The 230,686-nt window shown below is 31.9% G+C and carries 245 protein-coding genes, 5 tRNA genes and 1 pseudogene (2 of these 251 running past the window's edge); 162 read left to right on the top strand and 89 right to left on the bottom strand.

The window, feature by feature from the left end; translation table 11 throughout:
* The 8 genes in view from MOV42_RS01120 to MOV42_RS01155 are tightly spaced (at most 11 nt apart) and all read right to left on the bottom strand, a layout consistent with a single transcriptional unit that may run on beyond the window.
* Nucleotides 1–551: the 5' portion of a hypothetical protein gene (locus MOV42_RS01120; protein ID WP_324171979.1), read on the bottom strand. The gene continues 106 nt to the left of window position 1, outside the view; the window shows 551 of its 657 coding nt (coding positions 1–551); its start codon is at nt 549–551; its stop codon lies beyond the left edge, outside the window.
* Nucleotides 552–561: 10 nt separating this feature from the next.
* On the bottom strand, nt 562–1,569 hold the full coding sequence (locus MOV42_RS01125) for a hypothetical protein (RefSeq protein ID WP_324171980.1): 1,008 nt from the start codon (nt 1,567–1,569) through the stop codon (nt 562–564).
* A complete protein-coding gene (locus MOV42_RS01130; protein WP_324171981.1) occupies nt 1,557–2,135 on the bottom strand; it encodes a phage tail protein I in 579 nt (192 codons plus the stop codon). Before MOV42_RS01130 ends, MOV42_RS01125 begins: the two co-directional genes overlap by 13 nt.
* Nucleotides 2,132–3,034, bottom strand: a complete 903-nt coding sequence (locus MOV42_RS01135) for a baseplate J/gp47 family protein (protein ID WP_324171982.1) — start codon at nt 3,032–3,034, stop codon at nt 2,132–2,134. The genes MOV42_RS01130 and MOV42_RS01135 overlap by 4 nt, the downstream gene beginning before the upstream one ends.
* Nucleotides 3,028–3,351, bottom strand: coding sequence for a hypothetical protein (locus tag MOV42_RS01140; RefSeq protein WP_324171983.1), 324 nt, complete (start codon nt 3,349–3,351; stop codon nt 3,028–3,030). Before MOV42_RS01140 ends, MOV42_RS01135 begins: the two co-directional genes overlap by 7 nt.
* Before the next feature lie 11 nt (nt 3,352–3,362).
* Nucleotides 3,363–3,578 (bottom strand): hypothetical protein, encoded by a 216-nt coding sequence (locus MOV42_RS01145; RefSeq protein ID WP_324171984.1) that lies wholly within the window; start codon nt 3,576–3,578, stop codon nt 3,363–3,365.
* A gap of 4 nt (nt 3,579–3,582) precedes the next feature.
* Nucleotides 3,583–3,771, bottom strand: a complete 189-nt coding sequence (locus tag MOV42_RS01150; RefSeq protein ID WP_324171985.1) for a hypothetical protein — start codon at nt 3,769–3,771, stop codon at nt 3,583–3,585.
* Nucleotides 3,771–4,352 carry a phage baseplate assembly protein V gene (locus tag MOV42_RS01155; RefSeq protein WP_324171986.1) on the bottom strand — a complete coding sequence of 194 codons (582 nt, stop codon included), beginning with the start codon at nt 4,350–4,352 and terminating at the stop codon, nt 3,771–3,773. Before MOV42_RS01155 ends, MOV42_RS01150 begins: the two co-directional genes overlap by 1 nt.
* 139 nt (nt 4,353–4,491) lie before the next feature.
* Between MOV42_RS01155 and MOV42_RS01160 the strand changes: the two genes are divergently transcribed.
* The 10 genes from MOV42_RS01160 (at nt 4,492) to MOV42_RS01205 (ending at nt 12,311) form a co-directional block, all read left to right on the top strand.
* On the top strand, nt 4,492–5,280 hold the full coding sequence (locus tag MOV42_RS01160; RefSeq protein WP_324171987.1) for a phage protease: 789 nt from the start codon (nt 4,492–4,494) through the stop codon (nt 5,278–5,280).
* Between the two features lie 3 nt (nt 5,281–5,283).
* Entirely contained in the window at nt 5,284–6,153 is an 870-nt protein-coding gene (locus MOV42_RS01165; RefSeq protein WP_324171988.1) for a Mu-like prophage major head subunit gpT family protein, read from the top strand.
* A gap of 9 nt (nt 6,154–6,162) precedes the next feature.
* Nucleotides 6,163–6,486 carry a hypothetical protein gene (locus MOV42_RS01170; RefSeq protein WP_324171989.1) on the top strand — a complete coding sequence of 108 codons (324 nt, stop codon included), beginning with the start codon at nt 6,163–6,165 and terminating at the stop codon, nt 6,484–6,486.
* On the top strand, nt 6,483–6,806 hold the full coding sequence (locus tag MOV42_RS01175) for a hypothetical protein (protein ID WP_324171990.1): 324 nt from the start codon (nt 6,483–6,485) through the stop codon (nt 6,804–6,806). The genes MOV42_RS01170 and MOV42_RS01175 overlap by 4 nt, the downstream gene beginning before the upstream one ends.
* A 3-nt stretch (nt 6,807–6,809) precedes the next feature.
* A complete protein-coding gene (locus MOV42_RS01180) occupies nt 6,810–7,289 on the top strand; it encodes a DUF1804 family protein (RefSeq protein ID WP_324171991.1) in 480 nt (159 codons plus the stop codon).
* A complete protein-coding gene (gene terL / locus MOV42_RS01185; RefSeq protein ID WP_324171992.1) occupies nt 7,282–8,766 on the top strand; it encodes a phage terminase large subunit in 1,485 nt (494 codons plus the stop codon). Before MOV42_RS01180 ends, terL begins: the two co-directional genes overlap by 8 nt.
* 96 nt (nt 8,767–8,862) lie before the next feature.
* A complete protein-coding gene (locus MOV42_RS01190; RefSeq protein ID WP_324171993.1) occupies nt 8,863–10,305 on the top strand; it encodes a phage portal protein family protein in 1,443 nt (480 codons plus the stop codon).
* The gene (locus MOV42_RS01195; RefSeq protein WP_324171994.1) at nt 10,292–11,425 is read left to right on the top strand and encodes a phage minor head protein; all 1,134 of its coding nucleotides are present in this window, start codon (nt 10,292–10,294) and stop codon (nt 11,423–11,425) included. The genes MOV42_RS01190 and MOV42_RS01195 overlap by 14 nt, the downstream gene beginning before the upstream one ends.
* Nucleotides 11,426–11,552: 127 nt before the next feature.
* A complete protein-coding gene (locus MOV42_RS01200) occupies nt 11,553–11,819 on the top strand; it encodes a hypothetical protein (RefSeq protein WP_324171995.1) in 267 nt (88 codons plus the stop codon).
* A 3-nt stretch (nt 11,820–11,822) separates the two neighbouring features.
* Complete coding sequence (locus tag MOV42_RS01205; RefSeq protein ID WP_324171996.1) at nt 11,823–12,311, top strand: phage virion morphogenesis protein; 489 nt, start codon at nt 11,823–11,825, stop codon at nt 12,309–12,311.
* Here the strand turns inward: MOV42_RS01205 and MOV42_RS01210 are convergent.
* Both MOV42_RS01210 and MOV42_RS01215 read right to left on the bottom strand, forming a co-directional pair.
* Nucleotides 12,303–12,506 (bottom strand): hypothetical protein, encoded by a 204-nt coding sequence (locus MOV42_RS01210; protein ID WP_324171997.1) that lies wholly within the window; start codon nt 12,504–12,506, stop codon nt 12,303–12,305. The two genes, MOV42_RS01205 and MOV42_RS01210, sit on opposite strands and share 9 nt — an antisense overlap.
* 1 nt (nt 12,507) lies before the next feature.
* Nucleotides 12,508–13,305, bottom strand: coding sequence for a BRO family protein (locus MOV42_RS01215; RefSeq protein ID WP_324171998.1), 798 nt, complete (start codon nt 13,303–13,305; stop codon nt 12,508–12,510).
* Nucleotides 13,306–13,448: 143 nt separating this feature from the next.
* Between MOV42_RS01215 and MOV42_RS01220 the strand changes: the two genes are divergently transcribed.
* Nucleotides 13,449–13,670 (top strand): XRE family transcriptional regulator, encoded by a 222-nt coding sequence (locus MOV42_RS01220; protein ID WP_324171999.1) that lies wholly within the window; start codon nt 13,449–13,451, stop codon nt 13,668–13,670.
* A gap of 288 nt (nt 13,671–13,958) precedes the next feature.
* Here MOV42_RS01220 and MOV42_RS01225 read toward each other — a convergent pair whose 3' ends face one another.
* The 13 genes from MOV42_RS01225 to MOV42_RS01285 form a co-directional block, all read right to left on the bottom strand.
* A complete protein-coding gene (locus MOV42_RS01225; protein ID WP_324172000.1) occupies nt 13,959–14,366 on the bottom strand; it encodes a hypothetical protein in 408 nt (135 codons plus the stop codon).
* An 80-nt stretch (nt 14,367–14,446) separates the two neighbouring features.
* On the bottom strand, nt 14,447–14,674 hold the full coding sequence (locus MOV42_RS01230; protein ID WP_324172001.1) for a hypothetical protein: 228 nt from the start codon (nt 14,672–14,674) through the stop codon (nt 14,447–14,449).
* A gap of 1 nt (nt 14,675) precedes the next feature.
* Nucleotides 14,676–14,966 carry a hypothetical protein gene (locus MOV42_RS01235; protein ID WP_324172002.1) on the bottom strand — a complete coding sequence of 97 codons (291 nt, stop codon included), beginning with the start codon at nt 14,964–14,966 and terminating at the stop codon, nt 14,676–14,678.
* Nucleotides 14,967–15,026: 60 nt separating this feature from the next.
* On the bottom strand, nt 15,027–15,413 hold the full coding sequence (locus MOV42_RS01240) for a D-Ala-D-Ala carboxypeptidase family metallohydrolase (protein WP_324172003.1): 387 nt from the start codon (nt 15,411–15,413) through the stop codon (nt 15,027–15,029).
* A 1-nt stretch (nt 15,414) separates the two neighbouring features.
* Nucleotides 15,415–16,038: a DUF3164 family protein gene (locus MOV42_RS01245; RefSeq protein ID WP_324172004.1), complete on the bottom strand. Its 624-nt coding sequence runs from the start codon at nt 16,036–16,038 to the stop codon at nt 15,415–15,417.
* Complete coding sequence (locus tag MOV42_RS01250) at nt 16,025–16,420, bottom strand: phage protein GemA/Gp16 family protein (RefSeq protein WP_324172005.1); 396 nt, start codon at nt 16,418–16,420, stop codon at nt 16,025–16,027. Before MOV42_RS01250 ends, MOV42_RS01245 begins: the two co-directional genes overlap by 14 nt.
* Before the next feature lie 55 nt (nt 16,421–16,475).
* Nucleotides 16,476–16,934, bottom strand: coding sequence for a phage protein GemA/Gp16 family protein (locus tag MOV42_RS01255; protein WP_324172006.1), 459 nt, complete (start codon nt 16,932–16,934; stop codon nt 16,476–16,478).
* Complete coding sequence (locus tag MOV42_RS01260; protein WP_324172007.1) at nt 16,927–17,352, bottom strand: hypothetical protein; 426 nt, start codon at nt 17,350–17,352, stop codon at nt 16,927–16,929. The genes MOV42_RS01255 and MOV42_RS01260 overlap by 8 nt, the downstream gene beginning before the upstream one ends.
* A gap of 9 nt (nt 17,353–17,361) precedes the next feature.
* On the bottom strand, nt 17,362–18,222 hold the full coding sequence (locus MOV42_RS01265; protein ID WP_324172008.1) for an AAA family ATPase: 861 nt from the start codon (nt 18,220–18,222) through the stop codon (nt 17,362–17,364).
* Complete coding sequence (locus tag MOV42_RS01270; protein ID WP_324172009.1) at nt 18,219–20,078, bottom strand: transposase family protein; 1,860 nt, start codon at nt 20,076–20,078, stop codon at nt 18,219–18,221. The genes MOV42_RS01265 and MOV42_RS01270 overlap by 4 nt, the downstream gene beginning before the upstream one ends.
* On the bottom strand, nt 20,071–20,235 hold the full coding sequence (locus MOV42_RS01275; RefSeq protein ID WP_324172010.1) for a hypothetical protein: 165 nt from the start codon (nt 20,233–20,235) through the stop codon (nt 20,071–20,073). The genes MOV42_RS01270 and MOV42_RS01275 overlap by 8 nt, the downstream gene beginning before the upstream one ends.
* Entirely contained in the window at nt 20,235–20,432 is a 198-nt protein-coding gene (locus MOV42_RS01280) for a hypothetical protein (protein ID WP_324172011.1), read from the bottom strand. Before MOV42_RS01280 ends, MOV42_RS01275 begins: the two co-directional genes overlap by 1 nt.
* Before the next feature lie 158 nt (nt 20,433–20,590).
* Entirely contained in the window at nt 20,591–20,977 is a 387-nt protein-coding gene (locus tag MOV42_RS01285; RefSeq protein ID WP_324172012.1) for a hypothetical protein, read from the bottom strand.
* A gap of 188 nt (nt 20,978–21,165) precedes the next feature.
* Between MOV42_RS01285 and MOV42_RS01290 the strand changes: the two genes are divergently transcribed.
* Nucleotides 21,166–21,801, top strand: a complete 636-nt coding sequence (locus tag MOV42_RS01290) for a hypothetical protein (RefSeq protein WP_324172013.1) — start codon at nt 21,166–21,168, stop codon at nt 21,799–21,801.
* 252 nt (nt 21,802–22,053) lie between these two features.
* Nucleotides 22,054–22,296 (top strand): hypothetical protein, encoded by a 243-nt coding sequence (locus MOV42_RS01295; RefSeq protein WP_324172014.1) that lies wholly within the window; start codon nt 22,054–22,056, stop codon nt 22,294–22,296.
* Here MOV42_RS01295 and MOV42_RS01300 read toward each other — a convergent pair.
* Nucleotides 22,262–22,543 carry a hypothetical protein gene (locus MOV42_RS01300; RefSeq protein ID WP_324172015.1) on the bottom strand — a complete coding sequence of 94 codons (282 nt, stop codon included), beginning with the start codon at nt 22,541–22,543 and terminating at the stop codon, nt 22,262–22,264. The genes MOV42_RS01295 and MOV42_RS01300 overlap by 35 nt on opposite strands.
* A gap of 194 nt (nt 22,544–22,737) precedes the next feature.
* Here MOV42_RS01300 and MOV42_RS01305 point away from each other — a divergent pair, with 194 nt between their 5' ends.
* On the top strand, nt 22,738–23,295 hold the full coding sequence (locus MOV42_RS01305) for a hypothetical protein (protein ID WP_324172016.1): 558 nt from the start codon (nt 22,738–22,740) through the stop codon (nt 23,293–23,295).
* A 291-nt stretch (nt 23,296–23,586) separates the two neighbouring features.
* Here MOV42_RS01305 and MOV42_RS01310 read toward each other — a convergent pair whose 3' ends face one another.
* Nucleotides 23,587–23,778 carry a transposase gene (locus MOV42_RS01310; RefSeq protein WP_324172017.1) on the bottom strand — a complete coding sequence of 64 codons (192 nt, stop codon included), beginning with the start codon at nt 23,776–23,778 and terminating at the stop codon, nt 23,587–23,589.
* 129 nt (nt 23,779–23,907) lie between these two features.
* On the opposite strand from MOV42_RS01310, the gene MOV42_RS01315 reads away from it, so the two are divergent.
* Both MOV42_RS01315 and MOV42_RS01320 read left to right on the top strand, forming a co-directional pair.
* Nucleotides 23,908–24,204 (top strand): transposase, encoded by a 297-nt coding sequence (locus MOV42_RS01315; protein WP_324172018.1) that lies wholly within the window; start codon nt 23,908–23,910, stop codon nt 24,202–24,204.
* An 85-nt stretch (nt 24,205–24,289) separates the two neighbouring features.
* Nucleotides 24,290–24,529, top strand: coding sequence for a hypothetical protein (locus MOV42_RS01320; protein ID WP_416385436.1), 240 nt, complete (start codon nt 24,290–24,292; stop codon nt 24,527–24,529).
* 45 nt (nt 24,530–24,574) lie between these two features.
* On the opposite strand, the gene MOV42_RS01325 is transcribed toward MOV42_RS01320, so the two are convergent.
* The 3 genes from MOV42_RS01325 to MOV42_RS01335 all read right to left on the bottom strand — a co-directional run bounded on the left by MOV42_RS01325 (nt 24,575) and on the right by MOV42_RS01335 (nt 25,600).
* Complete coding sequence (locus tag MOV42_RS01325; RefSeq protein ID WP_324172019.1) at nt 24,575–24,973, bottom strand: hypothetical protein; 399 nt, start codon at nt 24,971–24,973, stop codon at nt 24,575–24,577.
* A 97-nt stretch (nt 24,974–25,070) separates the two neighbouring features.
* Nucleotides 25,071–25,352, bottom strand: a complete 282-nt coding sequence (locus MOV42_RS01330; RefSeq protein ID WP_324172020.1) for a type II toxin-antitoxin system RelE/ParE family toxin — start codon at nt 25,350–25,352, stop codon at nt 25,071–25,073.
* Nucleotides 25,352–25,600 carry a hypothetical protein gene (locus MOV42_RS01335; RefSeq protein ID WP_324172021.1) on the bottom strand — a complete coding sequence of 83 codons (249 nt, stop codon included), beginning with the start codon at nt 25,598–25,600 and terminating at the stop codon, nt 25,352–25,354. The genes MOV42_RS01330 and MOV42_RS01335 overlap by 1 nt, the downstream gene beginning before the upstream one ends.
* A gap of 988 nt (nt 25,601–26,588) precedes the next feature.
* Between MOV42_RS01335 and MOV42_RS01340 the strand changes: the two genes are divergently transcribed.
* Nucleotides 26,589–27,791, top strand: a complete 1,203-nt coding sequence (locus MOV42_RS01340; protein ID WP_324170767.1) for an IS3 family transposase — start codon at nt 26,589–26,591, stop codon at nt 27,789–27,791.
* A gap of 112 nt (nt 27,792–27,903) precedes the next feature.
* On the opposite strand, the gene MOV42_RS01345 is transcribed toward MOV42_RS01340, so the two are convergent.
* The 11 genes from MOV42_RS01345 to MOV42_RS01395 form a co-directional block, all read right to left on the bottom strand.
* On the bottom strand, nt 27,904–28,248 hold the full coding sequence (locus MOV42_RS01345) for a type II toxin-antitoxin system RelE/ParE family toxin (RefSeq protein WP_324172022.1): 345 nt from the start codon (nt 28,246–28,248) through the stop codon (nt 27,904–27,906).
* Nucleotides 28,245–28,517, bottom strand: a complete 273-nt coding sequence (locus tag MOV42_RS01350; RefSeq protein WP_324172023.1) for a type II toxin-antitoxin system Phd/YefM family antitoxin — start codon at nt 28,515–28,517, stop codon at nt 28,245–28,247. Before MOV42_RS01350 ends, MOV42_RS01345 begins: the two co-directional genes overlap by 4 nt.
* A gap of 105 nt (nt 28,518–28,622) precedes the next feature.
* Nucleotides 28,623–29,975, bottom strand: a complete 1,353-nt coding sequence (locus MOV42_RS01355) for a hypothetical protein (protein ID WP_324172024.1) — start codon at nt 29,973–29,975, stop codon at nt 28,623–28,625.
* 99 nt (nt 29,976–30,074) lie between these two features.
* Nucleotides 30,075–31,787 (bottom strand): hypothetical protein, encoded by a 1,713-nt coding sequence (locus MOV42_RS01360; RefSeq protein WP_324172025.1) that lies wholly within the window; start codon nt 31,785–31,787, stop codon nt 30,075–30,077.
* Nucleotides 31,784–32,026 (bottom strand): ABC-three component system middle component 8, encoded by a 243-nt coding sequence (locus MOV42_RS01365; protein WP_324172026.1) that lies wholly within the window; start codon nt 32,024–32,026, stop codon nt 31,784–31,786. Before MOV42_RS01365 ends, MOV42_RS01360 begins: the two co-directional genes overlap by 4 nt.
* The gene (locus MOV42_RS01370) at nt 32,026–32,508 is read right to left on the bottom strand and encodes a hypothetical protein (RefSeq protein ID WP_324172027.1); all 483 of its coding nucleotides are present in this window, start codon (nt 32,506–32,508) and stop codon (nt 32,026–32,028) included. The genes MOV42_RS01365 and MOV42_RS01370 overlap by 1 nt, the downstream gene beginning before the upstream one ends.
* Nucleotides 32,505–32,693 carry a hypothetical protein gene (locus MOV42_RS01375; RefSeq protein WP_324172028.1) on the bottom strand — a complete coding sequence of 63 codons (189 nt, stop codon included), beginning with the start codon at nt 32,691–32,693 and terminating at the stop codon, nt 32,505–32,507. Before MOV42_RS01375 ends, MOV42_RS01370 begins: the two co-directional genes overlap by 4 nt.
* A gap of 365 nt (nt 32,694–33,058) precedes the next feature.
* A complete protein-coding gene (locus MOV42_RS01380; RefSeq protein WP_324172029.1) occupies nt 33,059–33,742 on the bottom strand; it encodes an MAE_28990/MAE_18760 family HEPN-like nuclease in 684 nt (227 codons plus the stop codon).
* On the bottom strand, nt 33,732–34,808 hold the full coding sequence (locus MOV42_RS01385; RefSeq protein ID WP_324172030.1) for a DUF262 domain-containing protein: 1,077 nt from the start codon (nt 34,806–34,808) through the stop codon (nt 33,732–33,734). Before MOV42_RS01385 ends, MOV42_RS01380 begins: the two co-directional genes overlap by 11 nt.
* A gap of 189 nt (nt 34,809–34,997) precedes the next feature.
* Nucleotides 34,998–35,921, bottom strand: a complete 924-nt coding sequence (locus MOV42_RS01390; protein WP_324172031.1) for a hypothetical protein — start codon at nt 35,919–35,921, stop codon at nt 34,998–35,000.
* 144 nt (nt 35,922–36,065) lie between these two features.
* A complete protein-coding gene (locus MOV42_RS01395; RefSeq protein ID WP_324172032.1) occupies nt 36,066–36,569 on the bottom strand; it encodes a hypothetical protein in 504 nt (167 codons plus the stop codon).
* A gap of 271 nt (nt 36,570–36,840) precedes the next feature.
* Between MOV42_RS01395 and MOV42_RS01400 the strand changes: the two genes are divergently transcribed.
* Nucleotides 36,841–37,851, top strand: coding sequence for an IS5 family transposase (locus tag MOV42_RS01400; RefSeq protein WP_324172033.1), 1,011 nt, complete (start codon nt 36,841–36,843; stop codon nt 37,849–37,851).
* A gap of 127 nt (nt 37,852–37,978) precedes the next feature.
* Here MOV42_RS01400 and MOV42_RS01405 read toward each other — a convergent pair whose 3' ends face one another.
* The 15 genes from MOV42_RS01405 to MOV42_RS01475 form a co-directional block, all read right to left on the bottom strand.
* Nucleotides 37,979–38,248 carry a hypothetical protein gene (locus MOV42_RS01405; protein WP_324172034.1) on the bottom strand — a complete coding sequence of 90 codons (270 nt, stop codon included), beginning with the start codon at nt 38,246–38,248 and terminating at the stop codon, nt 37,979–37,981.
* Nucleotides 38,249–38,417: 169 nt separating this feature from the next.
* Nucleotides 38,418–38,900, bottom strand: coding sequence for a hypothetical protein (locus tag MOV42_RS01410; RefSeq protein WP_324172035.1), 483 nt, complete (start codon nt 38,898–38,900; stop codon nt 38,418–38,420).
* A 235-nt stretch (nt 38,901–39,135) separates the two neighbouring features.
* Entirely contained in the window at nt 39,136–39,450 is a 315-nt protein-coding gene (locus MOV42_RS01415; protein ID WP_324172036.1) for an HNH endonuclease, read from the bottom strand.
* Between the two features lie 73 nt (nt 39,451–39,523).
* Entirely contained in the window at nt 39,524–40,411 is an 888-nt protein-coding gene (locus tag MOV42_RS01420; RefSeq protein WP_324172037.1) for a hypothetical protein, read from the bottom strand.
* A gap of 240 nt (nt 40,412–40,651) precedes the next feature.
* Entirely contained in the window at nt 40,652–42,334 is a 1,683-nt protein-coding gene (locus MOV42_RS01425) for an ATP-binding protein (RefSeq protein ID WP_324172038.1), read from the bottom strand.
* Nucleotides 42,331–43,536, bottom strand: a complete 1,206-nt coding sequence (locus MOV42_RS01430; protein ID WP_324172039.1) for an SIR2 family protein — start codon at nt 43,534–43,536, stop codon at nt 42,331–42,333. The genes MOV42_RS01425 and MOV42_RS01430 overlap by 4 nt, the downstream gene beginning before the upstream one ends.
* An 87-nt stretch (nt 43,537–43,623) precedes the next feature.
* Nucleotides 43,624–44,073 carry a hypothetical protein gene (locus tag MOV42_RS01435; protein ID WP_324172040.1) on the bottom strand — a complete coding sequence of 150 codons (450 nt, stop codon included), beginning with the start codon at nt 44,071–44,073 and terminating at the stop codon, nt 43,624–43,626.
* Between the two features lie 414 nt (nt 44,074–44,487).
* Nucleotides 44,488–45,255: a hypothetical protein gene (locus MOV42_RS01440; protein WP_324172041.1), complete on the bottom strand. Its 768-nt coding sequence runs from the start codon at nt 45,253–45,255 to the stop codon at nt 44,488–44,490.
* A gap of 99 nt (nt 45,256–45,354) precedes the next feature.
* Nucleotides 45,355–45,858: a hypothetical protein gene (locus tag MOV42_RS01445; protein WP_324172042.1), complete on the bottom strand. Its 504-nt coding sequence runs from the start codon at nt 45,856–45,858 to the stop codon at nt 45,355–45,357.
* Nucleotides 45,859–45,868: 10 nt separating this feature from the next.
* Nucleotides 45,869–46,234, bottom strand: coding sequence for a L,D-transpeptidase (locus MOV42_RS01450; protein ID WP_324172043.1), 366 nt, complete (start codon nt 46,232–46,234; stop codon nt 45,869–45,871).
* Nucleotides 46,235–46,601: 367 nt separating this feature from the next.
* Nucleotides 46,602–47,288 carry a hypothetical protein gene (locus MOV42_RS01455; RefSeq protein WP_324172044.1) on the bottom strand — a complete coding sequence of 229 codons (687 nt, stop codon included), beginning with the start codon at nt 47,286–47,288 and terminating at the stop codon, nt 46,602–46,604.
* Between the two features lie 746 nt (nt 47,289–48,034).
* The gene (locus tag MOV42_RS01460; RefSeq protein ID WP_324172045.1) at nt 48,035–48,508 is read right to left on the bottom strand and encodes a hypothetical protein; all 474 of its coding nucleotides are present in this window, start codon (nt 48,506–48,508) and stop codon (nt 48,035–48,037) included.
* Nucleotides 48,509–48,620: 112 nt separating this feature from the next.
* A complete protein-coding gene (locus MOV42_RS01465; protein ID WP_324172046.1) occupies nt 48,621–49,157 on the bottom strand; it encodes a hypothetical protein in 537 nt (178 codons plus the stop codon).
* 164 nt (nt 49,158–49,321) lie between these two features.
* Complete coding sequence (locus MOV42_RS01470) at nt 49,322–49,813, bottom strand: hypothetical protein (RefSeq protein ID WP_324172047.1); 492 nt, start codon at nt 49,811–49,813, stop codon at nt 49,322–49,324.
* Between the two features lie 3 nt (nt 49,814–49,816).
* Entirely contained in the window at nt 49,817–50,908 is a 1,092-nt protein-coding gene (locus MOV42_RS01475; protein WP_324172048.1) for a hypothetical protein, read from the bottom strand.
* Between the two features lie 361 nt (nt 50,909–51,269).
* Between MOV42_RS01475 and MOV42_RS01480 the strand changes: the two genes are divergently transcribed.
* The gene (locus MOV42_RS01480) at nt 51,270–52,778 is read left to right on the top strand and encodes a YifB family Mg chelatase-like AAA ATPase (RefSeq protein WP_324172049.1); all 1,509 of its coding nucleotides are present in this window, start codon (nt 51,270–51,272) and stop codon (nt 52,776–52,778) included.
* 11 nt (nt 52,779–52,789) lie between these two features.
* On the opposite strand, the gene MOV42_RS01485 is transcribed toward MOV42_RS01480, so the two are convergent.
* Together MOV42_RS01485 and MOV42_RS01490 are read right to left on the bottom strand one after the other, a co-directional pair.
* Complete coding sequence (locus tag MOV42_RS01485; protein WP_324172050.1) at nt 52,790–53,164, bottom strand: DUF779 domain-containing protein; 375 nt, start codon at nt 53,162–53,164, stop codon at nt 52,790–52,792.
* Between the two features lie 3 nt (nt 53,165–53,167).
* The gene (locus MOV42_RS01490; protein WP_324172051.1) at nt 53,168–54,664 is read right to left on the bottom strand and encodes an aldehyde dehydrogenase family protein; all 1,497 of its coding nucleotides are present in this window, start codon (nt 54,662–54,664) and stop codon (nt 53,168–53,170) included.
* 92 nt (nt 54,665–54,756) lie between these two features.
* On the opposite strand from MOV42_RS01490, the gene MOV42_RS01495 reads away from it, so the two are divergent.
* Nucleotides 54,757–56,661 (top strand): FIST N-terminal domain-containing protein, encoded by a 1,905-nt coding sequence (locus MOV42_RS01495; protein WP_324172052.1) that lies wholly within the window; start codon nt 54,757–54,759, stop codon nt 56,659–56,661.
* On the top strand, nt 56,662–57,318 hold the full coding sequence (locus tag MOV42_RS01500; protein WP_324172053.1) for a response regulator transcription factor: 657 nt from the start codon (nt 56,662–56,664) through the stop codon (nt 57,316–57,318).
* A 4-nt stretch (nt 57,319–57,322) separates the two neighbouring features.
* Here MOV42_RS01500 and metH read toward each other — a convergent pair whose 3' ends face one another.
* Complete coding sequence (gene metH, locus MOV42_RS01505; protein WP_324172054.1) at nt 57,323–60,808, bottom strand: methionine synthase; 3,486 nt, start codon at nt 60,806–60,808, stop codon at nt 57,323–57,325.
* A 106-nt stretch (nt 60,809–60,914) separates the two neighbouring features.
* On the opposite strand from metH, the gene MOV42_RS01510 reads away from it, so the two are divergent.
* Nucleotides 60,915–63,080, top strand: a complete 2,166-nt coding sequence (locus MOV42_RS01510; RefSeq protein ID WP_324172055.1) for a nitrate- and nitrite sensing domain-containing protein — start codon at nt 60,915–60,917, stop codon at nt 63,078–63,080.
* A 122-nt stretch (nt 63,081–63,202) separates the two neighbouring features.
* Nucleotides 63,203–64,612, top strand: a complete 1,410-nt coding sequence (gene ccoG, locus MOV42_RS01515) for a cytochrome c oxidase accessory protein CcoG (protein WP_324172056.1) — start codon at nt 63,203–63,205, stop codon at nt 64,610–64,612.
* A 560-nt stretch (nt 64,613–65,172) separates the two neighbouring features.
* Here ccoG and MOV42_RS01520 read toward each other — a convergent pair.
* Nucleotides 65,173–66,375 (bottom strand): IS3 family transposase, encoded by a 1,203-nt coding sequence (locus MOV42_RS01520; protein WP_324170767.1) that lies wholly within the window; start codon nt 66,373–66,375, stop codon nt 65,173–65,175.
* 352 nt (nt 66,376–66,727) lie between these two features.
* Here MOV42_RS01520 and MOV42_RS01525 point away from each other — a divergent pair, with 352 nt between their 5' ends.
* From MOV42_RS01525 to MOV42_RS01555, 7 genes are all read left to right on the top strand, one after another.
* Nucleotides 66,728–67,321, top strand: a complete 594-nt coding sequence (locus MOV42_RS01525; RefSeq protein ID WP_324172057.1) for a CDP-alcohol phosphatidyltransferase family protein — start codon at nt 66,728–66,730, stop codon at nt 67,319–67,321.
* Nucleotides 67,321–68,253, top strand: coding sequence for a phosphatidate cytidylyltransferase (locus tag MOV42_RS01530; RefSeq protein ID WP_324172058.1), 933 nt, complete (start codon nt 67,321–67,323; stop codon nt 68,251–68,253). Before MOV42_RS01525 ends, MOV42_RS01530 begins: the two co-directional genes overlap by 1 nt.
* 9 nt (nt 68,254–68,262) lie before the next feature.
* A complete protein-coding gene (locus tag MOV42_RS01535) occupies nt 68,263–68,883 on the top strand; it encodes a lysophospholipid acyltransferase family protein (protein WP_324172059.1) in 621 nt (206 codons plus the stop codon).
* The gene (locus MOV42_RS01540; protein WP_324172060.1) at nt 68,880–70,601 is read left to right on the top strand and encodes a bifunctional alpha/beta hydrolase/class I SAM-dependent methyltransferase; all 1,722 of its coding nucleotides are present in this window, start codon (nt 68,880–68,882) and stop codon (nt 70,599–70,601) included. Before MOV42_RS01535 ends, MOV42_RS01540 begins: the two co-directional genes overlap by 4 nt.
* Nucleotides 70,594–71,925: a phosphatase PAP2 family protein gene (locus tag MOV42_RS01545; RefSeq protein WP_324172061.1), complete on the top strand. Its 1,332-nt coding sequence runs from the start codon at nt 70,594–70,596 to the stop codon at nt 71,923–71,925. The genes MOV42_RS01540 and MOV42_RS01545 overlap by 8 nt, the downstream gene beginning before the upstream one ends.
* Nucleotides 71,926–72,168: 243 nt before the next feature.
* Nucleotides 72,169–72,342: a hypothetical protein gene (locus MOV42_RS01550; protein ID WP_324172062.1), complete on the top strand. Its 174-nt coding sequence runs from the start codon at nt 72,169–72,171 to the stop codon at nt 72,340–72,342.
* Nucleotides 72,343–72,477: 135 nt separating this feature from the next.
* Entirely contained in the window at nt 72,478–73,524 is a 1,047-nt protein-coding gene (locus tag MOV42_RS01555; protein ID WP_324172063.1) for a YeiH family protein, read from the top strand.
* Nucleotides 73,525–73,694: 170 nt separating this feature from the next.
* Here the strand turns inward: MOV42_RS01555 and MOV42_RS01560 are convergent, their stop codons facing one another.
* On the bottom strand, nt 73,695–75,257 hold the full coding sequence (locus MOV42_RS01560; RefSeq protein WP_324172064.1) for an ankyrin repeat domain-containing protein: 1,563 nt from the start codon (nt 75,255–75,257) through the stop codon (nt 73,695–73,697).
* 11 nt (nt 75,258–75,268) lie between these two features.
* Complete coding sequence (locus MOV42_RS01565; protein ID WP_324172065.1) at nt 75,269–77,497, bottom strand: DUF4116 domain-containing protein; 2,229 nt, start codon at nt 77,495–77,497, stop codon at nt 75,269–75,271.
* A gap of 397 nt (nt 77,498–77,894) precedes the next feature.
* Between MOV42_RS01565 and MOV42_RS01570 the strand changes: the two genes are divergently transcribed.
* The 37 genes from MOV42_RS01570 (at nt 77,895) to MOV42_RS01750 (ending at nt 111,631) form a co-directional block, all read left to right on the top strand.
* On the top strand, nt 77,895–79,022 hold the full coding sequence (locus tag MOV42_RS01570; RefSeq protein ID WP_324172066.1) for a pyridoxal-phosphate-dependent aminotransferase family protein: 1,128 nt from the start codon (nt 77,895–77,897) through the stop codon (nt 79,020–79,022).
* Entirely contained in the window at nt 79,023–79,871 is an 849-nt protein-coding gene (locus tag MOV42_RS01575) for an ATP phosphoribosyltransferase regulatory subunit (RefSeq protein WP_324172067.1), read from the top strand.
* A gap of 19 nt (nt 79,872–79,890) precedes the next feature.
* The gene (locus MOV42_RS01580) at nt 79,891–81,147 is read left to right on the top strand and encodes an adenylosuccinate synthase (protein WP_324172068.1); all 1,257 of its coding nucleotides are present in this window, start codon (nt 79,891–79,893) and stop codon (nt 81,145–81,147) included.
* A 20-nt stretch (nt 81,148–81,167) separates the two neighbouring features.
* The gene (locus MOV42_RS01585; protein WP_324172069.1) at nt 81,168–81,590 is read left to right on the top strand and encodes a flagellar export protein FliJ; all 423 of its coding nucleotides are present in this window, start codon (nt 81,168–81,170) and stop codon (nt 81,588–81,590) included.
* Entirely contained in the window at nt 81,587–82,096 is a 510-nt protein-coding gene (locus MOV42_RS01590; RefSeq protein WP_324172070.1) for a MotE family protein, read from the top strand. Before MOV42_RS01585 ends, MOV42_RS01590 begins: the two co-directional genes overlap by 4 nt.
* Nucleotides 82,097–82,158: 62 nt before the next feature.
* Nucleotides 82,159–82,710: a DUF507 family protein gene (locus MOV42_RS01595; RefSeq protein WP_324172071.1), complete on the top strand. Its 552-nt coding sequence runs from the start codon at nt 82,159–82,161 to the stop codon at nt 82,708–82,710.
* On the top strand, nt 82,710–83,834 hold the full coding sequence (gene carA / locus MOV42_RS01600; RefSeq protein WP_416385441.1) for a glutamine-hydrolyzing carbamoyl-phosphate synthase small subunit: 1,125 nt from the start codon (nt 82,710–82,712) through the stop codon (nt 83,832–83,834). The genes MOV42_RS01595 and carA overlap by 1 nt, the downstream gene beginning before the upstream one ends.
* Nucleotides 83,835–84,047: 213 nt before the next feature.
* Nucleotides 84,048–85,541 (top strand): cytochrome-c oxidase, cbb3-type subunit I, encoded by a 1,494-nt coding sequence (gene ccoN / locus MOV42_RS01605; protein WP_324172072.1) that lies wholly within the window; start codon nt 84,048–84,050, stop codon nt 85,539–85,541.
* 15 nt (nt 85,542–85,556) lie between these two features.
* A complete protein-coding gene (ccoO, locus tag MOV42_RS01610; protein ID WP_324172073.1) occupies nt 85,557–86,249 on the top strand; it encodes a cytochrome-c oxidase, cbb3-type subunit II in 693 nt (230 codons plus the stop codon).
* A 12-nt stretch (nt 86,250–86,261) separates the two neighbouring features.
* On the top strand, nt 86,262–86,465 hold the full coding sequence (locus MOV42_RS01615) for a CcoQ/FixQ family Cbb3-type cytochrome c oxidase assembly chaperone (protein ID WP_324172074.1): 204 nt from the start codon (nt 86,262–86,264) through the stop codon (nt 86,463–86,465).
* 9 nt (nt 86,466–86,474) lie between these two features.
* Nucleotides 86,475–87,398: a cbb3-type cytochrome c oxidase N-terminal domain-containing protein gene (locus tag MOV42_RS01620; protein ID WP_324172075.1), complete on the top strand. Its 924-nt coding sequence runs from the start codon at nt 86,475–86,477 to the stop codon at nt 87,396–87,398.
* Between the two features lie 11 nt (nt 87,399–87,409).
* A complete protein-coding gene (locus MOV42_RS01625) occupies nt 87,410–87,643 on the top strand; it encodes a DUF4006 family protein (RefSeq protein WP_324172076.1) in 234 nt (77 codons plus the stop codon).
* Between the two features lie 110 nt (nt 87,644–87,753).
* The gene (locus tag MOV42_RS01630) at nt 87,754–88,458 is read left to right on the top strand and encodes a 3-dehydroquinate dehydratase (RefSeq protein ID WP_324172077.1); all 705 of its coding nucleotides are present in this window, start codon (nt 87,754–87,756) and stop codon (nt 88,456–88,458) included.
* Nucleotides 88,445–88,951 (top strand): FixH family protein, encoded by a 507-nt coding sequence (locus MOV42_RS01635; protein WP_324172078.1) that lies wholly within the window; start codon nt 88,445–88,447, stop codon nt 88,949–88,951. Before MOV42_RS01630 ends, MOV42_RS01635 begins: the two co-directional genes overlap by 14 nt.
* A 33-nt stretch (nt 88,952–88,984) precedes the next feature.
* On the top strand, nt 88,985–91,330 hold the full coding sequence (locus MOV42_RS01640; protein WP_324172079.1) for a PD-(D/E)XK nuclease family protein: 2,346 nt from the start codon (nt 88,985–88,987) through the stop codon (nt 91,328–91,330).
* Between the two features lie 204 nt (nt 91,331–91,534).
* Nucleotides 91,535–91,750, top strand: a complete 216-nt coding sequence (locus MOV42_RS01645; protein WP_324172080.1) for a type II toxin-antitoxin system MqsA family antitoxin — start codon at nt 91,535–91,537, stop codon at nt 91,748–91,750.
* A 48-nt stretch (nt 91,751–91,798) separates the two neighbouring features.
* Complete coding sequence (locus MOV42_RS01650) at nt 91,799–92,311, top strand: hypothetical protein (protein WP_324172081.1); 513 nt, start codon at nt 91,799–91,801, stop codon at nt 92,309–92,311.
* 92 nt (nt 92,312–92,403) lie between these two features.
* Nucleotides 92,404–92,922: a transposase gene (locus MOV42_RS01655; protein WP_324172082.1), complete on the top strand. Its 519-nt coding sequence runs from the start codon at nt 92,404–92,406 to the stop codon at nt 92,920–92,922.
* A gap of 84 nt (nt 92,923–93,006) precedes the next feature.
* Nucleotides 93,007–95,730: a RecB-like helicase gene (locus tag MOV42_RS01660; protein ID WP_324172083.1), complete on the top strand. Its 2,724-nt coding sequence runs from the start codon at nt 93,007–93,009 to the stop codon at nt 95,728–95,730.
* A gap of 2 nt (nt 95,731–95,732) precedes the next feature.
* Complete coding sequence (locus MOV42_RS01665; protein ID WP_324172084.1) at nt 95,733–96,323, top strand: LysE family translocator; 591 nt, start codon at nt 95,733–95,735, stop codon at nt 96,321–96,323.
* A gap of 83 nt (nt 96,324–96,406) precedes the next feature.
* Nucleotides 96,407–96,829 (top strand): 50S ribosomal protein L13, encoded by a 423-nt coding sequence (gene rplM, locus MOV42_RS01670; protein ID WP_324172085.1) that lies wholly within the window; start codon nt 96,407–96,409, stop codon nt 96,827–96,829.
* A gap of 10 nt (nt 96,830–96,839) precedes the next feature.
* Entirely contained in the window at nt 96,840–97,232 is a 393-nt protein-coding gene (rpsI, locus tag MOV42_RS01675) for a 30S ribosomal protein S9 (protein ID WP_324172086.1), read from the top strand.
* 115 nt (nt 97,233–97,347) lie between these two features.
* Complete coding sequence (locus MOV42_RS01680) at nt 97,348–98,727, top strand: hypothetical protein (protein ID WP_324172087.1); 1,380 nt, start codon at nt 97,348–97,350, stop codon at nt 98,725–98,727.
* Nucleotides 98,728–98,737: 10 nt separating this feature from the next.
* Entirely contained in the window at nt 98,738–100,246 is a 1,509-nt protein-coding gene (locus tag MOV42_RS01685) for a peptide-binding protein (RefSeq protein ID WP_324172088.1), read from the top strand.
* 39 nt (nt 100,247–100,285) lie between these two features.
* Nucleotides 100,286–101,599, top strand: a complete 1,314-nt coding sequence (locus tag MOV42_RS01690; protein WP_324172089.1) for an MATE family efflux transporter — start codon at nt 100,286–100,288, stop codon at nt 101,597–101,599.
* Between the two features lie 177 nt (nt 101,600–101,776).
* Nucleotides 101,777–103,738, top strand: a complete 1,962-nt coding sequence (locus MOV42_RS01695) for an ATP-binding protein (RefSeq protein WP_324172090.1) — start codon at nt 101,777–101,779, stop codon at nt 103,736–103,738.
* Complete coding sequence (locus MOV42_RS01700; protein WP_324172091.1) at nt 103,739–104,179, top strand: type II toxin-antitoxin system PemK/MazF family toxin; 441 nt, start codon at nt 103,739–103,741, stop codon at nt 104,177–104,179. It begins immediately after the preceding gene.
* Between the two features lie 64 nt (nt 104,180–104,243).
* Nucleotides 104,244–105,524: a DUF2130 domain-containing protein gene (locus MOV42_RS01705; RefSeq protein WP_324172092.1), complete on the top strand. Its 1,281-nt coding sequence runs from the start codon at nt 104,244–104,246 to the stop codon at nt 105,522–105,524.
* 12 nt (nt 105,525–105,536) lie between these two features.
* Nucleotides 105,537–106,187: an HAD family hydrolase gene (locus tag MOV42_RS01710; RefSeq protein WP_324173044.1), complete on the top strand. Its 651-nt coding sequence runs from the start codon at nt 105,537–105,539 to the stop codon at nt 106,185–106,187.
* A gap of 68 nt (nt 106,188–106,255) precedes the next feature.
* Nucleotides 106,256–106,813, top strand: coding sequence for a pyruvate flavodoxin oxidoreductase subunit gamma (locus MOV42_RS01715; RefSeq protein ID WP_324172093.1), 558 nt, complete (start codon nt 106,256–106,258; stop codon nt 106,811–106,813).
* Nucleotides 106,814–106,823: 10 nt separating this feature from the next.
* Nucleotides 106,824–107,216, top strand: a complete 393-nt coding sequence (locus MOV42_RS01720) for a 4Fe-4S dicluster-binding protein (RefSeq protein WP_324172094.1) — start codon at nt 106,824–106,826, stop codon at nt 107,214–107,216.
* A gap of 2 nt (nt 107,217–107,218) precedes the next feature.
* Nucleotides 107,219–108,442 (top strand): 2-oxoacid:ferredoxin oxidoreductase subunit alpha, encoded by a 1,224-nt coding sequence (locus MOV42_RS01725; RefSeq protein ID WP_324172095.1) that lies wholly within the window; start codon nt 107,219–107,221, stop codon nt 108,440–108,442.
* A 10-nt stretch (nt 108,443–108,452) separates the two neighbouring features.
* Complete coding sequence (locus MOV42_RS01730; protein WP_324172096.1) at nt 108,453–109,409, top strand: thiamine pyrophosphate-dependent enzyme; 957 nt, start codon at nt 108,453–108,455, stop codon at nt 109,407–109,409.
* A 205-nt stretch (nt 109,410–109,614) separates the two neighbouring features.
* Nucleotides 109,615–110,121, top strand: a complete 507-nt coding sequence (gene luxS, locus MOV42_RS01735; RefSeq protein WP_324172097.1) for an S-ribosylhomocysteine lyase — start codon at nt 109,615–109,617, stop codon at nt 110,119–110,121.
* Nucleotides 110,122–110,424: a hypothetical protein gene (locus tag MOV42_RS01740; RefSeq protein ID WP_324172098.1), complete on the top strand. Its 303-nt coding sequence runs from the start codon at nt 110,122–110,124 to the stop codon at nt 110,422–110,424.
* Nucleotides 110,425–110,429: 5 nt separating this feature from the next.
* Nucleotides 110,430–110,876: a hypothetical protein gene (locus MOV42_RS01745; protein WP_324172099.1), complete on the top strand. Its 447-nt coding sequence runs from the start codon at nt 110,430–110,432 to the stop codon at nt 110,874–110,876.
* Between the two features lie 2 nt (nt 110,877–110,878).
* Nucleotides 110,879–111,631: a tRNA (5-methylaminomethyl-2-thiouridine)(34)-methyltransferase MnmD gene (locus MOV42_RS01750; RefSeq protein ID WP_324172100.1), complete on the top strand. Its 753-nt coding sequence runs from the start codon at nt 110,879–110,881 to the stop codon at nt 111,629–111,631.
* On the opposite strand, the gene ribE is transcribed toward MOV42_RS01750, so the two are convergent.
* Both ribE and MOV42_RS01760 read right to left on the bottom strand, forming a co-directional pair.
* Nucleotides 111,628–112,239 carry a riboflavin synthase gene (gene ribE, locus MOV42_RS01755; protein ID WP_324172101.1) on the bottom strand — a complete coding sequence of 204 codons (612 nt, stop codon included), beginning with the start codon at nt 112,237–112,239 and terminating at the stop codon, nt 111,628–111,630. The two genes, MOV42_RS01750 and ribE, sit on opposite strands and share 4 nt — an antisense overlap.
* 8 nt (nt 112,240–112,247) lie before the next feature.
* Nucleotides 112,248–112,931, bottom strand: a complete 684-nt coding sequence (locus MOV42_RS01760) for a tetratricopeptide repeat protein (protein ID WP_324172102.1) — start codon at nt 112,929–112,931, stop codon at nt 112,248–112,250.
* An 88-nt stretch (nt 112,932–113,019) separates the two neighbouring features.
* Here MOV42_RS01760 and mnmG point away from each other — a divergent pair, with 88 nt between their 5' ends.
* Genes mnmG through MOV42_RS01785 form a run of 5 tightly spaced genes read left to right on the top strand, consistent with a single transcriptional unit; the run spans nt 113,020 to nt 118,479 of the window.
* Nucleotides 113,020–114,906: a tRNA uridine-5-carboxymethylaminomethyl(34) synthesis enzyme MnmG gene (mnmG, locus tag MOV42_RS01765; protein WP_324172103.1), complete on the top strand. Its 1,887-nt coding sequence runs from the start codon at nt 113,020–113,022 to the stop codon at nt 114,904–114,906.
* Complete coding sequence (locus tag MOV42_RS01770; RefSeq protein ID WP_324172104.1) at nt 114,899–115,705, top strand: hypothetical protein; 807 nt, start codon at nt 114,899–114,901, stop codon at nt 115,703–115,705. The genes mnmG and MOV42_RS01770 overlap by 8 nt, the downstream gene beginning before the upstream one ends.
* Nucleotides 115,706–115,765: 60 nt before the next feature.
* The gene (gene petA / locus MOV42_RS01775; protein ID WP_324172105.1) at nt 115,766–116,296 is read left to right on the top strand and encodes a ubiquinol-cytochrome c reductase iron-sulfur subunit; all 531 of its coding nucleotides are present in this window, start codon (nt 115,766–115,768) and stop codon (nt 116,294–116,296) included.
* A gap of 14 nt (nt 116,297–116,310) precedes the next feature.
* A complete protein-coding gene (locus tag MOV42_RS01780; protein ID WP_324172106.1) occupies nt 116,311–117,525 on the top strand; it encodes a cytochrome bc complex cytochrome b subunit in 1,215 nt (404 codons plus the stop codon).
* 9 nt (nt 117,526–117,534) lie between these two features.
* A complete protein-coding gene (locus tag MOV42_RS01785; protein ID WP_324172107.1) occupies nt 117,535–118,479 on the top strand; it encodes a c-type cytochrome in 945 nt (314 codons plus the stop codon).
* Nucleotides 118,480–118,576: 97 nt separating this feature from the next.
* On the opposite strand, the gene MOV42_RS01790 is transcribed toward MOV42_RS01785, so the two are convergent.
* Complete coding sequence (locus MOV42_RS01790; RefSeq protein WP_324172108.1) at nt 118,577–119,035, bottom strand: RDD family protein; 459 nt, start codon at nt 119,033–119,035, stop codon at nt 118,577–118,579.
* Nucleotides 119,036–119,260: 225 nt separating this feature from the next.
* On the opposite strand from MOV42_RS01790, the gene MOV42_RS01795 reads away from it, so the two are divergent.
* The 6 genes from MOV42_RS01795 to MOV42_RS01820 all read left to right on the top strand — a co-directional run bounded on the left by MOV42_RS01795 (nt 119,261) and on the right by MOV42_RS01820 (nt 124,159).
* Complete coding sequence (locus tag MOV42_RS01795) at nt 119,261–120,601, top strand: hypothetical protein (protein WP_324172109.1); 1,341 nt, start codon at nt 119,261–119,263, stop codon at nt 120,599–120,601.
* A 113-nt stretch (nt 120,602–120,714) separates the two neighbouring features.
* Nucleotides 120,715–120,888 carry a DUF6722 family protein gene (locus MOV42_RS01800; RefSeq protein ID WP_324172110.1) on the top strand — a complete coding sequence of 58 codons (174 nt, stop codon included), beginning with the start codon at nt 120,715–120,717 and terminating at the stop codon, nt 120,886–120,888.
* Between the two features lie 283 nt (nt 120,889–121,171).
* Entirely contained in the window at nt 121,172–121,840 is a 669-nt protein-coding gene (locus tag MOV42_RS01805) for a hypothetical protein (RefSeq protein ID WP_324172111.1), read from the top strand.
* Nucleotides 121,841–121,844: 4 nt separating this feature from the next.
* Nucleotides 121,845–122,810 (top strand): GTP 3',8-cyclase MoaA, encoded by a 966-nt coding sequence (gene moaA, locus MOV42_RS01810; RefSeq protein ID WP_324172112.1) that lies wholly within the window; start codon nt 121,845–121,847, stop codon nt 122,808–122,810.
* 3 nt (nt 122,811–122,813) lie between these two features.
* Nucleotides 122,814–123,575 carry a 7-carboxy-7-deazaguanine synthase QueE gene (locus tag MOV42_RS01815; RefSeq protein WP_324172113.1) on the top strand — a complete coding sequence of 254 codons (762 nt, stop codon included), beginning with the start codon at nt 122,814–122,816 and terminating at the stop codon, nt 123,573–123,575.
* A 2-nt stretch (nt 123,576–123,577) separates the two neighbouring features.
* Nucleotides 123,578–124,159, top strand: coding sequence for a 6-carboxytetrahydropterin synthase (locus MOV42_RS01820; RefSeq protein ID WP_324172114.1), 582 nt, complete (start codon nt 123,578–123,580; stop codon nt 124,157–124,159).
* Nucleotides 124,160–124,169: 10 nt separating this feature from the next.
* On the opposite strand, the gene MOV42_RS01825 is transcribed toward MOV42_RS01820, so the two are convergent.
* Nucleotides 124,170–125,387: a molybdopterin molybdotransferase MoeA gene (locus tag MOV42_RS01825; RefSeq protein WP_324172115.1), complete on the bottom strand. Its 1,218-nt coding sequence runs from the start codon at nt 125,385–125,387 to the stop codon at nt 124,170–124,172.
* Nucleotides 125,388–125,424: 37 nt separating this feature from the next.
* Here MOV42_RS01825 and MOV42_RS01830 point away from each other — a divergent pair, with 37 nt between their 5' ends.
* From MOV42_RS01830 to MOV42_RS02020, 39 genes are all read left to right on the top strand, one after another.
* Complete coding sequence (locus MOV42_RS01830; RefSeq protein WP_324172116.1) at nt 125,425–125,832, top strand: hypothetical protein; 408 nt, start codon at nt 125,425–125,427, stop codon at nt 125,830–125,832.
* Nucleotides 125,823–126,500 carry a 16S rRNA (uracil(1498)-N(3))-methyltransferase gene (locus tag MOV42_RS01835; RefSeq protein WP_324172117.1) on the top strand — a complete coding sequence of 226 codons (678 nt, stop codon included), beginning with the start codon at nt 125,823–125,825 and terminating at the stop codon, nt 126,498–126,500. Before MOV42_RS01830 ends, MOV42_RS01835 begins: the two co-directional genes overlap by 10 nt.
* 106 nt (nt 126,501–126,606) lie before the next feature.
* Nucleotides 126,607–126,807, top strand: coding sequence for a 50S ribosomal protein L31 (gene rpmE / locus MOV42_RS01840; protein ID WP_324172118.1), 201 nt, complete (start codon nt 126,607–126,609; stop codon nt 126,805–126,807).
* Complete coding sequence (rsmI, locus tag MOV42_RS01845; RefSeq protein ID WP_324172119.1) at nt 126,808–127,623, top strand: 16S rRNA (cytidine(1402)-2'-O)-methyltransferase; 816 nt, start codon at nt 126,808–126,810, stop codon at nt 127,621–127,623.
* Between the two features lie 30 nt (nt 127,624–127,653).
* The gene (gene rlmB, locus MOV42_RS01850) at nt 127,654–128,334 is read left to right on the top strand and encodes a 23S rRNA (guanosine(2251)-2'-O)-methyltransferase RlmB (RefSeq protein WP_324172120.1); all 681 of its coding nucleotides are present in this window, start codon (nt 127,654–127,656) and stop codon (nt 128,332–128,334) included.
* Nucleotides 128,331–129,113: a hypothetical protein gene (locus MOV42_RS01855; protein WP_324172121.1), complete on the top strand. Its 783-nt coding sequence runs from the start codon at nt 128,331–128,333 to the stop codon at nt 129,111–129,113. The genes rlmB and MOV42_RS01855 overlap by 4 nt, the downstream gene beginning before the upstream one ends.
* Nucleotides 129,107–129,943, top strand: coding sequence for a hypothetical protein (locus MOV42_RS01860; protein ID WP_324172122.1), 837 nt, complete (start codon nt 129,107–129,109; stop codon nt 129,941–129,943). Before MOV42_RS01855 ends, MOV42_RS01860 begins: the two co-directional genes overlap by 7 nt.
* A 46-nt stretch (nt 129,944–129,989) precedes the next feature.
* Nucleotides 129,990–131,207, top strand: a complete 1,218-nt coding sequence (locus tag MOV42_RS01865; protein WP_324172123.1) for an LL-diaminopimelate aminotransferase — start codon at nt 129,990–129,992, stop codon at nt 131,205–131,207.
* Nucleotides 131,208–132,608: an AAA family ATPase gene (locus tag MOV42_RS01870; protein WP_324172124.1), complete on the top strand. Its 1,401-nt coding sequence runs from the start codon at nt 131,208–131,210 to the stop codon at nt 132,606–132,608.
* A complete protein-coding gene (locus MOV42_RS01875; protein WP_324172125.1) occupies nt 132,601–133,038 on the top strand; it encodes a hypothetical protein in 438 nt (145 codons plus the stop codon). The genes MOV42_RS01870 and MOV42_RS01875 overlap by 8 nt, the downstream gene beginning before the upstream one ends.
* 9 nt (nt 133,039–133,047) lie before the next feature.
* Entirely contained in the window at nt 133,048–134,307 is a 1,260-nt protein-coding gene (locus MOV42_RS01880) for a homoserine dehydrogenase (RefSeq protein ID WP_324172126.1), read from the top strand.
* 11 nt (nt 134,308–134,318) lie between these two features.
* The gene (locus MOV42_RS01885; protein ID WP_324172127.1) at nt 134,319–136,388 is read left to right on the top strand and encodes a molybdopterin oxidoreductase family protein; all 2,070 of its coding nucleotides are present in this window, start codon (nt 134,319–134,321) and stop codon (nt 136,386–136,388) included.
* 63 nt (nt 136,389–136,451) lie between these two features.
* The gene (locus MOV42_RS01890) at nt 136,452–136,697 is read left to right on the top strand and encodes a type II toxin-antitoxin system RelB/DinJ family antitoxin (protein WP_324172128.1); all 246 of its coding nucleotides are present in this window, start codon (nt 136,452–136,454) and stop codon (nt 136,695–136,697) included.
* Between the two features lie 3 nt (nt 136,698–136,700).
* Entirely contained in the window at nt 136,701–136,967 is a 267-nt protein-coding gene (locus tag MOV42_RS01895; protein WP_324172129.1) for a type II toxin-antitoxin system YafQ family toxin, read from the top strand.
* A gap of 15 nt (nt 136,968–136,982) precedes the next feature.
* Nucleotides 136,983–137,672: an NYN domain-containing protein gene (locus MOV42_RS01900; RefSeq protein WP_324172130.1), complete on the top strand. Its 690-nt coding sequence runs from the start codon at nt 136,983–136,985 to the stop codon at nt 137,670–137,672.
* A 10-nt stretch (nt 137,673–137,682) separates the two neighbouring features.
* Nucleotides 137,683–138,012 (top strand): YraN family protein, encoded by a 330-nt coding sequence (locus tag MOV42_RS01905; protein WP_324172131.1) that lies wholly within the window; start codon nt 137,683–137,685, stop codon nt 138,010–138,012.
* Nucleotides 138,013–138,098: 86 nt separating this feature from the next.
* Nucleotides 138,099–139,367, top strand: coding sequence for a histidine kinase dimerization/phosphoacceptor domain -containing protein (locus MOV42_RS01910; protein ID WP_324172132.1), 1,269 nt, complete (start codon nt 138,099–138,101; stop codon nt 139,365–139,367).
* Nucleotides 139,360–140,049: a DNA-binding response regulator gene (locus MOV42_RS01915; RefSeq protein ID WP_324172133.1), complete on the top strand. Its 690-nt coding sequence runs from the start codon at nt 139,360–139,362 to the stop codon at nt 140,047–140,049. Before MOV42_RS01910 ends, MOV42_RS01915 begins: the two co-directional genes overlap by 8 nt.
* Before the next feature lie 320 nt (nt 140,050–140,369).
* On the top strand, nt 140,370–140,615 hold the full coding sequence (locus MOV42_RS01920; RefSeq protein WP_324172134.1) for a phenol hydroxylase subunit: 246 nt from the start codon (nt 140,370–140,372) through the stop codon (nt 140,613–140,615).
* A gap of 14 nt (nt 140,616–140,629) precedes the next feature.
* The gene (locus MOV42_RS01925) at nt 140,630–141,604 is read left to right on the top strand and encodes a hypothetical protein (protein WP_324172135.1); all 975 of its coding nucleotides are present in this window, start codon (nt 140,630–140,632) and stop codon (nt 141,602–141,604) included.
* Nucleotides 141,605–141,613: 9 nt separating this feature from the next.
* The gene (locus MOV42_RS01930; RefSeq protein WP_324172136.1) at nt 141,614–141,883 is read left to right on the top strand and encodes an MmoB/DmpM family protein; all 270 of its coding nucleotides are present in this window, start codon (nt 141,614–141,616) and stop codon (nt 141,881–141,883) included.
* An 11-nt stretch (nt 141,884–141,894) separates the two neighbouring features.
* A complete protein-coding gene (locus MOV42_RS01935) occupies nt 141,895–143,418 on the top strand; it encodes a YHS domain-containing protein (protein ID WP_324172137.1) in 1,524 nt (507 codons plus the stop codon).
* A 9-nt stretch (nt 143,419–143,427) separates the two neighbouring features.
* Nucleotides 143,428–143,793 carry a phenol hydroxylase subunit P4 gene (locus MOV42_RS01940; RefSeq protein ID WP_324172138.1) on the top strand — a complete coding sequence of 122 codons (366 nt, stop codon included), beginning with the start codon at nt 143,428–143,430 and terminating at the stop codon, nt 143,791–143,793.
* 1 nt (nt 143,794) lies between these two features.
* Entirely contained in the window at nt 143,795–144,853 is a 1,059-nt protein-coding gene (locus tag MOV42_RS01945; RefSeq protein ID WP_324172139.1) for a 2Fe-2S iron-sulfur cluster binding domain-containing protein, read from the top strand.
* A 9-nt stretch (nt 144,854–144,862) separates the two neighbouring features.
* Nucleotides 144,863–145,171 carry a 2Fe-2S iron-sulfur cluster binding domain-containing protein gene (locus MOV42_RS01950; protein ID WP_324172140.1) on the top strand — a complete coding sequence of 103 codons (309 nt, stop codon included), beginning with the start codon at nt 144,863–144,865 and terminating at the stop codon, nt 145,169–145,171.
* Nucleotides 145,172–145,192: 21 nt separating this feature from the next.
* Nucleotides 145,193–146,137, top strand: coding sequence for a catechol 2,3-dioxygenase (locus MOV42_RS01955; protein ID WP_324172141.1), 945 nt, complete (start codon nt 145,193–145,195; stop codon nt 146,135–146,137).
* 2 nt (nt 146,138–146,139) lie between these two features.
* Nucleotides 146,140–146,565: a heme-binding protein gene (locus MOV42_RS01960; protein ID WP_324172142.1), complete on the top strand. Its 426-nt coding sequence runs from the start codon at nt 146,140–146,142 to the stop codon at nt 146,563–146,565.
* Between the two features lie 12 nt (nt 146,566–146,577).
* On the top strand, nt 146,578–148,035 hold the full coding sequence (locus MOV42_RS01965; RefSeq protein WP_324172143.1) for a 2-hydroxymuconic semialdehyde dehydrogenase: 1,458 nt from the start codon (nt 146,578–146,580) through the stop codon (nt 148,033–148,035).
* A gap of 10 nt (nt 148,036–148,045) precedes the next feature.
* Entirely contained in the window at nt 148,046–148,834 is a 789-nt protein-coding gene (locus tag MOV42_RS01970) for a fumarylacetoacetate hydrolase family protein (RefSeq protein ID WP_324172144.1), read from the top strand.
* A 9-nt stretch (nt 148,835–148,843) separates the two neighbouring features.
* Nucleotides 148,844–149,728: an acetaldehyde dehydrogenase (acetylating) gene (locus tag MOV42_RS01975; protein ID WP_324172145.1), complete on the top strand. Its 885-nt coding sequence runs from the start codon at nt 148,844–148,846 to the stop codon at nt 149,726–149,728.
* A 1-nt stretch (nt 149,729) separates the two neighbouring features.
* A complete protein-coding gene (dmpG, locus tag MOV42_RS01980; RefSeq protein ID WP_324172146.1) occupies nt 149,730–150,758 on the top strand; it encodes a 4-hydroxy-2-oxovalerate aldolase in 1,029 nt (342 codons plus the stop codon).
* Nucleotides 150,758–151,546: a 2-oxo-3-hexenedioate decarboxylase gene (gene dmpH / locus MOV42_RS01985; RefSeq protein WP_324172147.1), complete on the top strand. Its 789-nt coding sequence runs from the start codon at nt 150,758–150,760 to the stop codon at nt 151,544–151,546. Before dmpG ends, dmpH begins: the two co-directional genes overlap by 1 nt.
* An 11-nt stretch (nt 151,547–151,557) precedes the next feature.
* On the top strand, nt 151,558–151,749 hold the full coding sequence (locus tag MOV42_RS01990; protein WP_324172148.1) for a 2-hydroxymuconate tautomerase: 192 nt from the start codon (nt 151,558–151,560) through the stop codon (nt 151,747–151,749).
* A 4-nt stretch (nt 151,750–151,753) separates the two neighbouring features.
* Nucleotides 151,754–152,770, top strand: a complete 1,017-nt coding sequence (locus MOV42_RS01995) for an LLM class flavin-dependent oxidoreductase (RefSeq protein ID WP_324172149.1) — start codon at nt 151,754–151,756, stop codon at nt 152,768–152,770.
* Between the two features lie 8 nt (nt 152,771–152,778).
* A complete protein-coding gene (locus MOV42_RS02000; RefSeq protein WP_324172150.1) occupies nt 152,779–152,970 on the top strand; it encodes a hypothetical protein in 192 nt (63 codons plus the stop codon).
* Nucleotides 152,971–152,974: 4 nt separating this feature from the next.
* A complete protein-coding gene (locus tag MOV42_RS02005) occupies nt 152,975–154,492 on the top strand; it encodes a 2-dehydropantoate 2-reductase (RefSeq protein WP_324172151.1) in 1,518 nt (505 codons plus the stop codon).
* A 10-nt stretch (nt 154,493–154,502) separates the two neighbouring features.
* Complete coding sequence (thiS, locus tag MOV42_RS02010) at nt 154,503–154,703, top strand: MoaD/ThiS family protein (protein ID WP_324172152.1); 201 nt, start codon at nt 154,503–154,505, stop codon at nt 154,701–154,703.
* Nucleotides 154,704–154,710: 7 nt separating this feature from the next.
* Nucleotides 154,711–155,583: an AEC family transporter gene (locus MOV42_RS02015; protein ID WP_324172153.1), complete on the top strand. Its 873-nt coding sequence runs from the start codon at nt 154,711–154,713 to the stop codon at nt 155,581–155,583.
* A 12-nt stretch (nt 155,584–155,595) separates the two neighbouring features.
* Entirely contained in the window at nt 155,596–156,399 is an 804-nt protein-coding gene (locus tag MOV42_RS02020) for a sulfite exporter TauE/SafE family protein (RefSeq protein WP_324172154.1), read from the top strand.
* 63 nt (nt 156,400–156,462) lie between these two features.
* Here the strand turns inward: MOV42_RS02020 and MOV42_RS02025 are convergent, their stop codons facing one another.
* From MOV42_RS02025 to MOV42_RS02035, 3 genes and pseudogenes are all read right to left on the bottom strand, one after another.
* A complete protein-coding gene (locus tag MOV42_RS02025; protein WP_324172155.1) occupies nt 156,463–157,695 on the bottom strand; it encodes a hypothetical protein in 1,233 nt (410 codons plus the stop codon).
* Between the two features lie 69 nt (nt 157,696–157,764).
* Nucleotides 157,765–158,853, bottom strand: a pseudogene (gene leuB / locus MOV42_RS02030) (3-isopropylmalate dehydrogenase).
* A gap of 24 nt (nt 158,854–158,877) precedes the next feature.
* Nucleotides 158,878–159,672, bottom strand: coding sequence for an SDR family oxidoreductase (locus tag MOV42_RS02035; RefSeq protein WP_324172156.1), 795 nt, complete (start codon nt 159,670–159,672; stop codon nt 158,878–158,880).
* A 124-nt stretch (nt 159,673–159,796) separates the two neighbouring features.
* Here MOV42_RS02035 and MOV42_RS02040 point away from each other — a divergent pair, with 124 nt between their 5' ends.
* Nucleotides 159,797–161,212: an aldehyde dehydrogenase family protein gene (locus tag MOV42_RS02040; RefSeq protein WP_324172157.1), complete on the top strand. Its 1,416-nt coding sequence runs from the start codon at nt 159,797–159,799 to the stop codon at nt 161,210–161,212.
* Between the two features lie 91 nt (nt 161,213–161,303).
* Nucleotides 161,304–161,738, top strand: coding sequence for a DUF523 domain-containing protein (locus MOV42_RS02045; protein ID WP_324172158.1), 435 nt, complete (start codon nt 161,304–161,306; stop codon nt 161,736–161,738).
* Here MOV42_RS02045 and MOV42_RS02050 read toward each other — a convergent pair.
* Nucleotides 161,732–162,511, bottom strand: a complete 780-nt coding sequence (locus MOV42_RS02050; protein WP_324172159.1) for a flagellin — start codon at nt 162,509–162,511, stop codon at nt 161,732–161,734. The two genes, MOV42_RS02045 and MOV42_RS02050, sit on opposite strands and share 7 nt — an antisense overlap.
* Nucleotides 162,512–162,630: 119 nt before the next feature.
* On the opposite strand from MOV42_RS02050, the gene alaS reads away from it, so the two are divergent.
* From alaS to MOV42_RS02105, 11 genes are all read left to right on the top strand, one after another.
* The gene (alaS, locus tag MOV42_RS02055; protein ID WP_324172160.1) at nt 162,631–165,180 is read left to right on the top strand and encodes an alanine--tRNA ligase; all 2,550 of its coding nucleotides are present in this window, start codon (nt 162,631–162,633) and stop codon (nt 165,178–165,180) included.
* Entirely contained in the window at nt 165,180–165,662 is a 483-nt protein-coding gene (locus tag MOV42_RS02060; RefSeq protein WP_324172161.1) for a hypothetical protein, read from the top strand. The genes alaS and MOV42_RS02060 overlap by 1 nt, the downstream gene beginning before the upstream one ends.
* Nucleotide 165,663: 1 nt before the next feature.
* Nucleotides 165,664–166,209 carry a septum formation inhibitor Maf gene (maf, locus tag MOV42_RS02065; RefSeq protein WP_324172162.1) on the top strand — a complete coding sequence of 182 codons (546 nt, stop codon included), beginning with the start codon at nt 165,664–165,666 and terminating at the stop codon, nt 166,207–166,209.
* A complete protein-coding gene (locus MOV42_RS02070; protein WP_324172163.1) occupies nt 166,206–167,303 on the top strand; it encodes an aminotransferase class I/II-fold pyridoxal phosphate-dependent enzyme in 1,098 nt (365 codons plus the stop codon). The genes maf and MOV42_RS02070 overlap by 4 nt, the downstream gene beginning before the upstream one ends.
* A 24-nt stretch (nt 167,304–167,327) precedes the next feature.
* Nucleotides 167,328–168,338 carry a DNA adenine methylase gene (locus MOV42_RS02075; RefSeq protein WP_324172164.1) on the top strand — a complete coding sequence of 337 codons (1,011 nt, stop codon included), beginning with the start codon at nt 167,328–167,330 and terminating at the stop codon, nt 168,336–168,338.
* A gap of 121 nt (nt 168,339–168,459) precedes the next feature.
* Nucleotides 168,460–169,773 carry a DNA (cytosine-5-)-methyltransferase gene (gene dcm, locus MOV42_RS02080; RefSeq protein WP_324172165.1) on the top strand — a complete coding sequence of 438 codons (1,314 nt, stop codon included), beginning with the start codon at nt 168,460–168,462 and terminating at the stop codon, nt 169,771–169,773.
* On the top strand, nt 169,763–170,374 hold the full coding sequence (locus MOV42_RS02085; protein WP_324172166.1) for a BglII/BstYI family type II restriction endonuclease: 612 nt from the start codon (nt 169,763–169,765) through the stop codon (nt 170,372–170,374). The genes dcm and MOV42_RS02085 overlap by 11 nt, the downstream gene beginning before the upstream one ends.
* Nucleotides 170,374–171,195: a Dam family site-specific DNA-(adenine-N6)-methyltransferase gene (locus MOV42_RS02090; RefSeq protein WP_324172167.1), complete on the top strand. Its 822-nt coding sequence runs from the start codon at nt 170,374–170,376 to the stop codon at nt 171,193–171,195. The genes MOV42_RS02085 and MOV42_RS02090 overlap by 1 nt, the downstream gene beginning before the upstream one ends.
* A gap of 94 nt (nt 171,196–171,289) precedes the next feature.
* On the top strand, nt 171,290–172,270 hold the full coding sequence (locus tag MOV42_RS02095) for an IS5 family transposase (protein WP_324170753.1): 981 nt from the start codon (nt 171,290–171,292) through the stop codon (nt 172,268–172,270).
* Nucleotides 172,271–172,512: 242 nt separating this feature from the next.
* Nucleotides 172,513–173,202 carry an ATP-binding cassette domain-containing protein gene (locus MOV42_RS02100; protein ID WP_324172168.1) on the top strand — a complete coding sequence of 230 codons (690 nt, stop codon included), beginning with the start codon at nt 172,513–172,515 and terminating at the stop codon, nt 173,200–173,202.
* Nucleotides 173,199–175,199: a PBP1A family penicillin-binding protein gene (locus MOV42_RS02105; protein WP_324172169.1), complete on the top strand. Its 2,001-nt coding sequence runs from the start codon at nt 173,199–173,201 to the stop codon at nt 175,197–175,199. Before MOV42_RS02100 ends, MOV42_RS02105 begins: the two co-directional genes overlap by 4 nt.
* Before the next feature lie 9 nt (nt 175,200–175,208).
* On the opposite strand, the gene MOV42_RS02110 is transcribed toward MOV42_RS02105, so the two are convergent.
* The 5 genes from MOV42_RS02110 to MOV42_RS02130 form a co-directional block, all read right to left on the bottom strand.
* Entirely contained in the window at nt 175,209–175,958 is a 750-nt protein-coding gene (locus tag MOV42_RS02110) for a hypothetical protein (RefSeq protein ID WP_324172170.1), read from the bottom strand.
* Between the two features lie 56 nt (nt 175,959–176,014).
* On the bottom strand, nt 176,015–176,941 hold the full coding sequence (locus tag MOV42_RS02115; protein ID WP_324172171.1) for a HAMP domain-containing sensor histidine kinase: 927 nt from the start codon (nt 176,939–176,941) through the stop codon (nt 176,015–176,017).
* Nucleotides 176,942–176,952: 11 nt separating this feature from the next.
* Nucleotides 176,953–178,602, bottom strand: coding sequence for a 2-isopropylmalate synthase (gene leuA / locus MOV42_RS02120; protein WP_324172172.1), 1,650 nt, complete (start codon nt 178,600–178,602; stop codon nt 176,953–176,955).
* Nucleotides 178,603–178,748: 146 nt separating this feature from the next.
* Nucleotides 178,749–180,179, bottom strand: coding sequence for a type I glutamate--ammonia ligase (gene glnA / locus MOV42_RS02125; RefSeq protein ID WP_324172173.1), 1,431 nt, complete (start codon nt 180,177–180,179; stop codon nt 178,749–178,751).
* A 101-nt stretch (nt 180,180–180,280) separates the two neighbouring features.
* Nucleotides 180,281–181,189 carry an AEC family transporter gene (locus MOV42_RS02130; RefSeq protein ID WP_324172174.1) on the bottom strand — a complete coding sequence of 303 codons (909 nt, stop codon included), beginning with the start codon at nt 181,187–181,189 and terminating at the stop codon, nt 180,281–180,283.
* Nucleotides 181,190–181,218: 29 nt separating this feature from the next.
* Between MOV42_RS02130 and MOV42_RS02135 the strand changes: the two genes are divergently transcribed.
* Together MOV42_RS02135 and MOV42_RS02140 are read left to right on the top strand one after the other, a co-directional pair.
* Nucleotides 181,219–181,539: a thioredoxin family protein gene (locus MOV42_RS02135; RefSeq protein WP_324172175.1), complete on the top strand. Its 321-nt coding sequence runs from the start codon at nt 181,219–181,221 to the stop codon at nt 181,537–181,539.
* Nucleotides 181,536–182,354 carry an SDR family NAD(P)-dependent oxidoreductase gene (locus MOV42_RS02140; RefSeq protein WP_324172176.1) on the top strand — a complete coding sequence of 273 codons (819 nt, stop codon included), beginning with the start codon at nt 181,536–181,538 and terminating at the stop codon, nt 182,352–182,354. Before MOV42_RS02135 ends, MOV42_RS02140 begins: the two co-directional genes overlap by 4 nt.
* Nucleotides 182,355–182,408: 54 nt before the next feature.
* Here MOV42_RS02140 and MOV42_RS02145 read toward each other — a convergent pair whose 3' ends face one another.
* The 3 genes from MOV42_RS02145 to MOV42_RS02155 form a co-directional block, all read right to left on the bottom strand.
* Nucleotides 182,409–183,158: an RNA methyltransferase gene (locus tag MOV42_RS02145; protein WP_324172177.1), complete on the bottom strand. Its 750-nt coding sequence runs from the start codon at nt 183,156–183,158 to the stop codon at nt 182,409–182,411.
* A gap of 17 nt (nt 183,159–183,175) precedes the next feature.
* Nucleotides 183,176–183,904 (bottom strand): YaaA family protein, encoded by a 729-nt coding sequence (locus MOV42_RS02150; RefSeq protein WP_324172178.1) that lies wholly within the window; start codon nt 183,902–183,904, stop codon nt 183,176–183,178.
* 171 nt (nt 183,905–184,075) lie between these two features.
* A complete protein-coding gene (locus MOV42_RS02155) occupies nt 184,076–185,056 on the bottom strand; it encodes an IS5 family transposase (protein WP_324172179.1) in 981 nt (326 codons plus the stop codon).
* A gap of 263 nt (nt 185,057–185,319) precedes the next feature.
* Between MOV42_RS02155 and MOV42_RS02160 the strand changes: the two genes are divergently transcribed.
* The 19 genes from MOV42_RS02160 (at nt 185,320) to MOV42_RS02250 (ending at nt 203,615) form a co-directional block, all read left to right on the top strand.
* Nucleotides 185,320–185,396, top strand: a tRNA-Thr gene (locus MOV42_RS02160).
* A gap of 48 nt (nt 185,397–185,444) precedes the next feature.
* Nucleotides 185,445–185,529: transfer RNA gene (locus tag MOV42_RS02165), tRNA-Tyr, on the top strand.
* A gap of 11 nt (nt 185,530–185,540) precedes the next feature.
* Nucleotides 185,541–185,616 (top strand) — tRNA-Gly (locus MOV42_RS02170).
* A 158-nt stretch (nt 185,617–185,774) separates the two neighbouring features.
* Nucleotides 185,775–185,849 (top strand) — tRNA-Thr (locus MOV42_RS02175).
* 178 nt (nt 185,850–186,027) lie between these two features.
* A complete protein-coding gene (gene tuf, locus MOV42_RS02180; protein WP_324172180.1) occupies nt 186,028–187,227 on the top strand; it encodes an elongation factor Tu in 1,200 nt (399 codons plus the stop codon).
* 61 nt (nt 187,228–187,288) lie between these two features.
* Nucleotides 187,289–187,441: a 50S ribosomal protein L33 gene (gene rpmG, locus MOV42_RS02185; RefSeq protein WP_324172181.1), complete on the top strand. Its 153-nt coding sequence runs from the start codon at nt 187,289–187,291 to the stop codon at nt 187,439–187,441.
* A 36-nt stretch (nt 187,442–187,477) separates the two neighbouring features.
* Nucleotides 187,478–187,553: transfer RNA gene (locus MOV42_RS02190), tRNA-Trp, on the top strand.
* Nucleotides 187,554–187,617: 64 nt separating this feature from the next.
* A complete protein-coding gene (secE, locus tag MOV42_RS02195; RefSeq protein ID WP_324172182.1) occupies nt 187,618–187,797 on the top strand; it encodes a preprotein translocase subunit SecE in 180 nt (59 codons plus the stop codon).
* A gap of 9 nt (nt 187,798–187,806) precedes the next feature.
* Nucleotides 187,807–188,334, top strand: coding sequence for a transcription termination/antitermination protein NusG (gene nusG / locus MOV42_RS02200; RefSeq protein ID WP_324172183.1), 528 nt, complete (start codon nt 187,807–187,809; stop codon nt 188,332–188,334).
* A gap of 21 nt (nt 188,335–188,355) precedes the next feature.
* On the top strand, nt 188,356–188,781 hold the full coding sequence (gene rplK / locus MOV42_RS02205) for a 50S ribosomal protein L11 (protein ID WP_324172184.1): 426 nt from the start codon (nt 188,356–188,358) through the stop codon (nt 188,779–188,781).
* A gap of 82 nt (nt 188,782–188,863) precedes the next feature.
* On the top strand, nt 188,864–189,556 hold the full coding sequence (rplA, locus tag MOV42_RS02210) for a 50S ribosomal protein L1 (protein ID WP_324172185.1): 693 nt from the start codon (nt 188,864–188,866) through the stop codon (nt 189,554–189,556).
* 178 nt (nt 189,557–189,734) lie between these two features.
* Nucleotides 189,735–190,220 (top strand): 50S ribosomal protein L10, encoded by a 486-nt coding sequence (gene rplJ / locus MOV42_RS02215; protein WP_324172186.1) that lies wholly within the window; start codon nt 189,735–189,737, stop codon nt 190,218–190,220.
* Nucleotides 190,221–190,261: 41 nt separating this feature from the next.
* Nucleotides 190,262–190,630, top strand: a complete 369-nt coding sequence (gene rplL / locus MOV42_RS02220) for a 50S ribosomal protein L7/L12 (protein ID WP_324172187.1) — start codon at nt 190,262–190,264, stop codon at nt 190,628–190,630.
* 226 nt (nt 190,631–190,856) lie between these two features.
* A complete protein-coding gene (gene rpoB, locus MOV42_RS02225) occupies nt 190,857–195,005 on the top strand; it encodes a DNA-directed RNA polymerase subunit beta (RefSeq protein WP_324172188.1) in 4,149 nt (1,382 codons plus the stop codon).
* Nucleotides 194,998–199,515 (top strand): DNA-directed RNA polymerase subunit beta', encoded by a 4,518-nt coding sequence (gene rpoC, locus MOV42_RS02230; RefSeq protein ID WP_324172189.1) that lies wholly within the window; start codon nt 194,998–195,000, stop codon nt 199,513–199,515. Before rpoB ends, rpoC begins: the two co-directional genes overlap by 8 nt.
* Before the next feature lie 197 nt (nt 199,516–199,712).
* Complete coding sequence (rpsL, locus tag MOV42_RS02235) at nt 199,713–200,087, top strand: 30S ribosomal protein S12 (RefSeq protein ID WP_324172190.1); 375 nt, start codon at nt 199,713–199,715, stop codon at nt 200,085–200,087.
* 80 nt (nt 200,088–200,167) lie between these two features.
* The gene (gene rpsG / locus MOV42_RS02240) at nt 200,168–200,635 is read left to right on the top strand and encodes a 30S ribosomal protein S7 (protein ID WP_324172191.1); all 468 of its coding nucleotides are present in this window, start codon (nt 200,168–200,170) and stop codon (nt 200,633–200,635) included.
* A 127-nt stretch (nt 200,636–200,762) separates the two neighbouring features.
* Entirely contained in the window at nt 200,763–202,853 is a 2,091-nt protein-coding gene (gene fusA, locus MOV42_RS02245; protein ID WP_324172192.1) for an elongation factor G, read from the top strand.
* Between the two features lie 96 nt (nt 202,854–202,949).
* Complete coding sequence (locus tag MOV42_RS02250) at nt 202,950–203,615, top strand: hypothetical protein (RefSeq protein ID WP_324172193.1); 666 nt, start codon at nt 202,950–202,952, stop codon at nt 203,613–203,615.
* Here MOV42_RS02250 and MOV42_RS02255 read toward each other — a convergent pair.
* Entirely contained in the window at nt 203,597–204,319 is a 723-nt protein-coding gene (locus tag MOV42_RS02255) for an arginyltransferase (RefSeq protein WP_324172194.1), read from the bottom strand. The two genes, MOV42_RS02250 and MOV42_RS02255, sit on opposite strands and share 19 nt — an antisense overlap.
* 43 nt (nt 204,320–204,362) lie before the next feature.
* On the bottom strand, nt 204,363–205,460 hold the full coding sequence (prfB, locus tag MOV42_RS02260; protein ID WP_324173045.1) for a peptide chain release factor 2: 1,098 nt from the start codon (nt 205,458–205,460) through the stop codon (nt 204,363–204,365).
* Between the two features lie 51 nt (nt 205,461–205,511).
* On the opposite strand from prfB, the gene panC reads away from it, so the two are divergent.
* A complete protein-coding gene (gene panC / locus MOV42_RS02265) occupies nt 205,512–206,333 on the top strand; it encodes a pantoate--beta-alanine ligase (protein ID WP_324172195.1) in 822 nt (273 codons plus the stop codon).
* Here the strand turns inward: panC and MOV42_RS02270 are convergent.
* Genes MOV42_RS02270 through flgB form a run of 4 tightly spaced genes read right to left on the bottom strand, consistent with a single transcriptional unit; the run spans nt 206,310 to nt 209,345 of the window.
* Nucleotides 206,310–208,070, bottom strand: coding sequence for a penicillin-binding protein 2 (locus MOV42_RS02270; protein WP_324172196.1), 1,761 nt, complete (start codon nt 208,068–208,070; stop codon nt 206,310–206,312). The genes panC and MOV42_RS02270 overlap by 24 nt on opposite strands.
* Nucleotides 208,071–208,080: 10 nt before the next feature.
* Nucleotides 208,081–208,389, bottom strand: a complete 309-nt coding sequence (gene fliE / locus MOV42_RS02275; protein WP_324172197.1) for a flagellar hook-basal body complex protein FliE — start codon at nt 208,387–208,389, stop codon at nt 208,081–208,083.
* Nucleotides 208,390–208,403: 14 nt separating this feature from the next.
* The gene (gene flgC, locus MOV42_RS02280; RefSeq protein WP_324172198.1) at nt 208,404–208,901 is read right to left on the bottom strand and encodes a flagellar basal body rod protein FlgC; all 498 of its coding nucleotides are present in this window, start codon (nt 208,899–208,901) and stop codon (nt 208,404–208,406) included.
* Nucleotides 208,902–208,916: 15 nt separating this feature from the next.
* The gene (gene flgB / locus MOV42_RS02285) at nt 208,917–209,345 is read right to left on the bottom strand and encodes a flagellar basal body rod protein FlgB (protein ID WP_324172199.1); all 429 of its coding nucleotides are present in this window, start codon (nt 209,343–209,345) and stop codon (nt 208,917–208,919) included.
* Between the two features lie 150 nt (nt 209,346–209,495).
* Between flgB and MOV42_RS02290 the strand changes: the two genes are divergently transcribed.
* From MOV42_RS02290 to MOV42_RS02300, 3 genes are all read left to right on the top strand, one after another.
* Nucleotides 209,496–209,999: a type II secretion system protein gene (locus tag MOV42_RS02290; RefSeq protein WP_324172200.1), complete on the top strand. Its 504-nt coding sequence runs from the start codon at nt 209,496–209,498 to the stop codon at nt 209,997–209,999.
* Between the two features lie 123 nt (nt 210,000–210,122).
* Nucleotides 210,123–210,611, top strand: a complete 489-nt coding sequence (locus tag MOV42_RS02295; RefSeq protein ID WP_324172201.1) for a type II secretion system protein — start codon at nt 210,123–210,125, stop codon at nt 210,609–210,611.
* 16 nt (nt 210,612–210,627) lie between these two features.
* Entirely contained in the window at nt 210,628–212,493 is a 1,866-nt protein-coding gene (locus MOV42_RS02300; protein ID WP_324172202.1) for a primosomal protein N', read from the top strand.
* Between the two features lie 5 nt (nt 212,494–212,498).
* On the opposite strand, the gene MOV42_RS02305 is transcribed toward MOV42_RS02300, so the two are convergent.
* Nucleotides 212,499–213,065, bottom strand: a complete 567-nt coding sequence (locus tag MOV42_RS02305) for an NUDIX hydrolase (RefSeq protein WP_324172203.1) — start codon at nt 213,063–213,065, stop codon at nt 212,499–212,501.
* Nucleotides 213,058–214,242, bottom strand: coding sequence for a peptidoglycan DD-metalloendopeptidase family protein (locus tag MOV42_RS02310; protein ID WP_324172204.1), 1,185 nt, complete (start codon nt 214,240–214,242; stop codon nt 213,058–213,060). Before MOV42_RS02310 ends, MOV42_RS02305 begins: the two co-directional genes overlap by 8 nt.
* A 114-nt stretch (nt 214,243–214,356) precedes the next feature.
* Between MOV42_RS02310 and MOV42_RS02315 the strand changes: the two genes are divergently transcribed.
* Genes MOV42_RS02315 through MOV42_RS02335 form a run of 5 tightly spaced genes read left to right on the top strand, consistent with a single transcriptional unit; the run spans nt 214,357 to nt 222,340 of the window.
* Nucleotides 214,357–215,130 carry a plasminogen-binding N-terminal domain-containing protein gene (locus MOV42_RS02315; protein WP_324172205.1) on the top strand — a complete coding sequence of 258 codons (774 nt, stop codon included), beginning with the start codon at nt 214,357–214,359 and terminating at the stop codon, nt 215,128–215,130.
* A complete protein-coding gene (locus MOV42_RS02320; protein WP_324172206.1) occupies nt 215,127–216,512 on the top strand; it encodes an FAD-linked oxidase C-terminal domain-containing protein in 1,386 nt (461 codons plus the stop codon). Before MOV42_RS02315 ends, MOV42_RS02320 begins: the two co-directional genes overlap by 4 nt.
* Nucleotides 216,513–216,523: 11 nt before the next feature.
* The gene (locus MOV42_RS02325) at nt 216,524–217,345 is read left to right on the top strand and encodes a YihY family inner membrane protein (protein WP_324172207.1); all 822 of its coding nucleotides are present in this window, start codon (nt 216,524–216,526) and stop codon (nt 217,343–217,345) included.
* A 59-nt stretch (nt 217,346–217,404) separates the two neighbouring features.
* Complete coding sequence (locus MOV42_RS02330; protein ID WP_324172208.1) at nt 217,405–218,448, top strand: HD domain-containing phosphohydrolase; 1,044 nt, start codon at nt 217,405–217,407, stop codon at nt 218,446–218,448.
* Nucleotides 218,420–222,340, top strand: coding sequence for a transporter substrate-binding domain-containing protein (locus MOV42_RS02335; RefSeq protein WP_324172209.1), 3,921 nt, complete (start codon nt 218,420–218,422; stop codon nt 222,338–222,340). Before MOV42_RS02330 ends, MOV42_RS02335 begins: the two co-directional genes overlap by 29 nt.
* On the opposite strand, the gene MOV42_RS02340 is transcribed toward MOV42_RS02335, so the two are convergent.
* Nucleotides 222,321–223,595 carry a ComEC/Rec2 family competence protein gene (locus tag MOV42_RS02340; protein WP_324172210.1) on the bottom strand — a complete coding sequence of 425 codons (1,275 nt, stop codon included), beginning with the start codon at nt 223,593–223,595 and terminating at the stop codon, nt 222,321–222,323. The two genes, MOV42_RS02335 and MOV42_RS02340, sit on opposite strands and share 20 nt — an antisense overlap.
* On the bottom strand, nt 223,595–225,046 hold the full coding sequence (locus MOV42_RS02345) for a replicative DNA helicase (RefSeq protein ID WP_324172211.1): 1,452 nt from the start codon (nt 225,044–225,046) through the stop codon (nt 223,595–223,597). The genes MOV42_RS02340 and MOV42_RS02345 overlap by 1 nt, the downstream gene beginning before the upstream one ends.
* An 88-nt stretch (nt 225,047–225,134) precedes the next feature.
* Here MOV42_RS02345 and MOV42_RS02350 point away from each other — a divergent pair, with 88 nt between their 5' ends.
* The gene (locus MOV42_RS02350) at nt 225,135–225,851 is read left to right on the top strand and encodes a fatty acid desaturase CarF family protein (protein ID WP_324172212.1); all 717 of its coding nucleotides are present in this window, start codon (nt 225,135–225,137) and stop codon (nt 225,849–225,851) included.
* On the opposite strand, the gene ispG is transcribed toward MOV42_RS02350, so the two are convergent.
* The 3 genes from ispG to MOV42_RS02365 form a co-directional block, all read right to left on the bottom strand.
* On the bottom strand, nt 225,835–226,896 hold the full coding sequence (ispG, locus tag MOV42_RS02355; protein WP_324172213.1) for a flavodoxin-dependent (E)-4-hydroxy-3-methylbut-2-enyl-diphosphate synthase: 1,062 nt from the start codon (nt 226,894–226,896) through the stop codon (nt 225,835–225,837). The two genes, MOV42_RS02350 and ispG, sit on opposite strands and share 17 nt — an antisense overlap.
* Nucleotides 226,897–226,990: 94 nt before the next feature.
* Nucleotides 226,991–228,982, bottom strand: coding sequence for a TonB-dependent receptor (locus MOV42_RS02360; RefSeq protein ID WP_324172214.1), 1,992 nt, complete (start codon nt 228,980–228,982; stop codon nt 226,991–226,993).
* 196 nt (nt 228,983–229,178) lie between these two features.
* Nucleotides 229,179–230,174 (bottom strand): agmatine deiminase family protein, encoded by a 996-nt coding sequence (locus MOV42_RS02365; RefSeq protein WP_324172215.1) that lies wholly within the window; start codon nt 230,172–230,174, stop codon nt 229,179–229,181.
* Nucleotides 230,175–230,190: 16 nt separating this feature from the next.
* Between MOV42_RS02365 and MOV42_RS02370 the strand changes: the two genes are divergently transcribed.
* Nucleotides 230,191–230,686: the 5' portion of an alanine racemase gene (locus MOV42_RS02370; RefSeq protein ID WP_324172216.1), read on the top strand. The gene runs 506 nt beyond the window's last position; only the first 496 of its 1,002 coding nucleotides appear in the window; its start codon is at nt 230,191–230,193; the stop codon falls past the right edge of the window.

The following is a 230,686-nucleotide window of genomic DNA, read 5'->3' on the forward strand; positions in this document are numbered from 1 at the left end:
GCTAGCTTGAAATCCACACCCGCGTTAAAGACTTTTTGAAGTTGCAATGGGGTATGAGGCTTCCACTCCCAGGAAGCCCTATGGTCGGCACTACATTTTAAAGGAAGTGAAATCCCCCTATCCTTCATCCCTGTCAAATTCAACTGATCATCTCTGTCAGATTTATAAAGATGTACATTTCCAAGCGCTGTTGACTCAAACCCTGACTCAATTGAGGTAGTACACTTTAATTTTATTTCAACTATTTTTTCTTCACGCTTCTGTTTTAAAATTTCTTCATAACTCAATCGTTTTAAACTCATTTCGTTAGTAATTTTATCGCCAAGTTTAAAAACTACTTTTTCTTTGTTTAAATAATAAATTTTAGTTCTATTGTCAACAACATAAACCCACTTTTTTTTAACAAAACAAACTGCAAACCCTTTTTTTGGGGGTAGGGGTTCCAATTCTGTTGAGTTTGGAAGATCTAACCCACATTGAGCTGTATTTATTTCTTTAGAATATAAATATTCTTTTGTTTCTAAAGCTATAAAATGTAATTTTTTTATCATCTTTTTTCCTTTATTTTGCAATTATTAGAGGTAGTGTTGCTATATTTTTTGGTCTGGTTTCTGCTCCACCTGTTAATCCTGTATTTTGAGCATCATCGGCAATAGCCGTAGGCGCGCCATAATACGCTGTTCCCCAGTTCCCACCGCCATGCCCTGTTGTATGCGAATGTTTGTGTGAAATTATTTCATCTGTCTGAAAGCTTCCCGCCTTCCTATTAACACCATCAACCGCTCTAAAAAAGGCATCTTTTAAATTCATAAGTCTAAAAGTTGTACTTCCATCTCCTTTTGAAAAATACCCACACATTTGATTTGCTAAATTTTCAGTTTGCCAATCAACCTCTGTTTTTAAAAGGCTAGTTTGAGTTTCAATATAAGTCCATAAAAGTGGATAGTCTGCTCTTAAAAAAACTCCACCGATTTGCAATAGTTCATTTTCTGCTGGAGCTGATTTTATTTGAGTGTATTGAAAGCCTATTGGGAATGAGCGTTTAGCTTCGATTGCATTTTCCATTTGACCTTTATTCACAGCTTCATTAGTATCAACAGCATCTTTAACTTTAAAAAGTTGAGATGCTGAACCTCCAAGTAGAGCTTTTTGACTAAGCTTTTCGTTGATAGGAGAAATATAAAGGTCATTTAATTCAGAATCTGTTATGTATTCATCGGCTTTAAAATTGATAACTCCAGCTTCGCCGCTTACTGCTAACTTTATTTCTTGTGTACCACCTACACCTCTTACAAATTGAATAGCCGGTGTTTGTATATCTGCAATAATTAAATTATTATCACTTTTAATACGCACTGCCTTATTCCATACAGTAAAATGATTTTCTTTAGGGATAATAAGTGTAATAGTAAGTACACCATCATTATCAAAATAACTAGAATGAATGCTGTGTGAATAGTACACATTATTATTACTATCAATAAGTTCAAATTTCTGTATTCTCTCAAACAACTCATTTTTTAAAATACTTAAACCTTCTTCGTGAGGGACTGCTATTAAACCGTCCATACTACACCTCCATATAATTTAAAATTTGCACCTGTATTAAAATCTAATTCATTTTGTATATGCACATCAAAAACACCTCCTCCCATTAAATTTATATTGCCTTTTGCATTTGGTAAACTTAGTTCAAATCCATCAAATACACTTCTTGTATTTTTTGCTAAGTTCAGTAGGAAATTTGTTTTTTTGAATTTTGCTTCGTCGTAGATTTTGCTGACATCTGCACTTAGTATTAAATCTGCTTTAAAGTGATAAGGCTCTCCAGCATAGTTAAACCACTCTTTTATAGTTGCTTCATTAAATATTAATTTTAATGCTTTTTTGACACTATAAAGCGTTCCTTGATGTGTTCTTATCTCAAAAGCATTATGAATATATTGTCTTTGTTCATCAACGCTTAAATTTGATATATCTAAGCTATAAATGAAAGCTAGGTGTGGAAGTATCTCTTTTTTGCATGTAAGAGGGTTAAGGTCTAAATCAAGCTCTTTAAGAGCTTCAATTCTTGCACCTAATACTGTGTCAGTAGCTCTTAATTCTTTTGTTGCATTTGGTGGGAGTAAACTCATCTCATTTCCCTTTGAACAAGGTTAAGATTTAATGTAAGTTTTACTATTTCTGTATCTTTTATAACAACATCATCATTTATATTTGTTGTAACTTTATATACACCATTAATGTGCAAAGAAGATATGATTTTAGAGTAGATTAAATCTTCGCCAATTTTAAAGAATTTATTAAAGTTGATGCGTATCTGAGTTTCAATCGTTGCACTTGCAGTGAGGTCATAAACTTCTAAGGTTGCATCTAAAACCACCTCTTTTATAGTAGCTGATTTAACTATTACTCTATCTGTTAGAGGTCTTGTTTTCTCTTCATTAAGAGTAGTTAAAATTATTTGCAGAAGTTCCTCATCAACTGTATTTTTTGAAGCTATATAAATTTCAACCGTAGCCATATCTCCCATAAGTTGCATCAGTGCTGCTAAAATTCCAGCTTCATCTTGAACTACAAATAAAGGTACATATTCACTTAATGGTTTAATAGCATTTATAACTTTTGCGTCTACTACTCGTGAATCAGCTTTATAAGTATGATATGCATAAGCTTCTATAGGACCAGCAGTAGAGAAACGATTTACACTTAAAATTGCTCTATCTAAAAACTCAGCATCTTCTTCATCTTTAAGTCTTGTTATACCAGCATAAAATCCAAAGATAAAATTATCTAAATCAGCACCATTGCTATAGTGTGGTAGCATCTTCTTGATTAATGAATTTATATATGCTCTAAAATATACTTCTTTATTGCTTTGAGATTCAAGAAGTATCATATAATCATCACTCTCAACAGGTTGCCAATTTGGAAGTAATTCCGATGCATAAGCTACATTATCTTGCAGTATTTTTTCAAAGTTTAGCACTTCTATAGCGGTTGGTATTGGTAAGTTATACTTGTTATTTAACATAGTTCTACCTCTATATCTGCTTTAGAATCCACTATAGTGATTGTTAAACCTTTAATCTCTACACGCTCATCCCATAGCTCTTGAGTGAGTGTATTTTTTGTACATTCAAGAATCATCTTTTTAGCTTTCAACACCCAAATGTCATTCATAACCACATCCACTAACTTATAAAACTCGCTTCCATAAAGAGGTCTCATTGTGCGAGAACCTTTTGGAGTTTCAATCATGTTGTTTAAAGATTGTTCAGGAGTATTTAAATAGACTTTATCACTTGTTAAAGTGTTAGTGCTAATGTTTAAATTAATATTCTCTAACATATCAAACCCCTCTACTTTAAAAAGTAACTTTTGACTAGAGAAAAAAGACCGATTTGGTCTATGATTGCAAAAGCAACACCACCAATAACCCAATTTTTAATCGCTGATAAATTAGTTACTAATTTGTCAAAAGATACTTGCATTGTTTTATTAGAATTTTTTAATTCTTTTATCTCTCGTGCATGATGTTTCTGAGTCTCTTCTAGTCTTATTATTCTATTTTCCATCTCTCTACTTTACTTGATATGTTCCAGCACTAGAACCACCACTAACTATGACCTGTGCATTTTGTTGAAAATGTTCGACTACTGCTTCAGCTATAGCCTCTGCCATAGCACCGTTAAACTCAATCATTTTAAACCCTTTAGATTCTAGTCTTGATTTTATACTCGCACCAAGGGTAGATGAATTTATAGCCATTACTTTTTGCTCATAGTATTTGAACTAAAGTCGTGATGTGGAGCACCAGTTAAAGCACATATGCATTCGCCTGTAACAACACCTTTTCCACCTTTACCTAAATCAATACTAGGCGAATCAACTATTGTAGTATCAGCTTTTACCTCTACACTCTTAGCATCTATCTTTGCACTGTCACATTTAACATTTATGCTTTTACATATAATGGTTATTTTGTCACTCGCATCTATTTTTAACTCTTTTGTTTTAGTATCATAAGAGATGATAGTTCCATCTTCATACTCTGCTATCTCTATATTTTCATTAGAACCATTTGGCTCAAGTGAATCTTTATTAAATATAGATGGGATTATGATTCCAAAATCTGCATTCCCATTTGGACATAAAACCAATACTTGTTCGCCTATCCTTATAGGAGTAAATTTTCTTTTAAAAGAGGAAGAAATACTAAGCACTGGAAAAAAATCTGTTTCACGATCTAAGATATTAACCTTAGCTAATGCTCTTGTTGCATCAATCTCGCAAATAGTCCCAATAGATATTAAATTCTTAATAATACGAATCAAATCTGTAATACTCATCTAAACTTTCCTTTCAATCGTTAGCAAAATTGTACGAAAAAAAGAATAGTCACATACCCCAGATAAAGGGTATTTGGGGTGTATTAAATATAGTATTGCTTTAAAATTGTGATGTTGAAAAAAATAGTGAGGAGGTGCTATGGAAGATGAAAATCAAGATACGGTTTTGTTGGTTGAACTCAACTACCAAGAAGACCAAAAAGTAAAAATTTCCCCTATTGGAGATGTGGTGGGGGTGGATGGGAGAAGCTTTAAAATAGATGCTAATGAGGTGCTTAAAAATACTGAAAAAAATGGTATTGATCTCTCATTAAATGAAAATCATTGGGGTTCTAAAGCTCACGGATGGTTCGCTCTAAACTCTTTGGAAGTGAGAGATGATGGCATCTATGCAAATTTAAGTCTCAATGACTTAGGTAAACCAGCGGTTGAAAATAAACACTACCGTTATTTAAGCCCTGAATATATGATAGATAGAAATCGCAATGTATTTTCTATTATCGGTGTAGGTTTGGTTAATGCACCAAACTTATTAAACAAAGCCTTAAATAAGCAAGAAAACAAAAAGGAAGACAACTCTATGGAAAAAGAGCTAAACGATTTAAAAAATCAAAACACAATACTGACGCAAGAAAACAACACCTTGCTAACACAAGTATCTGATAAAGATAAAACTATTGCTGATTTAACAACTGTATTAAAAACTGAAAAAACTAACAATGCAATTGCTGGTGGTAGTTTATTACCTGCACAGCAAGAGTTTGCACTAAGTTTAGAAATAAATCAGCTTGATAGTTATTTAGCAACGCTAAGTATAAATAAGCAGCAAAACAACGCAATGGGCGATGAGTTAGATGTGAATCAAGAGAATAATTCTCAAAGTGATTCTGAGAAAGATGTGTTTTCACAACTAGGTATAGGAGAGTAGAGAATGTTAGTAAATGCTGAAAATGTAAAAAACTTAACAAAAGGTGTAGTTAAAATCTTTAATGATTCATTTAAAGATACACCAAAAGATTATGAAAAATATGCAACGGTAGTTCCTACAAAACATCATACGGTTGATTATGCTTGGCTAGCTAATTTTCCAGCTATGAAAGAGTGGGTTAATGATAGAGATTTAAAAGACCTTACTGCACACAAATACACTATCTCTAAAAAAGATTGGGAAGCAAGTGTTACCGTTTCTCGTGATGATGTACTCTTTGATAACTTGGGATTTGTAAAACCTCGTGTTACTGACTTGGCTCATGTAGCGGTTGAGCATTACAATAGTTATATCGGTTCACTTATAACTACTAATGGTCTTTGTTTTGATGGTAAGAATTACTTTGATACAAAACACAAGATTGGTGCTGCAACAGCTGTAAACAAAAACAACTTTAAGTTTACAAGTTCAAACTTAATGAGTGTTTACAGTGAAATGCTAAATCGTAAAAATGAGAACGGTAAACCGTATCGCATTAAACCAACTCTTGTTTATATTGCAGCTAACCTTTTAGCTGATGCAATGAAAATTTTAAAATCTGACCAGATTGATGGTAGCACAAACACAACTAAAGATTTAGTTGAGTATGTAGTACTTCCTGAGTTGGCTGTTGGAACTTGGTGCATGGTTGACAACTCCAGACCACTTAAACCATTCATCATTCAAATCACTAAAAAAGCCGAGATTGAAAGTGATGATAGTGAGATGTTTAAATCTAAAAAGATTCATTACGGTGTAGATACTATGGATAACGCCGGTTATTCATTCTGGCAATTAGCTTATTTTTCTGATGGCACACAAAAAAAAGCATAAGGATAAGAGATGATTAGAGATAAACTTTTACTTAAAATAGAAAATCAAATCTCTAGTATGGAGTCGGTAGTAAATATCGACTCTCTTCTTGACGAGGCGATTACAGAAGCTGATGAACTTATCAATAGCAAAGATGTGGCTGAGGCTATTCGTTTTGATGTAGCATATTACAGATTTTTGTTATTTGTAAGTCAAGCTGACATTAGTGAACTTGATAAAGATATGTATGAAAAAGCTATGGATACGATAAAAAAAGCTCCATATAAAGAGAGTAAAGATGAGACTACACCAGTGAGTTATGGTCGAGTTGCACAGAGGAGAACATTTACATGATCAACATAGATAAAGCTCAAAAAGTGATAACGGACTCAGTTACATGTAAACTACTTGAAAATAATATAAATCGTGAAGGAAGCTACTTAGCATTTGATGATATAAGCTTCACTAATCAACTTAACATTGATTATCACTTCACTCTATTTGTAGTGATTGCACTTTTTAATGAAGATAAGCAAAAAATTTACAAGGTGTTAAACACCTCTTTAAATGAGGTTAATGAATCTGATATAGACCTAGTAAGTTGTAAGCCATATAAGAGAGATGGGAAGCTTCTCATCTATCAACTAAAACTAAAAGTAAAGATAATTGGATAAAAAATGACTAAAAAAGAAAAAGCAAAAAAGTTCTATGTTGAGGATGGCTACGGTGTAAGTGAGATTGCTGGGCTACTTCAAGTTGAGCGTGGAACTGTCTACTATTATAAAAACAGTGATTACAAAAAAAGTATAGATTGGGATGAGCTTCGTTACATTCATACGATGAACCCAAAAGCAACTGAAGATAAGGAACGAATGTTTTTATCTGTCCTCATCCAAGAATTTGATAAAGCACTCGTAGAGTTAAAAGAAAGTGATATAGAAGAGAAATTACAAAAACTTGAAAGCTTTGCACAGACTTATTATAAGTTAAAAATACCTGATAAAAAGACAAATGTTAAGGTGCAAAAAACTGAGATAATTAAAGAGGTCATTAAAAAAATATCAACGATAGCAATAGAAGAAAAACATCAAGAGGCGGCACAGTTTTTAAGTGAACATAGTGAGCGAATTGTAGAGGATATCTTACGCAATGCATGACAAAGAGATAAATGAATTAAAATTACTTTTAAATGCTTTACCAAGATTAACAGATAGCAATAAAAATGCTAGAGTTAAAAGAGCTAAAAGAGATTTTTTTTATTTTATCAAAACTTATTTTTCACATCATATTGAAAATGTAAAAAAAGAGAGTTCTTACTTTAGAGATTATATACATAAAAATATAGATGAGCTTACTCGTGATTACAAAGTGATTATATTTACTGCATACAGAGGTGCTGCAAAAACTACCACTATATCAAAGCTTTATAGTTTATGGGAGAGTGCTCGTAAAAAGAGAAGATATATAGTTGTAATTTCTGCATCACAAAGTTTAAGTGATGATATTTTAGAGTTTATCAGAACTGAACTGGAGGATAATCAAAACCTCAAGTTTGATTTTAATATCGTTGTAAAAAATAACAGAGTATCAGATATCGTACTTATGGTAGATGAGCATCTTATGAAAATCCAAAGTTTTGGTGCTGGTGTAAAAATTAGAGGTATTGTATTCCTGTCATGGCGACCAGATTTAATAATCCTTGACGACTTTGAAAATGATGAGAATGTTTTAAGTAAAGCATATAGAGATAAGTTAGAGAACTGGTACAAAAAAGCTATAAGAAAATTACCAAGTTTAACTAAACATTACAATATCATTATTCCAGGGACTATTTTACATTTTGATAGTGTACTCAGTAGACTGACAAAGATGAAAGGTGTTTATTATCAGAACTTCCCTCTTGTTAGAGAGTTTGCAGATAGTCATAAAAAGTGGAAGCTGGACAATCCTCGTTTAGACATTGAAGAGATTTATGATGAGTACCAAGAGGACAAAGCTTCTTTTATGCAAGAGCGACAAAACATACCTGTAAGTGCGGATGATATTTTATTTGGTGGATATAAGACTTACAAAGATATGCCAAAGTGTGATATGTACTCTATAGCATTAGACCCAGCGATGGGTAAAAAGAACGGAGATTATTTTGCTATTGCTGTTTTAGGATACAAAAATGAGGATAAAAGATTTTATGCTCTTGTAAATGGATACAAAACAAGCCCTGTTAATCTCATACCTAAAATCATAAAGTTATATGTGAAATATGATAGCTTATCTCGTACTGTTATGAGTGTAGAAACGGTAGCCTATCAAGAGTTTTTTAAAGATGTTCTCAAAAAAGAAGCTTCAAAGTTAGGAATATTTTTAAATGTCAAAGAGTATAGAAATACAGTAAATAAAGAGTTGCGTTTAAATTCACTTGCCCCACTTATAAAAGATAACACGATTCTCATAAATGAAAATGATGATTTACTCCTCGAGGAGATAATGACTTATCCAAAATCTCCACATGATGACTTGTTAGATGCTCTTGAAATGGCATATAGAAACCTCAAAAGTAATGGTCGTATAGATTACAAAGTTGTTGATAAAGTTTTTCACAATAGAAAAGCCCTACGGCTTAAAAAGTATGGATAGGTATATCAATGTATAAGTTCAAACCATTTAAACAAACCTCGCTCAATTTAAAGAGGGTTTAAACACGGTTTATTGAACCAATAAAGGAATAAGAATATGTTTGGAATAAGTTTGAATAAAGCGGTCGAAGTCGTTCAAAAAATCAAGTCCTCTTTTAGTAGACCTATAAAGTTAAACTTAGATAAAGATTTAGAAGCAAAGCTTTTAGATTTTAGTATCGTAAAAGGTGCTATAGAATCAGGCGAACTAAATAAGCTCATGGGAATTTATCAAAAAGTCCTCAACGCCGACCTTAACTTAAGCGGTTCCCTTCAAAATCGTAAAAATGCACTTTTAGCACTTCCTCATGAGATAGAAGCTGGTACTAAAGAGATGAAGATAATTACATCTATGCTTGAGGGTGGTTTTGGATTTGATAAATTTTTAAATGCAATTCACAATGATATATATTACGGTATCTCTTTACAAAACATCATCTACGAAGTAAAAGATAACCTTGTATTGCCTGTAAGACATAAAGCAATTATGCCAACCTCATTAAGTGAAGATACTACAAAAGATAAGCTTTACTTTCAAAACAAAGATAGTAAAAAACTTTATCTTGAATCAATAGACACGAATCGCCTGATCATACATACTCATGAGATAGACAATTCACGATTAGCAACTAACTCTATAGCATATAAGTTACTCTGGACATCCATACTAAAGCACACGATAATTACACTCAATTTAGAGTTTATAGATAAAGCAGCCGTTCCACCTCTCATAATTAAAATAGATGATTTGAATGATACAAAAAAAGCAGATGAACTCTTCGGTCAAATGATGGAGCTAAAAAGTACAAGTGTTGGGATGTTCACTAAGGACATAGAGATAGATACTCTGAAGATGGAATCTAAAGTACAGTTTGATACAACTATAAAGTACCTCGACCAAAAACAAAATGAGTTTTTAGTTGGTGGAAACCTTAGTGGTAGTTCGGACGGTAAGGTAGGAAGTCAATCTTTAGGTTCTATTCATGAAAATCGTTTATTTGAAGTTGTCAAAGCAGATAGTAAGCTTATAAATGAAACTGTTAGTAGATTTTTTAATCAAGTAATAGCTCTTAATCTTGCAACATTTACACCTGTTAAATTTAGCTTTACACTTCCTGAGCAAAAGAACCATGAAGAACTAAAAGTCAAAAGTGAAACTATAGCAAATCTTACTACTGCCGGTTATGTAGTTCCAACAAAGCATATAGAAAAAACATTTAACATCGAGGGTGTAACTTTTAAGCCTCAAGCACAGTCAAACAACTCTATAGAGTTTAATTCTCAAAGTAATGAAAATGAGTTAAAAGCAGTTGATGAAAATATAATGAACTATATAGTAAGTGTTGTTGATGAATGCAACTCTTATGATGATCTTCTCAAAAAGCTAAGTGAAGAGTACAACTACCTGGACCTAGAAAAACTTGAAGAGATTTTAACTAAAGAGGGTTTAGTAGCTTCTCTTGATGGAAGTGTAGAAGCTGGGAACGATGCCAAAGATTAGTTTTGACCCACTTCGCCCAGATGAAGCCATAAAGTACATCAAGTCTAAAAAGCTTGGTATTACTTATGACTACGATGAGATGATGTTTGAGGCTCACAACAAGGCTTTTACTGTAGCCAAGATTATGAGAACCGACCTACTTAAAGACATGCACGATGCAGTGGCTGCTTCCATAGAAGATGGTACATCCTTTGAAACCTTTCAAAAGAACATCAAACCAACGCTACAAAAAAAAGGGTGGTGGGGAACGCAAGAGATACTCAATCCTAAGACAGGAGAGGTAAAAGAGATACATATAGGTTCACGAAGACTTAAAAATATACTCCATACTAACAAAAGAGTGGCACAAGCAAAGGGGCGATGGAAACAACAAAGTGGCTTTACAATCTCTGTTTATCTTAGATATGTAGCAAAGCAATACGGTAACAGAAGAGAAAAACATCAGTCGGCTCATGGAACTCTAAAACATAAAGATGATAGTTGGTGGGATGTTAACTACCCAACAAATGGTTACGGATGTGACTGTACAACTGTAACATACTCAAAAAAGCAACTTGAAAAAAGAGGTTTTAAAGTTCAAGAAGGTAAATCCCCAAACATCGCAGATAAAGGTTGGAGGCATCATAGTGGTAAAAGTAATAAAGTTGATGATATTTATAAGCAAAAAGTAGCATCTCTAAGCTATTTGAGTTTAGCAAAAGTAGCAGCACAAGAGTTTAAAAAAGATGAAAATACATTACTTCAAAGAGTGGCTACTTATAAAGCTGTTAAAGAACTCTTTACAGATAAGCCAAAAAATAAAGTAGTAGAGCTATGTGAGAGTGATATGTTTGGAAAAAATAAGCCACTCTATTTAAGTCACCCTACAGTACAAGAACATCTACACCGTAACGACATAGGTGCATTCCACTACTCGTTAATTCCTCAAATGTTAGAGGGAAAAAACATCAAGCTCAAAGTGAATAACAAGAAGTTTCTTTTTATATCGTATCGTGGTTCTGTCTATAGACTTGTAGTTAAAAATGTAAAAGATAAACATGAAATATATGTAGTGAGTTTAGTAAGACTTGGCTCAAATGTAGACAAAGAGATAAAAAAACTTAAAAAGAAGTATGAGTAGATGCGAGGAGCATACTTAAACCCTCGTTTCAGCTTTACCCGGCTGACAAAACCATTGCTAATCTGTGTATTATGTTGCCATCTACTCCGAAGTCATTTAAGTAATTATAACACAATAAGGATAAAATATGCAAAATCAACCTAAGGATAGAAAAATGATAACTCAATGTATAACTCAAAACATAGTAAAAGCTGACTATGTACGACTAGAGTGTAGGGACTGCAAAGGTGCTTTAGAGATAAACAAGCCTGTTGATGAAGATATAAAATGTCCATACTGCAAGAGGTGTTTCCAAAAAGAAGCTGTTGCTATTGTAAATATTATATTTTTAAACAAATATGAGCTTAACAAAAATATGGCTGATAAAGTTTCACTAGTATCTTTTAAAGAGTAATCTATGCAAGTTAAAATAGATGTAAAGGGGATGAAACAGTTTCAAAACAAGCTAAATGAAATAGCAAAGCTTAGTGAGTTACAATTACTTGAGTGTGTATCTTCTCCTATCATGGAAGCTACCCAGATTGCATTTGAAACTGAAACCGACCCTTGGGGCAATCCGTGGGAAAATACACAAAGTAAGACATTTCATCATCTTGATAGTGCAGAAAATCCACACAATAGTAATGACACAGGTATGCGAAATGACCTCCATGCAACTGTAAACTCTAAAAAAGAGGTAGTAGTAGGCTTTAGTGTTGTAAGTGATGGTGGTTATGCTTACCCAGCTGTGCATCAGTTTGGAAGCAAGAAGAGTAGTGGAAGAGGTTCAGGCATAGTTGCAAGACCATTTTTGCCTGTTGACATAGATGGTAACCTTGCTCCTGAAGTTAAAAAAGATATAGAAAAAAATCTTAACTCTTTGCTTGAGAGTGTTTTCTCAAGCTAACTCTTTGTTGAGTATATCACGGATATGTTGGAATCCCATCGTAATATCAAAAAGTTCATTTCCAAAAAAACCTAAATCCTCTTGAGTAATATCTACATTTCCCACATCCCATGCACTCAATATATTTGAATAAGCTCTACTTCTAAGTAACCATATATCTAATTCATCTATGATTTGTATGTTTTGTTTTTTCATCTTAAAACTCCTCCCCACTTAATTCTCTATCTCTATCTATCATGGCGTAGCTGTTGAGCATAAGGATTTGGTTGTTCATGCTTAAGTCTTTTGTGAACTCACTATCTAGTAAGATTTTTCCGAAACTTCCATCGCCACTTCTTAGTGCCATCCATGCGGCACCTTCTTTAGTCCACATAGTAGAGTTACTTCCTAGTTTTACATAGTGTTTATCCTCTTCTAGTCGTCCCGAATGGTAGTGTTTGAGTACGCCTATAGTAGATTTAGCTACTCCTAAAATCCTTGCTAACTCCATACTTGAGATAAGAAACTCATAGCGAGAACAAAGGTACGCCTTTGCTCTTGACTTAGCATGTTCTATGAAAAACTCACAATTTGGGTTAAAGATGTGGTACTTCTTATGAAAAAGAACTTGGTCTTTGTCATCATCCACTACCTCTTTAATTTCAAAGCTTGGCTGGACTTCTAGTGAAGAAACAATAAGGTCTTCACACCAGTCTCTAAACTTCTTAGCACGAGCTGACTTTATAAAAAAGCCTAAACGGACTAAACCGCGTTTTGTCCAGAGGGTCATTTGTTGTTGATTGTTAAGGGTGTCAGAAAAACTGACACCCTTTGTTATCCAGTGCTTACCCTCTATTAGTTCATCTTTATTTTTAGATTTATGCTCTCTAATACTTCCACTTGTTACACCAAACCCTAACGCCACCTCTTTAGTTGGTAACATAAACTCATGTCTTGCATCTGTGATAAGATGAAGCTCTATATCATCTGCGAATGTTTTTGTGATTGTTGTCATTTCTGACTCCTTTTATCTCGTTTTGTTGTAGTTATGTTGAAAGTTTACAACAAATAGAGATACTTGTCAAGACTTAATGCAACATTTAGGTATATTTATGTATAATAAATACAACAAATAGATAAATATATGAGAGATTAAAAATGACAAAAGAAGACTTTACTAGACTTTTAAAAAATATAGATTTAAGTAAAAAAGAGTTTGCAGAATTAGCAAATATAAGTTATAACACTGTGAATAATTGGAATGATGAAAAAAGACCAGTGCCACCATGGGTAAACTCATGGCTAGAAAACTACATAGAGAAAAAGAAACACTCTAAACTTGTAGACTCTCTTAAAGAGAGTGGGGTTTGTGGGAGTTAGAAAAAAGAGGGGTTTATGAAGCCCCTCTCAAAGTTAACAGAGTTCTACTAAGTAGCCCAGTATTAACAGCAATAAGAAAACTTTATACAAGAAGTACCCTCCTGTACATATGCTCTAACCCCATAACCCGCCATCTACAAAAGTATAGACCAAAAAAAAGCCCCACCACTAATGAAAGTGATGGAGCTTAAGCATATGAGGTAATAATCCTCTAAGTTTTCTTATTGTTACAAAAAGAAGTCTAACACTATAATACTTTTATAATACTTAAGTGTATTATCAAAAGCATCATGATAAAAGTCCCCAGAGTTTTTCATTAACAATGGTTGAAGCTCTATGTATTCCTTGTTCTTTTACAGCTTTTATAAGTTTGTCACCAATAGACTCATAATCTTTTTCTATAGACTTTGGTGCTTTCTTTAAAAGTTGTAAACCTTTTAGCGATAGTGTAGCCCCACTGAAAAAACCACCTTGCCAACCATTCTTAGACCTATCAAATGTAATAAGTTCATTTTCTTCTAAAAACTCAATAGTACCTTTTAGTATTTCTTCCATATCATGAGGGCTAGTCTTATAAAACTCAACACAAGGTTCAGTGTCAAAACTTCTGATATCTAAAACTTTTTTTACTGGAAAACTCTCGTAGAGTTCTCCTAAAATTCTACCTGTAAAGCAGTCAAACAGCTCTGAATTCATCTTTCTTTTCCTTAACATTTTAATCCTTTAATTTTATCTAAACTATCATTAAAACTATCTAGTTTACTTGCTCTTTCATCTTATTTAAAAAGTACACCTTGTTCTTTGTGAAGAGTATCTTCCTTTTTTTTGCCTGTTCCCACTTCATAAGTATATGAGGCATACTCATCCCAATACTTGTCAGTTAGAATGGCTTCTTTAGACATAAAAGAGTAGTTGCATTCAGTACATCTTCGTGAGCGTGTTACACTCTCTTCGCCATAAGTACTTGTTACAGTTGTTTTTGCTGTACATTTAGGACACCACATCTTAAGCACCTTTGACTTTAGTTAGCATATTTTCAAGCCAAGACTCTAACTCTTGTTTTTTAGAAGCTTCTACATGGTTTAAAAGTTCATCAAAAGGGTGTACTTGTCTCATCTGTACAAATAAAACTTTTAATAGCCATAGGTTAAGTTTTGGAAGATCATCAGTTTTAGCAACATACTTAAAATGCTGGTTAAATGTTTCAAAATCTTTGCATCTATCTATATGATTTTGCATATGAACATAAGCTTTATCCATCTGTTCATCGCCTGTATTTGGTGTTAATAAACTCATCCTATTCTCCTTTAAATAATCTCAACAAAGCCCCACTTATGAGGCTCTATGAAATGATTTTTATCGCTTATCCCAACGGACTTTATTTTCTCTTACATCTATATGTGTACGACCGTTATATCTGCCGATGCCATAAGTATTTGGATACTCTTTTTCAAGATATCGTGCGACTTTATCTTCATGAATATCTTTGATTTTAAAATCAACTGCTTTACCAAAAATATGTTGGCTTTTAGATGTGAGAGGTTTATAGTTTTTGTTATCCTTTTTTTGCACTTTTTCATTATGTGCTACACATCTATTTCCACCTGTAATGATTACTGGCTTGTCAAATTCATATCTTAAACCCTCCAGAACATCTAACAGTTCACTATCAGCTACATCAAAACCACATCCACACTCACAAGTAAATTCATCTCTTTCAAAAAATGGACTCTCTATGCTCATGCTATGCCCCTGCCAAGTCAAGTGAAATAAGTTTGTACTCTTTATCCACGCGATCTCTAGTATAAAAGCGAATGTATGCTTTTGAACCAACAATCTCTATACTCTCATCAATGATAATCATCGCTTCTCTCCACTTAGGATGTGAAATATCGTAAGCTTTAAGTGCTAAAATTTTCTTAGCATTTATTTCGCCTTTTTTATCAACTTCAAAAGATTTAGTAATAAGTGTTTTAATCTCTGGAGATGCACCCTCAGTTAGTTCATGTAAACATTCATCAATTTTTAACTTTGCAATTTGAAGTTTTTCATCAAAACTTATGCTATCAGCATTCGCTATCTGAACTTTCATAGTTCCAGAGTAGTTTTCTAAAGTTATATTTCCTTTCTTAGAGTTTTTCTTTGCATCTAAGTCGTAATTTTGCAATAGCAACTCAAAATAATCATTTGTTTGCTCAAACGCATCTTTTTTGAATACATTTAAAGTGGCACTAAGTTCGATTGCCTGTTTGATTAGTTTTTCAACTAACTCATCTTTTATTTTTTCATCAGCTCGTATCAAATCTGGGTGAGTTCCCTCGTTTTTTTTGTTTAGCCAATGACCACTTTTGTCATCAATTTGTGCCATTTCTCAGACCTCCTATGATTTTTTGAGCATCTTTTTTAGTTAAAGCACCAAGACCTTTTATGTATGCATCTAGTGCTTTTTCTAATTCAGTATCTTTACCTTTATAGCTTTGAGACCATAAAATTTTAATAAGTGAGATTTGATTTTTAGTCGCCATCTCTGTTTTGCCTGTTTGATAAGAATCTAGTTTTTTTAGATACTTACCAAGTTCCTCAAGCTGATAATCACTCAACTCATCAAGTGTTGGTTTATTAAATCTATTTTGAAGCATTGCAGTTAATAGACTAATATCTTTTTCATATGTGCTTTTAAATGTTGCAGTAGCTTTGATAGACTTTAGTAACTCACTTGCATTGCCTTTTAGAGGCTCATCTTTTTTCATCTTTTTTCCTTTTGTTTATTTGAGTAAGTACTCAATAAAACCTCTAAAAGAGGCTCTATGAACTCTTATAGTTTGTGTTGTTAGATGGATTTAGTTTTAGCTTTGGCTCTGGTTTAATATTTTTGATACTCGCTATAACTTTCCCAGCTTCATCTTTTGTTAAACTTTCAAGAGCGTTTATATCTCTCTTAATCACTTTTTTAACCTGTGTTAAAAGGCTATTTAAGTCTTTGTTACGAGAGTTTTTAGACCAAAGAGTCTTAATAAAATTGATTTGGTTTGTGGTAGATCCTACTTTTTTAGGAGCAACTCTTAACTCACCTTTTTTGTTCATGAAGTTATTAAGATTTATAAGCTCTTCGATACTAAGTTTCTTAGAACTGAGAACCCCAAAAGTGTTCTCAAGCATAGCCTCATATAACTCTCTATCATCGCTATACACATCTTTGTATAGTTCACTAGAGTGAATAGACTTAATAAGTGCTGATTGGTAGTTTCTTTGTTTTTCAGTCATTATTTTCATCTTTAATAATTAATTCAAGTCCATCAAGCTTTTTAAACTGTTTTTCAAGCACACTGAGTGAATTAAAATAAGGCTTATACCAAGAGTATTTTTTTTCTAACTCAGGAAACTCTTTTTTAGCTCTTCTAACACCCCAAATCTTTTTAATCTTCTTTTTTTCAGATTCCTTATAAAGTGAACGAGTTTTTTTATGCCATAACTGCTCCATTAATGGGTCGTAGTTTTTCTTATTTGAATGACCCCAATCAAGATTTATTTTCCCATCTATATAAACTATCCAAGCTAGTTTAGTACTGCTTATTTGTACTTTGTGTACATCTATTTTCTTATCATTAAGAGTAAAAGCTACCCCACTGTATATAGCAGATAATTCAGTTTTGATTGATGCCCATTGTTCTTTAGTAATCATCTCTACTCCCTAGTCCAAAAAAACCATAGTGGAAGCTAGTTTTATATGCTTCACATCTAGTTTTTCATTGTTCATGAGTGCAAATCTTGTAGCTTTTCTGTAAAGACTTACTGCTCGTCTCATGTGCGTAGTGTATTTTTTTACTTCTTTGCCAAAATCTCCGAAAAATAGTTCAAATTCATTGGCTCTTAAACCTTTAAACTCATACTTTCCACTTGGTCTTGAGTAAAGTTGTAGGAGTTCGCCACTATTTCCTTTTAGATTTTTAATCAGTACAGGCGTTCCAACTAAGATAAGTGCAAAGGGTGTAAAGTCCCAAACTCTTCTTATGGCTTCTAAACTTCTAACTGTTAGATGTTCAGCTTCATCTATGATGATTGCTATATCTCCTCTCCCTAGCTCTTTTGCTATGTTTAAGATGTTTGTATCTACGCCTACCTCAGGCGAAATGTTGATTTTTTCACAAATAAGTTCTAAAAATTTTTTAGTGCTTATGCCAGGAACTAGCTCAAGAAGTCTTGTATCACTTCTACTCTCTGCAAACTCTTTTATAGTTGTAGTTTTTCCTGTTCCAGCCGCTCCATAAAGGATTGCCATCTCATTATCTACTATCGCTTCTTCCATCACAAAAAAAGCACCTTGTAAATCTGTAGTCTCTTTTAACTCAAATGCTGAAGTTTTAGCACTTTGCTTAAAGTCATAGTTGTTTTTAAAACTCTCAAGCTTTTTTTCTAGACTTTGATTATCGCCTTTATAAGTGTTTGACTGCCATTGTGAAATCATAGATGCACTTACACCGATGCTTTTAGCTACTCTGCTTGGTTTTAAGTTTTTATCATCTAAAAACTTTTTAAAATCTTCTCTTGTCATGACACGCTCCTAATAAATTTAATCAGCTCACTATCTTGTTTTGAAGTTAAGCTTATAGGTGCTGTCACAGGGTTATTTGCCTCTTTAGATGTTTTAGGAGACATGTCACTTTGTGTAGTGTAAAGAGGCTTATGCCCCGAAACAGCACTTATAAACGCAACTTTTTGTTTTTCAAGTTCTTCATTTGCTTCGTCTAGTATTTTAAGTTTTGGTTTGATGTTTGTTTGCTTGTAGATTTTTGTAACTTTTTTATGGTCTTCTTGATTCATGCACTCTGCACCTAACTCTTTGTTTTTAACCACTCCTATGTATTGATTTTGTTTGTAGATGTAGAGTTCATTTACATTATCGATATTTTCATAAAATGTAACTACTTCGCCTTTGTTGAGATGAGCTTCCCAAAGTGAACTACCCTGGAATGTCATGTTGTTGTATCTGATACCCTCTGTATTTAATGTTCTCGTGCCATATTTACCTAGTTTGGAGTAAATGTCACTCATCATATTTGTAGATGCAATGAACTCTTGATGTGCTTTATAGCTTTCATACTGCATATCAAGTAGGTTATCAACAACTAGTCTAAGTTCATCAAGTGTAAGTAGTTTATGAGTCTCTATTCTTGTAGCTTTAGAAGTTTTTACTCCTAGGTGTGAAGCATACTGGTCTTCTATCTTTTTTCTTTTAGATACATCACCACCGATATAGCCCGGTATCTTGTTCCATCTTCCTTGAACTACACCGAAGTATCTTTCTATTGAGCCTTTTTGGCGACCTTGACCAGCTACTGCTCTAATCTGACATATACCTATGTCAATGAGTAGTTTTTGATAATGGTTTGATACATAGTCCATACCATTATCTGTATAAATATTTTCAGGAATTCCCATCTTTTGGAATGCTTTATAAAGTACTCTTACTTGTGAGTAAGAGTCTATAGTTTCTACTAAGTTCGCTACTGCTTGTTTTGTGAAAGTATCTTTAACAGCTGTCATGTGAACACGACCAACTCTATAACCATCTTCTTTTGTCTCATCAGGGATTTTACACATGAAGTCAAATACAGTAGCATCTACTTGCCACTCTTGATTTGGATATGCTATATCTTTTATACCTACTGGGTAATCTTGCAGCAAGGCATCTATACCGCCTGTTAAATAGCCCTTTAACTGAGGGTCACTTTTTACTACTTTTTTATAAGCATTTACATAAGCATTGTAAGAGATGATTTTCTCTTTTGCTTTTTCGCTCCAATCATACATAAGACCATTTTGAGACTGAACCATACCGCAGTACATATCATAAGCACCGTAGTAGTTGTTTCTTACACCTTGACTCCCCGTTCCCCAAATAGACTTAATCAGCAGTTCCTCATCTATCTTTCTAAAGGCATTGTCTCTACCTCTTTTATCTTCAAGAGATGAGGCACCGTTTTTGTTAAAATCGGATAACCATCTGCTTATCTTTCGTTGTTGCGAAGCTATGAGTTTGTCATCAAATGCTAGGAATGACTTAGCATATAAACTTTTAATAATTGCACTTAAACTATAGTTATATTTTTTGTAAAATGCGATTATTAAAACTTTATCTTCTTGGGAATGTTTTGAGGCAGTAATATCAAACGAGTCTAACTCATCTAAAGAAGAGATAGCGACTTTGTTTATATGTTTTTGAGTTTTCTTCTTAGCTTTAAACTCAGTATATAAATAAGCCTTACCATGAACCAACTCAAAGCCAAAAGTAAGACCTTTTATGACCATGGTGCATGAACTGTTTTCTAGGGCTTTTTTGGTTATTCTTTGTACTATTCCAGATTTATAACTCACTCCAACTAAACTAGCTACTTCTTTACTATTCATTTCCAACATCCAAGTTATGAAGTTTTAAACGAAATTCCATACACTCACGACCTGCACAATGAAGTGCTAATGTTCTAGCTTGAGTATGATTTGTTGTATAGATTACTATATAGTTTTGTCTTGCTTTTTTGAGTTTAGCTACTAATAACTCTCTCATTATGCAGCCTTTTTCAGAAGATCGTCAGCACTTTTTATATAGCCTTCTTTGATAAGAATCTTTACTATTGGTTGGCTTGGATGACTACCATTCACTACACCCTTATAAGTGTTGTACTTAATGTTATGTTTAGTACAAAAGTTCTCTACTGTCACATAATCTTTTTTGATTTTTTTAGATAATTCTAAAGTTGCCATAACTACCTCCGTAAACTTTGGTTTAAGCTCTATTAAAAACTTATTGTTAAGGGGATATTCTTAAAGCCTTAGATATCTGGCACTAAATGCCAATACTACTAAACCTTAAAAGGTTTATGTAGTACAATGTAATCGCCAAAAAACACAATAAATAAGGACTAAGGATTCTTGAGTATCCATTGCTGAGAAGCTGCACACATCGCTAAAATTTCGTATCGCTTATCACCATCATCATGGTGTTTATCTAAATGGTCAATAAACAACTTTACTGTATCAATTACAGTAGGTTGTTTGATTGAAACTTTTAGCCCAATCGTAATCTCTTGTGGTTCACTTTGCCATTTCATACGGTCAAAAGTTTCCATAAATTCAATGGCTTCTTTTAAAGCATCTTTTTTACGAGTATGACCATCAGTATAAAAGATTTTTCTATAAGTATTTCCTAGATAAATTTCAACACTCCAATCATTTATTTTCTGCCATGTTAAAGACACATTTAAATCTTGACTTTGACATAACCCAAATAACTTTTTTTCTTTAGACATAATTCTCTCCTAGATTAAATTTTATCCCCTTAACAATAAGATTTTAAAGAACGCTCTAAAAACTCACTGTTAAGGGGATATTCTTAAATCCTTAGATATTTGACACTAAATGCCGATACTACTAAGCCTTAAAAGGTTTATGTAGTACAATGTAATCGCCAAAAAACACAACAAATAAGGACTTAAGAATGAAAATAGATAGTAGATGTATATGTAAAAAATGTTTTAATGATTTTATATTTCCAATTTCTTCTAATACAAAATACATAGAATGTTCAAAATGTAAAACTAAATATGATATTTGTGATTTTTCAAGTTTGATACCTCAAATAAACAAAGAACTATTAGCATTGAAAAAACAGTTTTATGCCGTTTATGTCTACTATAGAATTGAAGTAGAGCAAGACTATAAGTTATCTATTTCAGATAATTACTCATCTCCTGAAGCCTTTATTAATGACACTATTGAAGCTATAAAAAATGATAATGATTCAGATTCAAGTTACTTTTCAATACCGAGACTTGATATTGTGGCTTATAACTTTGTACAAAGCACAAATAATGATAACTTCATTTTATATGCAGATGATATAAATCCTAATTTACATCGTTTTGCAAAAAGTTATAAAATTGGTGCTTCATTTAAAGAAGCTATAAATATGCCTCATGAGAAGCCATTTTTTGAAGATACTGAACTTAAAGATACTAAACTTCATGTATTCTCTTATCTTTCATATTTAACTAGTCTCTACAATGGTTTTTACAACGATTTTTCTCGTCACAACACCTTAGTATTCTACCCATTCTTGATGGAAGGAAAGTAGGCTTTACGCCTCTTTCAACAAAGCCTTTATTTCTACCCATACCTACAGGTTTATTTCTTGCCATAATTCTCTCCTAGATTAAATTTTATCCCCTTAACAATGAGTTTTTAAAGAACGCTCTAAAAACTCACTGTTAAGGGGATATTCTTAAATCCTTAGATATTTGACACTAAATGCCGATACTACTAAACCTTAAAAGGTTTATGTAGTACAATGCAATAACCACAAAACACAATAAATAAGGACTTAAGAATGATTCACAATCCACTACTCACATTAGATGCAATTAATGAAAATAAAAAAACTTTAAAAAAGAATATTTTCAACGAAATACAAAGTACTCTTAGAGCAACAGGTATTCATGTAACCCCTGCCTCAAAAAAAGAGATAGACGAAAAAATCAATCTCTTTGTTTATGATGTCTATACAAATCAATGTAAGTATAGACATTATCTAAACACTAAAGACCTACTATGTAGTCCTGAAGACCTTTAGACATATCTATATTTTCTCTTGGATTTACATTACGACCAACATAACCTATATTTTCAGATAAAACTGCTTCAGCAAACTCATCTTGCTGTTTACGATATTCATCTTGTAAATCTATATACTCTTTTGGAAGTTTTCCGATGTTTTGTTTTTTTAAAAAATCGAACATCTCTTTAACTGATACTCTCAGTATGTCATTATCACTTTCACTACTAATGTAGTAATAGTCCTCACTAAATTCAGCTTTCATAATTTCTCCTAAAAATTAAGTTTAATCCCCTTAACAATGAGTTTTTAAAGAACGCTATATAAATTCACTAAACTTTTTAATACATTTGTGTATTATGTTGGTAATAAATCATATAGAAGTGTATTATACATACATTTAGTATGTATGTCAAGATATTTGTATGTAATTTAGCAAAAAAGTATGTATGGAGTAATATGGAAAAGTTTAAAGAAGATTTTAAAGCCCTTAAGCAGGCTCTTAATGTTGATAAGGACAATGAACTGTGTAAGATACTAAATATAACTTACTCTGCAATAGACGGGTGGAAAAGAAGAAAAAAGCTACCTATTAAGTATGAAAAATATATATATAACAAAAAAACTATGAATGAACACCAACGATTAAAATACATAGTAGATAACTCAAATCTATCTCTATCACAATTTGCTTTAAAGATTGAAGCAAACCTTGATACACTCAAAGCTATCATATCAGGAAAGCAAAAAATTAGCCCAGAACTAGCAAAACAAATAGATGACAACTACTTATATAACCCTAATTGGGTACTCTATGGCAAAGGTAATATGTATGTTAAAACATCAAGTGATTTAACAGGCGACCAAACTAAACTCAATTCACAATATCAAGCTACACTCAACACATATGAAAATGAGATTATAGAAGCATATAGAAAACTAACATATAAAAAAAGAGAGTATTACTACTTCAAGATAAAATCTGATGTACTAGAAGAAGAATTTAGAGAGATGTAAACCATCTTTAAACATCATTTACAGATACTTAATAATTAGTTTATTTATTTAAGATTTACTTTTTATAGTACAAGCTCTCATTATCAATAAGTAAGTAAAACAGCTATTAAGCCCATCGTTAGGGCTTCAAAGCAGTACATAAGCTAGTACATCCGTAATACATTAGCTATGCTTTAGGCTTGTTTCAGAGTATATTGTGAAGTTTGATAGTGCTTTAAAGCCCTATAATAAGAGGTTTTAACTTTAAGGTTTACAGATAGGATATTCTTAACTATTTAGGGTACGACATTCTTAAATGCGATTTATAGCAGGTTCCATCGCAACTTCTGCATTTTCCAAGAATATCTTCTTCCAATTTTGTAAGTTTTTTGGTGTGATATTATTTACACTTGCTATTTCATTTAGTGTCTTATCTTCTTTTAAAACTTCTAAAACTAACTTTGTCTTGAATTCTGCTGTATATGTTGTTCTTTTTCGACTCATAAGATTACCTTCTATTTTTATTGTTTAATTTTACTCTTTTAAGAATTAAACTTTAGAAATAGTTGTTTGATTTTCTTGGGGTAGTATACAGGTCAAGAACTAAAAAACAAAGGTAAGTTCACTAAAGATATGTTTATCTACGATAAGAACAAAGACGCTTATGTATGCCCTAACAATAAACTAATATCAAGAACATCATCATTGAATCAATCATATGCTAGAACTATGTACTTGTATAGAAGCTCTCAAACCGACTGTAATGCCTGCCCAATCAAAGATAAATGTTTAGGTGAAAAGACTAAGAATAAACAGACTCAAAGATGGGAACATCAAGAGCTACTTGACAACTATAATGCGAATATGCAAACAGATGAATCAAAAGCTATCATCAAAAAAAGACTAGCTCAACAAGCGTCAGTGCAATAAATCTACTAAATAGATTTATGTAAGTTCAATAGTTGAACACCCATTTGGAACAATCAAAAGAAGCTTAGGCTGGGATCACTTCTTAGTGAGAAGCAAAAAGAAAGTAGCTGGTGAAAACGCACTCATCATGTTTACCTATAATTTCAAACGATTACTAAACCTGATAGGGATAGCTCTGTTTAGAAAACTGATGATAGCTGTCAAAGATGGAGACTTAAGTGATATAAGAGAAGAAATAGCTTTTTATATCGCTAGTTTTAGGCTCTATATGGCTAAAATAATATCAAATATTTTTATGGTACAATTTAAACGATATAATTTCTAAAAATCGAATTATTATGAACTTTGAGGCTTGATTGTTTCACAGTCTCTATGTTTTGTTATGTTTCAATTTATCTTTTAAGTATTTATATACTGTTAAGCCAATAAGAGTTACGGCATACAGAACAGGTGAATATATAAAAACTAAAATATAAATCATTCCGTTTTCATTTATCATCGTTCCTTTTAATACAATATTTGATAATAAAATATTAGCGAAGATCAATGGAATTAATCCAATATTTATTGCAATAATATTATTGTGATTATGATAATGTTCGATTTTTTGTTTATATTTTTTTATTGCTAAATAAATAAAAATAATAAATAAGATGGATGAAATAAATATACCTGCATCATACGGTTTATTTTTTATGTAAGATTCATGTACTAAAATCAACATAGTCCAAGCTATTATTATGTACGGACTAGAATATAAAAATTTCATAAATATTTTTACCTTTTTGTAACATAACGGTCGAATAGAACAATAAATTTCCGCTAGGTAATTTATTAAGTTCCTATGTTTTGTTGTATCTGAACTTCTATGACGGTTTATTTTGGTTAAATATACTAAAAATAAATATTGTGTTTTTATTTAAATCTATCTCATAGTTTATTGTATATGTTTTAAATGTCATATCTCTGATATTTTCATCATCAAAATAATATGATAGTCTATATTTATATGGAAAGTTTGGAATTTCATTGATTTGGATATTCAAGTCTTGCTTGAATTTTCTACTTGCAGCTATTTTGTCTTTAGCAATATGTTTTAAAACTACTAGTAGTTCTTTTTGATACTCTTCCGTTCTTATTATTTTCATTAATTGTTTTCTAGTTCTTTAAAAAACAATTCAATTTCATTATCAGACTCTTCTTGAGTTAGTAGTCTCATTTTACCATTTTGAACATCATCTCTAATTTGATGTAATTTCTTTTTTCTTTCATAAAAGTATGGGTCAAGTTCTAAATTTTCATCTTTTGATACACTAATATCTGAACTATGTTTATTGACATAACTCATAAAGTTTTGAATATAATTATCTTCAATATGAACTGCTAACGTTTGCATAAATGAACCTTCAATAATTTATTTTAATAGCTATATTATATCAAAAGTTAAGTGGGTTTCACTTAACTTTTCAACTTAATCAAAAATATCACAAACTTGACATTCTAAATTTGAATTATCTGGACGATCAGGATGTATTTCATTATCAAGTTTTTTATCTTCACCAAAATCATGATAATTTTGACATTCTTTTTCAAAAGCATTTTTTGGACTTGAATCATATGAGAATTTAAATTTTTTATAATTTCCAACACCATGTTTAATTCTATCATTTAAATCTATATCTGAACGACCAACATATTTTACATAAAATGTTTCATCTTTGACATGTCCAAAGGCATAATTACCTGCTTATTTTTTAGTTATTTCCTTATCAATACTCTCTTTTGTAAGAGGGAATGCACCATTCATTTCTAATTTAGCCATTTTTCTTTTCTCCTTTTAATTTTTAAAGTTTGTAATAGTTGCTGAATTTTTACAACATAGATACACTTTGATGCGGAGCTCCTGCCATTTGTTGTATGTAGCGTAGCGAAATACGACAAATGGATGGTGGCACGTTTAGGGCGCAGCTTCGCCGTTGTACGTTTCCGCTCCGCGGGAACGTACAACGTTTGACTTTAGCCAATAAATGACCGTTAGGGCATTTATTGGTTACAAAGTTTTGTTATCTAATTAGCTAAGTTTAATAATTGAACCCTCTGAACAAGTCAGCTGATTCTTCTTTATATTAATATTCTATCATTTTAAAAATTCTCTTTCAATTTTGAGATGAATTTTTGAGTATATTTTCTATATTTTTACTAATATATGCAATATTAGTCTCTCTTCTTGTCGTTTTATATCAGTTTATTGCTCTTACCAGTGCAGGTGTCCGTCTCAGATTATAACAAGCAGCCAACTATAATGCCCCTAAAATCTAAGACACCAATTCAGTAGGATTTATTTTCAAAAAAGCTAAAATAAGTAAGAATTATGGAGATAAATTATGAGTAGAAAACAAGGGCAAACTTATACGGCAAAACAGAAGACTAAAATAGTCTTAGAAATGTTAAAAGAAGATATGACAATAAGTCAGTTAGCAACTAAGTATAAAATCACTTCTCAATCATTAGGAAAATGGAAGACTCAATTTTTAGAAAATGCATCTTTAGCATTTGACTTGGGTGGAGCGACGAAAGCTTATAGAGATGAAATAGAAGAGTTAAAAACTGAGAATGATGGCTTAGCTAAGGCACTAGGAAAAGCAACTGTAAGAGCAGGTTTCGTTGAAAAAAAGCTAAAGAGCTTGGACTTATGTAATAAAAAAGCTTTGATCGAGTCCAAGCATAAAAAATTATCAATTTCAGAGCAATGTGAGATATTTGGTATTAGTAGAAGCCACTATTACTATCAACCAGTACCAATGAGTCAAAAAAACATCAAACTACTTCATAAAATTGATGAGATAGCTACAGAGAACTCAGAGTATGGTTATAGGTTTATCTACGAGCAACTCAAAGAAGATGGCTATGCCATTGGCAGAAATAGAGTCTTGAAATATATGGCAATACTTGGCATACAAGCAATATACCCAACTAAAAAGAAACTAACAAGTATTAAAAATAAAGAACATAAAATATATGAGTACCTCCTCAAGAAGTATTGGACTAGAGTTGGTAAGAAAAATACTGTCTATGTGCCTACTCCAAACGAAGTATGGAGTGGTGACATTACCTATATTCGTATTAACGGAGGTTTTATGTATCTGGCAGCAGTTATAGACTGGCATTCTAAAGCTATACTCTCCTATAAAATATTATCATGCCCTTGTGGTACTAATTCTATGGATGCAACACTTGCAACCGATGTGCTAGAAAAGGCACTTGCAAAGTATCCTAAGCCTAAGATATTTAATAGTGATCAAGGAAGTCAATATACAAGCAATGAGCATACTCAGATACTTAAAAGATATAATATTCAAATATCAATGAATGGGAAAGCTAGAAGTATTCACAATATAGTAATTGAGAGATTTTTTAGAACCCTTAAACATGGTAATATTTACATAAATGATTATCAAACTATTAGAAATTTAAAAGAAGGAGTTAAAGCTTATATCTATAAATACAACTTTAAGAGATTTCACTCAAGTTTAGATTATAGAAAACCGATGAATGTTTATCTTGAATATCTAAAAAATGTAGGGTAAGGTAACAGTTGCTTATGAAATTAAATCTTTAGGAAAGTTGTCTTGATTTTTAGGGGCATTATACTCTATTGGTTATGTGATTAAGAGAAGATAAGGACTGAAGATAGCTACTCTATTTTGTTAGCATATGTCCTCTTAACAGTTTTTGTAATAACAGCTCTTCTACATTTTGTCTTGAATCAAAAATAGCCATAATATAAACAGTGTCATTTTCAATTTTATACATAATTCTCCAAGGTTGTTCAATCAGTTCTCTATAAATAGTTATACCTTCTTTTTGAAGTTCAGGAACTACTCTACCTCTTAAAGGAAGAGAGTTACTAGATTGTGCTTTTTCTTTTATTTGTTCATAAACTTTTCTTGCAGCATTTAAACTATCATTTTTGACATAATCTACAATATTTAAAAGGTCTTCTTTTGCATTTGAAGTCCATTTAACTTTATAAGTTTTACTCATTTGCTAAGGAGTTCTTCAACAGAGCTAAAAACATCTTCCCCAGTATGAAGATTTCCACTTCTAATATCTTCTTCTGCAAATGAAAGAAGCTTCATTATAGTAAGAGCATTTTTCATATCTTCATAACTCTTTGGATCTTGTATAACAGCTTTAGCTTCACCATTTTGTGTGATTATCATAGGTCTATGAGTTTCATTGATATATTTTAAAACATCAGCTGCTCTACTTTTTAGATAGGTTACAGGCTTTATATCATTTGTAATTTGCATAAAATCTCCTTCAGTCCTTTTATTGTACCAAATTAAGACTTAATATATAAACGTGATGCTAACGGTTGAAGATAGCCAATAAATTACCACTAGGTAATTTATTGGCTACTCTGTTTTGTTAAGCTTTTGTAACTCTCTAAACCCAGCATCTAAATCTTCTTCCGTATAATCAGCCAATAAAAATAAGCAGCCAAACAGAGCAGTTCTTGTAATGATACTTGCTTGTTCTCTTTGTCTTTTGAACGATTTTAATCTTTCATAATGAGTGCCATGCAATATTTGAGACCTACCGTAATCATATATTTCTTTTACAAATTCTTTTAAACTGGTTTCTTTTTTTATGTCTTTTAAAATAATATCATTTTCTGATATACCATAGATAGTTTGTAACATATTTAATATGCCATTATATTTACCTCCGTTTGACAGCACATCTAAAGAGGTTGCAATTTTAGTTAAGGCTATTGCATCATTTTGCTCTCTAATTCCTTCTGCATACCAATCAAGTGCAGTTGCCCAACGACTAGATAATTTTGGATACTTTGCTTCTTGTGGGTTTTCAAGTGCATATAGAATTTCTGATATACCTTGTAAAAACTTTTGATTATCCTTTTTTAAAAGTTCTTCATGTGATTGTTTTGGAGATATAATAGGAATTCTTGAACTTAAAGAACTACTTGGTAGCCATAAATTACCATCTGTTTCAACAATCCCATGTGTCATGATAGGTATAGTTCTTTCTGAAAGCAATATTTGCTGATAAAAAACGTCTTTATTAAAAAGTAAAGAGATTGAATCTAATGTTGTTTTAGCAATTATATTAGCTAGTTTATAAGAGTAGTCCTTTTCAAAACCTTTAATTGTAATTTTTATCATAGCAGGTGCTTTTTCTATAGCATTAAATACACTCTCAATCATCCAATCACATGGTTCATTAGGTGTTTCTGTTTTGATTTTATTTACACTGTCTTTTAAATATTGTTTCCAGTTAAAATTATCAAAACATTCTCTTCCTGTAATATTTATAGAATCAATCCATGTTTGAATATTCATAATATGTATATTACCTAACTTTAAAGTTTTAATTTTTTCAAAACCTAGTGTATGCACTGGAATATAATGTGTGTATATTGTCATTTGATTTTTTGTTGTATCTTTAATAGATTGTTTTAATTTCTGCATTACTTCTATTTGGTTTGTCTCAAAATTATTTAATTTATTTTCTGTATAAAAGTCTATTGTGCATTGCTTAACAATTTTAATAAAATTATTAAGCTCAATTGTTTCAAAGTCAGGATCGTTTATATGAATAGTCTCTGATAATTTATAAAATAATGCAATAGATTTAGGTGTAAAACCACATTGTATCCCACTTTTAGATGTCATGAAATTAAATCCAAAATCATTAAAGTTACCTAATTCAGATATTAATTCAATCAGCATATCTTTTATTTTCATTTGAATCCTTATGTAAGCTTAACGTTCATCTTCAGCGACGCTCTCTTTGCGTTCGTTGCTAGGTTTTGTTGTATGTATTACACAAGATAAAGGTACTAACTAGAAATCTCCAAAAAGTTTATCATTTTCATCTAAAAATCGCACTTCATTCTTTTTAGCATCGTCTGAAATATTTTTATCTTTTATTTCATCAAAAACACTAGTAATAACAACTTGAGCATTATGCTCTGCTGTAAGTTTTTTTATAGCATTTGACAATCCAATTTGATATTCATTTCTATCTCCATCAAATGGAGAATCCAATACAGCAAATCTGAAAAAGTTATCTTCTTTATTATTAATTAAAATTGCTATTGAGAATAAAAAACTTAATAATTTTCTAAATGTGTGTCCATCATCTCGTTGATTATTAAAATTATTATTATTGGATATTTTCAGATTAAACTCGATGTTTTTATGTGAATTAAGTCCGACAGAGAAAAGGGCTTCTTCATTAAATATTATTCTTGCATACTGCTCAATTATATGCTTAATATTATTGTTATTTCTAAAAAACTCTATTGTCTTTTCTATTCTTTTTACTATATTATCCAACTCACTATTTTTTGTACTTTTCAAAAAGATTTTTGATTCTAGTAACTCATACTTTTCGAGTTTGTCTTTTTCACGGTTTATATTTGTTTCAATTTCAATAATTTCTTTTTCAATTTTTTTAAATTTCGACATTGTATTACTATCTGTTAATACGGATAATAACTCAACTCTTTGATTATTTAGTAAGAAAAGACTATTTTCAATTTCATCCAATTCAGATATAAAAGATTTCTTGTTATCTTGCAATATCTCTATTCGTTCAGTAGATAAGTTTTTATTAAATTCAACTACCTTTGCATACTCATTTTTAATAGAATTTGGAAATACTAGATCTATTTCTTTAAACAATTCATCAATTTCATTCATCTCTATAAGTAGTTTATCCTCACTAGCTTGATTGATATATGCAATTTCCCTGTTTAATGAGTTTCTTTGCTTATTTAACTTAGAAATTTTTGTTTCAACATCTAAAACAAGTTCTTTACTTAAATTATTTTCTTCAAGATAAAAATCAAATGTTTGAAACCTTTTTTCTTTTTCATCTCTTATTTTACTTAAAAGTTCAATCTCACCTTCTATAAAATCTCTTGTCTTATTCGCACCAACTTCAAATTCTAATACTGAAATTTCTTTATCTAGTTTTAAAATATCAGCTTCAAGTAAATATTTTTCTTTTATAAAATTACCATCAATATTTAGCAATGTTGCTACTATTGGTTTAAAGTCAATATCTTTGCTTCGATTATATTTATTTAATCTAAAAATATCACTTTGGTCATCTTGTGTTCTTAAGAAGTAATTTAAATAATGTCTAAAATTAAGAGGTCTTCCAACAAGTTGATATTCTAATAATTGATTCAAAAATGTTAAAGCGTTCTCTTGCCCTCCAGTAAAATCAAAATTTACTTCATTTAAACATTCAATGCTAGAAGTAGACTTCTTGATACTTATCCCATTTCTTGAAGCATTTAAAACTCTTTTAATAGTCACATAAAAGTCTCTGATTTGTATTTCTAAATAAAACTCTAATTCTTTCTTGTTTTTAAACTTTTCGAGTTTTAAAAAGGATGGTTTGTCTTTTAGAAGACAAAAATCTAAAAGCTCTAATAGTTTAGTTTTACCAACACTATGTCCATCTGAAAGTATAAAACTAATAGAATCATTAAAGTAGATATTTTTGAATTCACTATCATTAGAATAAATTTTGATAAATTTCATTTTAATAGCACCTTGTCTTCATTTTTTTTGTATTCAATTTTATTAAACATGTATAAGAAATTAAGACTAAAAATAAAACTTTTGTCTGATATTTTTAATTTATTCTTTAACCTAAGTAGAACATTACTGATTTTGTCTTCTTGATTATGTATATCTTTTAAATCATTAATAATATATTTTGATACAACTAAGATATCTTCATTTAAGGGTTTAAGTTTGTGTGGTTTAATATAAGTCATTATTTATCCCCTATAAAGCATTCTCTGTATAGAAAGAATAGTAATAGTTTCATTACATCTTTATCATCACCCTTTAAGCCTTTTGTGTGCTCTTGTATCAAAATATTAAATATATTAGGCGTTAATTTATGACTTTTTCTATCTTGATGAGAATAAATAAAAAGTTTCAATGTATCGCTAGCAGAATCTATATCATCATATAGTGAATTATCAATCACAAATTTTTCTAAAATTTCTATTTTACTTTCTTGTTTTTTTATAAAACTATCGTAAAAATCAATTAGCTCATTTTGAATATTTTTTTCATCTATCTTAATAGAACTATTGTCAGTAATTACATTCTTTCCACTAGTTGTTAATGTATTTAAAAGTTGTTTTACTTTTGGTGTTTCCTCACGTACAATTTCTTGTAATCTTTCAACATCAATACTAATTTGGTAGTTAATGATATTATCTCCAAAAAGATTAGTCTGCTTAATCAATTGATTGTTCCTTCATTATCGCCAAATGTATTTTTTTGATCTAAGTTTTTAGATTTATCTATAAACTTATTAATGCTAATCACTTTAGAAGCCACAAATAAGGTGATTGCAAGACTTATGATACTCGAAATACTTGCCAAGACTATAAAAGTATTGTTATCAGCTAATTCATTTATAAAGTTCATTTGATTCCTTTATCGTATTTTATCATCTTTGTGTTAATTTCAAATATTATTTTGCTTTTTGTAATTTTTTTAGAATAAATCATAAGTATGCAAAGTATGAGTCTTATTCCCTAGTCATACAACGGGGGCGCGGGTGAGTAACTGCCGTTGGTAAAACTTTAGTTTTTCCAATGGTTGCTTGCTCCTCCCGCTTGTTATCTGGCGCTGTGCGACAGATGACCAGTGGGTGTTCAACCCGCGCCCCCGTTATCCGGTCACGCAGTGAGCGGATAACGTTTGTCGTGAGCGATAATTTTTCCGCTAGGATAAATTATTAGTCTCCTCGTTTTTGTTATACATAAGTGTTTAGAATTCTACTTACCTGTTTAGCATTTTAACATTCTTGCTTCTCTTTCAAATAACAATATTAAGTTTTCCATAATACCTTTAAGAACAATTTTTTCTAATTCATTAAATATTTTTTCACTGATTCCAGCTTTTTCAGAACCATGAGCTATTGAATTTCGTAAATTCACTAAACGATCAATCGCTTTATGTGATTTTTTAAATGTATCGTGTTTAATTCCAAGTTTATAAAAATTCTTTGACATTACACTTGCCCATAAGTTTGATTCTGTAGAAATTACATCATCTTTAATATAAATAATTTCATCATAATAATTTTCAAATTGTTGAATTAAATCTGCTCTCCTATATATTGCATGTATAGCTTTTTCTTCAGGTATCTGTCTTTTGAAATTTTTATTTTTTTTATCTTGATTTTCATATGATTTAAAAATGTCATTCATGCTAGATGCAATTAATTCAGGTTTATTCTTTATATGTTTTCTTTTTATTTTTTGTTCATTTATATATTTTACATATATTAAGAAACATATTTTAGTAAAACCTTCAAAATGTGAATAAAGCATTACTATTAATGATTTTCTATATTTGTTTTTATCATAATCTTTAGAGATAGAAGCTAAATTATTTTTTAACATACGAAGTTCGTCACTTCTCCAAGTTAACTCTGTTTCCATCTCTTCGCGTAATTCATCAATTGTCATCAAAAAAGTTTTTTAATTTTTCTTCAACAAGTCTTATTCTAATTTTAATATTACTTTTACTTCCCGTTCTTGCTTTATACAGTGTGTCACTATCCTTGATTTCTTCAAAAAGGCTTATTAAAGAGCTGTAGTTGTCGTGGGTAATTATTTTATCAATGTAGTTTTGTATACCTAATATAAGACCATCATAGTAATACAACACAAAGTTACTCTGATATTTTCCGCTCATTCTTTTAGTTGAAAAAATATTTGAATTAAGCACTTTGTTTACAATCATAAATGTTTTTTCAAAATTTTCTTTTTCTTTTTTATAATTGAAAGGAATAGACTCTTTAGCTATATCTTCCATGTACTTTGTTAAATATTCATCAAAAGGATGAAAATAGTTTTCAAGATTATTTTTTAATGTTAGAAATCTTAAGACTAGTTCCTCATCTTTTTTCTTCTCAATTTCATCTTCAGTTACTTTAGAAATAGTATTTTTATAATCAGCATTTTGGCTCATATTTATTATGAAATTATTTATTTCAGGGTTTAGTATTCTAATAGTACAATTTCTGACTTCTTGCTCTGATAATACTTCCCCTCCGCTATTTAATCGTTTAAACATATGATATCTTAAATCAATATCACTTTCTTTTCTTAATACTTCAACACGAATAAAATTTCTTTTTAATTTGATTTGTAAGGCTTTTGGAAACATCTCATATGTGTTACCATTTAATTCAGGAATAATATCACAATCAGCTAGTGTTAATGTACCTCTATTCTTTAATACTCCACGAAAGTGTAAATAAGATGATACTCGCTGCAGTCCATCAATTAATTCATATTTTCCTTCTTCAATTTCAATAACAAAAATTGGGGGTAACGGTAGCTCTAAGATGAGTGTTTCTATAAAACGAGACTGTTTATCTACGCTCCATCTAAATAATCTTTGATAATCTGGAGATATGATTAATTCGTCATTTTCATACATATCTAATAATTCATTAAATGAAATATCTAAGCTTTTTGTTCTTACTTTTTCTATTTTTTTATCAACAATTGCTACTAATTCTAACATCATAATCCTTCTTTTTTAAATATATTTTATTATAAAATAATATTAATTTTTTCTCTCTTAATCTACTCAAATATTTAATTCTTTGTTGTTAGTATATTATGTGTACAACGGTTGAAGATAGCCGATAAATTTCCGCTAGGTAATTTATTGGCTACTCTGTTTTGTTGTATTTTTCTAGATAACTACATCTCAAATTTCATTTCTAAAATCTAAATAATCTAAATTAAAAATATTAAAATTAATATATTCTTTTTCATCAATAATTTTAACTTGAGGAGTAGCATATATAAATGCCCATACTTCTGGATAATTTTTTGTACTTAAATCTTCTATTTTATTTTTCATTAAATCATTTGTGAAAGAATTATTAATTAATTTTTGTGATAAATATACTTTTGGTCTAATTTTTTTATCTTTCAGTATAAAAGTTGATGTAAAATTAGCATTATAGTCTTCATTTTTAAATTTATTAATAAATACTTTAGCAAAATAAATTCTTGGATATTTTGATAATGATTCAATATTCTGATTTGAAATTTCAACAAACATTTCTGAGTATGGAATCTTATTATTTTTTATATTTATAAATCTTTTATCTAGTAAATTTTGTTTTTTATATTTATCATACTTTGATACAAAAGACCTTATTGTGTAAAATTGAGAAGCTTGGGAGTTAATTGTATTTGATTTGGATGTTTTAACTTTACGTTTTTCAACAATAGAAAATTGATTATTTTGAGTAGGTGAAATTTCTTTTTTTTCGATATGATTTTTTGGTCTACTAAATATAAATATATCTGCAAGTTCTTCATCTTTTTTATTTCTTGGTTTTTTTATTTCTTCTATATTTTCTATTTGATATTTTTTGATATTTATTTCTTTAAGTAGATCACATTCTGGATTATGTTTACTTGTTACTTTAAAGTAAGGATCAACCTTCATATCTTGACGTAATTTATATATATTTGCACAAGTAATTGATGCTTCGCAGTTACTTGAAGGACATTCAAAGTTTTTTTTATCTTTTATTATTCCTGCCCAATAAAAATCATAGGCATCTTCAGTATTTACAATTTCATTTATATCTGTACAATAAGCTTGTTCTATTTTCATAATATTTCCTTCAATACAACGGTCGAGTACAAAAATATGTTACCTGTCTTTGTAGTCTTTTAAGTTCTACAATGATAGCTAAATTTCTTTGATAAACAAAGCTAAAAATTGGCTAGGGTAACATATTTTTGTTGCTACGATTTGTTATATGAAGTGTAAAGCATACGATACAATAGTTGGAATAAATGATATAAATATAATTATGCAAAAAATTTTAAACACCCGCCTAAGTAAATTTTTCCATGGATGTTTTTGCTCTTTATCATTGTATTTTAATAAAGCACCAATAATACTAGCAATTAAAAAAGGCTCTGTTACAAGAAATAAAAGAGTAATGAAAATAATTCCATAAATTATAAAAGAATTTGAATTGGACAAAGAAACTAGCACTAAAAGATTTATAATAAAAAGAGAGACACTGATTAACAATAGTATTTTTTTTTCATTTTTCATTTTTTTCCTTGTTTGTTTTGTCATATAACGGGGGCGCGGGTGAGTAACTGCCGTTGGTAAAACTTTAGTTTTTCCAATGGTTGCTTGCTCCTCCCGCTTGTTATCTGGTGCTGTGCGACAGATGACCAGTGGGTGTTCAACCCGCGCCCCCGTTATCCGGTCACGCAGTGAGCGGATAACGTTTAAGGAGAGCAATATTTGACCCGCCCTTGGGTCAAATATTGGCTCCTGCGTTTTGTTATGTAACTCAAATGATAGCCCTTACTCATCGATAAAAATTGTATACAGGCTAACAAAATATTATACGGTGTTTTAACTTCTGGTAGAAATGGACGAGGTCTTAAATTTAACATATGCTTATATGCTAATTGAACCCTCTGAACAATCAAGCAATTTAACTTAACCTCCTTCAAACCAATAATTAGCTAAAATAAATATACTAAGAAGCCAAGTTTGAGGGATAAATATGCAACTAAGTTTTTTTGACCATGCCATGAAATACCAAGGTGGTAAGAAGAGTATGAAGTTTCTAAATGAGATGAAAGAGATTATTCCATTTGAAGCAATTGAGAAAATACTTATAGAGAAAAATGTATATAAACCTAACAAAGGTAAGACAGGAAGACCATCTATCATTGCAAAGATATTAGTAGGCTCACTCTTCTTGCAGAATTGGTATGGATTGTCAGATCCAATGACACGTGTGACAGTTTCCTTACCAGAAACTGTAGAAGAGCTTATACATGACCGTATAAGCTTCAGAAAGTTTCTTGATATAAGAGATGAAGATACTATTCCAGATGAAACAACTATTTGTAAATTTAGAAACAAGCTTATCAAAGAAGAGATACTTGGTGATATATTTGAAGAAGTAAAAAAGATGATGGAATCTAAAAGACTTATACTCAATGAGGGAACTCTTATAGACGCTACTCTCATCCACTCAAGCGAACCAAAGAGAAAAAAAGATGACAAGGGTAAAGTTATTTCAAATAAAGCCCATGATTCTGATGCAACCTATACTTCAAAAAGAGGTCGTAAACATCATGGATTAAAGATGCATATAGCAACTGATACAAACGGTATCATCAAAAAAGTAATAGCTACAACTGCATCAACACACGATAGTACACAGTTTGATAAGCTGACAGAAGATGAAAATAAAGCAATATTCGCAGATAGTGGCTATATGCAAAAGGCAAGAAAAGTGGCACTAAGAGCAAAAGGTATTTTTGCTGGTATAGTTGAAAGACGAGTAAGAGGTCAATCGAAACTAAGACCTAAACAATCAAGAAATAATACAAGATTCTCAAAGATAAGATGTCTCGTGGAATTACCATTCGCATTTATAAAACAACATATGAACTTCAGAAAAACCAGATATCGGGGAATAGAGAAAAATCAACAACACTTTTTTATGTTGGCTGCTTGTTATAATCTGAGACGGACACCTGCACTGGTAAGGGCTAGGAACTGATACAAAAGGAACAAAATAAGGTTCTAACATGCTAATAAATAGTAGAAATATAGAAAAACAAGACAGAAACTCACTTCAAAATTGAAAGAGAATTTTTAAAATGATAGAATATTAGTATAAAGAAGAATCATCTGGCTTGTTCAGAGGGTTCAATTATAAAGTTTGCCTTTTCTACATCTTCTTCGTATTTAGCAGTACAACCATTATTGTTAAATACTTTATTTGCACTAGTTAAGTATTTAATTTTTGCCTCATCAGTCCATTCAGGAACTTTATTTGTTCCTGTTGTTCTCTGACGTCGTTCAGCATCTATACTCATAAAATAAGTAATATTACATACCTTATTGTTTATAACTGTCTCTTGGTTATTAAGGTTATCTTTTGTTTCATACTGCATAATTGTACAGCCTTGAAAAAACAATATCAATGTAATCATTATAGTTGTCTTAATCTCATTCTCCTATATTTATAACGGCTTAACTGAAGGACAAGTGGGCGAAATGGCTTGATACTTCTGTCTTTAGATTCTATCTATTCGACACATAAAAGCTCGAAATTTTCGCTCATTACACTTGTTCTTCTTCCTGTATTTTGTTAGGAGTTCTACTAAAAAGTTTATCTGGAACTAATATAGCAATAACAATTCCCATGATAGGATAAATAATCCATTTTTCTAAACTTTGAACAAATACAACATCAAATGGGTTACCCGTTACAATTCCCATTATAGGCATTCGTAATAAATCATCACCAACAAATAATAACAATACTCCAAAAATCATACCTTTTATTATTTTGTTTTTACTCGGTAATTTATCTTGTATCAAGATATAAACGAAAACTTTTCCAAATGCTGGTATTAACGCAGTAAGAGATGCTGTAATAATTATCCAGTTTGGGTATGGCTGTTTGATTACATCATTAAGTAGCCCATTCTCTGCTGCTTTTTGTACATATTCAATTGCAATTCCTTGTCCATAAAGCAAATGAATTAAAAAACCTATTGTAGCTGCAATTATTGTTGCACTTATTATTCTTACCCAATTCATTTTGACTCCTAACGGGGGCGCGGGTGAGTAACTGCCGTTGGTAAAACTTTAGTTTTTCCAATGGTTGCTTGCTCCTCCCGCTTGTTATCTGGCGCTGTGCGACAGATGACCAGTGGGTGTTCAACCCGCGCCCCCGTTATCCGGTCACGCAGTGAGCGGATAACGACTGTCTTGAGAAATATGAAGCCGCGCTTTGGCTTCGTATTTCTCTCCTAGTACTTGTTATGTGTTTTTCTTACTGTCCATTTTTAATAGCTTCTTTTATAACAGTAGCTACATTCTCTGGAGTAATGTTTCGTTCTGCACAATACTTTGTTTGAAGCCAAGTAGAAAGTTGCTTTTGGCCTTTGCTTGCGTTGCAACCGCAACAGCATAAAGCAATATTCTCTCTTGTGATTATCTTAGCATCATTAATAATATGTTCCCAACTTGCAGCGGTTTTTTTAGAAACCTTTGTTGGTGTAAATTCACAATCACAATAAACACATGTTGTATCTCTTTCTCTGATTTCCTGTTCAAGTGGAGCAGGAATTTTCCAATTATTTGCCATTTTTTAAATTACTTCCTTTGTCACATAACGGTCGAATATAGCCGATACGTCGCCGCTAGGCTACTATGTTTTGTTATAGTTCTATTGTGTGGTCAGCTTTATTAGGAACAATCATACCTAAACTCCACTTTCCAATAATTGTTTTTTTATTCCATCTTTCGAGTTGTTGTTTATATAGCATAGAAGCTACAAAATCTCTTATTTGTTCATCAGATGTGCCAACTTGCAGTGAATCAGACTTTATTGCTTCAAATATCTCTAGTGCATATTTTTGTCTGTTTTGTCTGTCTGATTTTTTTGTAATCAAAGATATAATTGGTCCGAGAATGGTAACTAAAAGAAGCATAAGAATAATAAAGAAACCAACTAGAATAGCTATTCCAAACATAGAGACTTTAAAGTTAAAACTTTTTTGATAAGGGCTGTTACTAACGTCATAATTACGTATTGAAACATCTTTAGCTGATATACTTACTTTTGGTTCTTCTGTACCTTCAAATAGTACTCTCAACTGCAATCCATAGTTGGACTTTTCTGTTCGATTCATTGAGGATACTATATAAGAAAAATAATATGATGTTCCATCAAAAAACATTTTTTTTGTTTCACTTACATTATCATAAAATTCTTTTTCTCCTACGGCGGAATAGGATAAAATTTTAAAGTCTTTTATATTTTTTGGTGTAATTTTTATTTTGATAGGAATATCAGGGAAATTTTTTGCTGAAAAATTCATAAGAGAGATTTTTAAAATTCCTAACTGCTCTTTTTCAATATTATTTACTGTTAAAATAATATCATCAGATGGAAATTTTGGCTTTGAAAAATAATTTGCATCAAAATCATTATGCAGATCAAGTTTATTTATTTTTAATTGTTCTGAATATATATAATAACTGCCAGCAAATGCCAAAAGTGCACTAATTGACGCAATCAAAATATTTTTTAAAGTTTCACTCATTTAGAAAATCCTTTTTTTGTACTATAACGGGGGCGCGGGTGAGTAACTGCCGTTGGTAAAACTTTAGTTTTTCCAATGGTTGCTTGCTCCTCCCGCTTGTTATCTGGCGCTGTGCGACAGATGACCAGTGGGTGTTCAACCCGCGCCCCCGTTATCCGGTCACGCAGTGAGCGGATAACGGTTGACTTGAACTGTAAATTTTCATAGAAAATTTATTAGTTCCAAGGTTTTGTTACCTACTTATGTAAATAACTTTGGTGTTAAAGATGTAGGCTTTATATTAGGTTCTTTTATCTTAATAATGATTGGCATGGGCATTTCAATACTTATTAAAAGTGCTTCACCTGATTGTAAAGTAGGTAAATATGCTAATGAACTTTTATTTCCCTCTGAACATGCTTTTTCTATTACACTTCTATCAGTTTCATTTATTAGCCTATGAACTATAAAAGTCCCCATTTGGCTTAATGTGCCTACTGGTATATCTCTTGGTGTTTGTGTAGATATACATAAAAATAATCCATGCTTTCTACACTCTTTGGCAATTTTATCAAAAGCATCAAGTTCTAAATCTTGTAAAAAATCATCTGAAATTGTTTTTTTAAGAAATTGATGTGCTTCATCAACAAATAGAACAAGCGGATTCTCTTTAAATTTATATTGTCTAGCCTCTTCTAATAAATAACTACCAATTGCATTGGTCAATATTTCTCGTAATCCTTTTTCAAATGATGCATCCTTTAAGGATATAATAAATAATGTTTTTTCTGTTTGTTCTTCATCTAAAAAATCTTCTAGTTCTTGGTTAAATTCATTCTCATCTTCTAACTGCTTATTAAATCCAAATATATTTCGAAATTCTGGCTGCCCTCTTAAATGTTCAATTCTACTAATTAAAGAACGTACATTCGCAAGTGCAGTTCCATCAGCTCCTCCAAAATTAGCAGTAGTTCCATGTTTAACACATTCTTTATTAATTTGTTGCGTTACATTTGCTAGATTAAAATCACATTTATCAGTTTCTATAATACTCCTATATCTTCCAAACCTAGTAAAGTAATCACTTTTCGATTGATCTTCTTTTTCATAAATATTTTCTCCATAACCTTCATTTAGCTGTAATTGTTTAACAAGTTTTAAACTTTTAATAGCTTCGATAAGCTTTGGTTTTTGTGCATTTTCACTTGGTCTAAATAGTGCTATTAAATCACTACTTCTAAGTCTTGAATAGTGGAAAAATGTATCTTCATCCTGAGCACCAAATTTTACGGTTTTTACATTATCTAAATTATAAAAATTTTCATATTCACCCGTTGCATCAATTAAAATTGCTTTAGATTTATTGAGACGTAAAAACTCTTCAAGTATTCTTGATATTGTATAACTTTTACCACCTCCCGTAGTACCTACTATTGCACAATGTCGTCCAAATAATTGATTAGGATTTAAAGGTAAGCTAGTTTCTAAACTATTAGTTAATTTTGCAATATCAAAGGATACTGAATTACTAGCTTCATTACTTATAAATAATGTTTTAATTAAATCAGCAGAACATAAATATACCTTTGAACCAACAGCAGGATATCTACCTAGCCCCTTGTCTATTTTTTTGGAATAGTAGTTAAATGATAATAATAATTCTACTTTACCTTGAGGATGAAAACTAGAATCATAAAAGGCATGTTCACCTAAAAAGTTTTGTTCTTTTTCTGGCAAAGAAACTTCTTGTAGCTTTCCTAAAAAACCAAAATTTTCACCTTCAATTACAATATAGTTTCCAACAATACCACCTGATAATTCATCTTCATAGTGCCAAAATTTCTTTAAAAGGGTAGGAGTTGGAAAATGAATATTAGAATAACTTGGGGTGACTTTTGATATATATCCTACAAATTTATCATTTGTAAATATATGTTTATTCATGATTCATTTCCATTAAAATCCAAATACTGGCTCGATGGTAAATTTATTACAAAATCTTTAAAAAATTCTCCAATAATTAATACTTGACTACTTTTTTTTGATAATTCAAAAAGTTTTTTAAAATTCTCATTTATAGTTGGCTTTATAAACGGTTCTATTATCACTAAATTTAAACTTGGATTTTGATTTAAAGCTTCATTTATCATTGTAAAGATATGTTTGTCTGCAAAACTGAACCCTATGTTAATCAGAGTCGTTGTACCACCTTTTCTAAGTTCAGCTTGAAATCTACTCATCATTTCAAAATAAGGCTGTTCATAGGATGATTCATATTTATTACTATTTGGATATATCATCATAGCTTTTGATGGGTTGTCAATTTGCACTATTTCAGTATCTCTTTTTTCCCAATTTACAGAACCATGTAATTTATATAAATGGAATACATTACTAGCAAAATTTTCTGTTGATGAAGTACGGCTATTTTCTCTAACTACAATGTCATAATCAAAATATTTACCACTAAATTTTCTTGGCTGAGTAAATGAAAAACCATCGATGATTACATAACCACCTTTTGCTCCAGCCTCTTCAAATGCTCTATCGTAATTTGTTGTAAATATTTTTAGTCTTGATTGTTTTGTCTTTCGGCTTGTTAGTTTTTTTATAAAATCTAAATGAATCGATTTATCTATAAGTGAGAAATTACATTGTTGCAAAATTGCTTTTTCTATAGTGTCTACATGAAAATTAATACTACTATCACTTTTAAACTCTAAGTATAGTTTTGCTTTAGATAAAACTATTTCTAAATCTTTCTTTTCTTTTACATCTTCATCAATTTCTAAAGTAGTTAAGAAAGTGTTAAAATTGAAGTCTGGATTCACAAGTGTATATATATGATCCCAAAGTTCAGTCATTAATTTACCACCAAATAATTCGTCATCTTTAGAACTACCAGCACCAGTTAAAACAAGTAGTCTTTCAGCAGATACTAATTTTTCAAGAGCTTTTATATAATAATAGTGAATTAACTCAATAGCCTTGTTTATTAATATCTCTTCAGTTATATCCTCAGATAACATATATTCGATTGTACTATCTTCTTGTCTTTCTTTATAAAGAATACTATTAACTCGTAATTCATCTTCTTTTATTTCTATAATTTTATTTTTTGTACTCAAAAATATTTTGTTATTCAATTTTAATTCCTTAGTCTTATTTGCTAGGTAACGGTTGAAGATAGCCAATAAATTGCCGCTAGGTAATTTATTGGCTACTCTGTTTTGTTAGCTTTTTAATAACTTACTCACTATTTTATCAAGTTTTTTAAATAATGTATCATTTTCAATGTTAGCGATTTTAATATTATAATACAAATCATATTTTTTTAATTCTTGTTCTAATTTTTTTATATCCGACAATTCAAATGTAGCAAAATATATCCAAATTAATACAATAAATAAAGCAAAGCCTATTTCGGTTGCATATAGGGTATATGATATTATTTCAGGGATTTTTAGCATATCAAATAGTGGAATATGATTACTAAGTAAATCTTGTACCCATTGTATTATTTTGTCAAACATGGATTTATATAAGTCCCATAATTTTGTAAAATAAATATTTAATATCAATATAGTAAATATAGTTAATTTTCTCAAAATTGATTTATGCAATATATCAATCCGTTTAAAAATAAATTCTATACGTTTTTCATCATATTCTTTTAATTTCATATATTTGCCTTGTGAAGCTAACGGCGAAGCTGAGCTCCATTAATGAGTATATCAGAAAATTCGCTTGCGATTTTCTGGGATACACTTTGATGTGTGACTCCTGCCATTTGTTGTATGTAGCGTAGCGAAATACGACAAATGGTTGGGGGCACGTTTAGGGCTCAGCTTCGCCGTTGTACGTTTCCGCTCCGCGGGAACGTACAACGGGGGCGCGGGTGAGTAACTGCCGTTGGTAAAACTTTAGTTTTTCCAATGGTTGCTTGCTCCTCCCGCTTGTTATCTGGTGCTGTGCGACAGATGACCAGTGGGTGTTCAACCCGCGCCCCCGTTATCCGGTCACGCAGTGAGCGGATAACGACTGTCTTGAGAAATATGAAGCCGTGCTTTGGCTTCATATTTCTCTCCAAGATTTTGTTATATTTGCTTTTTATTACATTTTTTCATAGCAAATGATTTATCATTATATATTGTATTTAAATTATTATAGGTTTCTAAGCCTAAGATTTTTTTACACTCTTCTTCTGTGACTTTTGTTTTATCATTTTTTATTTCAAATCTAATAGATTCTACCAATTGATTATATATCGTATTAATACCAAATGCTTCTTGAAAACCATTTACATATTTAATATGTCTATTAAGATAAACATTTGTAAGATGTTCGCTTGCTATAGGATGTTTACTGTCTTTATCAGTTAATTTAAAAAAAGTAAGACTATTATTTTCATAAATTACTAATTCATCTTTTTTAATATTTTTATATTTTAGATAATATATTTTTTCATCATTCTTAAACTTCAAAGTTGTTGTAGTTAATCTCTTTTTATCTTCAGAATAATAATAGATTAATTTTTTATTGTTTAATTTTCCTAAAGTCTTGACATTGGGCATATTAGTAGTGTATTTAACAACTTCTTTGTTTAAAAAATCAATTTCCATTTGATCATCTTTGGTATTAATAAGTAAGCCATCTTTGACTTTAAAACTCAAATCTTTATTTTGAATGATAGTTCCTGTTAATAATTTAAATTTTTTATCATAAATCAAATTTTTATGCATGCGAATTTGATGATACTTATAATATTTTATTTTATTATTGTTTTGTACTATATTTTTTTTATTTATACACCCATTAAGTACAAGTATGCTTAACACTAGTATAGTTAATTGTAATTTTTTCACTTAAATTCCTTTTGTTTTAGATATAACGGCAGTCGTGAGCCATAATTTTCCCGCTGGGGAAAATTATTGGTCTCCTCGTTTTTGTTAGCTCTTTAAAAGTTAGTTTACTCTTAATTTATCTAGCTTTGAAGCCAGTTCTGCATAGTCTTTAATTTCATGTTCTTTATTGTAAGATGCATTTTTGAATCCGAAGCTTAAGGTATTTACTATATATTTTTTATTTACTACATTTAAAGCCTTTACATTTTCAATTATTGAGTTTGGCTGACATATATATATAATTCCTAAAGTAAAAGAAGGTTTTTCGTAAGCTGAGTTTGAGGTAGAAGTCAATGTTGATATAAACTCATTTAATACTTTCTCATTTGGACTAGAACAATAATCTTTTTCAAGTAAGTTCAATGCTTGAGTATACTCTTTATACATATAGTTTTCAACTTGTTCTCTTTTGACTTTTTTTTCATTATTGTTGCTTTTGATGGATTCAAGAAACTGAGTATTGAGTTCTTGATATCTTTGAAAGACATGAATAATTTGACTGCTTGTTGTGACAGATTGACAAGCTGTTAAGAAAATAGATAAAATTACTAAAAGTTTATACATGTTCTTATCCTTAATCTATGGCTTGCAATGTAATTCTTGCACTTGGAGAAGTTGAGGCAATCGCATTATAAAAAGTATTTGCACTATTTTTGATCCCAATACAACCTTGAGTTCCTGGGACATTTCCATCAGGATGTATTCCAATACCTGTTCTAATTGTAGAAAAATGAGGTGTTAAAGGAACAAAATAACCTTTACCTGTTTCATCTCTAAAACCTTTTCCTATTGATTTTGTATAGCCTGTGACTTTACGTCTTTCTACAGTATACATTCCTGTAGGAAGTGGCTCTCCCCACCCACCACTTACTGCCGTCCAACTTCCGAACCCTGGCCAATTCAAGATATGTGTACTTTTTGAAAATGTCATTGTTGCCATTTAAAAACCTTTAAATTAATTTGTTATTTTATCTTAAATACTATTCATATTTAAGTACTCTAGTAGCTAACGGGGGCGCGGGTGAGTAACTGCCGTTGGTAAAACTTTAGTTTTTCCAATGGTTGCTTGCTCCTCCCACTGGTCATCTGGCGCTGTGCGACAGATGACCAGTGGGTGTTCAACCCGCGCCCCCGTTATCCGGTCACGCAGTGAGCGGATAACGGTTGACTTGAAAAATAAGCTACCCTTTAATCAAGTCTTTTTGTCTTTAACATATCTTATCTCATTTTAATTTAAACTGCTAAAACGCGGCTGGGTAACTTATTTTTCTTCCAAGGTTTTGTTAAGTGTGTAAACGGCGAAATGTTTAAGCTTTCAGTAGTTCTCTTAGTTTGTTTCTATCTAATGACATATTTGTTCCGTTAATAGTATCAATTTTATATTTAGTATCTTTTGAACTAATGATATTTAAAACATTTTCAAAATGATTCTCTGTTTTATCAAATAGTCTTTTGTATCTGTAAACATAATGAGTATGTTCATTTGATTTAGCTAAACAAAGTTTCAATTTAGGCATTAAATAATCTTCGGCTGTTACTTTTAAAAGTTGATGATACAGTTTTTTTGACATCTTTCGATAATGTATTTTAGTATGTTTTGGATTTAATGCAAGAGGAAATATATCTAAGGTAATAAAGCCATTTTTATGAAAACATTCAAACATAATATTTTTTTGTTCTTGTACAAGTTTAGGTTTTTTAATTGTTTGACCATCTTCCAAAAAAGCTTCTAAGTCTTTAAAATGAAAAAATACACTTGCTGGTGTATTTGGGTTATAAATATATCTTTGAATATCGCCAAATAGTGGTGATTCAGAAATCATTATGATTTTTAATTTATCAATTTTATTGAATTGTTCATCCCAAAGTTTTTCTGTTACCTCAAAAGCATTTTTGAGGTAAATTTCATCTTCTTCAAAATGATGTAATATATTTTGTTCTTGATAAATTTCTTTTAAAGAATTTGAGATTGGTTGCCATTGTATATTTTTCATTTCTACCTAAAGTAATTTTTTTCTTAATGCTTATGCTGTACACTTAACGGGGGCGCGGGTGAGTAACTGCCGTTGGTAAAACTTTAGTTTTTCCAATGGTTGCTTGCTCCTCCCGCTTGTTATCTGGCGCTGTGCGACAGATGACCAGTGGGTGTTCAACCCGCGCCCCCGTTATCCGGTCACGCAGTGAGCGGATAACGGCTATCGTGAGGAATAGGAAGCCGCACTTGGCTTCCTATTCCTCTCCTCGTTTTTGTTATGTCGTCTTGTTCTTTATGTCCTTAAAGTTACAACGGAAGTCCGTTGCGTTTGTAAGGGTTTTTCACTTACTGCGTTTAGTCAGTTTGTTGGCGTTTACCGAGAAGGCTTTTCTTTTTCTTCTTGGCGTTTAAGTTTGTAAACTCTCTCTTTAAAGTTAGTTTTTCTTTGATGAAAACTAACTCTAAGCAAGGTGCTTACGATAGACACATAACGGGGGCGCGGGTGAGTAACTGCCGTTGGTAAAACTTTAGTTTTTCCAATGGTTGCTTGCTCCTCCCGCTTGTTATCTGGCGCTGTGCGACAGATGACCAGTGGGTGTTCAACCCGCGCCCCCGTTATCCGGTCACGCAGTGAGCGGATAACGGTCGAGGAGAGCAATAGTTTTCCCGCTAGGGTAAACTATTGGCTCCTGCGTTTTGTTATGATGTCGTGTTTTTCATCTTCTTACACTTTTAACTTAAGTCTAGTTTTTTCATTAACTCAATTTACTGATTTAGCTTTAGGGGTTTATACTCCTCTTCTCCAATTTTGATTGCAAGCTGTTTATTACTAATACTTGTATTAATATGTTCCATTTTTTTATGAATAAGTTTTTTCCTCTTTTCAGCATCTTCTTGTTGCTTTTTAACAGCTATTAAATCTCTACCTTGACAAGTTTTTTTTAAAGCTTTCCAAGTGTTTATATTATCATCATTAGTCATATTTGCTAAAAATATATAAGATTTTTTTTCATTTAAAGAAGTGAATGTTTTTTTTAATATTTTCATATCTGAATCATAATTATTTTTACTTATCTCTGATTTTCTTTCTTGTTCTGTAGTTGAAGATTTCTTGTAAAAAGAAATAACTTCCTTTATCTCTTTCTCTCCTTTATTAAATGAAGCATCATTGCATTCAAGTGCAAATAAGTTTATAGACATTAGTACTAATATCAATAGTGTTTTTATTTTTAATCTCATGATTTTTCCTTGGTTTCTTTTTATTTTTGATAGACTCATAACGACTGTCTTGAGAAATACGAAGCCGCTCTTTGGCTTCGTATTTCTCTCCAAGTACTTGTTATATCGTATCTTAATTTAGATTTTTAATATCTTTAAATATTGTATTTGCTAAAGCATCTATAAATTCTAATTCATATTTTTTATCTCTTAATGTACCTGCTATAATTTCTAAATTCATTACAAATCCACCTCTGAAAGTTAACTTATCTTTATTTATAGTACCTAATAATTTTTTATTATTCATAATTTTAATAGAATATGAATAGTTTGGATAAGCTAAAGAATCAGTAGGTATTGGTGTTGCATCACCAACAAATCTTCTTTCATAATTTGCGTTAACAATAAGCTTGTTCATATTATTGTTATCAGACAATAAGCCATCATTATCTAATAGTTTTGAAAGTTTAGCATTTAAGATATCTTCGAGCTCTCTTTGTGTGTGGTATATGATTTCTGTTTTAACAAGCTGTGAAAGATTTAGTTTAGCATTACTAAATTGAAACTTTTCCGTTGCTTTTATTTTTGGTATTGTTGGACTATTTGAGCCACAACCTGTAATACTTAATGCTATCATAATTGATAGTAAGCTTAATCCTAATTTCTTCATGAAATTTCTCCTTTAATTTTAGACTAGAAAACTAGCCATATCAAAGAATATTAATTATTCAATATTCTTTGATATAACAGTTGACTCAAGCGACGATTTTACCGTTCGTTTTGAGGTCTCGTTATACTTTCAATGGTGTTTTCTACTTTGCATTTTAGAATAAATCATGCAATATACCATGATATTTTTATACTTATTGTTCTTTCAGTCAGCTGTTCTATAATTAAAATAAATTCACTATATTCATTATCTTGGATTAGCCATATTATTTTTTTATTTTTTGAAAATTTACTCAATAAATTTTGAAATTTTTTATTCTCTAAAGATAAAATAAATTTGTTTTTCTCATTCTTTCCTAGAGTAAAATTTGCTAACCATTTTAAGTTTTTTTGAATATTATCTTTAGTGATATTATCTTGAAAAATTATAGTTTGACCAAAGTGATTACATGAATAATATTGTATTTGTAATACACTTTTATGGATAGTCGTTTTAGCTATTTTTAGTTTATTATTCCATTCAAAGTTTGTTAATTGTGTGTTGTCTAGAACATATTGTTTAGTGATTTGATCAGAATCAAATTGACATTCATTAGCAAGAAGTTGAGATGATAGACTCAAAAATAAAAATAAAAAAATTATGTTGAAAGCTTTCATGGCTTATTTCCCTTCTGTTTTTTGATTTATTATTTCTATGTGAAAAGCAGGGTCTTTTGGTGGTGTGAAAAACTTATTGTTATCAATGTCTTTATTATTTTCTACTGCATCTTTAAATAGTGATTTTTTATCTTTAGGCATTCTAGTTTCACTAATGTCAATAATTTGTTTTGATGCATCATTATTCATATGACTGGATGGTGATTCTTTTTCAATTTGCTTTAACATAGCACTTTTTCGTTCTAAATCATTTTTTAAATCTTTATTTTCATAAGCTTTTATGACTTTATCTCCAGCCTTTCCGTAGAGCTTATATGCAGTTTTTACACCTCTTGATTTTATTAATGAAAACATTGCCTCTAATTGTTCTCCAGCTGTTCTTTCCATACTTGTAACATATATAGTCTTAAGTTTAATTTCTTTTCCAATATTTTTTAGAACTTGAATAGAGTGTTCCGTGATTTTATTTTTATCTTTATTTTTATCAAATAAAATTTTAACTTCATATTTTTTTGTGATTAACCCAGCAGATGATTTTTGTTCAATATCAGAAGAAGCTTTAAAGAAATGTTTGTAATTGTCTTCATCTTCTAGCTGAAAAGTATCTTTGATAAAGATATAACCTTTTTCATCACTTGTTTCAGTAAATTCTTTCTTAGAAACAGTCTCAAAAGGTAATTCTGGCTTGTCTGCTATTCTCTTTTTTTGCTCGATTGCAAAAGTATGTTCAGTATTTGGTAAATCAATTTTAACTCTTAGTTTTACATCTTGCCCTAATCGTTCTATATCAGTACGAATATTATCAAGGTTCTTCTTGTCTTTTTCAAGGTCAACCCATTGTATAGCTTCCATGTAGACAGCTGTGTTATGACAAGTTAAAATAGATATATTTTGAAGTATTGCTTTGTTTTTTCTTTTATAAGGAGCGATTTTTTCTTTAGGTGCAGGTTTGTTTGCTCGTCTTTCAAAGACTTCTTTTCTGTACTTTTCTCTTGGGCTTTCAACGGGAACTATAAATGCAGTGTTTCTTCGCTTTAATTCTTCAGCTTTTTTCTTTTCTTCTTCTCTCTTTTTTTTGGCAGCTAATGTCGGCAATTCATTCTCCAATGTTAGATATGCTTTATTTATAGTTTTATTTGTTCTAGTTTAAAATACTATTTATTCAAACACATTCTATATAAAAAAACCTTAAATACAATAATTAGCTATCACTTTTAATGTATGCTAAAAATGTAAATTTGCTAAAAAATATGACAAAATGACATGCTTTTTAATAAAAAGATAAAAATACTATAAAGTGCTTAAAGATTATGTGTATGTTAAATGTTAGATATCTTACTTAATATACAACATGTAGCTTTAGCGACGGTAGTATCGGCATTTAGTGCCAGACATGTTGTAAGTGAAATGAACAAGGCTAAAGTTATCAGCCCATTAGATTTTTAAGGAGTAAGCTATGAAAAAACTAAACTGTGCTACTTATGAAGGTATAGATGCTAAGGTTGTTGATGTTGAATCTACCTTAACAAAAGGGCTTCCTTCTTTTACTATTGTAGGTATGGCAAACATCTCTATAAACGAGTCAAAAGAGCGAGTTAAGTCTGCACTTTTGAGTAATGACTTTTCTTTTCCTCCAAAGCGTGTTACCTTGTCGCTTTCTCCAAGTGACATACGAAAAGAAGGCTCGCAGTTTGACCTTAGCATCGCCCTTTTGATAGCGTTAAATGCTAGTGATGCAGACTTTAGCGAGTGGTTTGTTTTTGGTGAACTTGGACTAGATGGAAGTGTAAAAGAAAACCTGAAACTATATCCTCTCATCTTATCTCTTGCAAATCAAAAAATCATTACAAAGGCTATTGTTCCTTTTGAGAGTTTAGAAAAACTTTCAAAGATTCCAAATATAGAATTTTACGGAGTAAAAACACTCCAAGATGCAACAGAACTTTTAAGTAACCAAGAAGGGATTTCTCCAAGTATTGCTCAAACAGAGATAGCCTACCCATTTTATGAGATTAAGGGTGAGAAATATTACTACGCTAAAGAGTATGAAGATGATTTTAGTGATGTAAAAGGACAAGAGGTTGCAAAAAGAGCCGCACTTATATCGAGTGCGGGTTTTCATAATATTTTATTTGAAGGCTCTCCCGGTTGTGGTAAAAGTATGATAGCTAAAAGACTTAGGTACATTTTACCTGCCATGAAAACTGAGGAGATACTTGATGTTGCCAAACTTCAGGCCCTTGAAGCTAAACCCATAGAGTTTAAACCACATAGGAACATGCGTTCACCACATCACACTTCTACCCTTGGCAGCGTGTTTGGAGGTGGTTCTTTCAAAGCTCAAATAGGTGAAGTTGGTTTAGCACATAATGGAGTTTTATTTTTTGATGAACTTCCTCACTTTAGTAAAACAATTTTAGAAGCACTAAGAGAACCGATGCAAGACAATCGTATCAGAATTTCAAGAGTAAACACTAAGGTTGAGTATCCAAGTAACTTTTTGTTTGTTGGGGCGATGAATCCTTGTCCTTGTGGAAATCTTTTAAATGAGCATCTAGAGTGTAGATGCAATGAGAAAGAAATTCAAAGATATAAAAACAGACTTTCAGACCCATTTTTAGACCGCATTGACTTAACAGTTGTTATGCAAAGTGTAGATGCTAAAGACAAAGCAAGTGTGAGTTCAAAAGAGTTACACAAGCAAGTTTTAGAGGCACATCATTTTGCAAAAAAGAGAGGTCAAGATAATTTTAATGCCAAACTTAGTGACAAGGAAATAGAGAACTTCTGTGCTTTAGACATAGATGCTAAAAGTGTTTTAGATATGGCTGTGAGTAAATTTGCCTTATCTTTTAGAGCTATAAAAAAGACTCAAAAAGTAGCTAGGACTATTGCCGATTTAGAAAAAAGTGAGTTGATACAGAAGAGCCATGTTTTAGAGGCTCTTAGTTACAGAAGACGATGATTGAAGTAGAACTAATCTACTTCAATCTCTTCTAAGTTTGCAGACTCTTCATCTGTAAAAAGTCTAGAGATAGTTATAAATCTTACCCCTAGTGGAATTTCTAAAGAGAAACTAGAGCCTCTTCCTTTAACTATGTCAATAGTGAGATGTGTCGCTTTCATATACTCAAACTGCTCAGGTGACATGAAAAATTCACAACCATGAATCTCTCCTAGTTTTACATCTCGACTGCCAACTATAAAATCACCAACTTCAAAACACATAGGAGCTGAACCATCACAACATCCACCACTTTGATGGAACATGAGTTCGCACTCATGTTCTTTTCTAAGTTGGTCGATGATTTTGTTAGCGGCTTGTGTTGACTCTACTCTTGAAGTTGTCATTGTCTAAAAGAAACCTAAAGCATTTTCATCAAATGAAGTTAAAATATTTTTTGTATGGCGATAGTTGCTTAACATCATCATATGGTTTTCTCTGCCGATACCTGATTGTTTATACCCACCAAATGAAGCGTGTGCTGGATAGTGATGATAGCAGTTAGCCCAAACACGACCAGCTTCAATGCTACGAGTAAGTTTTTGCATCTCATGAACATTCCTTGTCCATACTCCAGCTCCAAGACCGTAAATAGTGTCATTTGCGATTTCTATTGCCTCATCGATATCTTTAAATGTTGTAACACAAAGAACAGGACCAAAAATTTCCTCTTGGAAAATTCTCATTTTGTTATCGCCTTTGAAGATTGTAGGCTCAATAAAATAACCATTAGGATACTCCGCAACACTAGCTTTATTACCACCAATAAGAAGCTCTGCACCCTCAGCTTTACCGATGTCAATATAGTTTAGAATTTTTTCATATTGGTCATTTGAAGCTTGTGCCCCCATCATACAACTAGCATCTAGAGGGTCTCCGCGTTTAATAGCTTTGATTCTTTCTAAAACTCTTGCCATAAATGGCTCATAGATACTCTCTTGGATAAGTGCGCGAGATGGGCAAGTACAAACTTCACCTTGGTTAAATGCAAATAGAACTAAGCCTTCTATCGCTTTATCAAAGAATGCATCATCCTCATCCATAATACTTTGCATAAATACATTTGGAGATTTACCACCAAGCTCAACAGTAGAAGGGATAATATTTTCTGCTGCGTATTGCATGATTAGTTTACCAGTTGTAGTTTCGCCAGTAAATCCGATTTTTCTGATACCTTTACTTAATGCTAGTGGTTTACCACACTCTGGACCAAAACCATTAATGATATTGATTACTCCAGCAGGGAGGACATCTGCGATTACTTCCATCATAAGCATAATAGAAACAGGTGTTTGTTCAGCAGGTTTAAGTACAACACAATTACCTGCCGCAATTGCTGGAGCAATTTTCCAAGCGGCCATTAAAATTGGAAAGTTCCAAGGAATAATCTGTCCTACAACACCAAGTGGTTCAAATACTTCTTGAGAGATTAAGTTGCTATCTAAATCACTAACTGTTCCGCTTTCTGAACGAATAACACTTGCAAAATAACGAAAGTGATCTATTGCTAAAGGTAAATCCGCATTAATTGTTTCACGCACAGCCTTACCATTATCCCATGTTTCTGCAATAGAGAGCATCTCTAAGTTTGCTTCCATGGCATCTGCTATTTTATTTAATACAGAACATCTCTCGGTCACTGAAGTTTTACCCCAAGTCTCAAAACCTTTCCATGCAGCTTTAATGGCTACTTCTACATCTTTTTTGTTAGATTGAGCAACTTTTGTTATTACTTTACCATCTATTGGTGAAGTCGCCTCAAAATACTTTCCATCAACAGGAGCAATCCATTCTCCACCTATAAAGTTTTCGTACTGAGCTTTAAACTCTGGTTTTGCGTATGCCATTTTTTTTCCTTTAATTTTGTCTTGCAAGAAGTATACATTTAAAAAATAGCGATTAAATAGCGTCTTAAAAAATAGGATATAATGGTCTTACTATGAAAACATTTAACTATATATTAAGTCATACACCTATAAAAGACCTCATAGATGCTGAGTATTTGTTATCTAAAAAAAACATATTAATTCAAATATTTTGTGGTTCAGGTAAAGATATTTTAGAAACAACTATCAAAGAGATAAAAAAGTTACTTCCACATGCTGTATCAATAGGAACAACTACTGATGGTGAAATTCAAGAGGGCATAGTTTATACAAAAAAAACTGTTATATCTATTTCTGTATTTGAAACAACGGAGATTAAGAGTACCCATGTTAGTGGTACTGACTATTTTAAAAATGGTAAAGAACTTTGTCAAAATCTTATGCAAGATAATACTAAACTGATTATTGTTTTTACCGATGGAACAACAGCTAATGGAGAAGAGTTCTTAAAAGGTATAGAGTCTTTTAACTCTAGCGTTATGATAGCTGGGGGTATGGCAGGAGATAATGGAGATTTTATTCAAACATTTATCTCTGATGGTACTACTCTGTTAGAACGCGGTGCTGTTGGTGTATCACTAAACTCTGATACTTTATGTATAGATAATGATTATAGTTTTAACTGGTCACCTATAGGAATAGAACATAAGATAGATGTAGTTGAAGCAAATAGGGTTTACAAGATTGATGGGATTACTTCTGTAGATTTTTATGCAAAATATCTTGGCAAAGATGTTGCAAATCATCTGCCTGCAACTGGAATTGAATTTCCTCTTATAGTGGAAAAAGATGGGATTAAAATAGCTCGAGCTGTCATTGCAAAGCATGATGATGGTTCTCTTAGTTTTGCTGGAAACTTAGATGAAAATGACAGTGTAAAATTGGGTTTTGGAAATGCTGAGATGATTATAAATCAACCTTCAAGCTCATTAGAAAAATTTTGTAACAATAATGTTGAATCATTTTTTATTTACTCGTGTATGGCAAGAAGACGCTATATGCCTGACTTTATTCAAGTTGAACTCGAACCATTTAGTAGTCTTGCATCTACGGCAGGTTTTTTTACCTATGGAGAATTTTTTCATCACAAAGGGCATAATAAACTTTTAAACCAAACCTTAACTGTTGTTGCACTCTCTGAGAGTCAAGGCACAAATGTACAAAAATTTAAACTTCAAGATAAACAAACGAAAGGTTTTAGTGAATATACAACTACAATAAAAGCACTCACTCATCTCATAGAACAATCATCAAGAGATTTGCAATCACAAGCAAAATCTTTGGCACAGGAAAAACAATTCTCACAAGAACTTTTAGATAAACAAAAACTTTTTATGCGTCATGCGATTCACGAAACAGTAACACCTTTAGCAGTTGCTATGAGTAATATAGAACTTTATGAATTAGAATATGGCAAAAATGTTTATCTTTCAAATATAGAAGTAGCCATGAAAAATATTTTTAGTGTTTATGATGACTTAAGTTACATGGTAAAAAAAAATCAAATTACTTATCATTCTCGTGAGATAGATTTACTTGACTATATGAGGAGTAGAATAGAGTTTTTTGCAGAGGTTGCTCATATTGAAGGTTTGTCCCTTGAGTTTAAGAGTAATGTAGAAAATGTGATGATAACCTTCAATGAAACAAAGCTTCAAAGAATTGTAGATAATAACTTAACAAATGCGATAAAATACAGTGAAGAAGGTGAGGCGATTAGAATTAGAGTAGATAAAATAAAGACTAAGGTGATTATTACTATAGAGAGTAAATCTACGCATATAATAAATCAAGATAAGATTTTTGAGGCTTATTATCGAGAGAGTAAATCAGCAGAAGGTTTTGGACTTGGTTTAAATCTTGTAAAACAGATTTGTGATGAAGAGGATGTTGAAATATTGGTTTCATCAGATGCACAAAAGACTTCTTTTAGTTACATTTTCAGTGTAGGAGATTAGATGAAAATTTTGTTATTAGAAGATGATTCCATGTTAAATTTGGCAATTGCAAAATATTTAGAAACAACTGGTCATGTAGTTGATTGTTTTAGGGATGGCAATTTAGCTTTAGAAAGTTTAAAAGAAGAATCTTTTGATTTGTTGATTTTAGATATAAATGTACCAGGAATGGATGGGCTTACCTTGTTAGAAAAAGTTTATGAAACTTACCCTCAAATACCTGCAATTTTCATTAGTGCATTGATAGATATTGAAGATATCTCTCGTGCATTTGAACTTGGTTGTTATGATTATCTAAAAAAACCATTTCATTTAAAGGAGTTATCTCTAAGAATAGATAAAATGCTTAGAACTCATAAAGTACCACAAGAACATACCCGTCTTTCAAATGGATATAGTTTCAACATGCAATCACAAGCACTTTACTTTTATAATGAGTTGCAAGTTATTCCAAAAAGACAATTAGATATCATAAATCTTTTGGCAATGAATTGTGGAAATACAGTTGACTACGATAAGTTTAGAAATTATGTATGGAATAATTATGAGATAGACAACTCTACTATTCGAGCAGAAGTAAACAGATTAAAATCAAATTTAAAAGAAGATTTTATACTGAATGTTCACTCTATTGGTTATGTGATTAAGAGAAGATAACAACTTACACATTATAGTAAGTTGCGTTTGGATGGTAAACTACTAAAGCACTTGTAGATTGCTCTGGATGAATTTGAAAAGTTTCGCTTAACTCTATACCAAATTCTTCTGGTTTTAACAAGTCAAAAAGAGGACGATTTAGTTCTAAGTCAGGACAAGCTGCGTAACCAAAAGAGTAACGAGAACCTTGGTATTTGTTCATTTGTACATCACTTAGTTTACTTCCTTCTCCATCTGAAATGTTTAAATCTAGTCTTATTTGCTTGTGAGCTATTTCAGCTAAAGCTTCGGCTAACTCAACTCCAAGTCCATGAAACTGATAATACTCTGTGTAATTTCCCTCATCCATTATGGCTCTTTCTGCATCACTAAGTTTACCCCCAGAACTAACACAAGTAAGGGCTATTACATCGTGTCTGTCTGAGTGAAAAAAGTCACTTAATGCACGGTGAGGTGCTTTTCTTTGTCTTGGAAAATTAAACTCTTTTATTGCATCTGCTCTTACATCTTTTAGCGGTTTGGTATTTACCTCGGCATCTGAGTTGTAGCCATCTTGTGGGTCAAATAGAAGAAGTTTATTGTCATCACTTCTACAAGGCCAATAGCCATAAATGATAGTAGGCTCAAAAAGTTTTTCATCCAAAAACTGTGCTTTTAGTTTTTCATAAGCGGGTAAAATAACTTCATTTACTTGTTTTTGATACTCCTCTTTTGTCATTCCTTTTGAACTATAACCCCAACGAGATTTAAAAAGTATCTTATGGTTTATCCATTCAAATGCCATCTCTATTTGAGTGTCAGTTAGTTTAACTTCTCTTCTTCCCCAAAAAGGAGGAGTAGGAACTTTGACATCCCGGTTAGGCATTTTTAACTCTTCAAAAGGAGGAATAACTATTTCTTTTTTTACCTTTTTTACTTTTTGTTCTTTATCTTTACCATGCAAATCAGTATCAAGATTTCCAGCTTCGATACGACTCATCGCAGTTACACCATCAAAAGCATCTTTGCAGTAAAAGATAGGCCCATCATAAAAAGGACGACAAAATTCATCTATAAAGTTACGAGTTAATGCTGCACCACCAAGTAAAACAGGGATTTTAATATTTTGTTTTTTTAAACTTTTTAAATTTTCTTGCATTACTTGAGTTGATTTTACTAAAAGTCCACTCATTCCAATGGCAGTTGCGTTTGACTCAATGACCGCTTTTGTAAAGTCTTCAAGCTCAACTTTTATGCCTAAGTTCATAACTTTAAAACCATTGTTTGAGAGTATGATATCTACAAGATTCTTACCAACATCATGTACATCTCCTTTAACTGTTCCAAGGGCTAAGATAGTATCTATTTCTTTTGTAATTTTTGGCAAGTAAGGGTTTAGATAATCAACAGTTTTTTTCATAGTTTCTGCACTTTGAAGCACAAAAGGAAGTTGCATCTGACCTGAACCAAAAAGTTCCCCTACAACCTTCATAGCATCTATGAGGATTTTATTTACTATGACCTCTGGAGCGATTGATTGACGAGCTTTTTCAACAAGTGGAATCATTCTTTCTTTATCCCCATCCATAAGAAGTTTGGCTATTTTTTCTTTATCACTCATCGCTAAATATGCTTCATCTTCGGCATCTGTATCGATGGCTTCTTTTGAAGAAAAGTGTTCTATGAAATCAAAAAGGGCATTTTCTTTTTTGTTAAAGATAAGGTTATTACAAATTTTTTGGTCTTCTTCACTTATTTTATTTAGGGGGATAATATGCTTGACATTGATAATAACACTAGTTAAACCAGCATCTATACAGTGATGTAAAAACATAGAGTTAAGGTAAGGTCTTGCATCTTTATCTAAGCCAAAAGAGATATTTGAAAGACCTAAAACAGCACCTACTTCTGGATGTTTTTCTCGTAAAGCTCTTATAGCATCTATGGTATTTACCCCAGCATCTAGATATTCAGCATCTCCACTCGCTAATGTAAAGGTAAGAACATCAAAAACCAAGTCTTCTTTTTTTATGCCATGTCTTGAGGTTGCTAAGTCTATAATTCTGTCGGCTACTGCTAGTTTATTTTCAACTGTTTTTGCCATACCAACTTCATCGATAGTTAAACAAACAAGTGATGTACCAAACTTTTTAGCTAAGGCACATACTTCATCAAACTTATCTTCTCCATCTTCAAGGTTAACAGAGTTTAAAATTGGCTTGCCGCCTATGTTTTTAAGAGCAGTTTCAAGTCCAACAGTCTGAGTAGAATCAGGCATAAGAGGAAGAGCTATTTTTTGGTTATACATGCCAATAACAGCATTCATATCTTTAGTTTCATCTCGACCTGCAAAACCGACATTTACATCTATTGCGTGAGCACCTGCTCTTACTTGTTGCTGAGCAACACTTAGCGTTCCTTCATAGTTTTCTGCTAAAAGTAGTTCACGAAAAGCTTTTGAACCTGTTGCGTTTGAGCGTTCTCCCATAAGTAGAGGAGCAGGTTCTTGCATAAGAGAAGTAGTGTTAAAAAGTGACGCAATAGCATTTGGATGTGAACCTGTTGCTACTTTAGGTTTTATAGCACTAACTCTATCTACAAGAGAGCGAATATGCTCAGGTGTAGTACCACAACATCCACCTAAAAAGCTAACCCCATCAAACTCTAAAAAAGCCTCTTGTTTATCACTAAACTCATCAGGTCCCATCGGATAGTAAGTATATCCACCACGGTTTTGAGGAAGTCCTGCATTTGCATGAACACTTATGGGTTTATGCCAAACTTCACTTAAAGTTTTTACATGTTTTAAAACTTGTTGGGGTCCTGTTCCGCAGTTAAAACCAAGACTTAAAATATCGAAAGGTTCTAAAATAGTAGCTATGGTTGCGGCATCTGTACCTATAAGCATAGTTCCACTAAGTTCTATGGTTACTGAAACCATGATTGGGATGTCAACTTCTTTTTTACGACTTGCTTCTTTACAAGCGTGAAGTGCAGCTTTTATTTGCAGCGGGTCTTGAGCAGTTTCTAGTAAAAAAATATCAACTCCACCGTCTATAAGAGCCTCACAAAAACTGGTATAACCTTCATACATTTCATCATAACTAATATGCCCTAAAGAGGGAAGTTTTGTCCCTGGTCCAACTGAGCCTAAGCAAAATCTAGGATGCTCTTTTGTTGAGAATTTTTCACACTCTTTTTTTACTATCTCTGCTCCAGCTTTTGTGAGTTCATTTGCTCTATGACCTATATCGTACTCATCTAAAACCCAAGAGAAAGAACCAAAAGTGTTTGTAGTTATAAAGTCTGCTCCAGCACTAAGGTAAGCATGTGCAATTTCACTTAAAATATCTGGTGCCGTAACATTTAAAAGTTCGTTACAACCTTCGTTTCCCTCCCAAGCAGATGCAGGGATTTGCTCATCTCGTTGTTGGAGTTGTGTACCTAAAGCACCATCTATAATTAGAGGGCGTTTTTGAATAGTTTGTAAAATATAATCTTGTGTTTTCATAATTGGATTTTAGCGAAAAAGAGCATAAAAATATCTTGTGAAAAAGTTTAAGCAAGATAAAACAAGATATTGATTATCATTAGTTATAACTACGAAAAGGTTTCTTATGTTAAATAATATGTCAATTAAAATAAAGTTAGCGATGATGGTATTTTTGCCTTTATTGGTTATTGTTATTTTAGGAAGTTTAAATAGTTACAAAAATTATAAGCAAACAGTAGAATTCTCAAATATTCAAGAAATTGCAATACTTGCAACAAAAATTGGTGCAATGGTGCATAATACTCAAAAAGAAAGAGGTGCATCTGCTGGATTTGTAGGTTCTAAGGGTGTTAAATTTGTAGATGCTGTACCGAGAATAAGAAAAGATACAGATTTAACAAGAGCGGCGATGGAAGCTTTTTATAAAACTATTGATTTTTCTAAATATCCATCTGCAATGAAAACTCAGATGGATGACGCAATGAGTCGTCTTTCTCAGCTAAACGATAAGCGTTCAAAGATAAGTTCATTGGAGTTAAGTGTTCCTCAAACAGTTGGTTATTATACTCCTTTAAATGGAGCTTTTTTAGATACCATAGCCTATATTGCGAAGATGAGTAATGATAAAACAATGAGTACAGCTTTAAATGCTTTTGTTAATTTTCTTTATTCAAAAGAAAGAGCAGGAGTTGAGCGAGCAGTTATGACAGGAACCTTTGCAAAAGATTCATTTCCTAAAGGTTTTTATGCAAAGTTTATTAAACTTACTGTTGAGCAAGATACTTATATGAGTAGATTTTTATTTTTAGCATCTACTGATAATGCAAATTTTTATAAGAAAACTTTAGTTGGTAAGCCAGTTGATGAAGTAGCAAGAATGAGAAAAATAGCATTTGAGAGATCAGGTGGAGAATTTGGCGTAGATGCTACATATTGGTTTAAGACAATAACAGCAAAAATAAATCTACTTAAAAAAGTAGAAGTACATCTTTCAGATTCTGTTTTAGTGTTAATAGATGATTTGAAGTCTGAAGCTAAATTAAGCATGACAATTGGTATGCTTATTAATGCTAGTGTAACTCTTTTTGTTATTATTTTTGGTTTTATAGTTGCAAATAGTTTAACTACGAGAATTTCTCTTTTTAAAGATGAACTTGATGAAATAATATCTTCAAAAGATTTTTCACTTGAAGTTTCACAAGATGGATATGATGAAATTTCTTCTATTCAAAGTGCGGCAAGCCACATGGTTCAAACAGCAAATGAGGCTATTTTAAATGCAAATGAAAGTTTACAAAATTCTCAAGAGCATGCAAAAGAGAGCGAAATTCAACTAGAAAAAAATCGACTTACCTTATCTTTAACAGAACTTTTAAGCAAGGGTGTTGGACGAGGAATAAAAGCTGTTCAAGAAGATCTTGTTAAAAATATGAATTCATTAAAAGATATAAATGAGAAAAGTTTAGAAACAGAATCTACTGTTGAAGAAGTTAAAACCTCTACAACTGAGATGGGAGACTCTTTGCAAAGCATATCTTTAAAAATGGGTGAGAGTAGAGAAAATTATGAGCAGTTAAATGGAAGTGTTGCTGAGATTACAAATGTCATTTCTCTTATAAAAGACATTTCAGATCAAACAAATTTACTAGCTTTAAATGCTGCCATAGAAGCTGCTCGTGCGGGTGAGCATGGTCGTGGTTTTGCTGTTGTTGCTGATGAGGTTAGAAAACTAGCGGAAATAACACAAAAAGCTACAAGCGAAGTAGAAGTAAATATAAACTTATTAAAACAAAATTCTTCTGCAATGCAAGAATTTTCAGAGCAGATGGATAAAGAGATAGTAATTTCTTTAGAAAGACTAGAGAATTTCAATGGAAGTCTTTATACTTTAGTAGATGTTTCACATGAGATTCAAGCAAGCAATAAGACGATAACAAATGATATGTTTATTAATCTTGCTAAACTTGATCATGTTATCTTTAAGTTAGGTGGTTATGAAGCTGTATTTAAAAATAATAAAGAGTATATCCCATCAAAACATACAGAATGCAGATTTGGAGAGTGGTACACTAAAGTTGGTAAAGAAAGTTTTGGAGATTCACCTTCATACGCCAAAATAGAAATACCACATAAAGCAATACATGAAAGCATAGGTAAACTTCCAAACTATATAGAATCAGACATTATGAAAAATTCTCAAAATATTATAGATTCATTTAAAATAGCAGAAGAAAATGCCAAAGATTTATTTAGATATCTAAATAATATTATTGAAGAAGTAGATAAATAGCTATTATATTTGAAATGATTATATTAATTATAATATAATATTAATATAAAGCTAAACATACATTAGCTACAATATGACAATATTGTGACAATATTAATCTTTTTTGATAATAAGGAGTTTTTATGGTTAAGAATAAATGGAGAATTAAAAGGTACTATGTATTTATAGCAATTACGGTTATAACATTGATATTGCCTTGGATAACAGTTGATGGAAATCACTTCTTTTTACTTAGTTTTGATAAGCTAAAACTACATCTTGCTTTTATTGAGTTTGATATGCAAGAGTTGTATTTGATGCCATTTTTGCTAATGTTTATGTTTTTAGGAATCTTTGGTATGACCGTTTTAGGTGGTCGTGTTTTTTGTGGATGGATATGTCCTCAAACTATTTTTCGCGTTATTTACAGAGATTTGATAGAAACTAAAATATTAGGTCTTCGTTCTCGCATAAAAAACAAGCAAAAAGAACCTGATATGTCAAAGGCAGAAAATAAGGTTAAAAAAGTGATTGCTATTTTACTTTGGATAGCACTTTCTCTTCTTGCAAGTTCTAACTTTTTATGGTTTTTTGTTCCACCTGAAGATTTTTTCAATTATCTTCTTGATTTTAACAATCATTGGACTCTTTTTGGCACAGTTGGTGTTATGACACTATTTTTAGTTTATGACATTGTATTTTTAAAAGAGGACTACTGTATATATGTTTGTCCTTACTCTCGTGTACAGTCTGTTTTATATGATGAGCATACGATAATGGCACTATACGATATTCATAGAGGTGGTAATATCTATGATAAAAATAAACAAAAACAATTTACTTCTCAAAAAGATATTCAAGTGCAAGAGCCTCATGCTGAATGTACCGCTTGTGAAAGCTGTGTAACCGTTTGTCCTACTCATATTGATATACGAAAAGGTCTTCAACTAGAGTGTATAAACTGTCTTGAATGTGTAGATGCTTGTACAACTGTTATGGGTAAACTTGGAAAGCCTTCTTTAGTAACTTGGTCTAGTGATTTTGAAATAATTGAGCAAAAAGGTAAAACACAATATTTTCGTGCAAAAGTTTTAGCTTACATAGTTCTCTTGATTGGAATAATGATTGCCTTAGCTTTTATGAGCAGCACAAAAGAAAACATGCTTTTAAATATAAACAAAGAAACTCGCTTTTACTCAACTAAACTACTCCCAAATGGTAAGGTTAGAGTCGATAATGCTTATGAGTTTTTACTTCAAAACACTCAAAAAGAAAAAATGAAATTTTACTTTGAAGTTATAGCTCCAAAGGGTATGGAAGGAAAGATAACTATAGCTAAACCTTCAAAGGCATTTACAGCAGTTCCAAATATTAAAAAGAAAAAGATTGTTGTTCTTAGGACGACAGAGATTTTAGTTAAAGATGATAGAAAAGATACTATCATTCCTATAACTATTCGTGCTTATGCTTTGGGTCATGAAAAAGAGATAGTTGTTTTTAGAAAATCAATCTTTGTTTTTCCAAAAACTGAGATACTAAAAGCAGCGAAATAATAAACATTTAAATATCAATAGGATAGACTTTAAGTATTCACCCCTTAGAGTCTATCTTGCCTAGTAAAATTAAACAATAAAGATGAGGGTAAAAGTATGAGTAGACGGGGTACCCCTTGAGCAGGATTTAAAACAAAAGTTGTCTTAGAAGTTTCACAAGCTATGCGAAATGAAAAAAATGCCGTTGTAAAGGAATGATTATTAGCTGTTTACATGTTTTGAGACGGAGTACCAAAAGGTGTAATAAAGAAGTTAACGCATAAGGAGCAGCTATGAAGGTATTTGGATAACTGCTTCGGTAGCTTTAATCTCAGTAGTGATCATCTCATTTCATGAAACAGGGAATGCTCTAACAACGATAGAACATTTAAAAATAGTTAGAAAGTATTATGAAAGCCTATCGTTTATCTTATCGACAATGCTTCTTGGTATAAAACAAAAAAAGTATTATAGTATTGTGAAGACAATAATATTGTTTTACTTTTTCTTCCTCCATATATAATGCCCCTAAAAATCAAGACAACTTTCCTAAAGATTTAATTTCATAAGCAACTGTTACCTTACCCTACATTTTTTAGATATTCAAGATAAACATTCATCGGTTTTCTATAATCTAAACTTGAGTGAAATCTCTTAAAGTTGTATTTATAGATATAAGCTTTAACTCCTTCTTTTAAATTTCTAATAGTTTGATAATCATTTATGTAAATATTACCATGTTTAAGGGTTCTAAAAAATCTCTCAATTACTATATTGTGAATACTTCTAGCTTTCCCATTCATTGATATTTGAATATTATATCTTTTAAGTATCTGAGTATGCTCATTGCTTGTATATTGACTTCCTTGATCACTATTAAATATCTTAGGCTTAGGATACTTTGCAAGTGCCTTTTCTAGCACATCGGTTGCAAGTGTTGCATCCATAGAATTAGTACCACAAGGGCATGATAATATTTTATAGGAGAGTATAGCTTTAGAATGCCAGTCTATAACTGCTGCCAGATACATAAAACCTCCGTTAATACGAATATAGGTAATGTCACCACTCCATACTTCGTTTGGAGTAGGCACATAGACAGTATTTTTCTTACCAACTCTAGTCCAATACTTCTTGAGGAGGTACTCATATATTTTATGTTCTTTATTTTTAATACTTGTTAGTTTCTTTTTAGTTGGGTATATTGCTTGTATGCCAAGTATTGCCATATATTTCAAGACTCTATTTCTGCCAATGGCATAGCCATCTTCTTTGAGTTGCTCGTAGATAAACCTATAACCATACTCTGAGTTCTCTGTAGCTATCTCATCAATTTTATGAAGTAGTTTGATGTTTTTTTGACTCATTGGTACTGGTTGATAGTAATAGTGGCTTCTACTAATACCAAATATCTCACATTGCTCTGAAATTGATAATTTTTTATGCTTGGACTCGATCAAAGCTTTTTTATTACATAAGTCCAAGCTCTTTAGCTTTTTTTCAACGAAACCTGCTCTTACAGTTGCTTTTCCTAGTGCCTTAGCTAAGCCATCATTCTCAGTTTTTAACTCTTCTATTTCATCTCTATAAGCTTTCGTCGCTCCACCCAAGTCAAATGCTAAAGATGCATTTTCTAAAAATTGAGTCTTCCATTTTCCTAATGATTGAGAAGTGATTTTATACTTAGTTGCTAACTGACTTATTGTCATATCTTCTTTTAACATTTCTAAGACTATTTTAGTCTTCTGTTTTGCCGTATAAGTTTGCCCTTGTTTTCTACTCATAATTTATCTCCATAATTCTTACTTATTTTAGCTTTTTTGAAAATAAATCCTACTGAATTGGTGTCTTAGATTTTAGGGGCATTATATTTGATATGAGATAGCAATATTGCGGACTATTATTAGTGATATTATACTATTTTACAAGTTTAAAGATGGTTAATCTTAGAATCTTTATGTTATGATTTTTGTAATTTATGGGACTGTTATTTATTTAGTTATTTCACAGTCTCCGCGGGAACATCCAAGAGCGAAGCTGAACTCTAAAATTAAGGATATATTTTGAAATTAATAGTTTTTATTTTACTTGTTTGTAATATTTTAAATGCCAATCAACTTTATAAAAAGGATTGCTATGGCTACCATATATGACCTCAAACCAAAATTTCAAGCTATATTAAGACCTACTGTTAGTTTCCTAGCAAATAAAGGAGTTACTCCAAATCAAGTTACTTGGGTTGCTTTGGTGTTTTCCATGCTCACAGGTGCTTTGATTGGTTTTACTCATGGAGCATCTTGGGTGCTTCTTTTTGTTCCAATATTTATGTTTATACGAATGGCTATGAATGCGATAGATGGCATCTTGGCTAAAGAGTTTGATATGAAAACAGATGCAGGAGCGATGCTAAATGAGATGAGTGATGTAGTTGCTGATACCGTTTTATATCTACCCTTAGCATATGTAAATGGTGTATCGGTAGTGTGGGTTGTTTTGTTTGTAATAGTTGGTATATTTACTGAGATGGCAGGTGTTTTAGCATCTACAATAGGAGGAGAGAGAAGATATGATGGACCTATGGGCAAGAGCGATAGGGCTTTTATTTTTGGTTTAATCTGTTTACTTTTAGGTCTTGGTGTAAGTGTTGGGATATGGGTAACCATCCTACTTAGTATATCTACACTTTTAGGGGTTATAACTACTTTTAATAGATCAAAGGCAGTACTATAATGATAGATATACTTATGGAATTATACTCTGGTAAAAGTGGATTAGTTATTAGTTTTATATTAGGGCTTCTTATTTTTGCTACTGTTATTGTACGACTCTTTTATGCAGACTCTAAAGAGTTAAAGGAGCGAATATACTCTTGGTGGATAATCATAGGGGTTTTTATCTTTGGAACAATGATAAATACAACGATTGCTATGTTTTTCTTTGGACTTTTAAGCTACTTAGCACTTAAGGAGTACTTTACACTCATACCATCTCGACATACAGATAGGAGAGTGATTTTTTATGCTTACCTCTCTATAATTCCACAGTTTTACTTCGCTAGTATTGAGTGGTATGAGATGTTTATTATATGGATACCAGTCTATCTATTTTTATTTTTGCCATTTAGACAAGTTCTCATAGGAGAAAATCAAGGTTTTATCCAAAACACTAGTAAGATTCAATGGGGCTTGATGTTGTTTGTTTTTGGGCTTAGTCATTTGGCTTTTATGATAACACTAGACCCAATTAGGGTAAATGATGTTGGTGGTAAAGAGTTGGTTCTTTATCTTGTTCTTTTAACTGAGCTAAATGATATTTTACAGTACATGTGGGGTAAGAGTATTGGTAAAAGAAAAATTATGCCAAAGGTAAGTCCAAACAAGACAGTAGAGGGATTTATAGGTGCATTTATAACTATATCTTTCTTAGCAATACTCTTCTCTTTTTTAACACCATTTAATTGGATTGAAGCTCTAATAGCTGGGATGATAATCTCTGGTGGTGGTTTTATTGGAGATGTTGTAATTTCTATGATTAAAAGAGATATTGGTGTAAAAGATTCAGGTAGTTTACTACCAGGTCACGGAGGGATACTAGATAGAGTAGATAGCCTTACATATACAGCACCTCTATTTTTTCACTATGTTTATTATCTGTACTATTAGGAGCTTACGATGCTAAAGCAAATCTTTTTTCTTTTTATTGTAAGACCTCTAATCATTTTGATTTCAGGAATTAACCTAAGAAATAGAGAAAAATTACCTCAAGATGGACCTTGTATTATCGTAGCAAATCATAATAGCCATCTTGATACTATGATTTTGATGAGTATATTTTCTCTATCTAAAATCAAAAAAGTGAGACCTTTAGCAGCCGCTGATTACTTCTTAAGAAATAGATATTTAGCTTGGTTTTCACTAAATGTACTAGGAATCATCCCTCTTAGTAGAAAACCAAAAAAAAGTGAGGGTCACCCATTTGCGAAAGTACATGAGGTATTAAGTAATGGAGATATAGTTATACTCTTTCCAGAAGGAAGTCGTGGCGAAGCTGAAAAGATGGTACCTTTTAAAACAGGCATAGCCCATCTAGCAAAATCTTGCCCTAATGTACCAATAGTTTCAGTATATATCCACGGAGCAGGTAAATCACTTCCAAAAGGTGAGGCACTATTTGTACCTTTCATCATAGATGTAAATATTGCAGATGCTATCTACTATAAAAATGATAACATTAAAGATTTTACTATAAAAATAGAAGAAACAATTAAAAAACTACAAAGTGAGATATTATGAATATATTAACGGGAAATTTTAAAACATTTGATAATGAAGAGTTATTTTATAGAGAGTGGAGTCCCCAAGAAGATAACTCAAAGATATTGATTATCCTGCATCGTGGACATGAACATTCAGGTAGAGTAGAAGATATAGCTTTAAGAGATGAGTTTAAAAAGTATAAAAAATACTCTTACGACAATAGAGGTCATGGAAAGAGTCAAGTAGAAGCAAGCTTTGAATTTATGAATCTAGTTCGTGACTTAGATGCCTTTGTTTCATTTGTTTGTGAAAAAGAGCAAAAAACTCCACAAGATATATTTATCATTGCTAACTCTGTTGCTGGTGTTGTAGCATCTACATGGGTGCATGATTATGCACCAAAGATAAGAGGAATGGCTTTAGTAGCTCCAGCATTTAAGATAAAACTATATATACCATTTGCAAAAGAGTTTTTAAAGATGGCTATCTTTTTTAAACCAGAGCTTAATATAAAATCTTATGTTAAATCAAAACTCTTGACACACAACATAGATGAACAAAAAAAGTATGATGAAGATACTTTAATAACACCTAACATACCAGCGAGACAACTAACGACTCTTTTAGATACTGCGATTAGAATTGTTGATGATGCTTATCTTATTGCAACTCCAACGCTTGTTCTTAGTGCAGGAAACGATTACGTGGTTGATTCTAAGATGCAAGGAGATTTCTATGCTAATCTAGCATCTCCTCATAAAAAATTTGTAAAACTTGATGGTTTTTATCATGCTATTTTACATGAAAGCAATAAGCAAGAAGCTATAGATGAAATTTCAAATTTTATGAACGAGTGCTTTAAAAATGAAGGTACACACATAGTAGATGAGATGATAAGAGAGACACAAAAAGAGCAAAATAGAATCACTTATGGAACTCTACCGATGGGTGAAAGTCTAAACTACTTTGTACAAAAAAAAATGATGTCACTTTTTGGTGGTATGAGTAATGGAATCAGTATAGGTCAAAAATATGGTTTTGATTCGGGTGTAACACTTGATTATGTATATAAAAATCAACCAAGTGGAACGAATTTTTTTGGAGAGATGATAGATAAAAATTATTTAGATAGCATCGGATGGAAAGGTATCAGACAGAGAAAAGTGAACCTTATTCAAACTATAAAAGATAAGATAACAATTTTAAAAGATGAGGGTCAAGAGGTTCGTATCTTAGACATTGCAGGTGGACCAGCTCGTTATCTAGTAGAGATTGCTAATGAGTATAGAGATGTTGAGATACAAGTTCGTGATTATCAAGAACAAAATATTCAAGAGGGTAGAAAGTTAGTCAAAGAAAGAAACCTTAGCAATATATCATACAGACAAAGCGATGCTTTTGATAAAAATAATTATGACCCAACAGAGTATAAGCCAAACATAGTGATAATCTCAGGTGTATTTGAACTCTTTAGTGATAACACTCTTATACAAAATGCCATTGATGGAGTATCATCCATTATGGGCGAAAATAGTTTTTTAGTATATACAGGTCAGCCATGGCATCCTCAACTGGCTCAAATAGCTCATGTTCTTGGAAATCATCAGGATACAAAGTGGATTATGAGAAGACGCTCACAATATGAGCTAGACCATATTTTTAATATCTCTGGATTTGAAAAAAAATCTATGAAGATAGATGACTGGGGAATATTTACTGTTTCTTCAGCTAAGTTCGTAGGAAAAAATGTATAAGTTTAACCCAGCAATGGACGCTATAAGTGCAAAAAAAGAGAGATTCGTATGGTTAGGGTTCATGGGAGTGGTTTTTTTCTTACTCTATGGCTCTAGCAATCAATTTGCATCTCTAAATGCTCCAAACCCCTCTCTATTTATGGAGTGGGAGACGCAGATACCATTCATAGAGGTTTTTATCATCCCCTATATGTCATCTGATTTGATGTTTGTTATAGCATTTTTACTTCCATATACACGGCTTGAACTAAGAATTTTGGCTGCTAGAGTACTCTTTATAGTTGCTTTATCTACGCTGATTTTTACACTGTTTCCTCTTGAGTATAGCTTTGCTAAACCTAAAATAGAGGAGTTCCCCATTCTCTTTGGTATGCTCCAAGCAGATTTACCATACAATCAACTACCCTCTCTTCACATAAGTTTTTCCATCGTTTTATGGGCTAGTATGAAGAAATACTTAAAACCTAAATGGCTTAAATATATAGTAGCTTCTTGGTTTTATCTCATAGCTCTATCTACACTTTTTGTTTTTCAACATCACTTCATAGATATACCAACTGGAATTATTATGGGTCTGTTCGCTACTTGGTTTATCTCTAAAGATAAAAATAGTTACTTTATATCCGGATTTAGTACACCAAGAAGTATAAAGATGGGATTTTACTACTTAATAGCTAGTGCTATTTTTATGATACTAAGTTTTTATATTGTAACATTTCAGTGGTTTTTTATATGGATATTTCTCTCACTATTTAGTGTGAGTATAGTTTATGCTTTGGGCTTAAACACTATGCTAGTTGGGGAAAATGCAAAAGCAAATATATGGCAGTGGCTACTATTTTTTCCATATTTTGCAGGAAATTATATCTCATGGAACTATTACAAGAGTCGTATTAGCCTCATGGCAACTGTAGTACCAAAAATCTACCTTGGTCGTTTCCCAACTAAAGATGAGTACAAAGATTTGAGCTCTAAAAGTATAGGTCATACTATAAATCTTGCATCAGAACAGCAGCTTCATAAAGCTAGCATAAAAGAGACAAGGCTACCTTTTCTTGACCAAACAATACAAAGTCCAGAATCTTTACATAGAGGCGTAGAGCTAATAGAACTATATAAAGAGGATGGTGTTTATGTACACTGTGCATTAGGATTATCAAGAAGTGTACTTCTTATATCAGCTTGGCTTTTGTACCAAAAATATACACTTGAAGAAGTAGATGAACTCATAGCGAATATCCGTCCAAACTATATAAAATCAGAATATATGAAAATTAATCTTGAAATATACCAAAACTATCTCAACCTTTATATAGAATGTTAAGATATAGCTATAGATTTTCTATAATTCCAAACTTATTAGTATGAGTACGAGTCTGCTAGTAAGTTTTTTAAGTAAGGTGTCAAACTAACTGCTAAACAAGGCAGCTAAGTTTGTGAAAGTGGAACAGTTGGTGGAACTTATCCAAGTAGTTGGTGACCCTTTTAGGGCTTAGCTTATCCGTTAGCATACATATGAAATATTTAGACTTAATGAAAGATACGGAGGAGGGGGGCTAAAAAGTGCTTGAAAGTATGGTATATTGGAGTAAGCAAAGGTTTATTTATAAATAACTGTACCCCAAGGGCAGGCTTCTCGCTCTTTTTAGATACAAATGCAATAGATGGTGGAGTGTTTTCTCCAATGAAAAAACTGCTAAAAATGGTTGATGATTATCTAGTAAGTTATAAGAAAAAATGATTATTTAGACACACATATTTTCATTAACACCAATTGGGGGCATATTTTAACGCAGTGATTAAAAAACTAAATTAAAAGTTGAAATCAAGTGATACTTTTGTGATATAATGGCTTTTTTAAAAGGAGTGAATGTAGATGCCATTTTCAGTTAAGAAGCGTAAAGGAACCATAAGTGGTGTAGTTTTTGTAGCAATTTTCGCGTTAGCATCTACAATGTTATCAAGTTTAGACTTTTTTAGTTCTCTTGGAATTTCTCCTCTTGTAATCGGTATAGTTTTAGGAATTTTTTACGCAAATACTCTTCACAATCAAACACCAGATGCTTGGCAAGGTGGTATAACATTTTCAGCTAAAAAAATTCTTAGATTTGCTATTGTATTTTATGGTTTTCGTATAACTTTTCAACAAATTGCAGAGGTTGGAATAGATGGATTTATGGTATCTCTTATCATGCTCTCAACAACATTTGTGCTAGGAACATTTTTAGGTCAAAGAGTTTTTAAGATGGATAGAGACACTTCGATGCTAACAGCTGCTGGTGCCGCTGTTTGTGGAGCGGCAGCAGTTTTGGCAACAGAGCCTGTTTTAAAAGCACAAGAGCATAAAACTGCTGTTGCTGTTTCTATGGTAGTTCTTTTTGGAACAATAGCGATGTTTTTATACCCTGTACTTTATAGCTCGGGGATGTTAGATATGAACGCTAGAGAATTTGGCATCTATGTAGGTGGAACTATTCATGAAGTCGCTCAAGTTGTAGCTGTCCCTGCATCTATCCCGGGAGCTGGTGATGAAATGGCAAACTCTGCTGTTATTGTAAAAATGACAAGAGTTATTATGATTGCTCCGATGCTAATAATTTTAGGTATTTATCTGTCTTTTTCTGCTAAGAAAAATGGAACGATAGGTGGTGGTGTTAAGTTAGTTATTCCCTGGTTTGCAGTTTATTTTGTTGGTATGGCAGGATTTAATTCTCTTGGATTAGTCCCAGAAAATATAGTAAATACCATAAATGAAATAGACACTTTTTTACTTACAATGGCGATGACAGCACTTGGAATGGGAACAAGATTTGCCAAGTTTAAAGGTCTAGGGCTTGCACCATTGCATACAGCTTTATCTATGTTTGTTTGGTTAGTGGTTGGTGGATATTTTATTACCAAGTGGGTAGTGGCAACTTTTTAATATCACATACTAAGTTTACTGCTCGTTTATTATGTACTTTTACATCAACGGTATATTCATCCATATTTGGCTAATAATTGTTTAAAAGTTTGACAATTTATACATATTTTAGAGCTTTTTTAGCACAAAGCCTACCCTTGTGGTACAGTCATTTGTAAATAAACTCTTGTTTACTCCCAATATGATCTTTTTGTTGTAAGCCCAATTGATTTTACAAATTCAATATTTTCTTTTAGTTTACCCATATGAGCATAATCTAAAGCATTATAGTTCATCTCATCAACAGCATGTTTATTTGCACCATGAGATATAAGATACTTCAGTATAGCTACATCTGAATTTTGAGAAGCATGCATCAGAGGTGTTCTTTTTGTATGTTTTAATGAACAGTGTGTTTTATAGAATACTTCTCCATCATACATAGATTTATCTCTTGTTTTTGAGTCTATATAGGTATCATTTATATTTGCCCCATTTTCAATCATTATCTTAATAAGTTCAAGATTACTAAAACCAATCGCATAATATAAGACCGATTTTCCAAAAGAGTTTTTGTAGTTTATATCTGCACCTTGTTCTAAAAGAAAAGTAAATTGATTTGTATTTTGTAGTGCAAAAAATAGAGCTGATTCATCTCCTGTATTTATAATAGCCCCTTTTTTTAAGAGTTTCTTTATGTAGCTATTGTCTTTTTTGTTAAGTATAGCTATTTTCAACCCATAATCTAACTCTTTTTGAGAGAATTTTTTTAGAAGTTCTTCATCAAGCTCTTTTGATGAATTTTTAGGATTTGCTATAGTTTCTATAAGAGAACCTATATATGGATTACTTTCTAAGATATAAGATGAAAATGAACCAGCAGCTCTAAATAAAAACTCTCTAAGTGCATATTTTGTGTAGCTATTTGCTTCCTCTTTTGTAAATGAAAATGTTTTTTCAAAATGTTTAGATAATAAAGGGAAAGCTTTATCATGCATATGCCAGTATTCCTCAAATAGTGAAAAATTATATAAGCTTTGATATGCCCATAAAGTAAAATATTTTTTTGTATTTTTTACTATTTCTGTCTCATTTGGAGTTATTAATTGTTTCTTTAATATATCTGGGGCTAAACCAGCTTTTAGCAATCCAAATTCATAATATCTAGCATGAGCATAAACTATACTCCCTGAGCATACAGAACCATAAGCTTCACTTCTTATAGCTTCACTAAGATTATAAATATCTTTTAAAAATGTAAGTGAACCTAGGCCACCTTCACAAGAATAATCTACACTTGTAGGAGAACCTCTACCACTACCTAAGTCTATTCCATATTTAGAACCAAATACAAGGTTTGGATATGATTTCATTTCGCTACATGTTATTTTACTATCTTCAAAAATGTCTACCTCTTTTTCCAAAGAAACCTCAAAAGGGAGTGTAGTCTTTTTTTGTTTCCAACTACCTATGATTTGTTTACCTGAAAACCTACCTTCAAATGTTTCCGTGATATTCATTTTTTTATCTTTTACATATGTTGTGATTAGATTATTATCAAAACTTCCCCAAAGGTTAATTTTCTTTTTATACTTATCATAAAAGTAATATCCAGTAACTGTTTTATCGTCTTTTAGTGATAACTCCATAGTTATTGGGTACTCTTGTATATGACCATAGTATATTTTAGTATCTGCATGAACCATACTAAGAACAAAAATTACTTGTAAAAAAACTATATTTATAAATCTCATTTTTTCTCCTGTTATACCAATTGACTATTTTTTTTCGCAGCATCTAACACTTTTTTAGATGGGTTTTTAATATATTGAATTGCACTAGTATATTTTTTTACCGCTACAAGCTGAACAGCTTCAGATGGATTTTCAATATATCGTAATGCATAACTAGTTTTTTTTACTGCTACAAGCTGAACTTCTTCTGATGGATTTAAGATATGATTAATTGCACTACCATCTTCTTTAACTGCTTCAAGTTTAACAGCTTCAGATGGATTTTTGATATGCCTAATTATACTACCACGTATTTTAACCGCAATAAGTTGAAGTTCTTCAGATGGATTTTCAATATATCGTAATACATAACTATTTTTTTTTACTGCTATAAACTGAACTTCTTCAGATGGTTTTTTAATATATTGTAGTGCATTGGCATCTTGCTCAACAGCGATAATCTGAACTTCTTCAGATGGATTTTTAATGTATTGTAGTGCATTGGCATTTTGCTTAACAGCGATAATCTGAACTTCTTCAGATGGATTTTTAATATATTGTAGTGCGTAACCATCTTCTCTAACTGCCGCAAGCTCAACAGCTTTAGATGGATTTTTGATATGCCTGATTGCGTCACCATTTTCTCTAACTGCCGCAAGTTCAACAGCTTTAGATGGATTTTTAATATGTCTGATTGCACCACCATCTACTTTAACTGCAATTAGTTGAAGTTCTTCAGATGGTTTTTTTATATATTGGATTGCATTGCCATCTCGTTTAACTGCAAGAAGTTTTAGTTTTTTAGACGGATTTTTTATATATTGAATAGCCCAATAATGATGCTTAATAGCTTTTGTTTGAACAGCTAAAGAAGGGTTTTTAATATACCCAAGCGCAAATTGATTTTTCACAGCCTCTAGCTGAACAGCTTCTGTAGGATTTTTTATAAATCTAAATGCTAATCCGTAGTTTTTTGCTAAGATCTTAAACTGAAGAATTTCTGATGGATTTGTAATATATCGGATTGAAGATGGATCTTGATTAACTGCAATATGCTGAAGTTCTTCTGATGGATTTTTGATATATTCTATTGCATTACCATCTTGTCTAACCGCAAGAAGTTTTAGTTCTTCAGATGGATTTTTAATACCAAAAATACTTCTTCCATCTTGATTAATAGCCGTTGTTATAACTTCTTGTGATGGATTTTCAATATATTGTATATTAAAACCATTTTTTTTCACAGCGGCTAGTTGAACAACTTCAGAAGGGTTTTTTATATCATTAAATACATAATTATTCTGTTCAATAGCTATAAGCTGAAGCTCTTGCGATGGTTTTTTAATGTATTTTATCGCTTCGCCATCTTGCTTTAGTGCAGCTATTTTAACTTCTTTGGATAGATTTTTGATATATTGTAGTACCTGAATATCTTGTTTAATAGCAACAAGTTGAACAGCTTGTGTAGGATTTTTAATATGTTCAATAAGATTTTCATTTTGTTTAACTGCTTCTAATTGAGCTTCTTCACAAGGATTATCTATATGTATAATGGCATTTGAAGCTTGTTTAACAGCTTCTATCTGAACTATTTTTGATGGATTTTCAATATACTCAATCGCATTTCCATTTTGTTTTACAGATGCTATTTTAACTGCTATTGAAGGATTTTTTATCAATTTAATAAGGTTTCCATCTTGTGTTACAGTCGCTATCTGAATAGTCTCAGAAGGATTTTCAATAAGTGCTATATTTTTTGGATCTTCTATAATCTGCTTGTACTCTTTTAGTAAAGAGGATTGGTTTTTGATGTATTTTATAGAAAAAATATTTTTTTGTATAGCTGCTAGCTGAACACTCTCTGAAGGATTTTCAATAAATTTAATTGTATATGCATTTTGTCTTACAGCTTCTAGTTGAACTTCCTCAGATGGATTTGAAATATATTTGATAGCGCTGGCATTTTGTGTCACAGCTGCTATCTTGACAGCTTCAGAAGGATTAGAGATATACTTAATAACATAAGCATTTTGCTTAACTGCAACAAGCTGGACTTCTTCAAATGGATAATTTATATATTCAATAGCATTAGAATTCTGCTTAACTGCAACAAGTTGGATTTCTTTAGACGGGTTGTTAATATATTCTATCTCATAGCCATTTTGTTTTAGAATTTCAAGTCGAGTTTTTTTAGAACTATCATTTGTATTACCCAGAGCAATATTAAAAAAAATCATAAGAGTTAAAATGGCTATTTTCATTCGTTTCCTTGTAAAAAAATATAATAAAGTTCCCACGAACTTAAATTGAGCATTAAAGCCAACAAATAGGCACTTTCTAGTATAAGTTTGTTATTATATCAACTATGCTATGAAGAGTATATTAAAGAATTCCATTCTTGAAGTTTTACATGAGATAAAAATCACAAAGATACTTAAAGAGAGTAACTTCGTAAAAAGAGTGATAGTGCATTTTGGTAAGGACGCGTATTATAGATTTATAAAGACAAGTCGCTATAATTGGCGAAAGCTTTTGCAAAACATAAAACCATTATATAAACTTAGTGAACACCGATCGACCCTATATGAAAATAGAATTTAAATTTATTTCGATATAATACGAGGTTTTTATAAAAATATAAACTTCGTAGGAATATAAATGTTACTTTTTACGCCTGGACCAACTCCAGTATCCCAAAATATTCGTAATGCAATGAGTGATGAAACTATGCATCATCGTACACCAGAATTTGAAGCAATTTTTGAGCAAACAAGAAAACATCTTTTTAATCTTTTTGCTACGGATGAAATTGTTATGCTTGCATCTACTGGTACAGGTGCTATGGAAGCAGCTGTTATAAACCTTTGTCACAAGACTCTTCTTAGTGTAAACTCTGGAAAGTTTGGAGAAAGATTTGGAAAAATCGCTCTTGCTAATGGACTAAAAAATATAGAGATAAAAAATGAGTGGGATACACCTGCAAGTGTAGATGCTATTGTTGATATGATAAAAACAAATAGCGATATAGATGCTATAGCAGTTCAGATTAGTGAATCAGCAGGAGGGCTTCGTCACCCTGTTGAAGAGTTAGCAAAGGCTGTAAAAGAGATAAATCCTAAGATTATGATTATCGCTGATGGTATTACTGCTGTTGGTGTTGAGAGAATAGATGTATCAAATATTGACTGTCTGATAGCTGGTAGTCAAAAAGCACTTATGCTTCCTCCTGGTCTTTCAATTTTAGGACTTAGTAATGTTGGGATTGAAAAAATTGGAACAGGAAAAGGTTACTATTTAAACCTTGCATCTGAGATAAAAAAACAACGCCAAAACACAACAGCATATACAGCTGCAACTACTTTAATCATAGGACTTTTAGAAGTTTTACAGACAATAGAAAAGCAGGGTGGTATAGGAGTTCTTTATTGTAATACTGCAAGACGCGCAAAAGCTACACAAGCTGCACTTCAAGCGATAGGATTACATATATATCCAACTACTCCTGCAAAAAGTATGACAACTATTGATGATAAAGATGCAGCAAAAATTCGTTCAGCTTTAAAAGAAGAGTACGGTGTAAATGTAGCTGGTGGACAAGATCATCTTAAAGGTAAAATATTTCGCATAAACCAAATGGGATTGATTCAAACACATAAGTCTATTTGGGTTGTAAATTCCATAGAGCTTATACTACATCGTATGGGAAGATTAGAGTATGGCGGAATTGCCTCTAAGGTATATAATGAAACTTATTTTAAATCAGCATTACAAAAGAAAGAGATATAAATGATATTAGAACATGAGATTCCAAATGGAACAAAACTTTACTTTGCAAATAGTGCAAAAGTAAAAAGAAATATAGAAAATATAGCTAGTGAGATTCTTTATGATAATGGATTTGAGGAGATTGTAACTCCTCTTTTTTCATATCATCAGCATCTAAGCATTTCTGATGATAGAGAGTTGATAAGAGTAAATGATGCTCAAAATAACTCTTTATCTCTTCGTGCTGATTCTACTATTGATGTTGTTAGAATTATTGAAAAAAGACTTGGTAGAAATACAGAACAAAAAAAATGGTTTTATATTCAGCCTGTATTTCGTTATCCAACTGGGGAACAATACCAAGTTGGTGCCGAGTTTATGGATGAAAAGAATCTTTCATCTGTCGCAAATTTAGCTGTAAATATTTTTGACAAGTTAGAGCTAAAGCCTTTAATGCAAGTATCAAACATCAAAATACCAAAACTTTTAGTTGAAATGTTTGATGAATTGACATTAGATGATTTTCGTCATATCAACATAGAAAAATTTTTAAATTTAAAAGTTGATTGGTTAAATAAACTTGTTTATCTTCAGTATGTTGAGAGTATTGATGAAGTGATAGATATAGCACCAGAGTCAATCAAAGTAGAGTTGATAAAAATGAAAGAGTTATGCTCACAGATGTCATATAAAGACATTGTTTTAGCACCGATGTATTATGCAAAAATGCTTTACTATGATGAGTTATTTTTTAGATGCATAGAAAAAAATGAAGTTTATGCGAGTGGCGGAAGATACAAAAATGACGATTTAACATCAGTTGGGTTTGCTATTTATACAGATGCACTTTGTGAAAGTTTAACAAAATAATATTGATAAAGAGGAAAATATGAAAAATAATCAAGCAGATTTAATTGTAGGTATTCAGTGGGGCGATGAAGGTAAAGGTAAAATAGTTGATAAACTAGCACAAGAGTACGACATGGTTTGTAGAAGCCAAGGTGGTCACAATGCTGGACATACTATCTGGGTTGATGGAGTTAAATTTGCACTTCATCTTGTTCCTTCTGGTGTTTTAAATCCTAAAGCTATCAATGTTGTTGGTAATGGTGTTGTTTTATCTCCAGAGTCAATAATCAAAGAAATGGTACAGTTTGAAGGTCTTGAAGGTCGTCTTTATATCTCTGATAAAGCACATTTAAATCTTTACTATCATGCTCTTGTTGATCAAGCAAAAGAAAGACTAAAAGGTGATAAAGCTATTGGTACAACGGGTAAGGGAATTGGACCTGCTTATGCAGATAAAATTAACCGTACTGGTTTTAGAGTTGGTGAACTTTTAAATCCTAAAAAACTTTGTGCATCTATCATTGAGATGTTTGAGCAAAATAGACAAATCTTTGATATTTATGAAATAGCTACGCCAATTGAGTCTGAATTACTAGCTGAGCTAGAAGGTTATAAAGCTAAACTTGCTCCGCATATCACAGATACAACTCAAATGGTTTGGAACGCTCTAGATGCTAATAAAAAGATATTATTAGAAGGTGCGCAAGGTACACTTTTAGATATTGATCATGGAACATATCCGTTTGTGACTTCTTCAGCAACTGTATCAGCTGGTGCTTGTACAGGTCTTGGAATCAACCCTAAAAATATCGGTAAAGTTACAGGAATTGTAAAAGCTTATTGTACTCGTGTAGGTAATGGACCTTTTCCAAGTGAAGATTTTGGTGAAGATGGAAAAAGACTTGGCGTACAAGGAAATGAGTTCGGAACTACAACAGGACGAGCTAGAAGATGTGGTTGGTTTGACGCTATAGCTACTAGATATGCAAGTCGCTTAAATGGTTGTGATGAATTAGCATTGATGAAACTTGATGTTTTAGATGGATTTGATGAAGTTAAAGTATGTATAGCTTATGAATTAGATGGAAAAGAGATAGATTATCTTCCATCAAACCTTGAAGATGTAACTCCAATTTATAAAACTTTTAAAGGTTGGGATAACTCAGTTGGTGCTAGAAAGTTTGAAGACCTACCTTCTTCTGCTCAAGATTATGTTAAAATTATTGAAGAAATTTCACAAACTAAAATAGGAATTATTTCAACTTCACCTGAAAGAGAAGATACGATAATTCTTTAACACCAAAGGAAAGTATTAATATGAAAACCCGCTTTAGTCCATTAGTTAAGTTGAAAAAAACTACTATGGAAAAAAGTGAGCGTCTAGTACAAAAAGCAAATGTGGACTTAAATAGTGCTGCAATGGCTTTGCAAATTTCTTACAATTCTTTAGATGATATTGAATCTCCTACAAGTGGTTCAATGTCTGACTTTTTAGCATCTAGGAGTTTACTTTCCTCTGGTAGAGGTTTGATAGACCACAACAAAGAGTGGGTAAATTTTGCTTCAAACCAAGTTAATCAAGCTAAAGAAAAACTAAAAATAGATATGATTGAATTTGAAAAGTTTAAGTATTTAGAACTTCAAGAGATGCAAAAAAAGATAAAAAAGATAAAGAAGCAAGAGGCAAAAGATTTAGATGAAGTTGCTTTAATGACACACTCTTACAAGGAAAAACATTGAAATTATTAGTAATTTTTATATTAACTTTCACATCTCTTATGGCAATTCAAACTAGTGATAGGCTTTTTGATTGTACTGAAATATTTAAAGAAAGAAAGAGTGAACTTTTAGTTGAACTAGAACGAATAGATGAGCAAAAACAAGCTCTAAGCGCATTAAAAATCGCAACAGAAGAGCTTCTTTTAAAAAAAGAAAGTAGATTAAAAATAAAAGAAGAAGTTGTAGATAAAAAATTAGGTGAAATTACAACAAAAGAAGATTCCATTAAAAAAATGTTAAAAAGAAATGAAGAAGTTTTAAAGAAAACAAAAGATATGAAAATGGATAAGGTTGCTCAAACTTTTGCAAAAATGAAACCAGCAGCATCTGCAAATATACTCTCAGATATGGATACTAAAGAAGCAGCATCTATACTCTCTTCACTTAAACCAAAAACTGTTGGAAAAATTCTCACAAAAATGGATGCAAAAAAGGCCTCAGAACTAACATTAATTTTATCAAAATAATCAAAAACTAATTATAATTATTGTATCATTTCTAAAAATTATTTAACAATTAGGGTCGCTACATGAAAATTTCATTAAAAACTATACCTCATATATCAAGTAGAGTCGCAATCGATTTAAATAAAAGTGGTTTTGTTACTATGACAAAAGGTCTTGAAGCAGTCGCACAAGAAGCAGAGAAAGTAATTCGTTTTAGTGTTGAACAAGAGATGGCACTTGAAGATAAAGCCGCAGACATTTGTGATGATAACGAAGAAGAGATAGAGTTTATGCTTGCTGATGAACGACAACTTTTCTTTATGATTAAGAAAAAATTAGCACCAGAATTTGGTGTAATTCTTAACTATGAAGAGAGATATTCAGATATTTCTCATAAGATTTTAGATGAACTTTATGAAGAAGATTTAATTCATTTTGATGTAACTGAAAACAGAATAAAAAACATCATTTATAGTGCGATAACATCTTTTATAGCAGATGCTTCTGAAATGGATGACGCAGTAATGGATAAAATAAGATCTTACAAAAAAAGATATATACCAGGAACTGATGAGTTTGATATTTTATATGAGAAAATATATAGAGAAGAGTTAACTAAAAGAGGCATGGAATAATGAAAGCATACATTTATCTTGAAAATGGAACTTTCATAGAAGCTAAGAGTTTTGGAGCTGAAGATACTGTTGTTGGCGAGATAGTTTTTAATACATCTATGAGTGGTTATCAAGAAATCATGTCTGATCCATCTTATGCTGGTCAGTTTGTTACTTTTACAATGCCAGAGATCGGTAATGTTGGTGTGAATGAACAAGATATGGAAAGTTCAAAAGCACATGCTAAAGGTATGTTAGTTAGAAAATATCAAGCTAGATATTCAAGTTTTAGAGCAGAAGAATCTTTAGAGTCTTTTTTAATTAAGCACAATATCATGGGGATTTGTGATATTGATACAAGATTTTTAACTAAGATGATAAGAAAAGAGGGTGCCATGATGATGGTAGCTTCTACAACAATTAGTGATAGAAATGAGCTAAAAAACATTTTAGAAAATTCTCCTCGCATTGAAGATGTAAATTATATAGAGCAAGTAAGTACAAAAATAATTTACAAGCATGAACGCTCAACTTACTCAAACACAGAGTTCAAATATGATGAAACACCAATAACTCAAGCAAATATCGCTGTTATTGACTTTGGTGTTAAGCGTAATATTTTAAATGAAATAGTAAGTGCTGGTATCGGTGTCGAGGTTATTCCAAATTCGTTTAAAGCAGAAGATTTAATAAAAAGTTATAAGTCTAAAATAATTGATGGTGTGTTTTTGTCAAATGGACCGGGGGATCCACTTGTTTTGAAGCGTGAGCAAGAGCAGATTAAAAAACTCATAGATGCTAAAATTCCAATGTTTGGTATTTGTTTGGGTCATCAACTACTTTCTATATCTCATGGATATGATACTTTTAAATTAAAATTTGGTCATCATGGCGGAAATCATCCTGTTAAAAATGAAAAAACAGGATTAGTTGAGATTACTGCACAAAATCACAATTATAATGTTCCTAATAATATTATAGAAATTGCAGATGTAACTCATACAAATCTTTTTGATAATACCATAGAGGGTTTGAAATACAAAGATTCTCCAATCTTTTCAGTTCAGCATCATCCTGAAGCTAGTCCAGGGCCAAAAGAGAGTCAATATATCTTCTGTGAATTTCTATCTCTAATAAAAAGGTAGCATAAATATTTCTTATATTTATGCTACCTCTTCTTCTTTCTTAAAAATTAATTAAATTACTAAAGTAAACAAAAAATTAATAAAAATAGCAAATTTGTCACAAATTTGTCACTTTTTAAGAAACTTTAAACAATAAAATTGATATAGTGATAGGGTTAATTAGTCTAGTATTTTGCTAGACTTAATTGCTTTGAATCTTTAAGGAGGCTATATATGGAGAATCGTCCATTAGAGTACGACTATACGGTTGCAAAGATGTTCATGGTTTCAACAATTGTTTTAGGAATTGTTGGCATGCTCGTCGGTGTAATCTTAGCATTTCAACTTGCTTTTCCAGGGTTAAACCTGATGTTAGGTGAGGGACTTGCTGAGTATACAAACTTTAGTCGTCTTCGTCCACTGCACACAGATGCAGTAATTTTTGGTTTTACACTAAGTGGTATTTTTTCTACTTGGTATTATGTTGGTCAGCGTGTTTTAAAAGTGTCAATGGCAGAGTCAGGGCTATTGATGTTTTTAGGAAAATTACACTTTTGGTTATACTTAGTAGGTGTTGCAGCAGTTGTTGTTTCACTATTAATGGGTATTACAACTTCAAAAGAGTATGCTGAATTTGAGTGGCCTATTGATATCGCTATCGTTATCGTTTGGGTTATCTTTGGTATGAGTATTTTTGGTCTTATCGGTATTCGCCGTGAAAAATCACTATATATTTCTATTTGGTATTATATCGCTACATTCCTAGGTATAACTATGCTTTATCTTTTCAACAATATGGAGATTCCTACTATTTTAGGTACATCTGCTGCTGGTGAAACAGGAATTGGTGCGTGGTATCATTCAGTATCTATGTATGCTGGTACGAATGACGCTCTTGTAGAGTGGTGGTATGGTCATAATGCGGTTGCATTTGGTTTTACTGTTCCTATTGTTGCTATGATTTACTACTTTTTACCAAAAGAATCAGGTCAAGCTATTTATTCTTATAAATTGTCTTTACTTTCATTTTGGGGTTTAATGTTTGTATATTTATGGGCAGGTGGTCACCACTTGTTATACTCAACTGTTCCCGATTGGTTACAGACTATGGGTTCAATTTTCTCAGTAATATTGATTCTTCCTTCATGGGGTTCAGCGATTAATATGCTTCTTACAATGAAAGGCGAGTGGCAACAAGTTGCGGCGTCTCCATTAATTAAGTTTATGGTTCTTGGTTCTACATTTTATATGTTCTCAACTTTAGAAGGCCCTATTCAGGCAATTAAATCTGTTAATGCAATCGCACACTTTACTGATTGGATCGTTGGTCATGTTCATGATGGTACTCTTGGTTGGGTTGGTTTCATGATTATGGCTGCACTTTACCACATGGCTCCACGTGTATTTAAGCGTGAGATTTACTCTAAATCGCTTATGGCTGCACAATTTTGGATTCAAACTTTAGGTATTGTTTTATACTTTACTTCTATGTGGATTGCTGGTATTACTCAAGGTATGATGTGGAGAGCTCACGATGAATTTGGTAATTTAGCTTACTCTTTCATTGATACAGTTACTATCCTTCATCCTTACTACGCTATTCGTGGTGTTGGTGGATTATTATATCTAGTTGGTTTCTTTATGTTTGCTTATAACATTTATAAAACTATGTCTGCTCGTGAAGTTGAAGAGTCAGAGCTACAATCAGCATCGCCTATGGGCGCTTAATAGAAAGGATTAATTATGTTTCATTGGTTAGAAAAACATCCGTTCTTTTTTGCGGTAGCGGTGTTCTTAACAATTGCGTTTGCAGGTTTAGTTGAAATTCTTCCAAACTTTGCTCAGGCTTCTCGTCCGACAATCGGCACTGCACCATACTCTACATTAGAGTTGGCAGGTCGTCATGTTTATATTAAAAATAGTTGTAATGCTTGTCATTCACAGATGATTCGTCCATTTAAATCAGAAACTGACCGTTATGGTCACTATTCTTTAAGTGGTGAGTATGCTTATGATCGTCCATTTTTATGGGGTTCAAAAAGAACTGGTCCAGATTTAATGCGTGTAGGTAACTACCGTACTACTGACTGGCACGAAAATCATATGAAAGATCCAGCTGCTGTTGTGCCAGGTTCAATCATGCCTGCATACCGTTGGATGTTTAGCAATGCTGCTGATATTGATACTGCTTTTGCAGAACAATTAACAATAGCAGAGTTCTTCTCGGTTCCTTACAACAAACCAGTTCCTATGAAAGATGGGTCTAGTTTAATTGTAAAAATGGGTGATAGTGTTGCAGATGCACATGCTATTGCGTTAACTGAAGCAAAACTGATTGTTGCAGATATGAAAGATCAAGATGTTAAAGATGCAGTGGCTAATGGTGAGATTCCTGAAATAGTTGCTTTAATTGCATATTTAAATAGTCTGAAATAGTAAAGGTTTGTAATGGATATTGCTCAGCTACAAGCTTATGGTTACTTTGGTTTAGTTGTTTTTTTAGTTCTTGCTCTTTATGGTTATATATATCATTTGTATAGTGCAAAAAAAGATGTTAACGGGATTGACTATGAAGAGTATAGTAATATTGCATTACACGATGATGTAGATGATACACCAGTATTGTCTTCGTCAAAGACAGAAGAGAAATAGGAGAGATATATGAATAAGATTTATCTTTGGGGAATTATCATTACAGTATCAATGATTGGATTTACTTACATGTCTGTAGGTATGTCTGAGGGTGGTCTTAATGGTGATATAGTAAACATACTAACAGTTGCGGCTGCAGTTGCTCTTGTAGTAATTACAGTTTTTGTTGTAATTAAGTATGTCCGCCAAATGCAAACAGATACTGCTGAAGGTCAATTGCTTGATGAGCAGTGGGATGGAATAGGCGAGTATTTAAATGAAGTACCAAAAGGCTGGGCTGTTATGTTCTTGCTTACTATGGTTTGGGGAATGTGGTATTTTATAATAGGTTATCCTGTAAATGCATATTCACAAATTGGTGAGTATAATGAAGATGTTGCAGTTCACAATGCTAAATTTGAAGTACAGTATAAAGATATTACTGGTGACAGATTAGTAGAAATGGGAGAGTCAGTATTTTTAGCTGAATGTAAAGTATGCCATGGTTTAACGGCTGATGGTATAGATGGTAAGGCTGCAAATCTTAATGTAAGAATTGAAGCTAAAACTGTTAAATTTGCAATAGAAAATGGTTCAAACAATCAACTACTTGGTATGGAAATGCCAATGCCTGATCGTAATGGACTTTTCAATGCTAATACAGGCGCTCTTATTACAGATGCTGACATAGATGCAGTTTCTGCGTTTGTTGCAAATGGTATGACTGGTGCAGGTGCTGATACATTTGCTGGAACTTGTGCAGCTTGTCATGGTGAAGATGGGAAAGGTATGGAATATGTTGCTCCTAGTGTAGTTTCATTTACTCCAGCCCTTGTTACCAATATTCTTAGTCATGGTAAAAAAGGTGCTATTGGTAAAATGCCAGCATTTAATAGACTTAATGCTAAGCAAAAAGAAGCAGTTGGTGCATACATCACTAGCTTAAGTAAATAAGGGAGTCAGGTATGAATGAAAATAGAAGCGTATTTGCTCTTGATGGAATTACAGGAATGTTGATTGCAACTGTGTTATTACTAAGTATTTTGGTTGTTCTAACAGTTTTAGGTATTGGTGTACAGAATGCAAATGCAACTAATTATTATGAAATAAAAAATGAAACAAAAATAGGTTCAGGTATAGGTTTTGGTGAAGGTCATACGACATCAAAAGTATCTGATCATATTGTTGATGTGAAGTAAGGAGTGTAAAATGGAAAAAATTATTACAGTCGGCCTAATTATAATGGCAGCTTACACAGCATATGTGGTTTTAACACCAAATCATTTATTTATTGGTTAGGAAGATTTCATTGAAATTTTCAAGAGGGCTTGCGGCCCTCACTTTTTTTGTAGTTTTTCAAACATCATTAGCAGCACAATATTTATATAAAGATACAGTAATTTTTAACCCAGCATTTAAAGCAGAGGTTGAAAAATTAGGTTCAGAACTGTATGAAAAAACAGGAATATCTTTAATGCTAGTTATGCTTAAAGAAATACCAAATGAAAAGGGTATAGTCGAGTATGAAAGAGAGTTATTAAAAACATTTTCTTCTCCAACTATCTTGCTTACATTTGCAGAGATGAACTCTAAGGTAGATATCTTAGCAAATGACAGCTCTTTATATAAGTATTTTGATAAAAAACAGGTATTAAGTCCTGTGGCTTCTCCTGTTCAGGCTTTTGTGATGGCATTATTTTATAGTGATAGTTTTGCAAGGTTTAAAGAGGTAGCATCTAGTCATAGTGGCACAATAATTCCATTACTAGCTGGAAAAGCGAAAAAAGGTGAAGTATTAGGTAAGTATAGTGCATCTATGTTTAATGGATATGCAGATATTGCAGAACAAATTGCTGACTCTAAAGGAATTGTTTTAGAAAATGCTGTAGGAAATGCAAATCAAAATAGTATATTTTTTGTGAAGGTATTATTTTACGGTTTTTTAGTTTATGGTATATTTCTTTATATCAAAAGAAAATTATATATAAGAAGGCAAAAAATTGAGCAAAAGTAAGGGAATGATTTGGCCTTATGCCATTGGAATATCGATAGCACTAGTTTTTGGAGCTTGTATAGCGACAGTCATAATAGCCAATCAACTTCCAGTTGAAAAGAGTGATACTTATATGATGGGTTATCATGAAGCAGATGCCAAAGCGAATGAACTACTTCAAGCTAGAATAGACTTTGATAAAGAGTATAAAGTTGAGTATGTGACAGATGGTTTAAGTTTGAAAAATACAGTTATAAAATATAAAATCACTACTATAAATTTAGAAGAAGTTAAAAATGCAAAGATTGAAGTGGTTGTTACTAGACCAAACAATCATAAGCATGATCAAACTTTAAAATCTTCAACTATTGTAGATGGCGTATATACATTTTCTTCAATAGAATTACCTGTTGAAGGTAGATGGGATATTATGGCAAAGATTAGTGTTGGAGATAAAAAAAGATATTTTAATGTTAAGGCTGATACAAGAGAGAAAGAGGTGTTTGAATATTAAGCTGAAGCTTATAACTTAAGATATAATACTAATATGAATAACACTACAATAGTTCTACCAACTGCTCGTGCAATTAGGCATGAGCAACTTCTTCATAGTGAACAAACACTTTTTCTTCCAAATCATATAACTATGCATGAATTTATATCTAAGTTATGTATAGTGAAAAATTTTAAACTTATAGATGATGATAGTAGAGTTTTACTTCTTCTTGAAGCATCTGACTTTAACTCCTTTTCTAACTTAAAAATAGAGAGAAACTTTTTTACATTTACAAAAAACTCTTCATATATATTTAAATTTTTTCAAGAGTTAGCGCACGAACTTTATGATATAAAAACGCTTGATACTTCAGATATATATGCTGAGTATGAAGAGCATATTGCTATACTTCAGGAGTTACATAAAAGATATGAGCATCTATGCATAAAGAAAAAGATATTAGATAAAATTTTTTTACCAAAATTTTATGAGTTTAATAAAAGTTATGCTTTATCACATAAAAATATTGAACTTCATGTAGATGGGCATCTAACTAACTTTGAGTTAGAATTACTTGAAAAATGTTGTGAGTTTTGTAGTGTTGAAATAATTTTTAAAACTTCAAATTTCAATACTAAAATGCAGACTAAGTTTTTAGAACTAGATATTGAGCTAGATGCTGATTATGTATATAAAATATCATTAAATTCTAAAGAGATAATAAAAAAAGAAAAAATACAGAAGAACCAAAACATAAGTTGTGAGTCTTTTAGTGAATCGATACTTCAAGTAGCATATATAAAAAAGAGAGTTTACGAGTATATAAAAAAGGGTTATGAGCCTCAAAAAATTGCTGTAATATTACCAGATGAAAATTTTGCTTCTAAACTTCTAAGCTTTGATGAAAAATCTAACTTTAACTTCGCCATGGGTAAATCTTTCTCAAAAACTAGCATCTATGAAAAGATAGATGCAACTTGTACGTTAATAGAGCAAATATCACAAGAAAACAGTGCGAGAATTCAAAGAGTTGGTGACGAGATTTATAAGATGTTATCTCCCATTTATTATAAAAAGGTGCATGAAGTAGATGCTCTTACTTTACTTCAAAGTTTTTTAGAATTTTGTGAGACTACAAATGTAGAAGATAAAGTCTATAAAGAAGAAGTTTATACTCTTAAAAATATACTCATAAGTATGAGAGATATGAGTCTGAAATCTTTACTTTCACTTTTTTTACAGCGATTAGCATCTAGGAGTTTAGATGATGTTCGCGGTGGAAAAATTACAGTTATGGGAGTTTTGGAAACTCGTTCAATAGAGTTTGACGCTGTAATCATAGTAGACTTTTCAGATGCCAATGTTCCAAAAAGAAGTGATAAAGATATGTTTTTAAACACTCAAATAAGAGAGATGGCAAATCTTCCAACAATGAGTGACAGAGAGAACCTTCAAAAACATTACTATGAGATGCTAATAAACTCATCAAAAGAAGTTTGTATCTCTTTTGTGGAGTCTGAACAAAGTAGTGGCTCTAGGTTTTTAAAGCATCTAGATATAAAAGCAAAGAGTAGTTTCGAGAATGAATATGCAAAGATACTCTTTGAAAAAAGAGAAGATAAAAATCAAGAAGAATTAGAAATCGTAAAAGAGTATAGTTTTAAAGATATAAAGCTATCAGCAACTAAATTAAAAACCTTTTTAACTTGTAAAAGAAAATATTTTTATGCTTATGTACAAAGTATTAAAGGTCATCAAATACCAAAAGATATGCCAGAAGAATGGGAGATAGGAACAGCTGTTCATGATGCTCTAAATATACTTTATTCTAAAAAACCATTTTATACAGATGCTGATGAATTAAAAAAGGACTTAGATAAAGAGCTAGATGCTGTATGTGGAAAAAGTGAGTTAGATAAATACCTCATAGAGATGCAAAAAAGAAAAATGATAGAGTTTGCTCACAATGAAATAAAAAGATTTCGTGATGGCTTTAGAGTTAAGTATTGTGAAAAAAATCTAACTTGTAATTTTGCTAATATGACTCTTAGCGGTTTTGTAGATAGGATAGATGCCAAAGGTGATGCGTTGTTTGTTCTTGATTATAAAACAGGAAACTACCCAATATACAACGCTAAAAATTTCTCCCAAGCAACAGACTTTCAGTTGGAATTTTACTACCTTTTAGCATCTACACTAGGAAAAGTTTCATTTTGTGGATACTACGACTTAAAAGACAGCAAAATAGTTCAAGAAGCCTTTTTAGAAGAAAAACTAGAAATTTTAAAATCAATTATAAATGATTTGTTAGAGATAGAAGAAGTAAATTTTGAAAAATGTGAAGAGACTAATAGTTGTAAGTTTTGTGAATATAAGATTATGTGTGGGAGAGAGTAATGCAACCTTACGGAAGTGAGGCTTCAGCCTCGCCTTGTTTTTCAATATATGAGGCAAAAAGCCTCCAAAAGATTTAAAATAAACAAATGGAAGTGGGACTTTAGTCCCGCATAAAGTTTTTGTTTCTGCGAGGCTAATAGGAATGCTAACCAATTGCATTCTCCACTCCGAGCCTCACTTCCGAATATTATTTAAGGAGTTAACATGAGCAACTGTCCTATATGTAACGGCAAGATTGAATACAAATCAGAACAGATTATTTATACATATAAAAAGCACTCCATAGAGATAGAACAGTCTGGTGAGTATTGTATGGAATGTGAAGAGGCTTTTTTATCTCCAAAAGATTTAGAATCTACGAAAATGAAAATTGTTAATTTTAAGAAAAATATTGCAAAATGGCATGTTTTAAATAAATAATAATTAATTTTGGTAAAATTAATCTAAATATATCAAAAGGATTTAAAATTGAAATTAGAAGAAATCTATAATGTGCTAAAAGAGTCTTGTTTAAAAGATTTTCATATACCAAAAGATATAGGTGAAATAGTATTCATCTATAAGGAAAATATTGGATTATCAATATCAAAAGTAGAAGAAGATGAGAAAGTTTTTAGTTATGATTATTTTTTTAATAGTGATAAAAGTGAGAAAAAAGATTTAATTGAAGATGATAATCTTATACGAGATTTATGTAAATTAAAAAACTTTCCAAGAACATATAATAATATAAACACAGAGAAATGGGGAGTTAAATATAATGGACAAATTATATATACTTTATCATGTTTTCGAATATCCGATCCAAGTTCATTAGATGTAACACTTCCTATTTCTTTAAGTGCTTATGATTTTGAATTGAATTTTTTTGAAATGTGTAATGAATATCATGGTGCTATTACAATTTATCAGGCAAAAGATATAATAAAATCAAAGGTAAATGAGAAGCAATCAACTTATCAAGATTTTCTAGATAATTAATAAAATATTTATCTATGGAAGTGAGGCTTTAGCCTCGCAAATAGAAAAATAAGGCGAGACTAAAGTCTCACTTCCAAAAGGAAAAATAATAGATGCAGTATAAACATCTTCCTCATGTAGATATTATTGGATATTATCAATTTATAACTTTTAGAACATTTGATAGTACTGATGACTTTTTAAAAAGACTATTGTTAGTCGATAAACCAAATAATAAGAAACAACTAGAACTTGATAATTATTTAGATTTCTCACAAAAAGGTGCTTATTTAAATGATGATATTTTAATAGCAATGAATGAGTTTTTAAAAAACAAAAATAATGATTTATATGAACTAACAGCATTTGCAATTATGCCAAATCATATTCATATACTTATCAAACCACTTGATAAATTGTCATTGGTTATTCAAAGTATAAAAGGTTCAAGTGCAAAGATGATAAATGATATTCTAAAAAAAAGAGGAAAGTTTTGGGTAAATGATTACTATGATAAAAGTATAAGAGATGAAAATCATTTCAATACAGTGTATAATTACATAAAAAATAATCCTTTGAAGTTGGGCGAGGCTAAAGCCTCACTTCCGAGATTTTATGGAATATATGAATGAAAAAACAATACAATTTAAAGTGGGACTTTGAGAGGAAAATGCCGTTGGTTACTACTCCTTTTAGTTTCGTAAAAAGTACTAACAATGTTTAAAAACAATCTAGCCTACGAAGCGAGTGCGGGGAGTGGTAAGACTTTTATGCTTGTTGTTCGGTATCTTAGTTTACTTTTTAAAGGTGCATCTGCATCTAAGATATTGGCTCTTACTTTTACAAACAAAGCGGCTTTTGAGATGAGTGAGAGAATCGTTTTGACTTTAGAAGAGTTAGAGAGTCGTGGTGAGTTGGATGTTATTTCGCAGGTGACAGAACTTTCTAAAGAGCATCTATTGAGTCAGCGTCAAACTATTTTAAATGAGTTTTTAAACGCAAACACTAAAATCATGACCATAGATAAGTTCTTCTCTCAAATACTTAGAAAATTTTCCCTTTATGCTTCTTTGATGCCAGACTTCTCAACTATGAACTCACAACATGAACTAAAACTACTTTCTCGATTTTTAAGTGAAGTCTCAGATGCTAAGAAAAAAGAGACACTTATCACACTTTCACTACAGTCTAAAAAAAGACTTGGAGATATATTTACTCTTTTAGATGAGTTTTATATAAAACAAGAAGAGTTGTCACACTTAAAATTTAAAAAAGAAGAGTATTTGCACTATGAAGCGATAGCTTTAGATGCACTAGAGGGTTTACAAAATATTGTAGATAATTGTAGTGGGGCATCTGCTAGTTTAAAAAAAGTAGTTTTGACGGATAGTTTTGATGAGTTGAAAGAGAAAACTTGGGTAGCGAAACCTAGTTTAGAGTATTGGGTTTTTAAAAAGTGTTATTGCCCAGAGATGGACATATATTTAAAAACTATTCAAGAAGCTGTGAAAAGTCATACACAAGCAAAAGAGCAAAACTTTTTTTATGCTTTGAGTGAGTTGGTTGGCATCTATCAAAAAGCAAAAAAAGCACTTTACTCAGAAGATAGTGAACTTAGTTTTAATGATGTAACTATTTTAGTGCATAATATTTTAAATAAGAGTATTGATAGTGAGTTTTTGTATTTTAGACTTGATTCAAAAATAGAGCATATCCTTTTAGATGAGTTTCAAGATACAAGTATTTTGCAGTATGAAATCTTAAAACCTTTAATAAGCGAGATAGTATCTGGAAGTGGCGTGAGCGAAGATGGAAGCTTCTTTTTTGTTGGAGATGTTAAGCAGTCTATTTATCGCTTTAGAGGTGGAGTGAGTTCTCTTTTTGGCGCTGTAGTAGATGAGTGTCGTACGGAAGTTGAATCACTGCTTATAAATTATCGTTCTCAAAAAGAAGTCATAAATTTTGTAAATGAAACATTTAAAGAAAAAATCAAAAACTATGCACCCCAAAGTGTACAAGCAGATGCAGATGCTGGTTATGTGGAAGTGCTTTGTAGTGAAGAGATTTTAGAAGAGAGTTTAACTAAGGTTAAGGATTTAATCTCTCTTGGTGCGGACATAAATCAAATCGCTATTCTTTGTGCTACAAATGGAGATGGTGAGAGTATTAAACAACTTTTACAAGATGAAAAGATTGAAGTTGTAACTGAAACAACAACAAAACTCATAAATCAAAAAAGTGTAAAAGCTGTGCTTGAATACTTAAAATATCAATACTTCGAGCAAGATATATATAGACATAACTTTTTTGCTATTATTGATGAAGAACTAAAAGAGATAAAAAAAGTTCATTTTTTAAAAGGTAAACTTTTAGATATTACAAAAAAAATCATACAAGAGTATAAACTTTTTAGTGATGACTTTCATCTTATTCGTTTTTTAGATGTTCTTGGTAAATATGAAGATATTGAAGCACTACTTTTTGAATATGAAAGACTAGATGCTAGTGGCGCTGCATCTGATTTGAATGGTGTAAAAGTTTTAACTATTCATAAGTCAAAAGGTTTAGAGTATGAGCATGTTATAGTAATGGACAGACTCAAAAAAGTACCACCTGCAAGAAATAGTATCATATATGAATACGATGGCATACAACTGCAAAACATATATCTTCGCTCAAAGGGGAGAGAGTTTATAGATGCCTCTTATGCACTTGCTCTTGAAAAAGAAAAAGCTTTAGTAAAAGAGGACTCTTTAAATGCTCTTTATGTTGCTTTTACTAGAGCAAAAAGAAATCTTTTTCTTATTTCTAAAATGAAAAATTCTATTTTTGAAATTTTAGAGCTTGTGGATGGCAGTAGTGGAGAGGTATCCTTATCAAGCGATGATTTGAATATAGATAGCAAAGCAGAAGAGCCAAGTGCATCTATAGAGTACAAAGAGTTATATTATGGAACTCAAAGTGATATCTTAAAACTCCAAGAGAACAATGAAGAAGATTTAAAGGCTATAAACTTTGGTCTGGCACTTCACTATATGCTTGAGATGCTAGGAAGTTTTACTATTGAGGCAGTTGTTAATGCTAAAGATATGATGATAAATAAATATGGTTATTCTTTAGATGTAAAAGAAATAGATGATATAGAAAACAGAGTGTCAAATTTATTGGCATCTAAAGAGTTTATCTCTTTAGCATCTGGAGAGTGTTATAAAGAAAAAGCCATCAGATATAAAAATAATCTTCGCTATATTGACCTCTTAGTTAAGAGTGAATATGGAAGATGGAATATAGTTGATTATAAAAGTTCTATGAATTATAAACAACATCATTTAAAACAAGTTAGGTACTACCAAAAGGCAGTTGAAGAGATAACAGAGGATGAAGTAAGAGGCTATATTTGTTATATACTTGAAAATGAAATAAAAATTATTAAGGTTTAACAATGATACTATCTTTCGCAGAGGGATTTTTGTTGGGGCTTGGAGCGGCTGTTCCTCTTGGCCCTATAAATATTCTCATAATGAATGAAGCGATAAAAAAATATAAGAATGGTGTAATGATTGGTCTTGGTGCTATGAGTGCTGATATGACTTATCTTTTTTTGATTATTTTTGGTCTTATTACTTATTTTAATCAACCAGAAATTTTAAAGTATTTGTCTATATTTGGAGGTCTTTTCTTAATATATTTAGCTTTTAACATATACAAAAATAAAGATAACATTGTTAATAAAACAAGTGAAAAAATAGTAGATAAAAGCAGTATAAAGTTATATCTTAAGGGTTTTGCTTTAACCTTTATAAATCCATATACAATAGGTTTTTGGTTAAGTGTATCAGGACATGCTGCTAACAAAGAGCTAAGCATTTACGCAACACTTTTTGGAATGATAAGTGCACTTTTACTTTGGATAACAATAATGCCTTATTTTGTTCATAGGTCTAAACACAAAATTTCTCAAAGAGTTTCGTATTGGATAAGTCTAGTGTCTTCTATAATTTTGTTTGGTTTTGGTCTTTTTATGTTGTTCTAAACCTTAAATAAACCAAAAATTAAGCTAGTTCTAAGTTTGTGAGGTTATACTTCTAACACTAAAATAAAACAAGAGGTTTTTGAATGAAATTTACAAAAATTGCAACTCCTGAACAGATTGACCAAAAATGGGTTTTAATCGATGCTGAGGGGAAAACTTTTGGTCGTATGATGACTGAAGTAGCCACTATTCTTCGTGGTAAGAGAAAAGTTTGTTGGACTCCAAATATTGACTGTGGTGACTATGTTGTTATCATTAACGCTTCTAAGGCTCGCTTTAACGGTCTTGGTAAAATTAATAATAAAGAGTATTTTTCTCATTCTGGTTACTTCGGTTCAACTAAGAGTGTTAAAATGACTGAGCTTTTAGAAAAAAATCCTGAGAAGTTATTTAAATTAGCTGCTCGCGGTATGCTTCCTAAAACAAAACTTGGCGTTAAAATGCTTAAAAAATTAAAAATATATGCAGGTGCTGAACATCCTCACACTGCACAACTTGCTAAGTAAGGATTGATTTATGGCAACAAGAATATATGCAACAGGTAAGCGTAAAGCATCTATAGCAAAAGTATGGTTAACTCCAGGAAGTGGTAAAATTACTGTAAACGGTCTTTCATTAGACGCATGGTTAGGTGGACTTGAAGCTAAGAAGCTTCGCGTAAAACAACCATTAGCTCTTTCTAAACAAGATAGTTCAGTTGACATTGTAGCTACTACTTTAGGTGGTGGTTTTGGTGGTCAAGCTGATGCCCTTCGTCATGGTATCTCAAAAGCTCTAGTAGAGTTTGATCCAGCGATTAAAGCGATTCTTAAACCAGAAGGTATGATGACTCGTGATTCTCGTGTTGTTGAGCGTAAGAAACCAGGTAAGCGTAAAGCTCGTCGTTCTCGTCAGTTCTCAAAACGCTAGTATTTTCTACACTTTTTTACCGATGCTTTTGCATTGGTGAAATCTTTCTTTTCTCATAACAACAAATTAACAATTTTTTTTATATAATACGCGTAAATAAACTAAAGGTATATTAATGAAAAAAATTATAATAGCTCTTTTCGTTGTCATAGCGATTGTAGCGATTCTTCCACTTATTGGAAACAAAGCAACACAAGAAATTTTAACTACAAGAGTTAGTGTTTTAACTTCTAATGGCTTAGAACTTAAAAATGCTTCATCAGAATCAACTTATCTTAGAACAAAAAAACATTATGAGTTTTTACTCCGTGATGCTCCAAAGTTCATAAAACATTTAAATCAATACTCAGATGTACAACTTCCCCCTTATGTAGATGCTATGCTTGGTGGTGTACTGGTTGGTGTGGATATTGAGTATAGTAATTTCCCTTTAGGTAGTGATATTTTAGTAGATATTTACCCTTTGTCTTTATCTACAAACATGATAAGTCAAATGAAAAAAGAAGATGTAAATTTTTATAAATATATAGAAAATCTTCTTCAAAGTAAAGGTGTTTTATATCATATAAGTTATTCAGTAGCAGATGGTTCTTTTTCTGGTTTTATTAAGAATATAGATGAAAATTATACTTTTGATAACTCCACAAAGATGATATTTAAACTAAGAGAAGCAACTTACTATGGAAAAGGTCCTTTGATTGCTCCAAAAAGTTTACAGTCGCATATTTCAGAAATAAATTTAGAAGTTATCGCACCAACAAAAAATATAATGTTTAATTTTAAAAATATTGCTTCTTCATCAACATTTCATTCAAGCAGCACTTACGCATCTAGTGCAACTATTAAGACACTTGTTATGAATGTTAAAGAAAAAAGAGGTGAAGAAACAAAAGTTAAAGTTGATGATGCTAAGTTTAATATATCTTCAAATACTCAAGGAGAAAAAGCAGAGTTTTATACAAAAAGTTCATTTAAAGAGTTTGAAGTAAAATCAGATAAATTAAATCTGCTTTTAAATGGTTTCAACTATGATGTTTCTTTAGATGGAGTTGATAAAATTGCTTATGAAGAGTTTAGAAAATTAACACTAAATACAAAGTCAAACAATTCTCAAGCCTTTGAAAAAGAGTTGCAAGAAGCAATTATTAAAATATTTTCAAAAGGATTGGAACTAAATATTGCAGATTTTTCAGTTAAAAAATTATCTTTAGAAAATGAAACTTCTATTGATGCTTTTAGTTTAATGGCAAAACTGAATGTTAAGCAAGATAATGATTTAGCTAAAAAAATAAAAAGCTCTCCTATGACATTGATTAACAATATTAACATTGATTCAACAATCAAATTATCAAAAGATTTTTATGTTCTTATAAATAAAAAAGTACCAATAACAGGTCTGGCTAATTCATTTGCAAAAGAAGAAGGAAATAATCTCATTTTTGTAATAAAACTCATTGATGGGAAGCTTAGTCTAAATGATAAAGTGATAAAGTAAAAGTTATATAGTGAAATTATTATTACTTCTTTTTTTATCTTTAAATATATTTGCTTCGACTTTGCATCTAGCAACTTCGGCAAATCCCTCTAGGCTGAACCCACTTCTAGCTACTGACTCAAGTTCTTCCGAAATAGCTGGATTTTTATTTAATGGTTTAGTTAAGTTTGATAAAGATTCTTCTACGATTATTGGAGATTTGGCAAAAGAGTTTTACTATGAAAATGACACAACTCTTATATTCAAATTACATCAAAATGTTCTTTGGCATGATGGAGAAAAGTTTAGTGCTAAAGATGTTCTTTTTACATATAAAACATTAATATCTCCGAGTGTAGTTTCTCCATATAGTGCAGCTTTTCGTTTTGTAAAAGATGTGCAAGTCATAGATGCTTTTACTTTGCGAGTGACTTATAAAAAACCATATTTTAAAGCGCTAGAAACTTGGATGATGGGTATTATACCAGAGCATATTTTAAAAGATGAAAAAAACCTAATGAATTCGAAGTTTAACACGAATCCAGTTGGAACAGGAGCGTATAAACTCCATCAACTAGAACATTCTAAAAATATTATATTAGTAGCTTTTGATGATTATTTTGAAGGTAGAACAAAAATAGATAAAATCTCTTTTCATGTTATAGCAGACCCAATGACTCGCTTTTTGATGTTAAAATCAAGTGCTTTAGATGTCGGTGGAATCGAACCTATTCAGTATGAAAGACAATTAAATGATGATTTTTTCAAAAAGTTTAATATTTATGAAGAGATAAGTCATTCTTATACTTACTTAGGATTTAATTTAAGACGAGAAAAATTTAAAAATCCAAAAGTTAGACTTGCTCTATCTTTGGCGATAAATAGGGAAGAAATAGTTGATATCTTATTCTTTAAACATGCTAAAGTTTGTACAGGACCTTTTCTCCCTGCCTCAAGAGCTTTTAATAAAAATGTAAAAGCACCAAAACAAGATTTAGAAAAAGCAAAACAACTCTTAAAAGAAGCAGGTTATGATGAAAAAAATCCTTTTACTTTTGAGATAGTAACTTCAAATTCTAGTGCCATAAGACCTTACGCTGCACAGATTCTTCAACATCAGCTTAAATCGGCAGGAGTCGTTGTTAACTTAAGAGTTATGGAATGGCAAGCATTTTTAAATATGGTAGTTTTTCCAAACAAGTTTGATAGTGTACTTCTGGGTTGGGGACTCTCCTCAACTCCAGACCCATATCTGTTTTGGCATAGTGACAACGATAAAAAGGGTGGATTTAATTTCATAGGATATAAAAATCCAAAAATAGATAAAATGATAGAAGAATCACAAAGTATAATAGATAGAGAAGAACTAGGAAAGCTTTGGCGAGAAATGTTTAAAATCATAGTCAAAGACAACCCTTATTTGTTTTTATATATTCCAAATTCTATAACAACCGTAAATAAAAATATAAAAAATATTGAGCCAAGTCCTAGTGGCATCTGGCATAATTATAGAAAATGGGAAAAAGATACTTACAAGTAGTTATAGTGTCCGTAAATCATTTGAATAAAGAAGTGTAAAATGCATATTGACCTAACTCAGGGTGTAATCAAAGAACATATTGTAAAACTGGCTGTTCCAGCTGTTATCGGCTACTTTTTTCATACTATGTTTAATGTTACAGATACCATTTTTGCTGGTATGATATCTACACAGGCTCTTGCCGCATTATCTCTGTCTGCATCTATATTTTTTATGGTTTTGGCAATAGGTATCGGTATGAGTGAAGCAGTAACTTCCATAATAGGGAATGCTTTAGGTAAAAAGGATATTGCTAAAGCCCAACAAGTTCTGCTTAATTCTTTAGTTTTTGCCGTTTTTCTTTCTATTGTTTTAGCTCTTGTGGGTATTTTTAGTGTTCCTTATCTCATAGATGCTCTTGGTGATTCTTCTTATACAAAAGAAACACTTGAGTATATAAATATTATTTTGTATGGCTCTATATTTTTCGTAGGGTCTTTTTTCTTAAATGCTATACTAACTGCTACGGGAGATACTATCTCTTTTAGAAATATTCTTATTTTCACAGCTTTTTTAAATATTTTTTTAGATTATATTTTTATAAAAGTTTTTAACCTAAGCGTTAGTGCTATTGCTTTAGCAACTGTAATTTCAGAGGCTATTACTCTTATTTATCTGTTTTATAAAGTAAGAAAAACTAAACTTTGGTGTGGGTTTTCTGAGTTTATATTTGATATAAACATTATGAAAGAACTCTTAAAACAAGGCTTTCCTCCAAGTGTAAATATGTTTATGATGGCATTTGGCATGTACATAATAACCTATTTTGTAGCACCATTTGGTAAAGAGGCTGTTGCGGCATTTGGTATAGGCATGAGGATAGAACAGATATTTTTAATGCCAGTTATCGGTATAAATATAGCTGCTCTTGCCATTATCTCTCAAAATAATGGGGCTAAATCTTACAGTCGTATTCCTAAGACTGTTAAACTATCAGTTCGTTATGGATGGATAATATCAACCATAGGAGTGAGTTCTTTTTTACTATTTGCAAATTATTTTGCTTCGTTTATGAGTTCTGACCCCTTAGTTATAAAAGAGGTTGCCTTGTATCTGCGTGTGGCTGGTTTTGCTTCTTATGGTTTTGTTGTAATCTTTGTTTATATTGCGATGCTTCAAGGTATAGCAAAACCAGCTATCATCTTTCCTTTAAGTGTTTTTAGGCAACTCATAGCCCCTGTTGTTCTTTTTAGCATCTTAAGTATTTTTAACTTTGGCATCTTTTCTATGTGGCTAGGGCTAGATATAATCATCTTTAGCTCAGCCCTCTTTTTATGGTTTTACGGGGAGAAAAAGTTAAAACAGCTTCGCTAGAAGTAAGCTTGACAAGTTTTTAGACAAAATATATAATTGTTTATTTATGATAAAATATGATGAATGAAATCACCTCTGAACTGAAAAAATAAGTGCTAAACTTAAAGGTAAAAATATATGAATAAGTTAGATGGGAAAAGTTTAGATATTGTAAGTGTATAAAATGGAGAATCAAAGATGAGCTTAATAATTAAAGATGTTGTAATTACAGATGAAGCTATAAAAAGGCTTTTTAAAAATAATGCGATCATCGCTTTATCTGAAGCAATTTGGAATGCTATTGATGCTAAAGCTAGAAATATTTCAATTACACTACAAAAAAATACTTCAGAGGTAATTGAAAAAATAATAGTTAAAGATGATGGGGATGGTGTACCAAGAGATAAATTTGATGAATACTTTTTACAATATCAAAAGTCTTGGAAAGCAGAAGCAGATGGTGACTATCATGGTAAAAAAGGAGAAGGTCGTTTTAAGTTGATGGCAATATCTAAAAATATAGAATGGAGTACATCATATAAATTTTCTGAAAATGAATATAAACAGTATGAGATAACTGCTGAAAAAAAGAATCCAAAAAAATTTAAATTAACTGATGAGAAAATTAGTAAAAAGTCAGGTACTACAGTTACCCTTAGTTATTTAGAAGAAAAAGCACAAGAATTAAATTCGCACTCAACATTGTTTAATCTAATCGCAATTTTTGCCTTATATTTAAGAAAAGATTCTTTACTAAATATTTCACTTAATGGTAAAAAGCTAAACCCTGATAATTTCATTTTTGATGAAAAAAGTGGATTCTTAAAATTTAAAACTGATGAACAAATAATAGATATTAAATATACCTTTATCGCATGGAAAGAGGATTTTAAATTTAATGATAATAAACATACATTTTTATTTGATAATAATAACAATTATATCTTAGAAAAGCCATCTGGAATACCTGGAAACTTTGTTATGCACACAGTATTTTTAAATTCTGACTATTTTAAACTATTTGATGGTTTATTTGAAGAGCATACTGGTAAAATTGATAAAATAAGAAACTTATATAAAAAAGATTTACTTGAATTTCTTTATAGTGTTAGAAAAAAGCAATCTACAACTTTTTATGAAAAGTTTAAAAATAATAAAACTTTTTATCCTTTTGATAATTCTGTAATAGAGTCTGAAGAAAATGAAGCACTAAAAGATATTTTTGATGTTTGTGCCTTTAAGCTGCTAGAGCAAGACCCTAAACTTTTAAATGATAGAAATCACTCTATTACTATGCTTTTTAAGCTGTTAAAGAAAGTTATTGAATACGAACAAGATATAAGTTCTATTGTTTCAGAAGTCCTAGAACTAGATGAGGAAACCACTGAAAAGTTTATTAACTTATTAGATAGCACATCATTACCTGCATTGATAACTCACTATGAAGAAGTAGCAAGAAAATTAACATTTCTTGATGTACTTGAAGAACTTGTACATGATGAAAAATATAAGAAAAAACTTAAAGAAAGAAGTCAACTACATAAGATAATTGAAAAAGAAACTTGGATTTTTGGTAGTGAATTTGAAAATAAAGTTGGAGCAAGTGATAAAGCATTAACTGCTGTAATTACAAAGAATTTAAAAATTAATAATGTTAGTACATCAGAAATAGACAAAGTTGAAGCTCAATTTAAAATAGATAAAAAAGAAGATGCCTTGTTGCGTTTAATACCTGATTTATATATGTGGCATGATTATAAAATAAATGATAATAGAATAGTTAAAAATTTGGTTATTGAACTAAAAGCACCTAGTGTATCTATTGGTGATGCAGAAATAAATCAGATTGAAAAACAAAGGAAAGCTATTCAGAGAAATTTAAGATATACTGTTTCAAATGACAATCAATGGGAGTTTTATATTTTATCTTCTGATATAAAGAAAGAAGTGCTTACTGAGTTTTCTGGGGATAATAATGATATTCTATATGATAAAGACCCAAATTTTATCGTTTATTGCAAAACATGGGATGAAATTATAAGAAATTCAAAAAGAGAACTATTAAAGTATAAAAAAGAACTACAGATACAGATTAAAGAAGCCCGTAAAGAAAATCTCCTTAATCAATATTTAGAAGATGTTGGTTTTGAGGATGATTAGGTGAACCTAAACCAACTAATTACTCAACTTTTTGACAAATGGAACATAGTAAAACAAAAAAGTCATTTTCATCAGAAAATTATAGGTATTAAAGAGCGTGATATCGTTTTTGTTAGGATGGGACAAAATGTAGGTTATGAGCAAGATGGTAAGGGTGATGAGTTTTTAAGACCTGTAGTAATTATGAAAAAGTTTAATAAAAATATGTTTTTAGCTCTGCCTTTAACGACAAAGAAGAAAGAAAATATCTATCATTACGAATTTTCTTATACTAATAAAAGTAAAAATAGTATAGTTAATAGTGCTATTTTATCACAAGTAAAGATGTTTGATACAAAGCGTGTTAAATATAAGAGTGGTGTTATGAATATAAATGATTTTGAAACCATGTATGAAAAATTTGTGAAAGTAACAAAACCTGAAGTAGTAACTTCCCCATAAAATGAGGAAGAGCCCCGAAGGGATTCAATACAAGCATTATAACATAAAAGAATAGGATAAGTAAATGCCAACTAAAACAACTATAAAATGCCCGAATTGTAACACAGACATAGATGTAAACGATATACTTTATCATCAGTTAGAAGATGAGTTAAAACAAAAAAATATATCTGAACAAAAAAAACTAAGAGATGAAGTAGAAGCTAAACGAAAAGAGTATAAACAAGCATTTGATACTTTAAAAGTTCAAGAAGAAGCCATCAAAGAACAACAAGAGAAGTTTGATGAAGAACTTAAAAAGGCTACACAACTACAACTAAAAATTGAAAAACAGAAACTTCAAGAGAGTATAAAAAAAGAGTTACAAGAGGAACAGAGTGAGTCTATTGCACTACTAAAAAAAGAGCTTGATGAAAAGTCAGATCAAGTAAAAGAGTTAAATAAATCTAAGGCTGAGATAGAGAAATTAAAAAGAGAAAAAGAAGAGATAACTTCAAAGGTTCAAGCAGAAGCAGAGATAGCTTTAACGCAAAGACTGCAAGTTGAAAAACAGGCGATTAAAAAAGCTTCAGATGAACAAAATGAACTTAAGTTAAAACAAAAAGAAGAACAACTCAAACAGCTTCAAGAACAATTACAAATAGCACAACGAAAAGCAGAACAAGGAAGTATGCAACTCCAAGGTGAGGTTCAAGAGTTGGCGATAGAAGAATATCTTGCGGATAAGTATCCTTTTGATGTGATAGAGGAGATTAAAAAAGGAGCTCGAGGTGCTGATTGTATTCAAATCGTGCATACTAGGGAGGTTCAAAACTGTGGAAAGATTTATTATGAGAGTAAACGCACAAAAGATTTTCAAAAAACTTGGATAGAAAAGTTTAAAGCAGATATGCGAGAAAAGAGTGTAGATATTGGCGTTTTAGTAACAGAGGTTTTACCATCTAGTTTGGACAGAATGGGTTTAGTTGATGGTGTTTGGGTTTGTACTTTTGAAGAGTTTAAAGGCTTATCTTCTGTGTTAAGAGATGGTGTCATCAAAATAAATCACGCTAAAAAAAGTGAAGAAAATAAAACAGATAAGATGAGTTTGCTCTATGGCTATTTAACAAGTGCAGAGTTTAGTATGCAGATAGAAGCAATAGTTGAAGGCTTTACAACCATGAAAACTGACTTGGAAACTGAAAAACGCTCAATGGCTAGGATTTGGAAACAAAGAGATAAGCAGATAGAAAAAGTTCTTGACAATACTATTGGTATGTATGGTTCCATAAAAGGTATAGCAGGGAACGCTATAGGTAATGTTAAGGTTTTGGAATTACCTTATAGTGATGAGGAAGATGTATAGATGCAAAAAAGAATGATTATACTTTTTGACTTAGATGGGACACTTATAGATTCTACAGATGCTATAGTTAGTACCTTTCATCACTCTTTTGATGTTCACGAAACAACTCGCCCCGCTGATGAAGAGATAATGGCTCTTATTGGTTATCCTCTTGATATTATGTACGTTAAGTTAGGTGTTGATAAAGATAAAGTTTGGGATTTTGTTGCTACATATAAAGAAGAATATAGAAAAATATCTACCTTTAAAACGACACTTTTAAAAGATGCTAAAGAAGCGGTGCAAGAGGCATATAAATTTGCAACACTTGGAATAGTGACAACAAAAACAGGAAAATATTCTAAAGTTTTAATGGAGTATTTTGACCTAATGAAATACTTTGAAGTATTAATAGGTAGAGAAGATGTAGAATATCCAAAACCAGATGCCCAACCAATATTAAAAGCCTTAGAAGCTTTAGATACTAAAGATGAGGATATTTGGATGATAGGGGATACAAAATTAGATCTCATTTCTGCTAAAAATGCAAAGGTCAACTCAATCGGAGTTTTAAGTGGTTACGGTAATTATGAAGCCTTAAATGAGCATACAAATATAATATTTAGTGATTCATTAAAAGCTATTAAATATTTAAAGAATACAACAACTTTCAACTACTCTTAAGAGCAACTTCTCTAAAATACCCTACATTAGAACTGAAAATTCTTATACAATAAAAATAAGGAGAATATATGCTAGAAATTAGATGGCATAGTCGTGCTGGTCAAGGTGCTGTAACAGGTGCAAAAGGTTTAGCGAATGTTATTTCTACAACTGGAAAAGAAGTACAAGCTTTTGCCTTTTACGGGTCTGCTAAGCGTGGAGCTTCAATGACAGCTTACAATCGTGTTGATGATAAAGTTATTATGAATCATGAAAAATATATGGAACCAGATTATGTATTTGTTATTGATCCTGCTTTAGCACTTACTACTGATGTTACTATTAGTGGTAAAGAAAATACAAAATATATTATTACTTCTCACTTAAGTACGGAAGAGTTAATTAAAGCTCAACCAAAACTAGAAGGAAAAGAAGTTTATACTGTTGATTGTATTAAAATTTCTCAAGAAACTATTGGTCGTGCGATTCCAAATACACCAATGCTTGGTGCATTTATGAAAATTTCTGGGATGTATGATATAGAATTTTTTAAAGAAAGCATGAAAAAAGTTTTAGGTAAATTACCACAGAAAATTATTGATGGTAATATGCTAGCAATTCAACGCGCATATGACGAAGTAAAGTAAAGGAGTTATGATGATGAAAAAAGGATGGGATGAGTTTGAAATCGGAGCTATGCTTCGTACATTCGATGGAAGCATTACGGACATTGCTGCAACTAGTCAAGAAGATCGTTCTTACTCACAAAGTAGTTCATATACAGCAAGTGTTGCTGATTGGCGATTAATTAAGCCAATATTTAACAAAGATTACTGTATTGACTGTCAATTTTGTTGGATTTATTGTCCAGATGTTTCAATTATATCAAGAGATAAAAAAATGGTTGGTATAGATATGGACCACTGTAAGGGTTGTGGAATTTGTGCTGAGGTTTGTCCAACAAATCCAAAATCACTTATAATGTTCCCAGAACAAGCCCAAGAAGAAGCAGAAATCACTTCGTGGCCTGCAAAAGATGAGGAGAAATAGTAATGGCATTTGATAAAATGGAATTAATCGATATAGAAGTATGGGATGGTAACTTTGCAGCGGCACAAGCACTAAGACAGTGTCAAGTAGATGTTGTTGCAGCTTACCCTATTACTCCATCAACTCCTATAGTTGAAGGTTATGCAAAATTCAAGTCTGATAACTATATTGAGGGTGAATTTGTAATGGTTGAGTCTGAGCATGCAGCTATGTCCGCATGTATTGGTGCTTCTGCGGCTGGTGGTCGTGTTGCAACTGCTACGTCTTCTCAAGGTCTCGCTCTTATGGTAGAAACACTTTACCAAGCATCTGGTATGCGTTTACCAATAGTTCTTAACCTTGTAAATCGTGCATTAGCTGCACCACTAAATGTTAATGGTGATCACTCTGACATGTATTTATCTCGTGATTCTGGTTGGATACAATTAGGTGCCTTTTCTCCACAAGAAGCTTATGACTTAAACTTCGTTGCTTTTAAAGTTTCTGAAGACCATGACATTAGACTTCCATCAGTTGTAAATCAAGATGGTTTTATGACATCTCATACAGCTCAGGGTGTAAAAACTATGGATGATGACACAGCATTTAATTTTGTTGGTACTTATAAACCGATGAATGATATGCTTGACTTTGAACATCCTGTAACTCATGGTGTACAAACTGAAGAAGATTGGCACTTTGAGCATAAAGCTCGTCAACATAATGACCTTATGACAAAAGTAAGCCCTAAAATTGATGAAGTATTTGCAGATTTTGCAAAGCTTACTGGTCGTCAATATAACCAAGTTGAGTGTTATGATATGGATGACGCAGATGTAGCAGTATTTTGTTTAGGTACTTCAGTTGAAACAGCTCGTGAAGTTGCAACTGAGATGAGGGCAAAAGGCATTAAAGCTGGTGTTGTTGGTCTTCGTGTAATTCGTCCTTTCCCATTTATGGCAGTAAGAGCGGCACTTAAAGATATAAAAGCAGTAGCAGTTCTTGACCGTTCATCTCCAAATGGTGCAGCAGGAGCAATGTTTAATGAGGTTGCTGGTTCGTTGATAAATACAGATTCAAATGTATTACTTTCTGGATATGTTTATGGTCTAGGTGGTCGTGATTTAACTAAGAAACATTTGGTAGATCTTTATACTGAGCTTCAAGCAAATGCAGATGCTGGTAAAATAACTACTCAACAACAACAGTTTATCGGTGTTCGTGGACCGAAACTAGCATACTTATAAGGAGAAGAAAATGAGTGAAATGAAAAAAATTAAAAATTTAAAAGAGTTCTCAACTTCTGCTGATAGATTTGAAGGTGCAAACCTTTTATGTCCAGGTTGTGCTCACTCTATTATCGTTCGTGAAGTTTTAAATGCAACAAATGATGATTTAGTATTAGCTGCGTCAACTGGCTGTCTAGAAGTTTGTACAGCTGTTTATCCATATACATCTTGGGATGCTTCTTGGATTCATATCGGTTTTGAAAATAGTTCTACTGCTGTTTCAGGTGCAGAAGCAATGTATAATGCACTTAAAACAAAAGGTCGTTTAAAGCAACCAGATCGTAAACCTAAGTTTGTAGCTTTTGGTGGAGATGGTTCATCTTACGATATTGGTTTTCAGTGGATTTCTGGTTGTATGGAAAGAAATCATAATATGATGTATGTTGTTCTTGATAATGAAGTATATGCAAACACAGGTGGTCAGCGTTCAAGTTCGACTCCTATTGGTTCATCTGCTACAACTTCACCTGCTGGCTCAATCTCTTATGGTGAAAAAAGAAATAAAAAAGATATGTTAGGTATCATGGCAGCACATAATATTCCGTATGCAGCACAAGTTTCTCCAAATAAATGGAAAGATATGATTAAAAAAATCCAAAAAGGTTTTGCAACAGAGGGTGCGACATTTATAAATGCTGTTTCTCCTTGTACAACTGAGTGGAAATTTGATCCTAAAGATACTATGCATTTAGCTGATTTATCAACAGATTCATTAGTATTCCCACTTTATGAAGTGATTCAAGGTAAAGAGTGGAATATCACTTATAGACCTAAAAATGTTGTGCCTGTTGAAGAGTATTTAGCAGCGCAAGGGCGTTTCAAGCACCTTTTTAAAGATGAGTATAAGTACTTAATCAAAGAGTGGCAAGAAAGAGTAGATGCTAACTGGGCGTATCTACAACGCCGTGAAGAAGCTAAAGTTTAAAAAAAGCTTTTAGCTTAGGCGCATCTTGCGTCTAACTCAGACACGGCAGGCTATTAGCCTAGCCTTAGTCTGAGTTAAACACAATCTACACCAAATCTAAAACTTTTTAGATTTTCCTATATAATTTTTTAACTTCAATAACTTTAAATTTAATCTTGCTACAATATCAACAATAAATATGAAATAAAATCAAGGAAATTATATTATGCCATTATTAGACTCTTTTACAGTTGACCACACAATCATGCCTGCTCCTGCAGTTCGTCGTGCTAAGGGAATGAAAACTCCATCTGGAGACGACATTACAGTTTATGATTTGCGTTTTGTAAAACCAAATGAAGAAGTACTTTCATCAGAAGGTATTCACACTTTAGAGCATCTGTTTGCTGGTTTTATGAGAGATCATTTAAACTCTAAAAATACTGAAATCATTGACCTGTCGCCAATGGGATGCAGAACAGGTTTTTATATGAGTGTGCTTGGTACACCAGATGAAGAAGTAGTCGCAGATGCATGGGAAGCTTCTATGAAAGATATATTAAATGTTAAAGAACAGCGAGATATACCAGAATTAAATATTTACCAATGTGGAACTTACAAAATGCACTCTCTTTCAGATGCAAAAGATATAGCATCTACCATTCTTCGTAAAGACATTGACATAATGGATAACGATGCTCTAGCTTTGGATTTGTCAAAAGTAGACCAATAGATGTATATTTTACTTCCAATGGACTCAGAAGAAGTCCAAGAAGCCGCATTAACCAAACTTGAAGATGTGAAAATTTGGACTCAGATACTTGTTGAAGAAGGTGAGTTGGTTGAAGTACTTCACGCAAAAGAAAAAGATGCTTTTGAAAATTTAAGTGAGTGTGTAGTGGTTACAAATGACAATGAATATGTTTGGCCTTTTATGGAAGTAAATATGATGGTTTTAGTAGCACATACTCAAACAAGTATAGATGCTATAGTTGAAGCATATTTATTTAAAGAACTGCACGATTTAGCTTACTAAATATTATGAATTTAGAACAGTTTTCCCAACTTTTTACTCCCTTACCAGGGAATCACTACTTAGAAGTTTGCACAAAAGAAGATGAAGTAACTAAACTTTTATCTTCTCTGATGAACAAAGTAGAGGGGGAACTAAGTGTTATTTTATACGATGAAGACAACCTAAAATTTTCAGAACCTTTTCGTGCAAGACCAAGAGAACATGATACGGTTATTTTTAAAGATGTTTTTTCAAAACATGAAAATAAAAAAATGATTTTAAAACTCTCTTACTTAACTCTTGCAAATGCAGCAAATGTTATCATAATAGAAAAAAAAGGTAACCTAAACCTTGAAGAAACTAAATCACTTTTACAAGAAATGGAATTTCGTTCTGCAAATGAGATAGATATTATAGAAGGTTATGATTTGATTGTGGCTAAGAAGATGCATATGTGGGGTAACGGTCTTTAGAAATGCCATCTTTTAACAATGAATTACACGCTATTACTTTAAGCAAAGATGGAACATATACCGCTTATTCTAAAGAGTATGACGAGCATTATCATTCAACAGAAGATGGAGCTTTAAATGAGTCACTTTTAAAGCATGTTCTGCCTGCTTTTAGTGAGGTGAAAGATAAAGATGAGATAAATATTTTAGATATTTGTTATGGTTTAGGTTTCAACACTTTAGCTACTCTTTATTATCATAAAAAAAACTCTTTGACTTCAAAATTAAATATTTATTCGCCAGAGTTAGATGCCATGCTTCTTTCTTCATTAAAAAATTTCACTTATCCAAAAGAGTTTGAAGATTTAAAAGAGATTATTTATAAGCTTTGTGAAGATGGAGTTTATGAAGATGAATTTTTTTATATAGAAATTTTTGTAGGAGATGCTAGAGAGTATGTTAGAAAATTTACAAATAAGTTTGATATAGTCTATCAAGATGCTTTTTCACCGAGTGCAAATCCGACACTTTGGACTTTAGAATATTTTGCAGATATAAAAAAAGCTATGAAGGAAGATGGGGTTTTAACAACTTACTCTATTGCTTTAGCAATTAGACTAGCTCTTTGGCAAAATGGTTTTAATGTTTATACAAATAGTTCTGAGAATATAAGAGTTTCAACATTGGCATCTATACAAAAATTACAGAATTTTAAAGAAGTTGATATGCCTCATAAAATATCTTGTAATCCAGATGCAAAGCCTCTTAGGGATTAATACCTAGCGCTTATAGCATCTACTTCATCCCAACTAAGAGTACCTTTTTGATGAGAGATTATGTGTGAAACATAACGAGCAAACATATCTGTTTCTATATTTACTTTTGTTCCTTTTTTATAGTTTTTAAAGAGTGTTTCTCTCATTGTAATGGGTATGATAGTTAGTCTAAAATTATCGATATTCACATCATTAACAGTTAAACTTACCCCATCAATAGTAATAGAACCTTTTGGTACAATATAAGGAATAAACTTTTTGTCAACACTTATAAAGATATCAAAAGAATTTCCACTATTTCTTACTTCTTTTATCGTTCCAATAGCGTCTATATGCCCTTGAACTATATGTCCTTCAAATCTATCACCCATCATCATGGCAGGTTCTATATGTACTTCATTTTTAAAATTTTCTAAGACTAGATGCTTTTGTGATTCTGGAGAAAGCTCTACACTAAAGCCATCACCAGTAAGTTTTACAACACTTAAACAAGCACCGTTTATGGCTATGGAATCACCAAGCTTTGCTTTGTACTTAGACCTGATACTTAACTCACTTCCAACGAAGCTCTTAACAGTTGCTATTTCTCTTATTAAACCTGTAAACATACTTTCTCCTAAAAAACTATTTTACCATCATTTTGCAAGTTCTTGATGATTTCTTTGGCTTTCGCGTGACCTTTATAAGCGGCTTCTCTACACAATTCAAGTGCCTTGTCATGATCTTGTTCACATCCAAAACCTTGATCATAAAGTTGACCTAAATTATATAAACCTTCTCCGATTCCACCATTTGCTGCTTTTTCAAAACACAGGAAGCATCTAGCCTCATCTACTTCTACCCCATGACCATCTTTATATAAAACACCAAGATTATTAAAAGACTCAAGGTGTCCTCTTTTTGCTCCCTCTTCATACCAAAAAGCAGCTTCTGAGTAATTTTGTAAACACCCAAGACCACGCTCTAACATAAGAGCTACTTCATACATAGCAGGTGGAACTTCTAACTCTGCTGCCTGCATGTGAAGTTCATGAGCCTTAAACTGGTCATGCTCTACACCACATAAACCATTCATATATAAAATAGCTAAATTAAAAATGGCATAAGGTTGTTTAAGCTCGGCTGCCTTTTCATAGTACTCAACTACTTTTTTATCATCTTTTTGACAAGCTATGGCATTTTGATACATATAACCTAAAGATGTCATAGCGTCTGCATTTGTAGATGCTAACTCTGTATAAAGCTCAAATGCTGTTTTAAAGTCTTGTTTGTTATATGCTTCATGTGCTTTTTTTATCATGATTATTTAAATACCTCTAGTAATCTTTATATATTATGCAAATCATACTGAAAAATGATAAAATTCGATTTAAATAAGGAAATTACAAATGAATTATGATGTAATAGTAGTTGGTGGTGGTCATGCTGGTATAGAAGCAGCCCTAGCATCTGCGAGAATTGGTAACAAAACTTTAATGATTTCAATGTTAGCAGAAAATGTTGGAGCAACAAGTTGTAATCCTGCAATTGGTGGTTTAGCAAAAGGGCATCTAGTTCGTGAGTTAGATGCACTTGGCGGTGAAATGGGACTTATAACTGATGAGGCTGGAATACAGTTTCGTATATTAAACCAAACAAAAGGTCCAGCCGTTCGTGGAAGTCGTGCTCAAATTGATATGGATAAATACCGAGTCATTGCACGAAATACTATTTTAAATACTCCAAATTTAGATTTAGCTCAAGAAATGGTAGAAAGTTTAGTTATCCAAGAAAAAAAAGTAACAGGCGTAAAAACCGACCTATTAAATGAATACAGTGCAAAAAAAGTCATCATTACAAGTGGAACATTTTTAAAAGGCATTATTCATATTGGTGAAGTTCAACAGGTTGGCGGTCGTTTTGGTGAGCAGACAAGTGTTGGTCTTAGTGATTCTTTGAGAAATGATTGTTCTTTAAGTATGGCAAGATTAAAAACAGGAACATGTGCAAGAATAGATAGTTCAACTATCGACTTTAGTGTAATGTCAGAGCAGGGCGGAGATGAGCTTCCAAGTCCTTTTAGTTTTAGAACATCTCGTGAAGAATTTCGTGCTACAAAAAAACAACTTCCATGTTTCATAGCTTATACAAACGAAACTACGCATAACATCATAGAGTCAAATTTTTATAGAGCACCACTTTTTACAGGTCAGATAGAAGGAAAAAGCCCTAGATATTGTCCAAGTATAGAAGATAAAGTAAGTAAATTTCGTGAAAAAGATAGACATCATCTTTTCATAGAACCACAAACAATAGACAATACTGAGTGTTACATAAATGGCATGAGTACATCTTTACCTCCAGAAGTTCAAAGAGAAATGATTCAATCAGTAGAAGGTATGGAGAATGCAAAGATTGTGCGTTATGGTTATGCAATAGAGTATGATTTTGTAGATCCAAGAGAACTTAAACACTCACTAGAAACTAAAAAAATTAGCGGATTATATCTAGCTGGACAAATCAATGGAACAACTGGTTATGAAGAAGCTGCTGCACAAGGCCTTATGGCTGGTATAAATGCATCTTTATCACTTCAAGGTAAAGAACCTCTCGTTCTTAGACGAGATGAAGCATATATAGGTGTTTTAATTGATGACTTGGTAACAAAAGGAACAAATGAGCCTTACCGTATGTTTACTTCTCGTGCGGAATATAGACTTTTACTTCGTGAAGAATCAGCAGATACTAGACTTAGTCATTATGGGCATGACTTGGGTCTTTTAAGTGATGAGTTTTATGAGGGTGTTAAGTTAAAAAACAAGCAGATTAAAGAAGGTGCTTTACTTTTAGAAAACACAAAATTCACTCCAAATAAAGAGTTTATAGCTGTCTTAGAAGAAATGGGAGAAGCTCCGATAAAAGATATTTCTACTGCTCAACAGTTAGTTGCTAGGAAATCATTTGATGTAGCAAAGATGATAAAAATAGTTCCTGAGTTGGGTATTCATAATGATTACATAAAAGAAGAAATTTTCGTAGAAGGAAAATATGCTCGTTATGTTGAAAAACAAACTCAAGAAATACAAAGAATGAAAAAATATTTAAAAATTAAGATACCAGATGGTTTTAATTTTAAAATAGTAAGTGGATTATCTAATGAAATAGTAGAGAAACTTGAAACTTTTAACCCTCCAACTCTTCAAGCTGCGATGCAAATAAGCGGAATAACTCCAGCAGCAATAGAGATACTTCATATTTATATAAAAATTGCACAAAAAAGAGAGAAAAATGCATAATCCTAAAATATACTACTATGTTCATACAGGTCATCGTATAGGTTTAGATAGGTTTAGAAGAGCGTGTACGATACTTAGACTTTTTAAAGATGTTGATATAACACTTTTATGTTCTGATTTTCGTATAGCACAAGTTGCTTGTGACTTTGGGATTGAGAAAAGTGTAGGGATTGATGTTGTTAGAAATATTCCACATATTGCAAATCAAGGAGATAAGTTAATCTTTGATTCTGATGAAGCAAATCCTATAATGCTTGAAGATATGAAACATTTTTTTTCATCTTTTGTGCATATCAAAAATGATATGGTAGTAGTAGATGATAAATATTTTAAAAAATATGATAAAACCATTGAAATTGCACTCTTTTTTGGCGATGATGATTATGAAAAAGATTTAGAGAAAAATTTTTCTTTTTTTAATGGATTAGATTTAGACTTACAGTTAGGATTTTATTATTTTTTAGATTATGAAGATATGTTAAGAGAAAAGTTTCCTCGGCATCATGAGTTTGAAGATTATGATGAGCTAATAACAAAATCTAAAATTTTAATCACACCATCCCCTCAGGCTGTTTTAGAAAATCTTGCATCTGGTGGAAAACCTATCTATATTCAAAGAGAGGACTATACTAGTAAATATCAAAAAATATTTGATAAACTAAATATCCCTGTTGTAAAAGGTTATGATAAAAAGCAACTTGTGATAATACTCGAATCTATAGACAATCATAACTATTACAAAGTGCAACAAAACAGCGTTCAAACCTATAAATTTATAAAAGAAAACTTAAATTTATGATTACTTAAAAGTAATTTAGTATATAATAAGCTTTTAAAATTCACACTAAAGTGAGCAAATATGCAAAACAGTAGCCGTAGAGGTTTTATGGGGAAAGCATTTGGTGCCGTTGCGGCAGTAGGTGCAGTAGGTTCATTGGTTGCAATGAAAAGTAGTTGGGATCCACTTCCAAGCGTTAAGGCAGCAGGTTTTACAACTCTTGATATGAGTATATATGAAGAGGGTGTTATGGTTACAGAGAAATGGAGAGGGAAACCAATCTTTGTACTTAAAAAATCTGCAGCAGTTATGGAACAAGAAAAGGGAAACGAAGCTGCTGAGGCTAGAAATATTAAAATTGGCGATGCTAACTATATGGTTGCTATTGGTCTTTGTACACACTTAGGCTGTATTCCAGCATTTAGACCAGCTGAAAATGATTTTTTATGTGCATGTCATGGTGGACAGTTTGAAGCATCTGGATTGGTTAAAAAAGTTCCACCACCGCGTGGCTTGGATATACCTCCATTTAGAATAGATGGTAATAAGTTGGTTTTAGGTGAAGTTGGACCAGAATTCCAGACGATGAAAGACACTGGCGTTACGCTATAAAAAGAGGAGAGTAAATGGCACATTTTACAAAGGCAACAAGTGTTAAAGATTGGTTAAACCAACGATTGGCAATTGAAAAAGTTGAAAAAGTTATGGCATCCGAATATTGGATTCCAAAAAATATAAACTTCTTGTGGGCGATGGGTATGGTTCTTGTAATCACTTTCGTTTTTCTTTTAGTTTCAGGTATATTTTTATTGATGTACTATGTACCAACTGTTGAGGGCGCATTTTATAGTGTAAACTATACTATTATGCGAGAAGTTGGTTTTGGTTGGTTATGGCGACATGTTCATGGTGTTGCGGCATCTGTTGTTTTCTTAATTATGTATATTCACATGTTTACAGGTATTTACTACGGCTCTTATAAAAAAGGTCGTGAGATGATTTGGTTATCGGGAATGTTACTATTTATTGCATTTTCAACTGAAGCATTTTCAGGATACATGTTACCATGGGGTCAAATGAGTTACTGGGCAGGTATGGTTATTACTAACCTTTTCTCTGGTGGTTCTTTACACGCTGATGGACTTGTTGAGTGGATTCGTGGGGATTATGTTCCTGCTCAAGCATTCTTAGGTCGTTTCTTTATGCTTCATGTGCTTCTAGTACCTATCGCAATTTTAGGTCTTATCGGTCTTCACTTTGCAGCATTAAGAATTCCTCATGTTAATAATCAAGATGGGGAAGAGATTGATTTTGATGTTGAGTCTAAAAAATATTTAGCTGGCGATAAAGCAGGAAGTAAAGTTATGCGTTTTGCAAATGACTTTATGTCTAAAGATATGATGGTTGTTGGAATTTATTTAATCTTCTTCTTCTATCTTGTATTTTACAACTATGGTTTCGCTATGGATCCTGTAAACTTTGACCCTGCTGATGGACTTAAGACTCCTGCGCATATTTATCCTGAGTGGTATTTTTTATGGTCTTATGAGATTCTTCGTCCTTTTTCTATTGATATTGGTTTAGTATTATTTGCTTTTGCACAAGGTATTTTCGTTGGTTTACCATTCTTAGATAGAAGTCCAAATGCTGTTCCTGCAAACCGTCGTGGATTATTTAAAATATGGTTCTGGGTAATGTTGTGTAACATGATTGTTCTTACAGCTATGGGTAAACTACCTCCAGAAGGTATATTTAGTCAAATCGGTTTAGTTTCGGCTATATTGTTTGTTGCTATGTGGGTAATTTTACCAATTATTACAACATTTGAAAAAAAGTTATAGGGAGATAAGATGAAAAATAAAGAACCATTAATATTAGCAGTCGTTGTATTCTTTTCGCTTGTAACTTATTATCTTGTTGAGCCTTTTGCTCATCATGAAATGCACAAGCAAGTAGAGAGTCAAAATTTTACATATGCAGATTTACCTGAGATTACAAAAACAGGAAATGTTGCAAATGGAAAAGAGTTAGTAACAAATGCAGGTTGTACAGGTTGTCACTCTATAACTGCAGAGGGTGTTCCTGCCCCTATGGATGCAGTTATGGCAGCTCAGAGTTATGGTGTGAATCCACCAGATTTAAGTAATGCTGGTGTAGTTTACGATGCTAAATTTCTAGCAGACTTGATTAAAAACCCTGCACATGCTTTAAATGTTGAGCATAAGTTTGATGAAGCTAAAGGTCAGATGCACCCAATGGTAGCATTTTACGGAATGGGTGGAGATATAGACCAAGAAATAGCTGATATGGTAGCTTATCTTAAGTCAATTGCTGTTAGTCCGTCTGAAGTAACACCTGTTATGGCATTTGAGAATGCTTGTGGTAGATGTCATGCTGTTAATTATGAAAAATGGACTCAAATTGGTACTAAACCAACATTTAAACATGAAAAAGACTCTTTAGCTTTTGATATTAAAGTATTAGAGTATCAAGATTCACTTAAAGCTTATATGGGTAAATTACCACCAGATTTAAGTATGTATATTCGTTCTCGTTCACAAGAGTTTATAGAAACTTTTGTTGAAAATCCTCAAAGTCATTTGCCAGGAACTTCTATGCCTCGTGTTGGTATAACAGCTGATAGTATGGATAAAATCGTTGAGTATATGTTAGATTCTGGAGATACTAAACGCCATGAAAGAGCATCCGTAGGTATGAAAGTTATGCTTTATACTCTAATCTTCGCTCTATTTGCTTTCTTGTGGAAAAAACAAGTTTGGAAAGACTTGCACTAGTTAAATGCGAAAGGAACGCACCACACTTTTGCTTTAGCAACGGTGGTGTCGGCATTTAGTGCCAGACATTCCTTTCGCTTAGAACCTTAAATAAGTTCTAATCTTTTTCAAAAACTACTAAAGTTCCACTTACTAAATCATGTAAAGCTCTTCTGTCTTTTGTGTAAAATGAAACGAATAAACCTAAAATAGTAGTAGCTGTAAATAAAAATGCTACAAATCTTAACATCGCTCTAAAAAATCCAATGTATTCCCCAGTTTTTGCATTAACTACTTTTAAATTATAAGCTTTTTTCCCAGGAGTTTGTCCAAGTTTACTTAAAAAGATACTATATATAACACCATAAGTAAGAGTTCCAAGAAGTGGTGCAAACTCTGAAGCTTGAAGAGCATCTTTACCACTTACTATAACATAGGTAACTATAAACATTACAGGCATATATATCATAAACATGTCAGTAATGAAGGCTTTGATTCTATTTACAACGCTAGCATGTATATATTTTGGTTTGACTTTATCGGTATTTTGTTTATTTTTAATATTTCTAAATCTCATAAAGAAGATTATAGCAAATTAGATATTGATTTTATATTATAAAATTTCAAAGAATTGAATGACAATTCACTCATTTTAGGCTAAATACTCATCAAAAGTAAACAAATAGCAAATAATATGTATAATTTAAACTTAATTTAAAAAATCTCCTTGTATAATAAACGTTAGAAGCAACTATCACTTTTTTATCAAAGTTTTAGTGCTGAATAAAACAGGAGAATTAATATGAAAAAAACTTTAGTTTCTTTAGCGGCAGCGTCGTTAATTGTTACATCTGCAATGGCAGCTGACAAAGGTATAGATATAGTAACAACTGGTCAAGCAGTAGTTTATTATGAAACTGGTTCTGATAATGGTAAGGGTGATACATCATTATTTAATCAAGATAACTCAGTAGCAAATGTTGGTGTTCAATTAAATTTAAATGCTGATCTTAAAAATAACTTTACTTTTGGCTCTCAAATCACTTATTTAGGTACGGCTGGTTTAAATAGAAATTTAGTTGGTGATACTGGTGTTAAGCAACTTGGTGGTAGTGCTCCTGTAACACAGGAATTTGGAGCAAGTAAGACTACTGATGATTTAGCATTAACAAAAATCTTTATTGCTAAGAAGATTGGAAATACTACAGTAAAAATTGGTCGTCAAGAACTTCCAAAATCACTTTCTCCATTAGCTTTTACTGAAGGTTGGAATGTATTCAAAAATACTTTTGAATCTATCTTAATAGTAAATTCTGATATCCCAAATACTACAATAGTTGGTGCTGCAGTTGGTGCAAGTACTAAATCTGCAGGTAATGGTTTAAGTGAAATGTCTAACTTAGGTGTTGTAACTTCTACTGGTAAAACACAAGTGGCTGGTTCTGCTTATATGTTGACTGTTCAAAATAAATCTATTCCTATGACTGCGATTACTGCTTCTTACTATAATTTATCTAAAGTGGATGGGCAAGCTGGTAGTTTAGTTCCTAATAGTGATATTGGTGCAGACGCTGTTTGGGTAGATGTTAAAGTAGCTGGTAAAGATTTACCGATGGGTCTTAAAGTTGGATTACAAGCTGGCTCAATTATGCCAGAAAGCAAACTTGATACTGTTAAATTTGCTAACACTACTGCATTTGGTGCAAAAATTGGTTTAAAACCTATAGATGCATTAACATTATGTTTAGCATATACTTCAGTTGATGGAGATAAAAGTAAGCACAATGTAGCAATCGTTAACACTGGTGGAATTAAGACACCTTTATATACTCAAATGGTATATAATCAAGATGCAATTTCTTTAGATGCAAATACTTTCATGATTAAAGGTGTTTATAACACTGGCGATTATGGTAAAATCATTGCTCAATACGCTGCTACAAGTGCTGGTGAAAAAAACAGATTAAATAGAAATGGAGAAAAGACTGATTATTCTGAATTTGACTTAATCTATAAAGTAAAAGCTGGTGGTATTCAATACTTCGCTGCTTGGGTTAATCGTTCTTGGTCAAAAGTTAATAGTACTATTGATAAAGAAGACAATCAAAACAAAATCCGTGTTTGGGCTCGTTACAACTTCTAGTAAGCATTTAGCTTAATAGACGCGATTTATCGCAAAACTTTATTCCCACGCAAAGCGTGGGAATATCTTCTTACATTAATTTTACTCAAAACTCTTTATGGTATAATTGTTACATGAAAAAACTGTACACTGAAACAGGTAAATATTTATATGATATATCCAAGATAATTCTGGGTTTAGCAATAATTACACCTATGATAAAAGATGAACAGATAAGTATTTTAGCTATTTTAATAGTACTTATTGTATTTTCAGTAGGTGCTGTTTTGATAAAAAAAGGAGAATGACATGAGCTTAGAAATCGCAACATTATTTTTATTGGCAGGTGTGCTATTAACCATATATATAATAAGTAAACTAGATAAAAAACATTCACGCCACTAAAATAAAAAGCTTAAAGGATTTATAATGGAATTTATTGTTATCGCAACTATTGCTTTTTTTATTGCAACTATAGTTTATGTTGGTATAAATGCAGGTGAAATGACTAACTAAAGTTTTCAAATGTATTAATATCAATCAAAACTCTTTATGATATAATTTCTCTAATATTAAATAAAAGAGAAACTTATGAAAATTACCAAAATTCTACTACTTTTAGCCATGCTTTTACTTATCACAGCATGTGGAAGCAAAACACCTTTTAAAGTTCAAAAGCCACTTGATAAAGCTTCTTTAGTTTACATTTATGCACTTTCACAAATAACAGAAGATGATGATGCTAGCGATCCAGAGTATAGTATCCGTATAAATAATAAACCATATATGCAAAGAATGAAAGAAGGTGAATATATAGTTTTAAATTTGAAGCCTCAAGCTATGAGTATTTCAGCTACAAAAAAAGAAATATCAGAACAAGTACTAGAGATGAATTTGGCAGTAGGAAAGACTTATTACCTAAAATTAAGTTCTTCTGAGGATGGTGTAGTTGATTTTAAACAAGTTGATAATACTACTGGCTCAAAAGAAATAATTAAAACAGGACTTGCTGGTTCATCAGAAGAATCAACAGAGAATATTATTACAGAATTTGTAAAGTCAACAGAGACAGAATCAATGGAAGTAAAAGCTGTAGCTCCTGCTGTCATCCCTGTTGCAACTCCACAAAAAGTAACTCCTCCTCCTGCTCAAAATATCTCTAAAACAGATGAGATTATGAAAGCTTACGAGATGAAAGAAAAAGGCATAGTTACTGATGAAGAATTTAAAGCCTTAAAAATAAACATATTAAACAAGTAGATAGATGTTAATAGATTCTTATGACAGAGTAGTAGACTATTTAAGAGTTTCAGTAACAGAACGATGTAACTTTAGATGCCAGTACTGTATGCCAGAAAAACCATTTTCATGGGTTCCAAAAGAGAACCTACTAAGTTTTGAAGAACTTTTTGAATTCATGAAAATAGCTATAGATGAAGGCGTGAACAAGATTCGCATTACTGGTGGCGAGCCACTTTTACGAGAAGATTTGGATAAGTTTATAAATATGATTTATACTTATAAGCCTAGTATAGATTTAGCAATGACTACAAATGCTTACTTGTTAAAAGGAACGGCACAAAAGTTAAAAGATGCAGGACTTAAGCGCATAAATGTAAGCATCGATACACTAAAACCTGAAGTAGCAAAAGATATTGCACAAAAAGATGTTTTAAAAAATGTACTTGCTGGTGTTGAAGAAGCACTAAAAGTTGGACTAAAAGTTAAAGTAAATATGGTTCCGATGAAAAATGTAAATGCAGATGAAATCATAGATGTTTTAGAGTATTGTAAAAAGCGTTCAATGAGCATAAGATTTATAGAGTATATGGAAAATTCTTTTGCATCTAAAGAGATAACAGGTTTAAAATCTGATGAACTTTTAAATATTTTAAGAACAAAGTATGAGTTTAGCGATGATGGCTTTGATGGCTCTTCTCCTTCTCATTATTTTACAATGAAAGATGGTTATAGATTTGGATTAATCGAGCCTTATGAAGATGACTTTTGTAAACAATGTAACCGCATAAGACTTACAGCAGAGGGTAATCTTATCCCTTGTCTTTACTTTGATGAAGCCATCAGTATTTCAAAGGCTATAAAATCAGGCGATATAAAAGCAGCAACGCAAGTACTTAAGGAAGTTATTAGAACAAAGCCTGAAAAAAATCGCTGGGGTGGAGATGACGCTGAAGTTTCAAGTCGTGCTTTTTATGAAACTGGTGGCTAGTAGTTGCTATATTTAGTTGAACATTTTTACTCCATTCAAGGTGAAGGGCGATATGTTGGTTCGCCATCTGTCTTTTTTCGTTTTGGTGGATGCAACCTTAAATGTGAAGGTTTTGGATGCAAAGAAACAGCATCTGATGGAACTTCGATACTTGGTTGCGATACTGTTTATGCAGTAAATAAAGAGCATTTTTCTAAAAACTGGATAGTTATAAATCAAGCACAAGAACTTTTAAATATTTTAAATATTTACGATTTACCTTTACGACCTGTGGATATTGTATTAACAGGAGGAGAGCCTCTTTTAAATTTAAATAATAAAATATTTTTAGAATTTTTGCAAAAACTTCATAAACAAGGTCATAGAGTTACCTTTGAAACAAATGCTACTATAAGCATAGATTTTGAAAAATATCCTATCTATAAAGAGTCTGTTTTTGCTTTGTCTGTAAAACTTTCTAACTCAGAGGAAAAGCTGCAAAAAAGAGTTAAAGGAGATGTTATTTACTCCATAGCTACAAACGCAAGAGAGGCTTTTTTTAAGTTTAGTATAGATGCTGAGTCTATAACTTTAGGGCTTGAAGAAGAGATAGAGAGTATTTTAATGCACTCAGCATCTACGCAAGTATACTGTATGCCTTTGGGTGGTAACAAGGAAGATGTTGAAGCAAATACACCTGCTCTTATAGAATTTTGCAAAGCAAAAGGTTATAATTTTTCTGATAGACTTCATATAAGAATATGGGATATAAATAAAGGAGTTTAAAGGTGATAATAAGAAAACTTTTTAAATTTGAAAACGCTCATATAGTTCGAGGTTGTTCAACTGTAAAATGTAGGAGTTCTTTGCATGGTCACTCTTATAGAGTAGAACTTCTTTTTGAATCTAACTTTTTAGATAATGGGCAAATGGTTTATGACTTTGGACTTATGAAGCAAAATATGAAAGCTTTAATAGAAAGTTTTGATCATAGCATTGCTATTTGGAGTGGCGATACACAAGAATATAAAGATGATATGAAAAAACATTCCACTCGATGGGTTGAGCTTCCAGTATCTCCCTCATGTGAGCAGTTTTCTCGTGTATTTTTTGTAATGATAGATAGACTTTTACAACTAACATCATGTGTAAATGGTGAAAAAGAAGTCAAGTTAAACAGTGTCATTGTTCACGAAACACAAACAGGTTATGCTCAAGCTTTTAACCAAGATGCTTACTCAAAAGAGATGGGTTATATACAGCTTGAAGATATAATATTTTCATATGAAGTTAAAAATGACTGGGTGGATTCTAAGCTGTGGGAGAAGATAAAAAAAGGTGATTGTTTTATAAATCCTAAAGAAGTCTAAATTAATATTTTTAGTTTGTAAGTAAATTCACTTTTTCTTTAGAAGTAAAACTCCATCTAATAGAAATGATTTTCACACTATCTCCAGATGCGATAAAGTCAACATCTTCATTTATCATGATATATGAGTTTGAAGATGCTAATGGACTAACCATTCCTGGAGCAAACTTTTCACATGCTTCAAAACTTGTTCCATCAAAAAAACCAGGTACTAAAGTTATGCGTCCTTTTTTAAGTTTATAGGCATTCTTCATCTTTGTATCTATTGGATTTATATATTTAGCTGTGTTACCGCTAAGTGCTAAAATAATACTTTGAGCAAAAAGTTCAAAATTTAAAGATGCAGCAAGTGGATTACCAGGAAGATTTAGAACTAAAGTATCATTAATAGTTCCAAAAGTCGTAGGTTTCCCAGGTTTGATTTGTACTTTGTCAAAATATGTTTGCATACCAAAAGCACCAAAAGCCTCTTTTGTATAGTCAGCATCTCCAACACTAACTCCACCAGAAGTGATGATAAGGTCACTATTTAAAGCACTTTTTATATGTTGTTTTAAATCATCTAAAGTATCTTTTGCAGTTCCTATAAAATCAACCTCACATCCAAACTCTAAAGCTCTAGAAGAAAGTGCAGGTGTATTTGTGTTATATAGTTGATAAGCTTCTACACTCTCAAAATGCATCTTAAGCTCACTCCCAGAAGCAAATAAAGCAATAACAGGCTTTTTATATACTTTTACATGGCTAATGCCTTGAGATGCTAAAAGAGTAACTTGATGAGCTTGTAACTTGTCTCCACTTTTTAAAAGTGTTTCGCCACTTTTAATGTCTTCTCCACAAAGTCTTATATGTCTAGCAAGAGTTAGATTTTGAGGTAACTCTACTCCATTTTCACATTCCTTTGTGTCTTCTTTAGGCACAATTAGCTCACACCCATCAGGAATTTTTGCACCTGTCATGATTTTAATTGCATAGCCATTTTCTAATACTTCATTTGAGTTATCACCAGCAAAAATAGTATGTTCAACTTTTACACACTTACCAGTATCTACGCTCTTCACAGCGTAGCCGTCCATTGCTGAGTTATCATAGGGAGGAAGATTATGACTTGCAACAATATCTTGAGCTAATACAAAACCTAATGCTGATTCTATTGGCAAAATTTTTAATGATTTTTTTTGAGAATTTTTGTATATTATTTCAAGTGCTTCTTTTATTGTAACTTCCATAATTCTTCTTTTAGTTGATTTGTAGTAATATTCCACCATGAATGAAATGTATGATATGAGTATTGTAACACATAACTATGGTGTTTTTGGAGTTTTAGGAATGATTTTCATCCACTTTTGGATGCTACTAAGAGCAAAAGATATAAAAAAATATGCAAGATTTATGTTGCTTTTTATGCCTTTTGGTATAACAACGATTGGAACAGTTATATTTACGGGTGTTATTATGATGGCATCTAAGCATCTAGACTTTAGTATTGAAAATATTATTATGATAATTTTTGCAATTGCTTTGATAGTCTTAGAAAATAAGCGTTCTAAAACACTTCAGCGTTTAGACAAAAAAGATGATTATGCACTTGATTATTATAAACCAGATGCATATAAAATATTTGCTATTGAAATATTTTTAACACTCTCTATATCAATTTGGATGTGGATTTGATATATATCTTAAATGCTGAGGCTTCAAAAGATAGTTTTGTTGTTAAAGGGGAACTTCATAAGTACCTTGTAAAAGTTCGTCGTCATACTCTTGGAGATAGGCTTGACTTTAGAAATCCAAATGAAATGAAGAGTTTATATAATTATGAGATAGTAGAGTTAGATGCTAAAAGGGTTACATTAAGCCTAGTAAACTCTAAAGAAAAAGAAGTAAAAGCTAAAAAAAGTCTGCATCTAGCTTGGTGTGTGATAGATGCCAAGTCCATAGAAAAAGTTTTACCAAGTTTAAGTGAGATTGGAGTGGATAAAATTTCTTTTATATCTTGTGATAGAAGTCAAAAAAATTTCAAGTTAGATTTTGATAGATTCTATAGAATTTTAGAAGCATCTATGCAACAATCTGGAAGAAGTAGTTTTGTAGAACTTGACAAATATAAAAATATAAAAGTTTTTTTAGAAAAATTTCCAGATACAAAAGTTTTTGATTTTTGTGAAAAAACTTTAACACAAACAAGTGATTTTAAAAGAGTTTTAGTAGGCTGTGAGGGTGGTTTTTCTGATAATGAGAGAGAACTTTTTCAGACCCAAGATACTTTTAGACTTGATACTCCAATGGTTCTTCGCTCTGAAAGTGCTGTTGTGGCAATAGCAAGTAAGATAATATTGTAAACTAAGATAAATTTTGATATAATTTCAGTTCTAAAAATCTGCACCCATACGGATTTAAAAAATATATAGATGTACGCATACAAATCGTATATCAAAAGGCAAAAAAATGAAAAAAGATCTTCACCCTAATTTAGTAACTTGTTCTGTAACTTGTGCATGCGGAAACACTTTTGAAACAAAAAGTCAACAAGACGCAATGCGTATCGATATTTGTAATGAATGTCACCCATTTTTCACAGGTTCTGAAAGAATGGTAGATACAGCTGGTAGAATTGAGAAGTTTAACGCGCGTTACGCTAAAAAATAGTTGTTAACATTAGTTCCAACTCCGATTGGAAATATTGGCGATATATCGCTTAGAGCTATTGAAGTTTTAAGCGAAGCGGATGTTCTACTTTGCGAAGATACTCGCGTTACAAAAAAACTTATACACATTTTAAAAGAACGCTACAACACAATCTTTAAAGAAAATCAAAAATTTATCTCTCTTCATTCACATAATGAAAAAGCTTTTATAGAAAATTTAGAAATATCTTTTTTTGATGAAAATGTAGTTTATGCTTCAGATGCTGGGATGCCAGGTATAAGTGACCCAGGACAACTTTTGGTAGAGTATGCACAAAACAATGGTGTTGAGTATGATGTCTTTCCTGGAGCAAATGCACTTTTAACTGCTTTTGTAGCAAGTGGTTTTGTTGAGACAAAGATGCTCTTTTGGGGATTCTTGCCTCATAAAGGTCAAAATAGAGTTGCTTCACTTCAAGGTGCATTGTATAGTGGTTTTACAACCATACTTTATGAATCTCCGCATCGCTTAGAAAAACTTTTGTTAGAGATAGAAAAAGAACAGAGTGAAAGAAAAATATTTTTAGCAAAAGAGTTAACCAAAAAATTTCAAAACTATTTTTACGGAACTGCTGGCGAGATTTTAAGAACCATAGATGGTAATTTTAGAGGAGAGTGGGTAGTGGTTATAAAAGCTGATGTTGCTCAAAATAGCAGTGCCGTTTCTCAGAGTGATATACTAGAACTTGACCTTCCAAAAAAAGTTCAAGCAAAGCTCATCTGCAAAATAACAGGCGAAAACAGTAAATCTTGCTATCAAAGACTGTTAAAACTTTAAAATAAACACTTTTTTAGCTAAAATGTCTTCATGTTAATTTATGCAAAACAACCAATCAATTATATAATAAAAAATTATCCAAATAAAATAAAAACTTTGTACCTCGCAAAAGAGATAGAAAAAAAAGAATACTCTAGATTAATGAAGATGAATTTTGAAGTTAAGCGTATCCCCTCAGATGCTGCAGGCAAAATGTGTAAAAATGCTTCTCATCAAGGAATCTTGGCGGAAGTTGATGATTATATTCCACACTCAATGAATTCATTTTTAGATAAAAATTTTGTGCTAATACTTTCAGGATTAACGGATGTTGGCAATATAGGTGCTATTGTGAGAACAGCTTACGCTATGGGCGTTGATGGAATCGTTGTAAGTGGTATAAAGAATTTAAATCTTGAACCTATTTTAAGAACAAGCACAGGAGCATTATTTGATATGCCTTTGGCAATTGAGCATAATATTTATGATGTTATAAACGATTTAAAAACATCTGGTTTTTGCGTTTATGGTGCAGATATGAAGGGACATGATATCAGGAATACAAAGATAAAAGAAAAAAGAGTCTTAGTTTTAGGAAGTGAAGGAGAAGGTTTGAGTTCTCGTATAATTTCTAAATTAGATGAGGTTGTTAGTATAAAAATGTCACATGAGTTTGACTCTTTAAATGTTAGTGTGGCAGGAGCTATTTTGATGGATAGGATGAGAATATGAGTAATGGATTTGACAAGTTAAAGAGTATTGGTGCGCAAAAGATACATGAGCAAACACATATAGCTAGACATAATGCTAATGCTATTTTATATGAAAATTTTGACAATATGACAAAAATCCAAGCCTTAGGTTTTATTTCTATACTTGAGAGAGAATATGGAATGGATTTAAGTACTTTAAAAGAAAAAGCAGAGTTAGCTTTTAAAGTAGAAGAAGTTAAAGTTCAAGAAACCCCAGAAAATACAAAAGTTTTTGTTGCAGCAAAAAAGAAGAAAAATTATACTTTAATTTATGTTGGGATTGCTCTTCTTATCTTCGTAGTAGCAGTTTTCTTTACCTTAGAATTGTCGTCAACAGCGGCGATAAAAACTTCATCTCATTCTCTTGACAATAGAGCTATAGAGAGTGCAAGAGAGAATATTGAAGCAAGTATTACAGTTGAAGATCAAAATGAAACTTTAGAAATTGTTTTGACAGAACCAGAAGTTGTTGAAGTGGAAAAATCTTTTAAAATTATTCCTAAATCTCAGCTTTGGTTAGGTTATATAGATTTGTCAACATATAAGAAAAATCAAAAGTTATTTACTGATGAGCTTGACCTTGATCCAGAGAAAGATTGGATTTTAACACTTGGGCATGGTTATGTAGAAATAGCAATAAATGGAGAAGTGACAGAATTTACAGATAAATTAAATATAAGACTTTTATATAAAGATTCTAAAATTTCAAAAATAAGTTTTAAAGAGTTTAAGGAATTAAATAGAGGAAGTAAATGGTAAAGCTTCTTTTTGTCTTTCTTTTATGCATATCTGCTACAATAGCAGACGAAACAAAAGAGATAGATGCTTTAACACAAAAAATTCAAACTTTTATAGAGCCACAAGTATATGAGCAAAATAAAGCCTATATAAATATTCTTTTTACTCCCTCTTCCCAATACTATGTGGGAGAGAGAATAGATGCTGTAAAAGTTACCCAAACTTTAAAAGAAAATGGTCTTTTAAATTTATTCTTTAAAAAACCAAGTGAATTGATTTTGCATTTTAAAACTAGTGGTTCACCTCTGTTTTTTGTCAAAATTATGGGAGATACTCTTAGAAATATAGGTTATTATAGATATGTTACTAAAGAGTCAAACCTTGATAACAGTGAGTTTACATGGACGATTTCTCTTACTTCTGAGTATGCAACGGATCCACGTATTTTACAAAATGAATTAGCAAAAAGTGGTTGTAGTATTGTAGATATAGATCGTGAAAATCCAACAGAGTGGACATATATCATTGATATGAGAGATGGACGATTAAATGTTGAAATCCTAGAAGAAGACATGGAGATTAAGTTAAAACGCTCATTATATGCAAAGTGGGTAGATGTTTCAAATATAAAAAAGCTTCGTATAACTTCATCACCAAGAAATAGTTGGTATCCATATATCGCTTATTATGACAGTTCTATGCATCTTTTAAAAGTTATAAAAAGAGATAGAAGAAGAAGTAAAATGATTTTAAGTATGAAAGAAAATACCTATTATTTGAAAATTTCTGATATTTATACTCTTAAAAATATTAGAGATGATTTAGTTCTTACACCCATTGGCTCAAGGTAAAGTTTTTTTTCGCTAAAATATCGTCAATAATTTATAGGAAATAAATATGTTTGATGAAATACAATTTGATAAAATGAAAAGACTACCAAAGTATGTTTTTGCTGAGGTAAATGACCTTAAAATGCAAGAGAGAAGAGCCGGTGCAGATGTAATCGATTTTTCTATGGGCAACCCAGATGGAGATACTCCTGAGCATATAAGAGAAAAACTTGTAGAATCTGCTCAAAAAACAAAGACTCATGGTTACTCGACCTCAAAAGGTATCCCTAAACTCTTAAAAGCTATTGCTGATTGGTATAAAAGAAGATATGACTGTGATTTAAATCCAATGACCGAGTGTGTTGCAACAATGGGCTCAAAAGAAGGTTACGCTCATCTTACTTACGCAATAACTAATCCTGGTGATGTAGCTGTTGTTCCCGACCCAACTTATCCTATCCATGAATACGCTTTTATCTTAGCAGGTGGAAATGTTGTTAAGTTTGGAATAGAATTTGATGAACATTATAGAGTAGATGAAGATAAATTTTTTCAAGATTTAGAACGTGTATTTAAAGAAAGCTCTCCTAAACCAAAATATGTTTTAGTAAACTTTCCTCACAATCCAACAACAGCAACTGTAACTCAAGAATTTTATGTTCGTTTAGTTGCTATGGCAAAAGAAAAAAGATTTTATATAATTTCAGATATAGCTTATGGCGATATAACTTTTGATGGTTATGTGACTCCATCAATAATGAGCGTTGAAGGTGCAAAAGATGTAGCAGTTGAGAGTTTTACTCTTTCAAAGTCATACAATATGGCTGGTTGGAGAGTTGGCTTTTTTGTTGGAAATGAAAAACTTATTGGTGCTTTGCAAAAAATAAAATCATGGTTAGATTATGGAATGTTTACTCCGATTCAAGTTGCTGCAACTGTTGCACTAAATGGTGATCAGCAATGTGTTAGAGATATTACAGCAAAATATAACCATCGCCAAGAAGTGTTGATAGAAGCCTTTGATAGAGCTGGTTGGCATCTAAAGAAAAATGAAGCTAGTATGTTTGTTTGGGCAAAGTTACCTAAATGTACCCAGCATCTAGGAAGTCTAGAGTTTTCAAAAAGACTTCTGATGGAAGCAGGTGTTTGTGTTTCTCCTGGAATAGGGTTTGGTGCTTATGGTGAAAACTATGTTCGTATAGCTTTGATTGAAAATGATAACAGAATCCGTCAAGCAGCTAGAAATATAAAAGAATTTTTAAAACAGTTTGAAGAGGAAAAATAGATGAAACTTAGAGTAGAAAATCTTGCAAAAATAAAAGAAGCAGAAGTAGAAGTAAAAAACCTAACTCTTTTTGTTGGGCAAAATTCTACTCATAAAAGTTATATGGCTCATGTTATTTATGAGTTTTATAAAGAAGTATCTAATTTAAAAGACAATTATGGGATATTTTCTAGATTTGGAGCATTTATTTCTAAAAAAGTTCAACAGCAATATAAAAATGAAATTGAATACTTATTGTCTTTAAGAAGAGAGTTGACAGAAGAAATAGAAGAACGACAAATTGATGTGGATGAATGGCAAGATGAAGAGTACACAAGACTAAAGATATTTATAAATAAAGAAGATGAAAAATTAGTTGTTTTTTTTAATGATATACTTGATTTATTACTAACGGAATTAACTAAAAAAATTAATAATAGTTTTAATGTTGATAAAGAAATTTTAAAAAATTTATATATAGAGAATATGATGAAAATTTTGGATAGAGAATTTTTGTCTATTGCTTTTTCAACTCCTTTATCTCATTTTGAAGAAGAGCATGAAGAAGTTAGTTATAAAATAATTAATAATATAGTGAATTTCTTTTTAGATAATTTACATAAAAAATTAAATAATTATCATTCGTCATATTATTTTCCTGCTTCGAGAACAGGTTTTGTTTTAACTTTAGATGAAATATATGCTGGAATATTTAGAGATAAGTTTAGAGGTCAAGTAAGTGCAACAAGGTTAGGCGAACCAACTATTGACTTTATACAAACTTTTGCAGATATTAAAACAGGAAAAATTAACGAAAAAAATCTTTTTTCTTTTTTTAGTATAGATAAAAAAAATAGTGCAACTAGTGAAAAACTAATTAGTTTTCTTGAAAACAACATTATTAAGGGAAAAATAAAAGAGCAAAAAAATGAACAAGATTATACTAATTATTATCTTAGTGTCAACGGAATAGATTTAGAATTACACTTAGCATCATCTGCAACTTTAGAGACATTACCATTTATAGTTTTTTTAAGAAATATAGAAAAATTATCAAAAACAATTTTTGTAATTGAAGAACCAGAAGCACACTTACACCCTAAAGCACAAATTCAAATGGCTAAATTTATCATTATGTTATCAAATGCTGGTGCTAAAGTTTTGGTTACAACTCATAGTGATTATATTTTAAATGAAATAAACAATTGTATTAAACTTAATTCATTAGAAGAAAAAAATGAATTTGCTATTTCAAAAGATGATGTTTCAGCTTATTTATTTAAGAATGAAGAAAATGAGACAACAGTTAAAGCACTTGATATAGATAAATTTGGAATAGCGAATGATAACTTTGATGAAGTCCTTGATGAACTATTAGATAAAAGTAGTGAACTTAGTGAGAGAATATTAGATAATGATTGAAAAATTGAATTCTATTTTTCATTCTGCAACAGAGTGCAGGGAAAGAGGATATCCTTGTGCAATGGCTAAGAAAAATGTTAAAAAATTTTATAAGCCAGATGATGGAATAAAAGATAAAGATTTAGAGCAAAAACTTTTTACAGAACATCCACCTATGCTTAGTGATTGTGTAGCAGTATATGATGAGAGTAAAGTAGCAATTATTGAAATAAAGTGTGCCAAAGTAACAAATAGCATAATAAAAGGTGTTATTAAAAAATTAACAAATACATCTAAAATAATAACAAATAAAGAAGTAGTTGTAACAAAGTATATGCTATTGTACAAAAAATTTGAAGATAAACAGATAAATAAGATTTTAAGTACAAAAAGAATAGATGGAAAGCCTATAATTAGTAAAAAATATGAAAATAAAGCAATAGCAATTTAAGGAAAAATAATGGTAAAAGTTGGAATAATCGGTGTTGGAACTGTTGGAACAAGTGTAGCTAAAATACTAAAAGAAAATGCTGATATTATTTCTGCTCGTGCAGGACAAGAGATAATTGTAAAAAGTGGAGTCGTTAGAAACCTAAAAAAAGATAGAGGTTTAGACATCAAACTTACAGATAATGTAGATGATATTTTAAATGATGAAGAGATTGATGTAGTAGTAGAGCTTATGGGTGGAGTTGAAGAGCCATTTGAAATCGTAAAACGAGCATTAAAAAGCGGTAAAGCAGTTGTAACTGCGAACAAAGCACTTTTAGCATATCATCGTTATGAATTACAAGCAATAGCTAAAGATATAGCTTTTGAGTATGAAGCATCTGTTGCTGGAGGCATTCCAATCATCAATGCTCTTAGAGATGGTTTATCTGCAAATCATATAGAGTCAATTGTTGGAATCATGAATGGAACTTGTAACTATATGATGACTAAGATGACAAATGATGGTGTTGATTATGACTCTATCTTAAAAGAAGCACAAGATTTAGGTTATGCAGAAGCTGACCCTTCGTTTGATGTTGGTGGTTACGACGCTGCTCATAAACTTCTTATCTTAGCATCTATTGCTTATGGCATAGATGCTAAACCTGAAGATATCTTAATAGAAGGCATTCAAAATGTGAGTCAAGATGACATAGCCTTTGCTAAAGAGTTTGGTTATGCCATAAAACTTTTAGGAATCGCAAAAAAAGATGCTAATGAAGTAGAGCTTAGAGTTCATGCTTGTTTGATTAGTAAAGATGAAATGATAGCAAAAATAGATGGTGTTATGAACGCTATTAGTGTTGTTGGCGATAAAGTTGGCGAAACGCTGTATTATGGACCAGGAGCTGGTGGAGATGCAACTGCAAGCGCGGTTGTTGCAAATATTATAGATATAGCAAGAAGTGGAAAGTCTGCTCCGATGCTAGGCTTTGATAAGGCTTTTGATGGTAAGCTTACCTTAAAAGCGACAGATGATATAAACTCAAAATACTACCTTCGTATAAATGTTTCGGATAAGGCAGGAGTTCTAGCAAAAATTACTAAAATATTTGAAGATAATAATATTTCAATAGAAACGATGCTTCAGCGCCCATCTTTAGCATCTTCTGCAAACTTACTGATTTCTACTCATATTGCATTAGAAAAAGATATTCAAAAAATGATAAAAGATATGGAAGCTTTAGAGTTTGTAAACTCAACTCCTGTAATGATTAGAATAGTTTAAAGGAGAAGAGCATGGATAATATTCAAACAATAGATAGTGTATGTACTTACTGTGGGGTTGGCTGTGATATAGCAGCGAATGTCAATACCGATACTAACAAGATTGAAAAAATATTTGCCCATGCAGATGGAGTTGTTTCTCAAGGTAAACTTTGTATAAAAGGTAAATATGGCTATGACTTTGTAGATTCTCCAGATAGACTTAGAATACCAAGAATTAAAAAAAGTTTTTTAGAGAAAAATCCAACAATAAAAAATGTAATAAGCTCAAAACTTGTAGATTTTAATGATGAATGGTATGAGTGTGATTTAGAATCAGCTACAACGGCAACAACACTCAAACTAAAAGAGATACAAGAAAACTATGGTAGAAAAGCAGTTTGTTCTATTGGTGGGGCTAGAACTTCTTGTGAAAGTTCATATCTTTTTCAAAAGTTTACTCGCCATACTTTAAACTCTCCTCATGTTGATAATTGTGCAAGAGTTTGTCACTCTCCTTCTCTTAGTGGTATGAGAAGAACTATCGGTGAAGGTGCTGCTACAAATCCTTATAATGATATCTATAACACAGAGTTTATGATTGTTATAGGATCAAATACAACAGAAGCACACCCAATCATAGCGAATCGTATCCTTGATGTTGCTAGAAAAGATGATAATTTAGCTGTTTTTGATGTTAGAGAAATTAAGCTTCATAGAACAGCAAAATACAAAGCAATTATCCCTCATGAAGCTAACCTTCTTGTTTTAAATATGTTAGCTTATGTCATTATAGATGAAGAGCTATATAGTGAAGATTTTATAGAAAATAGAACAAATGGTTTTGAAGAGTTTAAAGAAAGCATTATGAGTGACCCTTTTGCAAATCCTGAATATTTTAATGAAATAGAAGGTTATGAATACCTTTGTAAAATGATAAGAAAAGTTGCACGGGAATATGCACTTAAAAAATCAATGATTTTTTGGGGCTTAGGAATCACTGAGCATTTGGACGGTTCTTATGCAGTTATGGCTATAACTCATCTTGCTTTAATGACAGGAAATGTTGGAAAACAAGGAGCAGGTCTTATGCCTCTTCGTGGTCAAAACAATGTTCAAGGAACCTGTGATATGGGAATGCTTCCTTATTATGCACCTGATTATCAAGAGCCAAAAGAAGTTGGTCTTATGACTCCTCAGCTTGTTGATGAGATGCTCCAAGGAAGGGTTAAAGCTATTTTAAATATTGGAGAAGATTTAACTCATATACATCCAAACCTAAATAAAATAGATAGAGCCTTAGAAAAAGTAGAACTAATAATGGTCCAAGAACTTTTTATGACAGATGTTGCACAAAGAGCAGATATTGTTATAGGTGTAAAATCAGCTTATGAAAAAACTGGTGTTTATGTAAATGCTATGCGTAGGCTGCATCTTAGCCAACCGCTTGTTAAAAGTGATCTTCCAGATGACTGGGAAGTTTTACAGATGCTAGATAACAAGATGGGTGGAACCTATAACTACAAAAACTCAAATGAGATTTGGGATGAAGTAAGAGAAGTAGCATATCGTCGTTTTAGTGGTGCTTCATATCTCAGACTAGAGCGACATAGAAAACGAGGTTTACAGTGGCCTGTCCATACAGAAGATACACCAATCCTTCATCAGTTGGACTTTAGAACAGAAGATGGACTCGGACAGTTTTTATATAAGCAGTATAAGCTTCGTGGAATGATACAAGAGATAACTACAAACACGCTAACAGGTTATCACCTAACAACAGGAAGAACACTATCCCAGTATAACAATGCTTCTCAAAGTTCAAGAACACATAGTTTAAATAAAAGATATAGTGAAGATATCTTACTTGTAAATGAAAATGATGCAGCCGACTTTACGGCACAAAGAGTTATCTTAAAAACAGAGTTTGGTCAAACAACTCCACTAACAATAAAACTGACAAAAAAGATACAACCAAAGACTTTATTTGTAACTTTCCACCACGCAAAATCAAAAATAAATGCCCTATTTGGAGACAAGTGTGATGAACTAATAATGACTGCTGCGTTTAAATCTATTAAGGTTGAGGTTATTAACTGCTAATAATATTGACACATCATTTTGATTGATGTATAATAATACTATAGTATTATCAAGGAGTGTGTTATGTTAGCAATAAGAGAAACAACAAGTATAAAACTTGATAAGCAGATAAAAAAAGAAGCTAAAGAAGTTTTTGCAAAACTTGGCATAAGTATGGGTGACGCTGTAAATATGTTTTTAGCCCAAGTATCAATGACTAAAAGTATTCCGTTTGAGATGAAAATTCCAAACGAAGAAACTAAAAAAGTTTTTCAAGATATACTTAATGGAAAAAATATTGAAAAGTTTGATATTGAAGAACTTAAATAATAAATGAAACTAAAAAGACATAAAAAGTTTATAAATGATTTAAGTAAAGTTAAATTTTCTAATTCACAATTTGAAAAATATATAAAGTATTTGGGATATTTTCTCAAAGATATTGAATTGCCAACGGAATCAAAAAATCATCAGCTAAAAGGCGAGTATTTAGGTTTTAAAGAATTTCACTTAGGTGGTGATTTATTAGTAGTATATTATCAAAATGCAGATGAGATTATACTAGCGAGAATTGGAACTCATTCTAAACTTTTTAAGTAAACGAGGTTAAATAATATGAGTACAAACAAAAAAATAGCACTTTTTATAGATTGTGAAAATATAAGTCACAAACATATAGAAGTAATAATAGAAGAGTTGGCTAGTTATGGTGAAGTAAATATCCGTAAAGCTTATGGAGATTGGAAAAACCCTTCTTTGAATGGTTGGAATGATAAATTATTTGATTATTCACTCGAGCCTATTCATCAACCTCCATATACAACAACTAAAAATGCGTCTGATATTAAAATGACTGTTGATATTATGAAAGTATTGTGTCAAAATAATAGTATTAATTATGTTGCATTAGCTACTAGCGATAGTGACTTTACACCACTTATAACAGAAATAAAATCTCAGGGTATCCAAGTTATTGGGTTTGGAGAGGAAAAAACAAGTAATGTTTTACAAAAGGCTTGTAGTGAATTTATTGAAGTTGGTGTAAAAATAGAAAGTAATAATATAGAAAAAAATAAGAAGTTGATAAATATACTTTTAAATGCAGTTCGTCAAAAAAAAGGGGATGATGATTTTGCCTATGTAGCAGAAGTTGGCACATATCTGAAAAATCAAAATTCTTCTCATGCAAATAAGTATGGCTTTAAAACATGGGGTGAAATTTTTAAAAACCTTAGTAGTGTTTTTGAGATTAATATGCTAGAAAAGAATGGAAAAAGAAGTATAATGGTTGTAAAAATTAAATAGGCTAAATAATATGAGTCGAGCCAAAGGAAATGTAGCAGAAGACAAAGCTTATAAGTTCCTTGATGAAAATGGCTTTATGATTGTAGAGCGAAATTTTTACTCTCGTTTTGGCGAGATAGATATTATCGCATCTAAAGATGAAGTCCTCCACTTTATTGAAGTAAAAAGTGGACTTGATTATGAGTCTGCTATCCAAAACATCACTCCTTCAAAACTTCGTAAATTTATAAAAACTCTAAATGTTTACATGAAAAAGAATGCTCTTGATGTTGATTTTAGTGTAGATGCTATTGTTATAACTCCTGAAAATATTGAGCTTGTAGAAAATATAACTTTTTAAAATAAGATTTCTTTATTTAGGCTTAAGTTATTGGTAAAGAGTTATATATTATAATCTAATAATAGATATTTATAAGGCTTTATAATTTGAAAAACGATATATATTTAGATATTAAATTAAAAAAAAAGTATATATATATATTTATTTGTATAAGCTTTTTATTATTACTAAGTAAATATTTATACCTAGACAATAGTATAGAAAAAAATATAAATTTATTTTTAATTTTTTCTATACTGTTATTTGTAGTTCTTGCGCCAATCTACATGCTTTTTAGAGATATTAAACTAAAATCAGAAATAAATAAAGAATTATTGGATATAGAGGAAAAAAATAGACTAGTTCCATTTGAGATAGCTATGGATTACTCTCAAGAAGCTATTCATTGGTTTACAAAAGATGGAAAATATATCTATGTAAATAATGCAACTTGTGAAATGGATGGATATTCTAAAGAAGAATTTAAAAATATGTATCTTAATGAGATTGACAAGAATTTTAAAAAAGAAGATGTGATGGCACTGATGCAAGAGATAATAGACACTCCCAATTGGTCAATAACATCTACACATACAAGAAAAGATGGAAAAGTAATCACATTAGATATTACTGGGGATGGATTCAGATATAATAATAAAGACTATATCTGTGCTTTTGCAAGAAATATAACAAAAAAAGTAGAGTATGAGAAAAATATATCAATCGTCAACAATAAGTTAAAAAAATCACTTAAAGAAAAAGAAATATTATTAAAAGAGATACACCATAGAGTAAAAAATAATATGGAAATAATTAATTCTATACTTAATATACAAGTAAGAAGAGCAAAAAATGTTGAATTTACCAGTATAATTAATGAGGCTCAAAGTAGAATTCACACAATGGCTTTAGTTCATGAATATCTATATTTAGGATATGACCTCTCTTCTATTAACATTAAGTTATATATTACAAAACTATTATCAGATATAAAATCTTCATATTATGAAGAAGGCAAAGATATAACAATAGATTTAAATATTGATTTATTTTACATGTCAATGGATAAATCTATACAGATAGGTATGGTTATAAATGAGATTTGTATAAATTCTTTTAAGTACGCTTTTAAAGAGAATACTCTAAATTTACTGTGCATACATCTAGTTAAATCAGAAGACCATATAATTCTTAAGATTAGAGATAATGGAGATGGCTTAGAAAATTTAGACATATTAAACAAGAGTGGTTCTATAGGGATGCAGTTGATTAAGTCAATAGTTGAAGATCAATTAAATGGAGAACTATTACATAGAAACAACAATGGCTTGGAGTTTATAATTACATTTACAGTAGAAGGAGATAAAGATGAGTAAAATAAAAATTATTATTGTAGAGGATGAACCAATAATTGCCTTAAACCTTAAAGAATCATTGGAAGACTTAAATTACAATGTTTGTGGAATAGCTTCTAATAAATGTAAACTAATGAAAATAATAGATAAAAAAATAATTCCAGATATAATTTTAATGGATATTAATTTAAAATCAAAATTTAATGGTATCGAAATAGCAAAGGAATTTAAAATCAGTCATCCTTTTGTCCCTATAATATTTCTAACAGCAAACTCCAATATTAGTATAATAGAAGATGTAACAGATACTGTTTCGTATGGGTATATCATAAAACCATATAAATTACACAATCTTCAAGCCTCCATAGAATTATCAATAAAAAAAATTAAAAAATTAAAAAATAGTGAAGATATCAAAAAAGTTGAGCTTTTTTCTCCATATGTATATGATAAAGAGAAAAGAATCTTGCTTGAAAATAATAAAGAGATTAAATTAACAAAAAATGAAACTCTCTTGATTGAAATATTGTGCAAAAATAAGTATGTATATATTTCTCAAGAGTTTATAGAAAATACTATTTGGGAAAATCATCCAGCTGGGATGAATGCTTTTAGATCCTTGATTTTTAGATTAAGAAATAAAATAGATGAAGATTTAATCATAAATCAAAAGGGATTTGGATACAAAATAAGATTAGATTAAAAATTGTATTTATAAATGTAGCCACATCACTTCGCTTTCCTAATGACTTAGAAGTGATTTTATACTTTGTTTCTATTTGACTTGTTGTTTATTCTTCTTTTATCATTTCCAAGACTATTTTAGTTTTTTGCTCGGCAGTATATCTTTGCTTTTTTTCTACTCATAAATTATCTCCATAATTCGTATTATTTTATACCCCCAAGGGACACATCGACTTTTTTGAAAATAAATCTTACTGAATTGGTGTCTTAGATTTTAAGGGCATAATAAAGCGACTTTAAAGCGATTTAAAAAATGTACAATTTTATCCAAGGAGATTTATGAATGAGTTGATGCCTGGAAATAAAAAATTCATTAAAGTTGAAAATATTAACAGTAATGGATTTGTTGAGTTCATTTTTGCTATTGATTATGTTACAACTAATGTAGAATTTATTTTACCTTACAAAGCTTTTATTGAGTTTTGTCAAATAAATAAAGTTTCATTTGTGAATGAAGATGAAGAGGAAGAAATGAAAAATGATGACATACTATGGAAGTATGGAACCGAAGAATTCAGAAATTAAAATAAGGAAAAAAAATGAGTATGAATATAGCAAATATAGAGATAAAGCCAAAAAGACAAGGTTATGCACACCTAGCAGATAAATTTGGAGAAGATAGACCTTTCTCAAGATATGAAGAGGCAGTATTTGGAGCACAACCAAGTGAAAATTTTCACTATAGACCACAGTGGGATGTAGATCATGAGATTTTTGATGTTACTAGAACAAAAATCGTTATGAAGGATTGGGAAGATTTAATAGATCCTAGAAAATTCCATTATATGACATATGTGTCTACAAGATCTAAACAAAATTCTACTAGTGTTGATAATATGGAATTTTTAGAAAAAAGAATGTTGCTTTCAAAAATGAGTAGTGAAGACATAGATATTATTAAAAAATATGTAACACCACTCAGACACTATTTTTATGGTGCGAATATGAATAACTTAACATTAGCTTCTATAGGTTATGGTGGACCTTTTGTTTCAGCGGCACAGTTTCAAGCGGAAGATGAATTAGGTTTTGCACAACATGTCACAAAAATTATTTTAAATCTTACAAACAACGATGAATTTGCTTTAGAAACAGGAAAAGATGCTTGGTTAAACTGTTCTGAGTGGCAAGGTTTAAGAAAAGCTGTAGAGGACTCTTTTGTTGTAAAAGATTATATGGAACTGTTTGTGATTCAAAATGCGATTTTTGATGCATTTATCATACCTCTTATGTTTAAATCATTGCCAGAGAAGCTTACACCTGCAGGAAACTTAGCTATGGGTATGATGTCTGAGTTTATACTAACAGTTACTGATGAAACGAATAAATGGGTAGATAGTATTATCAAAGTATGTGCGAAAGAATCATCTGAAAATAAAGAACTTTTAACTGCTTGGACAAATAAATATCTAAATATAACTGTTGACGCTTTATCTCCTTTAGATAAAGATACTGTATCTTCTATAAAAGAAGATGTTGTAGCTAGATTGAAAAAATCTGGTTTAAATATATAAGGATATAAAATGAGTATAGCACTATTAATTATGCAGGACACAGAAGATGGTAGAGCGATTGTTAGATCAATTCAAAAAGACAATTCTGATGTAAAAGTTACAAATAAACCAGCGATGATTCAAATTGAGAGAGAAAAGGAGATTGTTGTAAAAGCATCTACTGTTTCTGAAGAGTTGGGTAGAGAGTGGGATGTTGAAGAGCTACAAATTGAACTTGTTTCTTTAGGTGGACAGATAAATGAAACAGATGATGAAATCACTGTTTATTGGGATAACTAAAAGGATTAAATATGAACGCAGAAATAAAAAAGAAAAGATTAAGTAGAAAAGATAGCTATAAACATATGACAAGACTTGGTTGGGACACAACTTACCAAAAAGAAGAAGATGTTTACCCTGAGTTAGATATGGAAGGTATTAAGATACACGATTGGGATGCATGGGAAGATCCATTTAGAATGACGATGGAATCATACTGGAAACTACAAGCAGAAAAGGATAAAAAACTCTACGCTATTATTGATGCATTTGCTCAAAATAATGGTCATCAAAACTTAACAGATGCACGATATATAAATGCACTTAAATTATTTATTACAGGTGTTACACCAGTAGAATATTATGCACATAGAGGATTTGCTAAAGTTGCTAGATCATTCAAAGGTGAAGGTGCCGCTGTTGCTTGTCAAATGCAAGCTATTGATGAGTTAAGACACTTTCAAACGCAGATGCATACTATGAGTCACTACAACAAACACTTTGATGGTTTCGGTTACAATGTAAAAAAATTCGATAGAATATGGTATCTTTCAGTGCCAAAATCTATGGCAGAAGATGCTATGACATCAGGACCTTTTGAATGGATGGTTGCTATTGGTTTTGCATTTGAATTTGTACTTACTTCACTTTTATTTGTACCATTTATGTCTGGTGCTGCTTATAATGGAGATATGGCAACTGTAACATTTGGTTTCTCCGCTCAATCAGATGAATCAAGACACATGACTTTAGGTCTTCAAGCTGTTAAATTTATACTAGAGCAAGATGAAGCAAATGTACCAATTATCCAAAAATATATGGAAAAATGGTTATGGAGAGGGTATAAAATGTTATCTCTTGTTGCTATGATGATGGATTATATGCTTCCTAAGTCACCTACTTCATGGGGAGAAGCTGTAGATATTTATATCGCACAAAATGGAGTTGCACTTTTCAAAGATCTAGAAAAATATGGTATCGTAGCCCCAACAGATATGATCAACACTATAATGGCAGAAAAAGACCACCTTTCTCATCAATTATGGAAAACATTCTATAACCATACAGTAGCTGCTAGTATGCATATTTGGATGCCTGATGAGAAAAAATTGAACTGGTTATCTGAAAAATATCCAGATACATTTGATGAGCATTATAGACCAATGTGGGAAGAGTTTGCAAAGCATGATAAAGGAAATGGACAAAGATGGTACTCTGAGACACTACCTCTTATTTGTAATGTGTGTCAAGTTCCTGCACTTTTTACAGACATAGAAGGTGGAAAACCTCATGTTTATACACATAGCGTATCTGAATTTAAGGGAGAAAAATTTCACTTTTGTTCAGATAATTGTAAGCATATATTTGAAGATGAACCAGAAAAATATTCACAGTCGTGGTTACCACCACATCAAATTTTCCAAGGAAATTGTGGAGGTAAAGATCTAGTTCCAGATATTTTAAATTGGTGGAAGATTGATCATACAGTTGATAATATGGATTATGCAGGTTCGCAAGATGAGGCAACTTGGAATAACTTAAAGAATATAGGATAAGGATAAGATATGTCAGTATATACATCAAATGGGCAAATATACCCAACAATAATGAAAGATAGTTTAGATAAATTTCACGGTAATCAAGTGGTTTATATCTATTGGTATGGACATGTAATGATTAGTTCTCCAAGAGCATTTCCATTACCTCCGGAGATGCCTTTTGGAGCATTGGTATCAGATCTTTTACCGCTTACATATTCTGTTGAGCCTGATTTTGCAAAGCTAAACTTTGAAACTACGGAAGTAGTTTGGACAATCGACGGTAAAGTTGTAATTCCTGATTTTTCTAAAAGTTTGGCAGAAAATGGAGTAGGTCACAAATCTTTTATAGAGTTTAAAACACCTACTTTAACAGGAAAATTAGGAGGATAATTTGAGTTATACTCTTGAGATTGAACCGACAAGTGACACTGTAGAAGTAGAAGAAAATCAAACACTTCTTGATGCATCTTTACGTCAAGGAACGTATCTACCTCACGCTTGTAATCATGGTCTTTGCGGAACATGTAAAGTAGAATTATTAGAAGGTGAAGTAGATCATGGAGATGCATCACCATTTGCTTTAATGGAGAGTGAAAGAGATGATGGTTTTTGTTTAGCATGTACGGCAAAACCATTAAGTGATGTTGTTATAGAAGCTGATGTGGATGAAGATCCAGATGCAAGAAGTATTCCTATAAGAGATATTATGGGTACAGTTGTAAAAAGAGAGATGTTAACACCTAGAATATTAGGCTTATGGCTAGAACTAGATGAAGATTTAGATTTTCAAGCAGGTCAGTATATAAATTATCATATTCCTGGCTTTGATGAAGCTAGATCTTTCTCTTTAGCAAATCAACCTAGTATGGAAAGAGTGATTGAACTTAATATTACACTTATTACAGATGGAGACGCAACACCTTGGATACATAAAAATGTAAAAGTTGGTGATAGAAGAAAAATTACAGCTCCCTTTGGAAGATTTTTTGTTAAAAAATCTACAAAAAAACCTAGTATCTATTTTGCTGGTGGTTCAGGGTTATCAAGTCCAAAATCAATGATATTGGATGATTTAGAAGGTGGTTCAAAACTTCCTATTATACTATTTCATGGTGCTAGAAATGAAGAAGAGTTATACTATTTCGATATGTTTAAAAATCTAGAAAAAGAGTACGATAACTTTACTTATGTACCTGTACTCTCAGACAATAAAAACCCTGATTGGAAGGGAGAAATTGGATATACAAATGATGTAGCCATAAAGATATATGATGGTAAATTTTCAGGAAACAAAGCATATCTTTGTGGCCCTCCTCTTATGATAGAAGCTTGTATAACAGCACTTATGAGGGGAAGACTTTTTGAAAAAGATATACATATAGAAAAATTCTTTTCTAAAGCGGACTTATGTAGAGATGAAGTTAGAAGCCCTCTATTTAAAAATTTATAAGAGATTGGTATGAGCAAATTTTTTAATATTATTGTTGATGGTAGATCTATTGAATGCAATAGTACAAAACAATTGTTAGAATCTCTCTATAAGAAATCATCAAAGGCACCAAAAGGGTGTCATAACGGTGGCTGCGGAGTTTGTAAAATAGAAGTTTTAAAAGGTAAATATGATTCTATCGTTATGAGTAGAAAACATATTAGTCAAAAAGAAGAAAATAGTGGCGTTGTTTTAGCATGTAGAGTATTTCCAAGAAGTGATATGGAAATCAAATTTATAGCTAAACCTAAAAAAATTACCTATACAATAGGTGATTAAAATAATTAAAAAGGAAATACAATGGGTATTATGAGAATTGGACATGTTGATTTAAATGTGTTGGATATAAAAGCTACAAGAGATTACTACGAAAATATTATAGGTCTAACAGTTGAAAGAGAAGATGCTGATGGTACATTATATATGAAATGTTGGGATGAGTGGGATATATATTCTATGGTATTGAGACCATCAGATGAATCAACTTTTAACAGAATTGCATACAAAGTGGAAAATGATTCTGATTTAGATGAACTAAAAGCTAAAATTGAAGCGTATGGTGTAGCTACAAAATTTTTACCAGCTGGATCAGTTGCAGAGTGTGGAAGAATATTAAAATTTATAGCTCCAAGTGATCATGAGTTTCATCTTTATGCTGAAAAAACATTTGTTGGTAAAACAAATGGAGATATAAACCCAGCTCCTTGGCCAATTGATGCAAAAGGTATTAAAGCACACTGGTTAGATCATGCTTTACTTATGGCTGAAGGTCCAGAAAAGGTTATGGCTGCAACAAAATTCTTTCAAGAAGTTTTTGATTTTAAATTAGCAGAACAAGTATGTGTAGGACCTGAAGGCTCGTTGCAAGCTGCAACTTGGTTATCTAGAACTTCAACACCACATGATTTAGCATTTGTTGCGGGTTCTGAAGCTGGTATGCATCATGCCGCATTTTTCTTAGATGGTTGGAGTGATATTTTAAGAGCAGCAGATATTATGGGTATGAATGGTGTAAAAATAGATGTAACACCTCAAAGACATGGTATTACAAGAGGTGAAACAATTTATTTCTTTGACCCATCTGGACATAGACTTGAAACTTTCGCAGGACTTGGTTATCTAGTGCAACCTGATATGCCAGTTGTTACATGGACTGAAGATAAATTATGGAGAGGAATTTTCTACCATACTGGTGAAGAAGCTGGTTCATTTACAACTGCTTATACACTTATGGCTACAAAATAACTATGGATGTTGTTATAAAATCTAACAACATCACTTATCAAGCAGCATTTGTTGCTTGCAATAGTGCTGTAAAAAAAGCCGTTGAACTGAATATTAAAATTAATGTAAGTATTTGTGATAGGGCTGGATTAGAACTAGCTTTTTTAAGAATAAATGATGCATATATCCACTCAATAGATATAGCAAAAGACAAAGCATATACAAGTGCTAGTTTTGGATTTTCTTCTGAGACATGGACAGGTGTTTTTAAGGAAGCTTCTCATTTAGAACAAGGATTTTCTAATAGAGATAGACTTATACCTTTTGGTGGAGGTCTTCCAATTACAATCAATAATGAACTTATTGGTGCAATAGGAGTTTCTGGCGGAACAGAAGAGGAAGATATAGTCTGTGCTCAAGCAGGTATTAATTCAATTATTAATAAATAAGGAAAATAAATTATGAAACAAGTATTACATTTTATAAATGGTAAATTTTTAGAATCAACAAGTGGAAAGTTTTATGATAATTACAATCCAGCAACTGGAAAAGTAATTTCAAAAATTGCATTAGGATCAGAAGAAGATGTTGATAAAGCAGTAGAAGCTGCTAGTGAGGCTATGAATGGAGAATGGGGAAATATTAAAATTAATGACCGTATAGCTCTTTTATATGCATTAGCTGATGAAATAGATAGTCGTTTTGATGAATTTTTAGAAGCCGAGACATTAGATACAGGAAAACCATACACTATTGCTCGTCATATAGATATTCCAAGAGGTGCAGCAAATTTTAAAGTTTTTGCTGACACAATGAAATCTGTAGCCGATGAAGCATATCAAATGGATACTCCTGATGGTGGTATTGCAATGAATTACTCAAGAAGATACCCGAAAGGTGTTATTACTGTAATTACTCCATGGAATTTACCTTTTTTACTTATGACATGGAAAGTAGGACCTGCATTAGCTTGTGGTAACACTGTAGTTGTAAAAGCAGCTGAAAGTACTCCGACAACAACAGCACTTCTTGGGGAAGTAATGAATAAAGTCGGAATTCCAAAAGGTGTATTTAATGTTGTTCATGGTTTTGGTAAAGACATTGGAGATAGATTAACATCACATCCAAAAGTTGATGCTGTTACATTTACTGGTTCTACCCCTACAGGTAAAAGAATTATGCAATCATCTGCTTTAGACTTAAAACACCTATCCTTGGAACTTGGTGGTAAAAATCCAGCTATAATTTTTGCTGATTGTGATATGAAAAAAGCAATAAACGAAACAGTACGTTCTGTGTTTGCAAATTCTGGACAAGTATGTTTAGGAACAGAGAGAGTTTATGTGGAACGACCAATCTTTGATAAGTTCGTAAATAAACTTAAAAAAGCGGGAGAAAATATAAAACTAGGTATTCAACATGATGAAAGTTCAGATATGGGGCCACTTATTAGTAAGGATCATCAAGAAAAAGTTCTTTCTTATTATAAATTAGCAAAAGATCTTGGTGCAAATGTTGTACTTGGTGGAGGTTCTCCAAAGATGGAAAATGGTTTGGAAAATGGATATTGGATAGATCCTACAATTTGGACAGGATTATCAGAGGATTCTGCAATTGTAAAAGAAGAGATTTTTGGGCCATGTTGTCATATCGCACCATTTGATACTGAAGAGGAAGCAATTAAATTAGCTAATGATACAGAATATGGATTAGCAGCAACAGTATTCTCAGAAAATCTATCTAAAGCTCATAGAGTAGCAGGTCAAATAGATGCTGGTATAGTATGGGTTAACTCATGGTTTTTAAGAGACCTTAGAACTCCATTTGGAGGAATGAAAAAATCAGGTATCGGTAGAGAAGGTGGACATCACTCATTAGAATTCTATACGGAATTGAAAAATATATGTATAAAAATGTAAAGAAGATAAAATGACAAAAAAAGATATAAACAAGTATGGAGAAGAGCTTTATAACTCTCTTAAAAATTGTGAGCCGATTGAAGCTTTAACAGCAAGGGAGCCTAATATCACGATAGCGGATGCTTATGCTATCCAAGATGTTTTAATAAAAAATAGAATTAAAAAAGATGGTTCTCATATAATTGGTAAAAAGATTGGGGTGACAGCAAAAGTTGTTATGAATCTTTTAGGAGTTAATCAACCAGATTTTGGATATTTACTTTCAGATATGATTTATAATGATGGCGATGTTATAGATATTACATCAAATATGATTCAACCAAAAGCAGAAGGTGAAATTGCCTTTGTATTAAAAGAAGATTTACAAGGACCAGGTGTTACTGCTTCTGATGTTATAAAAGCAACAAAATTTGTAATGCCATGTTTTGAGATTGTAGATTCTCGTGTAAAAGATTGGAAAATAAAGATACAAGACACCGTTGCAGATAATGCTTCTTGTGGATATATAGTTTTTGGTGGAAAAGCAGTTGATATAAAAGATGTAGATCTTATTACTTGTGGTATGACACTTGAAAGAAATGGAGAACTACTTCAAACAGGTGCTGGAGCTGCTACACTTGGAAGTCCTGTAAATGCTGTTGTTTGGCTTGCTAATACATTAGGTAAGTTAGGAGTAGGTTTAAAAGCTGGTGAAGTTATTTTATCTGGCGCACTTTCAGGTATGGTTCCAATAAAAAGTGGTGATAGTATGAGTATAAATATTGGCGGTATTGGTTCCGCTTCTGTTAGATTTGAGTAAGGAAAAAAAATGAAAATAAATTGCGCGTTAATTGGATCAGGAAATATTGGTACTGATTTAATGTTTAAACTTCAAAGAAGTGAGATTTTAAATCCATTATGGATGGTAGGGATTGACCCGAAGTCAGATGGTTTATTGAGAGCTAAAAAAGATGGAATGAAAATTACATCAGATGGTGTTGATGGGTTATTACCTTATATAAAAGAAGATGGTATTAAGATTGCATTTGATGCAACTTCTGCTTATGTTCATGGTGAGAACAATAGAAAGCTAGCAGAACTAGGAGTAAAAGTTATTGATTTAACTCCTGCTGCTATTGGACCATTTTGTGTTCCATCAGTAAATATGGTTGAATTACTAGCGAAAGATACACAAAATGTAAATATGGTTACATGTGGAGGGCAAGCAACAATACCAATGGTTGCTGCTATTTCTTCTGTTCAAGAAGTTGAATATGCAGAAATTGTAGCAACTATATCTTCAAAGTCAGCAGGACCAGGAACTCGTATGAATATAGATGAGTTTACAAAGACAACAAAGCTAGGCATTACAGAAGTTGGTGGAGCAAAAACAGGAAAAGCTATTGTAATATTAAACCCTGCAGAGCCACCTTTAATGATGAGAGATACAATTCATTGTCTTACTAAAGATACACCAGATCAAGAGGCAATAATAAAATCTGTTAATGATATGGTAGCAACTATGAAGAAAGTTACTCCAGGTTATGAACTGAAAAATGGACCAGTTTTTGATGGAAATAAAGTATCAATGTTTTTAGAAGTAACAGGGTTAGGTGATTACTTACCTACTTACGCTGGGAATCTAGACATTATAACTGCAGCGGCTACAACAATAGCTGAAAAAATGGCAGAAAAAATAGCAGTAGGAGAATAGGATGGATTTAAAAGGAAAAAAAGTAACCTTGCATGACATGTCATTAAGAGATGGTATGCATTCAGTTAGACATCAATTTACATTGGAGCAAATAAAAAATATGGCTACTGCTCTTGACAGAGCAGGTGTTCCTTTAATAGAAGTTACTCACGGCGATGGTTTAGGTGGTTCATCTTTAAACTATGGTTTTGGGTTACATACAGATGAAGAGTGGCTTGATGCTGCTGTTCCAAATATAAAAAAAGCTAAAGTTTCAGCACTTTTACTTCCAGGAATTGGAATAGTGGAAGAATTAGAGAGTGCTGTTGAACATGGTATCTCAACCGTAAGAGTTGCAACTCATTGTACGGAAGCTGATTGTTCATATCAACATATCAAAAAAGCTAAAGAGTTAAAACTTGATACTGTTGGATTTTTAATGATGGCACATATGGCAGATCCTAAAAGATTAGTTGAAGAAGCTAGAAAAATGGTTTCATATGGTGCAAATTGTATCTATATTACAGATTCTGCTGGATATATGCTTCCTGATATGATTACTCAAAGAATAGCATCTATAAAAAAAGAGTTCGGGGATGAGATTGAGATTGGTTTTCATGGGCATAATAATATGTCAATGGGTGTTGCAAATTCATTAGCGGCAATAGAAGCTGGGGCAAACAGAATAGATGCAGCACTTGCAGGTTTTGGAGCAGGTTCAGGAAATACAGCAATTGAAGTATTAGTAGCTGTTTTAAATAGAATGGGTGTAGAAACAGGAGTTGACTTAGATATAATTGAAGATGCAGCTGAAGATATCGCACTACCTATTATGGGTAAACCAACTAGAATTTCCAGAGACTCTCTTACTCTTGGATATGCTGGAGTATACTCTTCGTTTTTACTTTTTGCAAGAAGAGCAGAAGCAAAATATGGAATAGACGCAAGAACTATTTTAATTGAGTTAGGTAAAAGAGGAACAGTTGGAGGTCAAGAGGATATGATCGAGGATTTAGCATTAGATATGTCAAAAGCAAAAGGACTAATATAATGGCATTAGATAAAGCAACAATTGATAAATTAGCAATACACTGTGAAAAAGCAGAAGTAGAAGCATATGAAATAACAAAAATAACAGATGATTATCCTGAAATGACATATGAAGATGCATATGACATTCAATGGAAAGCTAGAGCTAATAAAGAAGCAAGAGGTACAAAAATTGTTGGTATGAAAATGGGTCTTACTTCTCAAGCTAAAATGAAACAAATGGGAGTTCCTAATCCTTGTTATGGCTATCTTGCTGATTATTTTGCGTTTGGAGATGGAGCCGAAATCAAAATTGATGAGTTAATTCATCCTAAAGTAGAAGCAGAAATCGCATTTGTTTTAAAAGATGATTTAAATGGACCAGGTTGTCACATTGGTGATGTTTTAGCTGCAACAGATTTTGTAATGCCAGCTGTTGAAATAATTGACTCAAGATATAAAGACTTTAAATTTGATTTAAAATCTGTTATTGCTGACAATTCATCATCTTCTAGATATGTAACAGGCGGTAGAAGCAGAGATGTTAAAGATGTAGATCTTAAAACATTAGGTGTAGTACTTCAAATCAATGGTGAAACTGTTGATTTAGCCGCTGGTGCTGCTGTATTAGGTCATCCTGCTACTGCTATTGCAATGCTTGCAAATATGATGGGAGAGAGAGGTGAAACTTTAAAAGCTGGTTCATATATACTCTCAGGTGCAATAACAGCTGCACATTCAGTTAAAAAAGGCGATAATGTTACTGTAATGTTCCAAGACTTAGGAACACTTACAATGAAATTTATTTAAGGATATTCTTTATGCCAATAGCTACAATTAATATATTAGAAGGTAGAAGTGACGAAAAAAAAGAGAAGTTAATTGCAATGGTAACAGAAGCAATACATAAATCAATCGATGTTCCTTACCAAGGAATAAGAGTTATATTAAATGAGATGCCAAAACAACATTTTGGTATCGCAGGTAAAAGTGTAAAAAAACTAGGTAAATGATTTTATGAAAAAAATCAAACTAAGTGTACTGGATCAATCTCCAGTACACGATGGTAAAGATGATAGACATGGATTGCAAGACACACTAGAACTTGCTCAACTTTGTGATGAATTAGGATACCATAGATATATGCTTGCAGAACATCATAATAGTCCAGGATATGCTTCTTCGTGTCCTGAAGTGATGGTGAATTCTGTAGCTAATGTAACTAAAAATATTAGAGTTGGTAGTGGTGGTGTTATGCTTAACAATCACAATACTTTTAAAGTTGCAGAAACATTTAACATGTTGTGTGCTCTTCATGGAAACAGAATTGATTTAGGTATTGGTAGAGCAAGTGGTGCTAACTATCAAACTGCACAGGCATTGCATGGAAACAATACGCAAGACTATTCGCAAAAAGCTTATGAACTGATTGGCTACTTAAACGAAAGTCTACCAAATGAACATCAATTTAGTAATTTAGTCCTTACACCATCAAATGTAGAGGTTCCTCCTGTATATTTTTTAGGTTCAAGTGATGGTAGTGCTAAACTTGCAGGTATTTTAGGTGGTGGGTTTATCTTAGCACTATTTATAGGTACTCATGATCGTAGTAACGCTATAATAAATGAATATAAAAATAGTTTTAGAGCTACTAATATTATGAAAGAACCTAAAGCAATTTTAGCAGTGGCATGTATAGTTGCTGATACTAAAGAAAAAGCACAATATATAGCAAGCACACATACTTACTGGAAACTACAAGCTTTTACAAGATATGAAAGAGATGATTTAATTAGTCCTAAAGATTTAAAAAATATTATAAGTAATTTATCACCTAGTGATAAAAAATATTATGATGAAACAATGGATACAATGATTTTAGGAACTGCCAAAGAGTGTAAAGAAGAGATAACTGAACTCGCAAAGATATATGATGTTGATGAAGTAATGATTGTTAATGTAACATACTCTTTTAATGATAGAATAAAAACTTATACACTCTTAGCCAGAGAGTTTAATTTAGAAAATAGTTAAGGAAAATAATGAAAAATCCAGAAATAGAAAAAAGTATAAAAACGGGTAATTTTCATACAAATAATCATGATTTAGGTACGGCAGATGAAACAATAATGCATTATACATGGGTCAGGACCAGGCATTTGATTAAAAAATCACAGCTTCATATATTTGGTGGGTATGGACACTGGACTCAAATAGAGCATAAAGCTAGCTAACTACATGAAATTTTTAATTTTGGGTGCTGGAGGTATAGGATCTTATTTTGGTGCAAGATTACTTAAAGCAAATCATGAAGTAACTTTTGTAGCAAGAGGTGAGCATCTATTGGCTTTGCAGAAAAATGGCCTGCATTTAGAGCATCCAAAATTTAATTTTGATGATAGTATTCGTGTTTACACTATAGAAGAGGTTAAAACTCTTAATCCTTGTGAATTTGACATTGTTATCATTACTACCAAAGCAAACTCAAATCAAAATTTAGCAAATCAATTAAATGATTGGTTTGCTGATTATGAGCGGATACCTTATATTCTTTCTTTACAAAATGGTGTAGAAAATGAAGAAACTTTTTCAAAGTATATCAATCCCAAATATATTATAGGTGGACTTACAAGAAAAATAGGTGCTCATATTATCAGTCCCTCCAATATTAAAGCAGTAGGTATAGCAGAAACAATTATAGGTGCAATTTCTAAAACAAAAGATAACCGCATATTTTTAGAAGAATTACAGATCAATTTTAATAATGCTCAAATCCCAACCCAAATATCTAAAAATATAGATTTAGATTTATGGAAGAAATTAATTATTAATAATGGTGTAAATGCTATTTGTGCTTTATTAAAAGTAAAAACTGGAATCATCATGAGTGATGAAAAACTAAAAAAAATTGTTTATGAACTTATGAGTGAAACAGCAATAGCTGCAAAAAACAAAAATATTACAATTACGAAGAAAGATGTAAATGAGATGTATGAATTAATTACAAAATTTGATTCTATAAAGCCATCTATGCTAGTAGATAGAGAATTTAGTAGAGCATTAGAACTTGAAGATATTTGTGGTGTAGTGATAAGAAACTCTGAAGAACAAAATATAGATGCACCATATACGAGAACTATTTCAACACTTTTAGATTATACATATAAAAAGAACAAATTGAAAAAAGAAAAGAAAATAGATTTAGTAGTAACTGTTGTTGTATCAAGAAGAATAAAGAAAAATAAAGAAGAACAGTTTGAACAATTTAGTAATGAATTGACAAAAGTAGCTACAAGTTTTAAAGGCTATGTAGGAGCTATAATGATTCGTCCTGTCTCTTTGGATGATCCTGAGTATAGATTAGTTTACAAGTTTGACAATCAAGAAAATCTAGACAAATGGATAAAATCAACAAAAAGAGCAGTAATATTAAATAAAATAGAACCACTTCTAGAAAAACCAAGTGAGACTATTAAGTCTTTAGGCCTTGCGACATGGCTTAGTTTTCCTAGACAAGCAGAAGCTAAGGCACCTAAAAAATATAAAATAACGATAGTGAGTTGGCTTGCACTTTATCCTCTTATTACCCTAATCTTTTTAATATTTGGTGATATATTGGCTGAAATACCACTACTTTTGAGAACTTTTATAGTAACTGCAGTTGCAATGGTGCTAATGTCATATGTGTTGATGCCAAGATTTACAAAACTTTTTTATTTTTGGTTGTTTCCAAAAGAGGAAGAAAAATTACGATAGAGGATAATAAATGAAATTAATAGTAAATAGAAAAGAGATGACTTTTGATGATAATATAACCTTGCAAGATGTTATAAATAAAGTTAATATGAGTGATAAAATGATGGGGGCATCTGTCAATGGTACGATTATAACTATTTGTGATATTTCAAGAAGTAAATTAAAAGATGGAGATAAAGTAGATATAATACCTGCAATGGTAGCAGGATGAGTATCTTGTGATTTTTCAAATATTAAATATAATATTTCCTATTGTATTTATAACTTTAATAGGTCTTTTGTATGCTAAAAATTATCATATAAGTATGGATACTACAAATAAGATTAATTTAGAAATATTTATACCTATTTTAGTTTTTTATTCTATTAGTGAGAAATTACCATCTATTTTAAATTTAGGTTATTTTTCTTTAGGTGGAGTTATGGTAGTTTTTGGTTCAGGAGTGATACTTTACCCAATAACCAAGATGATGGGGATACGCCCTCAATCTTTTTTACCTTCTATGATGTTTAATAACTCTATAAATTTAGGTTTTCCATTAGCTCTATTTGCTTTTGGAGAAGATGCTTTAGTAATGTTTATATCTCTTTCTCTAGTGCAAATTATTGGACAGTTTACAGTTGCTCCTGTTATGTATGGTGGCGAAACAAAAGTATCAAAAATATTAAAAAACCCAGTTATTATAGCTACAATATTTGGGTTATTTTTTAATTATTTTGATATGCATTTTCCTCAAGTGATAAATATTTCTTTGAAAATGATGTCCCAAGTATCAATCCCGTTGGTATTATTTGCTCTGGGTGTAAGGCTTGTTCATGTAGAGTTAAAGTATTGGAGATTAGGATTGTTAGGTGCTATACTGTGTCCAATCTCAGGAATAATAATGGCACTCTTAGCTATTTATATTTTTGATTATACTCAAACCCAACAAGCATTGATTATACTTTTTGGAGCTTTGCCTCCTGCGGTTTTGAATACTATTATGGCTCAACAGTATAAAAAAGATTCTGTACTTGTTGCATCTGTTGTTGCTATTGGGAATATATTTTCATTAATCAGTATTCCTATAGTTTTATATTTTGTATTATAAAAAGGCTACATTTTGTTAGATATACAATCAATTATGATATTTTTAATTTTAGGCTCTTTTGTTGGTGTAATGGCAGGTCTTTTTGGCATAGGAGGCGGCGGTATAATAGTACCAGTATTAACTATGTTTTTCGTATCTCATGGTTTTGATGGGAAAAATGTTATGCAAATATCATTGGCAACTAGCATGGCTGTTATGTCTATAACTTCTATATCCAGTTTTAGAGCTCAACACAAAAGAAAATCGGTACGATGGGATCTATTTGTCTTAATTGCTCCTGGTGTAATTGTAGGTACTTTTGCTTTGACCTTTTTAGCATCTAATATTGAATCATTTTATCTTTCTGTATTTTTTAGTTTATTTATGCTTTATGCTGCTCTAAAAATGTTTTTTGGCAAAAAGCCTCAAAAACAAGGAACTGCGATAGGGAATAAAGGTCAATTTTTTGCTGGTTTTGGAATAGGTGGATTATCTGCTTTAGTATCTATTGGAGGGGGTATTTTAAGTGTTCCTTATCTTGTAAAGCAAGGGGTAGATATGAAAAAAGCCATAGGAACATCTTCAGCCATTGGATTTCCTCTCGCGGTATCAGGAACGCTAGGTTATATTATAAATGGTTGGAGTTACACATCTGCTGATTCTTTTATGATTGGGTATGTTTATATTCCTGCATTTATCTCTATCTCACTTGCTAGTTATGCTACTGCTCCAATAGGTGTAAGTTTATCTCACAAGTTACCAGTAACTACACTGAAAAAGATATTTGCAGTTTTAACCTTTTCATTGAGTGTAAAGATGATGTTAGGATTGATATAGCAAGATAAAGGATACTCATTAAAAATATATTTAATGAGTATATTTTCACTCTACATACTATAATTAAAATTTATATGATAGATATGCTCTTGTTGTATCAGTATTTTCTGTTATAATTTTTTCAACTTTTACATGCTCATAATCCATTTTTAATTGTAAATTTTTCATAATTGGATAAATCCCAAGTACTCCCATTGCTGTTACATCACCTAGCACATGGGTACTAGAGGCAGATTGTCCAACGTATCCAATTAAAGTGATTATTGGTGTTGGAACAACCATAGCACCTACTATTGTATTAGTATCAGCTCTTGCAGGAACTCCTCCTCCATGAACAGGCATAGCAGTAAATAATGTATCAGATGTACCTTCACCAGCACCTAAATAAGCAGCACCTTTTTTATCTGTACTTGCAGTATATGCTACAATATACCTTAGTTTCCAGATACCTAAAGGTCCTGTAGCTTTTAATCCAAAAACTGTAGCATCTTGTGCATCAGTAGCTTGTGTTTTATCTTTAGATGCTAAATATTGAGCCGATAAAGTATGTCCCTTTATTTTGTAATCTGCTTGAAAATATAAAACATTTTTATCTTGTGCTGATGTTTTACCTTTTTCAGTTAAATATTGCACTTGTAAAGTTGTGTCTTTTATTGAATTATTTTTTACAAAAATTGAACCTGCACCATCCTGAAACTCTTTGAAGTCACCGATATTACCTTCTCCATCAGATATTTGTTGATATTGGGTTACATATGCTGCAACTATAGTAGTATCTGGTATATCTGTATTTGTCAAAACATATGCTTGAAATGAATCTTTTATAAGTGCTTCAGAAGATTTTCCAGGAAGTGCTGAGCTCACTAACGGAGTTGTAATAAACTGTCTACCTACTTTTAATGAAGTATTTGACAAAGTATATTCTAAATATGATTCAGATAATACTGAACCAGATGCATTAAAAGAGTTTGTTCGTTGATTAGCTCCATTCACATTAAATGGAGGGATGGGACTTAGGTCAGTATAATTTATCCCATCATGTAAAACATGAGAAGTTTGAAAAGTTGCTCCTGCTTTAAACCCTTTTAATTCATCTGTTACAATTCCTAGTCTACCACCAACTGATCCTATGCTATCTGACTCTTTTGAACCTAAAAAATTAGAATTAATATAGGCTGCTTTAACTTCCCCTGAAGCTTTAGTATTTTTAAAAGCATCTGATAAATTATCTGCAGCACTTACCCCTGTTGTTAATAAAGCTAATGTAGCTAAACTTAATTTTACAATCTTTCTCATATCTTCTTTCCTTATGTTAATGTGTTTCAAACTGTAAAGTATTAAAACTACGACAAAATTATATTAAAATTAAATCGCTAAATAATCGCTATTATTTTTAATATAAAAGGTTATTGTATCGCCCATCTCAGAAGTACTTAAAATTTCTTTAGCATCAAAAAGTGATAAATCTTTTGTTCGATAACCATCTTTTAAAACACTCTTAATAGCTTTTTCAATTAATGATGCACCTCTTTTTTCTTTTAACGAGTGTCGAAGCATCATCGCTGCGCTTTCTATTGTCGCTATCGGGTTAGCGAACCAAGACCTATTATGTTAGGTGCTGAGCCATAAATAGGCTCGTAAACGGCAGTATTATCACCAAGTGAAGCAGATGCTAACAGTCCTATTGACCCAACAACCATAGAAGCAGCTTCGGATAAAATATCTCCAAATATATTTCCTGTAACAATTACATCAAATTGTTTAGGATTTCTTACTAGTTGCATTAATGCATTATCTATATACATATGTGTCAATTCAACTTCAGGGTAATCTTTAGACAGTTCAATCATCACTTCTCTCCATAACTGAGAAATATCTAATAAATTTGCTTTATCAACTGAACATAGTTTTTTATCTCTATTCATTGCAAGCTCAAATGCTTTTTTACCAATTCTTAAAATTTCTGTTTTTGTATATACCATTGTGTTGAAAGCTTTTTGACCATCATTGCCTCTAGGTTCTCCAAAATGAATACCACCGATTAGTTCCCTTCCAACCATGATGTTACAATTTTCAATAACTTCTGGTTTTAAAGTAGATGCATTTAGTAGTTCCTTATATACTACAGCAGGTCTAAGGTTTGCATAAACACCTACTTTTTTTCTAAAGTTTAATAGTCCTGTCTCTGGTCTTAAATTTCTTTCTAATTTATCCCATTTTTCTCCACCAATAGCCCCTAATAAACAAGCGTCAGAGTCCAATACCCCAGCTACTGTTCCTTCTGGTAATGGAACACCTGTTTTATCAACAGCAATACCACCCATTAAGTATTCTTTATAATTAATAGAAAAATTACAAACTTTTGCAACAGTATCTAGTACTTTTACTGCTTCATCTATTATTTCTGGACCTATGCCATCACCTTCTATAATGGATATTATTATATTTCTTCATAAATTTTAACCTTGTTTTTTATTTTTAAAATGCTGACTGCACAACTCCGCCATCAACGCGAAGTGTTGCCCCATTTGTAGCACTGGCATTTTGACTTGAAATATACACTATCATATTTGCTATTTCATCTACACTTGAAAATCTTTGAATTAAAGATGTTGGTCGAACTTCATCAAAAAAGAATTTTTCTATCTCTTGAAATGTTTTATTTTCTTGTTTTGCTAAATCTTGCATAAATTGTGCAACACCTTCTGATGTTGAAGGACCAACTATGATAGAGTTTGAAGTAACTTGTGTGCCTTTTGTTAGTTCAGCGATTCCTCGAGCAACTGATATTTGTGCAGTTTTTGTCATACCATAATGTATCATCTCTTTAGGGATTTGAAGTGCTGATTCACTTGAAATAAATAAAATTCTTCCCCAGTTTTGTTCTAACATTTTAGGTAAATAATGTTGAGAAAGTCTTACCCCACTCATAACATTAACATTAAACATATGTAACCACTCATCACTAGAGATATCTGTAAAATCTCTTGGTTCAAATATACCTACATTATTTATCAAAATATCTATATGTTTGATTTGTGAAATTAGTTTAGTGCATCCTTGCTCATCTTTTAAATCAGCAGCTATTCCTGTAATGGTAAGTTTTGAAAATTCATTTTTCAAGTTACTTACAGCAATATTTACTTTTGAGATATCTCTTCCATTGATAATAACATTTACACCTTCTTCACAAAGTTTTTTTGCAGATGCAAAGCCGATACCCTGTGTTGATCCTGTAATTAAAGCAGTTTTATTTTGTATATTTAAATTCATTTTTTTCCTTTTTTATGATTATATAAAATAATAATCGTATTTAAATCGCAAATAAAAAAAATTATTTCTAAAGAGAATTATTTTATAAATGATATAATCTATAAATATATTACTAGGAAATAAAATGAATGCAAAAATATTTTTTGGCTCAACAGAGGCTACTAAAGAAAACTTGAGTGAAAGAAAAAGTCCATTTAGTGGGGATGTGGTTTCTACTGCTCCTATTTGTAGTGAGGCAGATGCTTTAAAAGCTTTAAAAATTGCGCAAGATGCTACAAAAGAAGCTAAAGCATCTACTCTTTCTCAAAGATGTTCTTGGCTTTTAGATGTTGCTTCTAAGCTTAAAGAGAACAAGGAAGATATAGCGCAAACTATTACTGACGAAGTTGGAAAACCCATAACTTTTGCTCGTGTAGAAGTAGATAGATGCATCGAAACTGTTACTTTATCAGCCGAAACCATGCGTACTATGCATGGAGAGACAATCAACACAGATGCTATGCCTAGTGGTAAAAAAACTATCTCTTATTTTTCTCGTGAACCTATTGGAGTTGCTGTTGCTATTACTCCTTTTAACTTTCCTCTAAATCTTATAGCTCACAAATTAGCACCTGCTTTAGTTGCTGGTAATGCAGTAGTTTTAAAACCAACTCCTGAAGCACCTTTAACAGCGTATAAATTTGCAAAACTTTTCATAGAAAGTGAGTATGCAGTTAAAGATGCCCTGAGTGTAGTTTATGGAGATGCTGAAGTTGGAAGTGCTTTAATTACAAGTGATATACCTCGTGTTATAAGCTTTACAGGAAGTGTTCCTGTTGGAGAAATCATTGTTAAAAATGCAGGAATTAAAAAAGTTTCACTTGAACTTGGTGGAAATGCAGCAACTTATATAGATGCTAGTGCAGATTTAACTTTAGCTGCACAGCGTTGTGCTTTAGGTGCATTTGTAAATTCTGGACAAGTTTGTATTTCTCTTCAGCGCATCTATGTAGATGCTAAAGTATATGATGAGTTTGCATCTAAGATGGCGCAAGAAACTAAAAAACTTGTAGTTGGTTCACCTTATGAAGAGAGTACTTTTATGGGTCCTTTGATTGATGAAGAAGCTGCAACTCGTGCTATGAACTGGGTACAAAGTGCCATAGATGAAGGGGCAAGAGCGCTTCTAACTCCTTCTTGTGATGGAGTTATGTTTAAGCCTTGTGTGATGGCAGATGTACGAGATGATATGGCAATAGTATGTGAAGAAGTTTTTGCTCCTATAGTTTCTCTTGTGAAAGTTGATAGTTTTGATGATGCACTTCCTCGTATTAATAACTCTCCGTATGGACTTCAATCTTCTGTATTTACAAATGATTTGAGTTTAACAAAACGAGCAATTAGTGAGCTAGATGCTGGTGGAATTGTTATAAATGATATGCCAACTCTTAGGTTCGATATTCAGCCTTATGGAGGTGTAAAACTTAGTGGAGTAGGGCGTGAAGGTCCTAGATTTGCCATTGAAGAATTTACGGAAATTAAGAGTGTAGTTGTCTGTTAATTAGTCCACTAAATGAGCAAAGCCCATTTAGTTCCGCTCGCGCCGCTGTGGCGACTAAAGTTAGAACTTTTTTAAAGTTCAGAGGTATATAATGAAAAAAGTAATTATTTCTGCTTGTTTACTTGGACATCTTTGCCGTTATGATGGGCAAACTAAAAGTGTAGATGCAATAGCTGAAAAGTTTAAAGACTATGAAATCATCCCTTTTTGTCCTGAGGCACCAATTTTTGGAACTCCTAGAGAGCGGATAAATATTGTTGATTTTGATGGTGATTTAAAAATAATTACAAATGAGAGTAATAAAGATGTAACACAACTTTTAAAAGATGAAATAAACTCTTTCACTAAACTTCATCCAGAAGCAGATGCCATAGTTTTAAAATCTAAAAGCCCTAGTTGTGGCTATGGGACTACACCTATAATGAATAAAGAAAAAAAAGTGATTAAGCTCGGTAACGGAATTGCTACCGAAATGTTTTTAAAAGAATATTCAACTATAAAAATAAAAGACGAACTAAACTATTGAAATAGTTTTAAAATATTTGATTGGACTGCATTTTTTTGAGCAAGAGCAAATACACCAGTCTGATCTAAAATTTTGTTTTTATTAAAGTTTGCACTCTCTTGTGCAAAGTCCAAATCTCTTATTTGTGATTCTGCTGAGGCTATGTTTATTCTTGAAACAGATATATTTCTTACATTTGATTCTAAAGCATTTTGCCCAGCACCTAAGTTACTCATGATTAAACCTGTAGATTCTAAAGCTTTATCAATATTTTTTAAACTATCGTCTATCTTACTACTATCTAAAACATCTACTGCAGGAAGGATTGAAGAGGCATCGCCAAAGTCTACATGAACTTTTTCTCCAGCATTTGCACCTGTATGAAATGTAAATTCGCCTTTTTCTTGAAGTATGTTTATGCCGTTGTATGATGTTGTATTTACAATTTTGTTTGCAGAAGAGAGAAGTTTATCTATCTCATTTTGTATAATACTTCTGTTACTATGATTCATAATGCCACTAGATGCTTTGAGTGCTAACACTCTTACATCATTTAGTATATTTGAATACTCCTGCATAGCTCCATCTGCTACTTGAACCATACCTATTGCATTGTTAGTATTTTGTATGGCTTGACCTAAACCACGAACTTGAGCAGACATTTTATCTGCAATAGACATACCTGAAGCGTCATCTGCGGCACTATTGATTCGTGAACCTGAAGATAGTTTAGTTAGGTTTGAGTTAAGGTTTATGCCTGTGTTTGTTAGAGCATTTGTGTTTGAAACATTCATAAAAAATCCTTTAAATTTAGGTTACATTAATAAAGTATACATTTTTTTAACCCTAGAAGATATAAAAGATTAAAACTGTTTTGGATATAATCGCTTAATTTTATAAAAGAGAATAATAGATGGATATTAGAGAAGAGTATTTAAAATATTTTGAGTCAAAAAATCATGAACGCATAGCATCTGCGCCATTAGTGCCAGAAGATGCAACACTTTTGTTTAACAATGCAGGAATGGTACCTTTTAAGTCGATTTTTACAGGCGAAGTTCCAAGACCAGCTAACCCAAGAGCAACCTCATGTCAAACCTGTTTAAGAGCAGGTGGAAAGCATAATGATTTGGAAAATGTTGGGCATACTGCTAGACATCATACATTTTTTGAGATGCTAGGAAACTTTAGCTTTGGAGATTATTTTAAAGAAGAAGCGATTGACTATGCTTGGGAATTTTTGACTGAGGTTATCAAACTTCCTTCTGATAAACTTTGGATAACAGTTCATGATAGTGATGATGAAGCTGAAAAACTTTGGAAAAAATATGTTCCATCAGATAAGATTTTAAGACTAGGAGATGCAGATAACTTTTGGTCTATGGGAGATACAGGAGCGTGTGGACCATGTTCTGAGATTTTTTATGATCAAGGTGAAGAACACTTTAGTGGCAAAGAAGATTATCTTGGTGGAGAAGGCGATAGATTTTTAGAGATTTGGAATCTTGTTTTTATGCAATATGAGAAAGCAGCAGATGGTTCAATGACTCCACTTCCAAGACCTTCTATTGACACAGGCATGGGACTTGAAAGAGTTATTGCCATAAAAGAAGGTAAGCGTTCTAACTATGATTCATCACTTTTTATGCCAATCATAAACAAAGTAGAAACCCTTATAGGTAAAGAGTATGAGTATTCAACTGGTGCTTCATATAGAGTTATAGCTGATCACATTAGAACGGCACTTTTTCTTTTAGCTCAAGGTATAAATTTCTCAAATGAGGGCCGTGGTTATGTGCTTCGTCGCATCTTGCGTCGTGCTGTAAGACATGGTTATCTTCTTGGATTTAGAGAAGCATTTATGTACAAGCTTGTTGATATTGTTGTAGAGATTATGGGTGGTGAATACGACTACCTAATCACAAAAGCAAAAGCTGTTAAAGAACAGATTCAACTAGAAGAAGCTAGATTTTTTAAGACTATTGAGTCTGGGATAGAGCTGTTTGAATTAGAGTTAAAAAATACAAAAGAGATTTTTAGTGGTGAGGTTGCTTTTAAACTTTACGATACTTTTGGTTTTCCACTAGACTTAACAGAAGATATGCTTAAGGGTAAAAACTTAGGTCTTGATTCTGCAAAGTTTGAAGAGTTGATGCTTGCGCAAAGAACTCGTGCAAAAGCTGCTTGGAAAGGTAGTGGAGATTCTCAAGCACATGGAGATTTTAAAGAACTTTTAGAAAAATTTGGTGAAAACACTTTTGTTGGTTATGAATTTTTAGCTCATTCTGGAGAAGTATTAGCACTCTTAGATGCACAGTTTAAACATGCTGACATACTTCAAGCAGGAGAAAAAGGTTGGGTACTTTTAGATACAACTCCTTTTTATGCCGAGAGTGGTGGACAGATGGGGGATAGCGGAGAGTTAGAAGGTTTTGCTAAAGTAGAAGATACTAGAAAAATTTTCGGCTTAAATCTTTCACAAATCACTCTTAGCAAAACTCTAAAAGTTGGAGATATTGTTGAGTCTATAGTAGATATTTCAAGAGCAGAAATCATTAAACATCACTCAGCAACACATCTTTTACATGCTATTTTATATGATGTTTTAGGTGACCATATATCTCAAGCTGGTTCACTTGTAGAAGACAAGAGACTTAGATTTGACTTTTCTCACCCTAAAGCTTTAACACATGAAGAGTTAGTAGAGATAGAAACAAGAGTAAACCGTGATGTTCTAAGAGCTATCCCTGCAAAAACAGAAGTTATGTGCATAGAAGATGCTAAAAAGTCAGGAGCAAAAGCTCAGTTTGGCGAGAAGTATGGTGATGAAGTCCGTGTTGTAAGTTTCTCAGATGCTTCAGTTGAGTTTTGTGGTGGTGTTCATGTTGATAACTCAGCAAATATCGGTTCTTTTATCATCACAAAAGAAAGTGGAGTTTCTGCGGGTGTTAGACGAATAGAAGCTGTTGTTGGTCATGCTGCATATGAGTATTTTTGTGATCAAAGAGTTATGATAAAACGCGTTGAAGCTGAGGTTAAAAACTTAGATATTATGGCTGGTATTTCAAGACTAAAGTCAAACATAACAGAGTTAAAAACAGAACTTAAAGAGTCTCAAGAAAGTTCAAAAGTAGAAATATCTTCTAATGAAATAAATGGCGTAGCCGTTGTAGTTGAAGAACTTCCATCTGGAGATATTAAAGAAAAGATAGATGAGCTTAAAAACCAAAATGAAAAACTTTGTGCAATGCTTTTTCAAGTTAAAGGCGATAAAGTTCTTATAGCCGCTGGTGTTAAAAACGCAGATGCTAAAGCTGGTGATTGGATTAAAAAAATTGCTCCGATTCTTGGTGGTGGTGGCGGCGGTCGTCCTGACTTTGCACAAGCTGGTGGAAAAGATAAAACTAAACTTCCAGATGCAAAAATACAAGCACTTGCATACATAACAGAGGTTCTTTCTTAGTGCAGGAAATCTTTGCTGAATACAAAACTTTTATAGTTTTTTTACATGTTATCTCAGCTGTTGTATGGGTTGGTGGTATGATAGCTATGCGTTACGCCGCTCATCCATCATTTATAGAAATAGAATCACCACAAAAAAGACTAGAGAGAATAGCAGATGCACTAAAGAGACTCTTTTGCATCGCGGCTCCCTTTGTATTACTCCTCCTTTTTACAGCGATATTTATGATAAAAGGCTACTCAATTTCAGATAGTGAATTCAAACTCTTCGTTTATACCAAAGAGGGTATTTGGACAATAATGTTTCTTAATCTAGCTCTTATGATTAGACGAAGAAATAAAGCAGAAAAAGCTCTTAATAATGGAGATTTTGTTCTTGCGAAAAACCAATTAGAACTCATAGGTAAATATATGGTACCTCTAAATATTTTGCTTGGTGTAACGGCTATATTTATAGGTTCTTACTTCTCCTCAGTACTTTAAAATGATTAGACTTGCCTCTTCCTCATACACTCGTGCAATGCTTTTAAAAAAGGCGGGCATTGAGTTTTTACAAGAATCAAAAGAGTTCGATGAAGACTCCATCCTTGCATCTAGCCCTAAAAACTTTGTATATCAAGCAACTTTAGGAAAATATGAAGTAAATATAGAAGCCTTTGGAATTGAGGATTACCCTATTTTAGTAGCTGATACAGTTGTGACAGCGAATAATAAAATACTTAGAAAAGCTAACTCACTTGAAAGTGCAAGAGAGATTTTGATGACTCAAAGCGGAAGTATAACTAGCATAGTAACTTGCATGATTTACCATTCCAAACATAAAAAAATAATAGATATTTCACAAACTGACTATCTTTTTGATGAGTTTGACAAAGATGACTTAGAAAAATATCTTAGAAATGGAGAGTGGCGAGGAAAGGCTGGTGCTTGTATGGTTGAAGGTTTTTGTAAATCATACATAAAAGAAGTACGAGGTTATGAAAGTACAGCAATGGGGCTAAATACTGAACTTTTAAAGGCCTTTTTATGAACTACTATGAAAATGAGATAAAAGCACTAAAAAAATCAAAAAGATTTCGTACTAGAGAAGTAGTAAACAATGATGTTTTAGACTTCGCATCTAATGATTACTTAGGACTCTCTCATAAAAAAGAACTTCATGAGAAAACTTGTGAGACTCTGTCTAATGAACCTGTTCACAGTTCAAAAGCTTCTCTTTTAGTTAATGGTTATCATCAAATTCACAAAGACTTTGAAGATGCACTTTGCGAGGCAAATGGATTTGAAAGTGGGGTTGTTGTAGGAAGTGGTTTTAATGCAAATATTGCACTTATTGAGGCTCTTGTAAGAAGTGGTGATGAACTTTTTATGGATGAGTTGTATCATGCATCTGGAGTGTTGGCATCTAAACTTAATGGCATAAAAGTTCAGTATTTTAAACATAACGATATGCAAGATTTAACTCAGATGCTAGAATCCTCAGATGCTTCGAGGAAAGTGGTGGCAGTCGAAGGAATCTACTCAATGGATGGAGATTTAGTGGACTCTGAAGTATTTAGCATCTGTGATACGCTAGATGCCATTCTAATAGTAGATGAAGCACATAGTAGTGGAGTTGTTGGAAATGACCTGATGGGTGTATTTGACCTATACAACATCGAGATAAAACCTAACCATATAAAAATGGGAACTCTTGGAAAAGCGTATGGAAGTTTTGGTGCATTTATCTTGGCATCTGAGCATATAATAGAGTATCTTATAAACCGTGCGAAGCCTATTATCTACGCTACTTCACTTTCTCTTTATGACACTTTACTTGCACATAATGCTCTGAAATTTATACTCCAAAATAAAGAGATAATCAAAGATGAAATTAGACTAAGACAGATGATAGTTTTACAAGAACTAGGCATAAAAGTTGATGGTTTAATAGTCCCAATCTTAATATGTGATAATAAAAAAGTAATAGAGATAAAAGATAAAATATTAGAGAGTGGTTATGCAATAGGTGGGATTCGTCAGCCAACAGTAAAACGAGCAATAGTTAGACTGATTGCAAGACTTGGTCAAACAGAAGTAGAGTTGATAGCTTTATGTAAAGAACTGAGCAAAATCATAAAATAATATGTCAAATTAAGAGGAGGGTTTATGTACAAAATATCGCAACGAAGATACCTTGGTAACAAAAATTCGATACTTGATTTTATAGATGACATCATTAAAAAAGAGGTTGGAGAGTTTGACTCACTCTGTGATATATTTTCAGGAACTGGTGTAGTTAGTTCATACTTTAACGATAAAAATAAAAAGATAATCTCTAACGACTTGCTCTATCAAAATTTTGTTTCTTTAAATGCTTTTTTAAATGATGAAGATTTTGATGAGATAAAAGTTAGAAAAATCATAAAAGACTTTAATGCATCTACGGCTTCAAGAGAAAACTACTTTTCTAAAAACTTTGGTGGAAGATATTTTTCAAAAAAGGTAGCAAAAAAAGTCGGGTTTATAAGAGAAGAGATAAAAAGACTTTTCATATCAGATGCCATAAATCTAAAAGAAAAACATATACTTTTAACTTCACTAAACTACTCCATAGACCGCATAGCAAATACTGTTGGACATTATGACGCTTATATAAAAAAAGAGATACGAGAACAAAAGTTTGAGATGAAGATGCTTGATGTTGACCTGAGTAAAAACAAAAATAATGAAGTTCATAACATAGATGCCAATATGCTCATACGAGATATAGAGTGTGATGTTCTTTACCTTGACCCGCCATACAATTCTAGACAATACTGTGATGCTTATCATCTACTTGAAAACTTAACTCAATGGAAAAAAACAGAAGTTTTTGGAGTAGCAAAAAAGTTTGACCGTTCTAAAATCAAAAGCGAATACTCACTAAAAAGTGCAGCAGATAGTTTTGATGACTTAATAATAAATGCAAAATGTAAATACATACTTCTCTCATACAACAACATGGCAAATAAAGGAAACGACAGAAGTAACGCAAAAATCTCTGATGAAGATATAATAAAATCCATGTCAAGAAGAGGTAAAGTAAAAGTTTTTGAAAAAGACTATAAAGCTTTTACAACTGGCAAGAGCAAACATGATGATAACAAAGAGAGAGTGTTTTTTCTTAAAATTGCTTAGATTTTTTTAACAAGACACTTAATATATTTTAGGTAAAATACGAATTGTATGACAATATGTCAAATATTTTAAATAAATTGATTTTCAATGATAAGCTTCTTGCAATAGAGGAGATAGAATTATGAAATTACCAAATTTATTTAATCATTATCAAATCCAAAAAGAGTTAAATAGTATGAATATGATACTTTCACAAACTGCCATTAGAACTGTTGAATTATTTGCTGGCGTAGGTGGGTTTCGTATAGGCTTAGAAAATATTAGACAATATTCAAAGCACTTCGAAATAGTATGGAGTAATCAATGGGAACCATCTACTAAGATACAACATGCATCACAAATATATGAGAAGCAGTTTGGATATGCGAATCATTCCAATGAAGATATTTCAAAAGTTTCTGTAAAAGATATTCCTGAGCATGATTTACTTGTAGGTGGTTTTCCCTGTCAAGATTACTCTGTTGCAAGTACATTAAAAAACTCACATGGAATAGTTGGCAAAAAAGGAGTCTTATGGTGGGAAATTTACAGAATATTACAAGAAAAAAAAGATAAAGCTCCTACGTATTTATTACTAGAAAATGTTGATAGATTATTAAAGTCTCCTGCAAGCCAAAGAGGTAGAGATTTTGCAATTATACTTTCTTCCCTTAACGCTCTTGGTTATTCTGTTGAGTGGAGAGTTATTAATGCAAGTGAATATGGAATGCCACAGAGAAGACGAAGAGTTTTTATATTTGCCTCAAAAATAGATACAAAATTTTATAATACATTGAAAGATAATTCTGCATCTGATATTTTAAGTTCTAAGAGCTTATTTGCAAAAACTTTTTCAGTGAATAAAATAGAGACTGAAAAAATTATGGTTAAAGAATTAAGTAATGATTTAGTAGAAATAACAAATAACTTTAACAAAGACACTCCTAAACAAAATGCTTTTTTAGATGCAGGATATATGATAAATGGTATTTACTATACATCTAAAGTTGAAGTGAATTATGAAGATAAATATTCTGTACTTGGTGATTTCTTACAAGATGAAAATACAGTACCAAAAGAGTTTTATATAAATGATGAAGAGCTAGAGAAATGGAAGTATCAAAAAGGTTCAAAATCAATACAAAGAATTAATAAAATTACAGGGCATGAATATACATATTCAGAAGGCAGTATGGGATTTCCTGACTGCGTGACAAAGCCAGCGAGAACTATTATTACAGGAGAGGGCGGGGCAAGTGCTTCAAGGTTTAAGCATGTGGTTTGTGTTGATGGTAAACACAGAAGACTTACTCCACTAGAGTTAGAAAGACTAAATATGTTTCCAGATAATCATACAGAAGGTATTTCAGATACAAAAAGAGCTTTTTTAATGGGTAATGCTTTGGTTGTTGGAATTATTGAAAGATTAGGAGAAAAAATATTAGATGAAATATAAATTAAAATCATATAGATATGGTGAGCTAATTTTAAATAATGAACCGCAATATAAAGATAAGTGGAATGAATTATTAGAAACAATAGAATCTATTACTGATGAAGAAATCATTGAAGCTCATGAGTCAAATAAAAGAGTGCCAAAAGGTTTGTCAGTCGCATTAAATAAAGTAATTAAAAAGAAACTTATTGACATTGGTTGGAAATCAGAATCAAGAATTTTTAATGATAATGAGTATTCAAATAAATCTTGGAGATTAGATTTTGCAAATGATAATATATCTATCGAAGTTGCATTTAATCATGGTGAAGCCATTGCATGGAACCTTGTTAAACCGACAATTGCTAGTGAATTAAATCATGTACAAAAAGAAATTAAAACAGATATTGCTATTGTAATATGTGCTACAAAAAATTTAAAAACACTGGGTGGATTTGATGGAGCAACTGGTGAATTTGAAAAATTCGAAAGATATTTAGATCCATTAAGGGGTTTGCTAACAGTACCTATGGTTATAATAGGGCTAGAAGCACCTGAAACATTTAAAATAGAACATAATAAAGTAGGAAATACAAAGCAAGGTATCGTGAAAAGATATTAGTGAGTTATTTAAAATCCCCTCTAAACTACACAGGTTCAAAGCACAAACTTTTAAAGCAAATCGAGCCACTGTTTCCAAAAGACATAGATACTTTTGTTGATCTATTTGCTGGTGGATGTAATGTTGGAGTTAATGCTAGTGCTAAAAGAATTATTGCAAATGATATTGATGAAAATATTATAGAATTGTACAGATATTTCAAAGAAAATAAAGCTGATAAAATCACTAAAGATATAGAAAAAATCATTATAAAATATAAGCTGTCAAATACTTCAAAATATGGATATGAAAAGTATAATACTACCTCAAGTATAGGTGTTGGAAAATATAATAAAAGATTTTATGAAAAATTACGAGCCGATTATAATAAAAATCCAAGTCCTCTTATGTTTTACACAACTTTACTTTTTGCATTTAACAATCAGATACGCTTTAACTCAAAAGGCGAGTTTAATACACCTGTAAATAAAAGAGATTTTAACAAAAATATAAAAAAGAATTTAGAATTATTTGTAGATAAGTTAAATATTTTAGATATAACTTTCACTTCACAAGACTTTAATGATATAAAAATATCACAAGATTCATTTGTATATATAGACCCTCCTTACTTAATCACACAAGCCACTTACAATGAAAATAATGGCTGGAATGAAGATAAAGAGTTGCAACTTTTACACTACATAGATGCTCTAGATGCTAGAGGAATTAAGTTCGCACTTTCTAATGTTTTTGAAAATAAAGGTAGAGTGCATGAGCTTTTAATCAAATGGAGCCAAAAGTATAAAGTTCATAAGTTAGAGCATAATTATCATAATTGAACCCTCTGAACAATCAAGCAATTTAACTTAACCTCCCTCAAACCAATAATTAGCTAAAATAAATATACTAAGAAGCCAAGTTTGAGGGATAAATATGCAACTAAGTTTTTTTGACCATGCCATGAAATACCAAGGTGGTAAGAAGAGTATGAAGTTTTTAAATGAGATGAAAGAGATTATTCCATTTGAAGCTATTGAGAAGATACTTATAGAGAAAAATGTATACAAACCCAACAAAGGTAAGACAGGAAGACCATCTATTCCATCAAAGATATTAGTAGGCTCACTTTTTTTACAAAACTGGTATGGATTGTCAGACCCAATGACCGAAGAGCTTATACATGACCGTATAAGCTTCAGAAAGTTTCTTGATATAAGAGATGAAGATACTATTCCAGATGAAACAACTATTTGTAAATTTAGAAACAAGCTTATCAAAGAAGAGATACTTGGTGATATATTTGAAGAAGTAAAAAAGATGATGGAATCTAAAAGACTTATACTCAATGAGGGAACTCTTATAGACGCTACTCTCATCCACTCAAGCGAACCAAAGAGAAAAAAAGATGACAAGGGTAAAGTTATTTCAAATAAAGCCCATGATTCTGATGCAACCTATACTTCAAAAAGAGGTCGTAAACATCATGGATTAAAGATGCATATAGCAACTGATACAAACGGTATCATCAAAAAAGTAATAGCTACAACTGCATCAACACACGATAGTACACAGTTTGATAAGCTGACAGAAGATGAAAATAAAGCAATATTCGCAGATAGCGGCTATATGCAAAAGGCAAGAAAAGTGGCACTAAGAGCAAAAGGTATTTTTGCTGGTATAGTTGAAAGACGAGTAAGAGGTCAATCGAAACTAAGACCTAAACAATCAAGAAATAATACAAGATTCTCAAAGATAAGATGTCTCGTGGAATTACCATTCGCATTTATAAAACAACATATGAACTTCAGAAAAACCAGATATCGGGGAATAGAGAAAAATCAACAACACTTTTTTATGTTGGCTGCTTGTTATAATCTGAGACGGACACCTGCACTGGTAAGGGCTAGGAACTGATACAAAAGGAACAAAATAAGGTTCTAACATGCTAATAAATAGTAGAAATATAGAAAAACAAGACAGAAACTCACTTCAAAATTGAAAGAGAATTTTTAAAATGATAGAATATTAGTATAAAGAAGAATCATCTGGCTTGTTCAGAGGGTTCAATTGTAATTATCAATCAAAAAATAAAAATACAAATAGCACAATTGAAGTCTTAATCATAAATTATTAGGCAAAATTGGATAAAATACTTTATGAAAATCCAAAAGTTAAAAATAACACTTGATGATAAAAATTTAGTAGATATAAGTTTTAATATATCTTCCTCTTTAGCCCTTGTTGGTCAGAGTGGAAGTGGTAAAAGTTTAACTCTTAAAGCACTTTTGGGGATGTTACCAAATACAATGAAATGTGAGTTAGAAGTAGATGCAGGATTCGAGCTAAAAGCTGGTAGCAATATCTCTTTTGTCCCTCAAAATCCATTTACTGCACTCTCTCCACTTACAAAAATAAGAAAGCAATTTTTTGTAGATGAGCAAAAAATAGAAGAGCTTTTTGCTCAGGTTGGCTTGGATATAGAACTAGCAGATAGATTTGCTCCAGAACTTTCAGGTGGTCAACTTCAAAGAGTCGTTCTTGCTATGGCATTAGAACATAGTCCAAAGCTTATGCTTCTTGATGAACCAACAACAGCACTAGATCCACAAACAAGAGTTTTGATTTTAGACTTGCTTAAAGATTTACAAAAACTCCATGGCTTTAAGATGCTTTTTGTAACACATGATATAACTTCAGCAAAAGCACTTTGCGAAGATATTTGTGTTTTAAGAGATGGGAAAATTGTTGAAAATGGAAAAATGGATGAGGTAGTTCTAAATCCACAAGAAAATTATACAAAAATATTAATAGATGCAGGTTTTGCAAATAGGGAATTTAGACAATGATAAAAACGAAAAATATATTATTTACTATTTTGTTACTTGGATTTTTATCTCCATTTTTAGTTTTAGGTTATTTTTTAATGGCATACAATTATGATATATCCACTTTAACAAACTATAAACCAGAGGTTACGACAAAAATTTACGATAAAAATGGCGAAAAAATAGCAAATATTTTCAACAAAAAACATAGATATTATGCAACTTTTTCTCAAATACCACCAAAAATAATTGAAGCACTTGTTGCCATTGAAGATACAACTTTTTTTGAGCATCCAGGGATAAATATAGATGCTATTTTTCGTGCTACAATAAAAGTTATACGAGCAGGAAGAGCAGTTGAAGGTGCAAGCACAATTACTCAACAGTTAGTAAAAAATGTACTTTTAACAAGAGAGAAAAAACTCTCACGCAAGATAAAAGAGGCTATATTTGCTTTAAAACTTGAAAATGCTTTAAGTAAAGAGCAGATACTAGAGTGCTACTTAAATGAGATATATTATGGTCATGGATATTACGGTATAAAAACAGCGGCAGATGGATATTTTCATAAAAAACTAGATGATTTAACTCTTAAAGAGATGGCTATTTTAGTTGGACTTCCAAAAGCACCAAGTACATATGCTCCAACAAAAAATTATGAAATTTCAATGGGCAGAGCAAATCGTGTTATAACTAGAATGTATACACTTGGTTGGATAGATGAGATAGAATATCAAGAAGCTTTATTTGAAACACCTGAAGTGTTTAATGATACTCTTACTCAAAATAAAGCCCCATTTATAGTTGATGAAGTTACAAGAAGGACTCGTGCTTTAGGTGTAAATGATATTAAAACAGGTGGATATGAGATATATACAACTGTTGATCTTAGACTTCAAAATGCAGCAAGAGTAGCACTTAAAAATGCTTATGATTTATCTTTAGAGCGTATTGAAGCTTATAAGCTCAAAGATCAAAAAATACTTTTAACAGATCCAACATGGGAAGTCGCAGGAGATACAAATACGACACTTTTAAATGGAGCGCTTGTTTCTCTTGATTCTAAAACTGGAAATATTTTGGCTCTTGTTGGTAGTATTGATTATAAAGTCTCATCATACAATCGTGCAACTCAAGGAAGAAGACAACCAGGGTCTGCTTTTAAACCTTTTATCTATCAAGTAGCAGTTGATTTGGGTTATTCTGGAGCTACTAAACTTATTGATATTGCAAGAACATATAAGTATGAAAAAGATGGTGAAGAGTTAAAATGGCAACCAAGAAATTATGAAAAAAATTATAAAGGTCTTATAAGTTTAAGAGAAGCCTTGATTCACTCACGAAACTTGGCTACTATCAACCTTGTAAACGATATTGGTTTACCACAACTCTTAAGAGAGTTTAAAAAATTTGGTATTAAAAACTTACCAAATGATCTTTCTATTTCACTAGGGACAATCTCTCTCTCACCTCTTCAACTTGCAAAATATTACACTTCATTTGCAAATCATGGAATGCAAATCACACCACATCTAATTACTTCAATAGATAAAGGTGGGAATACACTTTATGAAAAACAAGAAGAAACATATTTTATAACTGAGCCAACTCAAGCCTATATAATGACAACTATCTTAAGAGATGTGGTTAATCGTGGAACAGGTAGGAGAGCAAGAGCAAGAGGTATTGAGCTTGCTGGTAAAACTGGAACAACTAATAATAATGTAGATGGTTGGTTTGCAGGTTACTCCCCAACTGTTGAAACAATTGTTTGGTTTGGAAATGATGATAATACCCCGATGCACAGATGGGAAACAGGTGGTAAAATAGCAGGTCCTGCATTTTCACAGTTTTATCAAAGTCTTTTAAAATTATACCCTCAAATACAAAGAAAATTTATTGCTCCTGAGGGAATTATAGAAGTGGAAGTTGATGGAAAAAAAGAGTATTTTAGCGATATTTCTAAACCGCCACGCATAGAAAATCAAGTAAATCCAGAAGCGGAGTTGTTATTTTGATAAAAAACATTAGTCTGTAGGTTTTTTAAGAGATTTGATATTTATTTTTCTTCCAACTTTTTTTGGAGGATAACTTGAATCTCTTGCACTTCCATCGTAACGGTGGTTTCTCTCTCCACTCTTCCCTGAAAATAAAGCTTTTCCATTTTCATCTTTGCCTAAAAATTTATTAGGAGCTTTTTTCTTTTTTTCCCATTGTGCCGCTTTTTCATCGTCTTTTTTATAATCTCGTTTAGGTTTATCACTTATTGGCTTTGGTGTACCAACTTTATCATCATAGTTTTTTTTGGCAATCTCTTTGATTCTTTCTTTTGAGAGAGGTTTTCTAGCTTTTGGATCTATTTCTTTTACTTCTTTTTGAGGATATTCAAAGCCGCTAACAATTTCTTGTTTTATAACACGACCTAAAAGAGTTTCTATTGGATAGAGTAGTTTTTGTTCACTTTCATTTAGAAGTAAAACAGCATTTTTTGTTGTATGTGATAGTCTCGCTATATATATAACAGCTTTTAATGGAACATCAAAACTAATCAGAAGAGTACAAGTTAAATCTTTATCTTTGATAAGTGTTTTATCATCTATAACTTTGATACCAGTTAGAGTTTCTTCAAGTATTCTAGTATCACCTGAAGTTACTACTATAATATCTTCATTAGTATTTTGAGCGACTAAATCATGAGCAAGGGCTAATTTCTTATCGTTAGGACATGGGTGAATTTTATGGTTATTTGCTTTAATTGTTGGTTTTGTTGATGACATATTATATCCTAAGGAAGTATTTGTGCAATTATATCTCTTATATTCAAAACAAGCAACTAATTTTTAATAGTTATTGTAAAAAGGGCACCTATATCGGTATTTATAACGCTTATTGTTCCAGCGTGTTTTTTAACTATTTGCGAACTCATGTAAAGTCCTATCCCAGTACCTTTACCATCTTCTTTTGTTGTTACATTTGGCTTAAATATATCAGCTATAATATGCTCTGGGATACCAAGTGCATTATCGCTAAAGTCTATAATGTTTTTGTTTTTTTCTATATATGTTTTTATATTAATAGTTCTATTTTTGATATTATGCGTAGCGGTATCCTTTAGGGCTTTTTCATTAAAAGCATCTATGCTGTTACTTATAAGATTTAAAAAAAGATGTTTAAACTCATTTGTAAGACCATAGATGCTAAGATTATCTTCAATCTCTATATTTAGATTTATATTGTTCTTAATTAATTCATCTTTCATTAGTATCTCAACACTCTGTATACAATCAGCAACAGAAAAATCTGCATTTTCTTTGGAAGGTCTAAAAAAAGTTCTAAATTCATTTAGCGTATTTACCATGTGAGCTATTTGCATTTGTGAAGTTTGTGTTAAATCTCTGATATAGTTACTATCAACTACCCCATCTTTAAAATCATCTTCTAACATATCGTTCATCATGCTTAGAGAGTTTAAAGGTTGTTTCCATTGATGTGCTACGGCATCCATCATTTCTCCCATAGTAGCCATTTTTGATTGTTGAGAAAGTAGTTTGTCTTTTTTACTGCTAGATGCTTGAACAACGACAGAGCGCTTATCTATTTGTTTTAAAAAAATAGAGTTGTTCTTTTGAACCTTTTGAGTTTTCTTTTTTTGGTTTTGATAGATTTCTATAAGACGATGAGTTTGCTCTCTAAGCCTATGGCTAGAGAGCCTTGAAAGAACAATGATTTCATCAATGAGTTTTTGATTTTCATCTTCCATCTAAGTTTTACTTAATTAAAAGCTCTATTTAATGCACAAAACATAGCTTTTATAGATGCAGTTGCTATGTCATTATCTCTGCCAACTCCATAACAAGATAGAGTTTCTTTTGTCTGAATCTCTATATATGCGACAGCTGAGGCTGAACTTTTATCTCCGCAAGAATGTTCAGAGTAGGAGTTTATAGTAAACTCATTTTTATAGTCTTTCATAAGAGCATTTTTACAAGCATCTATAGGTCCGTTACCTTCTCCAGATGCTATAATATTTACTCCCTTATAGCTGTAAGTTAAAGAACAACTAGAAATCTTATTATCAGACTTTACTCTAAAATCAACAAAAGAGATATGTTCTTGGACTTTAAAATAAGTATCTTTAAATATTTCTAAAATTTCTTTAGCATCTAGCTCTCTACCTTCAACCTCGGTACTACCTTGAACAAGTTTTCCAATTTCTGGATGCATTGCTTTTGGTAGAGAATAACCAAAGTTTTTCTCTAGTATAAAAGCTACTCCACCTTTTCCAGATTGTGAGTTTATACGAATGATACTCTCATAAGTTCTTCCAACATCTTGTGGGTCTATCGGTAAGTATGGAACTTCCCAGAACTCATCATCTTTATTTTTTTGGTAAGCTAAGCCTTTGTTAATTGCATCTTGGTGTGAACCTGAAAATGCAGTATAAACCAACTCTCCAACATAAGGGTGGCGAAAGTGAGTCTCTATCTCTGTACATCTTTCTACAACATCTAAAACTTCATTTATATTTGTAAAATCAAGTTTAGAATCAACTCCCTGAGTTGTCATATTTAAAGCTAAAGTAATGATGTCAACATTTCCTGTTCTCTCTCCATTGCTTAAAAGTGTTCCTTCAACTCTGTCCGCTCCAGCTAAAAGTGCTAACTCAGTTGCTGCAACAGAAGTTCCTCTGTCATTATGCGTGTGAGTTGAGATGATGACATTTTCTCTATTATTTAAGTGAGCGGCCATCCACTCTATCTGGTCGGCGTAGATATTTGGAGTTGCCATTTCAACAGTTGCAGGAAGGTTTATGATAACTTTTCTATTATCACTAATACCCCATTCTTTCGTTACAGCATTTGAAATTTCTACTGCAAATTCTAACTCTGTACCGGTAAAACTCTCTGGTGAGTATTCTAAAAATATTTCTCCATCATGAAGTTGTTCATATTTTTTTACTAACTTAACACCTTCTAATGCAAGCTTAACTATCTCTTGTTGAGTTTTATTAAAAACTATCTTTCTTTGAGCAGTAGAAGTTGAATTGTATAGATGCACAGTTGCTTTTTTTACACCTTTTAATGCTTCAAAACTCTTAGCAATTAAATGCTCTCTTGCTTGAACCAATACCTGAATTGTGACATCATCGGGTATAAGATTATCATCAACCAAACGGCGTAAAAAATCAAATTCTACTTTTGAAGCAGATGGAAAACCAACTTCAATTTCTTTAAATCCAAGTTTTAATAAGAGTGCGAAAAGTTCAAGTTTTTTAGTAATATTCATAGGATTGATTAGTGCTTGATTTCCATCTCGTAAATCTACACTGCACCATAATGGAGCTTGGGTAATTATTTTAGTTGGCCAAACACGATTTGGCAAATCAATTTGCGGATAAGGTTTATATTTACCTTGATTCATATTGAATCCTTAACTTGAAATTTTGATAGGCACTCTTACATAAACTATCATAGTCACAATTATATCAAATTAATGGTTGTCGGAAGAATAAAAGTGTAGAGATCCCCGCAAAAGCGGGAATATTGTAGAAGTGTGACGAATTTAGCCTAGCATTGGTAAGTAGTTTTAAACTCATAAGCAGTTGGACGACCTTCATCTGGCCATACATCACGCTCAAATCTATAATGTTGATAAGCATTTATAAACTCTTGAGTAAATACAGGTTTTAAGAAATCATTATCACCAATTAGACCTTCTAATGCTTCACGAAGTGTGTGTGGCATTTGAGGAATTTTTTTCTCACGAATTTCATCAAGAGAAAGCTCAAATAAATCTTCATCCATTGGACCAACAGGAACAGTTTGCTCTTTTATACCGTCAAGTCCAGCCATCATCATTACTGCAAATGCTAAGTAAGGACAAGCAGTAGAATCTGGGAAACGCATTTCAATTCTAGTAGCCATTTCACCTGCACCGTAAGGAATACGACAAGCAGCAGAACGGTTTTGAGAAGAGTAAGTTAGGATTGAAGGAGCTTCAAATCCTGGTAAAAGTCTCTTGTATGAGTTTGTAGTAGGATTTGTAAAAGCAGAAACAGCAGCAGCATGTTTAAAGATACCACCTGTATAGTTTTTAGCCATTGTACTTAAGTTTGCATATTCACCTGGAGCATAGAAAAGGTTTTTACCATCTTTCCATAGTGATTGATGAACATGCATACCATTTCCGTTGTCACCATAAAGTGGCTTAGGCATAAATGTAGCAGTTTTACCATTTAGGTGAGCTACCATTTTTACAACATATTTGTATATTTGAACATTATCAGCAGCACCGATGATGTCAGAGAAAACTATACCTAGCTCGTGCTGACCTTGTGCAACTTCGTGGTGACCAAGCATAACTTCAAGACCAACTTGCTCTAAAATCTGCATCATTTCAGCTCTCATATCAACAGCAGAGTCAGTAGGTGCTACTGGAAAGTAACCACCTTTAGTTCCTGGTCTATGACCAGTATTGTACATATCTTTATACTCAGTATTAGAGTTCCAGCCACCTTCTTCAGTATCAACTTTATAACCAGCTTCATTGATATTATCAACGAAAGTTATATTGTCAAAAAGAAAGAATTCATTTTCAGGTCCAAAGTAAGCTGTATCAGCAATACCAATTGATTCAGCATGCTTAAGTGACGCTTTAGCGATTGAACGAGGACATCTTTCATAAGCTTGATCTTTGTAAATGTCATAAACATCACAAATTACGATAACCGTTGGATCAGCAGTAAATGGATCTAAAAATGCAGTACCAACTTCAGGTTTAAGTAACATGTCTGATTTGTTGATTGGCTGCCATGCTTCTACTGAAGAACCATCAAATGGTAATCCACCCTCAAGTTGACCAGCATTAACAAAGCTCATTCTGTAACTGATATGGTGCCATGCACCTTTAAGATCTGTAAATCTAAAGTCTACAAATTGAACATCATTTTCTTCACAAAAAGTAAAAAACTCTTCTGTATTATTAACAAATTTTCCCATTCATTTTCTCCCGAAATTAAAATTTGAAGTTAGTATAGCTCATTTACATTTAATCAGAAGATAATTATTGATTAAATTTTAACCAATAACTAAATAATGTTTCATAAATACTCTAATGCTTTAACGGCTATAAAAATTACACCTAAAAATATAACAGATGAAATGAAGACTAAAGCAGTTACAATTTTTGGTTTGCAATCATACAGAGATGCTAAGTTTACATTTGTAACTGCAAGAGGCATCATAAGTTCTATAAAGATTATGCCTTTTATCATGGAATCTAGCTCTAAAAAGTAAAGAACAATGAAAGCAATAAGAGGTAACAGAACAAATTTAAAACTAATTACCCAGACAATTAGGCTCTTACTGACTTCTTTTATCTTAGTTCCATAAAGGTAGATACCAAATAAAAAGAGTTGCATAGTCATAGAGGCGTACGCTCCCATCATTAACATATTTGCTATTGCACCAGAAGGTTTATAACCATAGATGCTAAGTAGTATGGCAATGATAGAAGCCCATAAAATAGGTATTTTTATGATGTTTAATAGAGAAGTTTTAATGTTATAAGTTCCGCGAGAGTAGTAAAAAACACCAACTGTGTAAACTACAAAAACATTCACAAGATTTACGACAGTTGTATAGGGAATAGACTCTTCTCCAAATATAGCTATGTTTATAGGGATTCCTAAGTTCCCAGTATTACCTATGATGGCCGCAACTGTTGCAATGGAGTAATCTTTAGGAGATGAAAATAGTTTTTTGGCAGTAAATATAGAAACTAAAAGTAAAATAATAACAATAACGAGGTAGATGCTAGGCGCATATAAAAGTGTTATGTCAATAGGTTTAATTAAAAGTCCCCAAAAGGTTAAAAAGACTTGCAGAAAATATACATTTATAAGGTTTATGGTTTTATCATCAATTTTTTCTTTAAAACTTAGCTTTGCTATAAAACCAATCACGATGAAAATATAGATGCTAAGAATAGAAAATATTATTGAACTCATAATAGGATTATATCTGTTATAATTTCATCATGCAAACAATCAAAAATATTCAAAAATGTATAAATGAAAACATAGCGGTAATGGTTTACTTTTCCGCTCCAACTTGTAAAATCTGTCATGCACTAAAACCTAAACTTTTGCAAGCTTTAGATGCTAACTTTAAAGAGTTTAAAATTCAGAGTGTTGATATCTCACTAACTGAAGAAATAGCTCCATATTTTGGAGTATATGCCATTCCTTCTGTTTTGGTTTTTCTTGATTCAAAAGAGTTTTTACGAAAATCTCGTCATATGAGTGTTGATGAGGTTATTCGTGAAATAAAAAGACCGTACGAGATTATGACTTCATGAAAAAAAGTATTTTAATAACTGGTTGTTCTAGTGGCATCGGGTATGATACTGCCCACTATTTACATCAAAATGGCTATAAAGTTTACGCAACTGCTAGAAAAGAAGAAGATGTAAAAAGATTAAGAAGTGAAGGTTTAGATGCTTATTTACTTGATGTTACAGATGCAACAAACATTAAAAAGACACTAGATTTTATAACAAAAGACAAAGAGCTTTATGCAGTTTTTAATAACGCTGGGTTTGGACAACCTGGAGCAGTTGAAGATATAACAACTGAAGTTTTAAAAGAGCAGTTTGAAACAAACTTTTTTGGACTCCACGAGCTAACAAGGCAAAGTCTTAAAATTATGCGAAAACAAGGATATGGAAGAATTTTGCAACACTCCTCTGTTTTAGGAATTATTTCTCTTCGTTTTCGTGGAGCTTACAATGCATCTAAGTATGCCATAGAAGGACTGTGTGATACACTTCGTTTAGAACTAATGGATACAGATATATTTGTTTGCACCATAAATACAGGTCCTGTTAGGTCTGACTTTAGACAAAATGCTATAAAAATGTTTAAAAAGAATGTCATTTCAGAGGGAAGTATTTTTGAAAAAGCGTACAAAGAAGAACTTTTAGAGTCAAAAGAAGAAAAAGAAAATGACCCTTTCACTAAAAACTCAGATATAGTTATAAAAAATATAGTTCATGCACTTCAAGCAAAAAAACCACAACCAAGATATTATAACACTTTAGCCACTCATTTATTAGGAACTCTAAAAAGAGTTTTGACTACGAGTATGCTTGATAAGGTTTTGAGAAAAATCTAGTTCTTTAACCTCGAATAAATTCGAGGTTAAAGGCTGAACGAGAATTAAAATAGTTCACTTCATAAAAGCCAAAAGTGAAGCAGTCACTGCAACATTTAGTGACTCTACACCTCTTTGCATCGGGATGGAGATGGAGTTGTTGCAAAGTTTTTCAACTTCACTGCTTATTCCATCACTTTCATTTCCTAAAACGAAGATAGACTTTTTTTCTGCTTCTACATCGTAGATGCTTGTCTTTGCATGAGAAAATAGAGCATAGATGCTAGTCTCTTTTAGATTTGGTAGAACATCATCAAGTGAATTACAGTAGTAAATGGGGAGTTTAAAAAGTGTTCCTGCACTTGCTTTTACAACAAGTGGAGAAATTTTTGCAGAACTTTTTTTAGGCAAAATTATTCCATCTACATTTCCAGCGGCACAAGAGCGGATAATCATTCCAAGGTTTTGAGGGTTTTGTATTCCATCAAGAGCAATGAGTCTAAAATTTTGAAGGTTTTTTATTTCAGAGGCGTTTTTATAAGTTTGTGCGATTATATCTATTGCCACACCTTGGTCTTGTTTTGCATTTTTACTTATTCTAGAAAGAGAGTTCTTTTCATGGTAAGTTATTTTTATATTTTTTATTTTTGCCAAGTTTAAAATGGTTTTAATGGCTCCATCAGTTTTATTGCTAGATGCAAGGTGGAGTTTATGAACTTCTATATTAGAATCTTGCAAAACTTCTATAACAACATTTCTACCATAAAGTGTAATAATCTTTTCAAAATATGCTTTTTTATCTTTATACTCTTGTGAATCATCCACAATAAATCCTTCGTGTTTTATTGCATAATATCATAAATAATTTCAGTTTTATTTTTTATAACTTTTATCTCTTTAATATTTAAACCCTCAATTTCAAGTGACATAAACTCTTCTATAGATTTTATTTCATGTTTTGCTAATTCTCTTAAAACCAAGCCTCTATAAGCTTTTGCCCAGTGACTTACCGCCTTCCCGTTTTTTAAAAATTTTAGAGTTGTGTATGGTTTTGTGACCTTGTAAAACTTGTCATAGTACCCAGCACGAAGGTCTAAAATCTCATCTTTACTTAAAAATAAATCTAATTGATATGAAAATCTATCTTTGTAAAATTTATCAGGAATTATATCTCCAATATCATTGCCCTGCTTTACCTTGTAGTTTGCGATAGTATCTCCACCTAGAATAGGACCGTAAAGGTTTGAAAATATTATGGTGTTTAGTTTTAAATATTTGTGGGATGAAGCATCTAAAGAGTTATAGTCTAAATAATCATAAGCTATACCTTTGTATCTTTGTATGGCACTCATAAGACTAGAATTGAATATATCGTTTATATAGATTTTACAATCATCAAATTTTTTAAAACCAAAAAGTTTTTTTATTTGTTCTTCATTTGAATTTAAAACTATTTTATTGTATTCATTTAAAATACTTTGCCTTGCCTCATTTGAGCCAAGAAGTTCTTTCTTTTTTTCACTACCACCATTGTTTTTGCCTTCAGAGGGTGAAAATAATATTTTTAGCATTGATTAATCCTTATCTAATTGAACCCTCTGAACAAGCCAGATGATTCTTCTTTATACTAATATTCTATCATTTTAAAAATTCTCTTTCAATTTTGAAGTGAGTTTCTGTCTTGTTTTTCTATATTTCTACTATTTATTAGCATGTTAGAACCTTATTTTGTTCCTTTTGTATCAGTTCCTAGCCCTTACCAGTGCAGGTGTCCGTCTCAGATTATAACAAGCAGCCAACATAAAAAAGTGTTGTTGATTTTTATCTATTCCCCGATATCTGGTTTTTCTGAAGTTCATATGTTGTTTTATAAATGCGAATGGTAATTCCACGAGACATCTTATCTTTGAGAATCTTGTATTATTTCTTGATTGTTTAGGTCTTAGTTTCGATTGACCTCTTACTCGTCTTTCAACTATACCAGCAAAAATACCTTTTGCTCTTAGTGCCACTTTTCTTGCCTTTTGCATATAGCCGCTATCTGCAAAGATAGCTTTATCTTCATCTTGAGTAAGTTCATCGAATTGAGTACTATCATGAGTTGATGCAGTTGTAGCTATTACTTTTTTGATGATACCGTTTGTATCAGTTGCTATATGCATCTTTAATCCATGATGTTTACGACCTCTTTTTGAAGTATAGGTTGCATCAGAATCATGGGCTTTATTTGAAATGACTTTGCCCTTGTCATCTTTTTTTCTCTTTGGTTCGCTTGAGTGGATGAGAGTAGCGTCTATAAGAGTTCCCTCATTGAGTATAAGTCTTTTAGATTCCATCATCTTTTTTACTTCTTCAAATATTGAACCTAGCAGCTCTTCTTTTATAAGCTTGTTTCTAAATTTACAAATAGTTGTCTCATCTGGAATAGTGTCTTCATCTTTAATATCAAGAAACTTTCTGAAGCTTATACGGTCATGTATAAGCTCTTCGGTCATTGGGTCTGACAATCCATACCAGTTTTGTAAAAAAAGTGAGCCTACTAATATCTTTGATGGAATAGATGGTCTTCCTGTCTTACCTTTGTTAGGTTTATATACATTCTTCTCTATAAGTATTTTCTCAATTGCTTCAAATGGAATAATCTCTTTCATCTCATTTAAAAACTTCATACTCTTCTTACCACCCTTATATTTCATAGCATGGTCAAAAAAACTTAGTTGCATATTTATCCCTCAAACTTGGCTTCTTAGTATATTTATTTTAGCTAATTATTGGTTTGAGGGAGGTTAAGTTAAATTGCTTGATTGTTCAGAGGGTTCTATTGTATCAATTTAAATGATACAACAGGTAAAATTATCAAAGAAATTCAAGGATATTGTGGTAAATGGACCCCTATTATTTTAAAAGATGAGGATTTTATAAAATTTTAGTAAATATCTCTTGACATTGAAAATCTTTTGCACTATAATTCTGACTCAATTTCGATGCTGACATAGCTCAGTTGGCTAGAGCAGTTGATTTGTAATCAACAGGCCCGGGGTTCAAATCCTCGTGTCAGCACCATTGAAATAGAATATTAGAAACAGTGTTAGACCAGATATAATTACAAATGGTGAGATAGTCAAGTGGCCAACGACGGCAGACTGTAAATCTGCTCCCTATGGGTTCAGAGGTTCGACTCCTCTTCTCACCACCATCAATGAAGCTGCGGGAGTAACTCAGTGGCTAGAGTTCCTGCCTTCCAAGCAGGCTGTCGCGAGTTCGAATCTCGTCTCCCGCTCCATTGAACCAATTATCTTCTGGAAGCTGAAGTACAATTTCAACGAATTAACTTCATATATAGCGTATCATATAGATATCTGTATAGCTTTAAAACTAATCATAAAAAAACTAGTATTGAAATAAAAATTATGCAATTATTGCTTAGTATTGCGCACAAGAGCTGTCGTGGCTCAGGGGTAGAGCACTTGCTTGGTAAGTAAGAGGCCGTGGGTTCAAATCCCACCGTCAGCACCATTGTTGTAGATAATAAAATGAGCAACAGCCCATTTTATTAGTATGGACTTTAGTTCCTACAACCCCCTAAAGCTACAAAAAGTAAACTTTTTGAGAATACTTTAGGAAAGTTAAGCAATAATTGAATGATTTTTGGGTACAATCCCGTTTCAATTCACAATTAAAGTCGGAGGACACTATGGCAAAAGAAAAGTTTGAGCGTAATAAACCGCATGTAAACATTGGTACTATTGGTCACGTTGATCATGGTAAAACAACATTGACAGCAGCAATTACTGCAGTATTAGCAGTAACAAATGGTGCAGAACTTATGGACTATGATCAAATCGATAATGCTCCAGAAGAAAGAGAACGCGGTATCACAATCGCTACTTCACATGTTGAGTACGAAACTGATAAGCGTCACTATGCGCATGTTGACTGTCCAGGTCACGCGGATTATGTTAAGAATATGATTACAGGTGCTGCTCAAATGGATGGTGCTATTCTAGTTGTTTCTGCAGCTGATGGTCCTATGCCACAAACTCGTGAGCATATCCTTCTTTCTAAACAAGTTGGTGTTCCATATATTGTTGTTTTTATGAACAAAGAAGATATGGTTGACGATGAAGAACTAATGGAATTAGTTGAAATGGAAATTCGTGAACTTCTTGATATGTATGAATTCCCAGGTGATGATACTCCAATCGTAGCTGGTTCTGCAACTATGGCTCTTGAAGAAGCTAAAACTGGTACTCTTGGTGAGTGGTCAGCGAAAATTCAAGAACTAATGAAACAAGTTGACGAGTATATTCCTGAGCCAGTTCGTGAAACTGACAAAGATTTCTTAATGCCTGTTGAAGATGTTTTTTCAATTTCTGGTCGTGGTACAGTTGTTACTGGGCGTATCGAGCGTGGTACTGTTAAAATCGGTGAGGAAATAGAAATCGTAGGTATCAGAGATACTCAAAAAACTACTGTTACTGGTATTGAAATGTTCCGTAAAGAAATGGATGAGGGTGTTGCAGGAGATAACTGCGGTGTTCTAGTCCGTGGTATAGGTAAAGACGATGTTGAGCGTGGTCAAGTACTTTGTAAGCCAGGTACAATTACTCCTCACACTACATTCACTGCTGAAATTTATGTATTAAGTAAAGATGAAGGTGGAAGACATACTCCATTTTTTAACGGTTACCGTCCTCAGTTCTATGTTCGTACAACTGATGTTACAGGTGCAATCACTTTACCAGAAGGCACAGAAATGGTTATGCCAGGTGATAATGTTAGCATTACTGCTGAACTTATTCATCCAATTGCAATGGAACAAGGTACTAAGTTCGCTATCCGTGAAGGTGGCAGAACAGTTGGTGCCGGTGTTGTTGCAGAGATTATAAAATAATAACATCTATACTATAACCAAAATGGGTGAAGCCCATTTTGGAATTTAAAGGTAAAATAAAATGAGAGAAGCAATTCACTTAGGTTGTGAGAAATGTACTAGAAGAAACTACCACACAACTAAAAATAAAAGAGTACATACTGAAAAATTCTCAGTAAAAAAATATTGTAAATTTTGTCGTGAACATACTGTTCACAAAGAGATGAAACTGTAACAAAGTCCGAAACTTACTGCAAGTAGGTTTCACTTTAGGCGCATAGCTCCAATGGTAGAGCACCGGATTCCAAATCCGGGTGTTGCGGGTTCGAGTCCCCCTGTGCCTGCCATACATTAATTATCAATGAAGCCTTTCAGCTTTATTCATAATTAATGCACTTTATAGGAATATTTATGAATTTAGGTTTACATATTAGAAACGCAAAATCAGAATTAGCTAAGGTAATTTTTCCTACAAAAGGTCAGGTTAAACAAGCTTATATTTCTGTTTTAATTGTAGTTACTGTTATAGCTTCTTTTTTAGCTTTAGTTGACTTGTTAATGTCTTCAGTAATGTCGGCAATTTTAGGTTAAGGAGTAAGTATGGCACATCAATGGTATTCGATTCAAACTTATGGAAATGACCGTCAAGTAAGAGATTCAATTATTAATATGATAGAAGAAATGGGACTTCAAGATTTCATCGCAGATGTTATTGTTCCTACTGAAGATGTTATTGAAATAAAAGATGGTAAAAAAAAGATTACAGAACGCTCTTTATATTCTGGATATGTTTTTGCAAATATCGACTTAAATACAGAAGTTCAACATTTAATTCAATCCTTACCAAAAGTTTCTGGATTTATTGGTGAAGCAAATATACCAACGCCTTTAAGCGAGCATGATATTAATGTGATTTTAGATCGTGTAAATAACCGTGCAGCTCCAAAACCAAAAGTATTTTTTGATAATGGAGAAACTGTTCGTATTATTGAAGGTCCTTTTGCAAATTTTACAGCAACAGTGGATGAGTATGATTTAGAACATGGAACTTTAAAACTAAATGTTTCAATTTTTGGAAGAGCTACACCGGTAGATATCTCTTACACTCAAGTTGAAAAAATAATTTAATCTTAAACAAGGAAAATAAAAATGGCAAAAAAAATAACAGGTTATATTAACCTACAAATTGATGCTGGAAAAGCAAACCCAGCTCCACCAGTTGGACCAGCATTAGGTCAGCGTGGTGTTAACATCATGGAATTTACTAAAGCATTTAATGAAAAAACAAAAGATTTAATGGGCTTTAAGGTTCCTACTGTAATTACAGTATATTCTGATAGAAGTTTTACATTTATCACTAAGCAACCAACAGCAGCAGCATTAATAATGAAAGCAGCAAATCTTAAGAAAGGTACAGACAATCCTCTTAAAAATAAAGTTGGTAAATTAACTCGTGCTCAGTTAATGGAAGTTGTTGAAAGAAAAATTGTTGATTTAAATACAGATGACTTAGAAATGGCAGCAAATACTATTTCAGGTACTGCAAGATCAATGGGTGTAGAAATAGTAGAATAATAGATGTGGCATTTGCAACACTGTTAATCATAACCACAATGATTTAAAATTTTGTGGAAGAATTTCATAGGAGAATTTGAAAATGAGTAAAAGATATAAACAATTATTAGAAAAATTTGATAATACAAAAGCATATGGTGTTAAAGAAGCATCTATAACTCTTAGTGGTTTGAAAAGTGCAAAGTTTGATGAAACTGTTGAAATAGCAATGAACTTAAATGTTGACCCTCGTCATGCTGACCAAATGGTTCGTGGTGCTTTAGTACTACCTCATGGAACTGGTAAAACTGTTCGTGTTGCAGTTTTTGCAAAAGGTGTAAAAGCTGATGAAGCTAAAGCGGCTGGTGCTGATATAGTTGGTACTGATGATTTAGTAGCTGATATTAAAGCAGGAATATTTAACTTTGATGTTGTTGTTGCTGCACCTGATTGTATGGGACTTGTTGGACAAATCGGTCGTATCCTAGGACCAAAAGGTTTAATGCCTAACCCTAAAACTGGTACTGTTACTCCAGATGTTGCTACTGCTGTTAAAAATGTTAAGGGTGGACAGGTTAACTTTAGAGTTGATAAGAAAGGTAATATTCATGCAGGTATAGGAAAAGTAAGTTTTGACGCAACAAAAATTGAAGAAAACTTAACTTCTTTTCTTTCTGCAATAAATAAACAAAAACCGGCTTCTGCAAAAGGTCGTTATATTAAAAATGCTGCTATAAGTTTAACTATGAGTCCAGCTGTAAAACTTGATCTTAATGAATTAGCAGATATTAAGTAATTTTTATGGGTACGCAGGTTTTACCTGTGTTATCCGTATTGAGTGGTTTTGTAATTTTTTATTTAATAAGAAATTACAAAGTTACTACTTTGGTAACTGCATTTTATGGACTAAAGATAACGGGAGCTAAAAGGCTTAATTTTCCTGTTTGAAGTGTTGTCTGGGAAGGAGAAATTCTATGACAAAAACAAAAAAAGCTGAAATTATTGAAGTTCTTTCAAATGAATTCAAAACTGCTCAATCTGTAATCTTTTGTGATTACAAAGGTTTGAGTGTTGGAGAACTTGAAGGTTTAAGAAAAATCGCTCGTGAAAAAGAAGCAAAAGTTCAAGTTGTTAAAAATACATTAGCAACAATTGCACTTAAAAATGCGGACTTATCAGGAGTTGAATTACAAGATACAAATATTCTTGTTTGGGGCGAAGATTCTGTTGCTACTTCTAAGGTAGTTTCTGAATTTGCTAAAGATAATGAAAAATTTGTGATTAAGTCTGCTTATGTTGATCGTGAAGTTGCTGATGTTGCTAAAGTTGAAGCATTTGCTAAACTTCCAGGACGCGATGAGTTACTTGGTATGCTTGCTGCTACTTGGATGGCACCTGTTGCAAACTTTACTATCGGACTAAATGCTCTTAAAGAGAAAAAAGAAGAAGAAGCTGCGTAAGCAGTTAACAATATTAATAAAATAAAATTAAGGAATTACACATGGCTGTAACTAAAGAAGACGTATTAGAATTTATTTCTGGACTATCTGTACTAGAGCTTTCTGAGCTTGTAAAAGAATTTGAAGAAAAATTTGGTGTATCTGCACAACCTGTTGCTGTAGCTGGTGGAGCTGCTGCTGGTGAAACTGCTGCTGAAAAAACTGAATTTGATGTAGTATTAACTGATGTTGGTGCTAAAAAAATTGGCGTTATTAAAGCTGTTCGTGCTTTAACTGGTTTAGGGCTTAAAGAAGCAAAAGAAGCTTGTGAAGGTTTACCATCTACAATTAAAGAAGGTGTAGATAAAGCTGCTTCTGAAGAAGCAAAAGCTGCCTTAGAAGCAGCTGGTGCAACAGTAGAAGTTAAGTAGATTGCCCCTTTTAGGGGTACGCAGGAATTTATTCCTGTGCTATCTATTTAATTAGGAGCTTCGCTCCTTTTAAAATTGGGCGCTTTTACAATGGGATTTTTATCCTTTTGTAAAAGTGCCCTTATGTCGTTTATAAGCACTGTAACTAAATTTATTCTAAGGACGCTTAGATAGATACCCCTCTTAGTCAAAATGATTAAGTTAATTAACAACTCGAGGTAGCCTAATGTTAAACACTTTATACTCCGGAAATCGTCTTCGTGTAGACTTCTCTAAAACTCCTCAACAGATAGAAGTACCAAACTTACTACAACTTCAACAAAGTTCATATGATAATTTTTTAATGCTAGATGCAAAAGATAGAACAGAGAGTGGAATTGAGACTGTATTTCAATCAGTTTTTCCTATTCATGATACGCAAAACAGACTTACTGTTGAATATCTTGGAAGTGAAATAGCAAATCAAAAATACACAGTTAGAGAATGTATGGAACGCGGACTTACTTATGCTGTCAGTTTAAGAATGAAAACTCGTCTTGTATTATGGGACAGAGATGAAAATACTAAAGAAAAACTTGGTGTGAAAGATATCAAAGAACAAAGTATATTTGTTCGTGACATTCCACTTATGACGGATAGAACATCATTTATTATTAATGGTGTTGAGCGTGTAGTTGTAAATCAACTTCATCGTTCTCCTGGTGTTATTTTTAAAGAAGAACAATCAACAACAGCTGGTAATAAGCTTATATATACTGGTCAAATTATTCCAGATCGTGGTTCTTGGTTGTACTTTGAGTATGATCCAAAAGATATTTTATATATGAGAATTAATAAGCGCCGTAAAGTACCTATTACAATTATGTTTCGTGCTTTGGGTTATTCTAAACAAGATATATTAAAATTATTTTATCCAATTCAAACTATTAATATTCAAGATAATAAGTTTTTAATGGATTTTAATCCAAATGATTTTTCTTCAAGATTAATTTTTGATTTAGTTGATACAGATGGAAATATTCTTATTCAAGCAGGAAAAAGACTTTCTGTAAAAAAATCACAGAAGTTTATTGATGATGGATTAAAATCAGTAGAATATCCATTAGAAATTTTAATAGAAAGATATTTAGCTGAACCAATTATTGACCCTGAAACTGGTGAAATTCTTTTTGATACTATGACTAATATCGATGAGACTAAGCTTAAAAAAATGGCAGAAATTGGTATAAGTGAATTTAAAATTGCTAACGATATTGCAAATGGAGTAGACAGTTCTATAATTAATGCTTTTAATGCAGATGCTGATTCTCTAAAGTTACTTAAACAAACTGAAGAGATTGAAGATGAAAATGATTTAGCAGCAATTCGTATCTATAAAGTTATGCGCCCAGGTGAGCCAGTAACAAAAGAAGCAGCTAAAATATTTGTAAATCAACTTTTCTTTGATCCAGAAAGATATGACTTAACTAAAGTTGGTCGTATGAAAATGAACCATAAACTAGGACTAAATATTCCTGAATATGTGACTGTTTTAACTCACGAAGATGTAATTAACTCTGTTAAATATGTTATTAAAGTTAAAAACGGCCGAGGTCATATTGATGATAGAGACCATCTTGGTAATCGTCGTATTAGATCAATTGGTGAGCTTTTAGGTAATGAGTTACATAATGGACTTATTAAAATGCAAAAAGCAATTCGTGATAAATTATCTACGATGAGTGGAGTTATGAGTGAGTTAATGCCTCATGACTTGATAAACTCAAAAATGATTACTTCAACAATTATGGAATTTTTTTCAGGTGGACAACTTTCTCAATTTATGGATCAAACAAACCCATTGTCTGAAGTTACTCACAAGCGTCGTCTTAGTGCACTTGGTGAAGGTGGACTTGTTAAAGAGAGAGCTGGGTTTGAAGTGCGTGATGTTCATCCAACTCACTATGGAAGAATTTGTCCAGTTGAAACTCCAGAGGGTCAAAACATAGGTCTTATTAATACACTTGCTACTTATGCAAAAGTAAATGCACATGGTTTTATTGAAGCTCCTTATAAAGTTATGAAAGATGGGAAAATTACTGATGAAATAATTTATCTTACAGCAACTCAGGAGGAGGGCGTAAAAATTGCTGCTGCTTCAAATAAGCTGGATAAAGATGGTCAATTCATTAGTAATACAGTTACAGTTAGACAAGATGGAGAAATTATAAATCGTCCATCATCAGAGTGTGAATTTGCAGACCTTTCTTCTCATATGGTTGTAGGTGTAGCAGCTTCACTTATTCCATTTTTAGAGCATGATGATGCCAATCGTGCGCTAATGGGATCAAACATGCAGCGTCAAGCAGTACCACTTTTGAGACCATTTTCACCGATGGTTGGTACAGGTGTTGAAAAACTTGTAGCACGAGATGCTTGGGAATGTGTAAAAGCTAAAAGAGCTGGTGTTGTTGAAAAAGTAGATGGAAGACATATTTATGTAATGGGTGAGGAAAATGGTGAGATTTATATAGATTACTATCCTTTAACAAAAAATCTTCGTACAAATCAAAATACATCTTTTTCTCAAAAACCAATAGTAAGTGTTGGTCAAAAAATTGCAAAAGCTCAGGTGATTGCCGATGGACCAAATATGGATCAAGGCGAGTTAGCACTCGGTGTTAACGCAATGGTTGCTTTTATGCCTTGGAATGGTTATAACTTTGAGGATGCTATTGTAATCTCAGAAAGGTTAATCCGTAAAGATGCATTTACTTCTGTCCATATCTATGAAAAAGAGCTTGAAGCAAGAGAGCTTAAACATGGTGTTGAAGAGATTACTCGTGATATCCCAAATGTTAGAGATGATGAGTTAGTTCATTTAGATGAGTCTGGAATTGTAAAAATAGGTACTAAAGTAAGCGGCGGTATGATTTTAGTTGGTAAAGTTTCTCCAAAAGGTGAAGTTAAACCAACTCCAGAAGAACGATTGCTTCGTGCGATATTTGGAGAGAAAGCTGGACATGTTATAAATAAATCTCTTTATTGTCCTCCATCAATGGAAGGTATAATTGTTGATGTTAAAATCTTTACTAAAAAAGGTTATGACAAAGATGCGAGAGCGCTTGAGCTAGAAAAAGAAGAAAGAGATTATTTAGAGCGTGAGCATTATGATCGTCTTCTTATGATAGATAAAGAAGAGATGCTTCGTGTAGCAAAGCTTTTAACAAAAGAAGCATTAATATCAGATATTAAGATTGCTCAAACAGAATATAAAGCTGGAGATACGATCAATGCAGATGACTTAGTTGAAGTAAATCGTTTTGCAATGAATGCTATTGTTAAATCTTTTTCTGATGATATTCAAGATGAATATAATAAAACTAAAAACTATTTTCAAAAAGAAAAAAGACTTTTTAGAGATGAGCATGAAGAAAAACTGACTATTTTAGAAAAAGATGATATCTTAGCTAATGGTGTTGTTAAGTATGTAAAAGTTTATATTGCTACTAAGCGTCAACTAAAAGTTGGTGATAAAATGGCAGGGCGACATGGAAATAAAGGTATTGTTTCTATAATTGTTCCTGAGGTTGATATGCCTTATATGGAAGATGGAAGAAGTGTTGATGTTTGTTTAAATCCTCTGGGGGTTCCATCTCGTATGAATATTGGACAGATTTTAGAGATGCATCTAGGTATGGCAGGTCGTGAACTTGGCAATCAAATCCTAGAACAATTTGAAACTAAACAAAAAGATTTTATTGATAATCTTCGCTCAAAAATGATATCTATTGCTGATGTTGCAGGAATGATGAATGCAGTACAAGTAATAGGTGAAATGAGTGACGAAAAGTTCTTAAAATATGCTAGAGATTGGGCTAATGGTGGTGTTAGATTTGCTACACCTATTTTTGAGGGTGTAAATCAAGCAGAATTTGATAAGTTATTTGAGTTAGCTAAAATGGATACGGATGGTAAAACCGTACTTTATAATGGTTTAACTGGAGAAAAAATTAAAGAGAGAGTAAATGTAGGTTACATGTACATTTTGAAACTTCATCACTTGGTTGATGAAAAGATTCATGCTCGTTCAACTGGACCATACTCTTTAGTAACTCAACAACCTGTTGGCGGTAAAGCACTTTTTGGTGGACAAAGATTTGGAGAAATGGAAGTATGGGCTCTTGAAGCTTATGGAGCATCTGCAGTTCTTAAAGAGATGCTGACAATTAAATCAGATGATGTTGATGGTCGTGTTCGAGCTTATAAAGCAATTACAAAAGGTGAGTTAATACCACCTTCTGGTATCCCTGAAACACTATTTGTATTAACCAAAGAGCTTCAAGCATTAGCACTTGATGTAGAGATTTTTGACGAGGTGGAAGACGATGAGTAAATTAGTACCTATTGCAGTAACAGAAGACAATCGACCAAAAGATATTAAGAAGTTACAATTTCGTTTAGCTTCTCCTCAAAAAGTGATGTCTTGGAGTCATGGAGAAGTAAAAAAACCTGAAACTATTAACTATCGTACTCTTAAACCAGAGCGTGATGGTTTGTTTTGTGCGAAGATTTTTGGACCTGTAAGAGATTATGAGTGTCTTTGTGGAAAATATAAAAAGATGCGTTATAAAGGTGTAGTTTGTGAAAAATGTGGTGTTGAAGTAACATCTACTAAAGTTCGTCGTACTCGTATGGGTCACATCGAACTTGTAACTCCTGTTGCACATATCTGGTATGTTAGTTCATTACCATCTAGAATTGGTACTTTACTTGGTATCAAAATGAAAGATTTAGAACGCGTACTTTATTATGAAGCATATATTGTTGAAAGTGGTGGAGAAGCATATTATGATGCTGAATCAAAAACGCCAGTATTACAATATGATGTTTTAAATGAGGAACAGTATCGTACACTTATTCAAAGATTTGGTGAATTAGGCTTTAAAGCTCGTATGGGTGGTGAAGTGATTCGTGATTTACTTGATTCTATTGATTTAGTTGACTTGTTTACGGCTCTCAAAGAAGACATAGAACTTACAAAATCTGAAGCAAAAAGAAAAACTATTGCAAAAAGATTAAAAGTTATTGAGTCATTTTTAAATAGTGGAAATAACCCTGCATGGATGATGCTAACAGTTTTACCTGTTCTTCCACCAGATTTAAGACCACTTGTTTCTCTTGATGGCGGTAAGTTTGCTGTTTCTGATGTAAATGATTTATATAGAAGAGTTATTAATAGAAATCAAAGACTTAAGCGTTTAGTTGAACTAGAAGCTCCTGAGATTATTGTTCGTAATGAAAAGCGTATGCTACAAGAATCAGTAGATGCACTATTTGATAATGGTCGTCGTGCTAATGCAGTAAAAGGTGCTAACAAAAGACCGCTTAAATCATTATCTGAAATCATTAAAGGTAAGCAAGGGCGTTTCCGTCAAAACTTACTTGGTAAGCGTGTTGACTTTTCAGGGCGTTCTGTAATTGTTGTTGGACCATCTTTGGCAATGGATGAGTGTGGATTACCTAAGAAAATGGCTCTTGAGCTATTTAAGCCACACTTAATTGCTAAACTTGAAGATAAAGGTTATGCTACAACTGTTAAAGCTGCTAAAAAAATGATAGATGCTAAAACAAATGAAGTATGGGAATGTTTAGCTGAGATAGTTGATGGTTATCCTATAATGCTTAACCGTGCACCAACACTTCATAAACTTTCTATTCAAGCATTTCATCCAAAACTTATTGATGGTAAAGCTATTCAGCTTCATCCTTTAGTTTGTGCTGCATTTAATGCCGATTTTGATGGGGATCAAATGGCTGTACATATTCCTTTAAGTTCTGCCGCTATTGCTGAATGTAAAGTACTTATGCTAGCATCTATGAATATTATGCTTCCTGCATCTGGTAAAGCTATTGCGACGCCTTCACAAGATATGGTTCTTGGAATTTACTATATTTCTTTAGAGAAAAATGGAGTAAAAGGTTCAAATAAGCTTTTCGCTAATGTAGATGAAATTAGAATTGCTCTTGAGCATGATGCACTTGACCTTCACGCAAAAGTAAGAACTAGAATTGATGGTAGAATAATTCACACTACTGTTGGACGAATGTTATTAAAAGCAGTTATTCCAGATTTTGTTCCTATTGAACTTTGGAATAGAGTTATGAAGAAAAAATATATAAATGAAGTTGTTGATTATGTTCAGAAACATGGTGGAATAGGTATAACTTCTGGCTTTTTAGACAAGTTAAAAGACTTAGGTTTTAAACATGCAACTGAAGCGGGTGTCTCTATTTCTATTGATGATATTAGAATTCCAGATACTAAAGAAGAAAAAATTATTGAGAGTAAAAATAGAGTTGCAGAGATTCAAAAACAATTTGAAGCCGGTCTTTTAACTGAACAAGAAAGATATAATAAAATCATTGATGTTTGGACAGATACAAATAATACTCTTGCATCTCAGATGATGGAGCTTGTTCAAAACGATAAAGACGGTTTTAACTCTATTCATATGATGGCTGATTCTGGTGCTCGTGGTTCTGCTGCACAGATTCGTCAGCTTGCTGGTATGCGTGGTCTTATGGCTAAGCCTAGTGGTGAAATTATTGAAACTCCGATTATTTCTAACTTTAAAGAAGGGCTTAACATTATTGAGTACTTTATTTCAACTCACGGTGCTAGAAAAGGTCTTGCCGATACAGCACTTAAAACAGCAAATGCTGGTTACTTAACTCGTAAACTTGTTGATGTTGCACAAAATGTTAAGATAGTTGAGCATGATTGTCATACCCATGAAGGTATTGAGATAGCAGATATAAGTGATCAAAATACTCTGATTGAGTCTTTAGAAGACAGACTTAATGGTAGAGTTTTAGCTGATAATGTTATTGACCCTATTTCAAATGAGATACTTTTTGCTGAAGGAAAACTTCTTGATGAAGTAAATGCTAAGGTTATAGCTGAAGCTGGAATTAAAACAGCACACATTAGAACTCCTACAACTTGTAAAAGTGAAGGTGGTATTTGTGCTTTGTGCTATGGTGTTAACCTTGCAACTGGGCATATTGTTCGTACTGGTGAAGCAGTTGGAATTATTGCTGCGCAGTCAATTGGTGAGCCTGGTACTCAGCTGACTCTTAGAACTTTTCATGTTGGTGGAACAGCATCTTCAACTGCTCAAGAGCGTCAAGTTGTAGCATCTAAAGAAGGTTTTATTCGTTATTATAATGTTAAAACATATATCTCTAAAGAAGGTAAAAATATTGTAGCAAACAGAAGAAATGCTGCTGTACTTTTAGTTGAACCAAAAATAAAAGCTCCATTTGCTGGTAAAATAGAAATTCAAACTGTTCATGATGAAGTTATTATTAGTGTAGTTGGTAAAGATGATACAGTGCGTTATTCCTTGCGTAAAAACGAAATAGCAAAACCAAATGAGTTAGCTGGTGTTGCTGGTCAAGTTGAGGGAAAATATTATTTTCCTTATGAAAATGGCTTAGAAATCACAGAAGCAGAGTCTATAGTTGAAACAATTAAAGATGCTTGGAATGTACCTTCTCGTATTCCTTATGCATCAGAAATTTCAGTTAAAGATGGAGCGCCTGTTACTCAAAAGATATTATCTAAAGAAGAGGGAGTGGTTAAATATTTCTTACTTAAAGGTGATTATTTAGAGAGATTTGAGGGTATGAAAGCTGGATATGAAGTAGTAGAAAAAGGTCTATTTGCAACAGTTGTTGATTCAAATAACCGTGAAGCCATTAGACACTATATCGCTCGTGGTTCTGTTATAGTAGCTGAAGATGACTCTTCTGTTGAAGCGACAACGCTTATAGCAAAGCCAAAGAATGATGAATCAACAGTAATAGCAGAATGGGATCCATACTCAAATCCAGTTATATCTGAAGCAAATGGTGTAGTTCAGTATGAAGATATTATTATTGGAACAACTGCTACTGAGCAGTTAGATGAACTAACAGGTAAAACTCGTTTAATGATTCATGATCATATATCAGCAGACTATAAACCTACTATTGTTTTAGCAACAGAAGATGGAGAATTATTAAGATACTCTATTGAAGCTAAATCATCTTTATTTGTTGAAGATGGTCAGAGTGTAAAAATTGCAGATCTAATAGCAAAAACACCAAAAGCACTTCAAAAATCATCAGATATTACTGGTGGTCTTCCACGGGTAAGTGAACTTTTTGAAGGTCGTCGTCCAAAAGCAACAGCATTGATATCAGAAATTGATGGAACTGTAAGTTTCGGAAAGCTTCTTCGTGGTAAAGTTCGTATAGTTATCGCATCTGATAATGGCATTGTAAAAGAGTATTTTGTAGATAAATCTCATGAAGCAGTTGTTGCGGTTGGTGACTTTGTTCACGCAGGAGAGCGTTTAACTACAGGTGTCATCTCTTCTCATGAGCTTCTTCGTATTATGGGTGTTAAGGCACTCTATAACTACCTAGTATCTGAAGTTCAGCAAGTATACCGTTCTCAAGGTGTAAATATCGCTGATAAACATATTGAAGTTATTTTTACTCAGATGCTTAGACAAATTAGAATTGTAAAATCTGGTGATACTAAGTTTATTCAAGGTGATTTAATTTCTAAAGCTAAATTTAGAGCTGAAAATGATAAGATTATTCGTCTTGGTGGTCGTCCTGCGATTGCTGAGCCTTTCTTGGTTGGTATAACAAGAGCAGCAGTTGCAGCTGATTCGATTATTTCAGCAGCGTCATTCCAAGATACAACTAAAGTTCTTACTGAAGCGGCAGTTTCAGCGAAAGTTGATGATTTGAATGACCTAAAAGAAAATGTCATTATTGGTCGTACTATTCCTGTTGGAACTGGTATATATAAAAATCAAGAGATTATTTTTCATAACGAAGAAGAATAGTAAAATATTAAATCTTCTAGTTTCCAAGCTTTGCTTGGAAACAAATACTTCAATAAATTTCCCACTACAAAGATTAAACATTAATCTACACTTAAAATAAGCTAACTTTAATTACAATTTTTGTATTATTACGCGTTTATAACCCTCTTAAAGTAGATGGTTAAATTCTACTGGAAAATTTAAGTAAAAGGAATTGTATGCCTACAATCAATCAATTGATTCGTAAAGAGCGTAAACGCGTGATTAAAAAATCAAAATCACCAGCTCTTGTATCGTGTCCACAGCGTCGTGGTGTTTGTACTCGTGTTTACACAACTACACCAAAAAAACCTAACTCGGCTTTAAGAAAAGTTGCAAAAGTTAGATTAACTTCTGGTTTTGAAGTAATTTCATATATCGGTGGTGAGGGTCATAACCTTCAAGAACACTCAATCGTTCTAGTTCGTGGTGGTCGTATTAAAGATTTACCTGGTGTTAAGTATCACATCGTTCGTGGTGCATTAGATACTGCTGGTGTCGCTAACCGTATGGTTGCTCGTTCTAAATATGGAACAAAGAAGCCAAAAAAATAATCATTCAATAGCTACAGGATTAATCTTAAGTGATTAATTTTGAGTAAATTTGAAAAAATTGAAGAATAAGGAAACTCAAAATGAGAAGAAGAAAAGCTCCCGTTCGTGAAATTATGCCTGACCCAGTTTATGGAAGCAAAGTTTTAACGAAATTTATAAATAAGATTATGTTAGATGGCAAGAAATCTAAAGCAGAAAAAATCATTTATAGTGCAATGGATATCATTAGCTCTAGAGGTGAAAAAACTGGTATAGATACATTTAACGATGCTATTGAGAATATTAAACCAATTATAGAAGTAAAAAGTCGCCGTGTTGGTGGTGCTACTTATCAAGTTCCAGTAGAAGTACGCCCAGTTCGTCAACTTTCTCTATCAATCAGATGGTTGATTGATTCATCTCGTAAGAGAAATGAGAGAACAATGGCTGAGAGATTAGCAAATGAATTAATGGATGCATCATCTGATAAAGGTAATGCATTCAAGAAGAAAGAAGATACTTACAGAATGGCTGAAGCAAATAAAGCATTTGCTCACTATCGCTGGTAAGCAACTTTTAAAATATGTTAAGAGAAGAAATTCTCTTAACAATATAATATTGACACCTCTTTTGTAAGTAAAAATTCTTTATTTACAAAAGAGGTTATCTCTCAACTAATTTAACAAGGTACAAAACATGGCAAGAAGTCACAAACTAAATGATGTAAGAAATATTGGTATTGCTGCACATATTGATGCAGGTAAAACTACAGCAACAGAGAGAATTTTATTCTATACTGGTGTTGAACATAAAATCGGTGAGGTTCATGATGGTGCTGCTACTATGGACTGGATGGAACAAGAGCAAGAAAGAGGTATTACAATTACTTCTGCGGCTACTACTTGTGAGTGGGAAGGTAAACAGATAAATATTATCGATACTCCGGGCCACGTTGATTTTACTATTGAAGTTGAGCGTTCTATGCGTGTACTTGATGGTGCTGTTTCAGTATTTTGCGCTGTTGGTGGTGTTCAACCTCAATCAGAAACAGTTTGGCGTCAGAGAAATCGTTATAAAGTTCCGTCAATTGTTTTTGTTAACAAAATGGATAGAACTGGTGCCGATTTTTACGAAGTTGAAACTCAAATTCGTGAAAGATTAAAAGGTAATCCTGTGCCTATTCAACTTCCTATCGGTGCTGAAGCTGATTTTGATGGTGTTGTTGATTTAGTTCAAATGAAAGCTATTGTTTGGGATAAAGATGCTGAAATGGGTTCTAACTACCATGTAGAAGAAATCCCAGCTAACTTAAAAGATAGAGCTGATGAGTATAGAGAAAAAATGCTTGAGTCTATCTCTGAAGTTGATGGAAATGAAGAATTTGCTGAGAAGTTTTTAGATGGTGAAGATATTTCTAATGAAGAAATTGCTGAAGCAATCAAACAAGCTACTATTGGCATGGCTATCGTTCCTATGACTTGTGGTACAGCATTTAAAAATAAAGGTATTCAAACTTTACTTGATTGTGTTGTAGCATATCTACCATCTCCTATTGAATCAGAAGCTATTAAAGGTACTTTAATGGATGATGAAGAAGTAGAAGTAGATGTAGAGTCAAGTGATGATGGTGCATTTGCTGCTTTAGCATTTAAAATTATGACAGACCCATTTGTTGGTCAACTTACTTTTATCCGTGTTTATCGTGGCGCTTTAAATTCAGGTTCTTATGTTCACAATACAACAAAAGATAAAAAAGAGCGTATTGGTCGTATCATGAAAATGCATGCTATCAAGCGTGAAGAAATCAAAACTATCTATGCTGGTGAAATCGGTGCTGTTGTTGGACTTAAATCAACCACAACTGGCGATACTTTATGTGATCCTTCAGATAAAGTTGTATTAGAGCGTATGGATTTTCCAGATCCCGTTATCTCTGTTGCAGTAGAGCCAAAAACAAAAGTCGACCAAGAAAAAATGGGTATTGCTTTGAGCAAACTTGCTGCTGAAGATCCATCTTTTAGAGTTCATACTGATGATGAAACTGGTCAAACTATTATTTCAGGAATGGGTGAGTTACACCTTGAAATTCTTGTAGATAGAATGAGAAGAGAATTCTCTGTTGAAGCAGAAGTTGGTGCTCCTCAAGTTTCTTACCGTGAGTCTATTAGAGATGAAGTAAGTCAAGAGTACAAATATGCTAAACAATCAGGTGGTCGTGGTCAATTTGGTCATGTATATCTTAGAATTAAGCCAGGTGAAGCTGATAGTGGTTTTGTTTTCCATAATGATATTAAAGGTGGATCAATTCCTAAAGAATTTATTCCTGCTGTTGAGAAGGGTTGTAGAGAGACTATGCAAACTGGTGTTCTTGCAGGTTACCCAATGGAAGATATTGATATTACTCTTTATGATGGTTCTTACCATGATGTTGATTCAAATGAGATGGCATTTAAACTTGCTGCTTCAATGGGCTTTAAAGAGGGTTGTCGTAAAGCAAATCCATCTATTTTAGAGCCAATGATGAAAGTTGAAGTTGAAGTTCCTGAAGATTATATGGGAGATGTTATCGGTGACCTTAATCGTCGTCGCGGACAAGTTAACAATATGGGTGACCGTTCAGGTAACAAAATTATTGATGCATTTGTTCCTCTTGCTGAAATGTTTGGTTATTCAACTGATCTTCGTTCCGCTACTCAAGGACGCGCTACATACTCAATGGAATTTGATCATTATGAAGAAGTTCCTCGTAATGTATCTGAAGAAATTCAGAAAAAAAGAAATGGTTAATATCTGGCACTAAATTTTCTCTTAGCTCTTAAGTAAACTTAAGAGCTAAAGAGTCGATATATTAATACTTTTAAATATGATTTATTAGGTAAAATTATGAAAAAATCTATATTTTTATTATTATTTACAACATTTTTATTTGCTCAAAATCCTAATATATACTCCGTTTTAGGTAATGTTATCTATGACAATGTCCTAAAAATACAAAAGCTAAAAACTATAAAAAAATATTTAAGATATGAAGATAAAATTGACGAATATATTCTAGATGTTCAAGATGCTAAAGAGATGGGTTTTGCAATAGATGCTGGAGATACAACTAAAAGTAAGACACAATACCTTAAAAAAATTAGATCATTATCTAAAACTAATGATTATTTTCAAAGAAATATTTTCAAAACTTACAAGGCATCTATAAAAGATGAGAATAGTGAACTTTTTTCTCAAATAATAAACTCAGATCTTTTTGATAGTGATAGAAATAAAGATAAAATTATGCAATATTATTTTGCACATTGTGATGATATAAATACATCAGGAGTTATACAAAAATATTTAGATGAAGATGAAGAGTTTAGAAAACAACAAGCTAAATCAAGAACTATGATATTTACAAAAAAAGAGATACAAGAAGCAAAGATAAGACGAATACGCTTAAGAGATAAAGAAAAACAAGAAGAAATTCAAAAAAAGCTACAAGAAGAATTAATTCAAAAGAAAAAAGATATTCGTAAAGAACAGGTTCAAGAATTAGCTAAATAAGTAAAATTTTCATCATCATTTGGTCTTCCATCAAGAGTTAAAAAAGGTTTGTAATCTGATTTATAAGCTAGAGATGGGCAATCTTTAACATAGTAACCTAAGTAAATCCAATCTTTTTTCGAATCAATTGCAAATTTTATTTGAAGCAAAAGAGACAACTTACCAAGTCCATACTTCATATAATCAGGATCATAATAAAAATAAATAGAAGAGATACCATCTTGGAGTATATCTATTAAATCTATACCTATTAATTTATCTTCATCATAGTATAAAACTTCATAACCAAAGCCATTATGTCCATCAACAAAGGAACTATAATAGTTCTGAGGATTTGTTTTAGTGTATTCCCAGCCTTTTTTTTCTTTCATATGAAGATGATATTTTTCAAAAAGACTTAAATGAGCTTGAGTCATTGTGGGTGCTTGTATAAAACTTTTAATAAAAGAAGCTTTTTTTATAATTCTTCTATGAGATTTACTAAACTTAAAGTTATTTACATCTATTTTTATACTTTTACATTCATCACAAGAGGTACAAATAGGTCTAAAATACATCTTACCGAATCTTCTGTACCCTCGTTCTATTAACTCTTGACATTCTATTTCATCACATCCATCAATGACTTTATAGTGCATTGTTTGCTTAGCATCTTTAAGATATGAGCATTTATCATTAAGTAAAAATTCTTTAAGTAGATTCATAGTGTGATTTTGACATAATTTTTATTAAATACAAAATAAAGAACTAGCCTCTATTTATAGAAATAAGGACACCTTCTATAAGTTTATCCATATCGCCATCTAAGATTGCAGATATATTTGAAAAGGCTTCATTACTTCTAGTGTCTTTTACTTGTTGGTATGGTTGCATTACATAAGAACGGATTTGATGTCCCCATCCAATTTCGCTTTTTGCAACACCGTCTTGCGCTGCTTTTTGAGCTTCTAGTTCTAGCTCATAAAGACGAGATTTTAACATCTTCATTGCTGTTGCTTTGTTTTTATGTTGACTTCTATCGTTTTGGCATTGAACAACAACTCCAGTTTGTATGTGAGTTAAGCGAATAGCTGACTCAGTTTTGTTGACATGTTGCCCCCCAGCACCACTCGCTCTGTATGTATCAACACGAAGGTCTTTATCTTCGATTACAATATTTATATCATCATCAATTTCAGGTGAAACTACAACAGAACTAAAAGAAGTATGTCGTTTTGCATTTGAGTCAAATGGAGATATACGAACAAGTCTATGAATACCAGTTTCTACTTTTAAGTATCCATAAGCATTTTCACCCTTGACTATGAATGAAACATCTTTTATTCCGGCTTCTTCCCCTGTTTGATAATCTAGGATTTCTATACTAAAACCACGCCTAGATGCGAACATTTTATACATTCTAAGTAACATCGCCGCCCAGTCTTGAGATTCCGTTCCTCCTGCTCCTGGATGAATAGATATAATAGCATTATTAGAATCACTCTCGCCACTCAAAAGCACTTCTATTTCCATATTGCGTATGAGTTGTTCAAGAGCAATTGAATCATCATAACAAGCTTCTATGGACTCTTCATCGTTTTCTTCTTTAGCCATATCATACAACTGGGATGCATCTACAACAGCATCATAAGCAAGAAAATATTTATCTAGTTTTCTTTGATATTGTGTTTTTTCTTTTTGAATTTTTGCAGCATTTGTCGCATCTAGCCAAAAATCTTGTTCACTTTCAAGACTTTTTATTTCATCTAGTCTTGTTTGAATTTTTTTTGGTTCAACAACACCTGTAATATTATTCATTTTTAAATTTAAACTTTTTAAAAGTTCTGTATATTCATAGTTGTCCATAATATTGTCCATATATTGTATAATTGCGATTATATATAAAAGTGACTTAAAATGAAGATTATTTCCAAACCCTTAGAGTTAAAAAAGTATTTAAAAGATGAAGAAAAGAGTATAGGCTTTGTACCGACAATGGGTGCATTACATGAAGGTCATATATCTTTGATAAAACGAGCAAGAGGGGAAACTGAGATAGTTATAGTATCTATCTTTGTAAATCCTAAGCAGTTCTCAAAAGATGAAGATTTTAGTAAATATCCAAAAAAAGATGAAGCTGATACAAAAATATGTGAAATGAGCGGAGTTGATATATTATTTTTTCCAAATGCAAAAGATATTTATGGATGCGATGAAGTCTCTTTGTTAGCTCCAAATATTCGAGGTTTTGTACTAGAAGGTTTAACAAGACCAACACATTTCAATGGAGTCTTAACAGTTGTTATGAAACTTTTAAATATTGTAAGTCCTACAAAAGCTTACTTTGGAAAAAAAGATGCTCAACAATTTAATTTGATAAACTTAATGGTTAAACAGTTGTTTATGAGTGTTGAAATTATTGGGGTTGAGACAGTTAGAGAAAGTGATGGTTTAGCACTAAGTAGTAGAAATGTATATTTAAGTAAAAAAGAGAGACGAGAATCATTAAAAATCTCTTCATCTTTGTACTTGGCAGGAAATTTAATAGTAAAAAATATATTAGATGTTGATACAATAAAAGAGCAGATGCAAAAAATATTAGCACCACTAGAAATCTTTTATGTTGAGATATTAAATCGTAATTTTGAAATAATAAAAGAAGTAGAGGTAGGAAATAGTATAGTTTTAGTTGAAGTTAAAGTAGGTAATACAAGATTACTTGATAATATCTGGCTTTAAGTACCCATCTTCAACCATTATATCGAGTATTTTTTTATAAACAGGTACAGCAGTTGCGGCTGCAAATTGGCTACTTCTTGGTTGTATTACTATAACACCCATTGTGTATTTATTTTTTTTGTCATTACTAAAGCCTAAAAAAGCTGTGTTATATTTGTTTACATATTTACCTTTTTCAACAATATGTGCAGTCCCTGTTTTTCCACCAACACGCAGTCCTAGAGTTTTTGTTTTTTTACCTGTTCCTTTATTTACGGTTTTTATTAAAATATTTTTGATTCTTTTAGCTGTTGAGCTTTTTATGACTTGAACTTGTTTTTGTTCATGAACGGGTATATAATTTCCTCTAGCATCTATGAAATAATCTACTATTTTTGGAGTTACTAGTCTTCCATTATTGTTAAAAGAACTGTAAGCACGCATAAGTTGCATAAGGTTTGTTCTCATGCCGTAACCATAAGAACATGTAGCTTTATAAATTTGGTTATTAAGTTTATATGCACTAGGAATAGAACCTTTTTTTTCATAAATCATATCTGGAGTTGATTTTTGAGAAAAACCAAAATTTTTAAGACCAGTGTTAAATGCAACGCCACTTAGTTTTTGAGCAAGTTGTGCAATCCCAATATTTGATGAGTATACGATTACATTCTCAGCACTTAACCAATCAAATTTATGCTCATCGGTAATGACTTTATTGCCTATCTTAAAGCGTCCATTATGTCCGTTTACCAAATCGTAAGGATTTACAAGACCTTTATCTAAAAGCAGAGCAAATGTAATTGTTTTCATAACACTTCCAGGTTCAAAGCTATACTCAGTAACAGCACTATTTAAAGATGGATAATCACTTCGTTTGATTTTTTTTGGTAAAAACCTGTTAGAACTAGCAAGAGCAAGAATCTTGCCATTAGTAGAGTCCATTACAGCTGCTATAATTTGCTTGGCTTTTAATTTAACCTTCATCAAATCAAGAACTTTTTCTACGCGAATTTGAAAATTTATGGGGATAGTTAACTTTATATCTAAGCCATTTATACTTCTCTTTGTAAAACTTTCTTTATTTAAAATGATGTAACCATTTACATCTCTTTTTCCTTGACTAAGCTCGTTTTGTCTAGCATTTAGAGCATCTTCAAAGCTCTTCTCAATACCCTTAACCCCCTTGATATATGTGTAGCCGTCTTCTTCAAGTTTGTGAGGGTAACCTATGATTGGAGTTAAGAGATTTCCGTAAGGATATTCCCGACTCTCTCCACTTTCTATGATACTTAAACCATGAAGAGTTACCTTACCTGTACGGGGGTTTTTTCTCTCTATAAATACCTTTTTTCTCTTAAGCTCAAAGCGTAATTTTTTTAAATATTGCGCTCTTTGTTGAGAAATGTTGTAGCTTAAAACTACAACACCTTTTTTCTGTTTAAGTCGTTTTTTTATCTCTTTCGTACCTATACCTGAGTAGATGCTAAAAAGTTGTATAAAAAGTTCTTTTTTTTGTGGGTCGATATAGTAAGTATTGACAATAGCTTTGTAGAGTTTTTTAGTTGTGGCTACATGAAAACCATCAGCACTGATAATAGAGCCTCTTTTGGCTTTAGAAGAGTTTTTTGTATATAAAGATGGAAGATTTCTGTTTTTTACTACATGAACTAGCATAATTGTTAAAAAGATAAAAAAACCAAGCCCTATAAGACCAAAAAGAAGAAATATTTTTTTACTTTTGTTTTGATTGTCCATGATTACTTTTTTATAACTGTGTTCTACCTAACTCTTTGTACGCATTTAAGGCTTTGTTTCTGATTTCTAGCATTAGCTTCATACTTGTTTCAGCTTTTGAAATAGCAAGTGCAGCTTGATGAAGGTCTTTTACTTGCCCAGTTGCCATTTCGCCGATAGCAACTTCACTTTTTTCTTGAATCTCATTTACTTCATTTAAGGCAGACTTTAACTGCTGGGCAAAGGCTGCCCCACCAGATAGCTCAGGCTTACTTTTTTGTTTTAGTAAGTCGGCTGTTGATGGACTAGATATGCCATTTATTTTTCCAAATTCACTCACAGTTTATTCCTTCCTTAGCCTATTCTCAACAATGAAATTGCTGAGTTTGCCATACTTTTTGAACTCTCAAATGCTGCTACATTTGCTTGATAAGAACGAGTTGCTTCTACTAAATCGGCCATTTCTATAACAGGGTTAATATTTGGATACGCAACATAACCATTTGTGTCTGCATCTGGGTGAGATGGGTCAAACTTTAGGTTTGGTTGAGAATCATCTCTTGAAATTTTATCAACTATAACGCTCATTATAGCAGGATTTACTTCTTTGCCAAAATCTCCTTCATTTAAAGGGTCTTCAAATTTAAGACTGTTTGTCATACCATTTATCGCTTTACTAAACTCTTCACTAAAGTCTATAGCTTTAAAAACAACTTGTTTTCTTCTATAAGCTCCACCTTCTTCAGTTCTTGTTGTTTGGGCATTTGCGATATTTTGAGAGATGACATTTACACGAACTCTTTGTGCGCTTAAGCCATAACCACTTATATCAAAGCTACTTAAAAAACTCATATTAGTATCCTTCTTTTATATTTTCTTAGATGCTTCTATGACACTTTTAAATATCATACTATCTTTTTTATTTGCTGCGATTAGGGCGTTAAACATGATAGAGTTTTTACTCATTTCTGTTGTTTCAACATCCAAGTCAACGCTATTGCCATCATTTCTTGCCATATGTCCATCTCTAAAAAAGAGTTGAGGTTTAAGTGAAGATTTCTCATCTTGTAGAGCTATATGAGAGCCATCAGTTTGAGCAAGTTCTAGTTTGTCACTTCCCTCATTTAAAAGTTCAGCTTTTTTAGCTGCTAGTGCATCCCCAAAACTTACATCTCTTGGTCTATAAAAAGGAGTATCAACATTTGCAATGTTTGAAGATATCAAATCTTGACGCATAGCTCTAAAGTCAAGTGCATCTGAAATTAGACTATGTGTTCTTGAGATTTGAATGCTCAAAAGTGACTCCTTTTGTTATATAGTACTTGTAGAGCAACTTTAGTTCCATAAAGTATTATTTATTTCTATAAGCAAATTTTAATGTATATTACTAGATAATGTCTCTCAGGTTACTAGAGTAACCCATATTTTTTAATTTAAGGAGTTCTTATGAAAAGAGCTGGTTTTACTATGATCGAATTGATCTTTGTTATTGTTATTTTAGGTATTTTAGCGGCGGTTGCGCTTCCAAAATTTATTGGTGTTTCTACACAAGCTGAGGCTGGAAAGTGTAAAGCATTTATTGGTACACTAAATCGTACAGTGCTTCCTGCTATTTGGTCAGATATGGTTTTAAATAATCTAACAAAAAATGTTGCATTTACAGTTAGTGATATTCTTGAGCAAATAGAGGCTCCTACTGAATGCCAATCTGGTACAGGTACTGTAAGTGGTGCTAGTGGTAATGTTCCTGGTGCTTTAACTCCTAGTGCCACAACTCAAACAGCTATAATGACTTCTCTTGTCGCAGCTATCGGTACTGCTGGTGTAAATGGTACTCCAGTTGCATTTAATGTTGTATTTGGTTCAGGAACTGAATCTACAGTATATGAAGTTAATGGTACTACTCCAACAAGAAGTGAATCTCCAATCTTACAATGGACTAAAAAATAGTCTTTTTCTTGTTCCACCTCTTCTGAGGTGGAATGCATACAAATAAATCCACCCACAAAACACATTAAACAAACCTAAAAAATTATTTCGCTATAATCTACCTAATATAAAAGAGGAAAAATTATGAAAAAAGCACCCCAAGGGCAACCGTTGCACAATGCCTTCACTATGATAGAACTCATATTTGTTGTCATTGTTTTAGGAATTTTATCAGCTATAGCTCTTCCAAAATTTGCATCTACAAAAAGATCAGCTGATATCGCTTCAGGTCGTGCTGATATTTCGGTTATTCGTGCTGCTATTGTAAGTGAGCGACAAACTCAACTTGTAAAAGGTGTAAATACTTACATACCAAATTTAAGTGCCAATACTACAACACTTTTTACTGGAAGTGGAACGATTCCTGCAAAGGCAAAGGATCAAAATAGAATGCTTCTATTGTATGGTATTAAAGCTGGAACAGGTTCTGGTAACTGGGCAGTTACAAACGCTGCTAAAAAAACTTATACTTACACAGTAGATGAAGTAGCAACAACATTTGATTATAACAGTTCAACGGGAATATTTGCTTGTAAAGCCGATGAAGATAATTGTAACGCTTTAGTTGATTAAACAATAGAGGATTGTCTTGTTTTTTTATAAATTAGCAATCCTCTCTTCCCCTCTTAACCCTTTAACTTATCATTTTTCTTCATCTTTAAAAATTGGTACGATTGTACATGTTTTGGTGCGAAATAGAGAAACTAAAGCTACCATAATTTCTAAATGCAAAAAACCAGAGTTTAAAACAAGTGAAATTTTAAGTGAAAGTGAGTTTTTTTACTCTTTAAAACAGATGGAATTGGCGAAGTTTATTTCAGCTTATTATGTTTGTTCTTTAGGGGAGGCTTTAGGAGTCATGATGCCATATAGTTCCATATCAGGAGATATGGAACCAGACACACTTTCTAGTTCCATATCTCCTGATATGAAACTCTCTATGCTAAAGCTCTCGCCAAAACAAGAAAAAGTATTCAAGTTTTTGCAAAAACAAAAAGTATCACTACTCTTTGGAGATACAGGAAGTGGAAAAACAGAAATATATATGAAATATTTCCAAGAGATGATAGCATCTGGGAAACGATGTATTTTTTTAATGCCAGAAATTTCTCTTACTCCTCAAATGAGTCAAAGATTAGAAGAGCATTTTGGGGTAGATGCTGTTATGTGGCACTCAAAATTAACTCCTCTACAAAAGAAAAAAGCTCTTAAAAAGATTTATGATGGAAGTGCAAAAATAGTTGCAGGTCCTCGCTCAACCTTGTTTTTACCGCTACACGATTTAGGTTTGATAGTTGTAGATGAAGAACATGATGATAGTTATAAATCATCTTCAAGACCTAGATATAATGCAAAAGATATAGCCATATATATGGGTAAACTGTATGATATTCCCGTAGTTTTAGGAAGTGCTACGCCATCTCTTAACTCCTTTGTTAAATTTCCATATTTTAGACTTAAAGGTGGATTTTTTAGTGCTAAAAAAGAGTTTATTTATGAAAAATCCAGTGAGAGTTTAAGCCCTTTGATAATGGGGCATCTAGACTCAACCATAAAAGCTAAAAATCAAGCCATAGTCTTTGTCCCAACAAGAGCAAATTTTAAATATTTAATCTGTCAAGATTGTGGACACACAATCCAATGTGTTTTTTGTAGCATAGGAATGAGCATACATCAAAAATCAAATGCTTTAAAGTGTCACTATTGTAACTATACTCAAGCTATACCTCAAATTTGTAGCGAGTGTAAAGGAGCTTCTCTTATAAGTTCAAGACTTGGAACAGTAGAGGCTATAAAGCTTATACAAGAACAACTCACAGATGCAAAAATTGAGCAGTTTGACAGAGATGCCATAAGCACAGCAAATAAACTCAAAAAAGCACTAAAGCGTTTTAATGAGAGAGAAACAGATATACTGGTAGGAACTCAGATGCTAAGCAAAGGACATGATTATCATGGAGTGACTTTAGCAGTTGTTTTAGGACTTGATAATATGTTAAACATGAGTGATTACAGAGCAAGAGAAAAAGCACTTTCTTCTCTCATACAAGTCTCTGGTAGAAGTGGTAGAGCAAAAGATGCAAAAGTGTTGATTCAAAGTTTTAATGAAGAGTTTTTTAGTACATTTATAGATGATTATGAAGCTTTCTTAGAAGAAGAAAAAATCTTTAGAGTAGGGCTTTATCCACCATATAAAAAACTTTGTAGAGTTTTATTTAGTCACAAAAATGGAGTAAAAGCACAAGAAGAGATGCGAGAGATGAAAGATAGTTTAGTTAAAATCTCAAATATAGAAGTTGTTGGTTTTGGAAAGTGTGGTGTTGAGCGGATTGCAAATAAGTATAGATTTGAGATACTTCTTAGAAGTAATAAAAGTACAGATATTATAAAAGCTGTGTCTAGATGCAAGACGAGTTTAGCTGAGATTGATATGGATCCTATTGAATTTGGATAAGGATGTTATTGCGTTAATATATTATCAAAAAACCAGTAAAAAGCCATAAGCAATCCAGGTGTTTTTTGGTAAGACTCATCAAACATAAACTCTTTTGCTTTGTTTATTGGAAGATATATTACTTCTATTTCTTCCTCTTCTAAACCTCCACCTTCACTTACTTTCATTCCATCATCACACTCAGCATAATAAAGTATTTGCTTAGTTCCAGAGATGCCAACACTTGGATAAAAAGAAGTTATTTTTTGTAAATTTTCAACAGGTACATCGTAGCCACACTCTTCTAAAATTTCTTCTTTGGCTATTTGTACATCTGATGCATCTTTATCTATAAGACCAGCACAAAGTTCATAAGTCATACCATCTTCCTCATTGGCATAAAGAACTGGAATGCGGAGTTGTTTTACAAGTATAAAAGCTTGTTTTTCTTTATGGTAAAGAAGAATAGAAACACAATCTATTGTTTTAACTGCTTCCCATTCCTTTTGTTTTCCATTTTGTGTATAGTTTATTTTTACAGGAACTACAAATTTAGGATTTTTAAGTTCTACGATAGAGTCTATTTTATTCACAATCTTTTCCATTGTAAAAGTAGCAAAAACTCTCTACTTTTTGAGGTCTAGTAAATGGAGTTGCATTTGCTAGATGCAAGGCTATGCTCTCATTATAATTTTGCTTAAGTTTTAAAAAGGCTTTTTTCTCTTTACCTTTAAGTTTTTTTGTAGTAACTTGAACAACTCTAAGAGGGTTTATTGCGCGACCTCTTTTTCTCAGTTCAAAATGCAGATGCGGACCAGTTGAGCGACCAGTACTTCCAACATAACCAATGGTATGACCTTTTTTTACATACTTTCCGCGTCTAATCCCTCTACGAAACGATTTCATATGGGCGTATCTTGTTTCATAACCATCAGCATGTCTGATTTTAATAAGTTTCCCATAAGTTCCGAGTCTAGATGCATAAATGATTCTTCCACTTCCAGCAGCAACTATCGGTGTTCCGCGTCTTGCTGCATAGTCAATTCCAAGATGTGCTTTCCATTTGTGTAAGATTGGGTGCCATCTTCTTTTTGTAAAGTATGAAGAGATTCTCGCCCCTCGAACAGGACGAGCAAGTAAAAAACCTTCTACCTCATGTCCTTTTTTATCATAATACCTATCATCACTATTTAAGTAGATAAAGTGCTGTTTTTTTCTCATCTCTATCATTGCAACTTTTAGGATTGGCATCGAAAAAGGATGACCTAAACGATACTTTTGTTCATAAATAAGAACAAGTTTATCTCCAACTCTCAAATCTCTTTTAAAATTTAGAGAGTTTCTAAAGTTTGAAACAAAAATTTGTGCAAGTTTTTTTGAACCTGTCGCTTTAATGATGTCATAGTATGGAGAGTTCTTTATGGTTAAAGTAAAGGCTTCTATTTTAGAGTTGCTAATTATTGGGATTGCTTCAAAGTAATAAAGATTTTTGTTTTTATAGATATGAATTTGTAGTTCATCATTTAGTGGAAGTAAGACTTGTTCTATCCTTCCCTCACTGTCTCTTAATATTTGACAATTAACACCTGTTCGCATCTCTTCTGTTAATCTTTGGTCATCTATATCAAGGTCATAGTATAATCTTTTAACAGGTAAGTTTTGTTTTTCCAAAAAGATAAGATAAGTTTCGCCCTTTATCCATCTAAATCGTTCAACTTGTGAGCCAAAAAGAGCAGTCGTAAGTAAAAAAAGTATAAAAAATCGTATCATTAAACCCCTAAAAATCTTAAATATAAAAAATAATTTGCAAACTCTAACAAAACTTGGCTTAGTGAGAGGTTTATTTGATATAATCGCGTTAAATAAATAACAAAAAGAGAGTTAATGAAGCATATAATTTTAATACTAGTATTTGTTTCTAGTTTAATGGCAGGAGTTGTAAAGTCTCCACTAATTAGCATCGATGAGCATCGCAACATTGCAACAATAAAAATAAAAAAAATAGACATAGGTATGAGTGGTTTTATATCTCATAATGTAGATGATAGTCATAGTGTGATTTTAAAAAATATTGAAGTTATAAGTTTTGATAAAGAGAGTGAAATAGCAACTCTTAAGATGACACCCTATGATGCGCTTAGAAATAACTCTTTACCTAAGGGCAAATGGAAAGTTAAGGTTGGAGATACTGCAATCTTGGCATTTGGTTATACAAGAGGAGTTTTAATCGCTCCAAATGATGAGATATACTATAGAATTATAAGAAGTATAAAAAATTTACAATGGGTTCATCCTGATATTTTTGCGACTATTTTATCTTTTAATGGGCATCCAACCCCTCTTCGTGAAGATTTTACAAAACTTTCTATTGCTACTTCTGTTGGTTTAATATTTTTCTTTTTAGATGAAAAACTTTATACCGCTGATTCTAAGAGTTTTAAGATTTTAAATATTACAGATGCACCGTTAAAACAAAGTAAAGTAAAATTACCATTTTTTTCAAGAGTTGATAAAATAGAAGCAAATTGGTTTGGAGATGGAAGTGATGAGTTAGAAACTTATGAATCATATTATTTTGGACTTTTAAGCGAAGCAAACCCAAATAATAAAGAGTTAAAAAAAGCAATAAATAACTTTAATACAAAGGCTGAAAAATGATAGATGCCAAAGATATAGAATATTTCAGATCAATTGTAGGAAGTGAAAATATTTATAGCGATAAAGCACATTTAATCGCTTATTCTTATGACGCGACAAGAGAGCATTTTGAGCCAGATGCTGTTATATTTCCAAGAAATGAAGAAGATATAAGTGCAATTTTAAAACACTGCAATGAAAAAAGAATAGTTATTGTTCCTCGTGGAGCAGGTAGTGGTTTTACAGGCGGTGCCTTGCCAAGTAGTGGGGGAATTGTTTTAGCTTTTGAAAAACATATGAACAAAATCTTAGAGATAGATATGAAAAATATGGTGGCTATCGTTCAACCTGGGGTTATTAATATGGATTTGCAAAAAGCTGTTGAAGAGCTAGGACTTTTTTATCCACCAGACCCAGCATCTCAAGACTACTCAACACTGGGCGGAAATGTCAGTGAAAATGCAGGTGGTATGAGAGCTGCAAAGTATGGAATTACAAAAGATTATGTAATGGCAACTCGTGCTGTTTTAGCAAATGGTGATATAATTAAAGCAGGAAAGAGAACCATAAAAGATGTAGCAGGTTATAATATTAGTGGAATTTTAATAGCATCTGAAGGTACTTTAGCCGTTTTGAGTGAAATCACTCTAAGACTAATTCCTAAACCAAAATTAACTAAAACTGCAATGGGAATTTTTGATAGTGTAAGTGAAGCGATGGAAGCAGTTTATAAAACAATGGCAAGTGGAATAACACCTGTAGCAATGGAATTTTTAGATAATTTAACCATACGAGCAGTTGAGAAAACTTTCAACAAAGGTTTACCTGTAGATGCTGGGGCACTTTTAGTTACAGATGTTGATGGAAATTTAGAAGATGATTTAAATTTTCAGTTAGCTCAAATAGAAAAAGTTTTTCGTGAAAATGGTTGTAGGGAATTTAAAATTGCAAAAGATGAAAATGAGGCAACAGATATTTGGTTTGCTAGAAGAAATGCATCTCCCGCTTTGAGTATTTATGGAAGTAAAAAACTAAATGAAGATGTAACAGTTCCTCGTGCAGCTTTACCTGAACTTTTAGAAAAATTTTACGCCATTGCAGATAAATACAAAATAAATATACCATGTTTTGGTCACACAGGTGATGGAAATGTTCACACAAATGTTATGGTAGATGGAAGTGACCCAGAGCAGGTGAAAATAGCTTATAAGGCAATAGAAGAAGTTTTCCAAGCAACTATTGACTTAGGTGGAACTTTGAGTGGTGAGCATGGTATAGGACTTGCAAAAGCTCCCTATATGAGTATGGCTTTTACTGAGCAAGAGATGAATCTTTTTAAGTCTATAAAAAAAGCTTTCGACCCAAACAATATTTTAAATCCTGCAAAAATGGGGTTGAACTAGAAGGTTAAGTTATGAGTGATAATAGAGCTAAACTAAATTATATTTACAGACATGCAAAGTTTTTTCTTAGCACATTTATAGATAAAGAACTAACTCTTTTTGCTGCTAGTCTTAGTTACTATACTATTTTTACTATTATTCCATTACTTCTTATAATGCTTACTCTTTTAACTTCTCTTCCTAGTTTTGCAGAACATTATGAGAGTATAAAAACATTTATATTTTCAAACCTTATGCCTGTAAATTCACAAGCGGTTATGGGACATATTGATGGGTTCTTAGAAAACTCTGCAAAGATGGGCGTTATAGGTCTTGTTATGATTTTAGTTGCTTCTCTTTTATTTTTCAAAAACTTTGAATTTATTGCAAACAAGATTTTTCATGCAAAACAAAGAACACTTTGGGAGTCAATTACAACCTACTGGACTATGTTGACTCTAACACCTATTGCGCTAGGAGCTTCTTTTTTTATAACCGCAAAATTAGCCGTAGTGATAGAATCAAACGAAATAACTTCTGGCATAAATATTTTGCCTCTTGTTCCTTATGTTATTATTTGGGCATTATTTTTTCTTATTTTTCAAATTGCGGCAAATACTAAGATAAATCCAAGAGCATCTCTTATAAGTTCTTTTATAATTGCGATTGTATTTAGTTTTTCTAAAAATGCTTTTATAGAGTATGTTTTTTATAACAAGTCTTATACAACAATGTACGGCTCGTTTGCTATTATGATGTTTTTATTTTTATGGATTTATGTTTCTTGGATTATTTTTATTTATGGCTTGAAGTTATGTTACATGATTAACAAAATTTATAACTCAAAAGCATAAATATTTTAAATGAATTATTATGATATAATATTATATCGGATTTAATAAGGATTACTGACATGGGTGAAAGTAAGATATTAATTGTTGATGATGTAGCTGAAAATATACAAGTTGCGATGAATATTTTAAAAGAGGAGAGTTATGAATTTTCCTTTGCAAAAAATGGTGAAGATGCACTTAATATATTAAAAGTAAATAGTTTTGATTTAGTACTATTAGATATAATGATGCCTGGAATTGATGGATATGAGGTCTGTCGTCGTATGAAGCAAAATCCACTTATTATGGATATACCTGTAATATTTTTAACAGCAAAAGTTGATATAGATTCTATGACAAAAGGTTTTGAAACTGGTGGTTTAGATTATATAACAAAACCTTTCCATGCAAATGAACTCATTTATAGAGTTAAAACTCACATTAATCTTTATAGAGCAAGTAAGTTATTGGTACAAAATAATATCTCTTTACAAACTAAAATAGAGACTCAAAATAACAGAATATCTAGTGAATTAGAAGAGAACCAAAAAGATATGATCTTTATGTTGAGTGAATTAATAGAATCTATATCTGATGAAACTGGCAAACATATAAAAAGAGTCGCCGAATATTCAAGATTGTTAGCTTATTATCATCCATCATTAAGTGAAGATGATGTAGATATAATTTATTATGCATCTCCTATGCATGATATTGGTAAAATAGCTATTCCTTCAAAGATATTGCAAAAAGAAGGACCATTAACTGAAGAAGAATTTACAATAATGAAACAACATCCATCTATTGCACATGAGTATTTTAAAAAATCTAAAAGAAAAATTATGAGAGCAGCTGATATTATTGCTTATGAACATCATGAACAATTCAATGGTAAAGGCTATCCTAGAGGAATTAAAGGTGAAGATATCCATATATATGGTCGTATAGTAGCACTGGCTGATGTTTTTGATGCGTTAACTCATAAAAGAATCTATAAAGAAGCTTGGAGTGTTAATGATGCAGTTAAGTACATTTCTGAGCATAGTGGCACGCAATTTGACCCTTTCTTGGTTGAAATATTTGAGGCACATGTTAATGAATTTATATCATTTTCAAAACTATAAGTTAGTTTTTCTAACATTTATTTTTTTCTATACTACGCTATTTTCTATTGAAAACAATAGTTTTTTAAATGAAAAAGAAAAAAAATGGATTGAGCAAAATCCTGTAGTTGTTCTGGGAGCAGATTATAGTTGGCCTCCTTATGATTTTATAGATAAAAATTCAAAACATGTTGGTATAGCAGCTGATTATCTATCAATTATAAGTAAAAAAAGTGGTTTAAAGTTTGATATAAAAGCCGATGTATGGTCTAAAATTTTGAATGAAGCGAAGGCAGGTAAACTTGATGGTTTAGCTTGTGCAGTATCAACTCCAGGAAGAGAAAAATTTCTAAATTTTACAACGCCGTATGTACAGAAGCCTTTAGCTATAATAGTTCAAGAAAATAGAAATAATATTAAAAATATTGATGACTTAAATGGCAAAATTGTAACTATAAATAAAGGTTCATATTTACATGAATGGTTAAAAAAAAATTATCCTAAAATAAAATTTCTCTTAACAACTTCAAATTATCAATCACTTGAAAAAGTGTCAGTTTCTCAAGCAGATGCTTATATAGGAAATATAGCAGTAACGACATATATTATGAAAGAGAACCATCTTTTAAATTTAAAAATTGTTAATAATGTACCAAATATGGATAGTAAAGCCTCTATTGCGATTGACAAAAAAAATAAAATCTTATTTTCAATAATGGAGAAAACACTTAAAAATATAACATTTAAAGAACGAAAAAAAATTACTAAGAAATGGTTTGATACATCTCAAAATAAAACAAAAGAAAGAATCAAATTTACTGCTGATGAAAAAAAATACATGAAAAATCATCCTATGATAAGGGTAGGTGTAGCTCCAGACTGGCCTCCTTTTAATTTTATAGATAATAATGGTAAATATGCTGGTATTGCAAATGATTATTTAACCTTAATTACTAAAAAAACAGGATTAAAGTTTGAATTTATTGTAGATGAATGGAATAATAATTTAGAAAAAATAAAAAATAAAAAAATTGACTTACTTGATGCACTTTTTAAAGATGATAAACGCCAAAAATATATGAAATTTTCAAAATCATATCTTGAAGTATTAGACTATTTTTATATTCGTGATGATTTAAATATAACTACATTAGAAGACTTAAATGGAAAAAGAGTGGCAATTCCTAAGGGTTATGCACATGCAGATGCTATAAGAAAAGAGTTTCCAAAGATAAAGATAATAACTGTCGCTAGTTTTTCCGAATCAGTAGATGCAGTATTAGAAAATCGTGCGGATATGCTTTTTGACACACAAATTGCACTATCTTATAAGTTAGAACAAGATGGTATTCGTAATATAATACCTTTTAAGTCATATAGAAAACATGGTTTAATGCAGATACATATGTCATCTTATAAGGGAAATGATATTCTTATTTCAATTATGAATAAAGGACTTGATTCAATTACTAAAGAAGAAAAAAATGCTATTTATAATAGGTGGGTTTCTACTCAAAGTAGTAATGATATAAAGATAGCTAGCCCTTTAGTATTAAGTGAAGAAGAACAACTTTGGATTAAAGAACACCCATTTGTTTCATATAGTGAAGTAAATTGGGAACCGATGTCAATTATTCAAAATAATACAATGACAGGTATTATGAAAGAGTATCTAAATAAAATTACCGCATCAACAGGAATTAAATTTAGATATAGAAAAACTTCATCTTGGTCTGAAGTCGTTGATATGTTTAAAACTGGTGAAATTGATATTATTCCTGGAGTAGGTGAGAGTGATTTTGTATCCAAACTAGGATTGACTTCTGATATTTATGCCAATTTCCCGTTTGTTTTAGTCACTAAAAATAGTAAATCATTTATAAGCGATATAAGTGAGCTTGAGGGTAAAAGTATTGCTGCTCCAAAATATTGGACAAGTTATAACTATTTAAAGGAACAAAAACCAAATATAAAAGTTGTTGCTACAAAAGATATTTTTGAAGCATTGGATATGGTAAAAGATGGTAAAGTCGATGCTTTTTTAGGGCATAAGGCTATTGGTATGCACTATGTTGGAAAATACTATGTAAGTAACTTGCATATTGCAGGAAAAGTAAATTATGATTTTAATCACAAAATGCTACTTCAAAAAAATGATAAAATTTTACTAAGTATAGTAAATAAAGTTTTTCAATCAATGAGTGAAACAGAGCATCTTGATATTAAAAATAAATGGCTACAAATTGAGGTAATAGAGGCAAAAGATTATGTTTTGCTTTACCAAATTGCGATTCTATTATTGCTCGGGATAATAGGGACATTTTATTGGAATAGAAAACTATCAAATGAGATAAAAGAGCGTAAAAGTATTGAAGCAGAATTAGAACTTAAAAATAAAAGATTAAATAAAATACTTAAAATTAATGATAAACAGCAAGAAGAACTTTTAAAAGCAAAAGAATCGGCAGAACTTGCAAATAAATCAAAGTCAGAATTTTTGGCTAATATGAGTCATGAAATAAGAACTCCAATGAATGCGATTATGGGTTTTTCTGAGCTTTTGAGTGAACAAATAAGTGAGCCTCGACTTAAAACATATACAAAAATTATACAAAAAGCAAGCAACTCACTTCTTACTCTTATTAATGATATATTGGACCTTTCAAAAATAGAAGCAGGAAAGTTGGAGATAAATAAAAGTGCAACAGATGTTTACTCTTTATCTGATGAGATAAGCTCAATATTTTCAATTTCAATACAGAAGAAAAATTTAGATTTTTTTATTGATATAGATAAAAGTATACCAGAGAGTCTTTTACTTGACGAAGTAAGAGTTAGGCAAATATTGCTAAATATAATAGGGAATGCCGTTAAGTTTACAGAGGAAGGATTTGTGAAGTTTAGTGTTAAATCTTACAACCATAATGATAGTCTTAGTAAGGTAGATTTAGAATTTACAATAGAAGATAGCGGAGTTGGAATTCCACCTGAACAATTGGATAAAATTTTTGGAGAGTTTGAGCAAACTGATGGGCAGGACTCTCGTAAATACGGGGGAACAGGTTTAGGACTCAGTATTTCTAAAAGGTTATGCAGTATGATGAATGGAGATATGTCTGTGAAGAGTATACTTGGAAATGGGAGTACCTTTCGCATAAGTTTTCATAGCATTGATATAGCTTCGGTTATTAAGGATAAAGAGAGAAAAAAGAAAAGTTCTCAAGATAAAAAAGAGATAATTTTCAAAAAAGCAAAAATTTTGGTAGTTGATGATGTTGAAGATAATCGTGAACTAATAAAAAGAAATTTTGAAGATACGAAGATAGAGATTATAACAGCAAATGATGGATTAGAAGCTATAAAGATGTATAAGTTGACTCAACCAGATTTGATACTTATGGATATAAGAATGCCAAATATGGATGGATATGAAGCATCTAATGAGATTAAAAAACTATCTAATATTCCAATAATTGCACTTACTGCATCTGTAATGCAAGATGAATATGAAAGAAGTAAACGAGAAAATTTTGATAGTTTTTTAAGAAAACCTATTTTAAAATATAATCTATATAAAGAACTTAGCTTATTTTTAGACCATGTAAAAGAAGAACCAATAACACAAGATATACATTTAGAGCTTAGCAGTAAGACTGTTGCTAATATAGATAATATACTAAATATTATTGAAACTGATATTAGAGTTTTAAGGGATAAGGCAAAAGAGAGTAATAATGTTTCTGATATGAAAGAGTTAGCTGAAAAAACTAAAGAACTAGCATTAAGATATGAAATAGATATTTTAGATCTTTATTCATCGCAATTATTTAGAGCGATAGATTCGTTTGATATTCTTAAGCTAGAGGAGTTGTTAACAGATTTTGATGCTGTTGCTAAAAAGCTTTCTGCATAATATTATAAAAAAAATATAAAAAAAATATAATAGATTCACAAAGTAAAATAAACATGAAAGGTCTTTTATAGATGGATGTTAATGAAAGTCCTATATGAAAAATAATCCATATAATACTTAAATGTATAGGTTCATTACCATTAGATAGGTTTATCAAGTTAAGTAGTAATGGGTCAAATATATCCCCTTGACTAACTAGATGCAAAACAATACTAAGTGGATAAAAAATACTAAAAAGTGATGTCCACAGAATAGATAGTGGATGATAGATGCTAAAGTTTCCAAATATTGATAAAGAAAAAGGTAACATCAATAGATAAACCCAAAAAGGTACTAAGATGAATTGCCAGATTTTGCTTAGATGCTTAAAGTGAATTAGAAATAAAAAGATATAAAATACACCACTTACAGATAGCCAAAAGCCAAGAGCGAAAAAGAGTTTTGGTGCAAAAGATAAGATTAAAATAATTGTTAAAGCTAATGTTTGCATCGAGATGATTTTTATACCTCTGTCAAAAAGTGTAAATCCTACAAGAAGCATAACAAAAGAGCGAAGTAAAGAGGGAGGATAATCTAAAAACAGAAGATAAAAAAATAAAAAAGATGCAACTAAAATAAAAAGATGAGTTTTAGAGTTTGTGTAAGGAAAATATATGTTTTGAAAAAAGGTATAAATAGGGCGAAATAAGAAAAAGAGCAGGGCACTTAAAACTCCTAAATGAAAACCACTAATAGCTAGAAGATGTGATACCCCAAGAGTTGAAAAAGTAGTTTGTAATTCTTTACTTAAAGCTGAAGCACTATATAGGGCTTGATACATATTTGCTATATTTTCATCTTTATGTTTAGATGCTAAAAAAGAATTTAACTTTTGTTTTAAAGTTTCTTCTTCATCGATAGAGATGATTTTGCTAAAGGCATAAAAACCTGTGAGATATTTGTAAAAGCTTAACTCTTTTGTCCAAATTTCAAGATGAAGTTTTTTACCTTTAGCTTCTTTAAATTTTTTATTTGCACTTGTGTAAAAAGTAGTTCCATTGTCACTTTTTAATTTTAAGACCTGATACTCTTTGGTGCCTTTGGTTTTTGCATACTGTTTTAAAACTCTAGCATCTATAAGTACAGAATCAAATCTTGTTAATTTTTTATACTCTTGGAAGTTTATGAGTAGGGAATAGCTGAGGATTAAAAGACAAAAAAGTAAAAAGGAGAAGAACTCTTTTTTATTAAAAAGTTCAATTCTCTCTAATGCCATTAGATAGGTGTCATTGAAATAGAATTATTTCCGATATTAATATTTGCAGAACGAGTATCAACATTTTCATAACTTGTTTCAACTCCTGCTGAAAACTTAGGAGCATCTACAAAGCGAGTCAGCTTTTTTTGAAAAACAAGTTTTACATGTCCTGTTGGACCATTTCTCTGTTTTCCTATTATGATTTCAGCATCTTCTTCATCTTTTTCTACATACTCAGATATAAACTCCTTGCCTTCACTTTTCGCAGCTTTTTCTCTCTCTTTTTCTTCTTTATAAAGATAAACATCATCACGATAAACAAAAAGAATAATATCTGCATCTTGCTCAATAGAACCAGACTCACGAATATCGCTCAGCATAGGTCGTTTGTCATTTCTAGCCTCAAGACCACGGTTAAGTTGAGAAAGTGCGACTATGGGCATATCTAACTCACGAGCGAGCATTTTTAAACCACGAGATATTTCAGAAACTTGTAAATGTCTATCTTGTGTTCCGACACCACTCATAATTTGTAAATAATCAATGACTGCTATTTCTATTTCTGGGTGCTGGTTTTTTAGTTTTCTAAGTTTTGAACGAAGTTGATTTATATTTATACTTCCTTGGTCATCAACAAATAGTTTGGCACTATTCATTTTATCTATCGCACCATGAAGTGAACTCCATTGTTCATCGTTCATATCACCAAGACGTAGTTGGGTAAGAGGTATAGATGTTTGAATACTAAGAAGCCTTAACATAAGTTGTTCTGCTGGCATCTCTAAAGAAAAGAAGGCAACACCTTTACCCTGAGTTATAAGAGAATTTACTGTGTTAAGAACAAATGAAGTTTTCCCCATAGCAGGTCTTGCAGCGATGATAACTAAGTCACCTTTACCAAACCCAGTTGTCATCTTATTTAGTTCATGAAAACCTGTATCTACTCCTACAAGAACACTATTCCCTCTGTCTTTCATCTCTTGTATGTATGCCATTGTGTCAAAGGTCATTTTAGGAGAGTCTTTAAAATCACTTGTTTGGTTGTCTTGAGTTATTTCATAAAGTTTTTTTTCAACAATATCAATAACTTCAGCAGATGGAAGTTCTTCTTCAACGGTAACTCTTTTTATCTCTGTTGTAAGTGTGAGCAGGTGACGCTTTAAAGACTTGTCTTTGATTTCATCAACATAAGCTTTTGTGTTTGAGATAGGGTTTGCAGACAAAATCTCAAGCATAACTTGTTCATCAAATTTTTTGATTTTTATGAGTTCTTTTTTTATAAACTCTTCATCAATAGGTTGGTCTTTTTGCATTAAAGTATTCATGGCTAAAAATATATCTCTATGAGCTGGTAAGTAAAAATCATCTTCGTTTAAGGCTACGCTTAAGTCATCAAACTGCTGAGGTTCAAAGACTATGGAACTTAAAATACTTCTTTCAAAGGCTAAGTTATATAGGTTATCTTGCAAAGTTTCCCTTTTTAATTATTAAAGTAATTTTAGCATAAATGGGTTAAATCTGATATAATTTTAAATATTTAGAAAGTAGGAATATTTAGTGTTTTTAAAAAAGCAAGAAGAATTTAATAATGCAATGCAAAAGTATCATCAAAATAAATTTTATCAGCATGTATATACCTTTGTTTCAGTCGTAAATATAGGTTTAGAAGTTATTTTATTATATATTTTATTTACACTTAATATTTCATGGTTTTGGATGCTTCCTGTATTTTTAATTGCTTATTTTTCAACAGATTTTTTAAATGGTTTTGTACATTTATATATGGATAATAATGACAATTACAACTCTTTCGCGGGAGTTTTTATAGCTAGGTTTCATCTGCATCATAAAACACCAACATATAAAAACAAGAATGTATTTGTTATTTATTTTAATGAATCAGGTTCAAAATTTTGGTTAGTGCCTTATCTTATTGTGGTGCTTTTTCTTAGCACTTTAGATATAAATCATATTTTCTTAACAGTATTAATTTTAGTTGGAATATTATCATCATTTGCGGAAGTATCACACTACTTATGTCATAACTCTAAATCTAAAATAGTTTTATTCTTACAAAAAATAGGATTGCTTTTATCTATGAATCATCACGAGCGTCATCATATGGAAGATAATAATAGATATGCTTTTTTAAATGGTATGAGTGATTTTATTTTGGATAAAATAGCTAAAATTTTTTATGGTGGATATAAAGATAATTTGGACAAACATTATGAGATGTATCGAGAAGAAGATACTTCTAATCGTTCCTCTTAGCCATATTCTCAACTTCGTCTACAAACCTATCAACAAGTTCACTCTCATTTAGATTTGCGACAACTTTGCCTTTAACCATTACAAGACCTTTACCTTTTCCATATGCTATGGCTACATCAGCGTGAGCGGCTTCTCCTATGGCATTTACGACACATCCCATTACCGAAACATTTAGAGGTGCTTTTATATGTGCGGTTCTTTTTTCTATCTCAGCGACGGCACTAACTAGGTCAGCTTCGATTCGTCCACAAGTTGGACAAGAAATGATGTTAAGACCATCTGGCATCGCTCCACTATCTTTTAAAATTGCGCGAGCAACATTTATCTCTTCTTCGAGTTCACCTGTGATACTTACACGCATAGTATCGCCAATACCATCGAGTAAAAGTGTTCCAAGACCGATAGAACTTTTTACAGTTGCATGAAAAAGAGTTCCAGCTTCTGTTACTCCAAGATGAAAAGGGTAGTTATTTTTTGGACGCAACATTCTGTAGGCATCTACCGTTCTTTGTACATCACTAGCTTTTAGTGATATTTTTATATCGCTAAAGCCTAAATCTTCTAAATATTTTATGTTGTACTCAGCAGATGCAACCATTCCTTCCGCTGTTTGTCCATATTTATTATTAAATTCTTTTTCTAAACTTCCAGAATTTACACCGATACGAATAGGTATATTTCTTTGTTGACAAGCTTTTACAACTTCGGCTACTTTTTCTTTTGAGCCAATGTTGCCAGGGTTTATGCGGATGCAGTCAACAACTTCAGCAGCTATAAGAGCAAGTTTATGGTTAAAATGAATATCTGCAACAAGAGGAAGTTCAATCTGCTCTTTAATAGATTTAAGTGCAAGTGCATCTGCCATATCAGGAACAGCACAACGAACAATATCGCAACCTGCAAAGTGAAGTCTTTTTATCTGCTCAACTGTAGATGCTATGTCAGCAGTTTTTGAGTATGTCATAGATTGTGTACTTATTGGTGCATCTCCACCAACTGCTACATTTCCGACAAATATTTTTTTAGTTTGGACTCTTTTTATCATAAAGTGATTTTAGCTTGTTTGGGATAAAGAAGTGCTTTAGTGTTATTTTAGGATGAGTTCCCAAGTAAAACTTGGGAACAATATAGTAGAGTTTTTAGAACTTAAAAGTTAAGTTAGTGTAGATGTATCTTCCTGGTTCATTAAGAAGCATGATATCTATTGCACCACCAGCTACTAAAGTTAAATCGGCATAAGTATTACTCTGTGCATAAGTTTCATCAAGTAAGTTATTAATACCAAGAGTAAAATCAAAGTTTTTATTAACAGCATGTTTTACTTTTAGGTTAAGTACAGCCCATGAACCTAATTCTTGTTCACCATTGTCTGAGTCATAATTACTCCAAGTATCAGATGCTTGCACTTCAAGGCTTGCAATTGAGTTGTTTTTATATTCATAATTAAGAGCTACATTTCCTCTAAGTGGTGCCATATCTGATAAGTCTTTATCAGTTTGTCCCGCTAAAGCTTTATCTTTTTCACCTCTTTTATATGATACGCCAGCATCTACAGTAACAGTATCAGTTGCATAAACAGAAGCACTTAACTCTGCTCCATAAACTGTTGCATCTATGTTGTTAAAGTTGTTTTTAGTAACTGCTACATTATTTGCTTGTTTTTGGTAGTAGATATAGTCACTAAGCATTGAGTAAAAACCTTTGATTTTTAGTTTAAATGCATCGTTATCAGTTTCATATCCAAAGTCAACTTCTCTATTTGTTGTTTGTTCTAGCTCTGGAGTACCAACTTGATTTGGACCTTTTCTAAAGTATAACTCTCTAGCATCTGGAACACGAGAAGCTTGACCAAAACCTAAAAATATTTTATTGTCTTTGTTTAGGTTATATGCAGTGAAAATATTTGCATTTAGTGCTGAATAATTTTGAGTATCACCATTAGCATCTTCTGATTTTAGCTCAGTTGAGTCATATCTAGCACCAAGAGAAACATTGAAAGCACCATAGGCTTTTTCTACTTTTGCAAAGATAGCCATATTTGTAGTAGTAGTATCTGCGATACTAGTTCCTTTAGTTGCTCCATTGTTATTGTTGATATAGTGACCTTTCCAAGTTCTCTCACTACCATCTAATCCAACTAAAAGTTTATGATTAGCAATGTCAAAACTGTTTTTAAGTTTTATACCTTGCATAGTAGTTTTCATGTGGTTAGTAGTGTTTGTCATGCCTCCTAAACCTGCATTTCTATACTCTGTACTCATTGGATGGTCAACATCAGAGTAGTAGTACTGTAGATTTACATTTTTATATATATCATTTACACTATCAACATTGTACTCTACGCTATAGACATTTGAATCATCTCTAATAGCATCCATTGGAGTGTTTGGATAAAGAACATCACTACTTCTGTTAGCAGTGTAACTTAAACGAAGTTCTTGATCTTGAGCAGTAGTGATGAAAGCTTTAGACATAATAGAATCTTTTTTATATGCTCTCATATCTTCATATTTAGTTTGATATTTATTTCCATTTACTGAAGCATTCTTTTTAGTTTGTTGTGAAAGAGTATCTCCATTACCATCTTTGTATTGGTCACTTGATTCACTAGAACCACTTACTAAAACACGGATAATATCATTACCACCACTTAGTGTAACGCCAACTTTTGTATAGTTAAAACTACCATAACCAAGATTTACTTCACCATGAAGTTTTTGCGTAGGAGCTTTAGTTTTGATTTTTATACCACCACTCATAGTTCCAAAAGTCTCAACATCGTAAGGACCTTCTATAACTTCTATTGTTTCGATTTGATTTGCAAGTACATGAGAAACAGGTGGATCCATTCTGTTGGGACATGCTCCGCAAACTTTTGTTCCATCAACTTCAACTGAGATGTTATCTCTTTTTTGACCGCGAATATAAACATCATTTGCGATACCACTACGACGGTTCATATCTATACTTGGCACATTTGTGCTTAGTGCTTGAGCTAAATCTGCTGATACTTGAGCATTTTGGCTAACTTGTGTGATTACTGTTGATTCTACATTAATTGGAGCTAGTTGAACTTCGCTTGCATAAAGAGAAGCCACAGCAACTAATGAAAGAGGTATAATTTTATTCATCTAAAAACCTTAAAATTTAAATTTTCTAATGATATAAAAATAGCGTTACGAAAGTGTTAATTTATTTTTTATACTATTGTGTATGAGTAATATCCAAAAAATAAAAAAAGTAGTTTTAATAGCCATAGGTTTTGGTCTTGCGACCTATTTGATAATGAGTGGCTCGGCGATGTTAGATAAAGAGGAAAAAGCTTCTTTAGTTGAGGTTAATTCCACTAGCGAAGTTCATAGTAACACAGTGAAGTGAACCATGTTGTTTTATGAGAGTAGAGCAATTGATACCAATGATTTCTCTATTTTTAAAGGTATTTTTAAAAATATCTAAAGCTTCTACATCTTGTTTAACTCCATAGGTAGGAACTAAAACAGCACCATTTACAAAAAGAAAGTTTGCATAAGTAGCGGGTAATCTTTTACTATCTTCATAGATAGCATCTGTCATTGGAAGTGCGATTAAATTTAGTTTTAGCCTAGATGCAAACTCTTTGAGTTCATCCTCCATCTTTTTTAACTCTTCAAAATGTTCATCCACTTCATCTTCACATTTAACATACATAATAGTCTTAGCATCTACAAATCTTGCAAGTGTATCTACATGTGAGTCGGTATCATCACCTGCTAAATAACCATGATTTAAATATAAAATTTCACTTGCTCCAAACTCATTTTTCAGTTTTTTAGTTATTTCATTTTTACTCATTTTTGGATTTCTATTTTTATTTAACATACAAGTTGAGGTAGTAAGAATTAAGCCGTCACCATTACTCTCAATCGCTCCACCTTCTAAAACAAAGTCTATTGTTTGCATCTGAGCTTTGTAATATTTTTTTATATCTCTACTTAAAAGATTATCTTTTTCAAACTCAAACTTTTCTCCCCAAGCATTAAAAGTGAAGTTAAGAAGTTTTACTTCATTTGAATCTTTGATAGATAAAGCAGAACAATCTCTTGCCCAAGTATCATTACTTTCATACTCTACGAAAAAAAGATTATCATTTTTGTCAAAAAACTCTTTTACGGCTCTTAGATTTCCACATATTACTAAACATTTTTGGTACTTTATAATAGAGTTGATTATGTTTATAAAAGTGTTTTGAGCCTCATCTAAACACTCTATCCAATCAGTTTTTTTATGAGGAAAGATTACTTGAGTAAAACTTTGCTCCCCAAATTCTGCGATTAAGTGTTTCATAGTGTATAATTCCTTTATGGCTTACATAACTTTAAATAAAAATAATTTTTTTAATAACCTTGATATTATCACAAATCATGCTAAAAGCAAAGATAAAGTAGCGATAGTTTTAAAAGACAACGCTTACGGACATGGACTTCTTGAAATAGCATCTATGGCTAAAGAATATGGCATAAAAAAAGCAGTTGTTCGCTCTGAAATAGAAGCAAAAAAAATAGAGAAGTTTTTTGAATATATTTTAGTTTTAGCGGATTATCCATCAGAAGTAAATGATAAAATAAGATATACAATTAACGATATAAATTCAATTGGGAAGTTTACAAAAGGAACTAAAGTAGAGCTAAAAGTTGATTCAGGGATGCATAGAAATGGCATAGATAAAAGTGAATTAAAACTAGCATTTTTAAAAATAAAAAAAGCAGGGCTTAATTTAGAAGCTGTTTTTTCGCATCATAGAAGTGCTGATGAGTTAACAAGTGAATGGTTTTGGCAAAACTCTAATTTTAAAAAGA

This window comes from Sulfurimonas sp. (genome assembly GCF_029027405.1).
Classification (GTDB): Bacteria; Campylobacterota; Campylobacteria; order Campylobacterales; family Sulfurimonadaceae; genus Sulfurimonas.

Excerpts from the sequence above, each read along its gene's own strand:
- MOV42_RS01125 (WP_324171980.1), bottom strand. The coding sequence starts at position 1,569 with ATGGACGGTTTAATAGCAGTCCCTCACGAAGAAGGTTTAAGTATTTTA.
- MOV42_RS01130 (WP_324171981.1), bottom strand. The coding sequence starts at position 2,135 with ATGAGTTTACTCCCACCAAATGCAACAAAAGAATTAAGAGCTACTGAC.
- MOV42_RS01135 (WP_324171982.1), bottom strand. The coding sequence starts at position 3,034 with ATGTTAAATAACAAGTATAACTTACCAATACCAACCGCTATAGAAGTG.
- MOV42_RS01140 (WP_324171983.1), bottom strand. The coding sequence starts at position 3,351 with ATGTTAGAGAATATTAATTTAAACATTAGCACTAACACTTTAACAAGT.
- MOV42_RS01145 (WP_324171984.1), bottom strand. The coding sequence starts at position 3,578 with ATGGAAAATAGAATAATAAGACTAGAAGAGACTCAGAAACATCATGCA.
- MOV42_RS01150 (WP_324171985.1), bottom strand. The coding sequence starts at position 3,771 with ATGGCTATAAATTCATCTACCCTTGGTGCGAGTATAAAATCAAGACTA.
- MOV42_RS01155 (WP_324171986.1), bottom strand. The coding sequence starts at position 4,352 with ATGAGTATTACAGATTTGATTCGTATTATTAAGAATTTAATATCTATT.
- MOV42_RS01160 (WP_324171987.1), top strand. The coding sequence starts at position 4,492 with ATGGAAGATGAAAATCAAGATACGGTTTTGTTGGTTGAACTCAACTAC.
- MOV42_RS01165 (WP_324171988.1), top strand. The coding sequence starts at position 5,284 with ATGTTAGTAAATGCTGAAAATGTAAAAAACTTAACAAAAGGTGTAGTT.
- MOV42_RS01170 (WP_324171989.1), top strand. The coding sequence starts at position 6,163 with ATGATTAGAGATAAACTTTTACTTAAAATAGAAAATCAAATCTCTAGT.
- MOV42_RS01175 (WP_324171990.1), top strand. The coding sequence starts at position 6,483 with ATGATCAACATAGATAAAGCTCAAAAAGTGATAACGGACTCAGTTACA.
- MOV42_RS01180 (WP_324171991.1), top strand. The coding sequence starts at position 6,810 with ATGACTAAAAAAGAAAAAGCAAAAAAGTTCTATGTTGAGGATGGCTAC.
- terL (WP_324171992.1), top strand. The coding sequence starts at position 7,282 with ATGCATGACAAAGAGATAAATGAATTAAAATTACTTTTAAATGCTTTA.
- MOV42_RS01190 (WP_324171993.1), top strand. The coding sequence starts at position 8,863 with ATGTTTGGAATAAGTTTGAATAAAGCGGTCGAAGTCGTTCAAAAAATC.
- MOV42_RS01195 (WP_324171994.1), top strand. The coding sequence starts at position 10,292 with ATGCCAAAGATTAGTTTTGACCCACTTCGCCCAGATGAAGCCATAAAG.
- MOV42_RS01200 (WP_324171995.1), top strand. The coding sequence starts at position 11,553 with ATGCAAAATCAACCTAAGGATAGAAAAATGATAACTCAATGTATAACT.
- MOV42_RS01205 (WP_324171996.1), top strand. The coding sequence starts at position 11,823 with ATGCAAGTTAAAATAGATGTAAAGGGGATGAAACAGTTTCAAAACAAG.
- MOV42_RS01210 (WP_324171997.1), bottom strand. The coding sequence starts at position 12,506 with ATGAAAAAACAAAACATACAAATCATAGATGAATTAGATATATGGTTA.
- MOV42_RS01215 (WP_324171998.1), bottom strand. The coding sequence starts at position 13,305 with ATGACAACAATCACAAAAACATTCGCAGATGATATAGAGCTTCATCTT.
- MOV42_RS01220 (WP_324171999.1), top strand. The coding sequence starts at position 13,449 with ATGACAAAAGAAGACTTTACTAGACTTTTAAAAAATATAGATTTAAGT.
- MOV42_RS01225 (WP_324172000.1), bottom strand. The coding sequence starts at position 14,366 with ATGAATTCAGAGCTGTTTGACTGCTTTACAGGTAGAATTTTAGGAGAA.
- MOV42_RS01230 (WP_324172001.1), bottom strand. The coding sequence starts at position 14,674 with ATGTGGTGTCCTAAATGTACAGCAAAAACAACTGTAACAAGTACTTAT.
- MOV42_RS01235 (WP_324172002.1), bottom strand. The coding sequence starts at position 14,966 with ATGAGTTTATTAACACCAAATACAGGCGATGAACAGATGGATAAAGCT.
- MOV42_RS01240 (WP_324172003.1), bottom strand. The coding sequence starts at position 15,413 with ATGAGCATAGAGAGTCCATTTTTTGAAAGAGATGAATTTACTTGTGAG.
- MOV42_RS01245 (WP_324172004.1), bottom strand. The coding sequence starts at position 16,038 with ATGGCACAAATTGATGACAAAAGTGGTCATTGGCTAAACAAAAAAAAC.
- MOV42_RS01250 (WP_324172005.1), bottom strand. The coding sequence starts at position 16,420 with ATGAAAAAAGATGAGCCTCTAAAAGGCAATGCAAGTGAGTTACTAAAG.
- MOV42_RS01255 (WP_324172006.1), bottom strand. The coding sequence starts at position 16,934 with ATGACTGAAAAACAAAGAAACTACCAATCAGCACTTATTAAGTCTATT.
- MOV42_RS01260 (WP_324172007.1), bottom strand. The coding sequence starts at position 17,352 with ATGATTACTAAAGAACAATGGGCATCAATCAAAACTGAATTATCTGCT.
- MOV42_RS01265 (WP_324172008.1), bottom strand. The coding sequence starts at position 18,222 with ATGACAAGAGAAGATTTTAAAAAGTTTTTAGATGATAAAAACTTAAAA.
- MOV42_RS01270 (WP_324172009.1), bottom strand. The coding sequence starts at position 20,078 with ATGAATAGTAAAGAAGTAGCTAGTTTAGTTGGAGTGAGTTATAAATCT.
- MOV42_RS01275 (WP_324172010.1), bottom strand. The coding sequence starts at position 20,235 with ATGAGAGAGTTATTAGTAGCTAAACTCAAAAAAGCAAGACAAAACTAT.
- MOV42_RS01280 (WP_324172011.1), bottom strand. The coding sequence starts at position 20,432 with ATGGCAACTTTAGAATTATCTAAAAAAATCAAAAAAGATTATGTGACA.
- MOV42_RS01285 (WP_324172012.1), bottom strand. The coding sequence starts at position 20,977 with ATGTCTAAAGAAAAAAAGTTATTTGGGTTATGTCAAAGTCAAGATTTA.
- MOV42_RS01290 (WP_324172013.1), top strand. The coding sequence starts at position 21,166 with ATGAAAATAGATAGTAGATGTATATGTAAAAAATGTTTTAATGATTTT.
- MOV42_RS01295 (WP_324172014.1), top strand. The coding sequence starts at position 22,054 with ATGATTCACAATCCACTACTCACATTAGATGCAATTAATGAAAATAAA.
- MOV42_RS01300 (WP_324172015.1), bottom strand. The coding sequence starts at position 22,543 with ATGAAAGCTGAATTTAGTGAGGACTATTACTACATTAGTAGTGAAAGT.
- MOV42_RS01305 (WP_324172016.1), top strand. The coding sequence starts at position 22,738 with ATGGAAAAGTTTAAAGAAGATTTTAAAGCCCTTAAGCAGGCTCTTAAT.
- MOV42_RS01310 (WP_324172017.1), bottom strand. The coding sequence starts at position 23,778 with ATGAGTCGAAAAAGAACAACATATACAGCAGAATTCAAGACAAAGTTA.
- MOV42_RS01315 (WP_324172018.1), top strand. The coding sequence starts at position 23,908 with ATGTTTATCTACGATAAGAACAAAGACGCTTATGTATGCCCTAACAAT.
- MOV42_RS01325 (WP_324172019.1), bottom strand. The coding sequence starts at position 24,973 with ATGAAATTTTTATATTCTAGTCCGTACATAATAATAGCTTGGACTATG.
- MOV42_RS01330 (WP_324172020.1), bottom strand. The coding sequence starts at position 25,352 with ATGAAAATAATAAGAACGGAAGAGTATCAAAAAGAACTACTAGTAGTT.
- MOV42_RS01335 (WP_324172021.1), bottom strand. The coding sequence starts at position 25,600 with ATGCAAACGTTAGCAGTTCATATTGAAGATAATTATATTCAAAACTTT.
- MOV42_RS01340 (WP_324170767.1), top strand. The coding sequence starts at position 26,589 with ATGAGTAGAAAACAAGGGCAAACTTATACGGCAAAACAGAAGACTAAA.
- MOV42_RS01345 (WP_324172022.1), bottom strand. The coding sequence starts at position 28,248 with ATGAGTAAAACTTATAAAGTTAAATGGACTTCAAATGCAAAAGAAGAC.
- MOV42_RS01350 (WP_324172023.1), bottom strand. The coding sequence starts at position 28,517 with ATGCAAATTACAAATGATATAAAGCCTGTAACCTATCTAAAAAGTAGA.
- MOV42_RS01355 (WP_324172024.1), bottom strand. The coding sequence starts at position 29,975 with ATGAAAATAAAAGATATGCTGATTGAATTAATATCTGAATTAGGTAAC.
- MOV42_RS01360 (WP_324172025.1), bottom strand. The coding sequence starts at position 31,787 with ATGAAATTTATCAAAATTTATTCTAATGATAGTGAATTCAAAAATATC.
- MOV42_RS01365 (WP_324172026.1), bottom strand. The coding sequence starts at position 32,026 with ATGACTTATATTAAACCACACAAACTTAAACCCTTAAATGAAGATATC.
- MOV42_RS01375 (WP_324172028.1), bottom strand. The coding sequence starts at position 32,693 with ATGAACTTTATAAATGAATTAGCTGATAACAATACTTTTATAGTCTTG.
- MOV42_RS01380 (WP_324172029.1), bottom strand. The coding sequence starts at position 33,742 with ATGACAATTGATGAATTACGCGAAGAGATGGAAACAGAGTTAACTTGG.
- MOV42_RS01385 (WP_324172030.1), bottom strand. The coding sequence starts at position 34,808 with ATGTTAGAATTAGTAGCAATTGTTGATAAAAAAATAGAAAAAGTAAGA.
- MOV42_RS01390 (WP_324172031.1), bottom strand. The coding sequence starts at position 35,921 with ATGAAAATAGAACAAGCTTATTGTACAGATATAAATGAAATTGTAAAT.
- MOV42_RS01400 (WP_324172033.1), top strand. The coding sequence starts at position 36,841 with ATGCAACTAAGTTTTTTTGACCATGCCATGAAATACCAAGGTGGTAAG.
- MOV42_RS01405 (WP_324172034.1), bottom strand. The coding sequence starts at position 38,248 with ATGCAGTATGAAACAAAAGATAACCTTAATAACCAAGAGACAGTTATA.
- MOV42_RS01410 (WP_324172035.1), bottom strand. The coding sequence starts at position 38,900 with ATGAATTGGGTAAGAATAATAAGTGCAACAATAATTGCAGCTACAATA.
- MOV42_RS01415 (WP_324172036.1), bottom strand. The coding sequence starts at position 39,450 with ATGGCAAATAATTGGAAAATTCCTGCTCCACTTGAACAGGAAATCAGA.
- MOV42_RS01420 (WP_324172037.1), bottom strand. The coding sequence starts at position 40,411 with ATGAGTGAAACTTTAAAAAATATTTTGATTGCGTCAATTAGTGCACTT.
- MOV42_RS01425 (WP_324172038.1), bottom strand. The coding sequence starts at position 42,334 with ATGAATAAACATATATTTACAAATGATAAATTTGTAGGATATATATCA.
- MOV42_RS01435 (WP_324172040.1), bottom strand. The coding sequence starts at position 44,073 with ATGAAATTAAAAGAATATGATGAAAAACGTATAGAATTTATTTTTAAA.
- MOV42_RS01445 (WP_324172042.1), bottom strand. The coding sequence starts at position 45,858 with ATGTATAAACTTTTAGTAATTTTATCTATTTTCTTAACAGCTTGTCAA.
- MOV42_RS01450 (WP_324172043.1), bottom strand. The coding sequence starts at position 46,234 with ATGGCAACAATGACATTTTCAAAAAGTACACATATCTTGAATTGGCCA.
- MOV42_RS01455 (WP_324172044.1), bottom strand. The coding sequence starts at position 47,288 with ATGAAAAATATACAATGGCAACCAATCTCAAATTCTTTAAAAGAAATT.
- MOV42_RS01460 (WP_324172045.1), bottom strand. The coding sequence starts at position 48,508 with ATGAGATTAAAAATAAAAACACTATTGATATTAGTACTAATGTCTATA.
- MOV42_RS01465 (WP_324172046.1), bottom strand. The coding sequence starts at position 49,157 with ATGAAGAAATTAGGATTAAGCTTACTATCAATTATGATAGCATTAAGT.
- MOV42_RS01470 (WP_324172047.1), bottom strand. The coding sequence starts at position 49,813 with ATGAAAGCTTTCAACATAATTTTTTTATTTTTATTTTTGAGTCTATCA.
- MOV42_RS01480 (WP_324172049.1), top strand. The coding sequence starts at position 51,270 with ATGAAAAAACTAAACTGTGCTACTTATGAAGGTATAGATGCTAAGGTT.
- MOV42_RS01485 (WP_324172050.1), bottom strand. The coding sequence starts at position 53,164 with ATGACAACTTCAAGAGTAGAGTCAACACAAGCCGCTAACAAAATCATC.
- MOV42_RS01490 (WP_324172051.1), bottom strand. The coding sequence starts at position 54,664 with ATGGCATACGCAAAACCAGAGTTTAAAGCTCAGTACGAAAACTTTATA.
- MOV42_RS01495 (WP_324172052.1), top strand. The coding sequence starts at position 54,757 with ATGAAAACATTTAACTATATATTAAGTCATACACCTATAAAAGACCTC.
- MOV42_RS01500 (WP_324172053.1), top strand. The coding sequence starts at position 56,662 with ATGAAAATTTTGTTATTAGAAGATGATTCCATGTTAAATTTGGCAATT.
- metH (WP_324172054.1), bottom strand. The coding sequence starts at position 60,808 with ATGAAAACACAAGATTATATTTTACAAACTATTCAAAAACGCCCTCTA.
- MOV42_RS01510 (WP_324172055.1), top strand. The coding sequence starts at position 60,915 with ATGTTAAATAATATGTCAATTAAAATAAAGTTAGCGATGATGGTATTT.
- ccoG (WP_324172056.1), top strand. The coding sequence starts at position 63,203 with ATGGTTAAGAATAAATGGAGAATTAAAAGGTACTATGTATTTATAGCA.
- MOV42_RS01520 (WP_324170767.1), bottom strand. The coding sequence starts at position 66,375 with ATGAGTAGAAAACAAGGGCAAACTTATACGGCAAAACAGAAGACTAAA.
- MOV42_RS01525 (WP_324172057.1), top strand. The coding sequence starts at position 66,728 with ATGGCTACCATATATGACCTCAAACCAAAATTTCAAGCTATATTAAGA.
- MOV42_RS01530 (WP_324172058.1), top strand. The coding sequence starts at position 67,321 with ATGATAGATATACTTATGGAATTATACTCTGGTAAAAGTGGATTAGTT.
- MOV42_RS01535 (WP_324172059.1), top strand. The coding sequence starts at position 68,263 with ATGCTAAAGCAAATCTTTTTTCTTTTTATTGTAAGACCTCTAATCATT.
- MOV42_RS01540 (WP_324172060.1), top strand. The coding sequence starts at position 68,880 with ATGAATATATTAACGGGAAATTTTAAAACATTTGATAATGAAGAGTTA.
- MOV42_RS01545 (WP_324172061.1), top strand. The coding sequence starts at position 70,594 with ATGTATAAGTTTAACCCAGCAATGGACGCTATAAGTGCAAAAAAAGAG.
- MOV42_RS01555 (WP_324172063.1), top strand. The coding sequence starts at position 72,478 with ATGCCATTTTCAGTTAAGAAGCGTAAAGGAACCATAAGTGGTGTAGTT.
- MOV42_RS01560 (WP_324172064.1), bottom strand. The coding sequence starts at position 75,257 with ATGAGATTTATAAATATAGTTTTTTTACAAGTAATTTTTGTTCTTAGT.
- MOV42_RS01565 (WP_324172065.1), bottom strand. The coding sequence starts at position 77,497 with ATGAAAATAGCCATTTTAACTCTTATGATTTTTTTTAATATTGCTCTG.
- MOV42_RS01570 (WP_324172066.1), top strand. The coding sequence starts at position 77,895 with ATGTTACTTTTTACGCCTGGACCAACTCCAGTATCCCAAAATATTCGT.
- MOV42_RS01575 (WP_324172067.1), top strand. The coding sequence starts at position 79,023 with ATGATATTAGAACATGAGATTCCAAATGGAACAAAACTTTACTTTGCA.
- MOV42_RS01580 (WP_324172068.1), top strand. The coding sequence starts at position 79,891 with ATGAAAAATAATCAAGCAGATTTAATTGTAGGTATTCAGTGGGGCGAT.
- MOV42_RS01585 (WP_324172069.1), top strand. The coding sequence starts at position 81,168 with ATGAAAACCCGCTTTAGTCCATTAGTTAAGTTGAAAAAAACTACTATG.
- MOV42_RS01595 (WP_324172071.1), top strand. The coding sequence starts at position 82,159 with ATGAAAATTTCATTAAAAACTATACCTCATATATCAAGTAGAGTCGCA.
- carA (WP_416385441.1), top strand. The coding sequence starts at position 82,710 with ATGAAAGCATACATTTATCTTGAAAATGGAACTTTCATAGAAGCTAAG.
- ccoN (WP_324172072.1), top strand. The coding sequence starts at position 84,048 with ATGGAGAATCGTCCATTAGAGTACGACTATACGGTTGCAAAGATGTTC.
- ccoO (WP_324172073.1), top strand. The coding sequence starts at position 85,557 with ATGTTTCATTGGTTAGAAAAACATCCGTTCTTTTTTGCGGTAGCGGTG.
- MOV42_RS01615 (WP_324172074.1), top strand. The coding sequence starts at position 86,262 with ATGGATATTGCTCAGCTACAAGCTTATGGTTACTTTGGTTTAGTTGTT.
- MOV42_RS01620 (WP_324172075.1), top strand. The coding sequence starts at position 86,475 with ATGAATAAGATTTATCTTTGGGGAATTATCATTACAGTATCAATGATT.
- MOV42_RS01625 (WP_324172076.1), top strand. The coding sequence starts at position 87,410 with ATGAATGAAAATAGAAGCGTATTTGCTCTTGATGGAATTACAGGAATG.
- MOV42_RS01640 (WP_324172079.1), top strand. The coding sequence starts at position 88,985 with ATGAATAACACTACAATAGTTCTACCAACTGCTCGTGCAATTAGGCAT.
- MOV42_RS01645 (WP_324172080.1), top strand. The coding sequence starts at position 91,535 with ATGAGCAACTGTCCTATATGTAACGGCAAGATTGAATACAAATCAGAA.
- MOV42_RS01655 (WP_324172082.1), top strand. The coding sequence starts at position 92,404 with ATGCAGTATAAACATCTTCCTCATGTAGATATTATTGGATATTATCAA.
- MOV42_RS01660 (WP_324172083.1), top strand. The coding sequence starts at position 93,007 with ATGTTTAAAAACAATCTAGCCTACGAAGCGAGTGCGGGGAGTGGTAAG.
- MOV42_RS01665 (WP_324172084.1), top strand. The coding sequence starts at position 95,733 with ATGATACTATCTTTCGCAGAGGGATTTTTGTTGGGGCTTGGAGCGGCT.
- rplM (WP_324172085.1), top strand. The coding sequence starts at position 96,407 with ATGAAATTTACAAAAATTGCAACTCCTGAACAGATTGACCAAAAATGG.
- rpsI (WP_324172086.1), top strand. The coding sequence starts at position 96,840 with ATGGCAACAAGAATATATGCAACAGGTAAGCGTAAAGCATCTATAGCA.
- MOV42_RS01680 (WP_324172087.1), top strand. The coding sequence starts at position 97,348 with ATGAAAAAAATTATAATAGCTCTTTTCGTTGTCATAGCGATTGTAGCG.
- MOV42_RS01690 (WP_324172089.1), top strand. The coding sequence starts at position 100,286 with ATGCATATTGACCTAACTCAGGGTGTAATCAAAGAACATATTGTAAAA.
- MOV42_RS01695 (WP_324172090.1), top strand. The coding sequence starts at position 101,777 with ATGAGCTTAATAATTAAAGATGTTGTAATTACAGATGAAGCTATAAAA.
- MOV42_RS01705 (WP_324172092.1), top strand. The coding sequence starts at position 104,244 with ATGCCAACTAAAACAACTATAAAATGCCCGAATTGTAACACAGACATA.
- MOV42_RS01710 (WP_324173044.1), top strand. The coding sequence starts at position 105,537 with ATGATTATACTTTTTGACTTAGATGGGACACTTATAGATTCTACAGAT.
- MOV42_RS01715 (WP_324172093.1), top strand. The coding sequence starts at position 106,256 with ATGCTAGAAATTAGATGGCATAGTCGTGCTGGTCAAGGTGCTGTAACA.
- MOV42_RS01720 (WP_324172094.1), top strand. The coding sequence starts at position 106,824 with ATGATGAAAAAAGGATGGGATGAGTTTGAAATCGGAGCTATGCTTCGT.
- MOV42_RS01725 (WP_324172095.1), top strand. The coding sequence starts at position 107,219 with ATGGCATTTGATAAAATGGAATTAATCGATATAGAAGTATGGGATGGT.
- MOV42_RS01730 (WP_324172096.1), top strand. The coding sequence starts at position 108,453 with ATGAGTGAAATGAAAAAAATTAAAAATTTAAAAGAGTTCTCAACTTCT.
- luxS (WP_324172097.1), top strand. The coding sequence starts at position 109,615 with ATGCCATTATTAGACTCTTTTACAGTTGACCACACAATCATGCCTGCT.
- MOV42_RS01740 (WP_324172098.1), top strand. The coding sequence starts at position 110,122 with ATGTATATTTTACTTCCAATGGACTCAGAAGAAGTCCAAGAAGCCGCA.
- MOV42_RS01745 (WP_324172099.1), top strand. The coding sequence starts at position 110,430 with ATGAATTTAGAACAGTTTTCCCAACTTTTTACTCCCTTACCAGGGAAT.
- MOV42_RS01750 (WP_324172100.1), top strand. The coding sequence starts at position 110,879 with ATGCCATCTTTTAACAATGAATTACACGCTATTACTTTAAGCAAAGAT.
- ribE (WP_324172101.1), bottom strand. The coding sequence starts at position 112,239 with ATGTTTACAGGTTTAATAAGAGAAATAGCAACTGTTAAGAGCTTCGTT.
- MOV42_RS01760 (WP_324172102.1), bottom strand. The coding sequence starts at position 112,931 with ATGATAAAAAAAGCACATGAAGCATATAACAAACAAGACTTTAAAACA.
- mnmG (WP_324172103.1), top strand. The coding sequence starts at position 113,020 with ATGAATTATGATGTAATAGTAGTTGGTGGTGGTCATGCTGGTATAGAA.
- MOV42_RS01770 (WP_324172104.1), top strand. The coding sequence starts at position 114,899 with ATGCATAATCCTAAAATATACTACTATGTTCATACAGGTCATCGTATA.
- petA (WP_324172105.1), top strand. The coding sequence starts at position 115,766 with ATGCAAAACAGTAGCCGTAGAGGTTTTATGGGGAAAGCATTTGGTGCC.
- MOV42_RS01780 (WP_324172106.1), top strand. The coding sequence starts at position 116,311 with ATGGCACATTTTACAAAGGCAACAAGTGTTAAAGATTGGTTAAACCAA.
- MOV42_RS01785 (WP_324172107.1), top strand. The coding sequence starts at position 117,535 with ATGAAAAATAAAGAACCATTAATATTAGCAGTCGTTGTATTCTTTTCG.
- MOV42_RS01790 (WP_324172108.1), bottom strand. The coding sequence starts at position 119,035 with ATGAGATTTAGAAATATTAAAAATAAACAAAATACCGATAAAGTCAAA.
- MOV42_RS01795 (WP_324172109.1), top strand. The coding sequence starts at position 119,261 with ATGAAAAAAACTTTAGTTTCTTTAGCGGCAGCGTCGTTAATTGTTACA.
- MOV42_RS01800 (WP_324172110.1), top strand. The coding sequence starts at position 120,715 with ATGAAAAAACTGTACACTGAAACAGGTAAATATTTATATGATATATCC.
- MOV42_RS01805 (WP_324172111.1), top strand. The coding sequence starts at position 121,172 with ATGAAAATTACCAAAATTCTACTACTTTTAGCCATGCTTTTACTTATC.
- moaA (WP_324172112.1), top strand. The coding sequence starts at position 121,845 with ATGTTAATAGATTCTTATGACAGAGTAGTAGACTATTTAAGAGTTTCA.
- MOV42_RS01825 (WP_324172115.1), bottom strand. The coding sequence starts at position 125,387 with ATGGAAGTTACAATAAAAGAAGCACTTGAAATAATATACAAAAATTCT.
- MOV42_RS01830 (WP_324172116.1), top strand. The coding sequence starts at position 125,425 with ATGAATGAAATGTATGATATGAGTATTGTAACACATAACTATGGTGTT.
- rpmE (WP_324172118.1), top strand. The coding sequence starts at position 126,607 with ATGAAAAAAGATCTTCACCCTAATTTAGTAACTTGTTCTGTAACTTGT.
- rlmB (WP_324172120.1), top strand. The coding sequence starts at position 127,654 with ATGTTAATTTATGCAAAACAACCAATCAATTATATAATAAAAAATTAT.
- MOV42_RS01855 (WP_324172121.1), top strand. The coding sequence starts at position 128,331 with ATGAGTAATGGATTTGACAAGTTAAAGAGTATTGGTGCGCAAAAGATA.
- MOV42_RS01860 (WP_324172122.1), top strand. The coding sequence starts at position 129,107 with ATGGTAAAGCTTCTTTTTGTCTTTCTTTTATGCATATCTGCTACAATA.
- MOV42_RS01865 (WP_324172123.1), top strand. The coding sequence starts at position 129,990 with ATGTTTGATGAAATACAATTTGATAAAATGAAAAGACTACCAAAGTAT.
- MOV42_RS01870 (WP_324172124.1), top strand. The coding sequence starts at position 131,208 with ATGAAACTTAGAGTAGAAAATCTTGCAAAAATAAAAGAAGCAGAAGTA.
- MOV42_RS01875 (WP_324172125.1), top strand. The coding sequence starts at position 132,601 with ATGATTGAAAAATTGAATTCTATTTTTCATTCTGCAACAGAGTGCAGG.
- MOV42_RS01880 (WP_324172126.1), top strand. The coding sequence starts at position 133,048 with ATGGTAAAAGTTGGAATAATCGGTGTTGGAACTGTTGGAACAAGTGTA.
- MOV42_RS01885 (WP_324172127.1), top strand. The coding sequence starts at position 134,319 with ATGGATAATATTCAAACAATAGATAGTGTATGTACTTACTGTGGGGTT.
- MOV42_RS01890 (WP_324172128.1), top strand. The coding sequence starts at position 136,452 with ATGTTAGCAATAAGAGAAACAACAAGTATAAAACTTGATAAGCAGATA.
- MOV42_RS01895 (WP_324172129.1), top strand. The coding sequence starts at position 136,701 with ATGAAACTAAAAAGACATAAAAAGTTTATAAATGATTTAAGTAAAGTT.
- MOV42_RS01900 (WP_324172130.1), top strand. The coding sequence starts at position 136,983 with ATGAGTACAAACAAAAAAATAGCACTTTTTATAGATTGTGAAAATATA.
- MOV42_RS01905 (WP_324172131.1), top strand. The coding sequence starts at position 137,683 with ATGAGTCGAGCCAAAGGAAATGTAGCAGAAGACAAAGCTTATAAGTTC.
- MOV42_RS01915 (WP_324172133.1), top strand. The coding sequence starts at position 139,360 with ATGAGTAAAATAAAAATTATTATTGTAGAGGATGAACCAATAATTGCC.
- MOV42_RS01920 (WP_324172134.1), top strand. The coding sequence starts at position 140,370 with ATGAATGAGTTGATGCCTGGAAATAAAAAATTCATTAAAGTTGAAAAT.
- MOV42_RS01925 (WP_324172135.1), top strand. The coding sequence starts at position 140,630 with ATGAGTATGAATATAGCAAATATAGAGATAAAGCCAAAAAGACAAGGT.
- MOV42_RS01930 (WP_324172136.1), top strand. The coding sequence starts at position 141,614 with ATGAGTATAGCACTATTAATTATGCAGGACACAGAAGATGGTAGAGCG.
- MOV42_RS01935 (WP_324172137.1), top strand. The coding sequence starts at position 141,895 with ATGAACGCAGAAATAAAAAAGAAAAGATTAAGTAGAAAAGATAGCTAT.
- MOV42_RS01940 (WP_324172138.1), top strand. The coding sequence starts at position 143,428 with ATGTCAGTATATACATCAAATGGGCAAATATACCCAACAATAATGAAA.
- MOV42_RS01950 (WP_324172140.1), top strand. The coding sequence starts at position 144,863 with ATGAGCAAATTTTTTAATATTATTGTTGATGGTAGATCTATTGAATGC.
- MOV42_RS01955 (WP_324172141.1), top strand. The coding sequence starts at position 145,193 with ATGGGTATTATGAGAATTGGACATGTTGATTTAAATGTGTTGGATATA.
- MOV42_RS01960 (WP_324172142.1), top strand. The coding sequence starts at position 146,140 with ATGGATGTTGTTATAAAATCTAACAACATCACTTATCAAGCAGCATTT.
- MOV42_RS01965 (WP_324172143.1), top strand. The coding sequence starts at position 146,578 with ATGAAACAAGTATTACATTTTATAAATGGTAAATTTTTAGAATCAACA.
- MOV42_RS01970 (WP_324172144.1), top strand. The coding sequence starts at position 148,046 with ATGACAAAAAAAGATATAAACAAGTATGGAGAAGAGCTTTATAACTCT.
- MOV42_RS01975 (WP_324172145.1), top strand. The coding sequence starts at position 148,844 with ATGAAAATAAATTGCGCGTTAATTGGATCAGGAAATATTGGTACTGAT.
- dmpG (WP_324172146.1), top strand. The coding sequence starts at position 149,730 with ATGGATTTAAAAGGAAAAAAAGTAACCTTGCATGACATGTCATTAAGA.
- dmpH (WP_324172147.1), top strand. The coding sequence starts at position 150,758 with ATGGCATTAGATAAAGCAACAATTGATAAATTAGCAATACACTGTGAA.
- MOV42_RS01990 (WP_324172148.1), top strand. The coding sequence starts at position 151,558 with ATGCCAATAGCTACAATTAATATATTAGAAGGTAGAAGTGACGAAAAA.
- MOV42_RS01995 (WP_324172149.1), top strand. The coding sequence starts at position 151,754 with ATGAAAAAAATCAAACTAAGTGTACTGGATCAATCTCCAGTACACGAT.
- MOV42_RS02000 (WP_324172150.1), top strand. The coding sequence starts at position 152,779 with ATGAAAAATCCAGAAATAGAAAAAAGTATAAAAACGGGTAATTTTCAT.
- MOV42_RS02005 (WP_324172151.1), top strand. The coding sequence starts at position 152,975 with ATGAAATTTTTAATTTTGGGTGCTGGAGGTATAGGATCTTATTTTGGT.
- thiS (WP_324172152.1), top strand. The coding sequence starts at position 154,503 with ATGAAATTAATAGTAAATAGAAAAGAGATGACTTTTGATGATAATATA.
- MOV42_RS02025 (WP_324172155.1), bottom strand. The coding sequence starts at position 157,695 with ATGAGAAAGATTGTAAAATTAAGTTTAGCTACATTAGCTTTATTAACA.
- MOV42_RS02035 (WP_324172156.1), bottom strand. The coding sequence starts at position 159,672 with ATGAATTTAAATATACAAAATAAAACTGCTTTAATTACAGGATCAACA.
- MOV42_RS02040 (WP_324172157.1), top strand. The coding sequence starts at position 159,797 with ATGAATGCAAAAATATTTTTTGGCTCAACAGAGGCTACTAAAGAAAAC.
- MOV42_RS02045 (WP_324172158.1), top strand. The coding sequence starts at position 161,304 with ATGAAAAAAGTAATTATTTCTGCTTGTTTACTTGGACATCTTTGCCGT.
- MOV42_RS02050 (WP_324172159.1), bottom strand. The coding sequence starts at position 162,511 with ATGAATGTTTCAAACACAAATGCTCTAACAAACACAGGCATAAACCTT.
- alaS (WP_324172160.1), top strand. The coding sequence starts at position 162,631 with ATGGATATTAGAGAAGAGTATTTAAAATATTTTGAGTCAAAAAATCAT.
- maf (WP_324172162.1), top strand. The coding sequence starts at position 165,664 with ATGATTAGACTTGCCTCTTCCTCATACACTCGTGCAATGCTTTTAAAA.
- MOV42_RS02070 (WP_324172163.1), top strand. The coding sequence starts at position 166,206 with ATGAACTACTATGAAAATGAGATAAAAGCACTAAAAAAATCAAAAAGA.
- MOV42_RS02075 (WP_324172164.1), top strand. The coding sequence starts at position 167,328 with ATGTACAAAATATCGCAACGAAGATACCTTGGTAACAAAAATTCGATA.
- dcm (WP_324172165.1), top strand. The coding sequence starts at position 168,460 with ATGAAATTACCAAATTTATTTAATCATTATCAAATCCAAAAAGAGTTA.
- MOV42_RS02085 (WP_324172166.1), top strand. The coding sequence starts at position 169,763 with ATGAAATATAAATTAAAATCATATAGATATGGTGAGCTAATTTTAAAT.
- MOV42_RS02095 (WP_324170753.1), top strand. The coding sequence starts at position 171,290 with ATGCAACTAAGTTTTTTTGACCATGCCATGAAATACCAAGGTGGTAAG.
- MOV42_RS02100 (WP_324172168.1), top strand. The coding sequence starts at position 172,513 with ATGAAAATCCAAAAGTTAAAAATAACACTTGATGATAAAAATTTAGTA.
- MOV42_RS02105 (WP_324172169.1), top strand. The coding sequence starts at position 173,199 with ATGATAAAAACGAAAAATATATTATTTACTATTTTGTTACTTGGATTT.
- MOV42_RS02110 (WP_324172170.1), bottom strand. The coding sequence starts at position 175,958 with ATGTCATCAACAAAACCAACAATTAAAGCAAATAACCATAAAATTCAC.
- MOV42_RS02115 (WP_324172171.1), bottom strand. The coding sequence starts at position 176,941 with ATGGAAGATGAAAATCAAAAACTCATTGATGAAATCATTGTTCTTTCA.
- leuA (WP_324172172.1), bottom strand. The coding sequence starts at position 178,602 with ATGAATCAAGGTAAATATAAACCTTATCCGCAAATTGATTTGCCAAAT.
- glnA (WP_324172173.1), bottom strand. The coding sequence starts at position 180,179 with ATGGGAAAATTTGTTAATAATACAGAAGAGTTTTTTACTTTTTGTGAA.
- MOV42_RS02130 (WP_324172174.1), bottom strand. The coding sequence starts at position 181,189 with ATGAGTTCAATAATATTTTCTATTCTTAGCATCTATATTTTCATCGTG.
- MOV42_RS02135 (WP_324172175.1), top strand. The coding sequence starts at position 181,219 with ATGCAAACAATCAAAAATATTCAAAAATGTATAAATGAAAACATAGCG.
- MOV42_RS02140 (WP_324172176.1), top strand. The coding sequence starts at position 181,536 with ATGAAAAAAAGTATTTTAATAACTGGTTGTTCTAGTGGCATCGGGTAT.
- MOV42_RS02150 (WP_324172178.1), bottom strand. The coding sequence starts at position 183,904 with ATGCTAAAAATATTATTTTCACCCTCTGAAGGCAAAAACAATGGTGGT.
- MOV42_RS02155 (WP_324172179.1), bottom strand. The coding sequence starts at position 185,056 with ATGCAACTAAGTTTTTTTGACCATGCTATGAAATATAAGGGTGGTAAG.
- tuf (WP_324172180.1), top strand. The coding sequence starts at position 186,028 with ATGGCAAAAGAAAAGTTTGAGCGTAATAAACCGCATGTAAACATTGGT.
- rpmG (WP_324172181.1), top strand. The coding sequence starts at position 187,289 with ATGAGAGAAGCAATTCACTTAGGTTGTGAGAAATGTACTAGAAGAAAC.
- secE (WP_324172182.1), top strand. The coding sequence starts at position 187,618 with ATGAATTTAGGTTTACATATTAGAAACGCAAAATCAGAATTAGCTAAG.
- nusG (WP_324172183.1), top strand. The coding sequence starts at position 187,807 with ATGGCACATCAATGGTATTCGATTCAAACTTATGGAAATGACCGTCAA.
- rplK (WP_324172184.1), top strand. The coding sequence starts at position 188,356 with ATGGCAAAAAAAATAACAGGTTATATTAACCTACAAATTGATGCTGGA.
- rplA (WP_324172185.1), top strand. The coding sequence starts at position 188,864 with ATGAGTAAAAGATATAAACAATTATTAGAAAAATTTGATAATACAAAA.
- rplJ (WP_324172186.1), top strand. The coding sequence starts at position 189,735 with ATGACAAAAACAAAAAAAGCTGAAATTATTGAAGTTCTTTCAAATGAA.
- rplL (WP_324172187.1), top strand. The coding sequence starts at position 190,262 with ATGGCTGTAACTAAAGAAGACGTATTAGAATTTATTTCTGGACTATCT.
- rpoB (WP_324172188.1), top strand. The coding sequence starts at position 190,857 with ATGTTAAACACTTTATACTCCGGAAATCGTCTTCGTGTAGACTTCTCT.
- rpoC (WP_324172189.1), top strand. The coding sequence starts at position 194,998 with ATGAGTAAATTAGTACCTATTGCAGTAACAGAAGACAATCGACCAAAA.
- rpsL (WP_324172190.1), top strand. The coding sequence starts at position 199,713 with ATGCCTACAATCAATCAATTGATTCGTAAAGAGCGTAAACGCGTGATT.
- rpsG (WP_324172191.1), top strand. The coding sequence starts at position 200,168 with ATGAGAAGAAGAAAAGCTCCCGTTCGTGAAATTATGCCTGACCCAGTT.
- fusA (WP_324172192.1), top strand. The coding sequence starts at position 200,763 with ATGGCAAGAAGTCACAAACTAAATGATGTAAGAAATATTGGTATTGCT.
- MOV42_RS02250 (WP_324172193.1), top strand. The coding sequence starts at position 202,950 with ATGAAAAAATCTATATTTTTATTATTATTTACAACATTTTTATTTGCT.
- MOV42_RS02255 (WP_324172194.1), bottom strand. The coding sequence starts at position 204,319 with ATGAATCTACTTAAAGAATTTTTACTTAATGATAAATGCTCATATCTT.
- prfB (WP_324173045.1), bottom strand. The coding sequence starts at position 205,460 with ATGGACAACTATGAATATACAGAACTTTTAAAAAGTTTAAATTTAAAA.
- panC (WP_324172195.1), top strand. The coding sequence starts at position 205,512 with ATGAAGATTATTTCCAAACCCTTAGAGTTAAAAAAGTATTTAAAAGAT.
- MOV42_RS02270 (WP_324172196.1), bottom strand. The coding sequence starts at position 208,070 with ATGGACAATCAAAACAAAAGTAAAAAAATATTTCTTCTTTTTGGTCTT.
- flgC (WP_324172198.1), bottom strand. The coding sequence starts at position 208,901 with ATGAGTTTTTTAAGTAGCTTTGATATAAGTGGTTATGGCTTAAGCGCA.
- MOV42_RS02290 (WP_324172200.1), top strand. The coding sequence starts at position 209,496 with ATGAAAAGAGCTGGTTTTACTATGATCGAATTGATCTTTGTTATTGTT.
- MOV42_RS02295 (WP_324172201.1), top strand. The coding sequence starts at position 210,123 with ATGAAAAAAGCACCCCAAGGGCAACCGTTGCACAATGCCTTCACTATG.
- MOV42_RS02310 (WP_324172204.1), bottom strand. The coding sequence starts at position 214,242 with ATGATACGATTTTTTATACTTTTTTTACTTACGACTGCTCTTTTTGGC.
- MOV42_RS02315 (WP_324172205.1), top strand. The coding sequence starts at position 214,357 with ATGAAGCATATAATTTTAATACTAGTATTTGTTTCTAGTTTAATGGCA.
- MOV42_RS02320 (WP_324172206.1), top strand. The coding sequence starts at position 215,127 with ATGATAGATGCCAAAGATATAGAATATTTCAGATCAATTGTAGGAAGT.
- MOV42_RS02325 (WP_324172207.1), top strand. The coding sequence starts at position 216,524 with ATGAGTGATAATAGAGCTAAACTAAATTATATTTACAGACATGCAAAG.
- MOV42_RS02330 (WP_324172208.1), top strand. The coding sequence starts at position 217,405 with ATGGGTGAAAGTAAGATATTAATTGTTGATGATGTAGCTGAAAATATA.
- MOV42_RS02335 (WP_324172209.1), top strand. The coding sequence starts at position 218,420 with ATGAATTTATATCATTTTCAAAACTATAAGTTAGTTTTTCTAACATTT.
- MOV42_RS02340 (WP_324172210.1), bottom strand. The coding sequence starts at position 223,595 with ATGGCATTAGAGAGAATTGAACTTTTTAATAAAAAAGAGTTCTTCTCC.
- ispG (WP_324172213.1), bottom strand. The coding sequence starts at position 226,896 with ATGATAAAAAGAGTCCAAACTAAAAAAATATTTGTCGGAAATGTAGCA.
- MOV42_RS02360 (WP_324172214.1), bottom strand. The coding sequence starts at position 228,982 with ATGAATAAAATTATACCTCTTTCATTAGTTGCTGTGGCTTCTCTTTAT.
- MOV42_RS02365 (WP_324172215.1), bottom strand. The coding sequence starts at position 230,174 with ATGAAACACTTAATCGCAGAATTTGGGGAGCAAAGTTTTACTCAAGTA.